Origin of the sequence: Falsibacillus albus (assembly GCF_003668575.1) — a bacterium.
Lineage (GTDB): Bacteria > Bacillota > Bacilli > Bacillales > DSM-25281 > Falsibacillus > Falsibacillus albus.
On record NZ_RCVZ01000004.1, the window covers coordinates 1 to 230,686 of the forward strand.

Here is a 230,686-nt window from a genome sequence, read left to right on the forward strand (position 1 = left end):
CTGACGGTCACCAGAACAGAGATCTGATGCCCGTCGGGGAGCGAAAAGGGTCCTGACGGTCACCAGAACAGGGATCTGTTGCCTGACGGAGAGCGAAATAGATACTGACGGTCATCAGAACGGGGATCTGATGCCCGTTGGAGATCCAAATGTGTACTGGCGGTCATCAGAACAGAGATCTGATGACCGACGGAGAGAGAAAAGGGTCCTGACGGTCACCAGAACGGGGATCTGATGCCCGTCGGGGAGAGAAATGAGCACGGAAGGTAATCAGAATGGAGATCTGGTGCCCGACGGAGAGCGAAATAGATACTGACGGTAACCAGAACGAGGATCAGGTGCCCGTCGGTGAGAGAAATGAGCACTGACGGTCACCAAAACGAGGATCTGATGCCCGTCAGAAAGATTATTGGAAATAATGGTAACCTGGACGAGACAACTGCGGGAAACTATATAAGGTTTTCAGGTTGAACCCCAAAAAATGGTATCGAGATGTTCACACCTCGATACCATTTATTGCATTGCGATATTATATTTGTAGAAATGGATCAATCTCCGTTTAAAAGGTCGAAAACACCTCTTGCAAGGCTTCCTTCGTCTTTGGAGCCGCCATGGGATGGCATCGCAGAAAATACCCTGCTGGCAAGACGGCTGAATGGAAGGGACTGCACCCAAACGGTTCCAGGTCCGCGAAGAGTCGCGAAAAACAGACCTTCGCCTCCGAATAGAGCAGTCTTGACACCTTTTACAAATTCTATGTTATAGTTTACACGGCTAGTCATGGCAACCAAGCAGCCTGTATCGACACGCAGCGTTTCTCCAGAAGACAGGTCCTTTCTATGTAACGTGCCTCCTGCATGGACAAATGCCATTCCATCTCCTTCAAGCTTTTGCATGATGAAGCCTTCTCCTCCAAAGAAGCCTGTACCAAGCTTCCGCTGAAATTCAACCCCGACAGTAACCCCTTTTGCAGCAGCAAGGAATGCGTCTTTTTGACAAATGATTTTCCCTTCAAATTGGCTTAAATCTAATGGTATGATTTTCCCGGGATAAGGTGAGGCGAAAGATACGCGCTTCTTATCATAACCTTGATTCGTAAAGGTGGTCATAAATAGGCTTTCACCCGTCAGCACCCTTTTTCCTGCGCTGAACAACTTCCCTACAAAGCCGCCGCCTGCATTTGACCCGTCACCGAAGATCGTCTCCATCTGGATATTGTCTTCCATCATCATCAGGCTTCCTGCTTCGGCAACGACGGTTTCCTGTGGGTCCAACTCGACTTCAACGAATTGCATGTCGTCACCATGAATCTTAAAATCTATCTCATGATTATTCACTACTAAACCCCCTTGTTTATTTCTTTAACATTATTTTAAAAGAAATTGCCATGAACTCCAATGAAAATATTTTGAAAATGATGTCAATACATTCAATTTACGGGAATCGTGAGGGTCTGCGGGTCGGTCCGAAACATTTCCTGTTCAGCACGAATCATGGTATGATAAAGATTGATTTTACAAAAGGAGTTGTTTTAAATGGCGAAAAAAGGATACATATTAATGAAAAACGGCGAAAAAATTGAATTTAATCTTTTCCCGAATGAAGCGCCTGGAACAGTTGCGAATTTCGAAAAGCTTGCAAATGAAGGATTCTATAATGGTTTGACTTTCCACCGCGTCATTCCTGGTTTTGTCAGTCAAGGAGGAGATCCAAACGGAAACGGAACTGGAGGCCCTGGGTACACAATCAAATGTGAAACAGAAGGCAATCCGCATAAGCATGAAGTTGGATCATTATCGATGGCACATGCTGGTAAAGATACTGGCGGCAGCCAATTTTTCATCGTTCACGAGCCACAGCCGCATTTGAACGGAGTGCACACTGTTTTTGGCAAAGTCACTTCCAATGTGGAAGCTGCAAAAGCTATGAAAAACGGTGATGTAATGGAAAAAGTAGAAGTATTTGATGCTTAAATAACTTAAATAACATAAAAAGGAGGCTTCCCCCAATGTGTTTTCACTGATGGGGGAAGCCTTCTTTATTGCTGTAGTGCTTTTTCTCTTTTAATCGTCATGGTTTTCGAGCTTAATTTATCAATCCATACGTAAATTATTCCCGCTGCGATGCATCCGACCCCGAGCATGGAAAAAAGAACATTGCCAAGTGAACGGTCCAGCAAAAAACCTGAAATAAGCGGTCCGATCGCACCTCCGAGAATCCATTGTAATCCTGCTGCCCCCATATAAGTGCCGCGTAAATGCTCTGGCGCCAAGTTTGAAATAAACGTCATCTGGACGGGAGTAATGAGCATTTCCCCGACTGTATAGATTCCGTAAACAATCAATAAAACCATTAATATGATGGTGAAATCGGTTCGATCCTCATAAAAATAATAGGGCAGCCAGCCAACAGCCAATTGACCAAGGCCGAAAAGAAGTGTACCCAAAACCATAATAAAACCGATTTTTTTCCTTGAGGCGAAGCTGGAAATCGGCAGCTGGAATAGCACTACAAGGATCCCGTTGAAAGCCATCAAATAAGGAAAAGGATTTTGGCTGGGAGATAAGTGCTTCAGTTCATTGTCAAAATGCAGAGGGAGCATTCCTTCAGTCTGTGAAAATGACATGGAAATGATAATTCCCGTCAAAACAAAGATCAATAATAACTTATCTTGGACAAGAACCTTGAAAGGAGAAGGCAGGTTTTCTTTCTCTTCATCCTTATCAAGGACCGAATCCTTGCGTTCCTTTATGGGCAGGCTCTCTCTAATGAAGAAGGCCACAATCAATGCATAAATGATGACAGATGATGCAGTGATCATGAAGATGATGCTTTTTGAGATGACGATGATGGATGCCCCGATCAACGGCCCCGTTGCAGCACCGATATTGTGGCCAAGGCGCAGCAAGCCGAATGCTTCTGTTCTTTTATCAGGCTCTGTCACGTCAGCAACCATGGCGGAGGCAGCCGGGTGAAAGAGCGAATTAAAAAATCCCATGAATGCTGAAAGCAATACAAAAGCAAGAAATGAATCAAAAAAGATAAATCCGATCATGATCAAACCATTTCCAAGCATCGACCCGATCATGATGGGCTTGCGGCCATAGACATCTGCCATTCGGCCACCCAGCATAGTCCCGAACACGGATGCAATCGGTGCAACTGACATGATTACCCCAACAAGCCACATGGAATCGACTTTATCCTTTAAATATAAGGCCAGAAAAGGCATGAGCATCATGAAAGCGACACCGTTCATGGCTTCGCCGGCAAAACGAATCCACACGTTACGATCGAGTCCTTTTAATTGTTGGAAAGACCTCATTTTAATCACCTGCAATTTCCAGTAGAATAATTAAATCATAACAAAAATTTGCAATTTCTTTATTTTTTTGAAATTTCTATTTTTTTACTAAAGATTAGTTGACCTCAACTTTCGATTCTATAAATACATTTTAGTTTTTATAGAATTCATTCCAAAGCATCCATCGTATGAATTTATCCTCCTCCTAAAGGCTGAAGGGATATTCAACATCAAAATAGAATCTATAGTGATGAATGAAAAAGCAATCGATTAGAAAAGGAGATGAAATGAATGTTCCAAACGATCGATGGATTTTTGCTCTCATGGAAATATGAATCAGAATTGACGATGAAAATTTTAAATGCACTGACAGATCTCTCCCTGGACCAGCCTGTTTCAAAGGACGATAGGTCTCTCGGAAGCATTGCCTGGCACTTGGTTACGTCTCCGCTTGTACTATTAGGTCACACAGGCTTGATATTTCAAGCTCCAAACGATCAAGACCCGGTACCTGACCGTGCAGATGAAATTGTTAGTGCGTACAATGAGATGAACGAGTCTTTTATGAATGCCATTCAGAGTCAATGGGAAGACAGTGACCTTACTGCCATGAGCAACATGTTTGGCAGGGAGCTGCCAAATCATTTCTTTTTAATGACGCTTATTCGCCATCAAATTCATCATCGAGGTCAAATGACGGTCTTGATGAGGCAAGCTGATTTGAAGGTTCCAGGTATTTATGGTCCGGCAAGGGAAGAGTGGGCAGCATTGGGATTGGAAAAACCCAAACTTTAATTATGCTTAGACACAAGTATATAAATAAAATATAGGAGGTAATTATGGCTGAACGGATTGTCATATCATGGAGTGGGGGCAAGGATAGTGCCTTTGCACTCTATAAGATTCTAAAAGAAGGAGAATATATCGTCGACTCATTATTGACTACCATTACAGAAGGATATAATAGGATCAGTATCCACGGTGTAAGGGAAGATCTACTGGAAGAGCAAGCAGAAAGCCTGGGCATACCATTAAGAAAAATGTATATTCCACAAAATAGTTCGGATGCTGATTATCAAAAAATCATGATCGAGAAATTAAGGGAAATTAAACGCGAAGGAATAAATACCATCATGTTTGGTGATATATTCCTAGAAGATGTAAGATTGTATCGCGAAAAATTGATCCATCAAACAGACATGAATGCAGTGTTTCCTTTATGGGGGTATCAATCAGAATACTTGATAAATGACTTTATATCACTTGGATTCAAGACGGTCACGACTTGCATAGATACAGAGGTTTTGACGGACCAATTCCTGGGTCAAACTATTGATGAAGATTTTTTGAGAGAAATGCCAAAAAATATTGACCATTGTGGTGAGAACGGAGAATTTCACACATTTACATATGCTGGACCGATTTTTCATGAGCGCATCCAGATAAAAACGGGCGAGAAGGTGGATAGAGGGAGGTTTCATTTTTGCGAACTGCATACTGTAAGTTGAAAAAAGGTGCTCGGAGATAGGTAACTCCGAGCACCTTTTTTTCAAGTTGATTGCATTGGAAATCATCATTCGAGGAATAACAACAAACTATACGAAAAGGGCCCCTTGTAAAACTTCATTCAACAGGCTCTAGCAATACCTCATTTTTATCGGGGTATACACGTTCGATATGCTGTTCTCCCCATGCGCACAAGAGATCAAGGATTTCCTTTAAGGACCAGCCATAATCCGTGAGTGAGTATTCCACCTTTGGGGGAACCTGATTGTAAACTGTCCTCAAGATGACCCCGTCCTCCTCCAGTTCTCGAAGCTGCTGGGTCAGCATCTTCTGAGTGATGAGGGGCATCAGTTTCTTTAATTCGCTTGTCCGTTTTTTGCCTTTGATCAAGTGGCAGAGAATGACGACCTTCCATTTGCCCCCGATTACCTCCAACGCTGCTTCTACGGGAATATTATATTTTTTCATGGAGCTCCCTCCTTGAATGCTGAAATGTTTTTTATAATAGGCTTTTTTCGTAAAGATTGTTGCTATTTATCAAAGTTTGTACAAGGTTGGTTTCCGCGAAAGGAGGATCGCTTTCCGAGGGGCCTCACACGAAGTGAGGTCGTTCGATGTTGGCACACGACGTGCCGAACTTAATCGAACATCCACCTTACCTCCCCTCGCTTCGGGGTCTCACCTGTCCCGCTATTTCCATCCGGAGTCTCGCATCTTCCGTCCCAATCAACACCATATGATGAATTTCATTAATAAAACTAATAAAAACAACCATCATTGAGAAAACAGCCTATCAGAAAAACGGTAATAAACAATAATCTTTTGAAAACAGCTTTATAATAACATGTACTTTATTTGATAGCCAGTACGCACTTTTTGGTGCCTATTCTGAATCTGACTTCAAACAGATTTATTGACTTCCAATCAGTTTAGGTATAAACTGATAACAATCAAATTAAAGGGGTGATCCCATGACATATTCGAAAAATGATGAGCGATTGGGGCTGTTGCTTTGGTTTCGTTTATCCAGGCTGTATTCCCAGAGCATTCGCGAATCCAATCAGCATTTGAAAAAATGGAACTTGACCGCCGCTCAATTTGATGTACTTGTGCAGGTAGGTTCACATGCAAGAATCACGCAGCAGCAGCTTGCAGAGAAGCTTTTCGTCACAAAAGGGAATATCACCCAGCTTTTAAGCAGGATGGAGCAGCTTGAGTTGATCCAACGAGAAAAAGAGTGGAAAACAAAATATATTTCATTGACTGAGTCAGGGGAAAAATTATTTGGAGAAGTTGTTCCAAAACAGGAAACTTTTCAGGCTTCCCAGTTCGATGGATTGACAAAAGAAGAAAAGAAACAATTGCTTGAATTATTAAAAAAGGCAATGCCAAATAAAAATGATTAATCGGGAGGTATTATTATGGAATTAAAAGGAATACACCATGTTTCAGCCATTACGGCTAAAGCACCTGAAAACTTTAAATTTTACACAAATGTTTTAGGCTTGAGGCTGATAAAAAAAACGGTCAATCAGGATGACACTTCTGTGTATCATCTATTCTATGGCGATGAAGTAGGTAATCCTGGAACCGAATTGACTTTTTTTGAAATACCTATGGCCGCGAAGAATCATGAAGGGAATAACAGTATTTCTGCTTTATCCTTGCGGGTACCTAATGATGGAGCTTTGTCCTATTGGGCTGCCAGGTTTGATGAATTTGGAGTGGATCATGAAGAGGTTATTGCCCGTGCGGGACGGAAAACAATGGCGTTTAAGGATTTTGAAGGTCAACGCTTCATACTCGTTTCAGATGAAAACAATAAGGGTGTATCAGGGGGAATTCCTTGGGAGCATAGCCCAATCCCACAAGAATTCGCCATCAGGGGGCTAGGACCCGTTAAATTGACGGTTCCGTATGCCGAAGCAACAGGCGGGGTATTGATGGATGTAATGGGCTTCAGGAAAAAAGGAAGCTACCCTTCAGAAATAGAGGGCCAGCCTGACATTCTTGTGTTTGAAACTGGGGAAGGCGGCAGCGGTGCAGAGGTCCATGTCGAGGAAAGGAAGGACCTGGCGCCAGAAAGGCCAGGACGAGGAGGCGTGCACCATGTGGCATTCCGGGTCGATAACGAAGAAGAGTTAAGAAAATGGATCGATCATATTAAACAATCGCGTTACCCAAATTCAGGGTTTGTTGATCGCTTTTATTTTAAATCACTCTACTTCAGGGAGCCGAATGGGATATTATTTGAACTGGCAACGGACGGTCCTGGCTTTGCAACTGACGAAGAATTGGATCATTTGGGAGAATCGCTGGCATTGCCGCCATTTTTGGAACCTCAGCGAAAACAGATCGAAGCAAGATTAAAACCTTTGAATACGAAGAGTCAATGAGAAGGGAGAAGGGAAGATGAGGCATATTTTCAAACAAGGTGAAGATCCCCATGCACCGGTACTCCTGCTTCTCCACGGAACCGGAGGGACGGAAAAGGATTTATTGCCGATTGGCAGCATGCTTTCCCCTGGATCTTCCGTCCTGAGTGTAAGGGGCAATGTGTCGGAGCATGGGATGCCGCGGTTTTTCAAACGTTTAGCAGAAGGGGTTTTCGATGAAGAAGACTTGATTTTTCGTACGAGAGAACTAAATGCATTTTTATTGGAAAGCTCCGAAAAATATGGGTTTGATCGTGGAAATCTAATTGCCGTCGGGTATTCCAACGGAGCAAATATTGCGGGAAGTCTATTATTTCATTATGAGGATGCGCTAAAGGGTGCGATTCTTTTTCACCCTATGGTCCCTAGAAGAGGACTTAAACTCCCTGATTTAAGCGGTATTCGGACTTTTATTGGTGCTGGGGAAAATGATCCCCTTATACCAGTGGAAGAAACAAATGAATTGGTCCGACTACTATCCGGTGCGGATGCTGATGTAGAGATGCATTGGGAAAGAAACGGCCATCAATTATCAAGCGGCGAAATTGGAGCTGCAAGAAAGTGGCTTGAAGAAAATTATTTAACTGAATCCTAAAATTAACATGAAATCACCAAAAAAGCTGGCATCCATGTGCCAGCTTTTTTGGTATGTGTATATTGATGCGAATGCATATAAATACAAAATTTTGTATGAGGATGTCTTTGAGAGCTCGACCCCCAATGATCTGGATTAAGAGTGATTTCGAGTTTTGTAGATTTTTTTGGTGTTTTTTAAAAAGTTGTTGTTTTTAGGAGCCACTCTAAAAATAATTCATCCTATGTGGTTGATTGGAGCGGAGGTTGTGATACTCCAGAAGGGTCAGCGGGACATGTAAGTCACCGCAGGCGGAGCGGAAGAAGCACCTCGGGAAAGCGAGCATCCTGCATCGAAAAGCATCAATACTGTTCCTTTTATTTATTGCAACAGTAATCAAATAAAAAGAATTTTTAAAAAAACGTTGAATATAAATTCATATGTATGTATAATAATTCAATATTAAGGTTATGGAGGTTCTAAATTGAAGGCAGGAATCATTGGTGCGACCGGATACAGTGGTATCGAACTGGTTCGATTATTGCACTTTCATCCAAACGTGGATCTCGTAAAAATCATATCAAACTCTAAGAATGGAGAAGAAATTTCAGAAGTGTTCCCGCACTTGTCCAACATTTTTCAGCTGGAGCTCAGTACGTTGGATATTGATGAATTGGCAAAAGGAGTGGACTTAATATTTTTGGCCGTCCCTTCAGGCATCAGTAAAAAGATACTTCCTGTATTTATGGAAAAGGAAATAAAATGCGTTGATTTATCAGGTGATTTTCGCTTGAAAAATCCAGAAGATTATGAAAAATGGTATGGAGGAAGAACTGCGGATAAGCATTATTTAACACAGGCCACATACGGATTGAGCGAAATATTCAAGGAAGATATTCGTAATGCGCATTACATTGCCAATCCTGGATGCTATCCGACAGCTGCACTTCTCGGTTTGATACCAGCATTAAAAAACGGCATCATCGATAAGGATTCGATCATCATCGATGGAAAGTCAGGAGCTTCAGGAGCAGGTAGGAAAGCTGCCACCGCGACTTTATTTGCCGAGATAAATGAAAATGTAAAAGCTTATAAACTTGGAAAGCATCAGCATATACCCGAAATTGAACAAATTTTGGGAAAGGTGAGCAGTGAAATTATCAACATCACCTTCACGACACACTTGCTGCCCATTACAAGAGGCATAATGTGTACGATGTACACAAAGCTTCAAGGAACAACATCTGAAGAGAAAGTGATTGATTTGTATAAAGCTTTTTATGAAGAAACTGAATTTATAAGAATCAGAGATGCCGGAAGAATCCCAGCGATCAAAGAGGTATCAGGTTCAAACTATTGTGATATTGGCTTTGCAATCGACGAACGAACTGGAACATTGGTGATTGTCTCATGCATTGATAACATTCTAAAAGGAGCAGCGGGGCAGGCCATTCAAAATATGAATTTGATGATGGGATGGGATGAATCTTTGGGGCTGACAGCAGCACCGTCTTATCCATAAAAAGGAAGTGGTTAGTGTGAATGTCAATATAAAGGGAAAGAGCGAAAAAATAAAAGTATTGAAGGATGGATCGGTTACATCTCCAATGGGCTTTCATGCAGGCGGGCTGTTTTGCGGACTCCGCAAAAAAAGACTGGATATAGGATGGTTGATGTCAGAGGTTCCTGCAGCTGCAGCTGGCGTCTTTACGGTGAACCAGTTCCAGGCTGCTCCGCTCCTTGTGACACAAGAAAGCTTGAATGAACAAGGAATCCTTCAAGGGATCATTGTCAATTCTGGGAATGCTAATGCCTGCACCGGTCTTAAAGGGCTTGAGGATGCCTATGAAATGAGATCTCTTTTTGCAGGGAAAATGGCCATTCCAGAATATACTGCTGCTGTTGTTTCAACAGGTGTAATAGGGGTGCCGCTCCCGATGGAGAAAATTTTCGATGGGATCCACGCGATTCCCAGCACACCCATGCAATGGAATGTCAATGACTTTGAACTGGCCATTTTGACCACCGATACTTGTACGAAGCATGCAGCTGCAGAATTGATAATCGATGGAAAGAAAGTACATATCGGAGGTGCCGCAAAGGGGTCTGGGATGATCCACCCCAATATGGCAACGATGCTGGGGTTTGTTACGACCGATGCTAACATCGACAAGGCCACTTTAAAAAAGGCATTAAGTCAAGCTGTGAATAAAACCTTCAATCAGATTACAGTCGACGGTGATACGAGTACAAATGATATGGTCCTTATCCTGGCAAATGGTTTAGCAGAAAACCAATTACTATCACCTTCTCATCCAGAATGGGATATTTTCATGGAGGGTCTAGAGGAAATATGCAAGGAGCTCGCCAAGAAAATTGCAAGGGATGGTGAGGGGGCAACAAAACTGATAGAAGTGATCGTGAAAGGGGCACAAAGCGAAGAAGCGGCAAAGGTGATTGGCAAATCTGTTGTCGGGTCCAGTTTAGTAAAATCCGCAATCTTCGGGAAAGATGCAAATTGGGGAAGGATCATTTGTGCAGCAGGTTATGGCGGAATTCCCCTTGAGCTTGAAAAAATCGTGCTTCATTTAGGTCCTTACGAAATCGTTTCAAATGGTCAATCTTCGCCTTTTTCAGAAGAAGAGGTAAAAGCGTATTTGGAAAAAAATGAGTCGATTCAAATTCAATTAGATGTTGGGGATGGCAGTGGAGAATCTGTCAGCTGGGGCTGTGACTTGACATACGATTACGTGAGGATCAATGCATCCTATCGAACATAATAGGGAGGCGGAATATGAGCTACCTTGTCATTAAATGTGGGGGAAGCATATTTGAACAAATGGATCCCTCTTTTTATACCGATTTGGTGAAAATTGCAGACACTGGAAAATGGAAGCCCATTTTTGTACATGGAGGAGGGCCGGCAATTACCAATTTCTTATCCGACTTAGGAATTAAAACAACTTTTGTTGATGGGATCCGTATGACCAGTCAAGAAATGATTGATGCCATTGAAATGGTACTGAGCGGATCCATTAACAAGAAGGCTGTTAGGGAGATTGCCAAAGCAGGGGGAAGGGCAGTGGGGATAAGCGGCACTGATGCCGGACTCCTTAAGGCAGTCATCAAGGATGAGAAGCTTGGTTTGGTTGGGAGTATGGCAGCCGTCGATCCCGAAATCATCATCACTTTATGCGATCAAGGAATCATACCGGTTGTTTCCCCTCTTGGATTGACCGCAGATGGGCAATTATGCAATATCAATGGAGATGATGCTGCTTCAGCAATCGCTGCGAGCTTGTCAGCGAAGCTTTGCTTATTGACGGATACTCCCGGCATTATGAATCGGGAAGGGGAGACTGTAAACTTTTTAACAACATTGGAAGCGGAGCAATTCATCAAGGATGGCATCATCAGCGGAGGGATGATTCCCAAAACAAGTTCCATCATTGAATCGTTGAAGAATGGGGTGCCAGAAGCAATGATCCTTGATGGCAGGACAAATGAATGTTTGACAAGCCTTTTATCCGGAATGATTAAAGGTACGAAAATTTACATTGAGGAGGAGCCGGCCTATGCAAAACCAAGCTGAAATCACTAAGCAGTCTACGCCAGTGATGGCGACTTATAATCGATTCCCCATCACTTTGGTGAACGGGAAAGAAAGTTATGTATGGGATGATGAAGGGTTAGAGTACCTAGACTTTACTTCCGGGATAGCAGCATGCAACCTTGGTCACTCACCGCAGTATGTAAAGGATAGATTAATAGATCAGATGAATGGCCTTTGGCATTGCTCGAATCTCTACCATATCCCTGCTCAGGAAAAGCTGGCAGAAGCTTTGGTGAACATATCTTGCGGGGATCAAGTGTTTTTTTGCAATAGTGGGGCGGAAGCGAATGAAGCCGCAATAAAGCTTGCTAGAAAATATTCACAGCTAGTCCTCGGAAATGAGGATTCGGAAATCATCACGTTCACTCAATCGTTTCATGGCCGTACGCTTGGCGCCTTATCAGCCACTGGACAGCAAAAGATCAAAGACGGATTTTCTCCTTTGGTAAAAGGTTTCAAACATTTGCCATTCAATGATCTTGATGGATTGGACGAAATCGATCCTCAAAAGACATGCGCCGTTCTATTGGAGCTCGTTCAAGGAGAAGGCGGAGTCGTCCCGGCAGATGAAGAATGGCTGCAAAAGCTCGCTTCCATTTGCCGCAAAAATAATCTTTTGCTGATGGCAGACGAAGTCCAAACCGGGATAGGAAGGACAGGAGCAATGTTTGCCTACGAGCATTATGGCATTGAGCCGGATGTCCTTGTATTGGCGAAAGGATTGGGATCAGGCATTCCGATCGGTGCAATCGTTGCAAAAAAACATGTCGCTTCCTGCTTCACTCCAGGAACCCATGGCACTACTTTTGGCGGGAATCCGCTTGCTTCCACAGCTGGCTTGGCAACGCTTGAATATATCCAACACGAAAAGATAGTAGAACATGCCGGACGAATGGGCGAATACTTTCACAAACGGCTCTCTCAGCTCGCCAAGGAAGTCAATGGAATTGCGGCTGTAAGAGGAAAAGGACTGCTGCTGGGTTTGGAAACGGAAAATGCCATGGAAATTGTGAAGCAGGCTCATAAGCATCACTTATTATTATTGCCGGCAGGTCCAAATGTGGTGAGGATCCTTCCTCCATTGACAGTTAATATAGAGGAAATCGACAAGGCAATGGAAGTTTTAAAGACAATCTTTAAGAAGCATGATCAGAGCTAATCATGAAATAGTGTAGGAGGGGAAAATATGGATGGATTCCTTGTATTGGAAAATGGATCAGTATATAAAGGTGAATTAATCGGAAAGATACAGGAGATTACAGGTGAATTGGTTTTTAATACAGGAATGACGGGCTATCAAGAAATGCTGACAGACCCTTCCTATGCCGGACAGATCATCGTTTTTTGCTATCCGATGATCGGCAATTACGGAATAAACCTGACTGATGACGAGAGTGACCGCGTTCAGCTGCAGGGCGTCGTGATTGACGAAGAATGTGAATTCCCGAGTCATTTCCGTTCTGAGAGAACATTCTCCGAACAACTTTTACAGGCAGGAGTTATGGGTATTAAAGGTATCGATACGAGAGAGCTAGTGAAAGTTATCAGGAATACCGGTACCTTGCGAGGGATCATAATGAATAAATTACCTGATTCCTATCAATCTATAGATTTTTGGGAAGAAAAAAAATCTTCCCATCCTTATCCACTGGTAGAACAGGTTTCAACTTTGGAAATCAAGACCTTTTCTAATGCTGGCCCACATGTCGCCGTCATGGATTACGGTTATAAAAAGTCTATCGTAGATTCTTTGCTGCAAGAAGGTTGTAAAGTTACAATCGTCCCTTATTCATATCCATTCAAAGACATGTTGAACCTTAATCCGGACGGGGTGCTTTTCAGCAACGGCCCGGGAGACCCGATGGATTTGATTGAACACCTGGGTGAAATAAAAAAAATGACAGAACATTTTCCATCCTTAGGGATCTGTTTAGGGCACCAGCTGATCGCGCTTGCCTATGGAGCGAAAACTTCTAAGCTGAGATTCGGGCATCGTGGGGGCAACCACCCGGTAAAGGATCTTCAAACAGGCAAAGTATCGATGACTTCACAAAATCATGGTTTTGTCGTAGAGGAACAGTCCATCAGCGAGGAGATATTTAAGATTACACACATAAATGTCAATGACAGGACAATCGAAGGCATCCAGCACATAGATCTGCCAGTTTCATCGGTTCAGTTTCACCCGGAAGCACATCCTGGTCCCAGTGATACGAACAAGATTATCAAGGATTTCATTAATCAAATCATTAAATTAGGAGACAGCCGTTATGCCATTACATCATGATATCAAAAAAGTCATCGTAATCGGTTCGGGACCGATCATCATCGGACAGGGAGCGGAATTTGACTATGCAGGCACACAAGCCTGCCTTGCTCTTAAAGAAGAAGGGATAAGTGTCATTTTGGTCAATAATAACCCTGCCACGATAATGACGGATCATTCCATCGTCGATCAGGTTTATATCGAACCGCTTACTGTCGAAACCCTGGAGAAAATCATCATCAACGAAAAACCAGATGGGATTATCGGGACCCTTGGAGGACAGACAGGATTGAATTTAACCGTTGAACTCTATGAGGCTGGAATTTTGGAAAAATATCATGTCAAGGTTCTGGGAACTTCAGTTGAATCTATCATTAAAGGGGAGGATAGAAAGCAGTTTCGAGAGCTGATGATTGAGATCAATGAACCCATACCCGCATCAAAAATCGTTCATGCACAAGAGGAAGGCTTAAGTTTTGCAGAAGAAATCGGTTTTCCCTTAATCATTCGCCCTGCCTATACACTTGGAGGTGAAGGCGGGGGGATAGCTGGAAATATGGATGAACTAAAGAGGATGCTGGCAAATGGCCTAGAGTTAAGCCCCATCCATCAAGTACTGGTTGAACAAAGCATCAAGGGATGGAAGGAAATCGAGTATGAAGTAATGAGAGATGACAATGATACTTGCATCATTGTCTGCAATATGGAAAATATGGATCCGGTCGGGGTGCATACTGGCGATTCCATTGTCGTCGCACCATCTCAGACACTTACGGATAAGCAATATCAATTGCTTCGAGATGCCTCCTTAAAAATTATCAGGGAATTAAAAATCATTGGGGGCTGCAATATCCAATTTGCCCTTGATCCGAATTCAGATGATTATTTCATCATTGAAGTCAATCCAAGGGTCAGTCGGTCTTCAGCCCTCGCGTCAAAAGCAACAGGGTATCCGATTGCAAGGATCGCAGCCAAATGTGCTCTGGGATATCATTTGGATGAAATACTGAATCCGATCACAAGCAATACGTATGCTGCCTTTGAGCCTGCACTCGATTATGCAGTCGTGAAGCTGCCGCGTTTTCCTTTCGATAAATTCACTGAAGCAGATCACAATCTGGGAACACAAATGAAAGCGACCGGGGAAGTGATGGCGATAGACAGGTCCTTTGAAGGAGCATTAAATAAAGGATTAAGATCGCTCGAGATGAATATTTTTGGATTGAATTTGGATGTTTGCAAGAAGTGGACACAAAAAGATATCAACTACCATTTGGAAATGGCGACTGGGAATCGGTTATTTGCCATTGCGGAAGCTTTTCGAAGAGGCAGCAGCATCTCAGACATTCATGAGATGACCCTGATCGATGAATGGTTTTTATATAAAATACTTGGAATGATCGAGCTGGAGGCATTGCTTGTTCAAGAAGGATGGAACAGTCTTCCGGCTACATTACTCATAAAGGCTAAAGAAATGAATTTCAGCGATGCTTATATGGGCTCACTACTCAATGTATCAGAACGGGCAGTCCGCCAAAAAAGAAACGAATTGGGCATTAAGCCGGTCTATAAGCAAGTCGATACATGTGCAGGTGAATTTGAAGCGGCGACACCTTACTACTATTCTACTTGGAAAGGATATGATGAGGCAGATCGGACGACAAAAGAAAAGATTCTTGTCCTTGGGTCTGGACCAATCCGCATCGGCCAAGGGATTGAATTCGACTATTGTTCTGTCCATGCTGCGCTTGCACTGAAAGAAATGGGCTATGAAGCAGTTGTAATGAACAATAACCCTGAAACGGTGAGCACCGATTATTCCATCGCAGACCGTCTATATTTCGAGCCATTGGCCATCGAGGATATCCTTCATGTTGTAGAAAAGGAACAAGTCAAAGGGGTGCTTGTCCAATTTGGCGGACAGACTGCCATAAATGTAGCGGAAGAACTAAAAGATGAAGGGATCAATGTCCTGGGAACGACAGTCGAATCCATTCACAAGCTGGAAGAGCGTAAAGAATTCACTGATTTGCTTGAAAGTCTGCACATCCCTCATTTTAAAGGACTGTCCATAAAAGATTCATCAGTCTTGCTGCAAGCAGCCGAGGACACCGGTTTTCCAATCATCGTCCGCCCTTCTTATGTGACCGGGGGACAGTCCATGGTCATTTGCAGGACGCCTGAGGAACTTAATTTATATACAAGAAAAGCTGAAAATCTAAATCAAAATAAATCATGTCCAATTTTGATCGACCGCTATGTCCCCGGAACAGAATGTGAAATGGATATCATCAGTGATGGAAAGGAAATCATCATTCCCGGCATATTTGAACACATTGAAAAAGCAGGTGTCCATTCAGGCGACAGTGTTGCAGTCATGCCTCCCGTTTCACTTACGGAAGAAATGAAGAAAACAATGTGCCATTATGCAGAAAAGATTGCGAAGGAACTGCCGGTAATCGGCATGATGAATATTCAGTTTGTCATCGATGGGGACATCGTCCGTGTACTCGAAGTGAATCCAAGGGCATCCAGAACCGTGCCGATCATGACGAAAATCACGAATATTCCTATGGTTAAATGGGCTACATTTGTTCAATTGGGGATGCCGATCGAAGAATTGCATTCAAAATCTGGATTATTGGCTGAACCATTATTTTATTCTGTGAAAACACCTGTTTTTTCTGCCCATAAACTTACTGGCGCAGACCATTTTCTAGGCCCGGAAATGAAATCGACCGGTGAAGTGCTCGGGATTGATTTTGAATTAGGCAATGCTCTTCATAAATCATTGTTTATCGGTAAGAAAAGTCCCTTTGCAGGTTCAGGAGAAGAGAATAAAACAATCCTTTTATCAATTTCCGATCATGAGAAGGCAAGCAGCCTGCAACTTGTGAAAGAATTAGTGGAAAAAGGGTTCAAGATAGCCGCGACTGAGGGAACGGCAAATTTATTCAGGCAGCATGGCATCATGGTGAAAGACGTTATTGATAAAGACGTATCACCAAAGGATGTCTTTGAACAAAGGGATATTTCCGTGGTCATCAATGTAGCCAATTCAGGCTATGACAAAAATAATTTTGGATATCAGCTCAGGCAGGAGGCAACTAAATATGCAGTGCCTTGCTTTACCAGCCTTGAAACAGCTGCGGCGGCAATCCAATTTTCTGCTGACGGAATATATGAAGTAAAGCCATTATCACAGTTTTTGTCCATGGAGTTATCCAGATCGTAAGGGGAGGTTGATATGTATGAGCAGCATCGAATTATTTTCTAATCCAGCTGGTTTGAAAGGGAAGGACTTTTTGAGCCTGAGCCAATTTAACAGCGATGAAATTACAGGATTACTGGAATCGGCATTAATGATGAAAAAAGAAGCGAAAGAAGGAAAGTTTCCACCTTACCTCAAGGGGAAAACTTTGGGTATGATCTTTGAAAAATCTTCTACGCGAACCCGCGTGTCCTTTGAAGTGGGGATGTATCAGCTTGGCGGCAATGCGATCTTTCTAAGTTCAAAAGATCTGCAGCTGGGACGCGGGGAATCTGTCGAGGATACAGCAAAGGTACTATCACGTTATTTGGACGGTATCATGATCCGTACATTTGCTCATAAAACGGTGGAAACTTTTTCAGAAAATGCGACCATCCCGATCATCAATGGCTTGACAGACCTGCATCACCCGACTCAGGTACTGGCAGACTTATTGACCATATTGGAGCATAAAGGGAAGTTAAAAGGCCTGAATGTATGTTATATAGGTGATGGGAACAACAACATGTGCCATTCGTGGATCGAAGGAGCAGTAAAAATGGGCATGAACCTCTCCATTGCCTGCCCTGATGAATATGCACCGGATCAGACCATTGCATCTTCAGCTATGAATGAAGCTAGGACAACAGGTTTCAGCATCAAAATAACATCTTGCCCAAAAACGGCAATTAATGGGGCAGATGTCGTCATAACCGATGTCTGGACGAGTATGGGGCAGGAAGCTGAAAATGAAAAACGCCTACATGACTTCAAGGATTTTCAAGTAAGTGCCGATTTAGTAGAACACGCAACATCTGATTTCATCTTTTTACATTGTCTGCCTGCCCATCGAGGGGAAGAAGTAACCTCAGAAGTCATTGATGGGGGCCATTCGGTCGTATTAGACGAGGCGGAAAATCGTCTTCATGCACAGAAAGCCATTCTAAGAGCTATCATGGGTGATGGAATGGTATAATCATTCATATGACAGCTTCAGGAGGGTAAGGTCGATGAATGATAACGAGGTGATAAGAGAAGAATTGTTCAAGTCGGTCAGTGGACTTTCAGATGAACAATTAAATCAAAAACCAAGTGATGATGAATGGAGCATCATGCAAGTACTGGAGCATCTTTACTTAATGGAGAGTGCAGTAGCAAAATCCATCACTGCACAAGTAGAAAAGGGAAAAATCAATCCAGCAGAGGATAAACCGATTCATTTAACACCGAATCGACTGACAAAAGTGTCTGCACCTTCCTATGTCGTTCCTTCAGTAGAACCGAAGTCGCTTGAGGAAATGAAAGGAAAGCTTGCGGCTTCAAGGGAGTTGCTGAATCAAGCAGCAGCTGCGGGAGATCCGATCATTATGGAAAAGAAATCATTTCCACATCCTGTATTTGGCGATTTGAGCCTAAAACAGTGGGTGCCTTTTGTGGGCTATCATGAAAAGCGGCATATTCACCAAATAGAAGAGATTAAGCATAGATTAGAAGAGTAATAGTAAAAAAGTGCCAGTTCCTATCGGGATCTGGCACTTTTTTACTTTGTTAAATACCTGTTTTGATTTATGCACAGGTCTTTTCTTCCCACGGCATGGCCTTTTCACCATTAAAAGACTTTCTGGCATCCAATCAACTATTGACTCCCTTGTTTCACTTTTGGGGGATTTATGGGTGTCATATGACTATTTTGATTGCATGATATTCGGTAATTAAAATAGGAAATGGAAGCAAATACGGTTAATCGCTACCGTTTGAAGGGTTGGCGAGAAAAACGGTATAAATCCGGCTCAATCGCTCCCGTTTGAAATGGATAGCGAAGGAATTGGGATCAAATCCAGGTGAAAAGCTACCGTTTGGATGGGGTGACGAAGGAAACGGGATCATATAAAAATTATTCGCTACAGTCATGGGTGAAGCTCTCAAAAATGGTGCAGGCAGCCCGCCTTTCGAGAGAAAGAGGGCTGCCTGCAGCGTAAAACACCTTGTTTCAAACATTCTTTTTTGTCACTCTGATTTAATCTCAGCAAGAATATCATAGGAATGCAAACGCGCTTCATGATCGAAAATTTGTGAAATAATCATGATTTCATCTGCCTGTGTTTCTTCAATGAAATTTTGCAGCTTCCGTTGGACCGTCTCCGGACTTCCGATAATGGATGCACCTAATTGCTGTTTCAACAGTTCCTTTTCATAATCGGTCCAAATTTCATCCATGTTCTCTACAGGAGGCTGAAGAGGCGCTTCATGATGCCTGATTAAATTCAAAAATTGCTGTTGAAGGGAGGTTGCCAAGAAATGGGCTTCCTCATCGGTATCTGCTGCAATAATATTGACTCCGAGCATCACATATGGTTTATCCAGGACTTTGGAAGGTTTGAATGATTTCCGATAAATGGACAGAGCCGGGAGCGTATTGTTAGGAGAAAAGTGGCTGGCGAACGAAAATGGCAGTCCTAGCTGCCCAGCTAATTCAGCACTGAAACCACTTGAGCCCAATAGCCAGATCGGTATGTCCAGTCCCTGTCCAGGAAAAGCACGTACCGGATTTTTTTCGTTGAATAGGGAGGGATCAAAGTATCCTCTCAGCTCTTGTAATTGTTCAGGAAAATCCTCGCCCCCATTCCTTATGTTTCTCCTTAAGGCTCTTGCAGTCAATTGATCTGTTCCCGGTGCACGTCCGAGACCCAGGTCGATTCTTCCTGGATATAAGGATTCAAGTGTCCCAAATTGCTCAGCAATCAGGAGCGGAGCATGGTTTGGAAGCATGATCCCGCCAGATCCTACTCGAAGTTTTGTAGTCGCTCCTGCGACATGCCCGATCAAGATGGATGTAGCGGAGCTGGCAATAAACGGCATGTTATGGTGCTCCGCAAGCCAAAAGCGGTTAAATCCAAGTTTTTCTGCATGTTTTGCCAAATCCAGGGTCCTTTTATATGAATCTGCTGGAGTACCGCCTTTAATTATTGGCGAGAGGTCAAGTATCGAAAAAGGGATATTGTTCAAATTTTTCTTTTCTATATTGTAAGACATAATGTTCATCTTCCTTCTTTTTCTCAAAGATTGACGTTATTAATAGCATATCTTGTAAATCATCCTTTCTTAGATGGAGGTTGCCCGACCGTTCCTTGGAAAGCAAAGGATAAAACTTTGATACACTTTAATAAACGTTACGAAAAGAGCCTAATTTAAATAATCAATGGATTTGCATTTAGAATATTCTTTCTCATTTTAGCAAGTTTATTTCGGGTAACAAAATAATTTGCTTATATATCAAAGACAATTTTAAAATAATGAAAAACTGAGAGTATCCTGATTAAATTTGGGCAGAGTGTCATCATCTCATTGACTTGGAATATGATAATGGGAAATGAGTGGAGGTGAGGTCATGGCAGTTGTCAAAGCCAATGAGTCCGATATCGCTCTTTTAGCGAGGCTTCTCAGGGCAGAAGCTGAAGGAGAAGGGAAAAAAGGCATGCTCCTTGTAGGGAATGTCGGAATTAACAGGATTAGAGCCAATTGCTCAGACTTTAAAGGGCTGAGGACTATTCCGCAGATGATATACCAGCCACATGCCTTTGAAGCCGTTCAGAAGGGTTATTTCTATCAGAGGGCAAGGGAGACAGAAAAAAAATTGGCGAGGAGATCTGTGAAAGGGGAAAGGTACTGGCCAGGGAAATTCAGTTTATGGTATTTCAGGCCGCCGGGAAATTGTCCTTCCACTTGGTACGATCAGCCATACGTGGGCAGATATAAGCTCCATTGTTTTTATGAACCTACTGCTAAGACATGCGAAAATGTTTACAATACGTTTTAGATGCTTGATTGGAATAAAAAATGCCTGCTGGATGAACATCACGGCAGGCATTTTTTATTGGCTTTTTCAGGCTTGAAATCAAATTTTAAGCTAAACAGGATAGATGATTTTCTTTTGATAAAGCTTGTATGATAGGAAGCTTTGCCAAATCAATATTTCCACCACTTGCAATAACACCGCATTGACGGGATTTAATACGATGTCCATGCACCAGCAGGGCAGCCAATGCAGCAGCACCAGCCCCTTCCAGAAGGGTTTTTTGCCGTTCGAGCATAAACAGAATGGCTGCAGCGATATCATGATCTGATACAGTCACCATATCATCAACATATTGACAGATTATATCAGAAGTCAAGGCCCCAGGGGTTTTGACTGCAATTCCTTCCGCAAGGGTAGGAAGGTCAAGTTTTTTAATGCCACCCAGGCGATGGAACTTATGGTACATGGCGTCGGCCGATTTCGTTTGGACGCCGATGATGCGGATGCTCGGTTTTATGGATTTCGCGGCGACCGCTATCCCGCTGATCAGCCCGCCGCCCCCGACAGGAACGATCATCGAGTCCAGGACAGGTATTTGCTGCAACATTTCAACCGCTATCGTACCTTGACCAGCCATTATATCTGGATCATCGAAAGGGTGAATGAAGGTACTGTTCGTCCTTTTTTGTTCATCTTGAGCAGCAAGCAGGGCATCCTGAAAACTTGCGCCTGTTAAAACGGTCTGAGCCCCATAGGTTCTCGTGGCCAGCACTTTTGCTTCAGGTGTTTTTTCCGGCATATAGATCGTCGCCTTCACTCCTCTTTTCGCTGCTGCCAACGCGACTCCTTGGGCATGATTTCCCGCAGAAGCGGCTATGACTCCATTTTGAGCCTGCTGATCTGAGAGTCTGGAGATTTTATAGCTTGAACCACGAACTTTAAAAGAGCCTGTCTTCTGTTGGTTTTCCATCTTAAGATAAACTTTTTTTCCCGTCACTTTATTGATGGTGGTTGATGTCGCCACTGGAGTACAATGGACCGATTTTGCCATGAATTCCATTGCTTCCAGTATACTGGTTCCTGTTAAGCAATTCCCAATGTATTCACTCTCCCTAAAGGTTGATTGTGTTCGAATTTCTCAATATGGCTTTCATGTGAAAGTGTAACGGCAATTTCATCCCAACCATTCAACAGCATTTCTTTTTGATAGGAGGGGAGGGAAAAATTTGCATAAAAGCCATTGGAATCAAAAACTTCCTGTTTTTCAAGATTAACCGTCAATTCGTATCCGGCTTTTTCAGAACGGCTGAATAATTCACTGATTTGTTCTTCCTCCAATTTGATTGGAAGAATCCCATTTTTTACACAATTGTTGTAAAAAATGTCGGCAAAACTTGTTGCTATGACTACTTTAAAACCATAATCCTGAATGGCCCACGGTGCGTGTTCCCTGGACGATCCGCATCCAAAATTCTCTCCTGCAATCAAAATGGAAGATTGGTCATACCGCTTTTCATTAAGGGAAAAGTCGGAGCGCGGATTTCCGTCATCATCAAATCGCCAATGGTAAAACAGAAATTGTCCAAAACCTTGGCGTTCAATGCGCTTCAGGAATTGCTTCGGAATGATTTGGTCGGTATCGACGTTTGCTCTGTTTAAGGGATAAACGAGTCCCTTGTGCTGCCTAATCGGTTCCATTATTGAACGACCTCCTCTGATTGAAGACTTGTGGTTGAATACGCTCTTACGTCCACGAAATGCCCAGCGATGGCTGCAGCGGCTGCCATTTCAGGACTTACTAGATGTGTACGGGCTCCGTTTCCTTGCCGTCCTTCAAAATTTCGATTCGATGTCGAAGCACATCTTTCTCCGGGTGGAATCAAATCATCGTTCATCGCCAAACACATGCTGCAACCAGCTTCGCGCCATTCAAAACCAGCTTCTTGAAAGATGACGTGCAAGCCTTTTGATTCAGCTTGGGCTTTAACACTGTAAGAACCAGGCACGACAAGCGCTGTGACAGATGGATGAACCTTTTTGCCTTTCACGATTGCAGCTGCTTTTTCCAAGTCGCTTAGCCTTGAATTTGTACATGACCCAATGAACACATGATCAATTTTAACGCTGTCGATCGGTGATCCGGCTTTCAGTCCCATATATTGAAGGGCGCGCTCGATTTCTTCCTGCTTATTTTTTTCCTGCCCTACGGGACTCGGAATCGATGCACTGATCGGGATGCACATACCGGGGTTGGTGCCCCAGGTTACTTGCGGCTCGACAGACTCTCCATCAATCTCCACAGTTAGATCATATTTGGCGCCGATATCGGTAGCGAGTGATGCCCATTGTGCAGCTGCCTCATCAAATGCATCTCCTTTTGGGGCATGACGTCTTCCTTTTAAATACTGAAAGGTGGTTTCATCAGGGGAAATCAACCCGGCTCTTGCCCCAGCTTCGATGGACATATTGCAGACGGTCATTCGTTCTTCCATCGTAAGGTTTCTAATTGCTTCCCCTGTATATTCCACGACGTAACCTGTGCCGAAACGAACCCCGAATTTGGCAATGATGGCAAGGATTAAATCCTTAGCGGTCACACCTTTACCAAGATTTCCGTTTACTTTTACATTCAATGTTTTCGGTTTATCCTGCCATAATGTCTGTGTGGCAAGGACATGTTCCACTTCGCTTGTTCCGATTCCGAAAGCAAGAGCCCCGAACGCACCATGGGTTGAAGTATGGCTATCACCACAGACGATCGTACATCCTGGCTGAGTCAATCCGAGTTCAGGTCCGATGACATGAACGATTCCATTATCAGGATGATGCATGTCAGCGAGTGGGATGCCGAATTCTTCACAATTTTGCTTCAAGGTCTCCATTTGTTTTTTTGATACTGGGTCTTTAAGTTCTTCACGGTTTCTGGTCGGGACATTATGGTCCATCGTAGCAAATGTCCGATCCGGCCTGCGGACTTTTCTGTTCTTAATTCGCAGCCCCTCAAATGCTTGAGGGGAGGTGACCTCATGGATCAACTGGAGGTCAATATATAATAAGTCAGGTTTTCCATCTTCTTGATGTACAACATGTTGTTCCCAAATTTTCTCAATGATTGTTTTTGGCTGCGGCAATTTTTTTACCTCCTATTTATACATTTTAAAAAAGGGGAGAGGAGAGGTTTTTCTTCAAAATAACTCTCCCGCAGGATTGATTAGGCGTAGCAGCTCATGATGCAGGTCGAAGCGCTCGCTGTTTTGATATGATCGACAATCAAGTCCGTCATTTCTTTCGTACCTGCTTTTTGTCCATTGTGCATTCGAAGGTCCGGTGTATGGTAGCCATTATCCAGCACCGATTGCACGGCGTTTTCAATTGCTTCAGCTTCTTCATTCAAACTGAAAGAATGACGGAGCATCATGGCTGCCGACAAGATCATCCCGATTGGATTGGCCACACCCTGACCAGCAATGTCCGGGGCAGATCCATGGACTGGTTCATAAAGGCCAACGCCGTCTTCCCTTAAGCTTGCTGAAGGAAGCATGCCAAGTGATCCTGTCAGGACAGAAGCTTCATCGCTGATGATATCCCCGAACATATTTTCTGTGACGATCACATCAAAATGTGTAGGGTTGGTAATCAACTTCATGGCTGCAGCATCTACTAGAAGGTGTTCGACTTCAACTTCAGGGTAGTCCGCTTTTTTCTGTTCTACCACTTCCCGCCAAAGTTTGCTTGATTCCAACACATTTGCCTTGTCAACGGAGGTAAGATGCTTTTTTCTTCCTTGCGCACATTGAAATGCCTTATCAACAATCCTTTCGATTTCTGTACGGGTGTAAGCCAATGTATCGACGACCGATTTGCCGTCATCCCGTCTCTCGCTAGGGGTGCCGAAATAGAGGCCGCCTGTTAACTCCCTAACAATCAGCAAGTCGCTACCTTGTACTCTATCCGCTTTTAAGGGGGAAGCATGAAGAAGTTTTTCGAATGCTTTGACAGGTCTTAGATTTGCATATAAATCAAGCGCCTTGCGAATACCAAGAAGTCCTTTTTCAGGGCGAAGATGGGAAGGGTTTTGATCCCATTTCGGTCCACCGACGGCCCCAAGTAAAATTGCATCTGCTTTTTTACATGCTTCAACGGTAGAAGGAGGGAGTGGATCTCCGTTTGAATCAATGGCAGATCCGCCGATCGCATGTACCGTAAAAGTGAATGTATGATGATATTCCTCCGCAATGGCTTCAAGGACTTTTTTTGCCGATTTAATGACCTCTGTTCCGATTCCATCACCGGGCAGTAAAACAATTTGTTTTTCCATGCATGGAGACCTCCTCAAGGTTATGTTATTAATACCGTTTTATATCCTTACATATGGGCGGCAGCTGAAGTTTTGGAACGAACATAAAACACTCTGTTGACTGCATTCAGAAACGCTTTCGCAGATGCTTCCAATACATCCTGGGCTGAACCGCGGCCGCTGACTGGAGTGTCATTGACCGTCATTTTGACGTGTGCATGGGCAAGGGCATCTCTACCTTGGCCGATTGAATTCAATTGATATTCGGTAATATGGATTTTTTCTTCGATCAATGCTTCCAATGTGTTGTAGAGCGATTCAATGCTTCCTTTACCTGTACAAGCCGTTTCAATCCGTTTTCCTTCAGGTGTCAATAGTGCGACTGTGGCTGTAGGAAGGTTGGAGGACCCATATTGTACCTGAAAGGCTTTTAGTTCATAGGTTTTTACATTTTCAGCCGTCGTTTGAATTTCGGTCAATATCGTGAAAAGGTCATCATCCGTAACTTCTTTTTTTCGGTCGGTCAGCTTTTTATAGGCAGCAAACGCATCTGCCAGTTTCTCCTTTGATAATTGATAGCCAAGGGCTTCGACTTTGTTTTTGAAAGCGTGCCGTCCAGAGTGTTTACCGAGGACAAGCTGATTTGAATGGATGCCTACCAGTTCTGGCGTCATGATTTCGTATGTGGATGCATGCTTTAGAACACCATCTTGGTGGATGCCTGATTCATGAGCAAAGGCATTCCGGCCGACGACTGCTTTATTGCCTGGAACATTCATACCCGTCAGTTTACTGACTAGATCACTGGTTCGCTTTATTTCGTTTAATGTAAGGTTTGTTGAATAAGGAAAATGATCCTGGCGAATATGGAAGGCTACAGCTAACTCTTCCAAAGAAGCGTTCCCTGCACGCTCGCCAATCCCATTGATTGTGCCCTCGATTTGAGTGGCGCCATTCTCCACTGCAGCAATGGTATTTGCCACCGCCATGCCCAAATCATTGTGGCAATGAGCTGAGAGGACAGCCTTTTCGATGTTGGGTACATTTTCTTTTACATATTTGAATAGATTTCCATATCCTTTTGGTGTTGCATACCCGACCGTATCAGGCAGGTTAATGACATTTGCTCCGGCATCAATCGCTTTTTCAACAATCGTTGCAAGGAAATCCAAATCGGATCTTGATGCATCTTCGGCAGACCATTCCACATATGGAAATTTCGATTTGGCATAAGAAATCATCTCTACAGCCAGCTGAATGACTTGTTCCGGCGTCTTTTTCAATTTGTGAGTCATATGGATGGGGGAGGTGGCAAGAAAGATATGAAGCCTTGGCTCCTTGGCATCCTTTAAAGCCTCCCAGGCAATGTCAATATCGGACTTTGTCGCTCTGGCCAATCCAGTGACCGATGCATTCTTGATTGTTTGTGCAATGCGCTGAACTGCCAGGAAATCTCCATGGGAGGAGGCCGGGAAGCCCGCCTCCATAATATCGACGCCAAAACGTTCAAGCTGTTTGGCTATTTCCAACTTCTCCAATTGATTCAAATTGACCCCTGGCGATTGTTCACCGTCTCTTAGCGTTGTATCGAATACGCTAACGTGCGACATTGGCGACCACATCCTTTTTCGATTTGACAGGCTGTTTCACAAATGGCATCAACTCGCGGAGTTCCCGGCCAACCGTTTCAATCGGATGTTGATTTTCTTTTGTATTAATTGCATTGAATTGCGGGCGGTTTGCCTGGTTTTCCAAAATCCATCCTTTGGCAAATGCACCTGTTTGAATATCTTCTAGGATTTCTTTCATTCTTGCCTTCGTTTCTTCGTTGACAACTCGGGGGCCGGAAACGAAATCACCCCATTGGGCAGTATCGGAAATCGAGTACCGCATGTTTTCCAATCCACCTTCATACATAAGGTCGACAATCAGCTTTAACTCATGGAGACATTCAAAGTAGGCGACCTCGGGCTGATAACCTGCCTCTGTCAGCGTTTCAAAACCAGCTTTGACAAGACTAGTCAAGCCGCCGCATAATACTGCCTGTTCACCGAAAAGGTCCGTTTCGGTTTCCTCCTGGAAGGATGTTTCCAAAACCCCTGCTCGGCCTGCGCCAATCCCTTTTGCATAGGCAAGTGCAAGTTCTTTGGCTTTTCCGGTGTAATCCTGATGGACACCGAAGAGAGAAGGGACGCCTGCACCTTCTGTATAAGTCCTGCGTACGAGGTGTCCCGGACCTTTAGGGGCAACCAGGAATACATCGACATAGGAAGGGGGGACAATTTGATGAAAATGAATGTTAAAGCCGTGTGCAAATGCAAGTGCATTTCCAGGCTGTAAATTCGGTTTGATGCTTTCCTCGAACACTTTTGGCTGATGTTCATCCGGGAGGAGCACCATGACTAAATCGGATTGGGCGACGGCTTCATCCACCGGAAGCACATTCACACCATCTTCAACGGCTTTATCCCATGATTTCCCTTTTCTTAATCCAACGACGACATCAAATCCACTTTCCTTTAAGTTCAAAGCGTGTGCGTGCCCTTGTGAACCATATCCGATCACTGCAACTTTTTTCGATTTCAATACCTCTTCTTGAATGTCATTGTGATAAAGAACCTTGGTCATATTGATAACTCCCTTTCAAATTTATTATTTTAGTAGTGAAAATGAATTGATTTCAGTCACTTGCGGCTGCTGACCCCTTAAGAATGCAGTCATGCCCGTTCTTGCCAGCTCCTTGATCCCATATGGTCTGAGCAGATCGATCAGAGCCTCAATTTTTTCCGGCCTTCCTGTTACCTGAACGGTAAAGCTGTCTTTACTGACATCAATGATGGAAGCACGGAAGGGGTCGATGATGCCTTGTATTTCATTTCTGAGTTTTCCGGTACTGACCACTTTGATCAAGGCAAGTTCCCTGGCGACAATGGCTTTGTCCGTGATATCCGATACCTTCAGGACATCAATTTGCTTGTTTAATTGTTTTGTTAACTGCTCTAGTTTTTGACTGTCTTCCACTTCTACGACGAAAGTCATTTTTGATATGCCATCCATTTCTGTACGGCCGACAGAAATGCTTTCAATATTGAACTGCCTGCGCTGCAGGAGGCCGGTCACACGGTTCAATACCCCACTTCGATTCTGGACTGTTGCAGTAATGATTCTTTTCATGGTTTCACTCCGATCATTTCATGAAGGCCTTTGCCCGGGGCGATCATGGGGTAGACATTTTCCTGCTGCAATACCCGGCAATCCAGCACCACTGGTCCTTTATAGGCGAATACGCTTGGAAGGGTGGAGACAAGTTCTTCCTGTGTTTCAATTTTAATACCACGAATGGAATAGCTCTCAGCCAATTTCACAAAATCGGGCTGTACAGTTAGCAGTGATTCAGAATAGCGCTTTTCATAAAACTCTTCCTGCCATTGGCGAACCATCCCAAGTGCCCCGTTATTGACAATGATGACCTTAACTGGCAATCCCCGTTCTTGAAGAACGGAAAGCTCTTGGAAGGTCATCTGAAAGCCGCCGTCTCCCACGATGGCTACAACATCTTTATGGGGGGCAGCCAGCTGGGCGCCGATCGCTGCAGGAAATCCGAATCCCATCGTTCCCAGGCCGCCTGAAGTGACCCATTGATGAGGATTTGTGAACGTGTAATATTGTGCAGCCCACATTTGATGCTGTCCGACATCGGTCGTGATGATGGCATCGCCTGCAGTTATTTTATGGATTGCCTTGATAAGCCACTGAGGACACATTTCTTGTTCCGGATTGTTGAACCACAGTGGTGAATCTTCTTTATAAGCCTTTAATGTCGATACCCACTCTTCATGCTGTGGGGAAGGGGCATCCTGCAAACAGAGCTGCGTCAATGCTTCCTTCGAATCCGCGACAATCGGAATGTCGGTTGGGACGACTTTGCCGATTTCAGCAGGATCGATGTCAATATGGGCTACCTTGGCGTTTGGTGCGAAATGCTTCAGATTCCCAGTGAGCCTGTCATCAAAGCGTGCCCCGATATTTATCAGCAAGTCACACTCGTGCAGGGCCATATTGGCAGCGTATGTTCCGTGCATGCCTGCCATCCCGAGAGAGAGGGGAGAGATGCCAGGAAAAGATCCCAATCCCAACAAAGTCGTTGCAACAGGCAAGGAATGTTTGGTTGAAAAACTTTTCAACTCTTCTGACGATTTTCCATGCAGCACTCCAGCGCCAGCTAATATGACCGGTTTCTTCGACTTGGAAAGGCTGTCTGCCAATTTATTAATCTGCAATGGATTCGGTTTTGTTGTAGGCTGGTAGCCTGGTAAATAAAATTCAGTATCATAGTTTTCATCTTCAGTAAATCCTGCAGAAATGTCCTTTGGAATATCGACGACAACTGGCCCTGGACGACCGGTTGATGCAATATGGAATGCTTCTTTCACAATCCTTGGCAAGTCTTGTATGGATTGGACTTGATAATTGTGTTTCGTGATGGGAGTGGTGATTCCCATGATATCCGATTCTTGAAAAGCATCGGTGCCGATGACACTTCGCGCCACTTGACCTGTAAAGATGACGAGGGGAAGGGAGTCCATCATCGCATCGGCGATTCCCGTCACTAGATTCGTTGCTCCGGGTCCTGAGGTGGCAATCACTACTCCAGGCTTTCCTGAAATTCTTGCATAGCCTTCGGCTGCATGGATTGAACCTTGTTCATGCCTTGAAAGAATATGCTGAAAAGGGGCCTTTGAACGAAAAATAGCATCATAGATTGGCAGAACAGCTCCGCCCGGATACCCAAAAATCGTATCAACCTCTTCATTCATCAATGACTCAATCAGCAGATCTGCACCTGTCCTTTGGGCAGCGGCTGCGTGGGCCGCTTGCTTTGCTTCTACTTTCAAGTTAACTCCCTCCTTGAAACTAATAAATTCTATAAAAACCACAGTGGGCTTTCATCCATATAAAAAGACCTTTTGCTCCCAAATAAACTGCTTTATGCAGGATTATCGGGGCGAAAAGGTCTTTCTCTGGTCTTTTCACGGTACCACCCGGTTTCGCAGCATCCTCGCGGAAACTGCCTTGTGAAGCTGACCGTGATAAATGAGGTCCGGCTTCTTTTGATAACAGGTGTTTTTTAAACACCTGATTAAGCCTAATGGGATAGGGATCCTTTCAGCTTAACACTCAGAGATGATGTCGGAATAAGGGGTATTTCCGGGCTTCCAGCAACCCCGGCTCTCTGTGAATACCTTTTCTTATTCCTTTATTCCCGTCATCGTATTCATCGTTATTCATTTGTAAAAGAAAATGATTAAATTTTCATCACTCCGCCAGTATTGGCAGATGTGACAAGCTTGGCGTATTTTGCCAAGTAGCCCGACTTGATCTTCGGGTCTGGCTGCTTCCAGGTGCTTCGTCTTTCTTGAAGGACCTTTTCATCAACTAATAATTCGATGGAGCGTGACTCCAAATCTATTAATATCAAATCATCATTTTTAACATAAGCAATAGGTCCCCCTTCAGCTGCTTCAGGAGAAATATGCCCGACGGAAATGCCTCTGCTGGCACCGGAAAAACGTCCGTCTGTGATCAAGGCTACTTCTTTATCAAGTCCGCGTCCTGCAATGGCAGAAGTAGGGGCAAGCATTTCCGGCATTCCCGGTCCGCCTTTTGGGCCTTCATAGCGGATGACAACTACATGGCCGGCCTCAACTGTTCCATTATCGATTCCTGCCTGGGCTTCATCCTGTGACTCGAATACTATTGCTTTCCCTAAGAATCGAGTGATCGATGGATCGACGGCGCCTACTTTGATTACGCCCCCATCAGGCGCTAAATTTCCGAAAAGGATGGAGAGGCCACCTACCGGGCTGTATGGATTTTCTTTTCTCCGGATCACCTGGTCATTGGTGATTTCAGCATTTTGAACATTTTCGGATATGGATTTCCCAGTTATTGTGATTCGATCTTTATGAATGAGTCCATCAATTTGGCAAAGCTCCTTGATAATCGCGCTTACACCACCTGCTTCATGAACATCCTGCATCGAGTAGTCGGAAGCAGGGCTGATCTTAGACAAATATGGAACTTTTTCAGCAATTTCATTGATCTGCCTTAAATCGTAGTCGATTCCTGCTTCATGTGCGATGGCCAATGTGTGGAGTACTGTGTTTGTTGAACCTCCCATTGCCATATCCAAAGCAAATGCATTATCGAATGTTTCCTTGGTCAAAATATCTCGTGGACGAATATCATTTTTGACCAGATCCATGAGATGTTTGGCAGCTTCCCGAATCAAATCATGACGTTTTTCAGATGTTGCGACAATGGTTCCATTACCCGGGAGTGCCAGCCCAAGCATTTCCATTAATGAATTCATGGAATTGGCTGTAAACATTCCCGAACATGAACCGCATGTCGGACAAGCAAGTGATTCCAATTCAAGGAGTTCATTGTGGTTGATGGTTCCTTTGTTATATGCACCAACGCCTTCGAACACAGAAACGAGAGATAAATTTTTGCCAGCAGATGAAACTCCCGCTTCCATTGGACCTCCAGAAACGAAGACGGAGGGGACGTTCGTTCTTGCAGCTGCCATTAGCATACCAGGTGTGATTTTGTCGCAATTTGGTATGTAGAATACACCATCGAACCAATGTGCATTTATGACAGTCTCTGCACTGTCTGCAATGATTTCCCTGCTGGGGAGGGAGTAGCGCATCCCGATATGCCCCATTGCAATTCCATCATCAACACCAATCGTATTGAATTCAAAAGGAATTCCACCAGCCTCGATGATGGCTTCTTTTACCACTTGGGCAAAATGATTAAGATGTTTGTGGCCGGGTATGATATCTATATAGGAATTGCATACACCGATGAAGGGTTTCTCCAGATCTCTTGTCTTTACACCTGTGGCATAGAGGAGACTGCGATGCGGTGCTCGATCAATCCCTTTTTTTATCATGTCACTTCGCATTGTATTCCTCCTAACTGACGACAGCTTGATTGGTTTCCGCAGGGTAGCATTGTACACCGTGCGTCACGACGATTTTTCGAAATTCAGATAGTAAATGATTTGTTACTTTGCCAGGCTTACCTTCGTGAACCTTTCTTCCATCAACCTCTACGACAGCGATGACTTCCACTGCGGTTCCTGTTAAGAAAACTTCATCCGCGACATAGACATCGTGGCGGGTAAATGGAGCTTCTTTCATTTCATAGCCCAGTTCTTTTGCAAGATCGATGATGGCGTTGCGGGTGATGCCTTCCAATGCCCCTAAATAAACAGGAGGGGTATAGATGGTATCGTTTTTCACAATGAAAATATTATCAGCAGAGCCTTCCGTCACGTATCCTTGGTCATTCAGCATGAGCGCTTCATCGACCCCGGCTTGGTTGGCTTCGAGTTTGACCAAAATATTATTTAAATAATTCAGCGATTTGACTTGCGGGCTTAATACGTCTGGACGGTTCCTCCTGCTGGCAACAGATCCGACTCTTAAACCCCGCTGATACAATTCTTTTGGGAACATGCTTAGCTCTTCGGCGATCACGATGACCCGTGGCTGTGAGCAGCATTTTGGATCTAGTCCAAGGTTTCCTACACCCCTGGAAACCACAACGCGGATATAAGCACTTTCAAGCTGATTTCTTCTGACAGACTCAACAATAATTCGTTCAAGTTCCTCCTTCGTATATGGAACCTTCAACATGATGGACTGGGCAGATTCATAGAGGCGATTGAGATGTTCGCTCAGTTTGAATACGTTGCCGCTGTAAACGCGAATGCCTTCAAAAACCCCGTCTCCATACAAAAATCCATGATCATAGACAGATACAACTGCATCTTCTTTTTTGACAAACTCTCCGCTTAAAAAAATCCATTGACTGCTCATACATAACCACTCCTCTCTTTAGTATTTCACCGCTTTAAATTATTGAATTTAAGTGATAAAAGAAGAACCTGGGTTTAAACCGAGGCTTTACTTTTTGGTGAATGAATGAATTTATGTTTTTCTTGATGTTGCGGATTATCTTACAACCATTCTAGTACGAGGTCAACAGGGGAATTCATAAAAATCAGACTATTTAGAACAATCAGAATTATTGGTAGCGTTTTCATTGTTGTTATATCAGTGATTTGGTGTTTTTCAAAAAAGTTTTGTAAATTTTTTTGAAGCGTTTACATCGTTGTGTATTGCAGAAAAGTGAAGGAGGGATTACCAGATAAGTCATTCTCGAAATTATTATTATTTTGTAAAAGTAAAATTTCAAAAAAACAAACAAAAAGGAGAATGGGACAATACTAAATCACTTGACTCTAAAGGCGAACAATATCAGGAGTAAGCATCTATCATCACACCGCTGTTGATTTCCGTGCAAGACTTCGCGTTCCGGACCTACGCTGCGGGGCCCCACCTGTACCGCTCATCCCTCCGGAGTCTTCGTCTTGCATTCCAATCAACAGCAAGAATATGCCAAAAACAACAATCACGCTTAAACATGAAAAACCCGAACGAATCCGAAGTCTATGGAAAGATTTCGCATTATAGTTCGGGTTTTTCATAGACTTAAACACTTTTGTCCCAGCCTCTGGCTTCATCTTGACAAACTATTATTTACTATAAAAATTCTCTGTATAATAAGGCTGCGATTTATCACCGAACGCGACGCCAACGCCTAAGTTTTTGAAGCTTGGCTGAAGGATGTTTTTTCGATGTCCAAGAGAATTCATCAGTCCCTCATGAGCAAAAATACTGCTGATTTGTCCAAATGCAAGATTTTCCCCTGCAGTCATGAAAGTGATATTATCATCATGCATACGATCAAATGGGGATTTCCCTTGCAGGTCTGTATGGTCGAAATAGTTATTTTTCGCCATATCCTCACTATGCTTTAATGCCGTTCCGTGGACGCGATCATCCCATTTCAACGGGGAAAGGCCATGTTCGACCCTTGCAGCATTCGTCAGATCGAATAATTGATATTCAAAGCCTTTTTCCAGCTTCTGTCCAGGGGACGTGTAATACTCATTTTTCTGCTGCTCCATCTGGTCGGATATAATTTGAATGGCAGTCACTGTATTGTTCTCATGTTGGTCATAAAAAATCGTGACGTAGCTATGATCCAAATGGTACATATCATATTCACCATTGCTATTCACCTGGTACATCACGAAACCTTTCCGAATTTGGGAAAGGGGGGTGCCAAGTTTTTTTTCAACCATAGCTTTCGCACTGTTCAGCTTTATACCTATGGATGAGGATATCAAGTCCTGGTCAGTATACAATCCATTCACCTTATTATTCTGATCATAAGATACCATCATGAAATTTTGATAGTTTTGATGGTAGGCATACCAGTCGACACCATATTCGTTCTGCGAAACTCTTTCCGGGGCCCCAACTTCTTTTTCAACTTTTTCTTTTGTTTCGCCAAGTGTGATGTTATATACCGAAAATTTTTGGTTAGTCGGAACCGCCAGGTCGGGTTTAGCCGCTTTTGACGGGCTGGTATTTTCTTTAGCTTTTAATTGCTGTATCGAGCTGTTCACTTTTACTGACAGCTCTTCTAAATTTTTTTCCAAGGAATTTACTGCAGCATTTATTTCAGGCTTTTCCTTAAGAGAATCTATGCGATCTGCCCAGTAGGGTTTGGTCATATAGGCAGTAAAGAGTATGATCAGTAAAAACATAAAACGCTTCATGATATGTTCCTCCTATCCTTCTTCCATTGTAACCTACTATGCAAGTCTTCATAATGATTTGGCCCTTGAAAGTCAATAAATCTTATTGACTGTTTTTCCTATCATTGACTATTTCGTTTTGTTCGGCTGCCGGTTGGGTACCTTATAAAATATCTATATTTTTTTACTGCATGTGAAAGGGGAGAGTATGAATGGAAATACCACATGAAAAACGCGTTCAGCTTCACGGTTTCAACAATTTGACCAAATCCTTGAGCTTTAACATGTATGACATATGCTATACGAAAACAAAAGAGGAGAGAGAGGCGTATCTCGAATATATAGATGAACAGTATAATGCCGATCGACTGACAGGAATCCTGCAGCATGTTGCCGATATCATCGGTGCACATGTCTTGAATATTGCCAAGCAGGATTATGTCCCACAAGGGGCAAGTGTAACGATATTGGTTTCAGAAGGACCGATCGTGGAAGTGCCGAATGAGTCATTTGATGAATCCCCGGGACCATTGCCAAGCACCGTGACCATGCATCTGGATAAAAGTCATATAACTGTCCATACCTATCCTGAATACCATCCTTATGAGGGGATCAGTACTTTTCGAGCCGATATTGATGTCTCTACATGCGGAGAAATATCACCTTTGAAGGCACTCAATTATTTGATTCATTCCTTTGACACGGACATCATGACCATGGATTATCGTGTGAGGGGATTCACAAGGGATATTAATGGGAAGAAGCTATTTATCGACCACGACATCAATTCCATTCAAAACTACATACCGGAAAAAATTAAGAATATGTACCATATGATCGATGTCAATGTTTATCAAGAAAATATCTTTCATACAAAATGCAAATTAAAGGATTTCGATTTGAATAATTATTTGTTTGGTTACACGAAGGAGAGATTAAAGAAAAATGAAGCAGCCGAAATTACAGAAAAGCTGACGATGGAAATGAACGAAATTTTTTATGGTAAAAATATGCCGGGAGAACCACACCATTCAGACCAAAATTCATAAAAGGAAAATATTGCTGTTTTGTAAAATTACAAAACGAAAACCGCCTATTAAAAGGCGGTTTATAAACAGGAAATCATTTTTTTAGGAAAAGAAGATCGTTAAAATGAAAATCCTTTATATATATTTTTATCTGACGAGGTAAAGAGTGGAAGGGGCCGTTGAATGATTTTTATCGAATGCGGCATCCTTTGCTCTTTTTGTGCTTGTTTTAAATATTGGTACATTGCTTTGCTTCCGACTGAATTTGCAGAATGAATGGTGATTCTTTCTGCAAAAAGCTGATGTTTCACCATTAAATGCACGAGCATTAATCCATTTCTAGATTTATTAACTAAGTCATGATCCAAGGATAGATGTTCAATGTGAAAGTTTTCCAATAGTTCAAAGCAATCATCAATATTTTCAGCCAAAACGTGACCTTGGGGACATGTACGAAAGTCATCCATGAAAACATTGATACTCATTTTTTATCAATCCTATTTGTAAGACTTATTAATAGTGTAACACACAAAACAAGCGACAAATTATGCATAGTCTGGAAGGGAAAAATAAAAACCTGTCACAGCATGTGTTTTAAGTCGAAAAGTGGGTATAAAGTCATTTTTTATTTTTTCGTCCAATTATAATCATTTCAACGGAAATTAGACATGAAATCCGTTTTTACAACAAAGTTCTCTGATTTTAAAGTACCTGTTTAAAAATTCGGAATAGGATTGAAAACGGAAAATATGTTTGAATATTCCATTGTTTCGGTTGATAATATGAATTGATTGGAAATTTTCTAAGAAGGGGTTATGAAAATGGATACACCTAAATATCCCAACACGAATATTTTCTCGGATCGGACGTTTGAACACATAAAAGCATTCATGAGCCTTCACACATATCAAAAAGATTCTTTTTTGTTCCTGGAGCAGGAGTTATCAGACAACCTCTATTATGTTGAAGAAGGTCAAATCAGAATGACCAAGACAACTGAAGACGGGAAAGAAATGGTGCTATATTTGTTTCAAAAAGGCGATTTATTTGGCGAGTTGGGAGTCATCGGTGAAACGCAGCATCGATTTAATGCAAAAGCATTGAGAGACAGCAAGGTAGCCACGATCACCCAAAGGGACGTGGAATCCATCATTTTGAACCACGGGGATGCAGCAATTGAATTTGTCCGATGGATGGGACTCATGAACCAATTGATCCATACGAAATTGCGCGATCTATTGTTATATGGAAAGATCGGTGCTTTATGTTCTACATTAATTAGATTATCCAATTCGTTTGGTGATTCAGGTGAAAATGGCGTGAAGATTTCTAAAAAAATGACGAACGGTGAACTGGCCGACTTGATCAATACATCCAGGGAAACGGTGAATAGAATGCTTAGTGATTTTAAAAAGAATGGAATCATTGAATACAGCCGAGATGGAGAGATCATCATTTTAGATATGGAGCATTTAAAAAAACAGTGCCACTGTGAAGGCTGTCCAATAGAAATATGTAGAATCTAATCATGGAGCCGCCCATTATGAGAGGACAGCTCCAATATGTTTTACTCTTCTTCGGGTGAATTGATTTCTACTATTATCGCAGTTACAAGCGTCAAGCCTAATATAAAGGTGAACGTCAAAGTAAACAAACCTTATCAACTCCTACCATGTTTTAAATCCCGGCGATCCAGGTGGTGCATGCTGGATCATATGGAGAACAGGGATTGCATACGCAAATAAGATGAGAGTTAACGAGATTCCAATCCAAAGTCCCCAATTTTCAAGGAATTTCGGTGTCCTGCTGACATCGCTTTCAGCCATTGGGAATTGAACTGCATCTTTTTCGTGTTCGGCTTTGGGCGAGATGAATAAAGACACCAGAACGATGTAAATCAATATCGCGGCGGACAGAAATAAAATTGAACCCCCGATTGCCATCGTGACATGATTGGAAAATAAACCGTCAAACCATTCTTTTGCTTGGGGATTCCCGTTGTATCCCGCATATGCCGTTCGCCGGGGGGCTCCCATTAAGCCCAGGATGTGTTGAGATGTCGACATTAAAAACATTCCAATAGACCAGGTGAAAATTTGGATAAATGCGAGCCTTTTCAGTGCAGCGGTAAATTTTCGCCCTGTTAAATATGGGATAAGCCAGAATGTCAGTCCCATGAAAGTCATAGCAACAGGCGTCCCCACGGTTATATGAAAGTGTCCAACGACCCACAAAGTATTATGAACGGCTTCATCCAACTGAAAGCTTGCATTGATGATGCCTCCTGCACCACCGGGGATAAAGAAGGCCATTGCGATAAAAATGGATGTAAAGCGAACATCGCGCCATGGTAGTTTTTTAAACCAGCCAAAAAGACTCTTGGCCCCCATGTCCCTGCCAGTGGTTTCAAAAACCGCGAATATTGAAAACGCAGTCATCAATGAAGGGATGATGACCATGAAAGTCAGTACCGTCTGTAAAAACTTCCAAAATGATCCGATTCCTGGTTCGACCATTTGATGGTGAAAACCAACTGGCATCGAGAAAAGGATGAATAGGACAAAGGCCAACCTGGCCAAGGAATCACTGAACACTTTACCGCCGATGATATTGGGCACAATGACATACCACGCCATATAGGCCGGAAGAAGCCAAAAATAAACGAGTGGATGACCGAAATACCAGAATAGTGTACGGCTTAATTCGACATTGATCGTTTTTGTCCAACCGAATGCCCATGGGATGTATTGAAATACCACTGTGGCCACTACACCCAAACATGCAATGATCCAAAGGATGAGCGTTGCAACAGTCATGAATGCAAATAATGGACTTATTGCACCTTTATTTTGCTTTTTCCATCCTGCATAATGTCCGATGATCGCGAAACCGCTGATCCAGGTGCCTATAATGAATAATGCGAGCCCTACATAATACCAACCGCTTGCTTTAAGAGGCGCATAGAATGTATAGAGCACAGATGCCTTGCCGGATATGATCATGACGGTTGCCAGAACCGTGCCAAAAGTAGTCACCCAGAAACCAGCCCATGAAGCAAATGTTACTCCGGGGCTGAAATTCCCAATAGATTTACTGATTCCTGCAATAAAAAAAGCGAAGATAAAATAAGTGGTATAAATAAGTGCCAAAAGGACTCCATGAGCGGTCAAAATTTGATAATAATCAAGCCAGGAAGGCAATTTCAAAGCATTATTCCTGATAAAAACCTGCATTAGCCCACAAAAAGTACCGATTAAAAACGCTGCATACGCAACCCCGATATAGGATAGTGACAATTTTTTTTCATGTCGGCCGATCATTTCAATACACCTCGATTTCCGTTTGCATAAAATGGTGCCCGGATCCGCAATATTCATTGCAAATCACAAGATATTTTCCCGGGTGTTGGAAAACATAGGTCTTCGTGTTGATTTGGCCGGGAACGACCATCATATTGACCTTTGTATTCACGATTGTAAAGCTGTGTGTGACATCCTTGCTGGTCACTTTAAATATGATTTTCTTGCCCGCCGGGACTTTAATTTTTGCTGGTTCATATCCGAACGTCATAGCGATGAGGGAAACTTGGTATGTTTCATCATCGATTTTTACCAATCCAGGATGATCGAAAGGAGGAGTATGTTCGACCTTGTCTGGGTCAATTGTCATCATTCCGCCGGCAGGCATATGATTGTGGGAAAATGCACTTACCCCTATGATCACTAAAAAAACGGCTAACGATAATATTCCGAATGACAGCCAAATCTTTTCATATTTATGAAGATGCATAATTTCACCTGCTTCCTTCGATTATCTTCCCAGGTAGAGTGCGTAAACACTTACCCACATTGCTGTAATCAAAAAACCTACAGCAAATACACTGATCAAAGTACCTTTTAAATTCACCTCTGATTTATCTTGATGCTTTTTCATTCCACATCACCCCTCGCATGTGTTGGATTCCATTAAAGGATAATCCTTTCATTTTCAATCCACTGTGACTTTTATCACATTAACTGAACTAATTTGGCGGTGTTTAAAAAATTGTCAAATTTAGAGAAATTAATTTCCTTACCCCGTATATGGATTATTTAGCAGATATGAAATGAATCTAATGAAAATCTTCTTAATAAATATCAGAATTTTTAGATTAATATTTGATTATCAAATTCAAATAATTTACTATAGGATGTAAGGAACATACCGACTGGTCAGTAGATTCCAAGAAAGAGGGGATTGCATGATATTTGAGCACAGTGAAAAGGTGAAAAATCTTCAAAACAAGCTTTATGCCTTCATGGAAGAACATGTTTATCCGAATGAAAAGGTCTTTGAACAACAGCTTAATGATCAGCATGACCGTTGGCGTCAAATTCCGTCCATTATGGAAGAACTTAAACAAAAGGCAAAAGATGAAGGACTTTGGAATTTATTTTTGCCGGACAACAAATATGGAGCTGGATTGACAAATGTAGAGTATGCTCCGCTGTGTGAGATAATGGGGAGGTCACTCATTGCTCCGGAAGTATTCAATTGCAGTGCGCCTGACACGGGAAACATGGAAGTTTTGGTGCGCTATGGCTCTGATGAGCAGAAGGAAAAGTGGCTGAAACCGCTCCTATCAGGTGATATCCGTTCTTGCTTCTCAATGACAGAGCCGGATGTGGCTTCTTCGGACGCGACAAATATTGAGATGGATATCAAGGGACATGGTGATCATTATGTAATTCACGGACGAAAGTGGTGGTCTTCCGGTGCTGGAGATCCCCGTTGTAAAATTTCAATCGTCATGGGGAAAACAAACATGGATGCCAGCCGACATGAACAACAATCTATGATTCTTGTGCCGCTTGATACGCCAGGGGTGAAAATTGAACGGATGTTGCCGGTGTTCGGCTATGATGATGCGCCTCATGGCCATGCTGAAATCACCTTTGATCAAGTAAGGGTGCCGAAGGAAAATATTATTTTGGGGGAAGGCAAGGGCTTTGCCATCGCACAAGGTAGACTCGGGCCAGGCAGAATTCATCATTGCATGAGATTAATTGGATTGGCTGAACGTTCACTTGAAGAATTATGTAAGCGTGTACAAAAACGGTCAGCCTTTGGTCAACCTCTATCAAAGCAGGGTGTGATAAAGGAATGGATTGCAGATTCAAGAGTGGAAATTGAACAGGCGAGGCTCTTGACCTTAAAGGCAGCTTATATGATGGATACTGTCGGTAACAAAAAAGCAAAAAAAGAAATTGCCATGATTAAGGTGGTTGCACCTTCCATGGCCCTGAGAGTGATTGATCGAGCGATTCAAGCTTTCGGTGCAGCCGGAGTGTCCGATGATGCCCCTCTTGCACGGTTCTGGGCTACCGCCAGGACATTAAGGATTGCGGATGGTCCGGATGAAGTACATAAAGCACAGATTGCGAAATTGGAGCTTAATGACTGGAATTAAAAAGTTCTTTTCTCAAACTTTGTTGCTTTAACGACCAAAGTAGGATGGTCCATTCAATTTGTTATCACTTAAATGGCCGAATAAGCGGAAAAGGGCCGGGATCCTATGTCTTAACCCGCCATACATCTATTTACGCGTTAAAGTCGGCAGTATGATTTTAACAACAATCTTTACGAAAACAGCCAATTAAAAAGAAGGAGTGGAGAACATGCATGTTATGAAGCTATTCGATTTAACGGGGAAAACAGCGATCGTTACAGGAGGAGGAAGGGGGTTAGGCAGGCAGATCGCAGAAGGGTTTGCAGAAGCAGGGGCGAATATTGTCCTCTGTTCAAGGAAAGTGGAGGCATGTGAAGAAGCTGCTGAAGAATTAAGGCAGCTTGGGGTAAAGGCATTGGCCTTGAAATGTGATATTACCAATCAAGAAGATATTGCGTGTGTCATCGAGAGGACGATTGAGGAGTTTGGAGGTATTGACATTCTAGTAAATAACAGCGGGGCAACATGGGGGGCACCCGCAGTGGACATGCCCATCGAGGCTTGGAAAAAGGTCATCGATGTAAATGTAACGGGCACTTTTCTAATGAGCCAAGCGGTTGGAAAAGTCATGATTGAACAAAAGTCCGGAAAAATCATCAATATCGCGTCGGTGGCTGGATTAAGCGGTACAGATCCGAGGGTGATGGATACGATTTGCTATAACACCAGCAAAGGGGCGGTCATAACTTTCACAAAAGACCTTGCAGTGAAATGGGGGCAATACAATATCAATGTAAATGCCATTGCACCGGGCTTTTTCCCGACAAAAATGTCCAAGGTTGTGATAGAGAATGGGAAGGATCCGATTTTAGATTCAACCCCATTAAAGCGCTTTGGTACAGAGGATGATCTAAAGGGAGCGGCATTGTTCTTCGCCAGTGGCGCATCTGACTTTGTCACTGGAGACATATTGGTCGTGGACGGGGGAACAAATGCAATGTAAAGCAAGGAAAGAGAGCATCCTGCAGCGTAAACCTACCATTTCCGACTTTTGTCAGCTAAAACAATACAATAGAATGCCAATTGAAAAGAGTTCATAGGAGGATTTCGAATGAATGAAGAAAAAAGAAATGCCTATTATTCTAGTCATCTTATGAAAAAAGAACGCATCCCTTTAAAAACCATCCCGGAAATGCTTCAAGACACTGTCTCCAAGTATCCGCATCATTCAGCCATATCATTTTACGGCCAAAAAACAACTTACCAGCAGCTGAACCAATCCGTTCAATTATTCGCATCCTCCCTTCAAAGAAACGGGGTACAAAAAGGGGACAGAATCGCCATCATGCTGCCTAACTGTCCACAATATGTGATCTCCTACTACGGTGCTTTAACTGTGGGGGGGATCGTGACGCAAGTCAATCCGATGTCAGTCGAGCGTGAACTGGAGTATGTATTGGTTGATTCAGGCGCAAAGACAATCATCGTCCTTGATGCATTCTATCCTATCGTCAAGAAAGTCCAATCCAACACAGATATAAAATCCATCATTGTGGTCAGTCTCCAGTCAAGCAGCAAGTCTTATGAAACTGATTATTCGTTTTCTCATTTTCTCTCGATGGGAGACGGCGGCGTCCATCCGGTTGAAATCAGTCCTGAGCATGATATCGCCATACTCCAATATACAGGGGGGACAACAGGCCGTTCCAAAGGCGCCATGCTTACCCATCAAAATCTATTCATGAATGTCTTCCAGTCATATGAATTTTTCAAGGAAGAAATCGATTTAGGCAGGGAAAAGTATTTGACCGTTATTCCGCTGTTCCATGTCTACGGAATGACATCATGCATGAATTTCTCCATCTTTGTAGGATCTGAATCGATCATGCTGCCGAGGTTTGATCTTGATGAAGTACTGCAAACGATCAAATTGGAACAGCCCACCGTTTTTCCGGGGGTTCCGACCATGTACATCGCCATCATCAATCATCCCAATGCAAAGGAGTTTGGCATCGACAGCATTAAAATCTGCAACAGTGGAAGTGCTCCCATGCCGGTTGAACTGATGAAAGAATTCGAGAAGAAGACCGGGGCTAAGGTTTTAGAAGGCTACGGACTATCTGAAGCCTCGCCGGTCACTCACTGCAATCCATTGTTTTCTGAAAGGAAGCCTGGCAGTGTTGGAATTCCGTATCCATATACAGAATCTAAAATAGTCGATTTAGCCACCAGTATGGAAGAAGTGGAAGCGGGTGAACTTGGTGAATTGATTATTAAAGGGCCCCAGGTCATGAAAGGGTATTGGAATATGGCGGAAGAGACTGCGCATTCACTCAGAAATGGATGGTTATACACGGGGGACATAGCCAAGGTGGATGAAGACGGTTATGTGTATATCGTCGACCGGAAGAAGGATATGATCATTGCGAGCGGCTACAATATTTATCCCCGTGATATCGAGGAAATCATTTATGAGCATCCCGGTGTTCAAGAGACTGTGGTCATAGGTGTCCCCGATCAATATCGAGGGGAAACCGTCAAAGCGGTAATTGTCCCAAAAAGCGGGATATCCCTTACTGTTGAAGAGATCATTTCCTACTGTAAATTGAATATGGCAGCCTATAAGGTTCCCCAAACCATTGAATTTCGAAGAGAATTGCCCAAAACGAGCGTCGGAAAAATCCTCCGTCGCGCTTTAAGGGAAGAGATGCACAGCAAATAATGTGTATCACACCTACAACAATGAAATGAGGAAGGAAATCAACGATGAAATCTAAAATAACGGAAATGAGCATTCGATTGTTTGAAAAAAAAGGATTCAGTGAAACATCCATTCAGGAGATCGTTGATGCAATCGGTGTGACAAAAGGAACCTTTTACTATTATTTTTCAAGCAAAGAGGAACTACTTATGGACATCCAGCTTCATTACATTGAAGAACTATTAACCAAACAATCTGCGATTCTTGAAAATGAAGACAATGATTGTAAAGGAAAACTATATGAAATCGTTCACTTGCTCTTAAGCTGCATTAAAGATCAAGGACTGAGCGCAAAAATCTTTTTTAGGGAACTTAACAACCTAAGCAAGGAGAGTTTAGGAAATATATTTCCTAAACGGGATGATTTTCGTTTGAATATCGAAAAGGTTGTGAGGGAAGGAATCGAGAGAAAGGAGTTTCGCCCAGACCTTAATCCTTCGATCATCACTTTTGGGATTTTGGGGATGGCGAACTGGAGCTACCAATGGTTTGATCCGGAAGGGGAATTGACTGATGAAGAAATTGCCCGAATATTTATTGACGCGATGCTGAATGGCATAACGTTAAAAGGATAAACAAGGAGGAGAAAAGGATGAAGATAACGGACGTACAGAACATTACGGTCATAGGAGCAGGGCAGATGGGACACCAGATCGCCATGCTCTGTGCTCTTGGAGGATTTGAAACGATGCTTCAGGATATTGACGAAGCTGCGCTGGATAAAGCGGAAAAAGGACTGCATTCCCTGATGGAAAGATGGGTCGCAAAAGGAAAAATATCCGAAGACCAAAAAGATGCTGCTTTCCAAAGGCTGACATTTGCTTCCAGATTTGCGGAATCAGTGGAAAAGGCTGATTTGGTCATTGAAGCCGTCGTCGAAAAGCTGGATGTCAAAAGAAAAATATTTGCCGATCTTGAGATCCATACACCGGATCATACTATTTTCGCAACAAACAGTTCAACGATCGTCAACAGTATGCTTGCTGAAGTGACTAAGCGTCCTGATAAAGTCGTCAATATGCACTTTTTCTTCCCTCCATTGGTGATGGACTGCGTCGAAGTGGTCATGAGTGAAAACACATCCGAAGAGACAGCTCAATTAGCGATGGACGTATGTGAAAAAATCAATCGGAAAGGGATATTGCTGAAAAAGGAGATTTCCGGATTCGTGGCTAATCGTATTCTGGGGGCGCTCCAAAAAGAAGCGATGAATTTATATGAGCAGGGAATCGCAGACTTCAGGGATATAGATCTTATATGCAAAAAAGCACTGAATCACCCGATCGGACCATTTGAGTTGATGGATCTTTCCGGCATCGATGTCGGCTATTATGTGATGGAACAAAGGTACAAGGAAACCGGAGACCCTGAAGACAGGCCATTTGCATGCATGGAGGAAAAAGTAAAAAAAGGGCATCTTGGCAGGAAAACGGGAAAAGGCTGGTACGACTACGAGAAAAATATGGTCAACAAATGATGGGGGTTCAAAATGATGCATGAGAAACATGTTACGGTTCGTTTTTGTGAAACAGATGCCCTTGGCCACGTCAACAATACGAGCTATTTTATTTATTTGGAGGACGCACGGATTGAATTTTTTAAATCCCTCGGCTACAAAATGAAGGCGAATAAATGGAATTTCATTCTCGCTTCGACAAAGTGTGACTTCCTTAACCAAGGTTATTTCAATCAAGATTTGAAGATTACTACTTTGGTAACAAAAATAGGAACAAAAAGCTTTCACTTGATGCACGATATACAATGTGCCCAGACTGGTCAGCAGATAGCCAAAGGGAATGAAGTGATCGTTTATTTTGATTTTGAGGAGCAAATAAGCAAGCAGATACCTTTAGAATTGGCTAAATCTCTTGAAGAGCATTTGAGTTTGGTTTGAAAAGTCGGAAATTTTAGTTTTATTAAGGGGGGAGCATATGCCTCAGCAGATTAAGAAGGATACGATCAGGGTTCGGCCCGGGGAAGAACTGGATGCAGGCAGGCTTGAAGGATTCTTGCGGTCGCATTTGGGGGAGATTCTTCCAGATGGGAATCTTCAAGTTCGTCAATTCTCTGCTGGCCATTCCAATTTGACTTATGAATTGAAACTGGACGATTGGGAGGCTGTATTAAGGAGGCCTCCACTGGGGCCAGTCGCTCCAAAGGCTCACGATATGGAAAGGGAATACAGAATCCTATCAGAAATTGAATCCTATTTTCCCCCGGCACCGAAACCTATTCTATTTTCTAAGGATCAATCGATTGTAGGAAGCCCGTTTTTCCTCATGGAACGGAAACTCGGAATCGTCTTGGATTCCGAGTTCCCTGCCCAAATCGAGGCAACCAAGGAAGAAGGTAGGAAACTTTCGACAATCATGGTCGAGAGGCTGGTTGAACTTCATGAAATCGATTATCAAATTACAGGTTTGAACGAAATGACAAAACCAGATGGGTTCATGGTCCGGCAAGTGAAGGGATGGAACGGGAGATACCTTCGAGCACAAACAGATGACATAAAGGAAGCCGATTTTCTGATGGCTTGGCTAGAAAAAAATATCCCAGACCAGCAGGCTGCAACAGTGATTCATTATGATTTTAAGCTGAATAATGCCATGTTCAATGATGATCTGACTGAAATGATCGGTTTATTCGACTGGGAAATGACCACAGTAGGTGATCCGTTGGCCGATTTGGGAGTGGCGATGAGCTATTGGATCCAGAATGATGACCCAGATCTGCTGAAATTTGGATTGGGAAAGCCGCCTGTTACGATTCATCCAGGGTTCATGAATAGAAGGGAATTCATTGAAGAGTACGGCAGGAGAAGCGGAAGAGATGTCGGAAGCATGAATTTCTACCTTACTTTCGCTTACTTTAAGCTTGCTGTCATCTGTCAGCAAATCTATTACAGATATAAGAAGGGACAGACGAATGACCCGCGTTTTTCAGGGTTTAATCAGTTTGTAGAAAGCTTAATCAAGCTTGGCTGTTCTTCGGCAAAAGAATGACGTATTTCTGGTCGAATTGAAATCGGAATGGAGATGAATATATGAAAACATCAAATCTTCGTCATAAAGGAGCAGAGTTTTTAATTTCATCCTTGAATGCGGAGGACTTATTCACCCCAGAAGACTTTACGGAAGAGCACAGGATGATCGCTGCGACTGTAAAACAATTCATTGAAAAAAGAGTTTCTCTTTATAAGGATGAAATTGAGAATCAACAATTCGATATTGTGGTTTCGCTTCTACATGAGGCGGGGGACCTGGGGCTGCTCGGGCATAGCATCCCCGAGCAATTTGGCGGCTTGGGACTTGATAAAATCAGCAAAGGCATCGTTGGTGAAATGATCGGTTTTTCTGGGGGATACGGTGTGGCCCATTCCAACCACACATGCATCGCCACCTTGCCGATCACATATTTCGGTACCGAAGAACAAAAGAAAAATTATTTGCCCAAACTTGCCTCAGGCGGCTACATAGGGGCTTACTGCCTGACGGAACCGAACGCGGGCTCGGATGCCCTTTCATCTCAAATGACAGCCAGGCTTAATGATGAAGGGACCCATTACTTGCTGAATGGGACCAAAATCTATATTACGAATGCTGCGTTTTCCGATACGTTCATCGTATACGCCAAAGTGGATGGGACAAAATTTACAGCGTTCATCGTTGAAAAGGACTTTCCGGGTCTTTCTCTCGGACCTGAAGAAAATAAAATGGGAATCAAAGGTTCTTCAACAAGAGCAGTATTTTTTGAAGACTGTCAGGTGCCTATTGAAAATCTGCTCGGCGATATTGGCAAGGGGCATCATATTGCCTTGAATGTTTTGAACCTTGGCCGTTTCAACCTTGGGTCTGCCTGTATGGGGGCTGCAAAGGGCGGCCTGAAAAAGACCATTTTGTTTACGAAGGAACGGAAGCAGTTCAGACATGCTATTTCGGATTTTCCTGCTTCAAAGGAAAAATTTGCAAAAATGGCTGCGAGAATATACGCACTTGAATCCTTGCAATATCGTACAGCACACTTATTGGAGGATTCGCTTGGAGAGCTATATGTCCATACTGACCGCGCTCTGATTGTCAAAAGGATGAGTGAATTTGCAGCGGAATGCGCCATTTGCAAAGTCTATGGTTCGGAAACATTAGACTATGTGGCTGATGAGGCCTTGCAACTTCACGGTGGGGCAGGTTTCATAAAAGAATATGGGATTGAACAAATGTATCGGGATTCAAGGATCAATCGAATTTTTGAAGGGACGAATGAAATTAATCGCTTGTTGATTCCAACCCATTTATTGCGAAAGACCTTGAAGGGCGAAGTGAATCTAAAATCTAAGGTTGAGGAAGCATTCTTCATGCTTGTCAAAGGGGACCACAAAAAGGAGGACCCTTATGGAGTCGAACTTGAAAGCATCGATGTGATTCGTAGGTTGTTCCTTATTTGCAGCGGACTGGCATTTGAAAAATATGGCGAGACGCTTCCTCAAGAACAGGAAACGCTCATGAAATTATCGGATTTGGCCATTCAGCTGTATGCCTGTGAATCAGCTGTTTTCAGGACATATAAATCAATATTAAATGTGGGCGAAGAAGAGTCCTCCCTAAAAATCGACCTGACAAGAACCATACTTGATGATGCCTTGTGGGATGCAGAGAGGATTTCACGTTTGCTTGTCGGTCAAATGGAATCTGGACAAGAACAGCAGCAATTGAATGCTGCAATATTTAGAACGATCAGTGCACTTCGATCAAATGATTCTGTCCGGAGAAATCGCCGAATTGCGGAAAAGCTGTACGAGAAAGGTCAATATGTATGCTAAAAGGAGCTGTTGAGGAATATGAACGACCAACATTTAATATGTGAAGAAAGAGGCCCTATCTTGTCGTTGATGTTGAATCGCCCTGAGAGTTTGAATGCGTTCAGTGAAGAAATGATTAAGGGGATAATTGATGAACTAAAAAAAGCGAATGAAAATACATCCATCAAGGTTATCATTTTATCAGGATCTGGGAGATCGTTCAGTGCCGGTGGAGATGTCAAGACGATGGGTACTGCGAGCCCGGTGGAAGTATATGAACATTTGGGCTTGCTGAATGAATGCATTTTGACAATGAGGAAAATAGATAAGCCGATCATTGCAGCTGTACATGGCTTTGCTGCTGGGGCAGGATTCAATCTTGCCCTTGCATGTGACTTAATCATTGCTGCCGAGGACAGTAAATTCGCTTTAAGCTTCAGCCAAGTCGGACTGATCTCAGATGGGGGAGGCTCGTACTTTTTGCCAAGGCTTATCGGCCCGCATTTGGCCAAGCAGCTGTTCTTTACAGGTGAGGCTGTTTCTGCGGAGAAGATGCACCAACTGGGTGTAGTTAATCACTTATTTCCATTGGAGCGGCTTCAGGAGGAAGTGTGGAAGCTGGCTATGAAGCTAGCACATGGTCCATCATCTGCGATCGGCATGATGAAAAAAATCATCGATCATTCATTGACTGCCACATTAGAAGAGATATTGGAGCAGGAAAGGACTGCACAGGCGCTCATGGTTTCTTCCAATGATCATAAAGAGGGTGTAGCAGCATTCAAGGAAAAAAGAAAACCAGTATTCTTAGGGAACTAAAGGGGGAAATGCTGATGAAAGTTATTGAATTTACTGAATATGGCGGACCTGAAGTATTGGAAAGAAAGGAAAGGGAGCGGCCTGTGCCGCAGGGGCGTGAAGTATTGATTCAAGTTCAGGCAATAGGAGTAAATTACGCTGACACAGCACGCAGGGAAGGTCAGTACGTTGTAGATACTGCATTGCCATTCATTCCTGGAGCGGAGGTTGCAGGTATTGTGGTCGATGTTGGGGACGGGGTAAAAGACGCTAAGCCCGGCGATCGAGTAGTCACATTGATAGAAGCAGGTGGGTATGCAGAATATGCGCTAGCAGATGAAAGAGGACTGATATCGCTGCCGAGTGGAATTGATTTTACAGCAGCTGCAGCCCTGCCTCTCCAAGGGTTGAGCGCCTATCATATTTTGAAGACTATGGGTAGGATCGATAATGGTGAAACTGTATTGATCCACGCTGCAGCAGGCGGGGTTGGGACGCTGGCCGTCCAGCTTGCAAAAAGGTTTGGCGCAGGTAAAATCATCGCGACCGCCAGCAGCGAACAAAAACGTGCATTGGCCAAGGAAATGGGTGCGGATATCCTGATAGATTACACGAAAGCCGGATGGGAGGAGGAAGTGCTGAAAGCGACAGGTGGAAAAGGAGTCAATCTCGCCTTGGAAATGGCAGGAGGCGAGATTTTCAAAAAGACGTTAAAATGCTTGGCGCCTTTCGGGAGAATGGTCATCTATGGCGCGGCAAGCGGGGAGCAAGCAAAATTTTACCCAACCTCTCTGATGGGGAAAAATCAGTCCGTCATTGGTTTTTTCCTTCCACAGATTATGAATAAGCCAGAGCTGTTGAAGCCGAGTATGCATGAATTACTCTCCCTTGTTACCGAGGGGGATTTAAGGCTGACTATCGGAGGAGTGTACCCGTTGGAAGAGGCTGCGAATGTGCATACATTGATGCAATCAAGGAAAACAAGTGGGAAACTAATCTTAGTCCCATAAGGATCTATGGACGAATTGAAGTATGAAGAAAGGGGCTTTTTTTCGGTCCCTTTCAATAAATTTTTCTGGAGGAATGAAAAATGGTATCAGCGTTAAAATTTCCCAGAACTTCTTTTACCGGGTGGGGAGCGATCGACATGCTCTTCCCTGAATTAAAAAAGATGGATATTCATCGTATCCTTGTGGTGGCAGACCCGATACTGATTGAAACAGGGACAGTCGAACAAATTATTAAACCCTTGATGGATGTGTTTGCTTTAGAGGTCTACAGCGATGTGGAACCCGAACCATCATTGTCGTGTGCACAGGAGCTGGTGGAGTATACAAGGAATCACACTTTAGAATGCGTTATTGGAATCGGCGGCGGAAGTACTCTTGACTTGGCAAAGCTGACAGCCGTAGTCTCACAGAATGATGGGCAGATAAGCGACTATTTAAATTTGAGTGGAGGACGCAGGTTATTGAAGAAGGGGCTTCCTAAAATATTGATTCCAACCACTTCAGGAACGGGTAGTGAAGTGACGGATATAGCCGTAGTATCCTTGGAGGGGACAAAAGATGTGATTACACATGAGTTTCTGTTGGCGGATGCGGCCATCGTGGATCCGCAGCTGACCCTTTCTGTCCCTCCAAGAGTGACGGCTGCAACCGGAATGGACGCATTGACACATGCAGTGGAAGCATTTGTATCAGTTCATGCCAATGAAGTGACAGATGCTTTGGCATTACAAGCAATCAAACTGATAGGCAATTCAGTTAAAAACGCCGTGAAGGATGGAACCGATAAGAAAGCCAGGACCGATATGAGCTTTGGGAGCTACTTGGCAGGGCTGGCTTTTTTCAATGCTGGTGTCGCTGGCGTACATGCGTTGGCTTATCCATTGGGAAGTGCATTTAAATTGCCCCACGGTGAGGCAAATGCAGTTCTTCTTCCTTACGTCATGTCATTTATATCTCAGAGCTGCCGCGAGAAAATGGATATAATTAATAAAATTCTGGAATCGACAACACAAGCTATAGGGGAAAGCAATATTTTTCATAGGCTGGTCAGGGAGTTAGGGCTGCCGGAAACGCTGCAGGAATATGACATAGGCGAAAATCATCTCGAAGCATTGGCAGACGAGGCAGTCAAGCAAAAAAGACTTTTGGACAGGAGCCCAATGCCATTAAAGAGAGAGGACATCTTACAAATTTATCAGATGGCCCTTCATGGTGAGTTAGTTGTGAGAGAGGTTAAGTGAATTGTATATAAAAATTATTGAACCACGTGTATCCGAGACAGATGGGGTTGGGCACATAAACAATACAACCATTCCCATTTGGTTCGAAGCTGCCAGACATGAAATTTTCAAGCTGTTTACACCGGATCTATCTTTTCGGAATTGGCGCATGATCATTCTTCATATGGATGTAGATTTTGTCAAACAGATATATTTCGGAAGGAATGTAGAAGTAAGGATATGGGTGAAAGCAATTGGAACTACAAGCTTGGAGTTGTATGAAGAAATTCATCAGGATCATCAATTATGTGCAAAAGGGAATGCTGTATATGTTAACTTTGATGTGGAAACAGGAAAAAAAGAGAGAATATCTGACCATATTAGAGAAGACCTGGAGAATCATTTGTGGATGGGTGAAAAAAAGAAGGATGATGCTTTATAAAGCATCATCCTTCTTTTCTTCGACAACTCGCGTTATGCGCCGACAGGATTATTTGTAAAATACCTTGTCGACATTATACTTTGCGTGAAGCGTATTAATGATATATGTTTCATAAATTTCCCTGTCCATTGCCTCATCGACGTAAATAACAGCAATTTTATTGATGTCGCTGCGGTTATTTTTTATGGGTGAGACATTGTCCTCAAAATTTTTGCGGATCCGATGTTTTAGCTTGCGTGCTTTTCCAGCGAATAGCAATTCATCTGACTGGTTAAAAAACATGTAAATACCGCTTTTATCCTTAGGTATACGAACATAATCCGTAAACCCGTATATTTTACTGATGTCAGGGTCTCCTGGTTCACCTGATTGTTCCTTCTTCTTGATGATGAGATCAGGATTGGGGATGTTGATTTTAATCATATAGTCACGTCCTAAATTTTTTAAATGCAAGTCCAAGCATATCATCTATAACTGATAGAAGTCCAGTAGACTTTTGCTAGGATGCTACCACTTCTTTCTTTTAGTCATATGATCTGCTGCAATCATCGCTAACTCATTGTTTCCAAATAAATCAAGTACTCCAAGTAAAGTATGATCAGGAATTTCCCCGGCTTCTTTTTTAGGGACAGTGAGTTCCAAAGCATTCTTGAGTGCGTGGTTTTCTGCTTGTGATGGATATGCCTCTTTATACATGGCTTCCGGATCGAGATCATTATTTATACACCATTGAGCAAAAACCAAGATCATCATGTTTTCATCTTTTTGATAATTCTGTACAATTTTTTCTTCCAATTCTTTATTATTCATTCCTCTTCTCCTTCATTCTTTCCTGGGAAAGCGCAGGTTTTGACAACTTTTTTGTTTATGTAGTCAAACAACGACAATATTTTTTATCGTAACAGCAATTACGACATTTTTCTACCATCAAACATTTGTGCATTAAAGGATGACGTGTATAATGATGAAAGGGACTAAAAGGATTTATGAGAGGAAGAAATAGTGATGAATATTACGGAATACACAATTGAAAAGCTTGAAGATCCAACGGGAATCCTTACAGGTGACCGTTATGAATTTATCTTGCATTTGGAGCTCCCTGAGGATGATGAACTTAATTCTGAAAATGGTGTTTACGTAAAGGCCATCTACTCTGTCGTGCAAGAACATGGCCGATTACTTCAGTACCATCTTGTTGAAGATATATCCCATAACGTGTTGGACTTTGCATTAGAAGAAGATGAAGAACAACTGATTGCTGATTTTTGTTTCAACCATTATCAAGAGGCGGAATAAAGAGGACAAATCCAGTCTTCTTTATTCCCCATTCCTAATTTCGATTGGCAATCTTTCTGGTGCGTTTGGTACATTTCTTCTTTGGTAGTCAATGCTATCAGAAGAATAAATGACAATGACCAATTGCCCTCCGCTCATGTTCGCCCGAATTAGAATAGGTTGGTTATGTGGATTTTCAAAAGTGAAATCCGGCCCATTCCAACTAACGGTTGCATCTCGGTGGGGAGGGACATATGGTACACGCCTGCTATGTGAATACCGCTCGACTATTCTGACCCCTGCCCGGTCAACTGCATTGAAAAGTGTTGAAGAAACTTGGCATATACCTCCGCCTATCCCTTCACTCAATTCTCCTCTAACGATTACCGGAGCCTTCATATAACCACGGGAAGTCGTACGTTTCCCAACTACCTTATTAAATGAAAAAGTTTCACCCGGGAATACCACCGAATTGTCAATTGCTTTCGCAGCAAGTGAAATATTGTTTGTACGTTCCTTATTGTAGCTGTTGAAATAAGTGACATAGTGTCCAATCTGCTTTGTTCGGATATGTGCAAGCAGTTCACTATCCACTTTAGGGTAGACATTTCTGAGAGGAACTTCATAATCAGAATCACTTTTACGATAGTAATTAGTATAAAATATTTCTTTGAATTTCCGCCGGTTAAGAGTATGGCCATTTTTCTCAATGATGATCTTCCCGGAAGGACCGATGCGGGCATCCACCGGGGATTCATATACTTTTTTTTCTATCAGGTCTGTAAAATCCAAATATTTTTTGTGATCAATCACTGAATCACCAAAAGGATACTGACTAAATTGGGTTCGGCTGACCTGATCAATGACCTCTCCATCGTGAAGTAGAGTCAAATTTCCATTTGCGCTCCCGCCAATAGGATGCGCAGTCAGTAATAATAAAGTTAACATGAAATTCATGATATCATCCAGCTCCTATCAATCAATAAGGGACACTAAAGGATCTATATTTATTTTCCAAGGCGATATCGGGGAAGTCCTAATCAATGTGTAATTTATTGTTGAATGAATGGCGCCTTCACCTTCGACAACCATTTTCACCTCTACTGGTACTTGTACAATCAGCTTGTTTGTACTTGTTTCATCCCCTGGTATAAGCACATTCCATTGGATGGCCTCTATTCGGCCAAGCTTCTTTAATGAACTATTTAATTTTTTTTCATTTGTGATGGCCAATTTGGACGAGAGGCCTTTATCTGCATTTTTTACGGTGACCATAAAGACATTTGTAAGCATTACAGGATTCAAATCCTTCATGAATTCGTCTACTTTTCCGCCAGCTTTCAAAATCATGACATTGTGTGCAAGATCGGATCTTTCCGATTTATGCGTCACACTTCCGATAAAATGTATACAAAAATGACCTGGAAAACCATTGTCAAGCGCACCTGCACCATGGGGCATACCATGCATGGATGCCGCTAATAACCGATTATTGGCCATTATTAAAATGGCTCGTCTGCGCCAGCTCCATTTTCCGCCATAAATATCTTTCATGATCTTTGTATCCTTTTGAGTAAGCGGCTGCACATCTGCATGATGTGTTCCAGCCCTTCTTTGAACATTGAAGCTTTTTCCGCTTTCTACATCAATCACAGTGAACTTTGCATATCTTGGGATGATTTTATTTACATCTTTCCAATGAAGGACCTCAATATCGTAATCGACAAGAGATGAAATAGTGGAAGCAGAAACAATGTCTTCCACAGAAAGCGACAAACAAATGATAGCAATGATAACAAGTGAAAATTTTTTTATGTACATACCATTTCAGCTCCTGGCATTTTTATGATTATTGTTTACAATCTGAAATGAAAAAAAGCTAAGAATTATTGGAAAGACCTCGTGGAATCCTCTTGAAAAGGTGAAACGGATCTTTTGTCGAATATGTATGTGAACGTCAATTAATTGATTTAAATTTGGAGGCTCCTATGACAAGTAAACGTCTTGTTGTCATTTCATTCGACTGTCTTTCCGCATTGGACTTCCCTTTTCTTCAGGAATTGCCCAACTTCAGGGAATATTTGAAGGGGAGTGCATATTGCAAAAATGTAGAAACGATTTATCCATCCGTTACATACCCTTGCCACGCAACCATTGTGACAGGGAAATTTCCCAAGAATCACGGCGTGATCAACAACACGCTGATACAACCAGGAAAGGAATCGCCTGATTGGTATTGGCACCGCCGCAATATAAAGGGAACCACGCTTTATGACGAAGCAAAAAAGGCAGGGAAGAAGACCGCTGCATTATTATGGCCGGTGACTGCGAAGGCGGATATTGACTACAACATGCCTGAGATTTTTGCCAACCGTCCATGGCACAATCAAATTGCCGTATCCCTGTTGAATGGATCACCAGCTTTTCAGCTCGATATGAATCGAAGATTCGGCCATATCCGCAAAGGTCTGAATCAGCCTGAGCTGGATGATTTTGTCCTTGAATCGACTGTGCAGACCATAAAGGATAAAAAACCTGAACTTTTGCTTGTCCATTTTACAGACTTGGATACTCAGAGACATTACCACGGATTTGACTCCAATGAAGCGAAAGATGCAATCAAAAGGCATGATATCCGTTTAGGCAGGATTATCAGCGCGTTGAAAGAGAGTCAATTATACGATGATACCATTCTTGTTTTGCTCGGCGACCACAGTGCGCTCGATGAATCAAAGGTCATCAAGCCGAATGTTTTTTTGAAAGGAACGCAAATGATCAAGATCGATAAAAATAATCATATTGAAGCATGGGAGGTATATTGCAAAAGCTGTGATGGTTCGGCATATATTTATGTCAAGGATCATCGAACAGATGTCATAACCTCATTGAAATCTAAACTCGATCTATTGGTGCAGGATGAAAATAATGGGATTGATAAGGTGTATACCGGTGCTGAAGCAAGTAAGTTGGGGGCTGACCCTGCTTGTCATTTCATGCTCGAAGCAAGGAAAGGATATTATTTTTCAGAGTCGCACCATGGGAATTTCATAGAAGAAATAAAAAAAGAGGATGTGATGGCAAGAAAATATACGCTGGCATGCCATGGCTACTCACCGAAAAAAGAAGGTTATGCAACGGTTTTTATGGCAAAAGGGAAAGGCATCCGTCCAGATACGGCGATCCCTTCCATGCATTTGGTGGACGAAGGACCGACATTGGCGCATATTCTTGGCCTTGACCTTGGAAAAACGGATGGACGCATAATAGAGGAACTTTTTTCTGGACCTATTAATCCTGAGCGCATGGGAGGGAAAATTCAATGAAGATTTTTTCAAAAGAAGAGAATAGCTGGGTCTTATATGATTGGGCGAATTCTGCATATACAATCGTCATCACTACAGCTGTATTTCCTTTATTCTATAAAGCATCCGCCGAAGCAGCAGGAGTGAGTCCCTCAAATTCAACGGCTTATTTAGGCTATACAATTGCCATTGCTACTTTTATTTTGGCCATGCTTGGTCCGATCCTTGGAACGATAGCTGACTATCAGGGATTTAAAAAACGTTTTTTTACAGTATTCTTCTTTATTGGGATTGCATCTACTGCTTGTCTAGCTTTTATCCCTACAAACCATTGGCTTTTGCTGCTAGGAGCATATACTCTTTCCACGATTGGAGCTTCCGGATCCATCGTTTTTTATGATGCATTTTTAGTCGATGTGACAACGGAAGATAGGATGAATCGGATTTCCGCCCGCGGCTTCGGGATGGGCTATATCGGCAGTACAATCCCTTTCATCATTGGCATCGCCATAATCATTTTGGCAAAGTCGGGTGCCATTCCGATTTCTACGACATTGGCCAGCCAAATTACTTTTATGATTACAGCGATTTGGTGGGGATTGTTTACGATCCCGATGATCAAAAATGTCCATCAGCGTCATTTTATCGAACGTGAACAGAACCCGGTAGCGAAAAGCTTTAAAAGGTTGGGAAAAACATTTAAGGAAATTAAGCAATTTCGAGGATTGTTCTTGTTTCTTCTTGCTTACTTCTTTTACATCGATGGAGTAGGGACCGTTATTTCCATGTCAACTGCCTATGGCACCGATTTAGGGATCAGTTCAACCAACCTGCTGATCATATTGTTCGCAACTCAGGTAGTGGCAGCACCATTTGCCTTTCTATATGGAAGGTTGGCAGATAAATTCTCTACTAAAACCATGCTTTATGCAGGCATTGTTGTCTATATGATTGTTTGTACGTATGCGTACTTTTTAAAAACGACGTTGGACTTTTGGATATTGGCGATGCTCGTAGCCACTTCCCAAGGAGGCATTCAATCGTTGAGCAGGTCTTACTTTGCCAGGCTTGTGCCTAAAGAAAATGCAAATGAATTTTTCGGGTTTTACAATATTTTCGGGAAGTTTGCCTCCATCATGGGTCCATTGCTGGTCGGGGTGACTGCCCAGCTGACAGGGAAATCCAGCAGCGGTGTTTTCAGTTTACTGATCTTATTCATCATCGGGATGTTCTTTTTAAGCAAAGTGCCGAAGCCTCAAACGGAGGTCCCGGCTGTCGATGAGGTGAAAACGGTATAATGAAAGAAGGAAAGCGCTCATTCAGCGCTTTCCTTCTTTTTCTTTTTGAATAACTTAAAAAGTGAGACATGATTGTATTTGTAGTAATATTCCCCCGCAATATACAAGTGGCGATTTGATACGTTCTGCACCTTAATAACTTCATTCATCTTTATTTCCCTCTCCACCTTTGTACCTCCTTTAAAATCAAGTCATATTTCATGGATATTCAGTCAAAGAATGACTATGCCATTATCAAATCAAATAATTCCATCAGATAAAGGATTCATTCACTTATTGTCGAATATCTGACATGAACAGTGATGAAAAAGAATAAAGTAGATATCGGTGAAAAAGACATGAATGTTCGGAGGGATGGATGATGCATGAGGAAGAAGCGATTATTCAAGTTAAACATTTAGTCAAGAAGTATGGAGCTTTTACGGCTGTTAAGGGAATCGATTTCAATGTACATAAAGGGGAAGTATTCGGAGTCCTGGGTCCGAATGGAGCAGGGAAGACGACAACACTGGAAATGCTTGTCGGTCTGCGAAAACCTGATGAAGGGACTGGAATCATCGGGGGATTCGATATCTCCCGCGACATCAAAAAAGTTAAAGAAGTCATCGGGGTACAGCTGCAATCGACGACATTGTTTGAATTGTTGACGGTTGAAGAAATTCTGCAGCTTTATGGAAGCTTTTATCGGAAACAAGTTGATATATTAACCTTGATCGATGATATGATCCTCTCCGATAAAAGGAAAAGCCGCATCAAAAGCTTATCTGGCGGCCAGAAGCAGAGGCTTGCCATCGCATTGGCCCTTATCCATGACCCGTTGATCATCTTTTTGGATGAACCGACAACGGGGCTTGATCCCCAAGCGAGGAGGACATTATGGGATATCATTCTTAAATTGAAGGAAAGCGGCAAGACCATAGTTTTAACGACACATTATATGGATGAAGCACACGTGCTTTGCGATCGGATTGCCATTATGGATCAAGGGAATTTAATTGCACTGGACACACCATCACAACTTGTTAAAAGCTTACAATCAGACAGCGCCGTTGAATTTCGTTTTCAGCATGAATCGGATGAAATGGACATGACGAAGGTAGAAGGAGTAAAGCAAGTCGGAAGGGAAAAGGATGCATATGTACTGTATACAGATGATTTGCAAGCTACGTTGACAAGTTTGATTGGAGAGGCATCAGAAAAACAGCTTAAATTGACTGATTTGAAAACGAGAACGGCGACTTTGGAGGACGTCTTTATCCATATGACAGGAAGGAGTTTGCGAGAGGAATGAGAGCATACTGGCAATTGACATTATCACAGCTGCGTATTTTCATGCGAAATCGGCAAGTACTCTTTTGGTCGCTTGCTTTTCCTATATTCTTAATGGTCATGCTTGGGTCTTTTTTAAGTAATGGCAATGGGATTACACTTACAGTGGGTATGATTGATCAGGATCATTCCAGCCAATCTAAACAATTATCTGCCATATTAAAGAAAAATGAAGCGATCGATTTACAAAAGGAAAGCAAAAAGAGTGATGCACTAAACCAGTTGAAAAAGGGTGATTTACAGCTTGTCGTGGTGATTCCAGAAGGCTATGGCAATAAAATAGCCAGTACATCCGGAGAGGAAAAACCTTTTTCCCTTCCAATCTATTATAATGAGACAGATATGACAGCATCACAAGTGGGGCTGCAGTTGGTGAATGGAACGGTCGATGCCATCAGCAAAAAAGTTGAGGCTTATAAACCGGTTGTCGTTACGGATGCAAAAGGTGTTGAAACGTTGAATCTTAACTACATCGACTTCCTTGTTCCCGGCATCGTGGCAATGATGATCATGAGCAATAATATGAACGGCGTCGCTGGACAAATCGCCGCATGGAGGGAGCGTGGAATTTTAAGAAGGATGCAGGGAACCACCCTTAAAGCTTCTACTTTCATTGCTGCTCAGATCACTGCGAGACTTGTATTGAATGGGCTTCAAGCATTGATTGTGCTCGGTGTGGCACATATCATTTTCGGTATTGAAGTAAGAGGTTCATGGCTGACATTGATCAGCTTCGTAATCCTGGGGACGTTAGCCTTCATGGCGATCGGCTTTATCATCGCTGGAATTGCGAAAACACCTGAAAGTGCTGCTCCCATTGCCGGATTCCTCTCGTTTCCGATGCTGTTTCTTGGTGGTGTGTTCTTTCCTATCAAAAATATGCCTGACTTCATCCAGCCGTTTGTCAATGTACTGCCGATTGCCCATTTAAGCCACGCCTTGCGTGAAACCATGAATGTCGGAGCATCATTTCTAAGTTTGGGGACAGAGGCGCTGATACTCGGAGGATGGCTGATAGGAGCCTTTATTATTGCAAGCTACACATTTAAATGGGAATAAATTGAAGGGGAGAGAGAAGTGATGAACCAACAAAATTATGAAAATCATACAAGGATGCATCCGCTTTACCATTATGTTTTATCTCTGCTGCTAATTGGGACGCTGATCATTTCAATCGTTCAGCTTGTACGTTCGATCAGCAGCCAAATGAACGTTTTGATGTCAGTCGTTATCTTATTAATGGCGATCATTTTGACGATTATTGTGGTTCTAGTGAGAATTTATCCATTGAAAGCACAGGACAGGGCAATTCGGGCAGAAGAAAATCTCCGGCATTATGTTCTGACTGGGGAATTGTTGAATGGAAGACTGACGATGGGGCAAATAGTCGCTTTGAGATTTGCAGATGACAAAGAATTTCCACAGCTAAGCAAAAGGGCAGCGGAGCAATCATTGAGCTCGAAAGAAATCAAAAAAGAGATCCGTCAATGGCGGGCTGATCATGATCGAATATAACAAGAGGCTGTGACAAAAGTAGAAAACCCGAACTATAAACCGAGATCTTTCCTTAGAATTCGGATTCGTTCGGGTTTTTCATGTTAAAGCGTGTTTGTTGTTATTAGCATATTCTAGGTGTTGATTGGAGTGCAAGACGAAGACTCCGCCCGCCCCGCGGAAAGAGAAGTCTTGCACGGAAATCACCAGCGGTATAGTGACGGATGCTTAATCCCCATATTGTTTGCCTTTAAAGTGAAGTGATTTAGTTTTGTCCCAGCCTTTTTTGGTTTCAGATCGACAATACATTCTCTAATTGCTTTATTGTACTCCTTAGTGCCCTTTCCTTCGCTAAATAAGACAAAAGCGATTTAAGCAGCGCAATGTTCGGTTTGGTTCTGCCCAGTTCAGCAGAAATCAAAGACGTAATTTCATTTAGTTCCGAACGTTCCATATTTCCCGTTGGCAACTCCGTGATCATTAAAGAAATATGCTTAAGCAATGATTTCATTACTTCCTCTTTATCTTTATTTTGAAGAGACATCCCCCACTGATAAAAATGTTCAAGTGATTCATTTTTGATGAGCGGTTGAGTTTCTTTTTCAATGAAATGCTGGGCTAACAGGTCTACTTTGTCCACTATGAATTCAGCAGTATCTTCAATGGACAATGGTTGATTTTCATCCAATATCCAAAATAAATATTCCCGAAGCATAGCCTTATAAAGGATCACAAGATCGCTGAGGTGATTTTCGATTGCATCTCCGTAAACATTCATCAGGCATTCCCTGTGCCAATTCATGAACCTAGCTCTTGTCTTCATCCGAAGCGGAACAAACTTTGGGTTCTGTTCTATTGGAATCTCTTGATAGTCGATGAATATGTATTTGTTTTCAAGGAAAAATTGAAATCTAAAAATAATTTGTCTTGTAAAACGTTCCTTTGCAGGTAGGTCTTGAATTCCCACCACTTCTTCAACTTCTTCGAAAAAACGATTTTGTGATCGTTCAAACACTTCATTAAATAATTCTTCTTTCGAAGGGAAGTGTTTATACACTGAACCTTTGGCAATCCCGCAATCATCGGCAATATCCTGGATAGAAGTGGAGGGGAAGCCTCTTTTGGCAAAAAGATAGTTGGCAGAACGGAGGATTTGTTCTTTTGTGACACTCACGATACTTCATCTCCTCTTGACATGTCATGACTAATGGTACAAAATATTAAACATTGAGTCAATAATGACCATTAGTTCAAAAAAATATACTAAAAGTTTGTAAATGGAAAGAAGGATTTTGGAATGGAAGAAACAAAATCAGGCAATCGTTCGTTTTGGCTGATCATTTTAGCCATTTTCTTTGGTAATTTCATGGCTATATTAAGTACGACTACGATCAATGTCGCTTTCCCGGTGTTTATGGAAGATTTCCATGCAAAATTAAGTGCGGTTCAATGGATGATGGCCGGATTTATGCTGGCAACCGGTGTAATAGCACCGACAGTAGGATTTCTAGGGGATTATCTAAGCTTTAAACGGCTGTATATTATTGCTTTATCTGGTTTTACATTATTTTCAGTGTTATGTTCGATTGCGTGGAATATTGAGTCGCTCATTACATTTCGGATTATGCAAGGTGTCTGCAGTGGTATCATCATGCCGACGACAATGACGATGATATATCAATTGATTGAAAAAGAGAAACAGGCTTTTGCCATGAGCTTATGGAGTTTATCTGCAATGCTGGCTCCCGCATTTGGACCAACGTTGGGAGGCTGGATGACGGAGTATTTTGGCTGGGAATCGCTTTTTCTAATCAATCTTCCAATCGGGATCATTGCCATTTTTGTTGCCTCAATCTGCATCCCTTATTATAGAATGAATAAAATCACTGTCTTTGATGCTAGTGGCTTTATCACCGTCATCATAAGCAGTTCTTCACTTCTCCTCGCTTTCAGTGAAGGAAATGAATGGGGATGGACATCTGTCAAGACTCTGAGCTTTATTGGGTTGGGATTATTGTCTTTGATCATTTTCATAAGAAGGGAATTGACTGCGAGGCATCCGTTATTAAATATAAGAGTTTTCAAATTTAATAGATTTACGTTTAGTTTGATCATCAACTGTATTATTACTGCCTCCTTATATTCGGGAGTATTCCTGATCCCGATCTTTATGCAGAATATTCAGCATGCCACTGCGTTGGATACCGCGCTTGTTTTACTGCCTGGATCGGTCGTAATGGCTGTATCCACGCCGATCATCGGTAAGCTTTATGATAAAACGGGTCCATTCTGGCTGATTTTATGCGGTATTCTTTTAGTGGGCTTTTCTACGTTTGAGTTGAGTCATCTCCAAATGTCAAGTTCAAGGATGTATGTTACATCATGGCTGACGCTTCGCTATATTGGGATTGCATTCGCGTTCATGCCTGTCACAAATGCTGGAATGTCGGCAATCCCGAGGGAAAATGCCGGTCATGGTTCATCGGTGACAAACTGGATCCGCCAGGCAACGGGCGCATTGTCAATTGGAATTTTCAGCTCCATCCTTGCTGCAAAAACAATCCAACATGCCAAGGATATGAGAGGCGATATGACTGCGATTAAGGAACATGCGATGGCGATGGCAGTGGATGATGTTTTCTTGATTGCTTCAATGATCTGTGCAATCGGCATTCCACTTACTTTCCTTTTAAGAAGCAAGAAAAATAGCAGCAGCATCCAAATGAACAGCGATGGGAATTCAAGTAAATAATTATTAATCAAAAAGTTTCATAGAATTTAGTTGAATTGGGAAGAGGTTCACCATTCTTGTGGTGCCTCTTTTTTATATTTTTTGAGAGGAATTTATAAATATATAAGGCAATCCATTAATTCACCTGATAAAAAAGGGTTTTTACTAAAAAAACAGAAATAAACAATTATAAACATTTTCGGAAATCGAGTGGGGTGAGTCGATGTTATCGGTTGAGCGTCATGAAATGATATTAGAATACCTACATAAAGAACAAATTGTAAAGGTTGCAGAACTAAGTCAGCTGCTTAATGTAACGGAAAAAACCATCCGGTCGGACTTAATCGTATAGGAACAATCCGGGGCACTGAAACGGATTCATGGAGGCGCAGTCCCTTCAGAAGGCAGTGGGAAGATGCCAATCATGGAGAGACAAGGGAAATTCATGGATGAGAAAAGAGCGATTGCCAAAATGGCTGTCTCTATGATCGAGGAAGAATCGACCATCCTCCTTGATGGAGGCAGCACCATCGCTCAAATGGCTGAATTATTAGGTGATTTTCCAGTAACGGCAATCACGAATGATTTAAAGATTGCCAACATACTGTTGAACAAAGAACGTATCCAGGTGATCGTTCTTGGCGGCTCACAAATCGGAACTACCACCTCTCTTTTTGGACCGCTATTATTAGATTCCTTGCAGCGGTATCGCGTTCAACATCTTTTCCTTGGAACGACAGGGATAGATCCGAATCATGGACTGTCCGTTTTCAACAGCTTGCAGGCGGAATATAAAAGGCAGATCATCCCCCTGGCTGATCAAGTGATATTATTGGCAGACCATACGAAGTTTGGGGAAACGGCACTGATCCGTTTTGGCCACATTAGCGACGTGGATACCATCATTTCTGATTCGAAGCTTCTAGAGTATTTTCGAGACAAATTGAAAAAGCAAAACAAAAGAGTGCTGATTGCACCTTGACCTTTTAATGCAGCCTAATCAAAGGCTGTATTTTTTTTATAATGAGAAAACTATTAGTCTACCAGCAATCACAGAATGACCTCTCAAAATAGAACTATAGGTAAAAAGAACCTTTTTAGACATTTACGCGTACTAAAAGGAAATGAACGAACATAAATATACAAATAGGATAAATGTATAACAAAAAATGAAAGCGTTATCAAAAATTTCTTGTTTCCTGTCACGTAAAATGTGGAGGAATAAGAAAGAGGAGGAGCTATGAAACGGGTTTGGATTGTCCTAATTTGTATTTGTACTTTATGCTCGTTCATTCCCATTCGCGGACATGCAGAAAGTACTGGTGTGAGTGGCAGCCAGTCTGATGAAATGGTGATCAGCGATTTTGAATCGTTAAATGGATGGAGGGGATTGTCGCAGGAAACCGATATTGTAAAGGAAGGAGTCCAGGCAGGATACTGGGATGTGTATGATGATGCAACCGATACCTACAAGAACGCAGTCGATGATTATAGCATCCCGCATGATTGGAGTAATTATGAAGCGGTCAGTGTTTGGGTCTATTCGAAGAAAGCGACGAATGACAAGGTTTATATCGTATTAGGGTCGCAAGCTTCTGAGGCGAACAACGGATATTATCTAGCATCATTCCAGCTCGATTGGACGGGATGGAAGGAAATCAGCATTCCGTTTTATATGTTTAAAGCGGCAAATTCCCCTGCAGGATTTTCAAAAATCGATTTTATCAAATTCCACACTTCCTGGCTTCACGAAACGCCGAGTAAAGAAACAGAGATGATTTTGGATTCCCTATCAATTAAAAAGCTTTCAAAGCTTGCTGTCCTTCCGGTTGACGACTTTGAAGATCCCGGTAAATGGACATCGTTAACTGCAAGTACAGAGCATGTGAAGTCCGGGACCTACTCAGGGAAATGGGAGGGAATCGATAAGAAAAAAGTCGTCCAATCGAAATCCATCCCTTCGGATTGGAGCAAGTATGATTATTTGAGTGTTTGGGTTTATTCGGAAAAAGCTACTGGAACGTCCATTTATATCATCTTGAATTCGGATAATCCTGCTACAGAAGGATTGGATTATTATTTGGCCAGCTTCAATGTCGACTGGGTGGGCTGGAAGCAAATCAAAATCCCTCGATCGAGTTTTGCACCATCGAGGCAGCCATTGGGCTGGGACCATATATCTGATATGAAGTTCCATTCTCAATGGTATGCAGACCAAATGCCAGATCCTTCTACTGTCTTGTATTTTGACCATTTGATGCTGATCAGGGAACTCTTCCAAATTACCCCGAACCAGATTGATAAGAAAGCTGTTGCCGGCATGGATCTTTCCTATAAAGTCAAGATCACAAATAAAGGGGATGAACAGGATCAATTCAATGTGGACATTCCGGATGAATTTCAGACTTTTGTTCATGCATCCCCTGAGTCAGGAGACTTGCAGCCGAATGAATCCAAATGGATCACATTTTCAGTAAACATAGGGGAAGAGGCTGCGGCAGGTACAAAACAAACGATGGATATCCCGATTCGATCACAGCTTCAAAATGAATCCGATTTTAACGTAAAGCTCTCCTATGAAGTCGCTCAATGGGCGCCTTCCGGAGTAGCTCACCCGAAATCGTTCATCAATCAAGATCAACTGGATAGGGCAAAAGCTCGAATCACCAGCGAGGATTGGGCTAAAACCTATTGGAACAAGCTGAAATCCGAAGCAGATGAATGGGTCTCCGCAGACACAAAAGTGCTGACCGACAGCGGTGGACATGGAATGTGGTTCCTGTGTGATGACGGGGAACGTCTGCAATATGATTCGAACAGTCCACATGAGCACTACTGTCCTTCAGAGGATAAATATTACACAGGTGAAACTTATGATGCCGGCTGGCGTTATTATCGCCATAATGAGATCGTTCACGGATTGAAGGTTTTGGCGACTGCCTATGCTTTAAGCGGTGATACTGAATATGCCGAAGCCGCTGCAGGAATCCTTGATCAATATGCAGACATTTACCCGAACTGGGAAAAGCAGACCCGAGGGGGGAAAATGTATTGGCAGTCATTGGATGAGTCGGTCAGCATGGTGGATATGAGCTATTCCTATGACCTCATTTATAACAGCGGAATTTTATCCGATCAGGAAAAAGCGAATATTGAATTGAACTTGCTAAGGGCATCGGCTGAGAACATCAGTCAAAACGATATGGACCGGTCTAATTGGCAAGCATGGCACAATGCCGCAATCGGAATGGTCGGTTTTGTCCTCGGCGACAGGGGATTGATGGAATCAGCGATAAACGGGAACCATGGCTTTTACTATCAAATGAAAAACAGTGTATTGGACGATGGCTTTTGGTGGGAGGGCTCGATTGCCTACCATATGTATACCCTTAGAGCGCTAAATTACCTTATCGAAGGTGCTGAAAATTGGGGATACGATCTATATGCCGATCCAAACGTAAAAAAAATGTTCGATGTTCCAATCGAATATGCCTATCCGAATCTGCAACTCCCGTTCAATAACGACGGAGGCGGCTACGGAAGTTCATTGCTGGATCCTGTTTCCACCAGAGGGGATTATGAATATGAGGGTGCTTTCGCCTATTACAAAGATCCACTTTATGATTGGGTTCTCCAACAGCGCTACAGGAATGTCCCAAGGGAAGGGGATTATGCCCTCTTTCATGGTGCCGATGACTTGGGGGAACCAGTGAATACCTCGATTCCCAGCCATAACTTTGAAAATGCAGGAATGGGCATTTTGAGGGCTGGTACCTATCCAGAACAAAACTATGTATTGATGGACTATGGACCTTATGGTGGATCACACGGACACGCAGATAAGCTGCACATTGATCTATTTGGGAAGGACACTGTACTGGCGCCTGACTTTGGCACCCCGTCCTATGGAAATTCCCTTTATCAGGATTGGTATAAACAGACGATCAGCCATAATACCGTGGCAGTGGATGGGAAATCACAGGCGGAAGTTGCAGGGGAACTGACTAATTTCATCGACCTTCCACATTTTAAAATGATGAGTGCAGCTGCCGACAATGCATATCCAGGAGTGCAGTATGAGCGGACGATTTGGGTAGATCCAAATTATACGGTGGACTGGTTCAAATTATCTGACCCTGATAATAGCCACCAATATGATTGGGCCATACATCCCCTCGGAAGCTTACAATCAGATTTAGTGCTTCAAGACCGCAGTGATTCAATCGGCGATGCGAATGGCTATCAGCACATTTCAAATGTTCAAACTGCAGGTGAACTAGATCAATGGGAAGGATCATGGGATCAAAAAGGAAAAGAGCTGCAGGCCATATCCCTTCCTTTTGGTCAAAGGGAAGTCATGAAAGGAGATGCTCCGGGACCTGCAGATGACCCAAATAAGAATGTCTCTATGGTCATACAGCGGGAGCAGGCGAATGATGCTCAATTCGTTACGGTGTTTCACCCATATAATGAAGAAGCCCCATCCATTCAAGCGCAAAAAGAAGATGACAATACGATTAAAATCGATGGAAATGAACAAAGCGACCACTTATATTTCAATTCACAGGCAAACGAGGGAGCGCTATGGAGTGCAAAGGTGACCACCAGTAAAGACGAGGCTGTGTCATTTAAAGAAATTCAGAGTTCTATTAATGGTCAAACATTGGAGATCCACCTTGGCACCCATGACCAATTATGGGAAAACGCCGTCTTCGTTTTCAAATCAGGCGATGTCAAAAAAGTAAAAGTGAATGGAGCAGATGTTTCCTACGAAAAAATCGGCAATCAAATCATTGTCAGCTCCGATGCAATCCAAACGATCAGCCGCGATATTGGAAAGCCCATCGACAATAATTGGGTGTTGAATGGGGGAGAGGGATCTCTTATCGCAGCAGGGAATGTGCACAATCCGATCGAAATCCAGATCAACAATCAAAAACAGCTGATTCCGCCAAATAAAGGTGCATCAAAAGTGGATCTTTCACCATTTCTTGTTGAAGGGGAAAACCGCTTTTCATGGGAAGCCAAGGGGAAGCCGGATGAACAAATTACGATGATATTGACTTCCTGATACGGAAGATGCCAGTGGGTATTGACTCCGCTGGCTTTTTTATGGATGAATGGATTAAGATACTGTCATTTGGTGAGTTGGAGGAAACCGGGAATCAGAAAGAGGTTTGTGTGCCCTCTGGAGGCTGAATTGTTAAAACGGGCTTGAAAATGAATCTTGAGTTTCCCAGCATAGCATTTGTTTTGAACTTGCTTCACCTTACCAGTACTTTCTATTGACCCATAAACATAAATATCTCTAAGTGTGATAAACATCACAGAAACCCAGCCAGATTACAATTACAATTGAATCATAGGTATTATAATTTTAATTGTTTGGGAGATGAGTCAAATGTTTATTGGATTCCTTAAAGAAAACCAATATGCTGCCATGATTCTAACGTTATTTCGTCTGTATTTGGGTTATGAGTGGTTGAAATCAGGGTGGGGCAAGTTGACGGGTGGATTTGATGCAAAAGGGTTTTTACTTGGCGCCATCCAAAATTCCAGCGGTGAACATCCTGCCGTTCAAGGATGGTGGGCAAATTTCTTGCATGATTTTGCAGTGCCAAATGTAGGCTTATTTAATTTTCTTGTACCTTGGGGAGAATTCTTAGTCGGGTTGGCCCTCATACTTGGATTATTCACTACGTTTGCTGCATTAATGGCGACAGTGATGAATTTTGCCTTTATGTTTTCCGGCACGACCAGCACCAACCCACAAATGGTCCTTTTGGCAATCCTGATTCTGATAGCAGGAAGTAATGCCGGTACAATCGGCGCTGATCGCTATATCCTTCCTATATTCAAAAGCTGGATTCAGAAAAGAAAGAATCAAACTCTGCCGCATTCTCATTAATGCATGATTGGAAAAAGCCATTATAAAATATTTCATAAAGTTTCCTTCGACCCTTGTAGAATCAAGGGTCTTTTTGTATGGAACAAAATACGGTTATTTGCTTTTTGAACGTACTTGCATCCTCCCTTTCAAGTTTCGTCAGCAAACAGGATTAGGGTGAAAAAAATGTTGGAATTTACTAGTCTTGTCTTGCAACGTGATTCATATAGTTGTACTAGGACATTCTTATACAACTAGAAGGGAAGTGTAGCTATGCCGCAATTCACGAATTACATCGTCAATCAAGCACTAATCCTTATTCCTGTCTTATGGATCATCGGCAAAATTGTCAAGAAAACACCGAAAATCAAGGACTGGGTCATTCCCTATATCCTCCTGATAACAGGGGTCGTATTGGCAGGTTTCATTATGGGATTCAGTGTTCAATCATTCATACAAGGAGTGCTCGTCGCAGGTGCCTCGGTTTTTGGACATCAAATCGTCAAACAGACAATCGAAAAACAATGATGATGTAGGAAAGCATTACCGTCTGCCTTTGTCCGGCATTCTTTCCAAGGTCTCCTTTTTAAGCGATAATAAAAGGAGGTTTTTTCTATGAGGAGGAAGAGTATGCCGGTAAAAGAAGGTTTCATCGAAGTAACAGGCGGCCGCGTATGGTATCAGTCATATGATGGCCCAATAAATCAAACACCCGTCATCATATTGCACGGTGGTCCGGGTTCATCCTGCTATACGCTGCAAGTCCTGAAGGTGCTTGCAAAGGACCGCCCTGTCATCTTATACGACCAATTGGGGTGTGGAAGGTCGGATCGCCCTAAAGATGAGTCATTGTGGAACATCGACCGGTTTGTGATAGAGCTGAGGCAGATCATCTCGGCGCTTTCCTTGGATGAAGTATATATTCTTGGCCATTCATGGGGGACGACCTTGGCGGCTGCATACTTATTGAGCCATCCAAAGGGAGTGAAGAGCGTCATCTTTTCAAGTCCATGCTTGAGTGCACCACTTTGGGCAGAGGATCAGGAGCAGAACCGTGCTCAGCTTCCAGATGAGATTCAACGCGTCCTGGCTGACTGCGAAAGAAACGGGACTACTGATTCAACGGAATATAAAAACGCCACTGCTGAGTTCAATAAACGGTTTGTCTGCCGGCTGGATCCTTGGCCGGAATTATTAAAGGAAGCATCGTCCTACAAGAATCCCGAAGTCTACAACCTCATGTGGGGGCCTTCTGAATTTCATGTTACTGGAAATCTGAGAGATTTCGACTATACAGGTGAATTAAAGGATATTAAAATTCCTGCATTATTTACATGCGGCAGGTTTGATGAAGCAACACCAAAATCGACTGAATATTTCAGCAAGCTTACTCCAAATGGGAAATTCCATGTGTTTGAAAAAAGTGCACATATGCCATACCTTGAAGAACCGGAGGCTTATGCAAAGGTGATCGGAGAATTTTTGGCGCATGTAGATACGGATGGAAATGATTAATAATTCATATTGACTTTTTTATGCAGAATCGTCATAATATTAAAAAAATAAATGATCGTCAATGAGGGAATAGTAAGCAGAACTTGTCGTGAAAGAGAGCGAAATATATCAGCTGAAAGATTTCGCCGCGGAAAAGCCGCCGAACCTGCCTTCAGAGTCCTACTTAAATAGGCGCATCCCTGGCGTTAATAGGTAAAGCGGGATGTTTATTGACCTGACATCCAATTTAGGTGGTACCGCGGAAGCAAGCCCTTTCGTCCTGATTCATAGGACGAGAAGGCTTTTTTTTATATTTGGATTGTCCATTCAATTTTTTATCTTTAAAAGGCCACATCAGCGAGAAAAGAGCCGGAATCCAATATTTCAACGCGCTAAACATCTATTTACGCGTTAAAATCAGCAGTAAGATTGTAACAACAATTTTTACGAAAACAGCCTTATATTTTCATGAATGGGAGAAGAGTGGAATGGGGAAAATGCGAATTGTCGTTAAAATTGGAAGCAGTTCATTAACGAATGATCAGGGGGAGATCGATCAAGAGAAACTGACAGATCATGTATTGGCGCTTGCGTCCCTGAAAGGTGAGGGACATGATGTTCTGCTTGTTTCTTCTGGAGCGGTGGCAGCCGGTTTTAAACGGCTGGGGTATCCTTCCAGGCCGGTCACCTTGAAAGGGAAACAAGCAGCAGCTGCAGTCGGACAGGGACTGCTCATGCAATGCTATCATGAAAAATTCAATGAACATCACATCACTCCTGCGCAAATTTTATTGACAAGAAGTGATTTTTCAAACAGAAACCGATATAAAAATGCCTATGCAACCATGAATGAGTTATTGGATCGAAATATGCTGCCCGTCATCAATGAGAATGACTCCGTTGCAGTCGAGGAGCTGACCTTCGGGGATAATGATTTGCTTTCTGCACTTGTGAGCGGCCTCATTCATGCCGATATGCTGATCATCTTGACGGATATCAATGGGCTATATGATGCTGATCCCCGCAGCGATCCAAAAGCTTCACGCATAAATGAACTTGTGGCGATTTCAGAAGAGATGATGAAAGCGGCAGAAGGTGCAGGTACTAAGGTGGGAACAGGTGGAATGAAATCCAAGCTAAATGCTGCAAACATGGCGTTATCCTTAGGAATTCCGGTTTTCATCGGGAAAGGAGAAGGAAGCAGCAAGCTGACAGAAATTTTAGTCGGCAGTGGGGATGGGACTTATATTGGAAGAAAAGGTTTATCCACCATCAGCACTCATCGTCAGTGGATAGCTTTCCATTCAGAAGTTTCGGGTGAAATCCACATCGATCAAGGTGCAAAACAAGCACTGCTTTATAATGGGAAAAGTCTGTTGTCGGCAGGTGTCTCTTCTGTAGAGGGAATCTTCCAGCCAGGCGACGTCGTTGAAGTGTTCTGCGACGATGGCTTATTGGGAAAAGGGGAAGTTTCCTGTTCTTCCATGGAACTATCGAAAGCAATGAACAGTCTTCAACAACATAAAAATTCCACACTCGTCATCCATCGTAATAAATGGATAAAATTTTAGAAAAGGGGAGTTCATCGATGAATGAGGTTGAATTGAAAGGAAAAGCGGCAAAAGAAGCCAGCTATACAATGATGAATGCATCAACCCAGCAAAAAAATGAGGCACTTGAATTGATCGTGCGACAAATAATCGAAGATCAGAATGATATCCTGTTGGAAAATGAAAAAGATCTCTTAAAAGGAAAAGAAAAAGGTTTTAATGATTCCGTTTTAGACCGAATAATGCTGAATGAAAAACGGATTCTTGATATGTCGAATGCTATTCATCTTCTAACCGGACTACATGATCCATTAGGAGAGACTCTTGAAACCATTCAAAAAGAGAACGGATTAAGGATTAAGAAAAAAAGAGTACCCATCGGTGTGATCGGCATGATTTATGAAGCACGGCCAAACGTGACGGTGGATGCGGCGACTTTATCTTTGAAAACAGGAAATGCTGTCATTTTAAGGGGGAGCTCCTCCGCGAGCCACACCAACATTGCACTCATTCACAGCATTCATCGTGCACTCAAGAAAAGCTCCATTCCTGTTCATACGGTCCAGCTAATTGAAGACACAAGCAGGGAAACAGCGAAACAGCTTTTTCATCTCAAAGAGTACTTGGATGTTTTGATTCCGCGGGGAGGGAAAAATTTGATCGATACGGTCGTAAAGGAAGCAACAGTTCCTGTCATCGAAACCGGTGCAGGCAATTGCCACCTTTTCATCGATGAATCCGCACAGTGGGAAATGGCACGAAAAATTCTTATCAACGGCAAGACCCAGCGTCCATCGGTCTGCAATGCATTGGAATCAGTATTAATTCAGGAAAAGTGGATGAGAAAAAATGGAAGCAGGCTATTGCATGAACTGACTCAATCGGGGGTTAAAATATTTGGGGATAATAATGTATGCGAAACTTCTAAAGAGGCGATTCCTGCCACAGAAGAGGATTGGTCAACGGAGTACTTGGGCCTTGCAGTCAGTGTCAAAGTGGTCAAGGATGTGGAGGAAGCCATTCACCATATCAATCAGTATGGAACAAGACATTCAGAGGCAATCATCACAGAAAAAGATGAAAATGCGGATCTTTTTTTGACCAAAGTGGATGCAGCCGCGGTATACCATAATGCTTCTACCAGATTTACAGACGGATTTGAATATGGATATGGTGCCGAAATTGGAATAAGCACCCAAAAACTGCATGCAAGGGGACCTATGGGACTGACTGCACTCACGTCCAGTAAATATTTCATTTATGGGCAAGGGCAGATCCGAAATTAATCAACATCCTATTTACTTGTTTACTTGCCGAACAGCTTGTTTGCTCTTTGCATTTGCTCAGTGCTATGATTCTCATACAAATAATGAAGGGGACGATAAAAGTGGTTAAAGAAATCCTGCTGAATGAAAAGCGCATTGCAATTAAGGAATACGAAGAAAAACTAGTGAATGGTCTGAATGCCATTAACATCGTATTTGATGTAAGCAGCGATGATTATCATGACGTTGCCATCCTTCTTTATGAAGGCTATTTTCAAGTTGATGTCCCGCAAAACGGCCTTTCTTTTAATGGAACGATTCAACAATACTATACATCTGTTACGAATTTGTATGAAGAAAATCAAGTCGGCGAGTTCACTCTTTCCCTGCTTGAAGTAAAGGAATAGAAAATGAAGCTGAGTATTTTAGATCAAGCACCGGTTTCTTCAAATCAAACGGCTCATGATGCTTTGGTAGAAGCGATGAAACTGGCGCAGGCAGGTGAAAAATTAGGATACAGACGCTACTGGATTGCAGAGCATCACGACTTGGAGGGACTGGCATGCTCTGCACCAGAAGTGATGCTTGGTTATATCGGGGCACATACTCACCAGATCCGAATCGGAGCTGGTGCCGTTTTATTACCTTATTACAAGCCTTATAAAGTTGCTGAACAATATAATATGCTGGCAACTTTGTTTCCAGGTCGCATCGATGTGGGGATTGGCAGGGCACCAGGGGGATCGGCAGAAGCGACAAATGCCTTATCGGAAACTTTTTTAAAGAGTGTTTGGAACATGCCTAATGCAGTGGATGAGCTTGTAAGCTTCCTTCACGATGTGGGTATTTCTGCAAATGAACATGTAAAACTGTCGGCATCTCCCGTCCCAAATATTCCTGCAGTTCCTTGGCTTTTGGGTACAAGCAAAAAAAGTGCACAACTTGCAGCGGAAAAAGGCTTGGCTTATGCTTTTGGACACTTCATGAGCGATCAGGACGGACCCGCGATTGTCCAGAAATATCGGGAATCCTTTGAACCTCAACAGCAAGGTGATGGACCCAAGGTGGTCGCAACTGTCAGCGCCATCTGTGCCGAAACGACTGAACAAGCAGAGGACTTGGCATTAAGTTCACTCATTTGGGGGATTCAAAAAGGAAACGGACTTTCACCAAGGGGAGTACCATCCATCCAAGAAGCGAAGCTTTACGAACTAAATGAAAAGGAGCAAGAAGAACTCCTCAAAAGGAAAGAGAAAATGGTGATCGGCAATCCAAGCGAGATTAAGATGAAGCTTGAAGAGATCGAATCCATGTACCATGCGGATGAAATCATGATTGTGACAATCACCCATTTACCGGCTGACAAAATCCGTTCATATGAACTTATTGCGAACGCACTGATTCATAATGAATGATCTTGGAAAGGCACTTGGGATTTAAGCAAAAAAATAAGCTAATAGTTTAACTGTAAGCCAAAAGCCAGTTTGATGTTGAAAAAGTTGTGGATCATTCTGAAACGGAACCATATACCGACAATTGAATCTCCTGACCATTCTTTCAATCAATCTTTGCTTAAAAAAATACACCAATTTGAAAAAAGAGCTTGGAATCGCTCCAAGCTCTTTCTGCCTCACAAAGTTAGTTTTTCAACATTTACTCTTCCAGAAAAGAAGGTTGCACCGCCTCCCATATCTGCGATACGGTCCGGTGTCAATGCATTGACCAATTGTTTTGTCCCCGGAGCATCAGCCCAAAGTCCTTGGGAGACGACAACACCTTGCAGCACATTTTCACCAATGTTTGCCTTCAACACACATTCTCCACGTTCATTCCATATGCGGACCATTTCTCCGTCTTCAATGCCTGCATTCATCGCATCTTTTTGATTCATATGGAGTTTCGGGTGCTTTTTTTCCAATTCGACATGCTTATCGTTGTTGGAGAAGGTTGAATTTAAAAAATTATGATTTGGAGCAGGCACGAATAAGTATGGAAAATCACCATCATCGACCAGTGGGATATAAGTTGGAAGTGCGGGATAACCATCGTCCTCCATTTTCTTGGAACAAAGCTCTATTTTTCCGCTTGGAGTAGGCAGTTCTCCTGGAAAGAGCGGCTGCCGCTCGGCTTTGGCATATTGTTGGGCCGCTAATTTTTCAAAGTCAATCATCCTCATGGAGTCATTGCCGGGATTGTTAAGTGCCCCAGAAATCATTTCGGATTCCTTTTCACTGAAGACAGAATCTTCATATCCCATTGCCTCCGCAAGCAACCGAAAAACATCCACGTTCGATTTTGATTCCCCATATGCATCAATGACGGGCTGTTGGAGATGGATGTAGTGATGCCAATAAGATGTATAAAAATCCGTGTTTTCAAATGATGAAGTAGCCGGCAGGACGATATCTGCATATTTTGCTGTTTCTGTTAGGAACAAATCATGGACGACCACAAATAAGTCTTCGCGCTCCATCCCCCTTTGGATTTTATTACTTTCGGGTGCCACAACGACCGGGTTCGATCCATACACATACAAGGATTTAACGGGAGGTACAGACGTTAGCAGCGCCTCGCCAAGCAGGTTCATATTGATGACTCTTGTTCGTTTATATTTGAGCAGGTCCGGCCTCTGAAGGTATTCGCTGTTGAAAGCAAGAAAGCCGGAGTTTCCTTTTATGGCCCCGCCACCTTTATTCATCCATTGTCCAGTCAGAGCGGGAAGGCAGGAAATGGTCCTGATGCACATCCCACCGTTGTCGTGATGCTGGGGACCATTCCCGATCCGGATAAAGGTAGGGGAGGTTGTTCCATACAAACGGGAAAGTTCATAAATATCTTTTACCGGTACACCAGTAATTTGAGATACTGTGTCGGGGTCATACTGCTTGACGTGTTCACGCAGTTCCTCATGCCCGACTGTAAAATTCTCAAGGAATCTCTGATTGACCATGTTTTCCGCAAATAAGATATGCATGATGCCGAGGGCAAGTGCAGCATCTGTACCGGGTAATATCGGGATGAACCAATCAGCCATGCGTCCGGTTTGATTTTTGTGAACATCGATGACCACGATCTTTGCACCATTTTTTCTTGCTTTCTGTGCAAGCGTGACTTGATGCATATTCGTACTAACTGCATTGATTCCCCAAAAAAGAATCAACTTGGAATCGACCGTTTCCTCTGGATCCATTCCGAAGCTTCCGCCCATCGTATATTTATAGCCGACAGACCCGGCAGAATTACAGATGGTGCGATCTAAAAGGGATGCTCCCATGCGATGAAAGAATCGCCGGTCCATGCCCTCTGCACTTAAATTCCCCATATTGCCATAAAAACTATAAGGGAGTATACTTTCAGGGCCATTTTCATCGATGGTTTCCTTCCATTTTTTAGTAATGACCTTGATCGCTTCATCCCAGCTGATTCGTTCGAACGAACCTTCTCCTTTTGCTCCCGTCCTCTTCAATGGATATTTCAATCTTTTCTCATCATAGATGCGGTATGTCATATTACGGACCTTGTTGCAGATGCTGCCCTTTGTCACGGGATGATTGGGATCTCCTTCCACTTTGACGATTCTTCCATTTTCCTTATGAAGAAGCAATCCGCATTGATCGGGACAGTCAAGCGAACAAACGGAAGGGAAAACCCCATTCTTACGATCTAAAAAAGTGGTCATCTTAATTCTCCTTTAATTCATAGTTTGATATATCCGAAGTGAATGATGTACATATCATAAAATAGTTTGAAAAGTGTTGCAATGGGGAGAGGGGTAATTAGGGATGGGAGGAACGGACACTCTGTATAAAAAGAAGTATGCCCGTTCAATTGAGTGCTTTTTTGTTCAGAGAATCTTCACATAATAATTACGCGTCCGTGGACCATCAAATTCGCAGAAATAGATGCCTTGCCAAGTTCCCAGCAGCAGTCTCCCATCCGATATGATGATTTGCTGGGAGGATCCAACGGTGCTTGCTTTCATATGGGCAGCCGTATTTCCTTCCATATGCCGATCCAGCTCATGTTCCCATGGGTATATCTCGTCAAATCGGCGGATCATATCTCTTTTAACATCCGGGTCTGCGTTCTCGTTGATTGTGATACCTGCCGTTGTGTGTGGGCAATAAACCATGACTGCCCCGTCCTGTACACCGCTTTGTGAAACGATTCCCTGGACTTGATCGGTCACATCAATCATTTGATCGCGGCCGTTTGTGCGTAACGTCAATTTGTTTACCATGAGGAGGGCTCCCTTCTTTTATGTCTATAAAGAATCCTATCAATCATTTTATCAATACATAAATATTCAATCCATCACGTTAAACATATGGTAGAATTATGTAATAAAAAAGGAATGTTCTTAATCTTGTAGAGTGTCAACCAATGGAAAGAGGAAGGTATGCGATACTTGAAAAAGAAAGCAGTTCTATTATATCCACAATACAGCGAGTATGGGCTATCCGTTATCCATTTTAATGCAAGGTGGTAAGCCTATTGATTGGGATAGATAAATCCCCTGTTAGAGGTGAAGCAGGACTGGAAGCCATTATAGATGCAACATTGGGTGAAGTTGACTTGAACGAAATTGAAAGTCTCCTTCTGCCGTGGTGTATGGATATCTTTAAAATAAATAAGGAAAATCTCTACATAAATTTCATTCGAAAATTATCGGTTCTACATGAGATAAAGATTGCCAGTATTGCAAGTTCACCTTTTTATTGACTAATGCGGGTGTCTTTCAAAAAGAAAATTATGCAGATGAATTGGTTGTCAAGGACGGACGAATCATTACGGCCAGAGGGAGAGGTTTTATCCGCTTTGGTATTTGCTTTGAAAAGGCCATCAATCTTGAGTTCGACGAAAATTGGTATAAAGAATAGATGAAAGAGAATGGTTTTTAGTCAAAATAATCCGAACAATAATTCAAATTCTTTTTTTGGGAATTCCAATTTGTTCGGTTTTTTATAGGTTTTGTTAAAGCGTGTTTGTTGTTTTCAGCTTGTTCTAGCTGTTGATTGGAGTGGAAGATGGAGCCTCCGGCGGGATGAGCGGGACAGGTGAGATCCCGCAGCGAAGCGAGGGGGCCCCGCGGAAGTCTTGCACAGAAATCAACAGCGGTGTAATAACAGATCCTTAAAACATGGATTATACTGATATTGTTCGTCATTTAAGTGATGTGGATTAGTTATGTCCCATCCTCATTTTCCTTCAAGAAACTGAATAATTTGATTCTGGTGATGGCGGTCGTGGTCGATGAATTCTTTTATAATATAGATAAGGGAATATGGTTCACCAGTATGAGGGCAAGATGCCACCCCATTGGCATTGGTATGGCGGGTAAGAACCTCGACAGGCATATTCAACAGCTCTTTTGTCAGCAAGTCCCTCTTTTGAATGGTTTCCTTAATCAGTGACGTTTGAGATATTCCTGATTGAGCGTAATCAGACGCCATTTGATTGAATTCATTAAAATCGGGGAACGTCATGGCCATACCATCTTTGACTGCCGGAATAATTTCGGATAGCAGATAATTGTCCCAATTCATAATATGGGCGATGATTTCACTTGTAGTCCACTTTCCCTCTGAAATTGGAACACTCCATAGCTCTTTTTCAACTTTATTCAAATTAATCACCCAGCTTGTAAAGTTCTGAAACTCCTGAATGATCATCAGCGACTTCTTATCCATAGTACAACTCCTTTTTTCTAGATTATAACAGAAAATAGCCCGACAAGGAACATGTGTTCTACTTTTGTTTTAAAAAATTAGTATTAATTTTCCTTATTTTAAACAACCGGAAATGTTTGAATTTTGATACAATTCAGTTTGGGAGTATTGTTAAATTAATAAGGAAGGGAGTGTGTTTTCGGTGAAGGATAAAAATAAATGGAATCAGGTAGATGAATATTTCAGTTCCATGCTCCATGCAAACGATGAAGTGATGGAGGAGGTTTTAAAAGAGAATGCAGCTGCAAGCCTCCCACCGATCGATGTATCTCCTTTGCAAGGGAAGTTTCTGCACTTGCTGGCAAGATTGAAAGGGGCAAAAAAAATCCTTGAAATCGGGACGCTTGGTGGATACAGCACGATCTGGCTTGCTCGTGCCCTCCCGTCTGACGGCCGTCTTATTACGCTTGAGTATGAAAAAAAGCATGCGGACATTGCCAGACAGAACCTGAAAAGGGCTGGAGTGGAATCCAAAGTTGAGATCATGGTTGGACCTGCCATCGATTCCCTCCCGAAGCTGAAAGAAAAAGGGGAGATTGACTTCGATTTTGTCTTCATCGATGCCGATAAAGTAAACAACGCCAATTATCTTGCATGGGCATTGAAGGTCTGCCGCTCAGGGGCTGTCATCATAGGGGATAATGTGGTTCGCAATGGAAACGTAATCGATACAGCTACTTCAGATGAGAGTGTTCTTGGTTCACGCGAGTTCATTGATTTGCTTTCAAAAGAGGAAAGAATCGATTCAACTGCGATTCAAACAGTAGGGAGCAAAGGGTATGACGGATTTGTAATGGGAATTGTAAAGTGATTATTAAAAAAGCTGACAGGGTGCCCTGTTCAGCTTTTTATATAGGTAGTGTTTGTTGTCGAAACCAATCATTGGGAGAACAGAATTAATGAGGATAAATTTCATAAGAAAGTAGGATTTCCTTTCCGTTATCCCGAATATGGAATAAACACCCAATTTTTGAATGTGGATTTGGGTGAGGATTTGCGCAAATGGGGGTAGGGAAATTGAAGCAAATGATCAAGCAATATGAAATAGTAGAGTATCATCCCAAGTACGCGGCCGCTGTTGCCGAGATGTGGAACAACAGTCAGGACGGCTGGGGAGGCGGAAATACAATCCAGACAGAAGAGCAGGTATTAAAGCAAGAGGCGAATTCAACGAATCTGCATCTTTTTTTGGCGTTGGACGGTGAGAAGGTCGTCGGGTACTGCAGCTTAGGTGAATATCGGGAGGATGAGGGCGCCCTTTATATTCCACTGCTTAATGTACGTGGGGACTACCACGGGAAAAAGGTCGGGAAACTGCTTGTTTTGAAAGCGTTGGAACGTGCAATAGAAATGAAATGGCCGCGGCTCGATCTATATACATGGCCAGGCAACACGAAAGCAGTGCCGCTTTATAAAAAGTGCGGCTTTTTTTGGGAAGAGCGCGAAGATACAACCCATTTGATGAATTTCATGCCAAGCGTGCTCCATACAGAAGCTGTTAAGGAATTTTTTCAAGATGTAGACTGGTATTCTGCAAGTACAAGATTGATAGAGGTGAGCCCTGACGGAAAGAAGGAAAATGGATTTGATTACTACGAGTATTCCTGGAGCGACAATGGCCGCTGCTTGAAAATGGAGTTTGAGAGATCCGGAAGGGGTATTCGTGCAATCGAGACTGACGACTATAGGATCTCAGCCTCCATCGAACAATTTAAGCTCGTCTTTGGGTCAGAATATCAAATCCGGTATCACATCAAGAATAAGAGCGGACGTCCACTCGAAATTTCTTTTCTGGGGGAACATCATAAAAACATCCGATTCAACTTCGAAAGAGCCATTACTGTCAAGGATGATATCACCATTGATGCACCATTTTATCTAGATAAGATCGATGAGGACCAAAATTTATGGCGAACACATCCAACAGTCAATACAAAAGTGATGATAAATGGAAAGGCTGCTTTCTTCAAAATTGGGCTTATGCCGAAATTCCCAGCCAATATTGCTTGCAAGACAATTGAAAACCTTACATATTTGGGCAATAAGGGAACCATCTATGTTGATTTGGAAAATAATTTTGAAGAAGAAATTGAGTATTCATTTGTCATGCCTGAGAGTGAACTCATCGTCCTTGATGAACGAAAGTACTTCTTTAAGCTTGGACCAAAGTCAAAGTGTTCGATTCCTATCCGCTATACGTTAAAAAGGCATGGGTATTATTCGCATGAAGTGGAGATCACTGCAAAGAAATCAGATCAAACTTTGCTTGTTTTTTCGAAAAAAATCGGATTCGCCTTTAAAGGTATCGGCGCTAGGTTCGCAGGAGAAAATGAACATCGATATGAAGTATTTAATGGGCAATTTCAGATGTGGCTGGACAAATTTGATAATTGGCTGATACCTGGGAAGGAAGAAACGAAAGATCAAGCATCCATGTTCATGTATCCGAAGCTTGGCAAGCCGTTTTCCGAAGAATTTTCGAAAATACGGGCAGAACGAGTCCAATTCATGGAAGAAGGGAGCTGGATCGGCTTTCGAGCTACGTTTCAATCGAAGGCATTTCCTGACATAAAACTCCATAAGGTCGCCAAATTGTATAGTGAAGGTTTGGTCGAGCACCATTATGAAATCGAAAATACAAGTGAACATGAAACAGCGGAGGAAATCTGGCTGACGAATCCGATTTATCAGAATCTCGAGCGGGCAGTCATCCCATATGAGAATGACATGATCGAGATGAAGGATACGATAGGTTCTTTTCATGAGTATTGGAAAGGTGATTCTATTACGGAAAATTGGATTTTCTCCAGGATATCCGATGATTCCCCGAGAGGAATTTGCTGGTCACCGGCAGAGAACGTTCACTTCAGCAATTGGTATATATACTTTGAACATCGGATTGGAAGGATGGAGGCGAACGAAACTGTCGCCACAAACCCCGTCTATCTATCATTCGGGGCATTCCATGATTGGCATTCCTTCAGGGAGTTCGCCATGCAGCAAAGGCTCGAAAAAGAACCTCTCACTGAACATTTAGCGTTTAAACTGAATGGGGGCAATCCATTCATTGTGGGAGAAACAGTCGCAGCATCCGTAAAAGAGTATAAAGCTTCTTATCTAAATGGATCTATGAATATATCAGCTTGCGGGAAAGAACTGCTGCAAGAGAAGGTCTCCAAAGATGATCATATGAAAACGAAAGACTTACTCGTGGATGTGAGCTGTTCGGATCCAGTCGGGGTGATGTCGGCAAATATTAAGTATGATTCCGTTGAAACGGAAGCAAGATCCCTTTTCATCAAAAAAGGAAGTGCACCGATTAACTTCAAAACGGGAATGATGGAAGGGATCGAAACTTTCGTCTGTTCGAATGGACCGATAGAAATCACTGCTGCTCCAACATTTTATCCTAATCTTTTCTCATTGAAGGCGAATGGAAAGGAATGGTTGGATACATCCTTCCCTAGAGCAAAGTCAAAATCTTGGTGGAATCCATGGCCAGGAGGGATAGGCAGCGCATTGAGAGATATCAGTCCCAATTCCATCCTCAAAGAAAACGCTTATGCTGAGCGTGCGAAATTATTCGATTCAAAGGGGAATGAATGGGAAGGGTTGAAGCTTATCGTAAAGCTTAAGGAACATGAAAAGTACAGCGGGGTCGAATTTCATCAATACTTCCTCCTGCTTCCTGGTGTCCCGATCCTTTGCCATACGGCACAAATCATAAACCATTCGGGCCAACTCATCGATATGAAAAAATGGGGGACGAATTGTTTCCTTCTTTCTGGCGATGAAATGTATGAGCGCTGGGGTAATTTTCAAGGCATCGGCGGGGAATGGCAGAAGCTCCACGGCGGGAAAGGTGAGCAGGAAATGAGAGTCGGCCGCAGTGCACATTTCGGAACCACTGAACATACGGACATCCTTCAGGTCATTACCGATTTACAGGAAACAAAACTTGGATCATACATTAACAAAGAAGTTATGTTGATTGCCGGCACGACAAAATTAAATATCGAGAATAGGCATCATTCTTTCGCTTCCCCAATATTTTTCTTGATTAATGATGAAGTGATTGAGGATGATGCATTATCCAGTTTAAAGGCCATTCATTTCAATGAACTGCATTAATTTCAGCTGTAAAGGAGAATTACATGAAGATCATAGACGCCCATATGCACTTTTCAAATATTGAGAGCTTTAAAGAAACAGCAAAAAATCAGTCCATGCTTGATTACTCCTATGAGGGGATCATGAAAGAATACGAGGAATCGGATGTGGCTCTTGGCATCGGAATGGGGTTGACGGAAAAAGAAAACGCCGGATTTCCCGATCCTTTATCGCCAACCCCCATGGGACTGGATCTTGATGAAAGGATCCCTGACTCGGTCGTCTATTGTGCAGGAGTCAATCCTCACCATCTTGAAGCCCCTGATTTGGAGGCGCTAGAAAAAACACTGAATGATCCCAAAGTGGTCGGAATGAAAATCTACCTGGGCTATTATCGATTTTATGCCTATGATGAGATTTATCAACCTGTATATGAACTGGCTGCAAAATATTCGATGCCGGTCGTTTTTCATACTGGCGATACGTATTCGGAGCGGGGCCTTTTGAAATACTCCCATCCTTTAACGTTGGATGAAGTGGCTGTCCAGCATCGCAATGTGAACTTTGTTATGGCGCATTTCGGCGATCCATGGACGCTGGATGGAGCGGAAGTTGTATATAAAAACCGCAATATGTTTGCGGACCTATCCGGTTTGGTGGTCGGGAATGCAGAGGATATAAAGCGATACCATTCCTCACCTCGCTTTTTCAATCACCTGAAGCATGCGTTGACTTTTACGGATAATTATAAGAAATTTCTATTTGGCACCGACTGGCCCCTTGTTCCGGTTCAGCCGTATATTGAATTCGTGAAAGATATCATTCCTGAGGAATATCATGAAGATGTGTTTTATCATACTGCAGTAAAGGTTTTTCCTAAAATTAAAAGGTTTTTGTAAGAGAGAATGTCCCTGTCATATGACAGGGGTTTCTTTTATTTTTATGATAAGAAAGTCCAGTTTTTGGTGAAAGACACATTCTCAATATGAAATTTTCATAGTGTTATGATATGTTTTTCATATTAAAACATTGGAAAAAAACTATATCTTTTCCAAATCATTTAATAAGTATATAATTCTTCGAATGGAATACAAACAATTAACCCTTTTCACAAACGAGTGCCAACATAAAATGAGGTGTCATAAATGAATATGAGCAAATATAAAAATTTACTTTATGAAAAAATCAAAAGCCAATTATTGAACTGGTTTGAGTCAGAACCAGATAGGGACATCCCTAATGAGGAGGTTTACCGTTTTTTACACTCGATCAAAGGTACGTCAGGAACGATCGGAATGGTCGGTCTGCATCAAACAGCGGATAGATTGTTGGAAAAATCCAATGAGGATTCAGATAAATTGTGGAAACCTTCTGACCTAAGGGATTTTTTGTATGAATTGGTGAGGCTGAGTTATGAATACGAAAATTTTCAAACAGTCCTTGATTGTTCATCTATAAATAGAAAAGGTGATGTTCCATTGATCCAAGTGATCGATGATGATATCTCGATGGTAGTACTACTGAAGGATGCATTGGAAGAACAAGGGTGGATGGTGCTTGCCAATACAAACCCCACCATCGCCATTAATCAATATTATGATCTGCATCCAGACTGTTTGATAATTGATGTGAATCTTCCGATGAAAAATGGATTTCAGCTGTTGGAAGAAATACAGGGAAATCATCATAAACGCTTCATTCCTAAAATTATGATGAGCATCCAAAATGATCGTGAAACACGTATTGCTGCTTATAAATCAGGTGCGGATGATTTTCTTTCCAAACCGATCGACCTGGAAGAATTCATCGTACGTGTCGAAAGGCATCTCGAACGAAAGAAAATATTTGATCAATCGGTTCTGATTGATGAGCTCACACAAGTTTACAATAGAAGGCATCTTGCTTCAGTATTGGAAAGTTCACTTGATGAATTGAAACGGCAAGGTGGATATTTTTCCGTCGCGATCATTGATCTCGATCACTTTAAACAGGTCAATGATACTTATGGCCATTTGATGGGAGATCACGTTCTAGTGCATTTTGCACAATTCCTCAAGGAACGAGTCAGAAGTACTGATCATGTATTCCGATATGGAGGCGAAGAATTCGTTGTATTGTTTCCGGGGACTACAGGGGAAGAAACGAAGGCTATATTGGAAAGGATTTTGGCTGAATTTTCAAAAACCATAATATCAAAAAGCGAGATTGAGATCACGGCAACCTTTTCTGCAGGGGGTTATATGGTTTCGAACCATGAAACCTCAGCGAATACGATTATAGAATCAGCCGATCTTGCATTGTACAAGGCAAAAGAAAATGGCAGGGCCAGAGTCGAAATGGCATGCTCCCATGAAGTGATCGTGAATAAGAAACCCCTTTTCATTTCTGTCATCGATGATGATATCATCATTCGGACAATGCTCATGAAAATACTCCAGTCGATGGACATTGAAGGCGTCTCCTTCGATCTTGCCGCCTATGAGGATGGTTCTAAATTTTTTGATTCAGAAAGACATATTCAAATCGGACAGCATTTCCTCATATTAGATGGAATCATGCCTGTCATGGATGGAACAGAAGTACTTCAAAAAGTGAAATTGCTGCCAAATGCTAACCAATTTCAAGTACTCATGCTAACAGGAAGAAAAAATGAAAAAGACATTGCCAGGGCATTGAAGCTTGGAGCGGATGACTATGTTACAAAGCCCTTCAGTATGACAGAACTGCAGGCAAGAATACATCGATTGATTAAGAGGATGGTTTAATATGCTGCAAAGTGGAATTTTCGCAGTTGTCATGGCTGCAGTTGTGATTTTAGCCATTTTATCTGTTCTTCTTCTATATTTAATCATCCGAAAATATATGGAAAATAAAACCATGCGAAAAATAGAAATTGAAAAAGATAGAATGAATCCACTCCTCTACACTTATATTTCTGAAGGGAACATCACCAGGGAATTATCGACTGAATCTTTGGTGAAAAAGCGGGCGATTGAAAATCTATTAAGAAAGTATTCAGAAATCCTTGTTGATGTGCAAGCCAAACTGCGGATAGAGGAAATGGCTCAATGCCACCTTTCCACATATTACGTTAAAGAATTGAATAGCCGGCAATGGAGTAAGCGGATGAATGCCTTATACCATATTGAGGATTTCAAATTAACATCACTCCAACAACCGGTCATGCATTGTTTACAAAAAAACAATGCAGCAAAAGAAGAAAAATTTGTTTGCCTCCGAATTTTAGCAGCATTCCAGATGAATGGTATCCACGATATGCTGACGAATGAATATACGAATCTATCTGACTTTGAATATCGCAGCATTTTAATGAAACTGAACGAAAATCATTTTGAATTTTTTATTGCAGGTTTCCATCGAATGGACGCCAACCTCCAGTACGCTGTCTTGGAAGTGATGGGCGTGAAAAAAGAAATTAATTATGTTCCTTTTCTCGAATCCGTCTTTCAGGCGAATAAAGGTGAGCTTCGATTAAGGGCTTTAAAGGCGTTGGCGTCGATTGGATACGTCAAGGATCCAGATAAATACTCATTTTTGTCTAGGTCGGAGTCCTGGCAAGAAAGAATGATGGCGGCGAAACTCTTTGGGGTCGTCAAGGAAGAGTCTTTCTTAACAGCCTTGAAAGACTTATTGCATGATCGGTCCTGGTATGTAAGGTCGCAGGCAGGCCAAGCAATGACTCTTATCCCAAAAGGATATCAGCTGCTGCATCAAATTCTTGAAAACTCGGAGGATCCTTTTGCCCGTGACATGGCGTGGGAATGGATCAATAAAGGAGAATCATAATGCTTGAACATCTATGGTCAAATACAGTGCTTTTCTTCGGATGGTTCATTGCTGTTTATATGGTCATTGTCATCTGCTTCTACTCGACAATTTTATTCATTTCGGTCATCCAACTCAGGCGTGAATACAAGCTGGACCGTGAACAAAGCTATGAAGAATATACAAATGAGATGTTTACGAGACCGGTCTCGATCCTTGTCCCTGCCTATAATGAAGAAGCAGGAATCATTCAAAGCGTGCGCTCATTGCTAAGCATCAATTATCCTTCTTTTGAGATCATCGTCATCAATGATGGATCGAAGGATAATACCTCACAGAAAATGATTGATCAATATGAGATGGCTGAGGTGCAAAAGGTTGTTCGAAAACAGATTGAAGCCAATCCAATAAAAAGGATCTATCAGTCTAAAACGCTGCCAAATTTATTTTTGATCGAGAAGGAAAATGGAGGTAAGGCGGATGCCTTGAATGTTGGATTGAATTTCTCCCACTTTCCTTATGTATGTTCACTGGATGGTGATTCAGTGTTGGAAAGGGATGCTTTCCTGAAAGTGATGAAACCAATCATGGACTCATCGGAAGAGGTCATTGCATCTGGAGGCAGCATCAGGATCGCGAACGGGTGCGACATCCAAAACGGAAATATGAAGCAAATAAAATTAGCCAGTAGTCCATTGGTGATCATGCAGATCATTGAATACTTGCGTGCATTTTTAATGGGCCGAATCGGGTTGAGCCGGCATAATCTGCTCTTGATCGTTTCCGGAGCATTTGGTGTTTTCTCCAAACATTGGGTAGTGGAAGCAGGAGGCTATAAGAAAGATACGGTCGGGGAGGATATGGAGCTGGTCGTCAGGCTGCATAGGCTGATCAAGGAAAAAGGAGCAGTGAAAAAAATTGTCTATGTCCCTGATCCCGTTTGCTGGACAGAAGTTCCAGAGGATACAAAATTCTTGAGAAGACAAAGAAGAAGATGGCACCGGGGGTTATTCGAGAGTTTGTGGACCCACAGGAAAATGATGTTCAATCCAAAATACGGTCTGGTAGGATTCATTTCCTTCCCATACTTTTGGATTGTTGAATTCTTTGGGCCAATCATTGAATTAATGGGCTACCTATATGTGATTCTTGCTTTTTTCCTCGGGGGCATCTACTTGGAGTTTGCAATTCTCATATTTTTATTGTCCTGTCTCTACGGATCATTGTTTTCTATGGCAGCCGTCCTACTGGAGGAATGGAGCCTTCGAAAATACCCAAAAGTCAACGATATCATCAAATTATTTTTATACTCGGTCACTGAAACGTTTTGGTATCGTCCTTTGACAGTTTTATGGCGCTGTGAAGGAATTTGGCAAATGATCATTGGAGAAAAGAGCTGGGGAGAAATGCAAAGAAAAGGTGTTTCACAATGAAGACGACATTTACATCATCACCGTGGAAGGTCATCGCGTTTGTTGTGCTGATCATCATCGTTTTGACAAGTCCATTCTGGCTATGGGAATTAAAATCAAGCAAAGAACTGAATGTACTGATTTTGGACAAAACAGTCCCGGATAAGAGTTTTCGCGAACATAAAGGTCTTGTTTGGCTGCTGAATAATCAAAAATATAAGAAAAGCGATCAAACTACATACGATGATCATGCCGATTATGATGGGGTTGTTCCTGTTGAAGGGAATAATTTCAAAATAAAGCCGCTTCCAAAGGACTTGGATAAATATGCTGTCTATTATCTGACAGATCAATATGGCGTTTATGAAAAGGATCTTAATGGAACAAATCCAACAGGGGAACGTTCGAAAACCTTATATGGCGGATTATCAATGGATGATCTAGACAAGATTGAACACTCCCTTATCAAAAATAAAGGAAAGACCTTGATTGCGGAATTCAACACGTTTGCCAGTCCAACCGAAAATGACGTTAAAGAAAAAGTATCGAATCTTTTAAATTTAGATTGGGATGGCTGGATCGGGAGGTATTTCTCTGATTTATCGAGTAAAGAGGTTCCTGTTTGGATCAAAAAAGACTACGAATCCAAAAATGGGAAGTGGAATTATAAAGGAAAAGGAATCGTATTAGTCAATCAAAATGATTTTGTCGTTGTCTTGGATCAAAGCGAATTAAAGGGCAGCGGAGCGGATTTTTTATTGACGGACAATGGGAAGAAAGCTTTCGGGCACCATTTTAATGGAACGTATCAATATTGGTTTGATATTGTCCATGCCCGCAATCAACAAGAGGTACTCGCAAATTATCACCTATCTGTCACAAAAGATGCTCAGAAAAAGTTGAAAGGTTTTGGAATCCCGACAACCTTTCCAGCTGTGGTCCACCAGCGGAATGCAAAATACACATCTTACTATTTTGCAGGAGACTATGCGGATGAACCGGAAGTGCCAGATATTTATCAAACGGTCGGACTCACAAGGTTAAAAGAATATTTCGGGGCAAAAGGATCATTTTATTGGAAGGTTTATGTCCCGATGATGAAGCAAATATTAAGCAGCGGAATCAACGACCCGGTCAAACCAGAATCAGTGGAAACTTCGGAGCAGGATGGCGTTAAGCTGAATAGTAAAACAAACTCGTCCTATCTTCAAATTTTGAAAAACGGGAAATGGGAAAACTTCCTAGTCAAAGGGGTAAACATGGGAATTGCAAAGCCTGGTGCTTTTCCAGGGGAAACGGCTATTTCAAAAGATGAATATTTGCGCTGGTTTAAAGAAATCGGTGAAATGAATGCCAATACGATCCGCGTCTACACGCTTCATCCACCAGCGTTTTATGAAGCTTTTTATGAATACAATCAAACTGCAAAGAAACCATTGTATCTCATCCATGGAGCGTGGGTAAATGAGGAGAGCCTGGTAAGGACACAGGATGCTTACAGCAAGGACGTAACGGAAGATTTCAGAAGAGAATTGAAGGATATGGTGGATATCATCCACGGGAAAGCAAGCATCCCTGCCAATCCGGGGCATGCATCAGGTGAATATAAGTACGATATTTCCCGCTATGTTCTCGGGTATATGCTTGGGATTGAGTGGGATCCTGAGGCGGTCGAACATACAAATGACAAATACAAAGGTAAACCTCAGTTCTCAGGCCATTACTTTCATACAGATGATGCATCCCCATTTGAAATGTGGCTGGCAGAAAATATGGAATACACGATGTCATATGAATCTGAAACCTATCATTGGCAGCATTCGATGAGCTTTACGAACTGGCCGACGACAGATCTTCTTCACCATCCTGCAGAGCCTTCTAAAGATGAAGACTTGGTTTCAGTGGATCCAAATCATATAAAGTCTTCCAACGGCTTTCATGCAGGCTTATTTGCTTCTTATCATATTTATCCGTATTATCCCGACTTTCTTAATTACGAAAAGGATTATACCGATTATGTCGATAAAGATGGGAAGAAAAATAATTATGCCGGATATTTGCATGATTTGATTTCAAAACATCAAATGCCGGTCCTCGTTGCAGAGTTTGGCGTCCCCGCATCCCGTGGGATGACCCATCGCAATGCTTCCGGCATGAATCAAGGATTCCATTCGGAAAAGGAGCAAGGTGAAATCGATAAACGCCTCTTCGAAAATATTGTAGATGAGGGATATGCAGGTGGGCTTGTCTTTACATGGCAGGATGAGTGGTTTAAGCGAACGTGGAATACGATGGAGTATGACGACCCGAACCGCAGGCCGTTCTGGAGCAACATGCAGACGAATGAGCAGCATTTTGGCCTTCTAGGATTCGAACCTGGAAAATTGGACGATGCGATCTATGTGGATGGCAACGACGGGGATTGGGAGAAGAAGGGAACCGATCCAATTTATCAATCGAAGAAAAAGGATTCTTCCCTTAAAAAGATGTACGTCTCTTCCGATGATGCGTATTTATATTTGCGGGTTGACTACAGCAGGAAGCTGAATCTGCAGCAAGATCATACGTATGTACTTTTGGACACCATACAAAATCAAGGACAAAAGGCGATTCCGATTGAAGGAGGCAAAAAGATTAACACGGATTTCGGCATCGATTTCCTCGTAGAGATTAATGGGAAAAAGAATACACGGGTGTTTGTCGACAGCTATTATGATCCTTTTGAATACCAATACGGGCATCTTTTACACATGATTCCCCCGATGCCGACAGCTTCACAGAAAAACAATGGGGTGTTCAATCCGATCCGCTATGCACTCAATAAACCATTTACGATCCCGTCGACAGGAAAATCATATGGGTTCCAATCATATGAAACAGGAAAACTATTGTTTGGCACAGCCAATCCAGACGATAAAAATTTTAATTCTTTGACCGATATAAGTGTCAGTGATGATAAAAAATCCATTGAACTGCGGATTCCTTGGATGCTGTTGAACATGAAAGATCCAAGCCAGAAAGAAATATTGGGTGATCTTTGGAAAAGTGGACTCGAAGGCAAAGATGTAATCAATGGAATCAAATTGGCTGTAGTAGAAACAAATGGCGGTTCTGTTTCATCAGAGTTCCCACAGCAAAAGAATGACCTTATAAGCGGAGCAGATGCATCTGTCTATACATGGAATAATTGGGAAGAGCCTCAATATCATGAGAGGTTGAAGCAATCCTATGAAATTTTACAAGATGCATATAAACAAACTGACCTCAAGGAGGATGCAAATTGAAGAAGATTCTATTGGCCGAAGATGAAGAAGTATTGAGAATGCTGGTTGTCGATACGTTGGAGGATGAAGATTTCGATGTGGACGAAGCTGCTGACGGAGAGGAAGCCCTTCAGCTCTTCGAGACAAAAGATTACGATCTGTTGATCTTGGATTATATGATGCCTGTTTGTTCCGGCTTGGAAGTCATCCGGGAAGTCAGGAGCCGTGAAAGAAATAACAAAGTGAAAATCCTGATGCTTTCGGCCAAAAGCCAGCAATATGAACAGGACCGCGTCATCGAAGAAGGAGCGGATTATTTTATCGCCAAGCCGTTCAGTCCTCTTCAGCTGTTGAATAAGGTAGAGGAGATCCTCGGATGAATTTCAATCAATATGTCAGAAAGAGTTTATCAAGGCAATTCATTGTCTTGATGAGCCTCTTCATCCTATTATTCATACTGGGCACGGCCATCCTTTCTTTGACTGAGAAATATTTATATACTTCCTATACCAATGAGCGGGCCATTCTTGTAAAAAAAGTAAATCTGGCAAGACAGATCGATCAAACATTCACTTCCGCCATGTTTGATATTCGCGGATACTTTGCCTTTCATAATTCATCATTAAAAGACAGGGCGATCGATAATGAAAACGACATTGAGAAAATGAAGGAAGATTTTCAAAAGCTTTCAAGTACAAGTGAAGATAAAGAGTTTGAAAAAAATCTAGCTGATTTCCAAGGGTACTATTTTACTTCTGCTCTCCCAAAGAACATTGCCTATTTTGAAAAAGGTCAGACTGATAAAGTGATTGCATTTGCCAATAATGGCGGAACGGCCAAAATCAATGCTTTTGAAGATGATGCCAAATCTTATATCACTCTTCTAAGTGATCAGTTGAATCAAAATGTCCTTAATTTGACAAAGGAACAAACTTATCTTCAATTGGGCTTCATCCTTTATATACTGCTGATATTATTTGCTTTATTCCGAATCATCCGGATCATGGTCAGACAGGTAGGCCAGCCGCTATCACAGTTTGCCTTTGCTGCAAATGAAATCGCCAAAGGAAAAGATGCAGAGATTCAAGTTGATGAAAGCAGGCGAGATGAGTTGGGGGCATTGGCCATTGCATTTAAGCAAATGGTTGCGAGCGTCCAGGAGAAGGAACAAGATTTACTTGCACACAATGAAGAATTGCTTGCACAGCAGGATGAACTTCAGGCACAGCAGTCAGAGCTGGAATCAGCCTTGACCATTTTGCGGGATAACGAGGCGAAACTCAATAGGAGAAATGAGTTGATTCATCATGTTTCAACATCACTTAATAAAAAAGAAGTCTTGAATAGCATCGTTATCAATATGAGCAAAATCATCCAGGCGGACAGAGGTATCATTTCGATGACGAAGGAGCGTACATGTGCGTCTTTCGGAATTACTGAACAAGGGGCATCGCAATTTCAATTACATCTGGAGAGCGGAATCTTGGAGCGGCTAAATCTTACGAAGTCCCCATTCACGATCAAGCGGGAGATCACATCTGCTGAAAAGGGATATCATGATGGTACACAATACAGCTATGATCTTTACCTTCCCGTCCTATCTTCAGATGGAGAAGTCATTGCCGTCATGGTTTACAGCCGTTTCGGCGAGGAGTTTGCCAAGGAATCGATGGTTGAATATGAAGCGTTGGCAAAACAAATCGGCGTTACCCTTGATAAAATCAAGATATTTGAAATTTCAGAAGCTGATCGGAGATTAAACCAAGATATCTTGAATACCGTACAAGAGGGAATTCAGCTGATCGATGTGGATGGGGCGATTATCCAAGTGAATGAGCAGCTCTGCCGAATGTTTCCGTCCATGGCAAGCGGTATCGGACTGCCATTGCAGGAGTGGAAGAGAATCATGGGTGCTTCAACAGACGATCCTGATGCCTTTGATCAATTCATTGAAGGTGCTTTGAAAGACGAGTGCGAGCAAGGAAACACCTTCACGTATCGTGTGAAGGATTCACATCAAGTATATAAAGTGTACTGCGAGGATCTATATAATGGTGACAAGCATGCCGGTAAAATCCTTGTCCATCGAAATATTACAAAGGAATTCGAAGTTGATCAAATGAAGTCTGAATTTGTCAGTACAGTCAGCCACGAATTAAGGACACCTTTGGCAAGCATTCTGGGATTCACGGAATTAATGATGAATCGGGAACTTAAAGCTGAAAGGCAGAAGAAGTACTTGGCAACAATTTTAAGTGAAGCCAACCGATTAACGGCACTCATCAACGACTTCCTGGACGTACAAAGGATGGAAGCGGGCAAACAGACATACGAAAAGAAATATATTGAACTGAAACCGATCCTAAATAATGTGATCAATCACCAACAGGTTCATACACAACTTCACCACTTTACAATCAATTCTGACACAGACAATGATGTCATCCTTGGTGATAAATTAAAAATCGAGCAAATATTCACCAATCTGATTAATAACGCCATAAAATATTCACCGGATGGCGGGACTATCAAGGTGAATTTATACAATAAAAATGATCGGCTTTGCGTGGATATTGAGGATATGGGCTTGGGAATCCCTGAAGAGGCGCTGGATAAAATTTTCACGAAGTTTTACCGAGTCGATAACACCGACCTGAGGAGGATTGGCGGTACTGGCCTTGGGCTGGCAATCGTCCAGGAAATCGTGAAGGCGCATCTAGGCGACATAACTGTACGATCCACTTATGGTCAAGGTAGTATTTTCACAGTTTCATTCCCTTCCGTTCCTTCTGTAATTGATAACGAAGCGGGAGATGATGGCAATGACAAGAAAAAAACGAGTCCTTATAAAATCATGATCATTGAAGATGACAAAAGTTTGGCGGAATTGATTTCACAAGAGTTGTCCGATAGTGGTTTCAGGATCGAGCATCATGTAAACGGCAGGAAAGCATTAAATTCCTTGGAAAATACGATTCCAGATGCCATAGTGCTGGATATCATGCTTGCAGAAGATGAAGATGAATTAGACGGCTGGAAAATCATGAAGCATTTAAAGGAAGACCCTGAGTTAAAATATATTCCGATCATCGTTTCCACCGCTTTGGATGAAAAAGAAAAAGGGTTTCAGCTTGGGGCGAATGATTATCTGATCAAGCCATACAAATCAAGTCAGCTTTCAAAAGCGATTATGCAGACACTGTTGAAAATTGGACAAGCGGGACAAATCCTCGTTCCCAAAGAGTAAAGTTATAGATTGATAGAAATAAATGGTATAATTATGATTGACAAGTTGGTTCCGATAAAATAGCCGATATGAAAAGCATCTTTCAAAGCAAGGAATCAAAAGGGGGTTTTTCATTGATGGAAGGAATAAAGCATTTGACAGGGACCATTTTTCTATCAAAACTCATTACACAATATGCCTACATTCACGAAAAGACAGTCGGTAAAACCGCAAGTGAATATATCCGGCAAATGGGGCTGCGGACTGGTGAATGGATTGAAGGGTTTTATGGTGAAAGAGACGAAGAGTGGACTGTCGATCGCTACGCAGAAATCATCGTCGACTTAAAGAATTCAATTGGTGGACACTTTTATATTGCATCCGTACATCCCGATCATGTGGTAGTAAAGGCAAGAATTTGTCCTTTCGGGGAATTGGTCAAGGATGCTCCCCACTTGTGCAATATGACTTCAAGTGTCTTCGGAGGTATTGCTTCACGAAAGTTCGGTTACTCAAAGGTCACCCTAAGAAAAAGAATCGCAATGGGTGATAGCGGCTGTGAAATAGCAGTTTACTTCAATGAGAATAATAAAGAAAATGGTGACGTGTACCGGGATCTGAAATATGCACCAGAAAACGGAAATCCTTTTCAATGGGAGGAAGAAACGATCCTGCTGTTGAATGAACAACTGAGACAAAGCGATGAAATGGTCATGAAGCTTGTAGATGAACTCGAGGAACTGAAGAAGAAAGTAGAGAAATAATATTCATTTCATTATTTATTTACGTTCAAAAGTCTTGCTTTTTTGCAGGGCTTTTTTTCGTTCTATATGAATGGTCTTCTTGTAAAAATGCGTTTTTTCGCCACCGAGAACAAATGTTCGGTTAGGAGGGAAGATACTTTAAGATCGTAATATATAAATCTATTCTTTTGTAATTATATGGTAAAATATTAAGGGAGATCAAATATACATAAGAAAACAATCGAGGGGGAATGATCATGGAATTGATTAGAATTTATCCATTTTTGTATCACCTTAGAATTAAACAAAAGCAGTTCTTCCGGACAATTCTGGATTTGATCGGATATAAAAAGTTTGCAAAAAGATATGAATTACAGAACTTTCCGGTAAATTGCAAAAAGCACCAATCTCTTTTAAGGCGAAAGCTTGGGGACAGTGATCCCATTCTGCAAGAAAATAAAATTATCAATCTGAGGATTGCATCCCAGTGTATCGATGGCATCATCATTGGTCCTGGAGAGGTCTTTTCGTTTTGGAATCTGGTGGGGAAGCCTGAGAGGTCAAAGGGTTATATCGAGGGGATGCTGCTCTCGTTGGGAGAAGTTAAGACCGGAGTCGGAGGGGGCATATGCCAGTTGGCAAACTTACTTTATTGGATGGCTATTCATACACCTATGGAGATCATTGAACGCCATCATCATAGTTTTGATCCCTTTCCCGACAATGGCAGGGTCCTTCCGTTTGGAAGCGGGGCTGGAGTGTTTTACAATTATGTCGACCTCAGGTTTTTCAATCCGACTGACCAGCCTTTCCAAATCAAGGTGTGGCTGACAGATAAGCATTTGAAAGGTGCTATCCATACTAGTGGAGCGTGGCCATTTACATACCATATCGAAGAAAGGAATCATAGGTTCATTACTAAAAACAATAAGAATTATCGAAGCAATGAAATCTGGCGAAAGGTTCATGACAGAAGGACGGGCAATCTTCTAAAAGAAGAGCTTGTCATGAAGAATTTCGCTGAAGTGAAGTATGAGCTAAATTCAGTGAAATTGGAGCAAAAAAATTAATGTTGGACCTCCTACTATTTATACAAAGCCGGCGTGAGAAGACTCGCCTCGGCTATTTTCACTTTAGCCACGATAAAACTGTGGCCATTGGTAATATGGAGGGGCATGGATATCCGAATATTTACTTAATTTGGAGGTGGCGATGAAAGGGAAAAGAGGAAACGAGTGCCTTCTTGATATGACTGAAATAATAAAATTGAATCAATAGGAAAACTGGTTTCTTATTTTTTTGAGCCCAGCCAATTTTCCCTCTATAATATGCATATATTAAGGTTTTTTGTATTCGAGGTTTTATTATCAAACGGCACGCAATCTAATTCATCTGCCCCAGAATCAGAATCAAACTTGAAATTGAGTCGGTTCAAACACTTAATCTAACAAAATGAACGAATTGAGCAAATAAGGTTGATCATTTTCAGTTTGTAAAATAACAGAAAAGGTTTTTTGAAAGTAGGGGAATATAGAATGCACTAAACTAAGGGGACGTATCAATAATGTTATTCACGTTCTAGTTTACATAATATATATTATAGGAAGCTGTAAAATGAACAAATAAATAGTCTCATATCAAAAGTATACTATTAATAATGAGACGGAGAAAAATTTACAAACAAATTCATATTCATCAGAATTTGTTTGTTTAAAGTATTTTCTGCAGCATTGTTTTTATTACTTATCATAATCCAGCCAAAATTAATCGAAAGTTTGCCCTCAAATCGCACTTTCTAAGATTCACTGGATTAACTGCGTCTTTTTATACATAATTAACTGACAATTTCTATAACCGATTTATCTTCTGTGTTAATTTCATAATCTTTTTAGTTTGTTTACATAATTATGCTATGGGAAACTCTTCACTTTTGCTGCTTTCCCTGCATCGGACTTATATGTAATCCATCATCTGCTTGCCAATCTGCGTAAAATATCCTTTTTTCATCTTCATATCCATGTTTCTTTAGTTCCTGCATCAGCCACTGTTTGCTGAATCCGCGATCTTTCAGGTTGTCGTTTAGTATTTGGCCGTCAACAATGAAAGAAATTGGCAAGTCCTCCTCCTTTACTGCCAGCATCATGTCTTGTTTGGTAGGTGTTTTATGTTGATCCTTTAATAGAATACTGATCTGTCCGTTTGCTTCGAGGATACCATATTTTACTTCCCGGACGGAAAAGACGCTGTTTTGCCTCAGCAAGCTTGCTACTTGGTTAACTTCGATTTTATTTCTCTTAAGCATCTCTTTATCGTAAATGCCTTCCCGGATTACGATGGCTGGATTGCCGACCAGTAATGTCCGTGTTTTTTTGAATTTCTGGGTAGTCCATTCAACAGTCAACATCAGCAGCATCCATATGGTCGTACCATATAGAAATTGCAGCGTGCTCACACTGTTTTCATACAACGCGTTACCCAAGAATTCGCCTAATACAAGGACAAATACTAAATGAAATGGTGTTAATTGATAAATGGATGCCCTTCCTGTGACGGACACAATAAAGAATAGCGCCGCGAACCCAACCAATATTTTGGATGTCAGAAGTCCCATATGAAGTTCTTCCATAAGATTAATCCTTTCACTCTTATTTCTTCCAATCAAGACATGTGTCTTAAGTTCCATCATTTATTAAATACTGTCGGACTGTGCCAAAATATTTAATTTGATGATACTGAGGAAAAATCGAATCAAACTCTACATAAATCGGCATATCTAGGAGCCATGGGAAGTAAGCATAAAAACTGCGATCCGCAGTTACGATGGCTTTTAAAGCGGTGGGCATTTCTTTTTCGAAGATCAAGAACCTTACAGCGGATAGGTTTTCATCGAACTCCCCTCCGCTTACAAGGACATTCGCCCTTAAAACATACTGCCCTATATGAAGGCTCCACTCTGCAAAAACTTCATCTCTTAATATAGGATTGATTTTATCGGCATCATAATAACAGCCGATGCTCACAAACATATCTCCTGTTGAATCTGAATGCGTCATTGTGTACTTCCTCCCCTCCACTGGAAAAAAAACAGTGGCGGAAGGAAGCAGGGACATGGATAGTTTTTCTGTTTTAAATTCTCTCACGGCAAGCCCCTCCCATTTTTCAGTCAATGGCCTACCGTATATTATGACAAATGCCTATTTCTTGTGCTTATTTTTGCTTATTATAAGGAATCCACTTTACATGGAGGAGCTGCCATTTCCCGTTTTCATAGTACCAGTAGGATTCTGCAATTCCGATTCCGTCTGCATGGTAAGCGCCACTGACTTGTTGGTATCCGACAAGGCCGTATCCCGGTTTGCCCTTTATTTTTACCGGTTTAAAGTAAGATGTCGGGCTGATCATTAATTCATAAGGTTCATTTAATGTTCCGTTTTTATAGATGCCAAGCCGGTCGTAGTCTTCCTTTCGTTCCGAAAGATCAACCTTATACCGTTGATTAGTTTCAGGAATGTAAATCGATGCTTGGTATCGATCTTCGAATTGTCCTTGGATCTGTAAGGAAGGCGGCATCGGAATGACTTTTTCTTTTCCATCTTTCAAGGTGATGAGTCTATAGCTGTGGAACCCTCCACTGCCTCCAGTTGCACTCGATTCAAGTAAATCCTTCACACCGTCATGATTTAAATCGATAAATTCGATCTTCGGATCATAGCCTGGGTCATAGTCAATGCGGGTAGTTGAATTTTTGGATAACTGGACATCGGCCCAAATTGTTTTCAAATAGCTGCTTTCATTATCAAAAGGTATCCCTTTCAGGATGATGGTAGTTTTTTCGCCTGATCCGGTTACATCCTCTTCATACGTTTCAATGATTTTAGGAACGGGCTTTTCCTGCTGGCCGGTAAATGCACCTGCGATGGCATGGAGCGACATTAAAAAGAAGGCAGAGAAGGCAAATAACAACTCTTTTTTCACCGCAATCATCTCCTTTAAGTTTTAATATAGTTATCATCACCGGCGAAGGAATATTTATGTAAAAATGACATAAAAAATAGACCGGCCACTTAGGGCCAGCCCATTCTATAAAATTCATCCTATTGAACTTTTCTCTGTTGCTGTGGTTTTTTATCCCATGCATCGATCCCTGTCAATCCTGGAATCGAATCGGAATAAAACACAGGATCTTTTCCAGCCTTTCGCTGTGCACGATAATCTTTCAAAGCAGCAAGTGCAACTTTGGCCAACATCGTCACGGCAATCAGGTTGATGATTGCCATGATACCCATGAACAAGTCGGCAAGACTCCAAACCACTCCGAATTCAACGACCGAACCGAAATAAACCATGCCGATTACCGCGATTCGGTAGACAAAGATGCCTACTTTGCTATTTTTGATGAATTCGATATTCGTTTCACCATAATAGTAGTTTCCAATCACTGAACTGAACGCGAATAAGAAGATGGCTACAGCTACGAATAGGGTCGCCCAGCTTCCGACATGCGTGCTCAATGCGGCCTGTGTAAGTGCGATTCCCTGCGGCCCCTTTGGACCATCAGTGTATGCCCCGGATAAAAGGATCATAAATGCTGTTGCCGTACAAATGATGATCGTGTCCGTGAACACCCCGAGAGTTTGAATCAGTCCTTGTTTCACAGGATGACTGACTGCTGCTGTCGCGGCAGCGTTCGGAGCACTACCCATACCGGCTTCATTTGAGAACAGTCCTCGTTTAATCCCCATCATTAATGCTGCACCGATTCCGCCGCCAACGAATTGACGAATTCCAAAGGCGTGTTCAAAAATAAGTGAAAACATGGATGGAAGTTCTCCAATATGCTTCGCAAGAACGAATATAGCAAGAATGATATATAGAACAGCCATCACAGGGACAACTATCTGTGTTACATGAGCAATTCTTTTGAGGCCGCCAAAAATGATGATTCCGGTTAGAGCAGCCAGGATGAGCCCTATCATCCACCTGCTGATTGCAAAACCTTCATCCATAGCAATGGAGATGGTATTTGCCTGGACGGAATTGAAGACCAAACCGTAGCAAAAGGTGATAACGATTGCAAATAAGATCCCCATCCAGCGTTTCTTAAGTCCGCGCTCCATATAATACGCAGGACCGCCCCTGAAGCCATCCTCATCTTTGATTTTGTAGATCTGTGCCAATGTACTTTCCATGAAGCTCGATGCTCCGCCTAATAGCGCAATCAACCACATCCAAAATACAGCACCAGGACCTCCTGCGGCAATGGCTGAGGCTACTCCTGCAAGGTTTCCTGTCCCAACACGGGAAGCTGTACTGATTGTAAAAGCCTGGAATGATGAAATTCCTCGTTTTCCATCTGCTGAAATGGTTGACTTATCCGTTAGTACGCGGAACATTTCTCCGAAATATCTGAATTGTACGAATCTCGATCGCAGAGAGAATAACAACCCAAGACCGATGAGCAGTACAATCAGGATATAGCTCCACATATAATCATTCAATACCCCGATAACATCTGTTAATACCTTCATAAAACGATTTCATCTCCTCCTGAAAATATTATTCTAAAAAAACTTAGAAAAGTCCTTCTTATAAAATATCAAAAGTTTTTTCATTCATCAAGTTTAATATCTTGTAAAGTATTTAAAGGAAGAATATTATGAATAAACAAAAAAATAATTCGTCAAACGTTTTTCTAATATATTATGTATGAAGCGCTTATTAGTCCTTGGTTATCTATTCCCCCAGATGATTTTCATCAAACGCTGAATTTGTAAATATAATGCAAAAAACACATGAGTTTTTTTGCTTCCCCATGTGTTTTTTGTAATTATGCTTTATTCTTTGCCCCTGTATTTTCAGCAGGCTTTACTTCCTTCCAACTTGTTGTCATAGATCCGGTTTCGGTATCATCCATGACGAATGAGCCATTTGAATAACGGTCGTTGTTTCGTAAATTGGACGCTTCAACTGTTTCGACCATTCCCTTTTCGCTTTCGATATAAATGATGTCGTTGGATTCGACGAGCTCGAAACTGACTATTCGATGCGGGTTTGACTTCAATTCCCTTAAGGTGACCACTCCTCGTTTGGCCCTGGTGGTCTTTTCGAATTCCGCCAATTTCATTTTCTTGACTGCCCCTCTATGGGTCACGATGAAGACGCCTGGCTGATCCGACGGAGACATCACTTTTCCGCCAACCACAAAGTCCCCATCTTTTAAATTTATTCCTTTGACACCGGCAGCCCGAGGACCGACGACATTCACTTCTCCTTCATTGAACCATAATGCATATCCTAGATGAGTGACAAGGAATATATCCATGCCGCCGTTGGTTTTATGGACATCTACAACTTCATCTTCTCCCTTTAAGTTCACTGCTACAAGTGAACGGGAATACCGTTGTGCCTTGTATTGTTTCAGTTCCGTTTTTTTGACCATACCGTTTCTTGTGACGAACAATAAGTAGGCATCTTCAGTGAAATCCTTGATTGGGACCGCTTTTACAATATGCTCATCCCGATCGATCTGGATGATATTCGAGACATGTTGGCCAAGATCTTTCCAGCGGATGTCAGGCAGTTCGTGAACCGGCGAATACAAATAGTTCCCTTTATTGGTGAACAGCAGCAAGACATCTGTCGTATTCATTTCCATCTGGGCCAATACACGGTCAGATTCTTTCATGGCAAGGTCCTGCCCATTCGATGCCGCATACGAACGAAGTGAAGTTCGCTTGATATAGCCGTCCTTCGTCACCGTAACCATAACATCCTCGCTGGCAATGAGGACTTCCAGATTGATTTTGATTTCTTCGATTTCATCCTCGATTTTCGTCCGGCGCTGGTCAGCATACTTCTTCTTGATTTCCTTCAGCTCTTTTTTAATGACAGCGATCAGCTTCTTTTCACTGGCTAAAATAGCAGAAAGTTCTTCGATTTTTTTGGATAACTCCTCAGCTTCAGCCCTCAACGCAGTGATATCCGTATTCGTCAAACGGTAAAGCTGCAAAGAGACGATGGCTTCTGCCTGTGCTTCCGTAAATTGAAATTTCGATTTTAAATTATCCTTTGCATCTCTTTTATCTTTAGAAGCGCGAATGGCAGCGATTACTTCATCAAGAATCGAAAGTGCCTTCATCAAGCCCTCGACGATGTGCTGTCTTTCCCGTGCTTTGCTCAGCTCATATTGCGACCGGTTTGTGACGACTTCCTTTTGGTGCTCGATATAAGCATCCAGAAGCTGTCGGATGCCCATCAGCTTCGGACGATGGTTATGTATGGCGACCATGTTGAAGTTGTATGGAATCTGCAAATCGCTGTTCTTGTAGAGATAGTTGAGGACTCCTTCTGCGTCGGCTTCTTTTTTCAGCTCAATGACAATGCGGAGGCCGGTTCGATCTGTCTCGTCACGCACTTCTGCGATTCCTTCGACTTTACGGTCCACCCGGAATTCATCCATCTTTTTAACGAGGTTAGCTTTATTCACTTCATATGGAATTTCAGTCACGACAATTTGTTGTCGTCCACCGCGGATATCTTCAATTTCTGCTTTCCCTCTGATCACAATTTTCCCTTTGCCTGTTTCATAAGCCTTTTTGATGCCGTCTTTCCCTTGGATGATTCCGCCCGTCGGGAAGTCAGGCCCGTTAATGACGCTCATGATTTCATCGACTGTGGATTCTGGGTTATCCATCCTTAGCATTACCCCATCTATTACTTCATCAAGGTGATGGGGAGGAATTTCCGTGGCATACCCTGCGGAAATTCCAGTTGAACCATTGACCAGCAAGCTAGGGAATCTGGCTGGCAGAACGGTAGGTTCACTGGATGTGTCGTCAAAGTTCGGGACGAAATCAACCGTTCTTTTGTCAATGTCGCGCAGGAGTTCGGAAGATATAGCGGAAAGCCTTGCTTCCGTATAACGCATTGCTGCAGGAGGATCGCCGTCGACCGAACCATTATTTCCATGCATTTCAATCAATAGATTACGGACTTTCCAATCCTGGCTCATCCTCACCATGGCATCATAAACCGATGTATCACCATGAGGATGGTAGTTGCCGATTACATTCCCAACCGTTTTCGCTGATTTGCGGAAGCCCTTATCAGCAGTGTTTCCTTCTACGTGCATAGCGTAGAGGATGCGCCGCTGCACCGGTTTCAATCCATCACGGGCATCAGGCAAAGCCCGTTCTTGAATAATATACTTACTGTACCGTCCAAAGCGGTCGCCTAATACGTCCTCAAGGGGCAAATCTTGATATTTCTCTACTGTTGTCATTCTCTATTTTACCTCCTCTGCGACCGATAAATTTTCATTTTCGAGAATGTTCTGGTCTTCTTCAAGTCCAAATTCGACATTGTTTTCGATCCATTTTCTGCGGGGTTCTACTTTATCGCCCATCAATGTCGTCACTCTGCGCTCCGCTCTAGCTGCGTCATCGATGCGGACCCTGATCAATGTCCTGGATTCGGGATCCATGGTCGTTTCCCATAGCTGGTCTGCGTTCATTTCTCCCAAACCTTTATAACGCTGGATCATGTAGCCTTTTCCGACTTTTTTCATGGCTCCCTGGAGTTCATCATCCGTCCAGGCGTATTCGACCACTTCCTTTTTGCCGGTTCCTTTACTTACTTTATAGAGTGGAGGAAGTGCAATATAGATGCGTCCTGCATCGACCAAAGGCTTCATATAGCGGTAGAAGAACGTCAGCAGGAGGACTTGGATATGGGCCCCGTCCGTATCTGCATCTGTCATGATGATGATCTTGTCATAATTGATATCATCCAAATTAAATTCGGGTCCGACTCCGCCGCCGATTGCATGGATGATTGTATTGATCTCTTCATTCTTGAAAATATCCTGAAGTTTAGCTTTTTCTGTATTGATGACCTTTCCGCGCAGTGGAAGAATCGCTTGAAAGCGACGATCCCGTCCTTGTTTAGCAGAACCGCCTGCGGAGTCTCCCTCAACCAGGTACAATTCATTTTTTTGAGGGTTCCTTGATTGGGCCGGAGTAAGCTTCCCAGATAACACAGTTTCTGAACGCTTCCGTTTCTTTCCGTTCCTCGCATCTTCTCTTGCTTTTCTTGCAGCTTCCCGTGCTTGGGCTGCTTTTATCGATTTCTTGATCAACAAAGAACTGATATCCGGATTTTCTTCAAGGAAATAGGAAAGGTGTTCGGATACGACAGCATCCACCGCAGACCTAGCTTCGCTTGTGCCGAGCTTTCCTTTTGTTTGTCCTTCAAATTGAAGTAGCTCCTCAGGGATCCTTACAGAGACAATAGCGGCCAAGCCTTCGCGGATGTCCGTTCCTTCAAGGTTTTTATCCCGGTCCTTCAGTAAATTCACCTTTCGTGCGAATTCATTGAATACACGTGTCATCGCGGTCTTTGCTCCCGCTTCGTGCGTGCCGCCATCCTTTGTCCGGACATTGTTGACAAACGAAAGGACGTTTTCAGAAAAGCCATCATTAAATTGGAATGAAAATTCTACTTCAATCCCGCCGGCTTCACCTTCAATGAATACGACAGGATGAAGGGAATCTTTCTCCTCGTTTAAATATTCTACAAATGCTTCAATCCCATTTTCATAGAAAAAGACGTCCTGCTGGTCATGTCTTTCATCTATGATTTCGATCTTAAGCCCTTTTAATAAGAATGCAGATTCTCTTAGACGTTCACACAACGTGTCATAGTTATAGGTTGTTGTGCTGAAAATCGTCGGATCTGGTTTAAAATGAATGGTTGTGCCGCTATTTTTGCTCTTCCCGATCTTTTCCAGGGTCGTTTCAGGCTTTCCTCCACTGACAAAGCGCTGCTGATAGGTGAACCCATCCCTTTTGATCGTTACGGTCAGCCATTCTGATAGAGCGTTGACGACAGAGGCACCGACACCATGAAGGCCGCCGCTTGTTTTATAGCCGCCTTGTCCAAATTTTCCTCCAGCATGAAGGACTGTGAAAATGACTTCAGGAGTCGGTTTGCCGAGTTTGTGCATACCAGTCGGCATTCCACGGCCTTTATCCTCAACGCTGATGCTGTTATCTTTATGTATTTTGACAATAATATGATTTCCGTAGCCTGCTAATGCTTCATCTACAGAGTTATCGACGATTTCATATACAAGATGATGCAAGCCTCTGCCATCCGTTGAGCCGATATACATACCCGGCCGTTTGCGGACTGCTTCCAATCCTTCTAATACTTGAATGGCATCATCATTATAGTCGAACAATTGCTGCTTACTGGCCACATACATTCCCCTTTCAAAAACAAAAACAATCACTATACATACGCAAACAAACGTTCGCTTGCTCTGATTTTAGCATAACGTCTATGAATTATTGTAGCGTTTTATAATTTTTTCGCAAATCTATTTTTCTTTTTGCCTGTCGAGACTACAGGAAAAATCCATGATTTTACAGGCAGAATAAACGGAATTGACTCTCTAGCTCAAGAATCCCAATTAGGTTATTTAGTCATGGCATGCTCCACTTTAATACAGCGGTCCATAATAACAGTATAACCTTTTTCTTTCAAGTATTCATACGCCTGCTCATTATATACACCAAGTTGGGCCCAAAATACATCGGCATTTACTTCAGTAAATTCCTTCGCAATGCCAGGCAGAAATTCTGATCTGCGGAATACATTGACAATATCGATGTGCCCTTCTACATCCTTTAAGGATGGGTAGGCCTTTTGGCCGAGGACTTCCCTTACATTCGGATTGACTGGAATGATTTCGTAGCCAGCATCTTGCATTGCTTTGGAGACCGAATGGGAAGTTCGTTCCGGTTGATCACTCAAGCCGATTACTGCAATTCTTTTTGCTTTTTTCAGGATGGTTTTTATTTCATCTCTCGTTGGATTTTGGATTGACATCGGTTATCATACCTCCGTTAGCCTGAATTTGGTTAAATATTCCCTCTATTTTTTAGAGTAAGGCAAGTTTTGCCAATGTGCAAGAAACTTTTGCGTGCGAAGTACCAAAGAAGGATGACAATCTACCCTCAATTCGGGTAAATGTCATCCTTCTATTGGATATTGCATCTATTTCTTGATTAAGCCTTTTTTTATCAAGAAATCCTTAGCAACTTTTTTCGGATCTTCTTTATCAATATCGACTTTTGCATTCATTTCGCTCATCTCGGCTGCACTGATCTTCCCCGCAAGCTGATTAACGACACCTTTTAATTTCGGGAATTTTTTCAAAACATCTTTTCGGACAATCGGAGCTGCATCATATTTTGGGAAAAAACCTTTATCATCCTTGGTCGTTGCCAAATTATAGCGTTGAATCCGTCCATCTGTCGTAAAAGCTGGAATCAGGTCCACATCGCCTTTCTTAACAGCTTCATACATGATGTTTGGATCAAGGCTTTTCTTATCTTTAAATTTAAAACCATACGCATCTACTAAAGCATCATATCCATCCGCTCTTTCATAGAATGTATGAGGGGCGCCGAATGACAGTTTGTCAGCATATGGGACCAAATCTGAAAAGGTTTTTGCATCGATGTTTTGATCCTTTCTATATGCCAATGTATAGGTGTTTTCAAAGCCGAGAGGTTTTAGCCATGCTACATCATATTTTTTGTCATAGCCTTCCCTTACACGCTTTAATACACTTTCAGAAGACTCACCAGGCTTTGCATTTTCCTTTAATACCGCTTCCAAACCTGTCCCGGTGTATTCCACATACATATCTATGTCGCCCTTTTTAATGGCGGGGGTCAATATGGAGACTTCCCCAAGGCCTTCCTTTACTTCAACATTATAATCTGTTTTTGCTTTAATATATTCGGCTAATATTTGTGGGAGTATGTACTGCTCGGTCCATTTCTTCCCGGAGATGACGATGGTATCTTTTTTTCCATTGCCGCATCCAGCCATAAATATGGAGACAATGACTGTACTGATTAAAGCCAAGAGTAATGATTTTTTCAACATAATTCCCCCGTTTATTAATTTTTGAGTCCTTTTGGTGTTGTCGCTTTCTCAATCATCCGTAAAATAAAATCAAATAGAATCGCCAGCAGCGCTGCAGGAAGTGCTCCAGCAAGCACCAAATAATTATTATAGGTTGAAAGCCCCCTATAAATGATATCTCCCAATCCTCCTGCGCCCACGAATGTAGCAAGCGTAGCGACACCAACCGTCAATACAGTAGCTGTCCTAATACCCGCCATCATGACAGGCAAAGAAAGCGGCAGCTCAATCTTTCTTAGTATTTGACCATTTGTCATTCCCATACCTCTCCCGGCTTCGATAATTGCCTGATCGACTCCGACGATGCCGGTATATGTGTTCCGTAAAATCGGCAATAGTGCATAAATGGTCAAGGCAATAATGGCAGTGGCATCCCCAATGCCGATTAATGGGACAAGGAATCCAAATAGAGCCAGACTAGGGATTGTTTGAAAAATAGCGGTGATGCCGATGAATACTTCCGCCACCTTTTCCTGTCGCGAAATGAAAATCCCCAATGGAAGGGAAATCACGATGGCAATCAGGATGGATACAAAAGATAAATATAAATGCTGGACAAGACCTCCGATAATCAGATCGCTCCTGCCTGTGATGGTTTCCCAAAACATTTGAACAGCAGAACTCATACATTAACCTCCTTTTTAATGCCGGCCATTGCCGTGAAAATGTTTTCTTTTTTTACTATTCCCACATATCGACCATGTTCAACGACGGGGATTGATGTCCTGCCAGTCCTATGTATCAGCCTGGCTGCTTCTTTAATATCATCCATCGGCTTTACGTGGAGGTCCGTTAAATGAATAAGGTTCTTAGTCATTGGGTTGCTTTCCATTTCTTCTTTGAAAACTGTCCCTCGGTATTGGCCGTCTACGTCAATGACGCAAATCTCCGATAAGTCATCAGGCATAGATTCTGGCCACGCTTCCAGCTTGGTTGTAAAATCACGTTCAATGGACAGTACTGGAAATTCTTCAATTAGATCCATTAATTTATCGTTTGCAGGCACTTGATTCAGGCGATCCTCTCCGATGAATTGTTCGACGAAGGAGTTGGCCGGCTGCTTGATAAGTTCTTCAGGCGTTGTATACTGCTCGATGCGTCCATCCTTCATGATGGCGATCCTGTCAGCAATCTTGAGTGCTTCGTCGATATCATGTGTGACAAAAACAATCGTTTTTTGAATTTGCCTTTGCAGTGCTTTTAATTCATCCTGTAGCTGTTCCCTGCTTATAGGGTCAAGCGCGCTGAAAGGTTCATCCATTAAAATAATCGGTGGTTCTGCAGCAAGAGCTCGAATTACCCCGACCCTTTGCTGCTGGCCACCGCTTAGCTCCAGCGGGTATTTCTTTTTGAAGATGGATGGTTCCAATCCAACAAGCGTCAATAACTCATCAACTCTTTTTTGATACGCTGCTTTTTCCCATCCTTTTAATTTTGGGATGAGCGCTACATTTTCTTCAATGGTCATGTGAGGCATCAACCCGATTTGTTGTATCACGTATCCGATGCTTCTCCTGAGTTCTACTGGGTCCTTATCCGAGATATTATCCCCATTTATGTATATGTCGCCGCTAGTTGGAATCAAGAGCTTATTAATCATTTTCATCGTCGTTGTTTTCCCGCATCCGCTTGGTCCGATCAAAGCGACTAGCTCTCCTTTTGGAATTTCCAAATCGATTCCTTTAATGGCTGTGTAGCCATCCTTAAATGTCTTTTTTACATCCTTAAAAGTGATCAACAACTTCACCTGCCTTAAAATTTTTCTAGTATATGTTTCCCTTTCGGCAAAAAACGTAAACTTCCTTTCTTTTATCAGAGAAAAGATAATAGGCTGTCACAAAAACAAAGGTTGAATTCTCATGTGACAGCAACCTTTAACATATTTATTAACAGACTGAGAATCTTTAATTTCATAAGACTGCATGTGTGGCAAAAGTAGTTCAAAATTGTTAAAAACATAGGCTCATTGCCTTAAAGATCGCTTGATTTGAGGAGATTTTCAAGGTGATATTTTTGTTAGCATTTCATTTCAGGAATATTTTTACAAGGAGGAATGAAGATGAAAATCAGTCAAACATGCAATAGTAACTTAATCGCTAATTTGAACAAATATGTTCACGATTTACACGCAAACTTATATCCTGAGCATTTCAAAAAATATAATTTTGAGGATAATAAGACTTTCTTTCAAAAAATTATTGATAAAGAAGAGTTTACTTTCCTTCTGTTGGAGGACGATGACGAACCTTTAGGGTATGCTTTTATTGAATTTAAGGCTTATCCTGGTACCACCTTTAAAAAAGCGTATAAATCGGTGTATGTGCATCAAATAAGCATCTCAGAAAACCAAAGAAAAAAAGGTTATGGGTCTAAGCTAATGGACGAAATAACCAATATTGCAAAAGCAAATGGGATTAACAGGATTGAATTGGATTATTGGTTCAATAATGAAATCGCAAAGAGCTTTTATAAGAAGAGAGATTTTGTGAAATATCGAGAATTTGTTTATAAAGATATTTAATATTAATGCTAAATCATAGTCCAAATGACAAAAAAGAGGTGCGAATAGCACCCCTTTTTTTATGTTGTTTATCATTTTAATCTTCTTAACCAAACCCGTTACACAAAAACGAGTCAGCCTTTTGGTTTAATTATTTGGAATCTGATCCATTGTTCTGTCAAAATGGCGGCAATGGTTCCAAGGATCAATCCATTGTTCAAAAGGGATGCAAAGATGATCGGCAATTGCTCCGTCGCTTTTACCGGAATGAACATCGCCCCCACGCCAATGAGCAAGGATACTCCTGAAACTATCCGGGCCAATGGCTTATCGGTTTCTTTATCCAGTTCACTTAAAGCAATCCCCACCATCCTTGAAAAAATCACGAAAGTTACTGCATAGCCCACCGGAGTCGGAATGGCAGCCATGATTCCCATGACGGATGGGAATAAAGAAAGGATGGTGATCATGATAGATCCAAAGATAAATGGCTTGATGGATGTTATAGAAGTCGCTTGAACATATCCGGCAGCCCCGGATATCGGAACAGGTCCAACCGCACCGAAGATTCCTCCTGCAGCTTGGTTGATCCCGGATATAAGACCGGCTTTTTTATAATTGGGACTTGGCCTTTTCCCTGTAATCCGGCCTTGGACCTCCTCCATCACCCGTACGGAAGCGATCATATTAGTGGTTAGGAGGATGGCAACAAATATTGCAGTAGTAATCATTCCACTATCGAATCTTGGCGGTCCAAAAGGGAATATCTGAGGCAATGAAAAGATGGCTCCTCTGTTTAAAGGAATTGAAGGTGCCTCCCCTAAAAAATAAAAGAGTATCCATCCGAGCAGCAAACTGATCAAGATGGAATACTGGCTGATCCATTTCACCTTCAAGCTCCCTAAAAAATAGGTCAAAATAATGACGGCAATGCTCCCAAGGAGGACAGTCGGCTGTACATGCGTTTGTTCATTCGACAGCCCGAGCATGCCCTTCATAAACGATCCGCTCAATTGAAGAATAAGTAATACCAAATATACGAATGTTGCGGTCGGGGTGAATAGATTCTTTAACTTTTCAATCAAACCAAAACCTGCTAATAGAAAAAAAACGAGTGCACTTACAATCATCCCCGCTTCCAGCGATTGCAAGGTGGCTTGGCTGCTTGAATAAATGGTGCCAATGAAGCCTGCATATATGGCAAAGACGCTCCACCATAATCCTGCCGGCCCTTCATTGATAGGAAGTTTATGTCCGAGTGAAGCCTGCAGTATACTTGAAATCCCAAGGACAAAAATGGTTCTTTGCACAAACTCTGCTGTTGCAGAAGGTGATAAATGAAATAAATCACCGATTGCGATTGGGGCTACGATCGATCCCGCAATCATAAAAGCCATCCATTGGATGGCTCCAAATATGTATTTTGACAAAATCGCTCACCTACTTTTTTTGGTACAGTGCAGTCATACTGTTTTTTAATGATGTCCATGCCGACTGATCTGCAAAATATCTTGCCCATGCTGCAACGCCAGCCAGCTGATATTTTTCCGCTAGGGCAGTCCGGTTTTGCAGTGAACATTCATCCTCTAACCACATTTTATAAGTTGCTTGTTCTTTTTCATTCGTATAGCTTACAAAGTTTTGTCCGGAATCTTGATCATAAATCGGAGTCAGTTTCCTTTCGGTGATCCATTGTTTAGCCTCATCCATTTTTAATGCTTTAGAAGAAACGGTGAGACTTCCGTCTGATTGTTTCTGTTCCTTCCACAATCGTGTAAATAGCGGAATTCCAAGCACCAGCTTTTCATTTGGTACAACTTTTAACAAAGCCTTTAGGTTATTTTCTACCCACGGAATGCTTGCGACACTTCCAGAAGTCTGGGAATTTGCCCCATGCTCATCGTATGCCATCACGATCATGTAATCAACAGATCTGGCCAACTCTTGGCGATCATAGAATTTAGACCAATTCCCGCTCGAAGAAATGAAGGTAACATCCATGGAAATAATCAATCCAGCCTGATGAAGCCTGGCAGCTGCTTCACGGACAAATTGAGTCACATACTCCTTGTCTGAAAAGGAGACATTTTCAATATCCAGGTTGATTCCATTTAATTGATACAGTTTGCTGTAATGTATCAATTCACGGATAATATTCTGTCTGCTCTCAAAGCTTTTAAATGCCTCGTGGGTAAGTTCTGGATCAAACGAGTTTGTAAAGACGCCCCATATTTGATTATGATGATTTTGAGCCCAGCGCACATATTCCATTGAGCCGAGGTTGTCGATATCTCCTTTCTCATTGAGGAGATGAAACCACGTAGGTGATACAATATTGATCCCTGGAAGTTCGCCAAGCTTCTTGACATCAGGATTCTTAGAATATACCGTTTCCCAAGTCAGCTGTATCGGAAGGGGGCTTTTTATCGGCTTCCACGATTCTTGGTCCATTCTAACATGAACGGTTCTCTTGCCCTTTAAATGTATGTAAGACTTCCTGATATACCCTGAGATTCCAGAATCGGTTCTAGCCAGATAGTATCCTCTCTCTTCATTAATGATCGCAACCTCTTCTCCGTTCTCCACTTGATCTACATATGGTGATTGCAAGTCGGGTTCCTTTCTGAGCCGTAAAAATGCAGGTCTTGCATCTTGTCCCTCGACTTCTCCTTTAAGATGCGTTTCCCCATCTTTTTCAATTTGTATGATCTCTGTCTCCTTAAACTCTTTATATTGAAGTGGATAAAAGGAAATAAGGGGATCCAATGCTATGTATTGTTTTTTGTTTATCTCCATATTAATAGGAAAATGCAATGTTACAGGCCTTTCATTAATGTAATACTTCAATGATGAGTCGGGCATGTTGATGACTTTGTTTTTTGTTGTAATGACGACTGAATGTGTTGCCGGATCCTCATATACCGATGAATCCACATGCTTCATTAAAAAAGATGCAGGTACGTATACCACTCCATTTTTGATGACGGCATCCCCTTCAATTTTATCTTCAAATACGATCGGATGCTGAGCCGTCTTAAACGCTGCCTTTTGATTCGAAGCAAATGGATAAAAATAAAATAATAGATAGCCAGTGATGGAAAGAAACAGAAAACATGCAATTATGGCAAACATCACGCTAGTCTTCGGCGCTCTTTCCTGTTGTATAACTTCCATTTCATTTCCTCCCCATTTCATCGTACAAGAAGTGGGGAATGAAGAAAAGAGAAATTACCCATCTAGAAAATTCTTTTTATTTCTCAACTTTATTCATGGTACAATAATAGAACCTGTGACAGATTTGAAATAAAGGAGCTTTGTAAATGCTATATGCACTTATTCTTTTACTCGCTTATCTATTAGGATCGATCCCATCCGGATTGATTGTAGGAAAGGCATTTTATGGGGTGGACATACGGGAACATGGAAGCGGAAATTTAGGAGGCACCAATACATTCCGCACATTGGGGGTCAAAGCCGGACTTGCTGTGACAATCGCTGATATTCTAAAGGGTACATTGGCTACCAGCCTTCCGCTAATATTCGGTTTTGATCATCTACATCCATTATTGGTGGGAACTTTTGCTGTTATCGGACACATGTTTCCGGTTTTTGCAGGATTTCGCGGAGGTAAGGCTGTCGCCACTTCTGGCGGTGTGCTATTGGGTTATGTGCCGATTTTATTCCTAATCCTTATTGCTGTATTCTTTATCAGCTTATATTTGACGAAATACGTATCGCTTTCTTCCATGATTGCAGCCATTGTAGCCTTTGCCACCAGCCTTTTTTACAACCATGAGCCGGACATACCGCTGATCATTGTCATCGGGTTAATGGCCTTCTTTGTCATTTATCGCCATCGCGCCAATATAAAGCGTATCATCAACGGAACCGAACCGAAAATAAAATGGCTCTAAACCTACTTGCAGCTGCAGTAGGTTTTTTATTTTTTCTCCTATTTATATAGTAAAATAAAACTATCAATATTAATGGAGTTTAAGATGATGAAAAGAATATGTGTCATTACAGTAATCCTGCTTCTGCTGTTGATAGGAGTGCTTTTAGGATGGCAGTATCATGAATCTGCAAAAAATGCTTTTTTCCATACGGTGCATTCAGTTGGTCACAATGCGATGCATTCCGTTGCTGCCGAAACAAAGTCGTATGGGACTTCAGCCACTATCGGAGAAATCGGCGATGTCCTCCTCCATGATTGGGTATATGAAGATGCAAAAAAATCATCAGGCTATCAATTTGATAAAATGCTGGCCAAAGTTAAACCGATGTTAGAGAAGCCTGATTTCTTGATTGCCAATGAAGAATCGATTCCTGCTGGAGAATCCATGGGGATATCAAGCTACCCTATCTTCAACAGTCCATTTGAGATTGTCGATACACTGAAAAGAAACGGTGTGGATTTGATATCGAGTGCCAATAACCATGCGATGGACAAGGGCCCGAGGGGAATATTGAGTGCCATTCAATATTATGAAAAGAAAGGAATGCCTTATGTAGGAATCAACAAAAATCAAGCAGATCAAAAGCGTCTAAGGGTGTTCAATGTTAACGGCATTTCCGTTGCCGTTCTAGCCTATACATTTGGCACCAATGGAATCCCAATCCCTGATGGAAAGGGTTATCTCGTAAATGTAATCGATGAACCAAAGATGATTGAGGATATCCAAGATGCGAGAAAACATGCAGAAGTTGTTGTCCTGAGTATTCATTGGGGAAATGAATATGTCCGGAAGCCGAATGAGATCCAAAAGAAACTTGCAAAAGATCTGGCCAATGCCGGTGCGGATATCATTTTCGGCCATCATCCTCATGTACTGGAGCCGATCGAGAAAATCAAATGCACCGACGATAGAAATGCTGTTGTCGTATATTCCCTCGGGAACTTCTTGTCTGGGCAGCTATGGGACTATAAGGATATTGGAGGACTCGCCACTGTGGACATACATAAAAAAATTGACGGAGACAATAAGACGATCAAAATCGGTGAAGTGAATTTCGAACCAACCTTCGTTTTAAGCAAGCATTTCAGACACTATGAAGTTCTGCCATTAAAAGACGCTTACCGTGAGGGACTGGTTGACCATTCCCCTGATGAAATTGAGAACTTTATGTTTTCTTCGATTTCCCATTAAAAAAACGAGCCGATGATGGCTCGTTTTTTCCTTAGTGGCCGGATCCAAAAATCGATTGATGAAACACGATTAGAAAGATGGTCGCGGCAAACAGTATAGATAATATAGAAATTCTCATACGCATAGAAGGTAATTTAACAAGGATGAAATAGACTCCAGCGCTTATGATAATAAAGGAGAATGCCTGAATAAAACCACCTGTTTTGTGAAGCTGAAAGATGCTCAAAACCGCCAAGCCAATAAATACTGTCAATCCTGCAATGGTATAAATTTTGTTCTTCAAAATTTCCCCTCACTCTTTTGATGGATTTGATTAGAAGTATGTAAAAAAATTCGTTATACTGTTTAGACTACCACATTCCAAATGAACCGCATGACGATCTGAAAGGAGATACAGCATGAACATTTATATATCTGATGATGCACTTAAATGGTTTAAAAAAGAAATGGATATTCAAAAAGGCGAATATGTTCGATTTTTTGCCCGGTATGGAGGAAGCAGCCCGGTCCAGCAAGGATTTTCATTAGGCGTGACCAAAGAGGAGCCCATAGATATGGCAGTGAAATACGAGCATGAAGGAACAACCTTCTTTATCGAGGAGCGCGATGTTTGGTACTTTGATGGCCATGATTTACATGTTATAGTCGACGATAAACGCAATGAACTTCTATACGAATATAAAAAGGAAAACAGCCTCAGCTGAGCAATATCCCCTTTAAAAAGGGGATATTGCTTTTTTATACATTTTTAATTTATCCATCAATAAATCAATGGTTGAAAAGCTCCAATTGGCTGGAAAGTCCTTCATTTGCCAATATCTCTATCTGCCTCTCCCCCAGCAGGTCAAAATGGGAATAACCATCCTTTCGATGGTGGATCCACTCCTTTTTCAGTCCATACTGTTTTCCCCATGCTGCCAATCGGTTTAAATCACTGCACCCCACTTTTGTGACCGTCTTGCATTGTGGAAATCGATCATCCAGCCAATAGTGTGTTAAAAATGAGATTTTCCCTTGATCTATTTCTCTTTTCCATTGTGTTAAAGACTCCTTGGATATCCCGAAAGCCACTTTGCCACCCTCTTATTATTTCTTTTCGTTCATATAAGCTTCATGCCAATCCGGGAAGTGCTTTTTCACTGAGATCGGTCTGAATGAATCTTTTTTCACACAGACATGCTTTGATGTACCCGAGAGAGCAAGCTCGTGATCCTCTGTATAGATTTCATATCCATAGACCGACCTTAACCCGTCATATTCTTCAATCCAAGTATGTATGATTGCTTTTTCCCCGTATCGGACGGGTTTCTTATAGGACACCTGAATATCCATGACAGGTGAGATTATGCCATCGTTTTCCATATCTGCGTAGCGGAAACCTAAGTCTTCGATGAGCTGAGTACGGCCAAGTTCCATCCAGACGAGGTAGTTGGCATGATATACAACCCCCATTTGATCAGTTTCTGCATAGCGTACATCGATGGTCTTTTTAGACACTAACATGTTAAAGCACCTCTCCTATCTCTATATTTCCCATAAGAAATTATAGCATGTAATGGGAAGAAAAATGAAACGAGACCGTCCCAAGCATAGGGACAGTCCCGATAAAAGTTATTGATAAGAGTTTTGATCATCCCGAAAGCCAGATTTGCGAGCTTGAGCTTCATCCTTCATTTCATCCCTCATTGCCTGAATGCTTTCTCGGCGTCTCTCATTCTTCGCTTTTATCTGTTCAGTTTGCTGAACACTCTCGGAAAACTCCATGGATGCCTCGGCTTTCTCCATGTTTTCGATTGTGTTTTGAACCATGTCCTGCAACTTTTCAACATTATCATTACGGTTATCCGGATTTGGTGTATTTCTTGTCATAATGAAATTCCTCCTAGAGAAAAGTAATGGCTGCTACACAATACATAGTATGTGCGGTTCCCATGTCATTATTAGTGTGAAGATTTAACATCTTTCTGCTACTCGCCTTTTGTTTGGATCACTTGTGCATGCTGGCCCGATTGGTCTTGCATTTGTTTCCCTTTATTGCCTCCAGCGGATCGCGGCTGTGTACCAATATGGTTTGGAACAAAGTGTTTTCTGCTTCCTTTTGGATTGCTCATGAAAAAATCCCCCCTTGATATCAGTTTTTCCTGATGAGGGGAGATTATGAATTCACATAATTGGTTTATTCTGCTTTTCTTACATGCTTTTCTTCGAGTCGTGCTTCAATTCGCTCTAATGCTTCTGTATCTTTCAATAATGCTTGTTTATTTTCAAGCACTAAATCGGCAAATGATTTTTTTCTTATTTTTCGCATCCATTGACACTCCTTTTATCGCTTAGTGTTCCTAGTATGGACGCAAATTGAAAATATTATAATTATTTTGCAAATTTTTGAAAATCTTCATACGTCATGATGCCGATGTGTTTCTTTTGGATGACACCTTTCCCATCGATTAAATAAGACATCGGTATAGTTAAAACACCATATTTTTCATTTACGGCATTATTTTTGTCAAGCAGGATCGGGAAGGTGATCCCGTATTTCTTTGAAAAACTTTCTACATCACCAGTGGAGTCTATATTGATCGCCAAAATGACTGTATTTTCGGGCAGCTTCTGATAAAATTTCTCCAATTCAGGCATTTCCATTTTACATGGGGAGCACCATGTAGCCCAGAAATTCAAGATGACTTTCTTACCTTTGAATTGTGATAAAGATTTATTCTTTCCATTTAAAGATTTTAACGTGAAATCAGGTGCGATCGTTCCCGACTTCAGCCCAGGAAGGTTGTCATCCGTAAATGCAGCCCCATTAGCTGCATATACCTTGGCATCATTCTCAGCTGGCGTCTTTCTTTCGATGGCTTGAACAATTAAGGTTGTAAACATTATGGCGAATATGAAAAATACCACCAATTTCTTGACCAATACTTCACCCCCGAATGGCTTGTCAACATTAGCCTATTCCAAACATCTGAAAAATATTTCAGATGTTTGGAATACACGAGTTTCAAATTAATCAAACGTTTGATTAATTTTGTCGATTTGCATTGGGGTTTTAATCAAACGTTTGATTAAACGATGTCGACTTTGGGGTATTATTGGTCAATCCTACTGTCAAAAAGTGTTGAAATTAAGAATCTTTCTTCAAGATGACTGGAAGTGTCGTTTTTAATCAAACGTTTGATTAAATTTGTCGTAACATGCAAAAAGCCACTTTGCTTTTCGCAAAGTGGCTTTTCTGATGATTGATTACGCGTTCAATTTACCGCGAAGCACCATTTGTAGGATGCCTCCATGGCGGTAATAGTCAACTTCCACATCGGAATCAAAACGTGCAAGAACTTCGAATACCTTCTTGTTTCCTTGATCGTCTGTAGCCGTTACAGTTAGAATATCGCGTGGCTTAACATTTTCATCGATTTGAACATCAATTGTTTCATTACCTGTTAAACCTAATGTTTCCGCGTTCTCACCTTTTTTGAATTGAAGCGGCAATACGCCCATCATAACCAGATTAGAACGATGGATGCGCTCATAGCTTTCAGCGATGACTGTCTTGATGCCCAATAGGTTTGTACCTTTGGCAGCCCAGTCACGGGAAGATCCCATTCCATAATCTTTGCCGGCAAGGACAGCAAGACCTGTTCCATTCTCTTGATATTTCATGCATGCATCATACATAGCCATTACTTCGTCAGTCGGCAAGTATGTCGTGAAGCCGCCCTCAGTACCTGGCGCCATCCCGTTGCGGATGCGTATGTTCGCGAAAGTACCGCGCATCATAACTTCATGGTTTCCTCGGCGGGAACCATAGGAGTTGAAGTCTCTGATTTCTACTCCATTATTGCGCAAGTATTTACCTGCAGGCGTGTCTTTACCGATTGCACCTGCTGGTGAAATGTGGTCAGTTGTGACGGAATCACCAAATTTACCTACTACCTTTAATCCTGATAAAGGTTTAACTTCATCAGCATTCGGTGCCAGCCCTTCAAAAAATGGAGGGTTTTGAATGTAAGTAGAATCTTGGTCAAAGCTGTAAAGCGGCTCATTGCTTGTTTTGATTTCGTTCCAGCGTTGGTTGTCTTCAAACACGCTTTCATATTCTTTGCGGAATAATTCAGGTGTTACTGATTGCTTAACTGCAGCCTTCACTTCTTCAGAAGTTGGCCAAATATCTTTAAAGAAGACATCGTTTCCGTCTTTGTCTTTTCCGATTGGATCATTTTTAAGATCGATATCGACTGTTCCAGCCAAAGCATATGCCACTACAAGTGGTGGTGATGCCAAGTAGTTGGCTTTGACCAATGGGTGGATGCGTCCTTCAAAGTTACGGTTACCGGAAAGAACAGATGTCACAAGAAGGTCGGAATCAGAAACAGCAGTTTCGATTTCTTCTTTTAACGGACCTGAGTTCCCGATACATGTTGTACAGCCGTATCCTACCAAGTTAAATCCAAGCTTTTCTAGGAAAGGAAGAAGGCCGGAATCTCTTAAGTAGCCTGTAACGACCTTTGAACCAGGTGCTAAAGATGTTTTTACGTAAGATGGCACTTCCATGCCAAGGTCAGCAGCTTTCTTCGCTACAAGGCCCGCACCAAGCATAACGTATGGATTTGATGTATTTGTACAAGATGTAATCGCTGCAATTGCAACTGCACCTGTTTTCATTGTAGTCTCATCACCATTTGTGAAAGAAACTTTAGCTTCTTTATTAAATTCGGACTCATCCAAACCAAAACCTTGGTTTCCTGCAGGTGCAGTGACGGCTTTGTGGAAAGAGTCTTTCATGGATGAAAGCGGGATTAAATCTTGTGGACGCTTTGGTCCAGAAAGATTCGCTTCGATTTCAGACAAGTTGATTTCCACTACATCTGTGTAAGTTGGATCTTCTTTGTCTGGAGTGAAGAACATATTGTTCTCTTTCAAATATTGTTCAACCATACGGATATGTGTCTCATCACGTCCTGTTAAACGCAAGTAGTCCAGCGATTCTGCATCGACTGGGAAGAATCCGCAAGTTGCACCATATTCAGGAGCCATATTGGCGATTGTTGCGCGGTCAGCTAATGGAAGCGTTGCAACACCAGCACCGAAGAATTCAACGAATTTCCCAACTACGCCTTTGCTGCGAAGTACTTGAGTAACTTTTAATGCAAGGTCAGTGGCAGTTGCTCCATTTGGAAGTTCACCAGTCATTTTTACACCGATGACTTCCGGGATCGGGAAATATGATGGTTGGCCAAGCATACCTGCTTCAGCTTCAATTCCACCAACGCCCCAGCCAAGTACACCGATTCCGTTGATCATGGTTGTATGTGAATCTGTTCCAACCAATGTATCTGGATATGTTTCAAAATCGCCTTCAGTTGTTTCGATTGCATGAACGACATTTGCTAAGTATTCAAGGTTGACTTGGTGTACGATACCTGTTGCAGGTGGTACAGCGCGATAGTTTTTGAATGCTTTTTGAGCCCAGCTTAAAAATTGGTAACGCTCGGCGTTGCGTTCAAATTCCAACTCCATGTTTCTTTCAAGTGCATCCGGAGTGCCGTATTTGTCAACTTGGACTGAATGGTCGATGACGAGGTCGACTGGGATTTCAGGGTTGATTTTGTCAGGGTCCCCTCCCATGTCGGCCATTGCTTTTCTAAGCGATGCCAAGTCTACGACTGCTGGAACACCAGTGAAGTCCTGAAGGATTACACGTGAAGGTTTGAATGGCACTTCAGCATCCTTTACTTCTGGTGAACCCCATTTTGATAAATTTTCAACGTGCTCTTTTGTGATTACGCGTCCATCCAATTGACGCAATACAGATTCCAATAATACTTTTACTGAGTAAGGCAGACGTGAAACTTCTGCTACGCCAGCTTCTTCTAAAGCTGATAAACGATAATAGTGATAACGTTTTCCTTCTAATTCGAAAGAAGAACGAGCGCTAAATACATCGTTCTTTGCCATCTCGATTCCCCCTCTTAAGAGATTTTAAAATTAAGTTCAAAGTTTGGGCGAAAAACTCAAAATTTGTCCGTTTTTAAGCTTTTCTCACATAATAATCTTAATATAAGCGATTACATAAGTAAATAACAAGAAAGTTATTGTTTTTGATAAGTTTTGCTTATTGTAAAACTGACTTTGAACAAAATTCCTTATTAAGTGTAACATATTCCCTTTCTTATTACTCGCCTGAACTATCGAGAATATTCATAATATTATTTTAGGAAAATAAAAATGTGTTGTTTAAGTAATGATTCCACCCATTCGGCATGTAGTAAAATGACGAATTGGGCACATACTAATTCCGTGGAGGTGAAATGATTATGACAAAACGAAAAGCCAACCACGTAATACCTGGGGCCAATGCCGCAAAATCGCAAGGAAATGGTGCCGGCTACAACGAAGAACTTGCCAATGAACCGTTAACAGAAAAAGAACGCCAAAATAACAAAAAACGCAAAAAGAACCAATAAAATAAGCGGTGTACCTTCGGTGCCAGGCACCAGGGTACACCGCTTCTCGATTAATCTTGATAATCGTTTACTTCCTGTACAAGCGATTGCAGGTCTGATCTGTATTTTTCCAATTGTGTACGCTGGTGCTCGCTTGCTGTCTCCAGGGCATTTTCAATTTGCTGATAGGCTTCATTCACTTCATTTTTCAGATGGGCAAGCTGTTGACCGTAGCTTCCCCCATCTTTGACGACTTCGCTATATGCATCTTGAGCTTGTTCGTAGCCCTGCTGCGCAGCTTGAAAAGCTTGCTGCTTATTTTTATGGTATGGCATTCTTTGATCTCCTTTATATTAAAATGATTGCACCATATAGGATGGACAAATTCCCGGAATTTATTCAGTATACGATCGCCGATTCGGACAAAACCTATTTTCAGGAGGGATGGATATGAACAAAAACGATAGCAAAGACATGAGAAAAAATGCCCCTAAAGGTGAAAACCCCGGCCAACCGGCACCACTTAGCGGATCACATAAAGTAAAAAACCGCCAGCACACAAGACAAAAACACAACAGCGGCCATGATATGTAGAAAAGCGCAGGCAGCTTGTTTAGAGGCGTATAGACTGGACTGAAGCGCGTGAGATAAAGGAAAAACGATTGGCGTAAGCCAATCGATGTTGACTTATCGTAAGCGCGCTGAGGGAAGTCTACTAGCCTCTAGCTGGCGGAGCTGGACAAAAGAAAAGCGCAGCCGGCTTGAACAGAGGCGAAGAGATTGGACTGAAGTGCGTGAGATAAAGGAATCACGAAGAGGGTCAGCGATTCGATGATGACTTATCGTAGACGCGCTGAGGGAAATCTTACAGCCTCTAGCCGGCGGAGCTGGACAAAAGAAAAGCGCAAGCAGCTTGAACAGAGGCGAAGAGATAAAGAACAAAGGCTAAGTTCGCCACGTCCTCGAAAAATGAAAGGCATTTTTCTTCGTGCGATGCGTCGCTCCGAAGATTTCCTTGTCCTGTGGCAACGCCTTTGCTAGTACATCCTGTACGTCGAAGATAAAGGAATCACGAAGTTCGTCAGGAATTATCGAAGAAGACGTGAAATGACCTCATTAGTTGGGGTCATTTTTTTTTGGTTTTTTTAGGCATCTTCCCCTTTTCCATTATAACTAGTCCCTTTGCCTTCACTAATTTGTACGTTCGTGAATAAACTGAAAAAAAGTAATTTTCGGGGGCACTTTTCATGGATGAGAATCAGTTTGACAGCGGGGAACTTGAAAAATGTTTGGAGCAAATGTTTTTAGATCCATTAACATCGTTACTGGACTACACTCAGTTTCGTGTGGATGTATTTGAGACAGGTGAAGAAATAATTGTGGAAGCGTTGTTTCAAGATTCCCATTTTCAAGAAATAATCCTTGCCCGGAAAGATGAATGTTTGGAGATTGAAATCGTCCTGGATGACCAGTCCAAGAGAAAACGGGATATTTCGTTTCCATTTTCATTGCAATTCATCCCGTTCGAAACATTTTGGGATGATCGCCGGTTGGAAGTCAGGATGAAAAAGAAAATTGAATCCAGTCCACAGCCGACTATGTATCGAATTCAAAGCAGCTGATCATATAAATCCGAGCTTCTGTATATGCAGAAGCTTTTTTGTTTCTGTTTTTTCTGACAAATTTATATTGCCCCATCCGTAGGTCAGAAGTATGATAAATAATGACAGTTTTTTTAAAAGGTGGAATTTTTCGTGGAACATATACCTGTTACATATAGTCCCTTCATTCTTGTAGTGTTATCCGTATTAATCCCTTTAGTAGGTGCGTACACTTTTTTTGAAATATATTTATTATTAATAAATAGGGCATTGTCCCGGAAACAGCTCTTGAGCGGAGCCATCATCTTAGGAGTAAGCATTTGGTCGGCCGCGGCTACAAGCATTATTTCCATTGAAGGCGGGCAGTCCTTTCAGCTTGATTGGCTGATTGGTTCATTATTATTAGTGTTCGCTTCTGCATTCCTTTCGCTTTGGTCCATTTCAAAAGCTCCCCGGACCGTATATTTGTATGTGTTTTCCGGTTTTTTGTTGAGCATAGCGATTATTGGCGCACAAATGATGCTGGATAAAAGCTTGATCGGGATTCACATATTTAACAATGATCAATCTTTTTGGCTAATCTCTGGAGTCGTTTGTGCAATCAATATTAGCAACATGGTTATTTTCTTCTACATCCTCGCGAGAAATGTGTCCATACTTAAATATTGGCTCACGTTATTTTTGAGTATTTCTATTTTTGCCATGAATTATTTGACTTTATCCACCTCTACTTTGGGTATCGATTCTTCCACTTACAATGGCTATTCCATCCATGAAAATAACTTGGTATTCATTATTTTATCATCGATGTTTATAGTAGTTGGTATTTTACTGATGATCTCTCAGTTCAAGCAAAAGCAGTGGGAAAATCAAGCAGCTTGGAAGAATGTTCAACTTCAGTCTCTTTTTAAGCAAAATCCGGATGGAATTATCATTTTTAATAAAGATGGCCGTGTGGTCAGTGCAAACCCAGCGAGCTGTAAAATTACGGGCTTTTCTTTCAATGATAGCAATGGACAGGAATTCACTAAGTTTATTTCTACCACAGATATTCAAATGGCAACAAAGTATTTTAAGGAGTCCATTAATGGAAAGATCCAGCAATTTGAAATCCTTAGTTATCATAAAAATGGCCGGGAGCTCATGTTGAGGGTCCAATCCTTCCCCATCATGAATGACCAAAAGATCACCGGTATTTATGTGATTTTTCAAGATATGACCGCTCTTCACTCCTTGCAATCCGATTTAATGGAGAAGGAAGAACATTATCGTCTTGTTTCTGAAAATATGAGTGACTTAGTAAGTGTGCTGAATAACAAAGGGAAAATTGAGTTTGTTTCCCCTTCACATCAAAAAATCCTCGGATATCCACCTGATTTTTTGGATGGATTGCAGATCAATCATTTTATACATCCTGATGATTTTCATGTCTTGCTTTCTAAATATAAAGTGATGATGAAGTCGAAAGAACCTGTCCTAGCCAATTATCGCCTGCTTCATCAAAGCGGCCATTATATTCCTACGGAGTCTTATGTGGTCCCTATTTTGGATGAAGAAAAACAGCTTCAAAAAATGCTTGTCTCATCCAGGGATATTACTGAAAGAAAAAAATATGAAGAGGAATTATTGGATAGTGAGACAAAATATCGTGTGATTGCCGAATATTCTTATGATCTTATCCGCGTCATTGACCCTTCTGGAATTGTCCGTTACGCTTCTCCCTCTCATGAATCCATTCTCGGTTATTCAGCAGAGGAAATTATAGGGGCAAAATTCAATCAGAATATCCATCCAGATGACTTTGAAGAGGTGTCAGGAAGGTTCTATCGGAATTTAAAAATGGTTAAGCATGAGATACTGGAATATCGAATGAAATGTAAAGGTGGAGAATGGATCTGGGTGGAAGCACACTGTAATCCAGTCTATGATACCCAAGGCTATTTCAAGCATTATGTCATTGTTTCAAGGAATATTTCTGAGAGAAAAGCTTATGAAGCACAGCTTGAACAACTTGCGTTTTATGATTTGTTGACTGAAATTCCGAATCGTAGGTTGTTTCAATCTGAATTTACAGCCTTGATTGATCATGCTTCAGCCAATAATGGAAGTTTTGCATTGTTCTTACTCGACTGTGACCGTTTTAAGTGGGTGAATGACACATTCGGCCACGATACAGGCGATGCTTTATTAAGATGTTTTGTCAGAAGAATCAAGAAGATTTTGTCCAAAGGCGATATTTTTGCACGCCTGGGTGGAGACGAATTCGCGATAATTCTTACGGATGTCCATCTCCAACATGAAGTTGAGATATTTGCGAAACGTATGGTGGAATCCCTGCAAAAAAGCTGGGAGGTCAATGGCCATGAATTTGTGACCACCTCATCAATCGGAATTTCCTTGTTTCCTAAAGATGGGAATTCGATCAATCAATTAATGGCTCATGCAGACCAAGCGCTTTATCAAGCAAAGGAATTCGGAAGAAATAATCATCAATATTACTCATTGGAAATGGAGAAGAAGCTAACAAGGAAGCTCGACATTGAAAACGGTTTGAAGACAGCTTTGAAACAGGAGAGATTTCATCTTGTTTATCAGCCTCAAGTCCTTCTTTCCAATGGTGAAATAATCGGAGTGGAGGTATTGCTAAGATACACCCATCCAGATCTTGGACCGATTTCCCCTGCCGAGTTCATTCCTTTATGTGAGCAGTCCGGCATGATTGATGAGGTTACCCATTGGGTTTTATCAAATGCATTTCATCAGCAAAAGCTATGGGAGAAAAGTGGTTTTCCTCCCTTGAAAATGGCCATTAACATATCTCCGATCACATTTGAAAAGAAAGTGTTTGTCGAATCTGTTGAGAGAATGCTGGTGGAATTCGATATAACGCCTGAATTGATAGAATTTGAGATAACGGAAGATGCCTTTATGCATTTTACACAGGAAGTAAAGGAAGCGATTGTGGCATTGAAATCAATGGGGATTCACATTGCCTTAGATGACTTTGGATCTGGCTACTCTTCTTTAAAGCAACTTAAGGAGCTGCCAATCGATAAAATTAAAATTGATCGTACCTTTATTCAAAATGTCCCTGCCATGAAAAGGGACCAAGCCATCATCGAAAGTATTTTGAGTCTGACGTTGAAATTGAATAATGAAATTATTTGTGAAGGAATTGAGACAAAAGAGCAAGTGGATTATTTATTAGCCCAAAACTGTCTTTATGGCCAAGGGTACTATTTCAGCCGACCACTCCTGGCAATGGATCTAGTGGAAAATTGGCTTGAAAAGGCAGTTCTTCAATAATAAAAAAGCGCCCATCCCTTGTACAGGTGGTGGGCGTTTCAATTAGGATATTTTTTCATCGGTTACATCTTCGATTGTGACAAACTCTTCGGATATGGGTCTTAATTTTTTTCTTCCAATCGCCAAATAATAAATTGTTCCAAGACCAAATACGATAAGAATCACAAAAATCAATGGAACTTCAATGCCAAAAACAGGCATATTTGTCGTTAAGATTGAATATCGAAGGACACAGTAGAATGAAAATAAACCTAATACTAATGAAATGGCTGGAATTATCGGGAACATTACTTTGAACGGCCTATCCAAACGCGGTTCATTCTTTCTTAATAAGAACAAGGAAATGAGACTAAGGCAATACATTGTAATCGCCCCAAATACCGAAAGGGTTATCAACGCATTTGCAAAGTTTGCTGAACCGGCACAAATCACACCGATGGACCCTGGAACGATCAATCCCCAATGAGGGACCCCTCTCTTGGATAATTTAGATAAAAAGCGAGGTAAATATCCTGCTCTTGCCAGTGCAAATGTCTGACGTGAATAACCGATGATAATTCCGTGCAAACTTGCGATTGTACCAAATAATCCTATTATAGCAACAGTGATCGGCAACAGACTTCCCTCTCCATATATATTAGCCAATGCTTGTGGTAAAGGATAATCTGCAGGTTTCCCTTCTCCTACGCCAAGGCCGGCTGTTACCAGCAATGTTAATATCGTACATGCTACAAGAGTCAAAATTCCGGAGATGAACCCTTTAGGGATGTCTTTTTTAGGATCACGTACTTCTTCAGCCGCCATTGCCCCGCCTTCTATTGCTAAAAAGAACCAAATCGCAAATGGAATCGCAGCCATTACTCCTGTCCATCCATGGGAAAATGAGCTTTCATTGAAAATTACCTTTGCATCGATATGGGGCAGTCCTGCTGCATAATAGATTGCTAACCCAATTAAAGCTAAAATCGTGGCAACCAGTTCAATAAGCGCAGCGCCCTTAACGCCGATCAAATTAATAAGAATGAATAGGACAAATACTCCTACAGTGGCATATACCGGATGTATAGCAGGAATTAAAAAGTTGATATATGCCCCCGTTGCAACTGCAATGGCAGGCGGTGCAAAAACAAATTCCAATAGACATGCAAGACCTGTCATGAATCCGCCGTATGCCCCCATGGCTCTTCTCGCGTATGCAGATGGCCCTCCTGCGTGGGGGATGGAAGTTGATAATTCTGCATAACTAAATATGAATGTCGTATAAAAGATCGTAATTATGATGGCAGCAATGATAAGCCCCATCGTCCCGCCTTTTTCAAAACCATAGTTCCATCCAAAATATTGACCGGATATGACCATCCCTACAGCAATGGCCCATAAATGAATAGGCTTAAGTGATTTTTGCAGATGATTATTTTCCATCCAATTCCTCCTTTTTAACTTGAAATTCTATTTCTATGTGATGGCTTTCGACTCTTAAAGTTGACCTCCTCTCTACAATCATTGTTTGTGAACCGACAAAAAAAGGCACCAAAAATGCAATACATTGCATTTTAGGCGCCTTTGCCTTGATTCATATTCACTTTTAGAAATTTTCAAATAAAAATAGTAATTAATTTTCATTATACGAAAACGTTTTCGCTAATTCAATATGAAAAAACGAAAAGATTTTTGGATAGGGTTCCCAAAATGTCTTATTAGTACAAATGTGAAATTCCCACCATACTCTCGCACTTATTACATTTTATGAATATATCCCCTCCAACTTTGTCTGCAGTTGCATCTTGATGACCGTCCGGACATAAGAGTTGTTTATGTTCAAGGTACACTTGCACCTGTTTGACAGTTAAGTATCTTTCTTGCCCACAATTTGAACAGCTGAATAAAACTTTTCCGTTTCGGTGCATGCGAATCGTCCGATGATGATCACAAAATGGGCAGCAGGTCCATTTTGTGATGTAGTCACCCAGGCTGACCTCTGATTTCCATGTTGCAGATTTAAGAAAGCTTTTAATCTTGATGCTTTTTTGGGGTGAGACATTCATTAATTCGAATAATAATTGAATGCCTTTCTTGGTCCAAAGTCTGGCAGGCTGCAGTTCATTTATCCCGAGTTGTTCTCCCCCAATCCACATTACCTTTCGATCTATGACGATAAATGGAAAGGTATATGAGCATTGTAATGGGTGAAATCTCTTTAATGGAATTGAAGTTGTAGAATTGGCGATTAATTTCACTTTAACTTCTTCATTCATCTTCATCAAAGACTTTTTAACCTCTTCTCCGAGTTCCCTCCAATGGGGTGTGGAAAGAATCACTTCTTTTTTTGCTTTTTGCAGGTCTGAAACCAAAGATTCTACTTCGTTCGGCCTATACCATCGAAGTCTTTTATGGAGAGAAAGGACATGTTTATTTATGATGGATGGCTGCTTTACTGCGTGATGGGAATGCAAGTGGTCCAAGAGCTTACGGACTGGTATTTGCGAGGCAGTTTTTTGCTTCAGAAATTTAGCATCGCCGAATGCCACAAATTTACCTCTTGCCCTTGTTACTGCTACATTTACTAGTCGGAGGCTCTGCTCGTTGGTCAAAAGTCTCCCAGGTGCGTTGTGTGAAGAACAATCTACAGTATCAAATAAAACCATATCCCGTTCTGATCCTTGGAATCTATGGATGGTCGCAGCCGCTAGACCTTCTTTGTCACCAGTTGTCCGATCTTCAGGAAAAAATATTTCCAGCAGCGTATTTACTAATTTTGCCTGTGCCCGATAAGGGGAGATGAATCCTATTGACGAAGTCCCTTCCGCCTGTGCTTCCAGCAAATTCTGTATGGACATTAATGCTGTGTACAAGTGAAAGCGAGAGTGGCTTTTTTGATCTTTGGCACCATATATTGCAGCAATCTGTGTATTTACCCAAATGGCCGCCTGCTGTGAAAAAGGTTTTTTTTCTGATATGGACTTCCTGTTATACCTAACAGAGGGATGGTCTTCCACATGGCCTCCATAAACATGACGGTTTGTAAATGAAGAAATATCTGGGTGCATCCTCCTCTGTTTGTTAAGGATATAAAGATGAGGATGCCGGTTCTGTGTCTCCACTGTCTTGACGATCCCTGCACGGTGGAAAATATCTTCCTTCAACCAGCGAGTGACATATTTATGGTCGGAAATTGCCACCGGAGGCAATTGCCGAAAATCACCGCTGATCAGTATTCGCTTTCCCAAGCTCGCAGCGAATCCAATTTGTGGTACATAGGCCATACTTGCTTCATCGACAATGACCAGGTCAAATGATTGAAGATAAATGGCTTGATCTGTCGCGGCTTTTGACAATGTAGCCCCGACTATTTTGGCCTGATTAATAATGGATGCTTCCTTATCTTTAAACAGCTGTCTGGAGCTGATATCAATTGCATGATAGTCTGTTTCCCCATCTGATTTAAAGCTTCTCGCTGCTAAGTGAGGGAAGCGGGATTCGACCCATTTTGCGGAAAACAAACTGGGGTGCTTGGCGATGGAACTATCGGATGAGTTCCCATATCGTATGACTTCTCCGGGAATCCATTTGTCATTTGCCTCTAAATATAGCGCGGTTTCTTCCATTAATACGTCAAGAGATGCGTTGCTATGGGCAAGGATCAGCACCTTTTGACCCTTTATGTATTTTCTTGCAGCAATTCTCGCCAACGTATAAGTTTTTCCCGTTCCCGGCGGCCCCCATAAATAGGTTGCGGGGTTATATTTAGTTCGGAGCATAAGTTCATGGATGCCGTTTTTTATAATGTCGGTCGGATGTCTTGCGATGTCGCCTGGTTTAAGGACACGCTGTATCCTCTGAAGCTTGGATTTTTTCTCCTTTGCTTCTTCGAGCCGATTGGACAGTTCGATCAGCAGCTGCCATGGCTCTGTATGAATTTCTAACTCTTTTACACGATTTCCGATAAATGAGGTCAATGAAATGATCATATCCGAACCTGATATCTGGATAACGGAACCTTGGAACCTCTTTCCATCAAGAGACGCTTTGATTGAACTTCTTTCAGGAATAATCGTTTCCATTCCTCGCTTAAAACGGTAGATTGCCTGATTTTTTTCTTTTAGCAAACATTCTCCGTTTTTTAATAAGTGCACGTCGCCACCCATTTTTTTTACTGTTTTGGCTTCATATTTAAGGGCAAATTGCCATTGCTTCATGATTGAATTCAAAATACTCATAGTAGTACTCCTCTATGATGGATTATAATAAAAAGCTCATCAGTGTTTAGAGACACAAGGTCTACCATACTAATGAAGCTTGGTTTCGTCAAATTTCAGATATCTTCATCCATCAAAAAAGGGATGCATATTCCTGCATCCCAAATAGATATTGTTTTGTTTGACTTTGTCTTATATCACTCGTCCTCCTTTTTGCTATACACCCGTTTTCCATTCATCCAAGTCTCACACACCCTCAGTTGGCGCAGATCCTTCGGTTCGACTTCCAAAGGATGATGGTCAAGTAAGATGAAATCTGCAAGAAATCCTTCTTCAAGTTTTCCTTTGTACTTGCTTGTAAACTCCATTTCTGCTGGAACGAAAGTATATCCATTAAAGGCTTGATCAACCGTTAGTTTTTCTTGTGGCATCCAGCCGTTTTCCGGTTCCTGATCCTTGTTTGTCCTGTTGACCGCCGCAAAGATGCCTTCCAATGGGTTCAATTCTCCAATCGGTGCATCCGAGCTAAGGGTAATGGGGATGCCGTGCCGGAGCAAACTGCCGAATGCATCGCAATAGGGTGCTAGGTCCTCCCCTACCCATTTTGCTTTTTTGTCCCACTCTCCCATCAGAAAAGAGGGCTGTGTTTCAATATAAGGTTTAAGCTTCTCAAGCCTCTTCAACAAATCCTCGCCTAATGTCTGGGCATGAATGATGCGGTGATGAAGCTTACTGGTCCTTGCCTCGTCCTGTTCCAGCGCAATGATGGCCTGTTCGACTGCACGATCTCCGATGGCATGCATGGCCACTTGCATGTTATTTTCTGCGGCCAGCCTGACCATCTCGTTCAATTCTTCTTGTGTATATACCAGATTACCTGCTGTATCGGGCTTATCCCGGTACGCCATTCGCAGGGCTGAAGTATGGAGACGCTGAGTGCCATCCAAAAAGATTTTGAATGCCCCTACCTTTACTTTATCGGTCCCTTCGCCAGAACGAAGTGAGAAATGTTCAAGGTAATTTGTGATGTCATTAATGTTGAATAAATAATGATGGAGATAGACCCTGATCGGCAATCTTTCTTCTTTTTCAAGCTGCGTGTAGGCATTCCATAATTTTTCAAATGAGCCGATGAAATTCAAGTCTTCTGTATGGATCGTCGTTATTCCATGCCTTAAAAGATGTGGGATGCCTGATAATATAGCTTCTTTTGCATTCTCGACGCTTCTTCCCCGAAAATGGCGTTTGATATAATGGACTGCAGTATCTTTGAATCGTCCATTCCATTGACCATCATCATTGGTTTCTTTAAAGTCATCCGGAATACCTTCGAAGTCATCTTCTTCCTTTAAAAGGTCGAGCACTTTTTGATTGACTACACATTCATGTCCATCCTGATGAAGAAAGAACATTTTCTTATCTAAATGGATTTCGTCCAAATCCTTTCCGGTAAGCAAGTGATCAATGTCCTCAAATTGACCGTCATTCAATCCCCGGCCGACAATCCAATCTTCTTCTTCCATTTGAGGATAAAATTCAGCTACTTCCCTCTTCATTTCATCCCAGCTGGTGACATGCCGCAAATCCAATTCGCTTTTCATCAAACCATAGCGCAGAAAGTGAAGGTGTGAATCTGTAAAGCTTGCAGTCATCACACGCTCTTTTGCATCGTATACATGTTCATTCTGTTCCGGTGACCTTCCCTCTATGAGATTTTCGATATACCCTTGCTCATCCAGCTTTACATGAAATATTCCATCTTTACTTTTTTTCTTAAAAGGCTGATACAATCTTACATTATCAATTATCACTGACTCGCCCTCCCAAAAAATGATCTATTTCATATGTTTCCACTGGAAAAATTGAAATAAACCTTTCTGAGTAGACGAAATAACTTGGAGAACAAAATAGTATGAGAGAAGAGTCTTTCTTTACAATACTCAAGCAAAAATTTATAATTAAAATAAATTAGCATATACTTTAAAATAGAAAAAAAAAACAAAAGAGATCTGGCTGCAACCAGATCTCCCATATACAGCCTTCACTGCAAGAAGAGCAGTGGCCAGGCAATGCAAAGCATAACTCACCCTACACTGTTGGCCGAGGCAGGGTGGGTTATTTCTTTTTGTTCATAGAAACAACAACAGCGATCACAGACACAATTAACGAACTGAACGTAATCATTAACGTCAATGCTTCATATGTTGTGACCATCGGCGACCACCCCCTTTCATTTGGGAGTGAAGCCACCATCCACCCTGCATAAAGACTGTATTGCTTTATTATAGCATAGGTTGGCCTGTTTTTTGGATGATATTCCCATAGTCCATTTGCCTTATTCTTTCCCTGCACTTCTTGCCGACAAGGCGACAATTGTTTAGGTTCATTCCAAAAAGGAAATAGTATATTCAATTACAGTATTATGGATAGGAGGATTCCTTGTGGGATTGCTGCTTTATTTAGTCATCGGGGGAATCATCGGATGGGCAGGAAGCTTCATCGCAGGCAGGAATGTGCCTGGAGGTGTAGCTGGTAATATTATTGCCGGTATTCTCGGAGCATGGATCGGAGGAATTATTTTTGGCGATAAAGGACCTGTTGTAGCAGGGATGGCTGTATTTCCTGCGTTGATCGGCTCCATTATATTTGTGATGATCATAAGTCTCATTCTTAGACTGTTAAAGAATACATGATGCAGACTATTTCTTTAGAACGCGGATGTCACCATTCAATATTTTGTTCCTATTCCAAACACAATCCCCGATGGATATGCAGCTGCCAATGATGATTGAGTTGGCGGTATGGCTGTTTTGGTAAGTTGGGCCAAAATTAATATTGGCGTTATTGGAGATATTATCAACAATGATTGAACCTACATTGATTTGAAAACACAATTTCTTCACCCCCCTCCTTCATTTTATGAAGGACACGGGTGACAAGCGTGTGTATTTGTCCATAAGAAAAACAATAACAGCCTATTTAAAAAGGATGATCCCTCTAACAGGGACCATCCTTTTTATTGATTATTAATCCAGATGAGGCTCAGGATTAGGGGTTGCTTCTGGTGTTGCCTTCGTTTTTGTCTTCTTTTTCGGTTTGATATATAAGCCGAGTTCTTTCTTCTCATGATTCAATGCTTTGTACAGTGAAATCATCATGAGGATCATGATGAACGAGAATGGGAATGCTGCGACAATCAAAGCGTTTTGCAGTGCCTGCAGTCCTCCGCTGTAAAGAAGGATTAATGCTACCGATGACTGTGCGATGCCCCAAGTCAGCTTGACAGTGTTTGGCGGCGTCAATGATCCGTAGGTTGTCTGCATTCCGAGTACGAATGTAGCAGAATCGGCGGATGTAATAAAGAATGTTCCGATTAGAATGATGGCTACAATCGATAACAATGTAGACATAGGGAACTGATTGAATACTGCGAACAATGTCTGTTCCGTTGCAAGTTTCGTCAAGTCAGCTGCACCGGATTGTTGTACATCGATGGCTGCTGTTCCAAATACGGCAAACCATAAAAAACTGACCAGAGCCGGCAAAATCAAGACGCCGAACAAGAATTCGCGGATGGTTCTTCCTCTTGAAACACGCGCGATGAAGATTCCCACAAAAGGAGACCAGGAAATCCACCATGCCCAATAAAAGATGGTCCATCCGTTGATCCAATCGCGGTGCTGGGCATTCAATGGTGCAATTCGGAAACTCATTTGCACGATGTTTTGAATGTATGAACCAAGTGAATCAGTGAATAGATTCAAAATGAATAATGTTGGTCCAACTATCAACATAAGGACAAGGAGCGCGACAGCAAGTACCATGTTTGTATTGCTCAAATATTTGATTCCTTTACTAAGTCCTGACCAAGCTGAAATCATAAATAAAACAGTAACAACCAGCACAATGATGAACTGGACTGTGAAGCTTTTCGGAATATCAAATAAATAAGATAATCCACCGTTGATTTGAACAGCTCCGAAACCAAGTGTCGTCGCTACCCCTACAACCGTTGCGAATACTGCGATGACATCCACAATCGTGCCCACGGCGCCTTTTGAGTATCTTCCTAGCAGCGGCTCAAGGGTGACACTAATTAATCCTGGTTTACCTTTTCTGAATTTAAAATATGCTAGAGCAAGTGCTACGATGGCGTAAATTCCCCAAGCATGAAGGCCCCAGTGGAAAAAAGTATACCTCATCGATTCCTTCAAGGCTTGATCTGTACCAGGCTTAGCAAGTGGCGGACTTACTGCGAAGTGGGATAATGGTTCTGCTGCACCCCAGAAGACTAGACCGATTCCCATACCTGCACTAAATAGCATTGCAAACCAAGTTCCTGTTGAATATTCAGGACGTTCATCCGGTTTTCCCAATCTGATGGAGCCGATCGGGCTCGCGATAAGGAATAAACAGAAAACGACAATTAAAGTGACTAGAATTAAGTAGTACCACCCGAAACTGGATGTGATGAAATCTTGTATGTTGGCTGTGACATCTTCGAAATTCTTTGGTGCAGCCACACCGTAAATTACAGAAGCAAGTACGATGGCAACTGTAATCCAAAATACGCTTGAAATATTTTTCATAATATTCTCCTTCCTGAGTTCAGTTATTTGGGGTAATTAAATAAAAATAACAACAGATATATATTCCCCCGATTCAATAAAAAAAAACCACGTTTTCAACCATAACAAATAACTAATGAATATTTCAAAGGAAAACCCTTAGAAACAGGTCTTTTTTACTAAAAATCCAGAATTTTTATTATTATAGATTTTTTTCTGAAGACTTTTTTCGTAAGCTTTGTTGCTATTCCTCTATTATTTTGCAATCCTGATTTCCACCTCAAGGATGCTCGCTTTTCAAGGGGCTGGATGTGAGCTGGAGTTTCTCACCTTCCGCTCCAATCATCTTTAAATAATATAAGGTTAAAAGCCTTGATCTATGAGAAAAAGTCTTTCTAAAGAATATTCTTTCACAGTGAAGATAAAAAAAGACACCTTAGTTTTAAGGGAACCCTAATTCATTCCATTGAGATAATGGTTACAGGGTATTCTTAAAACTAAGATATCTTCAATTTGGACCTTGATACATTTTAGAAAAATAGAGGACCTCCTGCACATATCTTTGACTATGATTATAGGCAAAGACGGCTTTTTTGATATGGCCATCAGCTGCCCCGTTTTTTGCCAAGTAATTCGCAGCGCTGTAAATGGCATCTTCAGGATCCCAGGGATCTGCTTTACCATCGCCATTGGCATCTACACCGTATCCCCCATATTTCTTGATGACAGCGGGGTCCGTTTTATCCTTTTCAGGGATATTACCTTTTCCCAAGCCTCCGCATGATGGATAAGACCAGCCCACAAACGTACACGGCATAAACTGCATTGGACCTTCTGCACCAGCCGAAGAAACCATATTGTGGACAGACGAGAATTTCGTTTCAACTCGATGATGGGCTGCCAACAGACTCCAAGGGATCCCGTATTTTTTTCCAGCAGCTTTATAAATGGGTATGTACTGAGGGGGAATATCCTTTTTTGCTTGATCTGAAACAAATTGATTCAATTTTTTGACGGAATTCGATGGACCGTAAATCATTATGTGAAGTCCTATTAATACAACAGGTATCAATAGGATATGAATAATTTTTATTTTAGGTTTTTTTCGATAATTTTTTCTAGGTTTGGATTTAGGTTTCATAGTCATTAAATCCTTTCTGCAAAACATCAACATTTTTCATTATAATCCACCCGCTTGCTTTTTTAAAAGAGAAAGATGAACGAATTAAGAAAATTCTTCATTTGGCGGAGAAATAATAAATTTTTTTCCAAATCGAGAGGATTTTCATGGATGGCATGGAATATTGTACATATTACGGAGGTGTTTAGATGGGATTAATCATGGATTTTTTGACAGCCTGCACTTATCTATTATTATTTTTTAGTTTTTTACTTGTATTGCTTTCGTTTGCTGAAAATAGTTATGGGAAACGGATTTGGTTTTCGGTCCTCTTTTCTATATCATGTATTCCAATCATTTATAGTCTATATATAGAGAAAAACCAAGTCGATCTCGGTGTGCATACCGGCCTGGGACTATCATTTCTATTCACATGGATCATGACAGTCATCGTATTTATCATCGGACTGATGCTATCTTTCCGAAAAACAGTTTAGTGTAAAAACCATTTTGGAACAGTCGGAATTAAAAAAAGATGAGGCTGGGACATAACTTATTCACTCCGCTCTAAAGACGAACAATATATTTTTAGCTTCTATTAAACCGCTGTTGATTTCCGCGCAAGACTTCGCTTTCCGCGGGGCGGGCGGTGAGCCTCCTCGCTTCGCTGCGGGGTCTCACCTGTCCCGCTAATCCCGCCGGAGTCTTCGTCTTGCACTCCAATCAACAGCTGGAATGTATCAAAAACTAATAAACATGCCTTAACAAGAAAAACCCGAACGAATCCGAAGTCTAAGGTAAGATTTCGAATTATAGTTCGGGATTTTCTTCGATTAAAACACTTTTGTCCCAGCCTCATCTTTTTATTTGGATCTTTGCTCCTACATTGTTTCTCTCGCTAAGAATGATGGATTTTTTGAGCGAAGTTTCAGCTTCAAAATAGCGTTTATAGAGAGAAAAGAGCTGGAAAACTTTATTTCAACGAACAAAACAGCTATTTTTACGTTAAAATCGGCATTGGGATTTTAACAACCATCTTTACGAAAACAGCCTTTTATTTCCAATGATCGAACATAGGTCCCTTTTTTCCATATATGGGATCGGTACGGGGTAATTTGACTTGCTGGATATTTGCAGCAGCCTTGCTATGATGTTGCTCGCCAGTCTTCATCAAATCAGCAGATTGTCCGCTCGGATAGGCGCCGACTACTTGGAAATCTGGGGATGCCAGTACTTTTTTATGACCGACACCAGCAGGGATGATCAAGACGTCCCCTTTCTGGACCTCTAATGTCTTTCCATTTTCTCCCCCCATCAGGATGCTGCCCTCACCCCCTACCACACCCAGTACTTCATGAGCAGTTGTGTGGAAGTGATGATACGGGTAGACTCCATTTACCCATACCCCATGCCATTCATTCGATTGAAATAGTTCACTGCACGCTTCCGGTGTATGATGGCTGTCCAGCGCCTGCTTATACACAAGAAGCGGGAGCGAAGGGTTATTAGGCGTACGGCAATCATCCTTGAAATGGTAATTATCGATTATTAACATGTTCTCCCTCCTTCGAACTGATGTATGTAAGAAAGAGGACTGTCCTTTCCCAAAAGTAAAAAGGACAGTCCTCTTCTGTTTTATTTCTTTAAAGCCTTCACAAAAGCTTCAGCAGCAGATTGGCTCGATTGAGGGTTTTGACCTGTGATGAAATTACCATCTTCCACCACATGATCCGACCATGCTTGGGAGGCTTCGAATTGAGCACCCTGTTCACGCAGCTTTGACTCCAATAAGAAAGGCATTAATGAATCCAGTCCGGTCTGCTGTTCTTCTTCATTCGTGAACGCAGTCATACTGACGCCATCGACAAGCCATTTCCCATTTGAAAGCTTTGTACCGACAAATCCTGCAGGACCGTGGCAAACAGCCCCGATTAGCTTATTGTGTTCGGCAAAATGGGCTAGCGCTTCTTTTAACGCATCGCTTTCAGGTAGATCAAACATTGTTCCATGGCCTCCTGGAAGGAAAATCCCATGATAATCTTCAAAATGGACTGATTCCAAAATTTCCGTATTCTCAAGCTTTGCAATGGGTTCGTTCCATTCATTTGGCTGCTCATCTTCAAGGCTTGTCGGATCCACAGGGATCTTTCCACCTTCCGGGCTCACCACTTTCACTTCAATGCCATTCTTTTTAAATTCTACATATGGCTCTGCAAATTCGGACAACCAAAGTCCAGTTTCATTTTCTTCATCAATCTTGCTTGAATTCGTTAAGACCATTACCACTTTTTTCACTATGATTCCTCCTAAAAAGTAAATCCTTTTTCTATTCTTTGTTTCTATAAAGACTTTATCCGATTCTAAGAGAGAATAAACGTGCAATAATATGACAAAAGTTGTAAAGGTGAATGGAAAAATCAAATCAAGCCGTTCGTTGTTTTTTAAAGCCGATTAACATCGAATACCCAGCTGCCACCGTAAAAAGGATGGATGTGATGGGCAGATAATTCAAAGGAATTTCCAAAAAAGAAGCGACATCGAAAAATGAGGTATATAGCAATAAAGGTTGTAAGGCGATGAAGACTGAGGGAATGAAAATGATTATGAATAATACCCAGTCGTACTTCCACTTTTCTGGTCGATTCATCCTTTTCATCATGGTCGGAATGGATAAAAACATTCCCAAAATGAAATAAAATAAGAAAGAATAGACAGCATAAGGAAGCAAGTTGAAATTTTCCGAGCCTGATTTTCGGATGTTTTCCAATATGGTTTCACCTGTAAATAAAATAATGAAGGCACAAACCATATAAACTGTGTACCAAAATAACCTTCGCACATTGTCACCCCCTTTTTGAAGCAGTCGAAGCACTTTGATTATAAAGGATATTTCCAAAATATTCAAAAAATATTGGTCCATCGTTGGAAAATCATAGCTGCTAATTAATAAAAGCTATGCCGGTATGGGCATAGCTATATTTTTATTGAATATTATCGACATTAAAATCCAGTTGTACATATTGGCGGCTTAAAGCTTGCACATAGTCGCTCCAGTGTTTCAAGGCAATCCGCATCGCTGACCTGCAACTTTCCATATAAGTAAAGCCGGGCTGCGGTTATGTTCCCCATCATCATAGAAGTGAAATCGGATATATCGATCTCTGCTTCAAAGTCTGTTGGAGCTTCTGCATCCTTCACTCTGATGGTTCCATCGATGCACATCAATGATACTGTTTGCTTTTGATCTTGGTGCATGAACGTGTCTTGAATGTTGATTCTGCAGCTTTTATCAATATGGCAGACGGGAATCGTGGCCATGTCATGCAACAGTCTTTCAATATTTATGATGCGGTACATGATCCCTGTTCCGGAAGTGTTGGTTTCATGGTACACACTTGGGATTAAATGATTGGTGCCATTCCTTGGATCTGAAAGCAGATAGTCAATGAAGGAATCTTGGGTGTTCAAGATGATTTGCTGGATTTGATCCTGTTGGCTGTGAAGAAATGTGCATATTTGAGCCAAGGCATCAGGTGATTCATAAACAAGCTCCTTGATAACCAAATGGTTGTAAATGAAATTGGAGTCGCTTCCTTTTTTAAAATAAAATTGAATGAAACCCTTTAAGGTTTCCCCTTCTAAATATCCAATCGTTTTCATTTTAGGGTTGGATAGCATCCGTTTGATTTCGTTTTCCGACTTGATGAACATTCCGTGTACTCGGTGGGCAGACCTGCTGGCGCATTCAATCAATAAATCCTTGTGTGATGAATCCAAATAGACCAGATTGCTCTTGTCCACCGAATATGGAAAAGAGTTTGGCGCCAATTTATATTGATGCATTTTGGTGCCATATCCAAAGCCCATTTTTTTATAAAAATCCGGCCTGAACGGATAAAGGGCCACTACATTGATCCCCTTCTGCTCAAAATGGCGAAGAAAGAAATCAATCATTTCTTTTGCGATTTTTTCTTTTTTGTGGAGTAAATCAACACAAACAAGACCGACACCCCCAATTTGAATCATCTTTCCATGAAAATTCATCTGAAACGAATATAGACGCATCCCTCCTGCCAACAATCCATCCTTCCAATATCCATAATGTTCAATTGAGGAATCATGTAATTGAAGTTCCCAAAAGTTATCAGCAGTCTGATTTAATGCATCTTCTGTGGATTCAAATATTCCCGGATAGGCATTTATCGCGATTTGAGCGAATGATTGCATGTCTTCTTCTTTTAGTGGACGAATGGAACCCATATTACACCGCCTTTATATTATTAGCTTTCCAGGTCTATTTGTGGACTGCCAATTACCCATGAAAAATTGAGAACGTTTGACTTCTCGTTCAGCTTTTTTTCAGTATTTTATAGACCGTTCAGTCTATTTTATTATATGAATTTTCTATTTGTCCGGCAATTATTATTTTTCAGAAAAAAAGCTTTGATTGCTTCCTGAAATTTGAAAAATATAAAAATAATTTATTCCTGCGAGGGAATAAAAATGATACAAGATTGACAGATGAGGACCATCAAGGAGTTATTGCCTTACATAAGATATGCATCTATGTGTGTAGGTCGATTATGGCGTGATATATTGACTAGGGGAAATGTGCTCTGTCTATTTTAAAAAAATACGAAGCATGTTTTTCCGACATCGACTTTTGGACTTTATATAAACTTGAAAAGAGTTCGTGATAAAAAAAGAGATGCCCCAAAAGTGCCAGGCACCTTGGGACATCTTTTTTGCGAGTTTATATGTTTCATAGGGGGGCTTATAAACTAAGGCTTATTTCAATACTTTTACTTTGACAGTACGTACTCCCCAATTGATCGCTTGGTCTTTGGATGGGAAGAAGATGTCGATGCGATTGCCCTTAATAGCACCGCCGGTATCGGCAGCTGTTGCGTAGCCATAACCTTCGACATATACTTTTGACCCTAATGGAATGACACTTGGATCAACTGAGATTACTTTTGCATCAGGGTTAGCTTTTAAATCCAGTCCAGTTGCCGTCGTACCGGAACAACCGTCACAATTAGCGGTATAGCCGGTTGCTTTCATCGTGATTTCTTTTGCGACGTTGCTGTCTGAAGCAGTCGCAGCAGGTTTACTCTCTTCTTTTGGAGCCGGAGCAGAAGGTTGTGCGGATGAACTTTCTTCCTTTGCCGGGGCAGCTGGAGCCTGTTTATCATCATTTTTGATTTCAGATTTATTTGATTTCTCGCTTGGATAGATGACAATATCATCTCCCGGATGAATCAGGTCAGTCGTCAGCTTATTCCAGCTCATTAATTGATCGACTGTAACCTCATTTTGAAGAGCGATTCCCCATAAAGTTTCATCTTCCTTAACGGTATGATGTTTTTCGGGTTTTACTGTCAAACGCTGTTCGGGATAAATAATATTCGACGTCAAGTCGTTCCAGTTTTTTAAGTTATCAACCGTTGTATCGAAGTTGTGTGAAATACCCCAAAGTGTGTCTCCCTTATTTACTTCATACTCTTGTGCGGAAGCAGTTCCAGCCATGACACCTGTAAATGTGGCTGCTGTTGCTAACGCTACGATAGATTTTTTCATAGAAGTATCCTCCTTTTCGTTAGCCCGAATTTTGCTAACAGGAAAAATCCTAACATATGAAAATGACAAGCCAATAACAAAATAATGTTCATTTGGTTACATTCACATTACATACCCAGGTATTTACAAAGGTGGTAAGTTTACTGTTTAATATTTTGAAGTTATTACCAAAATACTCCATTTCTCCTGCAATTCACCAGCTATTGCTTCGTCTTGTCAAGTGTATACTAATGATAGATTAATAGAAAGGGAGTATGATCTATGGGTTTTTTAGATAGTTTATTAGGGAATGCCTCAGAAGTCGACTTGGAAAAAGTCGAAAAGGAAATGGAGCGAATCCTCATTGAAAATGAAAGAATTGAACAGGCATATAAAGTTATTCGTGATCTAATGGTTTTTACAAACAAACGCCTCCTTTTGATCGACAAACAAGGAGTTACAGGGAAAAAGGTGGATTATCATTCCGTTCCGTATAAAAGTATTACACATTTCAGTGTCGAAACAGCAGGAACCTTCGATTTGGATTCCGAGCTGAAAATATGGATCTCCTCCACCGCCCTCCCCATCTCTAAGCAATTCAGGAAGGATGAAAGTGTTTTTGACATTCAACAAGCGTTGGCAAAGTATGTTATCAGCTGATTTAATCAGGGAATTGACTGCTTTTTGCTATTAATGGGCATCGGAAAGTGAAACTGATGCCTTTTCCCTGTCATCTGGATGTGAATGTGGTGCCCGTTACTAGATTTTCTGCGGATGACGTAACCAGAATGTTAATCTGGTGCCGATTAAAAAGTTTTCTGTGATGGACGGTAATCAAAAGTCGCTTTTGGTGCCCCACAAGGAGAGGTTTTGCGGATGACGGTAACCAGAATCCGTCTTTGGTGCCCGACAAGGAGAGTTTCTGCGGATGGCGGTCATCAGAATCCGTCTTTGGTGCCCGTGAAGGAGAATTTCAGCGGATGGCGGTCACCAGAATCCGTCTTTGGTGCCCGACAAGGAGAGTTTCAGCGGTTGGCGGTCACCAGAATCCGTCTTTGATGCCCGACAAGGAGAGTTTCAGCGGTTGGCGGTCACCAGAATCCGTCTTTGGTGCCCGAAAAGGAGAGTTTCTGCGGGTGACGGTCACCAGAAAGCGTTTTTGGTGCCCGAAAAGGAGAGGTTTTGCGGATGACGGTAACCAGAACGTGATTTTGGTGCCCAAAAAGGAGAATTTTTGGAGTTGGCGGTAATCAAAAGTCGCTTTTGGTGCCCGAAAAGGAGAGTTTTTGCGGATGACGGTCATCAGATCGGACTTCTGCTGCCGGTTCTGTAATTGACGGTCTCCAGATCTGAACTCAGATGCCCCTATCAGGATATTTATGCATGTTTCCATCCCTTCCTCCTATGATTTACATTAAAAAAGACCGCATAATCATCTGCTATGCGGCCAATCGTCTTTGAATATATATTGTTATAGCGTTAAAATGATCGGTTGATCCTTCGTGATGACAATAGTATGCTCTACTTGCGCTACAAGGCTGCCATCCGGTGTTTTGAACGTCCAGCCATCCCCGGATTCAATGATTTCTTCAGCATTGGTTGAAACGAACGGCTCCAATGCGATGACGGTTCCTTCTTTAAATAGTGCATTATCCCAAGGATCGAAATAATTTAAAATATGGTCTGGGGCTTCGTGCAGAGATTTTCCAATTCCATGACCCGTTAAGTTTTTAATGACGGTGAAGCCATTTTTTCTAGCATCATTCATGACTGCTTTTCCGATGCCGTTTCGTTTGGATCCTGCTTTTGCTTTTTCCAACCCTTTGAAAAATGCGCTTTCTGCACTTTGGCATAATCTCTCCAGCAGTTCATTTCCACCGCCCACAACGAAGGAAATTCCTGTATCGGCATAATAACCGTCTTTTGATCCGGATACATCGATATTTACCAGGTCCCCATCTTGAATGACGCGATCTCCGGGGATTCCATGGGCCACCTCATCATTTACACTGATGCAAGTGAACCCTGGAAAATCATATTCCCCTTTCGGACCGGAGATGGCTCCATTTTCTTCAAAAAGTCTGCCGGCAATATCGTCCAATTCCTTTGTCGTAATTCCTGGAGCAGTCTTTGCTTTCATTTCTTCCCTTATGAACGCAACTATTTTTCCAATATCTTTTAGTCTTTGCAATTCTTCTTCCGTTTTTACAATCATCGTATCTTCCTTTTTATCTATTATTTATTTTATCCACCATGCTATTTTATATAATATACATCAAAATCACAAATGCTTGGCGTGAAAAAATGGAGCCTCAGCTGCCTGAGGCCCCATCATATTTTCCTATATTGATTTATGTTCAAGATAGACGACGTGAGTGACCAGGTAATCCTCTACACCATGCTTACCATCTGCTCCACCGAGTCCAGATTTTTTCCTGCCTGCATGGTAGCCCTGAATGGCTTCGAAATTTTCCCTATTAACGTATGTCTCACCATATTCCAATGCATTGACTACGTGCATGACTTCATGAATGTTCTCAGAATAAACTGAGGATGACAGGCCATATTCAGAGTCATTTGCATAACGAATGGCCTCATTTAAGTTCGTGAAAGTCACAATTGGCAATACAGGGCCAAAAATTTCTTCTTGGATGATTTCCATTTCCTGCCGTACATTTGCAAGAATAGTCGGTTCGTAAAAAAAGCCTTTTTCAACATCGGCTGGCTTCCCTCCCGTTACGATCCTTGCCCCTTGTTCGACTGCTCTTTGAACCATATTATGAACTGTCTGCAGGCGGTCAGAACTGATTAGTGGTCCCATTTCGGCTTTTTTATCTTCGCTAGGATTGCCAAGAGTTGTTTCTTTGAAGGCTTTCGTTAATTTTTCAAGGAACTCGTCGGCGACGTCTGCATGGACATATACTCTCTCAGCATTATTACATGCTTGCCCGGCATTGGTGATGCGTGAGGTTTTAATATGTTTGACGGCCGATTCCAGGTCTGCATGTTCGGTCACAATGGCTGGTGCCTTTCCGCCAAGCTCCAGATTCACTTTTGTAATATTTTTTGATGCGGCTTCCATTACTTTGGTTCCTGCGCCGACACTTCCGGTCATGCTGATCATTCGTACCTTCGGATGTGAAGCCAGGACATTTCCAATTTTGGATCCAGTTCCGGTAACTACATTGATAACCCCTTTTGGAATATCAAGTTCATGTATGATTTTAGTAAACTCCATCATTGTATTCGGTGTTTTTTGGCTTGGCTTCAAAACAATCGTACATCCTGCGACGAGAGCTGTCGCAACTTTCCTTGCCAAGATAAAGACCGGGAAGTTCCATGGGACGATTCCGGCAACTACACCAATCGGCTTTTTGTAAATCATGATATGTTCGTTGCGGCGGTCGCTCGGCACTATTTCCCCTTCAAGCCTTCTCGCCCATTCCGACATATATTTAAAATATTCAATGGCGGTCTCAATTTCAGTGACAGCCTGATCATAGCTTTTCGCTTGCTCCTGCAGCAATAAATCTATGAACACTTCTTTACGATTTTCCATCATTTCGCCTATTTTCCTGACAATCTTGCCTCTTTCTGCCGCAGGAACTGAAGCCCAATCCTTAAAAGCACTATGAGCAGCTTCAACAGCTTTATTGGCATCCTCTTCATTTCCATCCGGAATTCTAGAAATGATTTTTTCTGTAGCAGGATTGATAACATCAATCATCCCTGATGATGTGGAATCCATGTAGGTTCCATTGATATACAATTGGTGATTTTGCATGAAAAAAAAGTCCTCCTTAGTTGTGAAAGAATTAATACACCTCTTCCACCAAGGAGGATTTGTTAAACATTTCAAGCTATTCAAATGTGCTCACTCATATAGCGGCAGAAAAATGGTGACCGTCGTCCCTTCATCCATTTCACTTTGAACTTCAACTTTCCCTTTATGCTGATCGATGATATTAAAACTGGTCATTAAACCAAGCCCAGTTCCCTTTTCCTTTGTAGAGTAAAAAGGCTCTCCAAGCTTTGAAAGTCTTTCTTGTGGAATACCGCACCCATTGTCTTCCACCTGGATGCAGATATTTTCCTCGAAAGGGATCACCCTTACATCCACCGTTCCTTTTTCATCGATGGCGTCGAGGCCATTTTGAATGATATTCACGATGACTTGTTTGATGGAATTGGCATCACCTTGAATCTTGGGGCAGGTATCCGAACCGGTAAAAACAATTTCCTTATTGTTCATCAGGGCCTCTGTTCCCATCAATTCCACGATATTTTCAACTAGACTTTCAACATGGATGATTTCCATCCGTTCATGGTGAGGCTTGGCCATCGCAAGGAATTCTGATATGATCGTCTCCACTCGATCGAGTTCATCCAATACAATATCGACATATTTTTCATTCACTGTTTTAGTATCTTTAAATAATTGAATAAAGCCCTTTATTGGAGTAAGGGGATTTCGTATTTCATGCGCGACAGCAGCTGCCAGCTGTCCGACGACAGCCAATTTTTCAGATCTTCTGAGGAGTCTGTCCGTTTCGATTCGATGCTGTATATCCCTCGAAACCGATATGAATTCATCAGAATTTTCAACCGCTTTAATGGTGGTTTCAAGCCATATATATGATCCGTCCTTTTTTTTCGAACGGTACGTCACTAAAACCGGTTCGTGGTCGATCAATATTTTCTTATGATATTTTTCAATAATCGGGACGTCATCTGGATGGATATAATCATATGGACTTTGACCGGTGATTTCATGAGGGTCATATCCAAGTAATGTTGTGACGGATGGAGACACATACAAATATTGGCCATCACGATCATGCAGATTGATGATGTCGGATGAGTTTTCAGCCAATAAACGATATTTTTTTTCGTTTTCACGGAGACTGTATCCAATTTTGATTTTATCCGTAATATCCTGAATTTGCCTCAGTAGAAACCTCTCTCCTGTAGATTCATCCTGTATGAGACTGACATTTAAGATCCCAAATTTCAGTACGCCATTTTTACAAAGATAACGTTTCTCCAAAAAATATTCCTGGCGTTTTCCTTCATTCATTTCAGATAATAGCTTCACATCTTTTTCATAGTCATCCGGATGGGTGACATCCTGGATTTCAAGAGATTCCCACTCTTCCATTGTATAACCTGTGAATTCACAAAGAGCCTGATTCACCCAAATATGCGAAAAATTTAAAGTGCTGACCATTTGAGGAATACGCGACTGATAAAACACTTCTCTAAATATTGATGATGATTTAAACATTAAAGCCTCCAAGATAAAAATTACTGCAAATAATTATATGAGCCGTTCAATTTAAAAACCAATGTTTATTTTATACAATTAATGTAAAAATGAACAGGTTTTTTCATTTTAATATATTCAGGGTATATTTTATCATTGATCTTGTTGATATAAAATCATTCAATAATTCCGAGAATTCAATTTTATATAAAGAATTGATGACATGTTTATCCCGAACCATTAAAAGGAATATTAAAACCATCTTATGAAATCAAAAGGAGATGGCTGCTGTATGAATCAACAGGAATTAAAGGAAAAGGTCCTTTCTGTATTAAAGGAAAATAAAGTAGGTACATTGGCTACGGTCAAGAACAATAAACCACATACCCGTTATATGACATTTTTCAATGATGAATTAACCTTATTCACTGCTACGAGCAGAGAAACACATAAGACGGATGAAATTGCAGAAAATCCGAATGTGCATATACTAATCGGCTATGATGGAAATGGATATGGAGACACATATTTGGAGATCGAAGGAATTGCTGATATTAAAGATGATGATGCCACGAAACAAAAGCTTTGGAATGATCACTTAGAGCCATGGTTCAATGGCCCTGACGACCCCAATTATATTGTTTTGCAAATCAAACCGAACAACATTGTGCTCATGAACGATCAGAAGGAAGGTCCGCAAGCTTTAAAATTGTAGATTCTCCATGAGGGGGATCTTTTTCTTTGTGGTTTGCTAAAAAAAGAATCAATTCATTGTTGAATGAGGAATGCTAATAGAAAAGGAGTGTAACGGTATGAAGAAACTTATTATTATTTCCTTTCTCTTGACAGCATTCTTTAACAAAAATATTGCTGGGGCAAAAGAACCTTACAAAAATGATTTGGCAATCGTGATTGATGATCTCGGTAATAACATGCGTGGGACAGATGAAATGCTCCAGCTGCCTGTTACGTTGACTGTTGCCATCATGCCCTTTTTAGAAACCACCTCTGAAGATGCAAAAAAAGCCCATTCCCTTGGTCATGAAGTGATTGTCCACATGCCGATGGAGCCCTTGCATGGAAAGAAAAGCTGGCTTGGTCCAGGGGCAATCACCACTGATTTAAGCGATGAAGAAATCCGAAAAAGAGTGAATGCAGCCATAGATGCTGTCCCGTTTGCCATCGGGATGAATCATCATATGGGTTCTAAAGCTACTGCGGATGAAAGGGTCATGAGAATTGTGTTGGAAGTATGCAAAGAAAGAGGCCTTTATTACTTGGACAGTAAGACGACAGGAAAAACGGTCATTCCGATGCTGGCGAAGGAAATTGGTGTCCCCTATCTTGAAAATGAATTGTTCTTCGACGACCAATATACTTTGAGGCATATATTGAAACAAGCTAACAAACTCAGTGATTCACTGGATCGTAGAAAAACTTCCATTGCCATTGGTCATGTAGGTATTTCAGGAATGAAAGTGGCAACGATGCTTAAGAATTATATTCCCTTATATGAAAATAAAGCCCATATTGTCCCGTTATCTGAACTCATTCCCCAATTTGAATTGATTAATGAAAGACTTCAATAACAGTCCAATATTTGTGTTAATTCAATGTGTTTCATTTGGATAATCTACTTTTATCCTTTAATATATGAAATACAACAGATAGATCTTCAAGAATGATGGTATGAGGTATGATAATATGATTAATATTTTTCCGATGGTACGGCACTGGTTTGCCCGACTTTCCGCAACCGATCCCGGGTTGGTGAGGTTATTTCAATCGACTAAGGTCATTTTAAGCGTTATTTTGGCTATTTTTACAACATCGATGTTTTTAAAGATGGCCGGATATCCACAAATTACACCCGCAATTTTATCAGGTGTAGCAGGAATGATGGGAATATTGGTCGTGATGGATGAAACAGAAAAAGAAAAAAAATGGACCACAGTGATGCTTGGTTTTTCGAGTGCAGCAGCCGTAACATTAGGAACATTTTTGGCCAAATATGCACATGCAGCGGACCTTGCATTGCTGCTTGTTGTTTTTGGAGCTTTTTACTTACAAAAATTCGGAGTCCGTTATTTTTCTTTATGCATGATCAGCTTTATTTCTATATACTTCTCTTCCCTATTAAAGCTGCAATTTAATCAAGTACCGTGGTTTTATGCCGCTATTTCGATCGGGATCATTTATGCCTTCCTATTTAATTTCGTATTTTTAAAAGATAAGCCTGAAAAAATATTGAAAAGAAGCATGAACTCCTTTCATAAACAATCAAACTTAACCCTCTCTCTGATCAAGGATGCCATTTTAGATCCGATTTATAGCCAGCGGCGACTGAAGACATTGCAAAAGAATGTAACGAAATTGAATGAATATGCGCGAGTGATTTCAGGACAATTGGGGTCAACGGATCCAGGTCGAATTTGGCCGGGGATAAAGCCAAATCAATTAAGGCTTTATGTTTTTGACACGGAGATGCTGATTCAAACATTTCTTTCTGCCGCTTATCGGCTTAAGATGCAGCATGCATTGGAACAGGCTGATATCAGGCAAACGTTGTCAAGGGTTGCCCAAGCTTTATTGGATGCTGAGGTATTGCGCGATGAGTATACTTCGAAAAACCTGGAAGAAGCAGAAAGAACCATTCAAGATTTAAGGAAGCAATTAAATGACTTGCGAATAGAAAATAGAGATGATTGCAAGTGGCTGTATCTGGTCCGCAGGGTGGAATCGATTGCGAACCATGTCATTGATGGGGCTTATATATTACAGGAGGCCCGCAATCAATATTATAAAGGTAACTTTGAAGAAGCTCCTTCTAAGGCATCTGACAAGCCAGTGAACAACGATGATCATAAAGAAAAGAATGATCAAGCCGAATCGAAAGGAATGCAGCCTTCCACGAAGAAAGCTTTTCAAGCGCTTCTTGCAGGTGCACTATCAGTAATAATCGGCTACTCCCTCTCCCCTGCCCATCAATATTGGATTTTGCTGACTGCTTACGTTGTTTTGCTCGGAACGGAAACGGTAGGCAGGACAGTGATGAAGGCAATCCAACGTTCTGTGGGGACACTGATCGGAGCAATCATCGGATTTTTGCTGGCACATTCGATTTCTGGCCAGTCACTATTGGAAATCACACTCCTGTTTTGTTGTATTTTCATGGCGTTTTATTTCCTGCCAGTTTCCTATGCCGTCATGAGCTTTTGGATCACGATGATGATTTCCATCATGTATGACCTGTTATTGGGGGGCATCACGGAAAAGCTTCTTCAGGACAGGGTGATTGACACTGTTATTGGAGCTGGTCTTGCCTTATTTATTTCAGCCATCCTCTTCCCTTTAAAAACAAAAGAAAAAATAGTAGAAAATGTGAAGGATTTTTTAGGTGAACTCGATGGATATACAACAGGTTATTTTGAAAGTTTTATAGGTGAAAGGAAAACGATTAACCTCGCAGATTCTGCATTTCAATTAGATCAAAAACTGAATTTGATCCGCACAAATGCCGAACCGCTGCAAAAAATCCCAGGCAGGCTCAATCGTACCGGGATTGAAAGATGGATGACCATATTGGTGGCGATCAATTATTACGCAAAGCACCTTGTTGCCTCTACCAGCAGAAGGACGATGTATGAGAGCGATCAAGAGTTAATGGACACCATATGCAGCATTAATGAGGTCATGAAGGAAAATATCCATCACTTATGTGAACTGATTGATGGAAAAAGAGGATTGACAGTAAAAGAATTGAACAGACAGCGTGAATGGATTGAACGCTATCCCGACAAAAATCGGGATTACACATTACAGCATTCCATTTTAATTCATAATTTATATTATGTATGGAGGATCAATAAATCCATCATTAAGTTGGCCGTTGAATTGGGAGCTGCGATTGAAAAGCAGGACGAGAATATCCAGGAAGATTAAAAGGCTTGAATCCCATCTGGGGTTCAAGCCTTTTTACTGTAATTAATGATTGGAGACTTTTGCATCGCTCTTGTGGTGAACACCGATCTTATCCACGAGCAATAAGCTTTCCTGATTTAGGCCGATGAGCTTCACATCTGTATGGTTTTCCCTGTATTTCAATACAACCTTGTCGATTGCATCCACTGCGGATTGATCCCACAAATGTGCCCCTTCCAAGTGGAGTTCGATGAGGTCTGCAGAATCCTTGAAATTAAAAGATGAGACAAAGTCAGAAACAGAAGCAAAGAATAGCTGGCCTTTTACATAGTATACCTTTTTATTTTTTTGCTGTTCGGAAGTGACATGAACTTTCGAAATTTTGGATGCGAAGAAAATCGCACTTAAAATGACTCCGGCAATAACACCAATTGATAGGTTGTGCGTATATAATACAGCCACAACAGTCACGACCATGACAATCGTGTCCGTCACAGGCATGACGTGCAAGGTTTTCAATGATGTCCAGTCAAATGTACCGATGGAAACCATGAACATGACTCCGACCAATGCAGCCATTGGAATCCGGATTAAAAAAGGATTAAGTGAGATGATCAAAATCAGTAAAAATACACCGGCTACCAATGTTGAAAGGCGGCCTCTGCCTCCAGATTTCACGTTGATGACCGATTGGCCGATCATCGCACATCCTGCCATTCCTCCGAAAAATCCAGATACGATATTCGCGACACCTTGTCCTTTTGCCTCACGGTTTTTGTTACTTGAAGTATCCGTCAAGTCATCGACGATCTGAGCTGTCAAGAATGACTCGACCAAACCTACAAGTGCAATACCGAGTGAATAAGGGAAAATAATCGTAAATGTATTCACATTGAAAGGAATGTCCGGAATCAAAAATGTCGGCAACGCTCTTTTCAACTCTCCCAAGTCGCCAACAGTACGAACGTCGCTACCAGTGAATACGGCAATCAAAGTAATGAAGATGATCGCTATCAATGGTGAGGGTACAGCCTTTGTAAACCTCGGGAGAATATAAATAACCGCTAATGAACCAGCGACCATTGCGTACATCGGCCAAGATTCACCGAAAAAATGAGGCAGCTGCGCCATGAAAATCAATATCGCCAATGCATTCACAAAACCGACCATAACTGAGCGCGGGATGAATTTCATCAATCTGCCAACTTTAAAGAATCCTAGAATAATTTGAATGATACCTGTAAGAATGGTTGCAGCCAGTAAATATTGGAGTCCGTGTTCAGAGACTAATGATCCCATCAACAAGGCTGTTGCGCCTGTTGCAGCAGATATCATCGCTGGCCTTCCACCAAAGAATGCTGTTGTTACTGCAATGCAAAAAGAAGCATAGAGGCCGACCATCGGATCTACTCCCGCAATGATTGAGAAAGCGATCGCTTCAGGAATCAATGCCATCGCCACGACCATTCCGGATAGGATGTCCCCTTTGATATTTCCAAACCATTCAGTTTTTAATGTCTGTACGTTCATACAGCACCTTCCTTCTTCTATTTTATTGTGACTTTCAACTCTCATGAAAGTCGGGGCCGTTTGCAACGCAGAAAATTATAACACAGCTTTAAAATTTGTAATAATTGAAAGTAAGCGCTTAAAATTTGATTTCTCTTCTATTTTTGGCTGTTTTCGTCGGATTTTGGCGATTTGGATTTTTTGAAGATTTTTTTAAGGAAAATAAAAAAAATACGACCGCTTGAATGCAATCGTATTTAATCGATTAAATAATTGTTTAACCTAATGGATGAGCCTGCTTTCCCCTGCCTTGTTTTTGAATTTGGAACCAATACGATTGATAGGTCCTTTCAATACAAAGCCGGTCAGCATTGTGATGAAGATGATGAAAACAAAAATCGTAATGTCATTCTTCACTGTGTACAACTGTATTCCTCCCACTGCTTCCCTCAAAAGGCTTATTCCATAGGTAAAAGGTAAATATGGATTTATTTTTTGGAAAAAGTGCGGTGTGGATTGTATAGGAAATGTGCCTCCTGATCCTGATATCTGCAGAACCAATAGCAGTATTCCCATTCCTTTTCCGATATTCCCGAAAATGGAGACGAGTGTATAGACGATTAACATAAAAACAAAGCTCAATAACATCCCATAGCCTATGAAAGCAGTGGGAACGGAAACATAGGTGTGAAGCAAATAAAGATCACCTAATGTAACAAATAGTGCTTGTAAAAGACTGAAAGTCGCAAAGGTCAGAAACCGTCCCAAATACAGTTGATGATGAGTGTAAATGCCCAATCTATCTTCAAGATTTGCAGGTATCAGTGAGATTAGAAGCATCGCTCCAACCCACAGTGACAGTGTGGTAAAGAAAGGTGACATGGCCGATCCATAGTTGGGAATCGGATACAGCACATGATCCTTTAGTTGCACCGGTTCTGAGAAAAAATCGCTTTCTATTTGAACATCATTAATGAGCAGATCGATAATATGATGGATATCTTTCGATTGTTCAAATTGCCGTATTTGTTTCACAAGGTTTTCGATCTTTTTTTTCGCTGCTGGGAGATCATTTTGTATTTTATGAAGCTCCTTTTTTCCATTTTGGAGGTCCTTCAAGGTGCTATTTACCCTTTCTTCTATTACAGGCAGCTCATTTTGCAAATGCACAATATCAACACCGGTTTCTTTCGCTTGATTGTTAGCTGCTTCAATCACTGCCGTTAGCTTTGGTTTGAGCTGATTAGAGAAAGTCGAGTACATATTGCGAACATTGGCTCCAATCCATTCCGATTTCTTTTCCAGTGCTTCAATCCCGGAATATTCCTTTCCTTTTGAGTAGTCTTTTTCAGCTGAATCCAATTGTTGTTCCAGCAAATTTAAGTTTGAAATATATTGTTCAATTTTTTGAACCTCTGGATAGAAATTGATTTTTCCCACACTCAACTTATTCATGGTTATGAGGAGGGAATGAAGATTTTTTGCCAGACCTAAATTTCCATTGATTAGGTCGATGGCTAATCGGGATATATTCTCTTTTTTAGACAAAGGAACATCAATGCTAAGTTCATTGATCAATCCATGTATCGAAGAATCCTTTTGCTGCAATAATGCAAGATTCACATACACTTGTGAATTTATCTCATCCCATTTAGGATGATTCTCTTGAAGGAACCGATCAATCTCATTTGAAAATGCTGCACTTTTTGAGAAAAGGTCTTGCATCGATGAAAGCTTCCCCTTTGCCTCGATTAATATCCCTTCTGCAAATGCAGCATCTTGACTGCCTGTATCGATTATTCGTTCTATTTCCGAAAAATGATTGTTCAGCCAGAAAATTTTATCTTTTAAATCTTCCAAGGCCGGCAAATTTTTTTCAAGGTGAATCCCTAATTCATTGAAAATATCAAAAATGGCTGCACTGGCATTCTTGACAAATTGCTTGCTGATTTGATCCTTAATTCCAGCCGCCCCTTTTGCCGTTATTTTTGGAGCAACAGGGTTCAATTTCTCATTAACTGTATAAATGAGTTCAGGCTTAGTTGGATGGTCAGTAACAATAGTGGAAATCTTCTCGGAGAAATCACTTGGAATTTTGATGGATGCATAATACTCTCCACTTTCAATCCCCTTTTTTGCCTCTATTCGGTTGACGATTCTCCAGCCTAATGAGTGATTATGTTTAAGGGATTCGACCACTTCATTTCCAACATTAAAAGACTTGTTTTCGATATTTCCTCCTGTGTCCTCGTTGATGATGGCCACCTTGATTCCTTTTGTGCTGCTGTATGGATCCCAAGAAGCTTTAATATTAAACCATGCATACAGTGAAGGCAGGATGATCAAACCGATAATGATGGAAGCAGCAGCCCAGTTCTTCCACAGGCTTTTTAAATCATGTATATAAATAGAAAGAATTTTATTCATCGTTGTTCCACCTGATTGTGACATTTCTATTAGTATTTGATGGGATTGCTGGAACATGCATGAATTTTTGTTCCTAAATTGTACGGAACTCTTCTGGCAGCCCTCCATTCTTATTGAGTACTCACTTCTTCAGCTTTCCAATAATATTGACTGAATACATCAGCAAATGCCTTGGCTGAATTCTTCAACTCGGATAAATTACTATCTACACCACCGAATTCAATGAGCATCGCTCGATCCGATAGATCTTGATTATAGACGCCATCACCTTCGGATTTCCCTTTTACAAAAATGCCTCTGCTAATGCCGGGATATTTGCTCTCCAATGCTTCGTTCAGCTTTTTGGCTAGTTGGAGATTCTTATCATATTGTTGGTTTTCTTTCCCGACGATGAAAAAAAGGCGTGCAAAAGATTGCTTATCGATTAACGCTGTCGTTAACTCTTTACCTAGTGAATCCCGGTGAACATCAATGAAATACTTCAAATTTTTATCCGATGCCATCGCATCAGCAATCACTTCCCGCGACAACTTGTATGATTGATAATAATTCCAATTTTTTTTCTTCAATTCAGCTGAAGCATTGGTTTCATCATGCTCCACTCCGATGCCCTTAGCTTCCAATTCCGTTTTCAGGATTTCTCCTAATCCAATTACGTTATCCTGGATGTTTGTGCTGGCTGGATCCTGAGAACTTTTAGTTAGATTGAGAAGGGGATTAAATGCTTCCCAGCTGTGCGAATGGTAAATCAATACAGAATTTTTGACAGCATCGGGATCAGCTGGTGCAGTTCCCTCATTAGATTTCTGGGAAGCATCTGATTGATTAGGGATTGCTGCCTCAGTTTCCTCTAACTGATCAGGAGAAGGAGGAGGTGACTCTACTGGCAAAGTTGTCAGGTTTGTCCCTCTTCCCGCTACCGCTATTTCTGTGTTATAAATGGACAGTCCAGGGATTTCACGGCCCAAAAGGCTTCTATTGTCTCGGATCTTGACATTTGTAGCAAGCTCAAAAATGAGGGATTGTATTTTTTTATTGGTTAAATGCGGGGATTCCATAGAAGTCATTTCTGCAGCAAGTAAATCAACGAAGTATTCCGTCGGTACGTGTATATTCGTTTGTTTCATTAATGAAGAAGAAAGATGGTATTGCAGTGAAGTTGCAGTCAATAAGGAGGTAAGGGTATAAATGAGAAACATTAAAAAAAACGGAAAAATATATAATTTTACAAATCGAAGATTCCTTTTTGGCTTAAGTGGACGAACATGAAACATCATATAATACCAGCACCTTAATAATCGACATATTCTATCCTATGTCATGAATCATGGGTTTAGGTATAAAAAGAAGCGGTCTTGCAGGGGCATATGCCTGTAAGACCGCCTTAAATATTTGACTTGCATGCCCAAGATCGATTTTTCAAAAAATTGATCTTGATTATTTCACTTCAACAGTTTGCTCGATATGTTCATGCAGGCCTACTTTGTTTTCTACGTGGATTTTCACGTTATATTTCCCAGTATTTTTAAATGTATAAGAAGATTTATATTGTCCTGTGCTGGCTGCCTTTGCATCGATATATTCATGTTTATCGGAACCGTCCTGCCAAATTTCAAAACGCACATCTGCATTCTCAAGCGGTTGATTTTCCTTCATGATATGTGCTGTCAATGTTACGTTTTGATTTGCCGAAATGGTTTCAGGCTTCATGAAATGTATATCAACGCTGCTGTCATGATGGTCTCCATCCGCATGGTCGTGGTCCTCGGCAGCTTCAGGATTTCCGATTGTGATTTTCGTCTTTGGCATATTATGCATATCGCGCGCAGTTACATGAACTTGAACATAATAAACGCCATCTTCATTAAATGTATTTTCAGCGGTATAATGGCCATCTTTTTCATTTTTTGCATCCAGCATTTTACTATCATCCTTCATGCCGTCCATCCACACTTGATACTTCACTTCATCTGCATCTTTGACCGCTTCACCGCCTTGGGTAACATTCGCATCAAATTTGACTGTTGTTCCCTTATCTGCTTGTTCAGGCACCTTTAAATCGACATTCAGCATTTCAGGTGCTCCGCCGTTCTTGTTCGAATTTTCATCTTTTTTTGTTCCGCATGCTGACAGGAACAGTGCCAATACTAACATCATCGTGAACAAGCTATATAATCTCTTCATCTTCATCTTCCTTTCAATATACAATCTTAATTAATGACAGGAATTATTCAACTTCATCACCTTTTTTATTTCCACTATTGCATCAGGAAATGATAAAAGGTTCCCGCCAAACCCTGTTTGAAATTGTTGTGCATTTTTCAGCGATCCAAAAGTTAGAACAGTTGGCATACAGCAATTAATGGACAAATCAGGATTAAATAAATAATAAGCAGTTTTAGCATTTAGCGTCGTATCATGTAAAAAATCTTTGCAAATAATCTGGGCGACATCGTTTTCGATATCATGAAAGCGTAATAAACCACAATGAGCGCAGCAAGCATGCTCGACTTCTTGATCGAGTGTAAGGATTTGAATGGAAAATTTGGTCAATGAAATCTTATGACAATAAGTGCATGTGTGGTTCGGCAAACTAGGCGCCTCTTTCCTCAACGTGATGCCACCTGATGTCCTGTATACTTCCTCTTGCTCTATGAGAGGTTTCAAATCACGGTAAATGGTCATTTCAGAGACTTGTAAACGTTTGCTGATTTCCCCGATTTTAATGCTCCCTTCCTTTCTAAGCCAAGATAGGATTTGTTTTTTTCTCTCAATGGGCAGCAATTGACTCACTCCTTGTTATTATTAGGTAACGAGTTAGGTATGTATTTGGATCACTCATTTATTATTTTGAATCAACCCTGCTCCACTTACAATACAGGGAATGAGAAATATTGTTAACATTTGTTGAACTTTAACAATATAAACATGTTGAACTTCTTTTATTCCTACCATGAAATTCAATTAAGTAAGAAAAACTGTTAAAAAGAACAACCTCTGAGAAAATAAAAAAAGAGCCGAATGGGCTCTGCAGAAAGATACATTTTAATTTCACTCAATAAGCTTGTTTTCCTAGAGAGTGTTGTTAAAATCCTAATGCTGATTTTAATGAAATAAAGCTATTTTGTTCATTGAAGGAAAGTTTTCCAGCTTTATTCTATCCAAATACGTTATTTTGATGTTGAAGTGAAAGGGACAAATCTAAATCACTTTACTCTAAAGGCTGACAACATCAGGATTAATCATCTGTCTTTACACCGCCGCTGATTTCCGTGCAAGACTTCGCTTTCCGCGGGGCCTCACACGAAGTGAGGTCGTTCGATGTTGGTAAAGGACAAGGAAAGCTTCGGAAGCGACCCATCGCACGAATAAAAATGCCTGGCATTTTTTTTGGTAGTGCCGAACTTAATCGAACATCCCCCCAACCTCTCCTCGCAGCGGGGTCTCACCTGTCAAGCTAATCCCGCCGGTGTCTTCGTCTTGCACTCCAATCAACAGCAAGAATATGCCAAAAACAACAAACACACTTTAACATGAAAAATCCGAACGAATCAGAAGTCTATGGAAGGATTTCACATTATAATTCGGGTTTTTCTTCGACTAAACACTTTTGTCGCAGCCTTATGAGAAAAAACCTTTAATAAAGCCGTTTTTGATAGCTTTCTTCAAGTTTTTGTCTTATATGCTCCTCGGTTTTGTCAGGTGAATTAATGTGTGAAGCCATTATTTTCGCTGCTGTCGGCAATTGATCACGATCCAGCCAAGAGCTTCCTTCCCAAATTTTGGATCGTTTTAATGCTTTTGCACAGTGAATGAAAGATTCTTCGGGTTCAATGGCAATCGCCAAGAGCGGTTTTTTTTCTTGCACCTTCATTCTATCAAGGAGATCTTCATCATAAATGACCCACGCCTTACCATTGATTCGAAGCGTTTCCTCCATTCCCGGAATTAGAAAAATCAGTCCTGCCTTATTTGTTTCCAAAATATTATGGATGGAATCCAACCTTCGATTACCCGGCCGCTCCGGAATGAGGATATATCTACCTTTGTAGATTTTTGCAAAGCCAGGTGCATCTCCCCTGGGTGATACATCGTGTTGACCGTTTGAATCTGCAGTCCCAATTATTAGGAAAGGCGATTTTTCTATAAAATCTATACAGTGTTGATCAAGAAAATCAATTACTTTCTTTACAGAGGCTTCACTGGGTTTTCCAACGATTTTTGCCGCTTCTTCATGGTCGGCAACGATTTTTTTGAATGGGAGCATCTTACACCTCAACTTTTCATATACATAATATTTTTATTAACAACTTAACTACCAGTATGTAATTCTCTTTCAAAACCAAGAAATCTTGTCCCTTGAAACGTCAATTGTCCAATGTCATCTTCAGCTATTTGCCCGAATTCATTTCCTGATATTCTTAATTCCATTCTGTCTCCGCTCTCAACTTCAAATGTTACAAAGTAATTTGTGGATGTTGAATGATGATGATGACCGTTATTATTATGCGCGTGCCTCCTTATTTCCGACCGTTTCGCCACGATTTTTGCAGGAACGCTCAATATCGGTTGCTTATTGTTACGGCTCCACTGGGATAAACCATTTATAATTCTGAAAATGATGGTACCGATGACAATAATGAAGATGATCCCGATAAAAATAGGTGCCAAACTGAACATAATATCCATGCCTCCGTTCTGACCAAAAGGCATGTAATCCCCCCTTGTAATCTAAAGTGATCTTATATATCTATGTACGGAAAAATAGATTATAAGTTTCAAAAAACAATAATTTTTTAGAAGACAGCTTATAATAAAAGCCAGGATCTTTATTAAAGATCCTGGCTTTTAGTTACATATGGATGATTAAAAATAAGATCAGGGCGAGGACAATACGATAAATCGCAAAAGGAACTAGTTTTATTTTATTGATCAAGGCAAGGAAAAATCGAATCGAGATCAAGGCGACTACGAAGGCGCTGATGAAACCGACTATGAAAAATGGCAGGGCATCCGGAGTGAAAGCCGACCAGTTCTTTAACAATGTCAACGCACTTGCACCAGCCATGATTGGTACTGCCATGATGAAAGTAAAGTCTGCTGAAGCACGATGGCTGAGTCCTGATAAGACTCCTGCTGAAATGGTGGAACCCGATCTTGAGAAGCCTGGCCATAATGCAAGACATTGGAATAGTCCGATGATAAAGGCATGTTTGTAGGTAAGTTTGTCAACCGTATCAAGCGTATGTGTCCTTTTGGACTTCCAATCTGCAATCAACATCAAAATCGCTCCAGCAACCAACCCGATGATGACCGTATTGATTGAGAAAAGATTGGCTTCAATATAATCATCGAACAACAAGCCTAATATGACTGCCGGCAGGAGCCCGACAAATACTTGAAACAGGTTCAATTTATGGTGATTCACTTCGTCTTCGCTTTTCATTTTCTTAAGATGCAGCAGGTCAAAAAAACGATTGCGGAATACGACGACAACGGCTAAGATCGAACCCAATTGAATGACTACCTTGAATGCAGTCGCAACCTGCGGTGTAAATACTTCTTTTGAATTCAAAAACATGTCATCAACAATGATCATATGTCCGGTGGATGACACTGGCGCAAACTCAGTCAGGCCCTCCACGATGCCAAGGATCGTCGCGATGAAAAGGTTCCATATGTGCAAAGAATACACACTCCTTTTATTCACTGGCTGAAAGGTAATTAAACACAACAATCTGTGAGAAAAAAGCCTTATAATTTTATCACTTTCTAATATTAATCTTTTTCCTGCATGCATGTCTATAGAAAAATGGCACTCTAGCTTTTTGCATAAAATTAATCTTTTTCCTTGTGCATTGCCTATCGATCAGTGTTTAATGACCAAAAACTTAAAAGGTGCATCAGACTGATGTCTGCTGCACCTCATTGCCTTCATTCTATTTCTTGTATGAATTGGATAAAAGCAGTGCTTGGTAGTCCGGCTGCCCTTCTCCCATCTCCAACACTCGAAAATCTTCTACTTTAAAAAATGCAGAGACTGCCATCTGGATATCTTTATGTCGGTAAAAGGAAAAGAAACGCTTCGGTTCATAGGTGTCATCTTCCCAAATCCCTTCACTTTCAGCCCCACCGTATACCCCCATATAAAACAATCCGCCAGGCTTTAGTACAGATTGAATATTTTTAAGGGTTATCGGCAATTCTGCCTTCGGGATGTGCAGGAGTGAGTTCATTGACCAAACAAGATCAAAATGTGACGACGGGAATTCCAGATCGGAAAAATCCATTTCGATTGCATTCAATCCTTTTTGTTTACAAGTTTCAATCATTGATGTCGATAAATCGATGCATGTGACCTCAAACCCATTATTCTTAAAGTAATCGGCCTGATGCCCTGGTCCGGAGCCTAAATCAAGCAGTGTAAGAGTTCCTTTAGGTGGTGTTTTTTCAATAAATTTGTTCATTTCGTTGATTTTCCAGGATTGAAGATGCTGTTCATTTCTTTCCAATGTTTTTTGGTCATAGCTTTTCTTTAAAATCGTCTTAAATTGGTCCATAAAATCTTCCCCAACTTTTTAGAATTAATATTTATATTACCATAATATTCTATCAAGTTGTTATTTCTTTTGGTTCATCAGGCAATCGGTCTTTTCTATTTTTATTTTTTCTTCTTGTCCAAAATATCTGGCCTGATATCCATAATCCAGTTCCAGTCATGAGGAGCATGCCGATGGAGGCAATTAAGCCGATAATGCCGGTATGAAGGGATCGGACCGTCCCTTGAAGGGATGAACCGCCACGGTTGCCGTTGAATCCTTGGAACCTGGCGTTTCCACGAGGGCCATCATCAAAGGTTTGACCCCCTTGTGAGAATATATTTGCGGAACCGGATCCGTCGGTGCTTCCCAGCTGAAAATTCGGTCTTTGAAAGCCTGCTGCCCCTTGCATTCTTGGTCCATGGTCTTCCCCATTGAAATACATGACAATCCCGGTCAATGATTCAATGAATAAAAACAAGGAGGCAATGATTCCGATCCAAAAATGGATTTTACGTACATTTTTCTTCATAAGTGCTCATCCTTTTGATTGATTTTCCTTTTTGAGGATAAGCCTATTATGTTGGTTTAACCTTAATTTTTACTTAAGATGCCTCATTTTTGGTGTTTCGGAAAGGTGACAATAAAAGTAGAACCTTCACCAAGTTCGCTTGCAACCTTTACTTTTCCATGATGTTTTTCAATGATCCACTTTGCAATCGATAAACCGAGGCCAGCTCCTTCATTTGAAGAACGGGAAGCATCTGTTTGATAAAAACGATCAAAAATTTTCGGGAGATCCTCCTCGTTCATACCTACTCCGTTATCTTTGACCTCAATGGTTATCGAAGTTTGAGATGAGTAGCAGGTCAAAAGAATTTTTCCTTTCTCATCTGTATATTTTAATGCATTATCCAAAAAAATGACGATCATTTGATGGATTCGTTCCTTATCCCCTTTGAACGTCACAGGCTCCCTTTCGACTCGGATCAACTTCCCTTCAAATGAAGCTACATCTTCAAATTGAGCGGCAATCGAGGCCAATAGTTCATCCATCCGAAACTCTTCCTTTTTGACTTCCGCTTGATCAGAATCCGATCTTGCCAACGTCAGTAAATGGGAAACGAGCTTCGTCAGGCGTCTCGTCTCATTGGATATTCCTGAAATATCCAATGCCTTCTCTTCTATGGTTGCATCCGGTTCACGAAATAATAGATCGGTTTTGCTTTGGATGACGGTCAATGGTGTCCTGAGTTCGTGGGAGGCATCGGTGACAAACTGCTGTTGTTTTTCCCATGATCTCTTTATAGGGATCAATGCCCTTTCTGCAAGGAAATATCCAGCTGCAACAGCTAAAACACTGCTTACAGTGCAGCCGATGATCATCATCCATAATAGTCGGTTCAACATTTCTTTTTCAGATGTAGTGATCCGTATGACCTGTACCGTTATTTTCCCCACATTCGTGTCGACTACATTGGCGATGGACCGAAAATAAAAATGTTCGAGTTTTATATCTTCCAGCTCACCCATTTTTTTTGGTTTCAAGTCCTCTTTGTTCTGCTCATATATTGGGTTGAGAGCTTCCGGCTGAATGAGTTTTCCTTTTTCATCCCATAAAATGATCGAAGTTCTCGGATCCCTGAAATGGAAATCCCGCGGGCTGAGCGCTCCGCTGATGATTTTTTGATTGGTATCCATAAGTTCGCGATTTACATCCTTAAAAAGATTTTCATATGCATAAGAATAAATGATGAATCCCAAAATGCTGATCAGCACGATAAAAATAAAAGAATTAAGTATTGTCAATCGTATCCTTGTTTTTTGAAACATCCATTTTCCCTACTTCTCTTTTAGGATATAGCCTACTCCCCTGACAGTTTTAATATCGGTATGGTATCCGAACGGTTCCAGCTTCTTTCGCAAATGATGCATGAAGACTTCGACGATCGCAATCGTTGTATCCGAATCGAATCCCCACACTCGGTCGTAGATTTGTTCACGCGTCAATATCGACCCTTGATTTTGAATAATATATTCCAACAATTCGTATTGCTTCAAAGTGAGTCTAACAGGGTTTCCATTTATCAGGATTTCCTTCTCTCTTCCACCAAGTTCGATGCCCCTATATTTTATGGTCAGATCAGTGGTCAGGCTGCCGCTCCTCCGAAGCAGTGCCCTGACTCGGGCGATAAGCTCGGGTGCTTGAAATGGTTTAACCAAGTAATCATCTCCACCATAATTCAGTCCCATTACTCGGTCTTCGAGGGAATCTCTGGCTGTTAAAAATAATACTGGGGTCTTGACACCTTCCTTCCGAATCATCTGAATGATCTCAAAACCATCCATTTCCGGAAGCATGACATCCAGCACAATGGCATCGAAAATATTCTGGGCAGCCAGATAATATCCATCCTCGCCAGTCGATGCGGATTCTACATCAAATTCTTCTGATAAAATGTCAACGATCGTTTGCAGCAGCGGCAAATGATCTTCTACCACTAAAATCTTCATGATTTCACCTCTAATATAAAGATACAACAAAATGAAGCGGCTGCAATATGCAATCGCTCCATTTTGTTCGGAATCTTGTTATTCATAGCGCAGGGCTTGAATAGGATGAAGCTTGGATGCTTTATTTGCCGGGAAGACACCGAAAACGACCCCAACAAATAATGAGAATAAAAAGGCGTTCACCATGACATTTGGTGAAAAGGAAACAGACATGTTAAAGGATGTCGATGCGATCTGACTCCCTCCGATGCCGATTAAGACCCCTATCAATCCGCCAAGGGAACTGATAACGACGGCTTCGACCAAAAATTGGAGCAGGATTGCACTTCGTTTCGCTCCGATCGCTTTGCATATCCCGATTTCCTTCGTCCTTTCGGAAACAGAGACAAGCATAATATTCATGATTCCGATTCCTCCGACCAGCAAAGAAATACCTGCAATTCCACCAAGCATCATCGTCATCGTATTCGTCACAGAACTCATCGTGTCCATTAAATCCTGTTGATTGACGACACTATAGTTGTCCGATTGATTCGGAAACATGCTGGCAAGCTTCCTCTCTATTAGGTTCATTAAGAAGTTCATTTGATGTTCATCTGAACCTTGGATATATAAGGTTTGAATCGTTGTCGTCTTTAATACTCTTTGGGCTGTACTTAACGGCATGATGACTGTATCATCCCCGCTTTGACCAAGTGATTGGCCTTTAGATTGAAGGACTCCTACGACCTGGTAGGAAGTTCCATTCACTTGAACGGCCTGCCCAATTGGATTTGAGAATCCAAAAAGCGTTTCAGCAGTTGTCGAACCTAGGACCACCACCTTTTGACGGTATTCAAGGTCAAGGTCGGACAAAAACCTTCCTCTGCTCACTTTCGTATCGCGCACTTCCTGGTATGCAGCATTCGTTCCGGTCAAACTTACCTGTGATGAGTTTCTCCCGTATTTCAACGTCACACGGCCAGAAACAGAAGGTGAAATATTTTTGATCCCATTCAATTTTTTGATTTCTTCAACCTTTCCATTATCCAATTTTACTTCGTCTGTACCAAATACATTTACCGTCAAGAGGTTCGTACCAAGCTGATTGATTTGACTGGTAACAGACTTAGTCGATCCTTGTCCGATGGATATTAAGATAATGACTGAGGAAACGCCGATGATGATCCCGAGCATAGTCAAGAATGCTCTTAATTTATTGCTTCTAATACTGCGCAATGCCATTTTGATTGATTGCATCAACCCCAAGTGTCTCACCTCTTTTCTCGTATAGCTGGCCATCTTTGATATGAACGACCCTTGAGGCTTCCTTGGCCATTTCATTATCATGTGTGATTAAGATGATCGTATGTCTTTGTCTATGCAATTGTTTCATAAGGGACAAAATTTCTTCACTCGTCTTACTGTCTAGTGCTCCAGTGGGTTCATCTGCTAGTAAGATCGGTGGATTTCCTACTAAGGCTCTGGCAATGGCAACCCTCTGCTGCTGACCGCCGGATAATTGATTCGGAAGATGGTGGGATCGATCAAGAAGTCCGACTTTTTTCAATGATTGAAGAGCCATCTCCTTTCTCAGCTTAGTGGGGATCCCTCTATATGTTAGGGGTAATTCCACATTTTCAACAGCCGTCAGTTTGCCTAAAAGATTAAAGTTTTGAAAAATAAACCCTATTTTTTCATTCCTGATTTGAGCCAATTGGGAATCATTCATCTTCTTGACCTCGCCGCCATCTAACAAGTAGCTTCCGGTATCTGGCCGATCTAGGCACCCGATCATATTCATGAAGGTGGATTTTCCCGATCCGGATGGACCCACAACGGCGACAAAATCTCCTTGCTGCACAGATAAGGAAACATCCTGCAGTGCATGAACGATTTCACCGCCAAGAGAATACGATTTATTCATATTTTTGATTTGGATAATTTCATTACTCAATCAGTTTCCTCTCCTTCCGCCGCTATAGCCGCCAGAAGAACCTCTCATCCTGTTCATTCCACCCATTCCGGACATTCCGCCATTCATGAATCCGCCTTGGCCCATTCTTCGATTTTCTGAGTTGGAAGAAGCTCCAGATGCTATTGAAGGCAATTGTACTACTTGACCGGCGTTTAATCCTTCAGTAATCTCTACATAGCGATCATTATGAATCCCTGTCTTGACCAATTGCTGCTTAGCAGCAGGCTGTGATTCCGAATCAGATGAATTATCAGTCAACAGCACAAATTTTTCATTGTTTGATGTATAAACAGCTTCTATCGGTACATAAATGGCTTTATCTTTATGATTAATTAAAATGTGTGCTTCAGTAGACATACCCACAAGTAAGTTTTTGGGATCATCGATATGTACAGTTACGTCAAACGTTGAAACACCATTTTCAGAATTTCCTTCCTTTGCAATCTTTGATACTTTACCTGTAAAAGAAGTACCTGGGAATGCATTTGCCGTCAGTTTGACAGATTGTCCAACTTTGATGCTCGGAATGTCCAGTTCATCAACGCCGATTACGGTTTGGAGGTTTTTATAATTCGTAAGATGTGCCAGTACCTTTCCATCTTGGACTCGTTCATCGTTGACTGCTGTGAGTGATGTAATGGTGCCGTCTGCAGGGGCAGTAATTGGATCGCTTCCGTCTGTAAATGAAACAAGCTCATCCCCTGACTTTACAACGTCTCCTTCTTTTACTAGGACTTCATCAATCTGTTTATAGTCTGTTGCCGTAATATCTGTACTCGTCACCGGTTCAACTGTGCCAGAACCAGTTACATTTACGTCCAGACTGCCGCTTTGAGCCGTTGCGACAAGGTTTTGTGCTTTTATCGGTTCAGGTTGACTTTTTTTATAAATATATAATCCTCCACCCCCGATCACTACGATTGCTATGACCGTCCATATCCATTTTTTCAAGTAAATGCGCCTCCTTAGAAATCTTCCTTTTCACTTTAATTGGGCGCCCCGAAGCGGAGTTCCGCTCCAGTGGCACCGTATATAAAAAGGGGATGAGCTTATTATGTAAGGAGGACCTTAACTTTTCCTTAAGAAAAATAAAAGGTTGTTTGAAGGAAAAAAACTGATGTCTACGAAAAGGGTGTAGAAATCAGCGGACATTGATTATTTGACTTAATTCAACAAAACACCAGAGCTAAGGCGCCTCTTTATTAAAACCAAAATAAAATAGTATTCAGACAGCTCAAAAACACCGTATGCCACAGCATACGGTGTTTTAGTCATTTGCGTCCGTAAAGACAACGGTTCTTATCCATTTAAAGATCTCTTCAGCGACTAATTCAGGGTGGTTCCAGTTTGGATTATGCTTTGTATTTGAAATGCTTAAGACGCTCAGATTTGTGATGCTTTTTTTAATATTTTCAATGGCGTCTTCCCGTGAGGTATCAATGAAGGGTATTGTAGCATGGATCAGCAACACTGGGCATTGGACAAAACGATGAACGCTGGAACACAACTCAAAGTAAAAAGCTTTTATGATTGAAAGTAAGGTGAATTCTTCAGATATTAACATAAATTTTCCTTGTTGATACTTAAAGGAAGATGCTATCGTAGCGTTCAATGCTTCATCCCATTTCTTTGTTGTGTAATCTTGATACACGCTGATGACTTCATTCCAATTATCATAAATGTTGTTTTTCAAATATTCCTTCCATGCATTCAGCGACTGATGTTTCGTCAAAGAGGCGTAATCTGGAAAAACATATCCTCCATCCAAAAGTACGACTCCTAATACTCTTTCTTGAAAATTTTTTGCAATATGCAAGCAAAGGTCACCTCCCCAGGAGTGACCAACAAGGATAAATGTAGATTTTGATAATTTTGCTATGATACGGAATATATTTTTTGATAATTCAGTGAAATGGTACTTCTCTTCATTCAAGTAAGGCGGTGTTCTTCCATGTCCTGGACTGTCCAAGAGGATGAAATGAAATTGTTCTTTTAATTCTTCTAAGAGGCTTGAGTATGCAAGCGCATCTGCTGTCATTCCATGATGCAACACCATAAGAGGTTTGTTGGAATCCCCTCCACAATAACCGTGGTATTCATGGCCGTCGCCCTTCAACATAAATGGCTGCATATACATATCTCCCCCTCAGTTATGATCATTTGCTATATCCACATGATGAAATAAATGCCCTGCCAATTCCTTCAGCTTTTCACCTGAACACTTATCAAATGCAACGACTGCGCATGTCGCAGGACCTGCTGATTTGTTAACGTCCAAGGAACATTTCACCTTTTCAGCTGAAAGGGTCGAATTATGGGTGAGCTGTTTTAATTTATGAAGGATCCCTTTAGAGCCTACAGGATAAACATCAAAGCGATCGACTATCAATCTTTTGAACAACGAAAGCGGGAGGATATCGATTGGTTTTGTCAAGACTTCTGATCCGACAAGCGGCATGCCGATTACTGCAAAGTGGTTTGTTGCCAAGTTATTATTATGAATATCGTTTCTCCTTCCCAAAACTGTAAGTCCCAGACCGGATTGCTTCAATGGGAAGTTGCTTTCACTGCTTCCAGTGATTTGGAGCGGATTTATCCCAAGCTCCCTAGTTCCCATCAATATGCCGTCACAATATTCACTCCATGCCTCTTCGCCGGAAAAGTTTTGCATGATCACTGCTTCAGGTACCCCGCCGTCTGCCATGCATTCCATAACCGCAACCCTAAAAGAATAATAGGCTGTTATCGTATTGGGGGCATAAACAATATCATCTGATTTAATGCCGACTGCCCCACTGTTATCGCAGGCAATCACTAAGTTTCCAAGGTGAAGGCTATCTCTCATTTTCATTACTCCTTAATTGCACTTTTCTATATCTTTCTTCTATATCTTTCAATAACCAGACAAGAAATACTTACGTTCAATATAGAAGCGATTATTAATGGAAACAGCATCGAATAGTAGAACCCCATTCCTAAGATCGGGATAAATGGAAGTGGTGCTGCAACCCCATTTCCTATTACAAATTGAACGATTGCTACCTTTCGGTATCCTTTTCTGTAAAAAAGAGAAAAACAAATGGCCAGCAACGACATTTCTAGAGCTATTATTACATGTAATGGACCAAGTGGAAAGCCTGACAGCATTGCTGAAAGGATATGTCCGCCAGCTGCAGCAATACCTCCGCTCCATGTTGAAGCCAGCACACCTGCGACCATTGCAGGGGCAGAATCCAAAGCAACGCTCCCTACACCGGAAGGAATCTTAATAAATGCTCCGATTGCCGATATGGCAACAAAAAATGCAAGCATGCTCAATCTCTTGGCTATGGGTTTATTTGTCATCGGTTGTAGTTTTTCGCTTTCCTTTAAACACTTTGGCACTTCTGGCATATTCCACATCATTAATTTTTAACCTGAAATTGATTACCCTTGCCAATGCAAAAAAATAATCTGAAAGCCTATTTAAGTATTTAAGTGCTGCTGATGATGATCCTTCATCCAATTTTGTTAAGGAAACGACCAGTCTCTCCGCCCGTCGTGTCACCGTCCTGGCAATATGAATGGACGCTGCAGGCTTGGAACCTCCAGGAAGGATGAAGCGTTCGAGCTGAGGTGCTTCCTGAATGAATGCATCGATTCTCTTTTCCAAATAATCAATGGTATCCGACTTCAGCTTCGCCTTACGTTCGCTTGATACATTGGCCAAGTCCGTACCAAGGTCAAATAGTTCATGCTGTATTTTCTCCAAGTCTTCTAAAATATCCGAAAATAATCGTTGATCCAATTCAGACACTGCTTGCCCTACGAAACTATTGATTTCATCCACTGTTCCATATGCGTCGACGCGTATATCATCCTTGTCCACCCTGCCGCCTATTAGGCTCGTTTTTCCTTTATCTCCTGTCCTGGTATATATCAACATAGACATCACTCCTATTTTAATTTAGTTGGAATCCCATACCAAATTTGATCTGCTTTGTCCGAAGCCAAAACCGTATCTTGAAAACACCAGCCACATAGATCACGGTGCTTTCTGTCCATTTCATCAATGGGAACGATCCCTTTGGTGATGTCGTTCCCGATGAATATGACTGTTCGCTCATCTGCTTCCCACTGTTTCCATTCATGTAATATCCCCCGCCATTTTTCCCTAGCCGGCTGTACTTCTGAAACATCATCTAACATTTTCCTCAGCCAAACTTCTATTCCTTGCAGGATGACGATATCCGGCATCACAGATAAATGATCTGGGGAAGGTATCTTATCCTCCCGATAAGCAGAAACCCACATCCAGGATGAGTGCTGCCCAATGGAATATCGTTCTTTTACCCATGCTGATTTTCCGTTAAAGGCACCTCCCGCAACAAAGTGCATCGGTCGCCGCACCCCCATTCATCATATGTCCATATCAATTCAAAACCCGTACCATAAGGAACATCCCAACTCCAGAATCCTTTCGATTCAGGGACGAACCTATCCAGTAAATAACGAATCACTCCACTATGAGTCACAATTGCACAACTATTGTGCTGATTTCTTGACAGGTTTTCCTTGATCTGTTTAATAGCCCGGTCAACCCTTTTCGTGAACACGCCAAATGTTTCACCATCTGGAGTCTTCATCTTAAAGGGATAGTTGAGCCATTCTTGATAATAACTATTTTCAGCTAATTCATTGTGGTGTTTTGCTTCCCATTCCCCAAAATGGAGTTCCCTCAGATCAGGATTATAAGATACTTGCCGATTTGAAAAATACAGATGTGCTGTTTCTTTACATCTTGATAAATCACTGGAATAAATGGAATCATAATGAGAGAGGTGAAATGGCGCATTTCTCATTTGGTCCTTCCAATCTTGACAAAGCGGAGCATCGGACCATCCAATATACAACCCTTTCTTGTTTTCCTTGGTTACACCGTGGCGAAATAATGCCATAACCATGCAATCATCCATAGAAACAGCTCACCTCCTTCAACTGATGCGCCCAATATATCACCAGTCATTCCGCCAAACCATTTGTTGATTTTCATAGAAGCAAATGCAATGAACATTACGGCAGTGATTAAGAGCAGGACAAATTGCCGAAAAATTGAAAAGTTGATTATGAAACAAGAAGCAGCGATGAGGATCAAGTAAACCGTGTAATGCATAGGAAGATGGTTATCCAAATCCTTTTTGAAAAAATAAGCCAGTCCCTCATCCTTTGCCGGAGTCAATTGATGAAGCATCCAGCCCATTATGCTCTTACTGAAAATAGGAATGAGAAATAGGAACCAATATGTATTGATGGTAAAGCGCTGCATGATTTCAAACACGAAAAGGAACTTGGCCGCCAATAAAAGAATGATTGAAAGGACCCCAAATGCGCCAGTCCTTGGATCCTTCATCACTTCCAAGCGTTTCTCCTTCGTTTGATAGGAGAAATATGCATCACTCGCATCAATCCAGCCGTCCAGATGGATTCCTCCTGTAAAGGCAATCATGAAAACCATTAGAAAAAAAGAGCATGCCAGGTCCGAAAAGGGGGTGGCATGGAGAAGCCAAGCTGCCATTATAAAAATGAAACCTTGAAAAGCACCAAGTATCGGAAATGTCCGGACAGCTCCATTTACGTTCAAAGGATTCATTTCGATCGATTTGGTAACAGGGACGATTGTAAAAAACTGCAGGTTTAATAAAAATCCATTCCACCACCCTTTAATCGCCGCCATTTGGTTCCCCCTTTCCATGCTTCATGCAGACTGCTCTTCCAAATTCAACTAGATAAGCTTCATCAGCCAAACTCACCAAAGTAAGGTGGAGCATGCCCATTATCCGTTGATATGTATGAACAAATGGATTGTTTTTCGGGATATCCTGAAAGACTTCATTCGTGACGACGATTAAATAGCGGCATTTTTTAAATATTTTCTGAATGCCATCCAATATAGATTGATACCATCCATCAAGTAGTTTATCGGTATCTGGATTTTGCTCGTGTCCAAACAGTTCATTATTGACCAGATTGGTTAAGCAATCCAAGAGGACGACTTCTGAGTCTTTGAACTGCTCGGCAGCCTTATCGATGGAGGATTGGATTTCCACTGTCCTCCACTCCCTACTTGAGAGGCTTCGGTTCTTTTGATGACGAGTAATTCTTTCGGCCATTTCTTTGTCTGAGGCCACACCTGTAGCGATATACATAAATGGCCCTTGAATGGATAGAGACGCAGCATAGTCTTCTGCAAAACTGCTTTTTCCGCTGCGTACCCCGCCTGAAATGAAGATCAGTCTTCCCATTCTTCTTGGCCCCTTCGATCGTTCTTTATCGCTCTTTTCGTACAATCATAAACCCCTTTGCTAATGGCTTGCCCCAATGGGGTCACCGTACCGGCGAAAGGCAGTTTTTCCCCCGTTTGTGTGGCTGCAATCAAAATGCTGTCGGTAGAAGTGCCGGTAGCTGTCGTTTTAGTTACCGGATCAAGCACATTTTCATCCTGCATTACTTTCACTTTTGCTTCAGTAGCGGTAATGATTGCTTGGATAAATGCCTCTTCTGAAACATGTCCATTTATGAAGATCCATGTATTGATCGTACCTGGCTTTTCATTCGCTTTAATCTCCTGATGCTTGGAAGTATCTATTGCATTTGAGATACCGGCAGTGACGACAATGAATAATGAAAATCCTTCTGCTTCGATGAATTTATATGCCACGTCAGATAGCCTTACAGATGTAAGCATCCCTACGGAATCATGGGGGTCAACCCCATTTTTGCTCAAATAGTCGATCATTTCGCCTTTAAAATCAATGTGGCAGTAGTCGGCAGGAACATGGCGATTGATGAATGTTTTGTACCAGCCGATGCCTGACCCGACCACACCGGAAGAAATCGTTTTTAAAGGAAGCGGTGATGTAATACCAATGTATTTCTCTCCTATATCCAATAGTGTTTCATTAATGATGAACGGATCGCTTTTCTGCTGGTTCGGTACTAACAGCATCTGTGGTTTCGCGACTGACGGGTGAGGCTGTTTTTCAATCCGTGTTTCATAGACTTCTTGAATGAGCTCCTCTTTTAATACATGCATAGGGTGATCTACCAACTTTTTTTCTCCTTTTTGCATTAGAAGCATCCGATCACAATATAGGCTGGCCAAATTGAGGTCATGGAAAATCGAGATGACGGTCAATCCTTTTTCCTTTGTCCAGCGTTTTAATAGATCCATAAGCTCCTTTTGAAAAGAAAGATCCAGATGGTTGGTCGGCTCATCAAGAAGCAGGAGCTTTGGCTGCTGTACAAGCGCCTGTGCTAAAAAAATCCGCTGCTGCTCTCCGCCTGAACACTCATGTATATAGTGATCGGCCAAATGATCGGTCTCTGTTTGTCTCATGACTTCATTTACAATTTCTTCATCCTTTATGGACCAGTTTTGCAGCCATCCTTTTTGATGAGCATACCTGCCCATTGAGACTGTTTCCTTTACGGAATAGGAAAAGGAATGAGCAGATAATTGTGGCAACACAGCAATTGTTTTGGCAGCTTCCTTGACGGTGATGTCTCTAATATTTTTTCCATCAAGTTCGATCGTCCCATATAATGGTTGTAATATTCCACTGATCGTCTTTAAGAGAGTTGTTTTTCCACTTCCGTTTGGACCTAATATCCCAAAAAAAGTTCCTTTTTGGACATGAAAGGAGATATCTTTGATAATTGCAGTTTGCGAATACCCAGCCGACAATCCATTGATATTCAGCATGATTTTCATCTCCTTCCTCGTTTGTTTTTCATTAAGATGATGGCGAAAATCGGTGCTCCAATCAAAGAAGTGATGACGCCAATCGGCAATTCAGAAGGTGAAATGATCATTCGTGCAGCTGTATCTGCCAGGATTAAAAATGCTGCCCCGACCAATGCCGATAAAGGAAGTAAGTGGCGATGATCAGGTCCCCATAATAGTCTGCAGAAATGAGGTACAACCAAGCCGACAAATCCTATCGTACCTGACACTGCCACAGCAGATCCGGTCAACATCGATCCTGCAGCAAGGATAAGAAGCTTTCTTCTTTGGACGTTCACACCCAAATGTTGGGCGCGTTCTTCCCCAAAGGACAATGCGTTCAATTCTCTGCCATTGAGCATCAACAGTATCGAACCAAAAATAAAAAATGGCAATATGAGTGTTATGTAAGACCAGCCACGCATGGATACACTGCCAAGAAGCCAGCCGATAATTTGTCGAAGTTCATCACCTGTCAATGCAATCATTAATGAAATGAGGGAACCTAAGAAAGAACTGAAAATGATTCCGGTTAATATAATGGTCTCTACCTTCATCGAACGATCGATCCGACGTGCAAATAGCAACACGATCATCATGGTCAATATGGCTGTGGCGATGCTGAATACCGGTAAAGTAAACATTCCTAATAACGGAAGTGTCAAGGAAAAAAAGATGGTGATGACTGCCCCAAGGGACGCACCTGATGAAACACCGAGTGTATATGGGTCCGCCAATGGATTCCGCAATAATCCTTGGAAGGCAGTCCCAGACATAGCAAGGGATGCTCCAACCAACCCTGCCAGCAGAACACGGGGCAGCCTGATTTCCATGATAATGTTTGTGTACATAGGGTCTATCGTTGAAGAGGGCTGATAGCGGAAAAGCTGCCCTCCAACGATTTGTAAAATATCCATAACTGGGATTGATATTGAACCGATTGACATTCCAATCAGCAGAGAAGCCAATAGGAAGCCAATGGATAAAATATAACGAACGAGGATATTATTTTGCAAAAATGTCTGGATATACGACTTTCGCAATCTGCTCGATCCCTTCTACAAGCCTTGGTCCTGAACGTGTAACCATATCTGAATTGACATCATAGACTTCCTTATTTTTTACTGCAGGAACATCTGCCCAGCCGCTGCGCCCCAAAACTTGTTCTTTTGGATTTTTCACATAATAGCCATATGTGGTGATGATCACATCCGGCTTTAATCCCACGATCGATTCTTCAGACATCTTGGCCCAGCCATCTTGACTCTTGGCTGCGTTTTTCGCATGGATGATGGATAGGATTTCATCTAGATACGTATCTTTCCCTGCAGTGTATATTTCAGGCTGGGGAGAGACTTCCACAAAAACACTTTTTTCATCCTTTTCAGGAATGGCACTCGCCTTTTTTTGGATGTCAGCAATCTTATCCTTCATATCTTGAACGATGGATTTTGCTTTTTTATCGGTCCCAGTAGCACGTCCAATCATTTCAATTGATTCATAGACATCATTAAAGTTCTTTCCATCATTGATAACGACAACGGTAATGCCCGCATCCCTCAATTGTTGAAGTCCTGCGCTGGCACTTTTAGCCGTCGATTCATGGGCAAGGACAAGATCAGGCTTCAACCCGATGATTTTCTCAACATTAAATTCCATGCCGCCGATTTTTTCTTTTTTTGCCGCTTCTTTTGGATAGTTATCAAAGTCAGAAACTCCTACTATTTTATCCCCTAAGCCTAAAGCAAATGCAACCTCCGTGTTGCTTGGAATCAGAGATACGATGCGCTTAGGTTCTTGCTTTATCGTAATTTCCTTATTTTCGGCATCTTTGACAGTGATCGGAAATGCAGCTTTGTTGCTTTCATTTGTACTTTTTCCATCTTTGCTCCCGTGATTAGAATCAGTTCCACAGCCAGCGAGCATTCCACCGACTAACAAAATGGATAATAAGAGTGCGAATATTTTCTTCATGAACTTTCTCTCCTTTTTCTCCCCGTGAAATAAAAAACAAGCCGACCCTGAAGAAGAGTCGGCTTTCTGTATGTATACAGGCATAAAATATAACAGCCTAATATACACCATCCTATCCTCGTAGGTTTTGTGGTGCAAAAAAATGGCAGGTCTCCTGGCTCTTGATCATTGCGAACTGCACCTTCCCATACGTTATGTACAGTGGTTAAAGCAGCTTGCTCCCAATTACAGTGGCGGGACCGCGTTGGAATTTCACCAACTTCCCTTTTAAGAGTCTGCAAGTACATGCATCCTCACCATTTTTAATGCGATTATGAATTTTTTCCGCTAAAAGAGATTATAGCACGGAGAAGGTCATTCGTCATGTTTTTTGAAAACCTTTTCTTAGGTTGGGTCATGACCCTTCAAAGAGAAAATTCATTTTGTTATTTTTCCATTCTAGTTTAGCGTTGAAATTCTTTTCCCCTTTTTTAAAGCCTTTGATAAGGTTCGTTTCCCCATCCTTTAATAGCTTCTTCATATTAGCTTGAGATATGGTTTTCCCTAATATTTTTTTTGAGAACGTCATATCACATTTAGTTTTTTGGTAAGAACTACAACCATAGAACTTCCCTTTGTCGACGATTTTTCCACCATCACACTTCGGACAGGAGCCTAAAGGCGTCGAATCAAACGTTTTTTTCCTCCCTTTCCCTCGTGTAGAGTTTGCCTGGATGCTATCCACATCGAATTGCTCGAAGCTCCATCCTTCGGCCTGGTTTACTGCGTCCTGAATGATTTTTCCCGTCATTTTCCTGACTTGTTCCATGAACGCATTCGGTGATGCTTTTCCGTCACCGATTTCACTAAGGCGCTGCTCCCATTTAGCTGTCATTTCCGGGGAGGCAAGGATTTTGTCCCCGATTGCAGCGATTAATACTTTCCCCTTATCGGTTGCAAATACTTGGTTTTTTTTGACTTCGATATAATTTCTTGTTTTCAGCATGGTGATGATCCCAGACCTGGTCGCCTCTGTTCCGAGCCCTTCCGTTTTCATGAGAACTTTCTCCAAGTCATCATTGTTTAGGTGCTTCCCAGCCGTTTTCATGAGGGTGATCAACTGGCCCTCCGTGTATCGCTTTGGAGGCTGAGTCTTCCCTTCTTTCACCCAAGCCATTTCGGTATTTCCAATTTCCCCATTCTCGACAATCGGAAGAATAACATCGTTATCAGCATCATCTTTTTGAAAGATGACTTTTCTCCACCCTTCCTTTATCTGCTGCTTTCCTTTTGATATAAAATCGGCACGATCATCTACTTTTGTATGTATGGTGGTATAGTCATAAATCGATTTGTCATAATGTGCCGCGATCAATCTTCGTATGATCAAGTCATATATTTTTTTTTCGTCCCCTGAAAGCTTGGCAGGATCTTTAACCTGTTCTGTCGGTATAATTGCATAGTGATCCGTCACTTTTTTTTCATTCACATACCTTTTGTTATTCATGATCGAAGGATGCGGCAAAGGAAAAAGTCCTTCGTATTCCTTGAATTGACTGATCTTTTCCAGGATATCCGGAAACATCTCCGCTTCACCCGGTGTAACAAAAGCGGAGTCCGACCGTGGATATGACACGATGCCTTTCTGGTAAAGGGCTTGAGTGACATCCAACGTTTTTTTGGGTGAAAAAGTATACATTTTATTGGCTGTTGCTTGTAAGGAAGAAAGGTTAAACAGCATCGGAGGCTGATATTCTTTCCTATCTTTGTCTACTTTATCAACCTTTGCTTTTTTTCCTTGACAAAAAGAGGCGATTTTTTCAGCCATCTCCTTTGTTTGAATTCGTGATTCTTCTTCTTTATTCCACTTTCCTTCATAGGTTTTTCCATCCATTTGAAAACTGGCCATGACCTCCCAAAAAGGTTCAGATTTAAAATTTGCAATTTCATTTTCACGCTTAACGATCAATGCAAGTGTAGGAGTCTGTACCCTCCCGGCAGAAAACACATCTGAAATGCCCTTTTGCTTCAGTAAAATACTATAAATGCGGGATGCATTCATCCCGACAAGCCAGTCCGCACATGCACGTGTGTAAGCCTCATAAAATACATTTTTTGTGTCTGACTCATCCAGCAGCTGAACAAATCCTTCCAAAATGGCTTTTTTCGTCAATGATGAAATCCAAAGTCGTTTCATCGGTTTTTTGACACCGGACATGCTGATTACATTTCGGACGATCAATTCACCTTCGCGTCCTGCATCACCGGCATGAATGATTTCCTTCACTTCAGGTTTCTTCAGCAGCGTTTTGACCACGTTGAACTGTTTATACTTTGTTTTCTCCACTTCGTATTGGAACTTTTCTGGGATTATAGGGAGCGTGTCGATGGACCATTTTTTCCATTGAGGGTTGTATTTTTCAGGGGATATCAACTGGCAGAGATGACCGATGGCCCAAGTGATATAAGCTCCTTCTGGGAAAAGATCATTTGGTAGCACTTCGATGAAGCCCTGCTGCTTCCTGCTTTTAAACGGGGAGGCCAATGTAGCGCCTTGATCGGGCTTTTCGGCGATGATAACTTTCATATTCAATCTCCTTCATTATTCATTACTATCATTATACCTGTAATTGGCCAGAAGGTGGGAGTGAAATGATAGAAAAAGGGGCCATGCTCATACCGTCCAAATAAATCAGCCGTACCCCTTGGTGCCAGGCACCAAGGGGCAGGATCTCTAGAAGCCGGTGTCGCCGATCATTCCTTTTTCTTTTAAATGGCGGTCTTCCTGTTCGACAATTTCCGGTATGTGTTTGGGGATTTCCCCTTCTGGAACCTCTCCATTTATGGAAAGGTAATAGTGCCTGATCGGTTTTAAATGATCATCCAGTTCGTAAACTAGAGGAATACCGGTTGGGATATTTAAATCCGCAATACCATCTGCAGATATTTGGTCCAGGTGCTGTACGAGTGAACGGATCGTGTTGCCGTGGCAGGAAACGATGATATGTTTGCCCGCCTTGATGTTAGGAACGATTTCCTCCTTCCAGTAGGAAAGCACCCTTCTTTCCGTGTCCTCCAAGTTTTCTGTCAATGGGATATCTTCTTCATGTAAATGTTGATATTTCGGATCATTCACATCATGGCGGGGATCATCCTTTGCTAAAGCTGGCGGCCTTACCTTCATGGATCTTCTCCATTCGTGGACCTGTTCATCCCCGTATTTTTCAGCCGTGTCCTTTTTATTCAAACCTTGCAATGCTCCATAATGCCGTTCATTCAGATGCCAATTCTTTTGTATCGGTATCCACATATTATCCATTTCATGAAGGATGATCCAAAGTGTTCGGATCGACCTTTTCAATACGGAACAATAGCCCATATCAAAATTGAACCCATTTTCCCTGAGGATGATTCCGGCTTCCCTTGCTTCCTTCAACCCTTGGTCTGTAAGGTCTACATCTGTCCATCCAGTGAATTTATTCAAAAGATTCCATTCACTTTGACCATGACGAATCAGGACAATTTTATTCACGAACTTCACCTCTCCTCTTCAATCCATTCATTTTTTTAGTATTTGAAATGAGTACCATCCTTTATTCATCATTAGATGGCTACTCTTTCCATATCCCTGATGCTTGGTCTTTGAAACATTTTTTTTATAAGGATTGTTTGCAGTCAGCAAGCCTTGATAAAAACATTCACGGAATGAAAGGGATTGTGTTATAATCAACGGACATAAAGTCTATGAAACGAGGATTTAGATGCTGACATTTGAAGAGAAGTTACAGATTATCGAAAACAATTTTCCACAACTGAAGAAAAAAGATGTTTCTTTAAAGCGAGTAAATTTTCATTATGAGGACAGCGCATATGAGAAAAGCAATGTCGTCTATCATTTGCATCCAAATGGTAATGGATTTGTATATGGCGGATTTTTGGAAAACTATCCAACAGATCAAAAAGGGATGATCAATATCCGCGACTTCGATGCTGACGACCTTATCAAGGTGATCCAAGAATCGATCACATCCCTTTCTTGGAATGAAGAAAACACACGCGAAGCTGCGATCGTCGGGAATTCACAGGAAGAACGCTGGACGAATGCCGAAGGCCACAGTTTGCTTGTGGTCGAAGAAGATGACTGGTGGAACGTTTATGACGGATTGAATTTGGAAGCTGTCTTCGGTTCCTATGATGAGGCTGAAGATTACCTCTTAGAAGAAGGGTTTCGATTGAAATAATTGGATAAGCCATTCCAAGCAAAATGAGTCTTCCCGATAGGTACATCACGTACTGGGGGAAGACTCATTTTTTTATATAACGCTCTTTTCCTAAAGTTTGTTGCTATTCATTAAAGGTTGTTCAAGGATGATTTCCGCTGCAGGATGCTCGCTTTCCGAGCGGACTCACACGAAGTGAGGTCGTTCGATGTTGGCACACGACGTATACCGAACTTAATCGAACATCCTCCTTACCTCTCCTAGCTTCGCTGCGGGGTCTCACCTGTCTAGCACCAGGGCTTAGGGGGCTCGGGTTCATAAGCCAATTCTGTCAAAAAGGCAATGAACGCCTTTGTGTCAGAATCGACTTATGCTTGTCGCCCCTAGGCAAAGCCCTGCAGCTTTTCCAACTGACCCGCTGATCCCTCCGGAGTTTCGCACCTTCCGCTTCAATAAACAACATATGATGAGTTATTTTAAAAATCTTTGAGAATAGAGCCTTATTCGAAAATGGATTTCAATGTCCTCGTTTGTTTCTTCGAAAGCCTGTAATAGTTTTGGTTTCTAAATGCAATGGCGGTGTCGTTATCCAAATACCATAAGGAAGCCCAAATGAGAGCAACATGTTCTTCTGGTTCATTCAATGAAAATATGGAATCCGGTTTCCTGCTCATACCATTGAAGTTCTGTTCTGGTTGAAGTTCCTTGAATATGCGTTCTAAGGTCTCTATTTTCTTTTCATCGGTGATATCTTGATTGAATTGGAACCCTTCCCCATTTTCTATGGGGGTTCCTACCTTGATCACTTTATTGGAAGTCAAGCAGTTAGGAAAGCACCAATGGCAATCAAAGATATTAAGAAAAGAATTCTTTTTATTCTTAGCATTGATTTTAGATTTTCTCCGGCAATGAAGCAATATACATCAATTTGTCGACCTTTGCATGATCAGTATCACCATTCAGGATGCGCTGTACGTCATAAAGCACATCCTTCAAATGTACATTTGTCCCTTTTATTTTTGTGAATTCTTCTGCAACGTAGAATGCTTGTGTGAAGTATGCCTCCAGCCGCTGTCCTCTTTCAAATATTTCCTTATCATCTTGTGATAAATTTGCGTTGGTGTTCGCCGAGATTAAAAAACGGAGCTCTCTGTAGCGTCTTAATAATTTTTTTGCCTTTTGCTGGAGTATCATGTGATGTTGGTCAACGTAGGAGCCTTCTAATATCGTGGATGTCGAGTAAATCGGATTGATGGCAGGATAATATCTTCGTGAAATGAGTTCTGCATCGAATTGCCATAAAGATTCCAATGGTCCGTAGGGTTCATTCTCATCCACTGCTTCCCCTCTTGGGTCTGCGAGGAAAAATGTCACCGGCTGGATGTTTTGTTCTTCCAATTTCTCCTGAAGCGAAAAATATTCTCCGGACTCAATGACAGATCGATCCATTGCCAAGAAAATATCACGCTTCTTCCCTTCACTCACCGCTTCTTGAAAAACATCATCCATTGTCTGGCAAATGATTTCTGCGGCATGGAGGACATCGTCGATCCCTGGTCCATTTTCATTTTGAAAATAGGCGATTGTACAAGTCTCTTTTTTGTCCACCCTTGTCAGCACTTCTCCCAGTACGACGAGCTGACCCATTCCAGGCCGAGCTACACAACCGATATTTCCACCTTTTACAATAGGAGCAAAGAAATCGATAATTTTAATGCCTGTTTCAATCATCTCTCCATCTTTGCTTTTGATGAGCAATTCATCGAGGCTGCATTTGGCCAACTCAGCTAAGGCAGCAAGCGTGCGGACTTCTGCTCTTTCGATCGGTATCTTTCCTGTGCACAAATTAGAAACTGTTGCAGGTCGCAATCCCACTGTCTTAGCAGCAGATGTTAAATTCGGCACCTTGCGTCTCAGTAATGAAACATTCAATTTTAATTGATTCATGAAAACATCTCCTCTCTTTACTTTATATGGTATGTGAAGTTGCGCTAAAAAGCAATAAAAAATTACGTTTTAATATAATTTTTATTACTGTTCATTGTTTTTAGGGTTTCTTATATAAGCGAATTGAAAAAAACTTGGGGTTTCCCCCAAGTTAATCAACTGGTTTAATCATTGTAACAAATGTTGATGTACCTCGATTAAACTCAAGAACTTTTTTAAAGCCGAATTGTTTATAAAGATGTATCGCTCGTTCGTTAAAATCCGCAACCGTCAGCCGAAGTGGACCATTTCCTTTTTTGACTGAAACAAATTCGATGACACTTTTGAAAAATGTTTTTCCGAAACCCTGTCCTGTCAAATCAGGCCTCAGTCCTATCCCGATATCATCCATTTCTTCAGTATAAGCTCCAAATTGTGAGCCGGTAGGAACCTGGGCGGCCTTCCCAATGCAGCAGTAGCCGATCAAAACATCGTGTTGATCGACCGCGGAAAAATAATGATTTTCTAACAGTTCGGCCAAGTTCTCTTCATTTTCTTCATTATTATAAAAATCATATGGTTGTTCATATTTCCAGTTTAGGATTTGCTTGGCGTGTAATCTGTTCATTGGTAAAAATCGTATTGGCATAATGCTTTCTCCCTTGTTGAGTTAAGAATTTATATAAGTACATTCGCATCCTTGCCTGTCCCATTCACCAATTTTCGTTTACCCTTTTTCCAAATATATAAATTGAATCCGACGTAATAGGTTGCCAAAAGAAAAAAGACTGCACGACTCCATGGGTCCCGGGTAAATGCCTGGCTGAATTGAATGGGATCTTGAGAACCTTGGCTATTGCCAACTAGGATGACATAAGTGAACCGATAAAGGAATCTGCTTAAAAAAATGAACAAAATCAAAGATTCGATCCAAATGTGTGTGCGATAATACAATTTTTCGACACGGATTTCCAAGGAAGAATGTTTGAAGGCGTATATTAATATGATGGATCCTGCCATTACCCCGAAGAAATCATAAAGATAATCGCTCGGATGCAGTAAGCTTGCTGCAAGAATCATAAAAGATACTATACAGAATATTGCCGATCGTATTAATAATCGCTTAGGTTTATATAATTGAAACCCAATCGACCGCTTGATTCTTCTGTACAAAATGAATGCGATCAGAGCAAACGGAATTATATATTGCGGTAAATCACTCATTGTCCATACCTCCTGAATCTATTTACATCACATGCATTATTTTACCATTTTTTTAGGTTGAATGATTAGGCGTTTTACTCATATTTTGCAGGTTTCAAGATATTCGTCATGTCAAAACGAGTTCTACAAACATACTGTGGAATAGATAAGGCATTTAAGGAGGTGAAACATATGGGCTTTGATGGTGGATTCGCTGGCGGATTTGCGTTGGTGGTTGTTTTGTTCATTCTTTTGATCATTATCGGTTCTGCATACATCCGTTACTAGGACCCAGAACACCCCCATATATTTACTCCTGCTTCGGCGCCAATTCTTTGGCGCTTCTTGACCAATTATTGAATCCGAAAAAAAAGATAAAAAAAAGCGCCGATGATCTGGCGCTTTTTATCTTCATTCATCTTCTGGAAAATATGGATTGAGATGAATCAAGACTTCATCAATATTATCATATTGCTCCATCAATGCTTCCTTGATTTCTCTTGCTAAATCATGGCCTTCTTTAATCGTTTTATTGTGATCGATGGCGATGCGAAGGTCGACTACGATATAATGGCCGAGTTCGCGCGCCCTCAGCTTGTCGATCCGCCTTACTTGATTAAAGCCAGAAATGATTGTAATGAAATCTTCTTGTGTCTTCACATCAATATTACGTTCAAGCAAAATGTCAAATGCTTCTACGAGCATTTCTTTAGCTATTTTAAAAATCAAATATGCTACAAAAATACTCGCTATTTTATCACCGTACAGTAAAATATGTATATTGAACTTTGTGCCGATTACGGACAGCAATACACCGGCTGCTGCAGCGAGTGAAGCAACAATATCGGCTTTATGATCAAATGCAATGGCTTCGATAGCTTTACTATTATGCTGGTTGGCCACATTCAAGGAGGAACGATACAGATATTCCTTGGCAGCATACGAAAAAATGGCTACCCACATAGCAAGTATGCTTGGCGCTTCGATCGGATGAAATAATCCGGATACCGCTTCGTAAACGACATACAATGATACGATGAACAATAAGATTCCTACTATTCCCGACACAATGACCTCCGCTTTTCCGTGTCCATAAGGGTGGTCCGCGTCCGCAGGTTTATTGGCAATTTTAATGACAAGCAGTACAATCAAGGATGCAAAGACATCTGCAGCTGAATGGATCCCATCAGCAAATACCGCATCACTGTGGCTGTAATATCCAATGACGACTTTTCCAATCGTCAGGATAATATTTGCAACAAGACTGATCCATGCAATTTTTTTGGCTATTGATTCCCTAGCTCCCAATTCCTTCACCTCAAATGTCAATCTTTTGATATCATAGCAAATGCCTGCCAGGTGGGTCTAGAGCAAGAGAGTTGTCGTCAACTATGCTTATAAGGTGAATAAAACAATTTTAAAGACAAGAAAAAAAGTTTCTCTTGTCTAAAACAAGCAACTCATCATTATTATTTTGTAATTGCTTATGTAATATTCCATCCGAAAGGAAAACACTAATTATTCACTTTTTGCGACAAATGGATTTGTTCATCAAGCCAGTCTTCAATTCGGGAATGCAATGAATTCGATGCCCATAATGTCAATGCCTCCCTCTCACCCAGTTCATTGACTAAATGCTCTACAAACAATGTCCCGATATAATATCCAAGTCGGTTATATCCAAATCTATTTCCTCCTGAAAGCCTGAACCATTCACGTTCTTTCTCCATATTCCATTGCCCTATGGTATCCTCCTGGAATGCTTTGATGATGGAATGTCTGTTCTTCTCTGCAAAAGCATACCACCCAATTCCTTCATCATTATAAGAAAAGTAAACCGGCTCATCTACATTCTCTACAATCCTCTTGGAAAGATATGTGGCAACTCCCTCCCTATACAGAGTTGTCATCCCATGCATCCAATCAATGTTTCTCCAATCAATGCCCTCTTCTCCCGAAATGACATTATGATAAACATGTCCGATTTCATGAGCAGCGATCACCTTCATATGTTCTTCTTTGGCAGAAAGCTTTTCGATTGCAAAGAAGATATCTCCTGCCACTTTTGCTTCGACAAACGCATTTGACCCAAAGGAGCCGATAAAAAGGTGGAATTGTAGATCATGATTAAAATGATATGTGGAGGTGTAAGTTGCATTCACTTCTTTAATTATTTCAGGTAATCTGTGTGACGCTTTTTTCATTTCATCCATGACAGCTGGATATTTGTCAATTGCTGCATTCAATCTTTCATCTGTAAGAGGGCAGTGTTGGGGGAAATAGCGCTCATACACGTCCGGATATTCAGAGAAGAGGCCCTTCAAGTTATGTGTGGTCAACGGTTGATGAGATTCATAAAATGAAAAGAAATTCGAAGTCAGGTCATTGATTTTCATGTAAATTCCCCTTTTTACCTTATTATACCATTTTGACTATTGGTTTTGATGAAGGAATAAACGCTATTATCAAGGGCTTACAATGATTGATTTCCGTTGCGGGATGCCCGCTTTCCGAGTGGCGGGTGATGAGTCCTCAGGAGTCCCGCGCTTTCAGATCCAATCAGCATCAAATGTGTATTAGATACAACACGCTTAGAAAAATAATTAAAAAAACTCAACCTTCAATAGAAAGTTGAGTCAGATCGGAAGATGATGATTGCCGTATACACGCTATATTTAGGACTGCTCCTCGGGGCATTTTCATATGAAATCAGCTATTTGATGCTTTCCCAGCTAATTTTCCAGATGCCTTCGTTGTTTTTAATAAGTGATATTGCCTTTTGTTCATTTCCTTCAGAGATGTAAATTATTGCTCTTCTTTCATTGATCAGTTTAATTTGATGGTGTCCTTGTTGAATCGGTCCATATAGAGCATTAAGCTTCGATCCATCTTGAGTTTTTCTGAATTCAATATATTCCTTTTCGGTTTTAAATGGCAGTTTTTCATTGCTGTCATGATTCAATAGAGCATATTGAATGGGATAATCATTCAATCTTCCTGCTTCTATAAACAGCTTGAAAATGTCGATGGCAGGAAGCCCGTTGAGCAAAGATTCTTTTTTGCTTGCAGAGAAATCCATATAGGTTTTCTTTAATTCACTGTTCATATTAAGATCTGAAAATGTTGAATCGGCATTGGTCGATACACCGGTTTTAGCCCGCAATGAGGCAGGTTTAGAAGACTTGCCATCGTTCATTTTGTATTCAGAACTACTTTCCGCCATGTCTGCACTTGATGAGTCATTTGACCCCATTTGTCCAAAATGGTTTATTAACGAGCCAATGATGAAAATAGCAAATGCAGCAGCGGCTATGCCGATGACCTTTGGGAACCAGCTTTTCTTCTTAATTGATGGCCGGTTAATTTCTTTTGATTCTTTGATTTTCATTCTTATTTTCCGTTTGTCTTCGTCTGTGAAAATTGGTTCAGGCGATATATATGCATCCAGATCATTTTTTAATCGATCTAGCTGTTTATCCATTCAGCATCCCTCCTCGCAAAGAATGCATCTTTTTTAATTTTTCCCTTCCCCGGTGCAGCCTCGTTTTGACAGTAGAAAGGCTGATTTCGAGCAATTGGCTGATTTCATCTGTTGAAAGATCTTTATAGTAAAAAAGAATGATCACTTCCCTATATTTGATCGGAAGCTGAAGTACAAATTTGATGAGCTGCCTGCTTTCATCTTTTAGGATCAATTCTTCTTCCGGCACTGCCCCTCCTTCATCCCCAAATGAAAAAAATTGGTCAGTCAATTGGAGCTTCCGAAAGTGCCAGCTGCGGAGATAGTCTTTGCATTTGTTGATGGCAATTGAATAGATCCAGCTTTTCAGCTTGGATCTTCCTTCAAAAGTATCGAGCTTTTGATAAATGGCCAAAAAAACCTCTTGAATCAAATCTTCCGTCTGGGCCCAATTTTTTGTATATGAAAACATGAGGCGCTTTAATTCCTCGCCATACATGTTCATCAAAATTTCAATGGCATCATCAGGCTTCATGCCTGCCATTATTTCGTCCTCGATCAGCGAGGCGGAAATGTGCTGCCTTTCCAAACCTCATCCCCCCTATTGAACTAGCTAGTCACCATTATGACGATCATGAAAGGTCAATGGTTACAACTCATTCTATCATTTTTGGATAGAAAAAAATGCCATTTCCCTTCGATTAGTATAAACAAAAGAGAAATTGGCATTTTAATTGACTTATCAATTTTTTATATTGATTTGGCTAAAAGCTCTCTAAGCCTTGCTTGTTCTTGCTGAACATCTTTTAAGATCAAAAAGATTTCATCCACATTATTTTTTTGCTGGTTCGAGAGATGGACGGCATGGCGTATCTTCTCTACTCCGCCCTCCTGTACTTTTTTAGTGAAATCTGTATTCTGTTTCACTTCTTCTGTTCCGGCAGCGATTTGCTGAATGGTAGCAGATATTTCCTGTATTTGTACGGTAACGTCTGAAATGGAACTGGAGATATGCTCGAATGAATCGCCTGCCACATTTACTTCATCAAGTCCTGTATTGATTTCTGCCAAGCCTTTTTCCATCGTTTCAATGGCATTAAAGGTGTTTGTTTGAATGAATTGGATCATTTCCGCAATTTCCTTTGCGGAGGAAGTTGATTCTGAAGCCAGCTTTCGGACCTCTTCAGCTACAACAGAAAACCCTTTTCCATGTTCACCTGCCCGTGCAGCTTCGATGGCAGCATTCAAAGCCAATAAATTCGTTTGTTCAGAAATATTGGTAATGACCGCCACAATATCCCCGATTTTATTCGAGTAAGAACCTAATTGCTTAAGAATGTCTGCAGATTGATTGACACTCGAGTGAATGGACTGCATTTGTTGAACCAGGTGGTGGATGGCTTTATTTCCTTCCGCTGTCTTATTTGATGCAAGTATGGCGGATTCCGAAACCCTTTCGGTGTTGTCGGCGACTTGATGGACACCAGTTGACATTTCTTCCATGCTTTTCGTACTCTTTTCCACATTATCAGCCTGAAGCAGGGCTCCATCAAGCATATCATTCATCGTGGCTTCCATTTCTTCCGAACCAGCTGCCAATACCTCGAATGAATCTGCTATTTTTGCATACATATCCATAATATTTACAGCTTCTTCATTGAGTCCATGAGTGCCATTTCCAGCATGGGCTTTTACCTCATTCAGCAGCTGCTCCAGAGATGGTTTCTTCACCGCTTCCAACGTCACCCCAGCTTCTGTAAATCCTTTCATTACTGTATTGATGGCTTGGTTATGTGCCTTTTTCATGAAGACTCGGTGCAAGAAATAGAATAAGATCGCCATTCCAGCACTGCCAATTAAAAGGATGATTCCATTATTAATGACGAAGCGATTTTGATCGATAAAAAAGATCATTCCAATTGATATCGAAAGAATACATACTAAGAGTAAAATGATTTTCAGCAGATGTTTAAACATGTTCATTGTCCCCCAATTAAACCAGGATGGCTTCCTTTAAATGTTTTTCTAGATATTGATATTTTGCGTATGCAGGTTTTGTCGTCAATGACTGCTTGTCCATTAATTCATTGCATGCGGCTTTAACCGGGACTCCAAGCTTCGAAGAAAGGAATTTTTCAAATGTGGAATTCATATATTCCTCAACAAAAGTATCATTAATTTGATATTCAAACAGCAGGTGGTCGTCATAAACATGCATTTTCCAAAGAAATGGAACTACTAGGAGGGAGTAAACCGCCTCTTGCAAATCGTACATCGTAAAATTTTTGCCTTGGATTGAAACTTGATCGTCCTTCCTGCCTAAATGGGTGAGGAACGATTCCGTTTTCCCACATAAACATGCTGCTCCATCTTCAATTTGTATTAAGTCTTCATTGGCATATCTCAATAATGGCATTCCTTCCCTGGCGGTGGAGATCACACAATTTCCAGTCTGTCCCGTATTTTGTGGATCACCATTATCATCGAGGCATTCAACCAGCGCTTTTGGATGTTCCAAATGATAATGGCCTTCAGGACAATGAACAAATAATCCTCCTGTTTCAGTGCTTCCAAAGAAACCGATTACCGGGACTCCCCATAGACGTTCTAAATATTTTTTTCGATTTGGACTCAAGACTTCCCCTGCCACAAATAGTGCGCGAAGACCGGTGGTAGGAAGCGAAATTCCATTTTGTTTCGCTACTTCTGCCAGTATTTCCGCTTCAGAAGGCAATACGGCTAAAATGGTGGCATTCGTCCTTAACAACAGCTCGATGACCCTCAAATGAGGTGTGACCATTGTGGCTTTGCTCGCTGCAATATGGGTCGCTTTCGTCTTTTGGCATGCCCAATACAAAATGAATGAGGGGATGGCCAAAGCAAATGGGAATCTATTCAATAAAATATCATTTGGCTGGAGCTTCAGCCTGCTTTTGGTAATCACACTAGCTTCCATTTCTGTATCTTTGTGACTGTACCAGCTTGGGGTCGGTTTTCCGCTCGTCCCGCTCGTTTCATGATAAGTGGCTATTTTTTTGAATGGTACCCCAATCAATGAATAAGGTTCTGTTTCACGCAATTCCTTCTTCGTTGTATACGGAATGTGCTTCCAATCTTCAAGATCTATCGTTCTCAATTTTTCGATATAAAAATTTGATTGCAATGCTGTTTTTACAAATTCGTCCATGATACCCCTCCTAAGAAATAAGCTCTGTTTATAAAATTTTGTTTGAAAGGAGGTAATCGACCTGTTCCTATCAAATGCCCATTAAACAGAGAAATGAAAAAAAATAGAAACTACCCGAAAGCATATTATTTCCGCCATCAGATAGTTCCCGAATCCAGTTGGCGGCTCGGCTGTCATAGTTCGATGAACGTTAGACCCGCAGCTTTGCGTCCTAGTCTTTCAACTAGTTTGCCATTATCAGTTAGATGTTCATTTAAGTTGGAATAACTGGAATAATGTTCTAAATATTATCTTATAGGAAGTAAGATAGACCTACAATAATTTTGTCGAAAAAAAGAGAAAAATAGTATTATATACCTACAACAATTTAAAGAATCTAAAATATTCATTCCAAAAATCGTTCTTTTTCACCAGGTGACGGGATTCGACAGCTCTCTTGCTTTCCAAACCATTTATATCGGTTTTTAGCGATCATGTCATAGACAAAATCACGCAAAGATTTAGGAATGATTAATAAGATATAAAATAGCTTCCATGCTCCTTTCAAATGTCTGCATACTCTCAAAGCTGCTGTGGATTTTATGAAGAGCCTTCCATTTTCGATCAGGAAAAAACTGTCCAATCGAGGTTCCATTTGATGATCATTCAATAATCTTTGCCCAGCTTCACTTTGGAGTGATGCAAATCGAAAGTAGCCAGCGTCTCTTTTCAAAATAAATTGAACACTACCATTACAGAAATTACATACTCCATCAAATAATATTACTCCGCTCATCTTATCACCGGCTTTCGCTTTTTTTATGAACTATTTTCATTATTAGACTTTTCCTCTTATTTCTTCTATACTTATTTTATTGAAAATGTTTTGAGGTGATTTGCATGAAAGAATCCTCGCTTTGTCCGAAAGTTGAAAAAGCGATGCAAATGATCAGCAAACGCTGGACTGCATTGATCATTTATCGGCTTCTAGAGGGACCGCAGCGATTTTGCGAAATAGAAGGTTCATTGCCTGTAAGCGGACGGTTGCTTTCAGAACGTCTGAAAGATCTGGAAAAAGAAGACGTCGTCACCCGGACTGTCTATCCAGAAGTTCCTGCTAGGGTAGAATATACCTTGACTGAAAAAGGGATGGCGCTGGAACCGATTATACGTGAATTGGAGCAATGGTCACAAAAATATATGGAAGCTACAGTCACAAAATGACAACGAAGGATGAAGTGATCATCGCATCGTTGTCATTTTTTATGTATACATTTCTGCACTCCTTTGAAAAAATTCGATTGTTTTTCTCCATGAATCAACACTTGCAGCGGCTGTTCCTTCCTTGGTCCCGCCACTAAATAAATCCGCTCTTATAGGGATGTATGGAATTCCTGTTTCATGCCCGGCATTTTCATAAACAAGCAAGGTTTTCTGATTAATATCGTGTTTCAATGCAATTTGATTGAAATACAAAGAATCGAATGCTGCGTCCTCTTTTCCGCATATGAGGAGAAAATGTGATGAAACATCAGATATCGGTATTATGGCCTTCTCCATAGATCCTTTATCCCTACATAGGGCTCTGTACCAGTAAGGAAGAGGATTCTTTCCTTCTTTCCACTCAGCTAAACAATGTAAAGCTGCATCTATGGGGTTCGTTGGTGAGGCATAGGGCAGGGGATGGCCATTAAACATCCAGGCAGGGGGAAGTTCCTTTTGCTCTGTCCACGGCACAATGCCTGCGAAAGAAACTGCTGAACCGTTCAATGATACGGCTGCTTTAATAGAGTGATATTTATGGGCTGACCATAAAACCAATTCTCCTCCTCTGGATGTCCCGTGTATTCCAATCCACCCTTTAGAAACGTTGGATTGATTTTTCAGCCATTGGATTGCATATCCAATCCTTTCTAACGGGACATATGTAAGCCTTTCCGGCAAATGTTCCTCACCCCAGTAAGCTAATGCCAAAACATGAAATCCACGGGAAGCAAGCAAAGCTGCCGGGTAATCATAAATTCCCCCTTCTGATCCACCTACTACAATGATTGCTGGGGCTTTCTTTTTATGAAAATAAAAATTCCCGACTAAATATTCATCTCTAATGTGAAAAACCTGGGTGTCCATTGTTTTCCAGAGTCTTTGTATCTCAAGTTTATCCAATATTTTACCTTTATCCGTTTCCAGCGTAATGAGGATATTGTAGGGCTGCAGCTTTTCATATGCAGCATGGCTTTCCTGTTCTTCTTTCCTCTTTAATGTCATTGACCAAAATAGCCCCATTCCATCAACCCCTTCATAGGAGCCGCGAATGGAAGATTGTCTATTGATATCTACTTGTCCATTCTGGTTTGCGGCATAGTGTCCATAGGATTCCCAATAATACGTAAATTGCTTTGTAATCGATCTTCTTGAAAATCGAATGATGCACTCTTGATGCGGCTTTAACCCATTGGCCTTTATGTGGATTTTTTCATCCATTAAGGAAACGGCTTTATTGATTGATATATTTGGTTTTCGATTCCGTATGCTGTCCCTCCCCTTCCTTTTTTGGTTGTTCTTTTTTGATTAATTTGCTGAAATTCATGAAAGGTCTATATTAAGTTCGAAAAAGGAATTAATATTTCTTTACAATCATTCGATAAATATGTCTTGTTCCCTTTATATTAATTTGTAAAAGCTATTTTTGATTATAGTATGGTTTTAATAGGCTCTTATCTCAAAGATAGTTGTTTTTAACAGTTTTTGTTTAAGATAATTCATCATACGATATTGATTGGAGCGGAAGGTGAGAGACTCCTGCAGAGGAAATCAACTTTACACAACCTTTGATGAATAACAACAAACTTTTAGAAATGAGCATATTGATAAGTGATTTATAAGAGCATAAAAAAAAGCTGTTGAAATAACAGCTTTTAATGCTTTGGATATTTACCTACAACATAGATGGATTTAATGATTCGTTTATTGATCCAGTTTCGATTCTCCGTGGTGTTCAAATTATTGAAGGTCAATTCCCTTCCTTCATTGGTTGTTACATAATGGGAAGGCAATGTATTCAAACTAAGGGCAATAATATCATTTTTGCATTTATCACACTTGCAGAATGTTTGATATTCACTTCCAGTCAAAAGCATTGTAACGATGGCAGAAACAATTTCCTCCATTACATTTACGTATTTAATTTCCATACTCCCTGCACCCCTCATGTTGAAAACCATTCGAATGTATGATTTGATAAAATAAATAATTTTTTACTGATGATATTCATTGTACCATGTAATTTTTTATCATCAATCAAAACATGTACGATACGAGGAGGAGCCAGTCATGACAATAGATATTCATTACAAACCATTGCCAAGGGATTTTTATGGGCAGCCCACACTGAAATTGGCTCAATCATTACTTGGAGCCTTGCTGGTCAGCATGACGCCAGATGGTAGTGCATCTGGATACATCGTTGAAACGGAAGCCTACATTGGCCCTCATGATCGGGCAGCTCATAGCTACAATAATCGCAGAACGAAAAGAACGGAGATGATGTTTCATCGTGCCGGAAAAGTCTATACATTTGTCATGCACACCCATTGCCTGGTCAATGTCGTCTCAGGAAAATTAGAACAGCCGGAAGCTGTCTTGATCAGAGCGGTTGAGCCCTATGCAGGCATTGATCTTATGTGTAATAGAAGGAAGATGCCATTCGGAAAGAACTTAACCAATGGACCGGGGAAATTGACAAAAGCGTTGGGCATTACGATGGAACAATATGGACACGACTTCTCCCACCCTCCTTTATTTCTTGCTGAAGGAATTCAACCTGGCAAAATATTTTCTGGTCCGCGAATAGGCATCGGCAATTCTGGTGAGGCGAAAGAGTATCCTTGGCGATATTGGATTGCGAATAATCCATTCGTTTCCAAATGATTTTTTGTAATTCCAATAAATAGTTATTAAAGAGAGGCGATGAGTGACTGGTTTAGGACTTACTCTTGCAAGCGGGGATAGTGCTACCATCACATTGAAGAAGGTTGCAGATCTAGAACAAGCTCCACAATAGTATTGTTTTACATGCATGCAGTCCTTGTGGCTGCATGCTTTTTACATATAGAAGTTGCTTATGCCTGTTATAATAAAAATTATACAATTATTGAACTTCTTCCTTTATTCATTGACTTTCTTTGAAACTATCGAAATAATAGAAGTTGTTTTCAGAGGATCTAGAGTAGAATTTCGTCTATTCAATAGAAAGAAGGAAATCTCATATGAAATCAAAATTTTTTAAGAGTCATTTTGCTGTATACTCAATATTGCTCATTGTGAAAGCAATCGTTGTACACGCGATATTATTCCAGGACTATAAAATCTTTAAAATAGTAACTGTAGAAGGAAGCTTCATCCTTTTATTCATGGGATTCATAGAATGGATTTCCAGGAAAGGAAAGCCGTACGCCTACTTGTTCGGCAATATCCTTATTTCTACATTGTTTGCAGCAATTATGTTATATGTTACATGGTTCAACACCATTCCGACTTATCATGTATTATTGGAAATCAGCCAGTTAGGCGCAATAAGGGACAGCGTGACTTCACTGCTAAGTCCGTTATATATACTGCTTTATGCTGATATTCTTATCTTGGCGATTTCACTTGTACTGAAAAAATATCCATTGGACCTTCAAGAAAAAACGCATTCTTGGACAGTGAGATCAGTCTTTATTTCTCTTGCCGTATTTGTCCTTGTATTTTCTTATTTTAAAAATATCAATATTGCAAATCCTGTTCTTGCTGCCGAAGCAAAGGGAATATTTAATTATGAAGCTATCAACATTTACAAAGCTCCCCAAAAAAATGATCTTCTTTCCAAGAAGGAAGAAAAGGATCCTTATGCGATCAATAAAAAGATTGCTTCACTGAAAGGAAATCAGTTGATCCCACAGAAAGATCGTAAATACAATGGTTTGGGAAAAGGAAGAAATGTCATTGTCATCCAGGGAGAATCTTTTCAAAACTTTTTGATCGGCTTAAAGGTAAATGGAAAAGAAGTAACACCCAACTTAAACAAGCTTGTCAAGCACAGCTTCTATTTTTCAAATGTGTTCCAACAGGTTGGTCCCGGAAATACTTCGGATGCGGAGCTTATCATGAATACTTCGCTATTCCCTGATTCGAACACCCCTACATCGTTGACGGTAGGAAATAAAGATATTCCCAGCTTGCCAAAGGTATTGAATCAAAACGGATATCGAACGATGACCTTTCATACCGATAAAGTGAATTTCTGGAATCGTGATCAACTCTATCCGGATCTTGGTTTTGACAAGTATTATGATGAAAGCTATTTCGGTGATGAAGATCAAGTCGGTATGGCATCATCAGACGATGTTCTTTATCAAAAAGGGGCGGACATTCTTAAAAAATCTAAAGAACCATTTTATTCAATGTTCATTTCCCTATCCAGCCACCATCCATTCGTCATTCCTGATACAAAACAGACGATTGACCTCCCGCCTGAGTACGATGGTACGTTGATCGGGGATTATTTAAAGGCGCAAAGTTATACAGATGCGTCGATCGGCAGATTCATCGATCGTCTGAAACAAGAAGGCTTATGGGATAATTCTGTCATCCTATTTTATGGCGACCATTTAGGGCTTCAAGACAAAGCGCTTGGTGGTCAGGATCAGGAGCTGTTGGAGAAGCTCCTGGGACATAAGTATTCTTTGGAAGACCGATACAAAATACCGTTTATCATGACAATCCCTGGAAAGACCGACCAAGGAAAGCAAATTACTCGAGTCGGAGGGCAATTGGATTTCATGCCGACATTGGCTAATGTCCTTGGAGTCAATATCGACCATAAACTTGTCCATTTCGGCCAGGATATGCTCCAGCCATTTAATACTCTGACTGGAATCCGGTACTACCTTCCAACGGGAGGATTCGTCAACAATAACATTATCTATTATCCGAATGAAGGATTTGAAGACGGAGATGCATTTGATTTGAAATCAATGGAACGAATCAAGGACTTTAGTTCGTACAAAAGCGATTATGAACATGTGCTGGAGCTTGAAAGAATGTCAGATTCTTATTTCAGTCAACTGCCGGAAAGCAAGAAAAATTAAAAAAATAAGGAAGCCGATGCATTCGGCTTCCTTATTTTTTATGGTTATATCAATAATCAATCGGAGTATGATTGATCGCCACTGCAAACGATGAAATGTTCATTTCTTTCCACTCAATATCATGGCATTTCCCAATACTTTTCTATTTAATAATAGCTAGGGCAATTCCATGGATTGAGCAAGTTTGATATGATTCGTTTCAGTAATACCATAGGTCTTTATTGCATTCATGAGCTCTTTTTCATCCATAAACATATCTAAAAAGAGGAATTCACCACCAGGTTTTCTATCTTTTACTTCATGGAATGTTAGACAACTTACAACTGTATCAAATTCTTCAATCCACAAAAAAAGAGTATCCGATCAGGACACTCTTTTTCATAAAAATTTATGATGTCTCTTTTGCCTGTTTCTGCAGCATGAACATCATGACGGTGATGATTGAAAATGCAATAAAGGCCATTAATGGAATCGTGATAAATCCGAGCCAGTCGATATATTTTCCGGAGCATGGTACACCGCTTGTACACATTTCAAACTGTCTAAGAGCAGGAATGTGCTGAAGCAGGTAATGATAGCCGGAGATGATCATGCCCAGCAATGAGAATGGAAGAACATACGGATATATTTTATACTCGCTTCTGTATACAGCAACTCCCATTACTACAAATAATGGGTACATCAGGACACGCTGGTACCAACATAAGGTGCAAGGGATGAAATGCATGATTTCACTGAAGTAAAGGCTGCCCAGCATGGAAATGATGGCTGTAACCCATGCAATAAACAACTGCTTATTCATCTTAGGACCCCTTCTCCGCTTTGTTGACCATTTCCGTCAAATCATCCAGCGTTCTTCCGGTAAATTGTTTACCATTCACGAAAATCGTCGGAGTACTATTGATTTTCAGCTTCTTGACATAGTTCATATCCTTATCATAATAATCAAGGGCTTCTGAGTTGTTATAGGCGTCCATCACCTTTTCTGCATCTTTTTTCGAAGCGACCTCGGTTAATGTCTTTTCCAGGAATGAATCAGTAAAGTAATCCATTTTCTCATATTTTGGATCGTCTGGCTGTTTTTCATATAGAAGATGGTGAAACTTCCAAAATGTATCGTTGCCAAGCTCCTTATAGACCGTTTCTGCAAACTTTGCCGCTCTTTTAGAGTCTACATTGATGAAGGCATAGTTCATAAAATAAAATTTGGCTTGACCGCTGTCTACAAACTTTTTCTTGATGATTGGGAAGAAATCCTGATTGAAATTTTTACACACAGGACATTTATAATCGCCGAATTCAACAATATTTACTTTAGCTGCTTTATCCCCGATAAATGGCTCGTTTTTGTAATCAAATGTACCTTCTTTTTGTTGTCTGCTCCCCAGTACAATGAATCCAATGATGCAAATTATGACAATACCGCCTACCCAAAAAACAAGATTGGCAGACGAACTGTTTTTCTTTCTCTCTTTATGATTTTTTGTCTTTGTCATCAGCTTCTCCTTTTATCTAAATGTTCTGGTAGATTTTCGATAATTAAAATCATTATAACATGCACCAGATGAAGTGTTGCTCCGTAAATGTGACAAATCTATTACTTACGATTAGTAACGGAATGGATTTCGAAAACTAGATCTGAAATTTCTTTAATTGATTTAATATTTCTCCATGGATGCGAAGCAGTTCAGAAATATCCGCATCACTTATATTTTTCATTGCTGCAAGCATAGCACGATAGGAGTATGCATTTTGAGAGGATTGTTTGGAAATGGTTTGCCCTTTTGCAGTCAATGTCAATATGACCTCACGACGATCCTTTTCGGATTCACTTCGAACAATATGCCCCATTTGAACGAGCTTTTCAATATTTACGCTCACCGTACTTTTTGAAATGGACAATGCTTCAGTAATTTCTCTTTGTGTCAAACTTTTGTTCGCTGCGATTGTATTTAATATTCCCAGTTGTTGGATGTTAATCCCGAGACTTTCCGCATTTTTCTGAGTTAGAATGATAGTCTCTTTATTGATTTCTTGAAAGGATTTCAAGATTTTGACCGCTTTTTGTACATTTGGATTGCTGTAGTCCACTTTTATCACCCCTAATAGTTTATATATGAACTATTTTGAAGCAAACTATTTCAGGATGCAACTATGTATTGAAAAAATTTAAACATTTCCCTTTCTAATTTTCCATTACTTGGATATAGACTTGGGCCTTTTGCTTCGATTAGCTAGAATAAAATCATTTAGCAATAAGTCTTGTAAAAATAAAAATCTCTAAAAAAAAACTAAGGTATTCTAACTTATTATTTTGTCTTTTGCGGAGTGTGCCTCTAACTCTTGTTTACATTTGCTTAAAATTCTGGACGAGATATTCTGATTGGCAAAGAAAATGACAGGATTTATCCATATTTGCGAAAAGATGGTAATGATAATTTCTTCTGAAAGTTTTGTATCTCCGCATGTTTTGAATAAATATGAGAAGAGCAGTGGGGAATATTTATCATAAAGACATTCAAGGCAGCTTCGATCCTTATTCAGCACCCCTTCAATTAAGATCCGATCTTTCATTTTTGACCGCCCTCCTTCTGTACTATGCTTTACCTTTTATATACAACCATTAAACAAAAATTGCACATCGGCAAATGAAAAAAGCACCAGTCTTTTTGACCGGTGCTAATGAATTTCAAATATTTTTTCTTTCCTCTTTTATCCCAACATAGGCAAATCCGATTATTCCGATGGCACCTAATGCAGCAAATGTCCATGCAATAGTGTCTGCATGTTCACTAAAAAGTTCAGACACTCCAATGATCAACAATAGAAGCGCCCCGATTCCCCCTACTAATCTCTTTTTATCCAAATCCGCTCACTCCTACTATGACAATACTTCTTTATTATCATACATCAGGTTCAACATGATTTTCCAGATGTTTCTGGTCAAGACTGATTCTTTGGTTGGGGATTTCTGAGGAAATCAAATGGGGCGATTCGATGCCCTGTACAAGGATCCCTTTTCATCTCTTATCTTTTAATAAATGTTTGGACCCAATAGTATCGGTATGTTCCACCTTTTGTGAATCCAATTCCAATTTCTTTGAAGTCAGGATTTAAAATGTTTTCACGGTGACCTGTACTGGCCATCCAACTTGCCATCACTGATTCGGGGGTGGTTTGTCCAGCTGCAATATTTTCACCGGCTGCTGTCCAATGGATGCCAAAATGATTTAACATTTCAAATGGGTCCCCATATTTCGGGGAAGTGTGAGAAAAATAGTTATTGTCCATCATATCCTCAGCTTTTACTTGCGCCACATTCGTGACATCACTTGCAAGCGATAAAGGAGAAACCCCTGCTTTTGCCCGCTCCTTATTCACCAGGTTCAATACTTCTTGGACTTGTCCAGTAGATTTCTCATTTTGCTTGTAATCTAATGCTCTTTTTACAAAAACGGCCATTTGTGCTCGTGTAACCATTCCAGTTGGATCGAATGTTTTGGATGTTTTCCCGGTAGTAATGCCCGCACCATAAATAGCAAGTTTTCTAGATTCATACTTATACCTGGATTGCAGGAAGATAATATGCCAAATAAAATGGTATGCTTTAAGAAATCTCGAATAAACATTTAATATCCTTTTAAATCGCTATTTACTATCTTTTATTCTTCGAAGTATGTTATAATTTCCAGAAATATGTAACTTTTTGGAGGGGTTGAATGGAAAGACCAGCCGGATTTTGGATTCGTTTTGGAGCACTTCTTTTGGATGGGATCATTGTTAGTTTACCATTGGGCATCATTTTAAACCTTTTATTCTACCAAGATCTTTCAAGTAAGCACGCCGGGACCAATACGCTTTATTGGATATACTTAATAGTTGTTCCCGTTCTGTGGCATGGATATGTTGTAGGGAAAAGAATAGTCGGAGTGAGGATTGTCAAAGTAGATGGCAGCGAAGTCGGCTACGGTACGATGCTTCTAAGGCAGCTCGTTGGCGGACTTGTCTATGGTGTAACACTAGGAATCGCGTTGATCATCAGTGCCATAATGATTGGTGTAAGGAGCGATAAGCGCTCCATCCATGACTTTATTGCCGGGACATATGTGACACATGCAAAGCCAGGAGAAACGAAACCAATCGAAACATCGATTTAATTCAAAAAGTACGGCTGTCGAAAATCGGCAGCCGCTTTTTTAAAGTATTTTCATTAAAAATTTCTGATGGATCTTGGATAAACTCAATAAGCTGATGATTCCTCCGCAGAAAGCGAGCATCATGTCCCATTCTGAATCCCAAATGTCCCCTTGTGTCCCCAAAAAGTCGTGTGCTTCCTTCCCTAATATGACAGCTGCAAGCCATTCAATGATTTCGTAGCCTGCAGAGAGGGCCAATACAACCGATAAGGTGACGAAGATCAGCCACCAGGATGGATTTAGGCAAGATTTTCGAATGAATACTTCCCGGATGGCAATGGAAATCAGCCCCTTTAAAAAATGGCCAACACGATCATAATCGTTCCGTTTTAAATGGAAATTATTTTTAATTTCAGTAAATAGCGGAACTCGTTCGTAAGTATAATGGCCACCGATAAACATCCAGATGACCAAGATTGATATTAGAACATAAACCAAGCTGGTGAATGTGAATTTTCGATATGTTATCAGCAGGATGAGAATGCCGATGACAGCAGGGGTTACTTCCAACGTCCACGTTAAATAGCTCAATGGTTTGATGGCAGACCATATCAAAACCGAAATGACGATCACCAGCAGCCATACATGCAGTTTTTGGACTCCCTTTTCATGCATGAGAATATCCTCCAAGGAAATGTTTACCTTAGTATGAGGTGATTCGGGAGGTCTTATTCGTCAAGCTTTGTCTGATGTTATTTTTGCGTTTTTAAATATTGACCAGCCAAGTAGTCGATGATTTCCCTCCTGCGGATGATGCCAATGAAGTACCCTCCGTCATCCACAACCGGTATGAAATTTTGTTCGGTTGCGCGTGAAATGATATCCTCCATCTCAGCATGAATGGGGATGGGAACATTATGAGACTGGAGGTCGATATCAGCTAATAAAGTATGTTCTATATCATTGATGCTGATCAGCTGATTGGAATCGAACATCCTCCACAGCAGATCCCCCTCCCTTAAAGTCCCGATATAATGTCCTTTTTCATTTAAAATGGGTATGGAAGTGTATCTATGATATTTCATTTTTTCCATTGCCTGTCTCATTGTATATGTACCTTTAACAAATGCTACTTCTTTTTTCGGTATCAGAAAAAATGCCACGTTCATTTTTATATTCTCCTTTTAAAGGTTGAAACTTAATGGTTGTGCATATCAGTTTAGGAACTGCACTCTCCAAGTATTTCTAGAAAAAAACGAAATTACCTGCAAAAGAATCTTGATTAAATGTAATGATTCTCGTCGAGAGATAAAAGGAATTCTTCCTCATCAATGGAGCAATTCCGTTTTAACTGGTATTTACTTAGATCAATCGTTCCATCTTTCCCCGATTCGATTCCTTCATTCGATAGGCACATTCTTTGTTCGTGGAATCCTATATCATCCTTCATCGCGATTTGGCCCTTCGCATTGATGACCCGGTGCCATGGAAGCTGATGTTTATCACTCATTGAGTGAAGAATGCGGACAACTTGTCTGGCTGCCCGTGGACTGCCTGCACATTTGGCAACCTGCCCATATGTCATAACCTTGCCAGATGGTATTTGTTTAATGATTCTAATCACATTCGCTGTAAACGGCTTCATATGCTTCTCCCCTAAGAACTTTCTTTAATATTGGCGTCTCTCTTTTCTCATTGAGTCTTTTCGTAAAGTTTGTTGCTACTAATCAATACTTCTTAAAGGGTGATTTCCGCTGCAGGATGCTCGCTTTCCGAGGAGCCTCACACGAAGTGAGGTCGTTCGATGTTGGCACACGACGTGCCGACCTTAATCAAACATCGGCCTTACCTCTCCTCGCACCTGCCGCTCCAATCAATATCAGATGGTGAATTTTTGAAAAACATCTATAAAAAACAACAATCTTTTAGAAAACAGCCTTTTCTTTTGACTTCCATATAAAATAACTGATTCAGAATAATGCAGCAGGCAGTAACGATCGGGGCATAAATGGCCAATAGGAAAAAATACTTCTTCCAATGCATCAAATTTCCCTTTTTGATCACGATCTCCTTAAATCATATCCTATATAAATGTTTTCATGAAATTCTGGGAAATGCAATACGAGAGGCAGCTATTTTATCATATTATTGATCAATGTGAGCTAAAAATACTTTATACCATCATTAATGTTTATTCATAGATGAAATTCACGAACAATAGAACGAAAGAAAATTATATTATTCGTGTTCTGGTTGAACTATTTTGACCGATATGATACTATTTGATTACATAAACAGCACTTGTACACGGTAACTGACGACAATGAGTGGAGTTTACCACATGGGAACTGTGTTACATATATTGTCGGGTCGTCTGGGCGGAGATAAGGTTTATTTGCCTTATCTCTTTTATTCATTTCAGGAGGGATGATAACATGGACAAAGTGATTTTAGACGGCAAACAAGTAGCAGACAAAGTTAAGGGCAGCTTGGCATCAAGGGTTGAAGCGCTTAAGGAAGCTGGTGTGACTCCTTGTCTTGCTACGATTTTGGTAGGGGATGATCCTTCATCTGAAACATATGTAAGAATGAAGGGAAATGCATGCAAACGAATCGGGATCGAATCAAAGAGAATTCACCTTTCTAAGGAGACGTCAACGGAAGAACTCCTGGAGGTCATTGATGAATTAAACCAAAATGATGGGGTACATGGCATCCTCCTGCAGCATCCGGTCCCTGCTCAAATCGATGAACGGGCAGCGTTCGAACGAATTGCCATTGAAAAAGATGTCGATGGTGTGACAAGCCTGGGTTTCGGGCAAACTGCATTTGGATTTGGGAAATATCCTTCCTGCACCCCAGCGGCCATTATGAGGATCATTGACGAATACAAAATTGAATTGGAAGGTAAGCATGCTGTTGTCATAGGGAGAAGTCCAATTTTAGGCAAGCCGGTATCTGCCCTACTTTTAAATCGAGATGCAACGGTAACGATTTGCCACTCGCGTACACAAAATCTCCCTGGTATAGTAAAGCAGGCTGATATAGTCGTTGCAGCGGTTGGAAAACCGAATTTTGTCCAGGGCGACTGGATCAAAGAAGGCGCAGTCATTTTGGATGCGGGCTACAATAAAGGAAACATCGGCGACGTGGATTATGAGGCATGCTATGAACCAGCCGGGGCCATCACCCCAGTTCCAGGCGGTGTGGGTCCAGTTACCATTTCCATGTTATTGAAACATACAGTGGATGCAGCGGAATTGACTTTGTAAAATTGAAAAAGGCTATCCCTTCAATGGATAGCCTTTTTAATGTTAAGGGTCCTAGGGTCCAAATATATATTAATTCATTAGTGTCGAGGTTATTTTCTCATTTCTTACTTCAAAAAAATAGCTATTCCAAACATGCTCCTTTCCCCCATTTGCTTCATACCAATCTTTCACTCGTTTGACATGTTCTTGATCATTTCTAACTAAGGATTCGATCCGTTCGTATTCTTCATAATTGTCATATTCCCAAATCGCGAATATTTCTACCGTTCCATCTTCCATGTCCATCATCCAACGACCGACCAAACGCGAACCGTACTTCTGTTGTGCAGGCAGTAGTCTTTGATTGAAATGGACATTGAAATTCTCTACAAATTCAGGTTTTACACGATAATATTTTCTTCGAAAAAACATCCTCTTCCCCCCTCGATTATTAAATCAAATTTAACGGATTGATTCACTTCGCCACAATAACATCCACTCCATTCAATCCGAGCATTTTCAAGTATTTCTCCAACGTTTCTTCGTCTGTGATTACAAGATCCAATTGGTTTAAGGGAAACATACCCGAAAACATATCCTTTCCAAATTTATGATGTTCAATGAGGGCGATGACAGTCCTCGAACGGCTATAAATCGTTTTATGGAATATGGCCACTTCAGGAGTAGCTGTGCTCAATCCATTTGACGATAATGCACCGGCAGTGGCAAAGCAAAGGTCAAAAGTGAATTGTCTTGAGAATTCAGTCGCAAGTGCATCTGTTATGTTCCCTGACGCCTTGACATTCCCGGCTATTAAGAATAGCTGGATATTTTCATACTCTCGGAGAACATAAGCAACCTCCAAAGAATTCGTTACCACTGTATATTCAATATTAATAGGAATATATTTGAGGAGCACATAGTGAATAGATGCCCCTCCGATGAAAATGGTGCTGTGTTCATCAATATAGGAGGCTGCCAATTTAGCAATTGCATTTTGATGAATGGTCCCTTCCGAGAAGCGTTCTGAAGGTGGTCGTGGTGCTTGCCTCACCCCTGTATTAGAAATCGCCCCTCCGTGAGTCCTTTTTAACAGCCCCTTTTCCTCTAAAATAGATAAATCCCTGCGGATCGAGTCAATCGAAACTTGGAAGGTTTCTGCCAGGTCCTTAACCATTACTCGACCGCTTTGTTCCAATAGATTCAATATTTGCTCTCTTCTTTCTTCAGAAAACATACAGTTCTCCCCCCTTTTATAATGGTATAACCTTCCAATATTATTTCATGATTGTTCATTTTAATCAAGGGTATTTTTCCTTTTTAATCTTCTTTGTGCTGTTTTATTCATTATTCTGAAGGCTGATTAAAAAATAAGGCTTAATTCTCAGTGGAGAAGCGTCATCACCTACGTCCCCCCTGCATATTCTGTACTTTAGAAAATGAGAGGTGATCATTGTGCTTTACGGAGTAAAATTCGGCTTCAGGTCCTTCCTTTTTGCACTAATTGGCTTGATTTTAGAATTCACCGCATATTTTGTGGAAGGAACAAGCTCTCTCGGATATTTTATGTTTATGGTAGGTGGGGCTTCCATCATTCTGAGCCTCATCTATTGTACAATCAGCTTTATAAGGGGCGAACGTGGAAAATGGAAATATTCAGGGTTGGGTCTAATGTTAATCGTTGTATTATTAATATGGCTCATGCCTGTCATAATGAAGTTTTATCATTTTAATTAGCAGATGGACCATAGTTCAAATTGATTGGTCAAATAAAAAAGGAACAGCTTCAAATCTGTTCCTTTCAGACTATCGACATTCTCAAAATCAAAATGGAGTTTGTCGATAGTTTTGTGTTTGCCTATAAAATTCCGTTAATTTCCTTACCGGCGCATCGCCTTTTGATTCAATCAATAGCTACATAGATTTTCCTGGATCTCTTGTAATTTTCATCCGCTCTTTCCCCATCATGAAAACAAACAAGAATGCCAAGCACGCTGGTATTAGTCCCCACATGAAGGTGTGGACAATCGATGTAGAGAGTGCACTGGTGATTTTCGAAAGAACCTCTGCAGGGATTTGATCTCTTGCAGATGCGGATAACACTTCCCTTGCATTCCCGGACATGCCCGACTTGAACGCTGCCCCCATTCCGGAAAATGTTTTTGTCAATTCTTCTGTGAAACCATTGCTTTGAATGGTACCAAACACGCTGATGCCAATCGTCATGCCTAGAGATCGAATGAAATTACTTGTAGAAGTTGCAGACCCACGCTGTTCGATCCCAAAATTATGGATGGCTGCCATACTGAGTACAGAGAAGGAAAATCCAACACCGAAGCCGACGATGATCATGTAAAAAGTCAACCAAATGCGGTTGGTTTCTGGTGTCAAGGTGCTCAATAAGACCATACCGATGATGAAAATAATGCCGGAAAGGATCATGATGCTGCGATAGCTCATCTTAGACGTCAAGAATCCTCCTACCTGTGCAGTGACGACGGATCCGAGCATCATCGGCAGCAAGATCAGCCCTGAATTCGTGGCGGTACCGCCATATACACCCTGAACGAAAATTGGGATATAAACCGTTGCAGCCATAAAGGCCGCTCCATAAAATAATGCGACGATTGTACTTCCTGCAAAAAGGCGATTCTTGAACATGCTGAATGAAATGATTGGAGAAGATACATTATTCTCAATGAACAGAAAGATAATCGACAGGAGTGAAAATCCTGAGAATAATCCGATAATTTCTATAGAATCCCAATTATATTTCTGTCCGCCCAGTTCCAAAGCAAACATGAGGCATACGACTGCTCCAACGAGAGTAGCAGCCCCCCACCAATCGATCGTCTGTTTTTCGTGTCCTTTTGACTCGTTGTAAAACATAGAAATGAAGACCAAAGCTAAAATACCAAGTGGTAGATTGATATAAAAAACCCAATGCCAGCTTATATAATCTGTGATGTAGGCACCTAATAATGGTCCGAATATACTTGACAATCCAAAGACCGCACCAAATAGGCCCCCCATTTTCCCCCTTTTTTCAGGAGGGAATATATCAAATACGATTGTAAAGGCAATGGGTACAAGCGCGCCGCCGCCGATTCCCTGGATGGCGCGATAAATCCCAAGTTGTAGAATGCTTTCTGAAGTTCCGCAGAGAGCGGAACCAAGCATGAAAAACACCAGACCAAAAATAAAAAATCTTTTCCTGCCGTACATATCCGATAGTTTTCCGAAAATCGGCATACCCGCCATCTCTGCTACCATATAAGCAGATACCACCCAAACGAAGCTGTTCAATCCCCCTAAATCCCCGACAATCGTCCCCATCGCGGTAACCACAATGGTATTATCCATGGAAGCCATTAATATCCCTAATAAAAGGCCAGCCACCACAAATCCTAATTTATTCTCATTCCTCTTCATTTTCATGCTCCCTTGAATGCTATATTTTTTTATTTTCCTTAACGACAGAATTAGATTTATGCTCAAAATGACCCGAATATTCTACGAGGCCAATTTTACAGCCTGTTCCGATTTTTATGTTTTTTCCCCTCACCACTTCTGCAGATGTGTTTTCCAGGTAAATGTCGTCGCCTTCAATCATCCTTGATTCAAGCCTTCCTTCCTCTTTGCCGAAAGAAAAGATCGGGAAGTTGGATTTCTTTTTGATTTTTATCTTCCCCCCAACAATTTCATCCGCTTTACTCATGCCAAACCGTAGTCCTGCATCGATGCTTCCAGCATTCATCACACCGTTCACTTCAAACGCTCCCTGTAAGGAGAGGGATTCAACTTCCAAATCACCTCCGGTTGTAATCATTCCTTTAATATCTGCACGCTCCCCGTGTAGACCACAATCAATATCTAGAGTACCCCGAACCTTTGCACGGTGTGCCTGAGCATCTCCTCCAATAGACAGTGTACCGAAAATCTTCAATTCCTCTACATCCACTTGTCCTTTCACACTGCTTTCACCAAAAATGTGAAATTTATTGAGTTTCATGTTCCCCATTACATCACTGGAACCGAAGATCTTAAATTGTTCACATTCAACATCATCCAAAATGGTGCCTTCACCTCGAATGGCCATCTTTTTGTAAACGCCACCTGAGGCGCTGCCCGAACCATGTATACTGACATTTCTTATATCTGCCACCTGAATCATTCCCCTTGTCATAGTTTTCGATATTCCTTCACTTGTGCATTCTTTTCCATGAAGAAGTCTCCTGAATATTCGACCAGATCGATTTCACAGTTTTTTCCTATCTTAATATGTTTCCCTCTTACTATATCTGCCACGGTTCCCTCCAATTCGATTTCATCCCCTTCGATCAGTTCTGCTTGCAGCTTCACATGAAAGAAGGATTTAAGAAACTTAAACAAGCTTTCTTTATGTTGAAGAATGATTATTTTCTTTCCACCTATTTCTTTTGCCTTGCTTTCACTAAACAGTTTCACTTGGATATTCTCGGCATTCAATAATCCATCAATCGAAAAGGCGCCTTCACCGCTAAATTCCTCTGCGTCACAGTTCCCTTTCACCGAGAGTTTGCCGTTAACTTTGATTTCATGACCTTTCACAGGACCTGACACAGAAGCTTTTCCTGACACATCCATTTTATTTGCGTCAACACCTTCATGAATGGAAGCAGCCCCATTGATAAAAAGTTGATCTGCTGCTAATTTCCCCGTTATTTTTGCCGTTCCATTAATCTTTGCCAGTTGAGATTTGACGTTCCCTTTCACGGCTCCAACGCCATTGCACTCAAATTGCACACATTCTATGTCGCCATTTACGGTCCCTTTTCCATTAAGATCAACTTTTTCAAACGAACCTCCGTTAGAAGACCCTATTCCATTGATTTTTATATCGCCAAGTTTATTCAAATTCATATTGATCCCCCTACAACAATTTTGATTTTAGTTCTTCCAAGCATTGGCCGAGTGATAAGGAAGCCACCACTTTAGTTCCAGTTTCAAAGAAAATATTCTCAGCATTGACTGAAAGTAAACAGCTTGAAATGCCTAGTTTGCGAATAAAAATAATTTGTGTATTTTTATGTTGGATACTTTTTTGCTGATCATTTAATAATTGAAGCAGCATCTTGCCTTCCTCCAGATGGATGTCTCCTGATTCAAGCATGGACGAGAGTATGTAGATACTCAAGATTTGCTGAAACTGTAATTCATCCACTTCTCCATGGTGTTCAAGATAAATGTTAATGACTTGTTCCGAAGCAATTTTTTTGGAAATGAGATCCTCTTTATCCATCGAAAGTTTCGCAATGCTAGGGGAAAACATATCTGCAAGCTCATCAAGTGATAAGCTTTCTTTCATCGTTTGAATTTTATCAATCCGCTCTAGTATTTTTTCTTTAGGAAAAAATGTTTCTTGTCCAGTGAAGGTGGATTTCCGAACAAACCAGTCTTCTGGAATTAAATTTTTCCGTTTCCATCGATAAAGCTGTCCATATGAAATCCCTGTTAAATCCAGCAAGTCTTTTTTAGATATTAATTCTTGGCTCAATTTCAGGACTCCTTTCTCATAAAAATAATGTAACATAACATTGTTACGTTGTAAACGGGTTGTATTTTAAAAACAAAATAAACCGTTCGACACAAAGTGTCAACGGTTTATTTTTTACGATCAAGTATTAAAATAAAGATAAACAAAACAGTGTTATGTTTCAACCCAGGTCAAATTGTTTTGCGATATAGGTATCGATATCTGGGTCAGTTTGATAATATCGATGCTTTATTTGACTTCCGGAGAAGCTTAGCGTTTGTTCACCCTTTTCATAGAAGGTGACCCAGTAAAGATATCCCTTTCGTTCTTTTTGATTCTTAAGTGGGATGAATTTAATGTCTTTCACCCCTTTGATGAAAGCTTTGACTTCGTCTTTATCTTCCAACTTTAAGAGCTTTCCTGATCTCCCATCCCTGATTTCAACCGAAGTGACATGATTAATATTCCCAGGGTAAAATTCTTCGAGTGTTTGTGTCTTTGCCACTCCCCATTTTATATAGAATATACTTCCGAAAAACACTGCGATGATTACCAAGCTCCATTTTTTCATAGCCCACCCCATATCTATCTCCCATTTAAACATCAGACGGTAATGGTTTTGAAATGGTTACAGTTTTATAATACACCTGAAAAAAGACGGGCAAACGACTCTTTCGTACGATTGATAAGCCCCCTTTTATAATATTCAACCGGCATGATCCTTACGCTATCCTTCATGTCATCTTCGTAGTGAGAAACCAGGTCGCGGATCGAACTGGTGCCGACCATGAACACATTGACCTCGAAGTTTAAGTGAAAGCTTCTCATGTCCATGTTAGCAGTACCCAACGAAGCCAGATTCCCATCGATAATAATGATTTTCTGATGCATGAAGCCTTTTTTATATGAATAGATTTCTACGCCGCAGCGCAATAATTCGGCAAAATAAGACCTTGTGGCATATTGAGTGAGGAAACCATCATTTTGTTCAGGCACCATGATCCTCACTTCAATGCCCTTGCTTGCTGCAATCCTAAGCGCTGTCCGGATCGCTTCATTTGGGACGAAGTATGGTGTTGCAATCCAAATGGACTGCTTGGCCGATGACATCATAACATAATATAAATCACTCATGATTCCCTGCAGTGTATCCGGTCCGCTTGCCACTACCTGTACAGTACCGTCTTCGATATCGTTTTTTTCACTATTCATTGGAGGATGTTCCTCCAGGAGCCTTTGTCCACTGACATATTCCCAATCAAGCAAAAACACTGTATGAAGAGTATAGACTGCCTGGCCCTCCAAGCGCATATGAGTATCACGCCAAAAACCGAATTTCGGATCTTCGCCTATGTATTCGATCCCTACGTTCAGTCCTCCGACGAAACCGACTTTCCCATCGATGATGATGATTTTACGATGATTCCTGAAATTGAATTTTTGATTGAAGAATCCATATTTCAAGGGCAGGAATGGATGGATTTTTATCCCGGAAGCCTGCATCGACTTAATGTCTTCATTTGATAGCTGTATACTTCCGGCTGCATCAAATATGAACAGCACTTCGATACCGGCGTTTGCTTTTTCAATGAGGATTTTGATGATTTCTTTGCCTAGGCGGTCAGAACGAAATATATAATATTCCAAATGAATATATTTTTCCGCCTTAAGAAGTTGATTCTTGATGTCAGTAAATGTTTCCTCCCCATTGCGAAGGATCGTTGTTTTTGAATTTGTATTCATTTTTGTAAATGAAACTTTTTCTGCGAATTTGGCAAAGTTCAACTGATTGTCCTGGAAGGAAGACAGATCAGGAGAAGGATTTTTCCTGACGACGCTTTCCCATTCCTCCCGGTCATTTTTCCGCTTGTTGTAGAATAGATAGCCTTTTAAATAGAGCTGGCCAGAGTATAGATAAAAAAGATATCCAAGCACCGGGATGAATAATAGTACATACATCCATAAAAGCGTTGCTTGGGCAGATCGATTCTCCAGCATTAATGAAAAGATGGTGATAAAAATGATGACGCCATAAATCATGCTGAAAAATACCTTCATCCCAAAACCGTAATCACTAGAAAAAACAATATATAATGAGATGGCTAAAATCAAAACAAATAAAAACTCTATTCTCCGCCTTTTCATCGACACATTCCCCATATCTTTATATGTTTAGAATCAGTAATGACCTATACCCTCTCTTCTATACATCATAAACAAAGGAAATTAACTGGAAAGGTAAAATCAATAGGTTAATAAAAAAGTTGAATTAAGGCATAGTTTGATACATCGCAAAGTTTTGAATCACAGCGGACAAGTCCTTCGCGATGAATTTGTCACGGAAAATCATGCACTTATGATGTATGAACCGTTGTTGGAATCATCACTGGGTCCATAGAAAAAGGCGTCCCCCACTGCTGTTAGAACAGGATGGGGACGCCTTTTTTTATGATTTACTTGCACTGTTATATTTATCAAACATAAACATATGGGCTTTTGAGAATGGGAAAATTCGTACATCTACTTTGCCGACTATATTCTTCATATCCACGAATCCAAAGATGCGGCTATCCTCGCTGTATTGTCTGTTATCACCCAGGACGAAAATCTTTCCTTTCGGAACCACCGAAACGCCGGTTTTTTCTTTTAATGTGAAATCCGGAGTCAACGGACCTGTTCCGCCCAGCTGTTCTTTATATGGCTTCAAGTAAGGCTCTGGCAGCGGTTTTCCGTTGATATAAAGTGTGTCATCTTTATATTCTAACCGGTCTCCAGGAAGTCCGATCACCCTTTTTACATAATCAGAAGTTTCAGTAGCATGGAATACGATAATATCGAATCGATGCGGCTTATGCAAGTCATAATCGACTTTCCCGACAATGAGGCGATTTCCATCTTGGAGAGTGGGCATCATGGACTTCCCTTCTACAACATAATTGGAAAATAGGAACGTACGGGCCACGATGACAATTATCAAGGTGATTACCAATGTTTTAATCCAGCTGAATAATTCATTTTTTTTGTGGTTGCTCATCATTTCCTCCTAAGAACATTCAAAATTAGGTTATGCATGCTTTGCTTTTCAATGAGTATGTATTGAGGCTAATCCAGATTATTAAAAGTGGATTATAGCTCACAAGCGCAATTTGGACACCTATATATTGTGATACCATACCTGTGTGATAATAAGCAAGCAAAATCACGATATCGAGTATAAGAAACTGTCCAAATTTTACCTTAGGGGAATGACTTTCTATATTTATAAAATGTCATTATTGACCAAAATCGAATGTCGGGTGTATAGTATAGATAAATCCATTTCTTGGGAGGGATACGATGTTCGTAAAATTGGAAAACAACATAACCTATATTAGTTCTCCTGTATTTGAAATGCTAGCTTCTCTATATGTGCTGCAAAACCCGAAACATATCCTCAAAAAAAAGGAAGGGTACAGCCATCCTTCCCCGGATGTCTCTCATTGGGTAGAAGAAAAACGACAGTTGTTTTCTCAAAACCTGTATGAACTTTTGGATTTGTTTTTTCATTTCGAAACATTCATTGGCCTTTCATTAATTAGATTTGCTTATGAACGGAATGTTACTGATGAAGTGGAATCGTTTCTTCACAAATTGAAGCAAATGTCTTCTGTTTCTCTTTTTTCCTATTTTCTTCAAACAGGATATGTTTCAAAGGACCTCCCGCAAATTGAAGATAAGAATGAAGTTATAGATTACATAAACAAAGCAGCAATACCCGATATAGAAAAATGGAAATTGACTTATATGTACTTGCATGCAGATGAAACGAAGAAGCGCCTCCTTCAATTATTGGAAACTTATTATGAACAATTCTATAAAAATGAAACAGGTTTTCTTATGAATTATCACAAACAAAGCTATGAGGATTTAATGAAAGCTGATGCATTGAATTCCAGACAATCAGTTGGCAAGACGTTTCCCTATATTTCAAACGATACTCTCGATGATCCAACTATTGAAATCATCATTGCACCTTCATTTTTTTACGCCGATGCATCGATGGCATCGGAAAGTAAAGATTCGCTCATTTTCCTTTATGGAATCCAGCACCCGGTAAAGGATAGATCGAATTCTTACACAGAAAAAGATTTAATGAATGCATTGAAAATCATAGGAGATGATAAGCGAATCCGAATGATGAAGCTTTTAAGCCAATCTCCTTATTACGGGTATGAGCTGGCACAAAAAATGGAATTATCCAATTCAACGATCTCCCACCATTTATCCGCCCTTAGCACGATCGGGGTCGTAACATCCAGACGTGAAGAAAATAAGGTTTACTTTCAGTTAAATAAAACAAAAGTAAAAGATATGCTAGCTGCGGTCTCTAGTTTTTTAACAGATTAATCTGCAAGGCTCTTTTCTTAAAAGTTAGTACTATTGTGCATCGTTGATTTCAATGGAAAAATGTTCGCTTTCCGAGGGGCTGACGGTGAGCCCTCCGAAGTTTCGCATCTCCCGCTCGAATCAACAGCATGAATGAATCAGATATTTGAAACCTGAAAAAAATCTTTTAGAAAATATTCATTTAAAATAAAGCCCCGTGAAATTCGGGCTTTATTTTATGAATCTATATTTAATTTCTATCAAAACTCTAATTTGATTTAAGTTGAAAGAGAGGTACTCATGAATTCAATTTGGAGAAACAAAAACTTTCTATTACTGTGGGCTGGGAATAGCGTTTCTGTATTGGGTAGCCGGTTTTATATGATTGCTGTGATGTGGTATATCATTCAAGAAACTGGTTCATCAATGGCACTGGGAATCAGTGTCCTTTGTTTTACCATTCCTTCCGTACTGCTTATGCCGATTGGTGGAGTGCTGGCTGATCGAAACATGAAGAAACAGCTCATGGCAGGCACCGATTTTATCAATGGAATTTTGATGATGATCATTAGCTGTCTTATCTATAGCCATTCTCTGTTATTTTTCGTCTATACGACTATTGTCATTTCTTCATCCGTATCGGCTTTTTTTTCGCCTGCGAATTCTGCAGCCATCCCTCTCATTGTTGGAAAAGAACAGCTTTCAAAGGCCAATTCCCTAACACAGGTTACGAGTCAACTTTCCAATATACTCGGACCTGCATTAGCCGGAATATTGATCTCTGCCACTGACATATGGATTCTTTTTGTCATGAATGGTATATCATTTTTGATTTCTGCTTGTTCAGAGCTATTCATTTCCATACCCAACGTTGATGAACAGCATTCAAGAAACAAGCTTCTCTCGCAATTACAAGAAGGATTGAAATTCGTATTGAATTATCGATCTTTGCTTCACTTGATCGTGGTCGGAGGGATTATCATTAATTTTTTCCTTGCTCCGCTGCAAGTATATATTACGATGATTTGCAGCAAGGTCATCCATACAGGCCCGAGAGGCATGGGGTTTGTGGATGCGTCCATTTCCATCGGTGCATTGATTGGAAGTATGATCATTTATATGCAATTTTTTAAGGATAAAATAAAAATGGTCATTTTCGGTTTAAGCATCGAGGGTTTATCCTTGTTGATAGGCGGCATATTCGTCCACCATTATGTGGCGATCATTGCATGTGCATTAATTCTCGGACTCGGCATCAGTTTGGCAAGCGTCGGAATAAGTACATTATTTCAAACACTTGTTCCAGATGAAAAAAGAGGCCGTGTCGGGAGTGTCCTCTCCACACTCTCCACATTCATCGTTCCATTCGGAACTTTGTTTGGCTCCTTCATCATTGTGCATGTGTCAATCGGAAGCATGATGATTTTGTCTGGCGTCATGGTTGCTTTGTCCGGAATATCATTGCTCGTCCCCTTCGTTTTCAAAAAACGAGTCCAACCATCTCAATTTAAAAATACATTCTGAAAGAAAAAATCTGGGCCCTTTCTTGCCTAAAATGACCATTTTTTACATGTATTTTCACATTAAAGGGCTCACATACTACAAAAAATGGTGCGGTATTAAGGTGGTATGTTCCATGCATGATATTTTTGAATCAATCATCCGAACAATTCTTTCTTATATTATGCTGCTCCTCTTCACTTACTTTATGGGAAAGCAGCTGAATTCTCATAAAAACTATTTTAATTTTGCATTTTCCATCACACTTGGGTCTTTTGTTGCTAACATGAGTTTTGAATATAATTTAAATTATCTGTCGTTGACGTTATCTTTTTTGACTTTGATCCTGATTTATTTCATCCTTCTTTTGACTTCCTTTCATAGCCGTAATTTAAGAAAGTATTTTTCAGGAAGGCCGACCGTCATCATCGAAAAAGGAAAACTATTGGATCATAACATGAAAAAGCTAAAGTATTCATTGGATAACTTAAATCAACATCTTAGAGAACAAAGTATTTTTGATATTGATCAAGTGGAGTATGCAGTACTTGAGGTAAGCGGCAATTTATCCGTCCTCAAGAAAGATATTTACCAGACAGTGGTAAAAAAGGACATGTCGATTCCTCCCAAAACCGATAAAGCCCTTCCCGTTGAAGTCATAATGGAAGGCAAAATCATTAAGGAAAATCTTAGAACTCCCTACACAAAGGAGTGGATTGAACATCAATGCAGATCAAGGAACCTTCTAATTCAAGATGTTTATTATGCTGTCATCGGAACACAAGGGCAGCTTTTCTTCGATGTGTATAATGATCGACTCAAGTCACCTTTTGATGTGGAATGACTTAGGGGAAGCTTGATGCCTGAGGTTAGTGCCCGGATCTCCCTTTTTCATAGAAAGGCATCAAAGTGTGGCTCTGGTGACCACCCACTAGCTTTGTCATGATTATCGATCATCAATCCGTACCTTTGATGCCCGACTTTCCCCATTCTTATAGTGAACCGTCATCAATACATGGGTTCTGTCCTCTACACTTTACTCATTGGCAATACTCCCCAAAAAACCGTTTTGTCACCATGTTTTCCTTCATTTTTAAAAAGCGAAATTTTGAGCCTGTCTTACATAATAGAACAAGATAATCATGCATTTTGCATTGAATCACTAGATGTAATTACCCAATTCAAATGGAAAAATGTTAAAATAGAACTAATATTATCATTAATTTATATATTTTTCTTCTGTTGATCTTTCCAAATGGCTGTTTTCGTAAAGGTTGTTGTTAAAATCATAATCCCGATTTTAACGTAAAAACAGCTATTTTGTTCGTTGAATGAAAGTTTTCTAGCCCTTTTCTCCTATATACGCTATTTTAGTAGTTGAAACTTTGCTTAAACAATCCTACTTTATTAGCAAAACGACAATGTAAGAGAAAAGAGCCTTCCAAATACATTCCTTGTACCTATGAAGTGCAATTATTAAAGGGGGTCCTTCAAATGAATTTTATATTGCTGATAACATTATCGATTATTCCTTTAATATTTTGCTTGGTTACATTTTTTGGGAAGTACACACATTTTAGAAAAAGAATCACGATCTTTCTCATGCTGCTGGCCATTTGGCAAATTGACGTCTCTATCTTATACAGCAATGAATTCTTTTCAAATAGTACTGCCTTGATAATCTTTAGATCTTTGCGCTTTGCGCCGATTTTTCAGATGGCAATTATTTATTTTTTTTCAATGAGGATCATGCAGGAGTGTTTAGAGTCTGACCAATTATCACAAAAAATGATTTCCATTTTGCATTGGTTGTTCAACCGTACCATATTTTATATCCTCCTTGCCTATTGTCTATTCGTTTATGCTGTCAATTTTACACCCTACGGGATTCAACATCTTACAGTGGTTAAAGAATTTCCGCAATTTCCATCCCACTACTATCCTGTATACGGTCCATTAAATTTTACTTTTACAATTAATATTTACCTCACATTTATTACCACCATGCTGTTTTTATTTGCTAGTTTACAAGTTAAGAATCTTCCTTTAAAGAGGTTTTTCATCAGTTTGAATGTATCCACCATTTTTATTTTTATCATTGGCGTCATGAGTGGATTTTTGTTCATTCCATTGTTTTTCTCCAGCTTAAGCTCTCTCATAAGTACATGTGTTTTATTCATAGGCTATACTTCTGTACAGTCACGCACGATTGAGCAAATAAATCGTGAGCTTCGGGACCAAAGTGCTTTTTTGGAAATATTGATGAATGTCAACCCGAACTATTTATACGTGAGGAATCAAAAAAAAGAAATAGTAGCCTTAAATAAATCGTTTGCCGATCTCCATGGAATCAATCCGATGATATTTCATAAGACAGATGAAATTTTTTTAATGGCTAAACAAAAAAAATGGATTAATCCGATGAAGAATTGTTCCCATGATATTTATGAATTTGAAGATGTGCAAGGAACAAATCATTTGATTGAATGGACATGCAAACAAATTAATTTTCAAGGAGAAAAGAACTATTCCCTTTGTTTTGGACATGATGTTACAGAAAGAATGCAGAATGAAGAAATGATCATCAAATCGGAAAATATGCGTGTGTTGGGGGAAATGGCTGCTGGCATTGCACATGAAATCAAAAATCCGTTAACATCCATCAAAGGGTTTATTCAGCTTTTGAATGAGGATCCTGAATGCAATACTGGATATTTAAAGATCATTTCTGCAGAAATAGATCGAATTAATGAAGTTGTCGGTGAATTGCTCTATATGGCTAAGCCACAGGCGAATACGAAGAGCAATTCCTTTTTCAATATCATGGATGTCATCGATCACGTTAAATTGCTGCTGGATACTACCGCAATCATGACGAACGTAGAGATTCAAACCGCCGGCGACCCTGCCCTGCATCTTAGAGGGTTTGAAGAGAAATTATTAAAGCAGGTCCTTCTGAACATTATGAAAAACTCTCTTGAGGCACTTTCTAAAGGTGGGAAAGTCAAAATCAAGATAGAAAGACTGATGGACGATCAGATCCGAATCAGGGTCATCGATAACGGCATCGGGATTTCAAGAGAAAAATTGAAGAGGCTTGGAGAGCCGTTTTATACGACAAAAGAAAAAGGTACTGGGCTTGGTTTAACAATTTGCCATAAAATCATGCGCGAAAATAATGGTTCCCTGCAATTTAAGAGCAAGTTAGGCATGGGGACCGTGGTCGATTTAATTTTTGTTTCCCAGTCAAATTCCAATAATGAACTTCAAACATCATCATGAAAGAAGGCTGCCAGAATTGCGATAATTCATTGCAACAGGCAGCCTTCTTCTATTTCAGCTTTTAGAGCTTCTTATTTTGAATTTCCGAACGGATTTCATTCATGAAATCTCCGAGCCATCTGAATGATGAAGTGTTTTCTCCATATTTTCTGACGCTTAAATATTGATAATTGACTTCTTTATCACCGATGACAATCATATAAGGTATCTTTTTCAATTGCGCATTCCTGATTTTCAGTCCCAGCTTTTCATGGCGATCGTCTAATTTTGTACGGATGCCAGCATGACTGAGCTTATCCGCTATCTCTTTCGCATATTTGCCATGAACTTTATGGGAAATTGGCATAACAACGGCCTGAACAGGAGCAAGCCAAGTTGGAAATGCCCCTGCAAAGTGCTCGAGCAGCATACCAAAGAACCTGTCGATCGATCCGAAAATGGCCCTGTGAATGACAACCGGCCGTTGTTTTTCATTATTCGCATCCATGTATACTAGATCGAATTTTTCAGGAAGTTGAAAATCCAGCTGTACTGTTGCACATTGATGACTTCGATTTAATGCATCTTTTATGTGGAAATCAATTTTGGGACCATAAAATGCCCCATCCCCTTCATTTACACGGTAGTTGCAGTTCATTTTATCCAGCACATTTTTCAATGAATGTTCAGCGGATTCCCACAAAGCATCTTCTCCCATGGACTTTTGTGGACGAGTTGAAAGCTCAATTTTATATTCGAATCCAAAAATTTGGTAAGCATAATCGATGAGTTGAATGACATGCATGATTTCTTCTTCGATTTGGTCAGGCGCTGCAAAAATGTGTGCATCGTCCTGGCAGAATGACCGGACTCTCAGGAGACCATTCAATCCACCGCTGAATTCATGGCGATGCACTTGGCCAAATTCTGAAAGTCTGATGGGCAAATCACGATAAGAATGAAGTTTGTTTCGATAAATTAGCATGTGCCCCGGGCAGTTCATGGGTTTGATGGCGAAGCTCGAATTGTCGACCTCAGCAAAATACATGTTTTCTTTATAATGATCCCAATGACCTGATTGTTCCCATAACCGGGCATTCATCATCGAAGGTGTGCGTACTTCTTCATATCCATTTTTCAATTGAAGATCTCGGAGGAATGCTTCAAGTTCCTGTCGGATGATTTGTCCGTCCGGCAAATAAAATGGCATACCCGCCGCTTCCTCTGAGAACATGAATAAATCCATTTCTTTCCCAAGTTTTCTATGGTCTCTTTTTGCAGCTTCCTCTTTCATTTGTAAGTATTCCTTTAACTCAAGATCACTAATAAAGGCAGTACCATATATTCTTTGAATCATTTGGTTTTCCTTCATAACTTCATCATACACACCTGAAACGTGGCTTAATTTGAATGCTTGAATCCATTTAATTGAAGCAAGCTCTGGTCCAGGGCATAAGTCAAAGAAGGCTCCATGTTTAAAAATCCATACTACCGCTTCTTCAGAAACACTTTCAAGCATTTTTAGTTTATAATCTTCTCCTAAACGTTCAAATAATTGAACGGCTTCACTTTTGCTTACATATTCAAGATGAATCTCAAGATCTTGGCTTACGATAAATTCCATTTCTTTTTGGATATGGATCAGTTCATCACTGGAGATGCTTTTTCCAAAATCAAAATCATAATAAAACCCATCCTCCAGCACTCCTCCTTTGCCAAGCTTCACATCTGGATAAAGTCGTTTTACTGCCCTTCCAAGTACATGGAGGGCAGTTTGTCGAATGGCTCCAATGTCCTCTTTTGCATCAAAAAGTTTTCCTAAGTGATAAATTTTATCTTCTCCATCTGGAAATATTGGCTGTACACGTTCATTTAACACAATAAACACTCCTCACAAAAGTTTAATTGGTTTAATTGTTAAAAAAGCGAACTCATCCCTGAGAAAGGGACGAGTTCGCTTGGACCCGTGGTTCCACCCAAATTTCCACAGCACTAGATTGGCTGTTGGCTTCATTGACGATAACGCTTTTCAGCGATAGTGGATATGTACATTTCCCACTATAGCTCACAGGTGGTAATCGACTTCAATCGAATTTGGAAGTTCTCAGCATTCCTTCCTTCTCTGTTAAACCGTTTGAAGCAATCTTGTCCTGATCATGGCTTATTAATATTGATTTATGTTTCAAGTATCAAAAATAAAAGCACACCCATCCCTAATAAAAGGGACGAGTGTGCAATATACCCGTGGTTCCACCCAGATTCCCATTGAACGGATACGTCCAACAGCTTCTTCGGCTTTAACGCAGCCCGCACGAAATTGGTTTCATTAAATCCCCCAACTTTGCTCCCAGGTGGTAAATGATTCGGTTCAATCGGAAGTTTCCAGCTACCCTTCCTTCTCTGTTATTGAGGGATGAATCATTCATGTCCTGTTCAATGCAATTGATATTAATAAAGAATATACACGATTCGAAAATTGGATGCAATAGTCAAATGCATATTTTCAGAAAATTTTTAAATTAAATTTGGTTGTCCGCCTTTTTTGACAATTTTTGGTTTGAACGTGGAGGCGTGTCCCCGAAAAATACATAAACTATTTAATGTACAGAGGATATCTTCTATTTCCATGCTGGGGCTGGATATCTTCTTCCCATTGAAGGCCTGGGCATCAAGGGGAACAATCCCAATAAGGAAGGAGTCTGCAACTGCATGACCGATAAAAAAGATGATATATCAATAGATTTGGACTCATTTATGAATGCTGCATCAAAACTCTTGAAGGATGATGGTTTATTGAACTCATTGCAAAACATTTCGCCGCTTGCTTCCAATCTTTTTGATGACAAAGAGATGGAATCATTAAATAAATTATTGGAAGACAACCAGATCCCCCCTGCAAGAAGCTCCGATGACATGGAGAAAATCATGAAAGAACTTAAGGAAATTAAGAAATTGCTAATGGAGATTAAACGGAAAATTTAATCCAAGTAAAAAACGCTGTTGAACAGCGTTTTTTTACATAAGAAGTTTTCAAATAGTCTTTATGGGGTGGAAATAGATAAAGTCGACAACCTGAAAAATCATTTCTTACCGGTAAAAGGATTTATTTCATAAGTTAAATCTCTCCCTGCCGCTTTTTCTTCTGCAGAGATACTTTTGCCAAGAGATGCATAATACCATATCCAAGCTGCAGCGGATAATAATCCACCACCCAAGATAATCCATGATGTAAGTTCCAAATCATCCATCTCCCTAAGTTGTATCGTTTTCTAGAATAATTATAACAAAAACTATATCAATTTCCAATATTTTCTGATTTCAGAGAAAATGATTCGTGTGTTATGCAGCTTCAAAATACATGTTTTTCCATAATGAATGTTAACAAGCATGTTCTCAAGGAATCTTCTTCGTTTTGCCAAATATAATGTCCGGCACCTTCAATAACATGATAAGTACTATATGGAATCAAATGTGCAATTTGTTCAATTGGCCAAGAGGGCCTGATATCCTTTTCGCCCATAACAAACATGGATGGGATCTGAATGTTGGAAATTTCATGCAGAAGCTTTGAATACTTAATAAATCTTCTCCATGAATCAATTAACGAACGATGAACGATTGGATTATGAGGAAAATTGAGTTCAGGCGAACTTTCACCCAATATCTGTTTATTCTTTACATAAGTCTCCTTCCAATCACGATCATTTTGGATACCGGTTCCTGCAATAGAAACCATTCCTGAAAGTGACTCCGGATAGAGCAATGCATAGGCAAGCGCTAAGTCTGCCCCCCACGAATGTCCAATGACAATCCATTTATCTATTTTGTATGTCTTGCGAATCGCTTCCATATCCCATAGACAACGATGCAATTCATAACCTTTATCCACTTTCGACGATCTCCCCACACCCCGTGGATCAAAACGTATGACCTCACATGACTCATCTATTAATCTGGATATTGGCTCTAAGTAGTCACAGCAGCCGGGGCCGCCGCTAATCAGGATGACAGGGACCCCTTTCCCTTGTTTAATGGTCCATAGTTCTGCTCCATCAATATGGATGTATTCTTCGTTCAAAAATATCCCCTTCCTCCCATCAATTCTTTAAAGGAATCTTAGCAAGCGATGCGAATATATTTACTATACCATTGGCCCTGTATAATAACTTCATTCATTTCTCAGAGCCATATTCTAGATGAGGTGATTACAATGGAGCAGCCCTCTTCATAGACTAATTGATACAATTTGGGGAGGAACTAATTATATGAAACCAAAGTTAATATTGATAGAGGGTCTGCCCGGCTCAGGAAAGACGACCACTGCAAAACTTGTCAAAGAAATTCTCATAGAAAAAGGTGTAGATTGCGAACTGTTTTTAGAAGGGAATTTAAACCATCCGGCTGACCTTGATGGAGTTGCATATTTCTCCGAATCGGAATGGGAATCACTGTGCGTTAGGTTTGGTCAATTTTCCCAAATGATGCATGAGAACGTTCTAAAAAAAGAAGGTGGATATCTTTTTCCATACAAAAAACTAAAAAACGAAGAAATTTCAACAACATTAATGGACACATGCTTCGAAAATGATATATATGAGCTTCCTTTGAATGAAAATATTAAATGGATAACTGAAAAATGGAATGAATTCAAATGTGTTGCAGACACCAAAGATAAAATCTATATATTTGAATGCTGTTTCATTCAAAACCCCGTCACGATGGGAATGGTAAAATATGATGCACCCTATGAAACCACGTTCAATTACGTTTTGCAGCTTTTAAAGGCAGTCGAAGGATTAGATCCTATTTTGATCTATGTTGAGCAGGAAAAAATCCATGACTCTTTTGTAAAAGCAATTCAAGAACGTCCGAGAGAATGGTCTGAAGGTTTTATTTCTTATTATACCGATCAAGGGTTTGGTAAAAAGAATGATTTGCACGGCTTGGAAGGAACATTGAAGATCCTTGAGGAACGAAAAAAATTGGAATTGATGATTATCGATAAGCTTCCCATGAAGAAATTTTTTATAGATAATTCTGCTTTTGATAGGGACAAACATAAGCAGCGATTGAGCCAAATCTTAGATGGAAATTAACAGAGTGTCCCCTAGGTGCCTGGCACCTAGGGGACACTCTTTATTATTGCATATTTTGAAAAAGTTTTTCTATTTTCTCTGGGTGATTGAGTTTGTGATCGAACACTTCCGATTTCCATAATTCTGGATCCTTGCCGTACTGCCTCAAATCACGTCCATAAAAATCATCAAGTTGCTTCCTGTTAAATGTGAAATGCTGTGGGACTTCCGTTGAAATATTGATATTAATCTCCTCTACATTATCAATTAAAATGAAAAAAGATGTTGCATTCATCAGTGCTTTTTCTTCTAGACCGTTTTTCCAGTAGGTTTCAAACTCCTCTTTCTTTTTTGTTGAATTTTGTTTGCTTCCATAGTTGACAGTCAGTCCAAAAGGGTGTTTCTTCGTTTGCAAAGATATTTCTGACACGAAGTCTGCCCCTGGAAGACTATAAACGATTTGACCAACCTTGCTGTTTTCACCTACATACGGTGTACGCTCCTTTGACAATTCAACTAAATTAATATGTTCCCCAGCTATTTCTATAGATTTACTGCTGCCGTTGTAATGATTTCCATTCAAGCCGGTGATTGCAAAGAAACAAACTAATAGAAAGGCAGCAGTACCTGCTATAAGCTGCCATGAAGGCAGAATCCATCTTCTTTTTTTTCTGTCCATTATGCTGTTTTCTTCAGATGAAAGGACAGCCTTCAGCATCTTCTTCTTCTTTTCTGGCTCCAATGCTGGTTTGGGCATATTTTTAATCTCTTGATCGATATCGATTCTTTCCCTACCCATTCCTTTCACCTCCCAGTTTTTTTTGCAGCGCCAGTTTTGCTCGGTGGTATGTGGATCGTACTTTACTTTCTTTCCAATCCAATGCTATGGCAGACTCTGTCACTGAAAGTTCATTAATTCCTCGCAGAATAACAACATCTCTATAAGATGATTTGAGAGATAAAATAGCATTGTATAATTCAACATTATTTTCGCGCAAATCAAAATACTGCTCAGGTCTTTGAAAGTGATTCCCTTCAAGACTGGCATTCATCTGCAATGCTTTTTGTCTCCAACTATTCCTTCTCTTTTTTCGATCCTCATCAATGGCCAGATTCATGGCTATCCGGTAAAGCCATGTCTTTGGCGATGAAAGATCTTGAAATTTATCAAGCCCTTTCATTGCGCGTACAAATACATCCTGGACATAATCATCCACATCCATGGTACCCATGCGGTAAATAAAGTAATGATAAATATCATCACTGTAGCGATTAAACCATTCCGTAATCAATTCATTTTTGGTCATTCACTTTCCTCCGATGATTTAGTTCTTATGTATTTAGACGAATGAAAAGTGCATTTGTCGCAGTAAATTTGAATTTTTTTATGAAAGAGGAAGTAAACATCCTTGGGGAATATCAGAAGATTAAGAGTGGGTTGGATTCATAAAAAATAGGAAAACCGTTTTACAGATTTTCCTGACTCGCCACTTTTTCATCACCTTTAAAATGATGGTAAACTTTTGCAGTTCCAATGCCAAGGCCTGAAAGCGCAGCTGAAAAAAGAACAGAAACGAGTGCAAATTCGACAATATCAAACATGAAGGAATAAATGAAACCGAAAAACATACTCATCAGGACCAAAAGAAGTAAATTAACCCGGACAAAGAAAATGGCAATGGTGCAATTCAATATTAGCACGGCTATTCCTATTACAATCAAATGGTTGCTATACGCTGATAAATACTCCAAAATCATCACCGCCATCGATACAGATTTTTCCATCACGCTTCTATTTAATTAGACGGTGATAATAAAGTTTTTGTTTCAAAATTCTGCAAATTAATTAATATTATTTACTCCAAATAAGATAAAGGTGATATCAGATCACAATACTCACTATCCTCAAGGAATTGATAAAGTAAATGGAGGTGTGCAGCTCCGATCAGCAAAAATACTCGATCGGTTGGTGATGTGGTGATCCTAGTCAAATTTGAAAAAAGAATCAGGTTTCTCTGATACCACCAAATCAGCCAATCAAGTCCCACATGTTCGTGTGTTGTCCCGATCCTTGCCATATTGATGTATGACCAATGATCTTTTTTTTGATATTTTGAACTGTTCACTTCCATTAACATAATCCGAATGCTTTTAGTTCCATTTAGATTCGGAGGGGAAAAAATTTGCTGAAATAATTCAGGCTGACTTTCTTTGGCCCAATTATATACATCCGTATATCCGCGTTTTCCGGCACCCTTTTCCATCCAATCGATTCCAAATAGGATTTTGTGATTTAATATTTCCCCTAATCGAAAAGCAATCTGATCGATTTCATTCATTTGAAGAGGAGACTTATTCGTTATGTAATTGTGATAACGTTCATTCAGGAGTTCGTTTTCTTTTGTATCAACTTCTACTGCAATTTTAGTTGGATTGAACTCTTTTATCTTGTTCACGATCCTTTTCAGTTCCTTCTGCCTGTTAAGCGAGTCAAGTTGACTTATTTCTAAATTATGCATATCATCTGTTTGCGCCAAATGAATCGTACCGAGAAGCATGATTTTTGGCTTACTCTCCATTGTGAAGGACACTCCCCCTTTGTTTATCATCAACAAGCCATTCAATCGCCTCTAACAGATGTTCTGCTATAAAGTCCGGTTTTATATCTGCCCAAGCGCCATAGAATTCCCGTTTCGTATATTTTTCAAAGACCGATTTGCCAGCTCCTGTCTTCACAAGAATCTTTGCACATCCAGCATTAGCTGCAGCCAAAAGATCAGTCCACCTATCACCTATCACTACGCTTTGTTTTAAATCAAGACCATGCTCCTTCGAGGCTTTTTCAAGCATGCCTGTTCCAGGTTTACGACAAGCACAACACTCTTCATGTGTATGAGGACATAGATAAACGGAATCAAAACCGATACCTTTTAATTCCTTCTCAAAATCTTCCACAGCCGCTTCACCTCTGGCGATACCTGGCTGGTTGGTAAATGCGAAGACTGGAATACCTTCTTTTTTCAGTATGTTGATTGCTTTGTTTGTATAGGAAAACGGTTTAAAAGAAAAAGGGTATATAACCTCTTCTCCTCCCCCGATGGTTCCGTCCCGATCAATGAATACTGCTTCAATGCATTTCATGAAATCATATAGCCCCTTCTTTTCATTTATAATCTTGAGTTTCAAGCTGAATTGATTTTGGATACATCATTAGGTCCATACAGAATATATCCTTTTTTTGTAAGTTAATTATAAATACGTTGTTTTCCTTAGAAAAGTTTCAATAAATTTATAAAGGCTCTTTTCGCAACGATCATTTCGTAAAGTTTATTGCTATTCATCAAAGGTTGTGTAAGGTTGATTTCCGCTGCAGGATGCTCGCTTTCCATGTGGCATGTCGCTTTTCCAACTGACCCGCTGATCCCTCCGGAGTCTCGCACCTTCCGCTCCATTAAACATTGAATGTTCAATTTTCAACAAAATAATAATTTTGAAATAGACTTTTAAGTAGACCTTGATTCATTATTTTCTTGCAGCTGGCCGAATCCATGATAGTAATTCATAAATCATGTGTTTACTTGTGTCGAAGCTAAGAAATTGATAGTCAATGAAATTAATATATTTTTTTATATTGGATTCTTTCTCTTCCTTTATGAATCGGTATGCCCAATGGACGTATTGCATCTTGAACGGCAGTTCCTTGATCTCATTTAAAAACGGAAACTCTTGGTATACCAGTGACAAAGTCCGGAAAACCCTTTTCTTTGTTTTATGTTCTATTGTATCTCGTATTAAACGATCGAAGTCAATCTCGGTGGGATATGTGGTGATTATTTGGATAATATCTAAAAAATGTCTTAATGAATCCATATTATGGCGCCATCCATGCAGACACATCAAATAAAATGTATGGTAAGTCGATAATTCCTTAATATAAGCAAATTCCCCCATGCAAGCAGCTTCATTCCAGAATTGCTGGATAGGGATGGAAGCTGTCTTTTCTTTGATGATATTCCAATGTAGTTCAATCCTTAATGGAATCTTTGATCCGGGTATTTGTTTCATGAAGGTGGTATGGAAATGACCAGCTATTGAAGGTTCATCCTTATTGAACCCTAATGACTCTACACACACAACTGCTTCTGCTAGCTGCTCTTTCCGAATGAGAATATCGATATCAGACGTTGACCTTGCTGCAAAACTTCCAAAATATCTTTCTGCAAAATTAATCCCTTTCAAGGGAATTGCTTCGATTTCCTGTCTTTCAAAGACTGCACAAATTTGTCCCACTTGCTGCTTGATCAGTAGATTGTTGTATAAAACTTCATCAGACCTTTTCTTCAGCCGGTCCTGAAAAAATGATGGAGTGGATTCAAATTCCCCCATTTCCTTCAACTTGAATAGAATTTGAGGATAGATTTGAAAAAATTCAATTTCGTGGAGAGCTAAATGATAATCGTTCATTTGCATTTTTATCTTTCCGTTCGGATTATAAATCTGGCGAATTAAATCCATTTTTCCTCAAACCCTCCTTTTAAGTTGTCATCAATGTCAATTCAGGGAGTTGGTCAGCTTGAAATTGTTTACTGCATAGACGCTGATAAAGCCCTGGCTCAATCAGCAGCTGTTCATGGGTTCCTTGTTGGACTATTCTCCCTTGGTCCATGACAAAAATGACATCTGCATGCTGGATGGTAGAAAGGCGGTGGGCAATAATGATCGTCGTTCGATCTTTCATGAGTGTCTTTAACGCTTCTCTGACTGAATGCTCTGTTTCACTATCCAAGGCAGAGGTTGGCTCATCCAATAATAAAATCGGCGCATCCTTTAAGATTGCCCTCGCGATCGCGATTCGCTGCCTTTCCCCACCTGACAGTTTTAATCCTCTTTCGCCGATATGTGTATCATATCCATTTGGAAGTGTAAGGATGAAGTCGTGAATATATGCTTGTTTTGCTGCCGCTTCCATCTCTTCCTCCGTAACATCGGGCCTGGCAATCTGCAGGTTGTCTCGTATCGTCCCTGCAAACAAGAATGTTTCCTGAGGTACATGTGCAATGGAGCATCTTAATTCAGAGATTGAATAATCGCCTATCGATCTTCCTGCTATTGAAATGTAACCTTTGGCTGGGGAATAAAACCCCTGCAATAGATTGAAAATAGTGCTTTTTCCAGCACCGCTAGGTCCTACTAAAGCAGTAACTTTGCCAGCGGGTGCATGCAAATGGAATTGCTGAAAAAGCAAATCATCCTCGCTGTATCCGAAGCTGATGTTTTGTAGATGAATGGGTGTATGAATTTGATGGACAGCTACATGTGAAGGTAATTTTTCACATGTCGGCTTTTCTTCCAAAACATTGACAATTCTTTCTAAAGCTGTAATCGAACGCTGAAATCCAGCCCATTGTCCCGCCATTCCTGTCAAAGGGTATACGAGATGATTGACTAAATTGATGAATGTCAATAATGCTCCGACTGTCATAATGGAATGTGATACATAATATGCCCCCAAACTTACACTGATTAAATACGTGATTGAACTTACAAGCTGGCCGCCTGCGTAATAATATCCCTGTAGCCTTGCATTATGACATTCTAGCTGATATAGTCTATCAGTTTGAGATTCCAGTTTGTTAAACATGTGCTTTTCCAATGTGAAGGAACGGATAATAGGTAGTCCAAAAAATGTCTCATTCAAGTGATTATTAATATCCGCAATAAGTTCGTGAATTAGCCTGCCATTCTTTTTCAATAAAAATCCAAATAGAATGGCAGACATTAATGCCAACGGGGCAATCATGACCGAAATGAGAGATAGTACCGTATTGATTTGACATAAATAAATGAAAACAACCAAAAAAATTAGCGGAAATCGGAGAAGACCAATCAACTGCTTTCCAATTAAACCATTCACGTGATGAATATCATTTGAAAAATGAGAAGATAATTTACCTGACTGCTGATTGACAGTGAAGGGAGAAGGGAGCCTTAGCAAATGACTATACAAGTACTTTTTCAACTCATTTTTCACGCCATTGGTAGCGATATTTTCAACTATAATATCTAAAAAGCTTGTTGTTATGCTTAAGATAATCAGAACGATGCCTATTGGTATCAGCCATTTTAATTTTTCGAAATCACCCTGGAGTGCAGCATCAGTAATCTGGCCAAAAAACCATGCGAAGGAAATAGTGAGGAAGATATCAAAACCAAGAAGGATAATAAGGCCGGAATAGGCTTTCCAATGATTTTGAATAAATGGTTTTAGAAAGAAAAATGTCCTCTTCATGTCATGTGAATTTAAGTGTAAATATGATTTTATTATGGATGCAATGTTTTTTCGTTTTACCATGTCCAGGACACTCCTATTTATATATTTCTATGATTTATGAAAAATCGAAGCATGGAAGATATCATGGGAAAATACAAAATGATGTTTTTCCATAGCTGTGCAGCAGCAACATTTATTTCAATATGCTTTCCTTTTTTCTCTATCACTGAAAGCTTTCCAATTACCTGTTCCGGTTTTATCGGAGGATCAAAGCCAAGGTTTGAATCCCCTTTGAATAATAATTTGTCATGGTGTTTTCCGTAATATCGATGGGCAACTAATCGAAGAGATTCAGAGAAAAACAGGAGGATGTCTCCTTTTTTCCATTCATGTTGTTGGACATAGACAAATTGACACATATCGCCTTGTTGAATAAATGGATACATGCTGCTACCGGAAGCAGGAAGACGGATCTTCCCTTCTTTTTGGATGACATCCTTTAAAAGTAGAACAGTGGATTGGTCAACTAACAAGATGAATCAACTCACACTTTAGTAGTTCATTCATGAACTCACTCAATTCTTGCCTGACCTTCTCATTTGATCCGGCACCATCAAAATGCTTTTCAACTGCATATGCTAAGTCTGAAATCGTCTGGATTTCACTTAGTAGGTTCCAGCAAAATCCACCTACTTCATTTACCTTCGTCACGGTAAAATTATTAGTGTTTAATATGAGCCACTCATCGTTAAGTTGAGTGGCTTCGCATTCATCATTTCGAATATATTGCCTTCTCATGAAATCAGCTCCCAAAATGTATTG

224 protein-coding genes, 2 pseudogenes, 3 riboswitches and 2 other annotated features (1 of these 231 cut by a window edge) are annotated in these 230,686 nt (G+C 41.0%); of the genes and pseudogenes, 88 read left to right on the top strand and 138 right to left on the bottom strand.

All coding sequences use genetic code 11. The annotated features are described in order from the left end of the window. Positions 1-548: 548 nt before the first annotated feature. Positions 549-1,337: a TIGR00266 family protein gene (locus D9X91_RS07170; protein ID WP_121679919.1), complete on the bottom strand. Its 789-nt coding sequence runs from the start codon at positions 1,335-1,337 to the stop codon at positions 549-551. 198 nt (positions 1,338-1,535) lie between these two features. Here D9X91_RS07170 and D9X91_RS07175 point away from each other — a divergent pair, with 198 nt between their 5' ends. After that, complete coding sequence (locus D9X91_RS07175; protein WP_121679920.1) at positions 1,536-1,973, top strand: peptidylprolyl isomerase; 438 nt, start codon at positions 1,536-1,538, stop codon at positions 1,971-1,973. Positions 1,974-2,038: 65 nt separating this feature from the next. Here D9X91_RS07175 and D9X91_RS07180 read toward each other — a convergent pair whose 3' ends face one another. Then, on the bottom strand, positions 2,039-3,325 hold the full coding sequence (locus tag D9X91_RS07180; protein ID WP_121679921.1) for an MDR family MFS transporter: 1,287 nt from the start codon (positions 3,323-3,325) through the stop codon (positions 2,039-2,041). Positions 3,326-3,595: 270 nt separating this feature from the next. Here D9X91_RS07180 and D9X91_RS07185 point away from each other — a divergent pair, with 270 nt between their 5' ends. Together D9X91_RS07185 and D9X91_RS07190 are read left to right on the top strand one after the other, a co-directional pair. Beyond that, entirely contained in the window at positions 3,596-4,099 is a 504-nt protein-coding gene (locus D9X91_RS07185) for a DinB family protein (protein ID WP_121679922.1), read from the top strand. 44 nt (positions 4,100-4,143) lie between these two features. Next, positions 4,144-4,812 carry a Dph6-related ATP pyrophosphatase gene (locus tag D9X91_RS07190; protein WP_121679923.1) on the top strand — a complete coding sequence of 223 codons (669 nt, stop codon included), beginning with the start codon at positions 4,144-4,146 and terminating at the stop codon, positions 4,810-4,812. Positions 4,813-4,927: 115 nt separating this feature from the next. Here D9X91_RS07190 and D9X91_RS07195 read toward each other — a convergent pair whose 3' ends face one another. Beyond that, on the bottom strand, positions 4,928-5,278 hold the full coding sequence (locus D9X91_RS07195; protein WP_121679924.1) for a winged helix-turn-helix transcriptional regulator: 351 nt from the start codon (positions 5,276-5,278) through the stop codon (positions 4,928-4,930). A 503-nt stretch (positions 5,279-5,781) separates the two neighbouring features. Here D9X91_RS07195 and D9X91_RS07200 point away from each other — a divergent pair. The 12 genes from D9X91_RS07200 (at position 5,782) to D9X91_RS22470 (ending at position 18,927) form a co-directional block, all read left to right on the top strand. Then, a complete protein-coding gene (locus D9X91_RS07200; protein ID WP_121679925.1) occupies positions 5,782-6,216 on the top strand; it encodes a MarR family winged helix-turn-helix transcriptional regulator in 435 nt (144 codons plus the stop codon). 15 nt (positions 6,217-6,231) lie between these two features. Further along, complete coding sequence (locus tag D9X91_RS07205; protein ID WP_121679926.1) at positions 6,232-7,206, top strand: ring-cleaving dioxygenase; 975 nt, start codon at positions 6,232-6,234, stop codon at positions 7,204-7,206. Positions 7,207-7,222: 16 nt separating this feature from the next. Further along, on the top strand, positions 7,223-7,840 hold the full coding sequence (locus D9X91_RS07210; protein WP_121679927.1) for an alpha/beta hydrolase: 618 nt from the start codon (positions 7,223-7,225) through the stop codon (positions 7,838-7,840). A gap of 463 nt (positions 7,841-8,303) precedes the next feature. After that, positions 8,304-9,341, top strand: a complete 1,038-nt coding sequence (gene argC, locus D9X91_RS07215; protein ID WP_121679928.1) for an N-acetyl-gamma-glutamyl-phosphate reductase — start codon at positions 8,304-8,306, stop codon at positions 9,339-9,341. Between the two features lie 16 nt (positions 9,342-9,357). Continuing rightward, on the top strand, positions 9,358-10,599 hold the full coding sequence (gene argJ, locus D9X91_RS07220; RefSeq protein ID WP_267900805.1) for a bifunctional glutamate N-acetyltransferase/amino-acid acetyltransferase ArgJ: 1,242 nt from the start codon (positions 9,358-9,360) through the stop codon (positions 10,597-10,599). Positions 10,600-10,613: 14 nt separating this feature from the next. Then, positions 10,614-11,411, top strand: a complete 798-nt coding sequence (gene argB / locus D9X91_RS07225) for an acetylglutamate kinase (RefSeq protein ID WP_121679929.1) — start codon at positions 10,614-10,616, stop codon at positions 11,409-11,411. Continuing rightward, positions 11,395-12,591 (top strand): aspartate aminotransferase family protein, encoded by a 1,197-nt coding sequence (locus tag D9X91_RS07230; protein WP_121679930.1) that lies wholly within the window; start codon positions 11,395-11,397, stop codon positions 12,589-12,591. Before argB ends, D9X91_RS07230 begins: the two co-directional genes overlap by 17 nt. Positions 12,592-12,618: 27 nt before the next feature. Then, the gene (locus tag D9X91_RS07235) at positions 12,619-13,719 is read left to right on the top strand and encodes a carbamoyl phosphate synthase small subunit (protein ID WP_121679931.1); all 1,101 of its coding nucleotides are present in this window, start codon (positions 12,619-12,621) and stop codon (positions 13,717-13,719) included. Beyond that, on the top strand, positions 13,703-16,933 hold the full coding sequence (gene carB, locus D9X91_RS07240; RefSeq protein ID WP_121679932.1) for a carbamoyl-phosphate synthase (glutamine-hydrolyzing) large subunit: 3,231 nt from the start codon (positions 13,703-13,705) through the stop codon (positions 16,931-16,933). Before D9X91_RS07235 ends, carB begins: the two co-directional genes overlap by 17 nt. A gap of 16 nt (positions 16,934-16,949) precedes the next feature. Further along, positions 16,950-17,924, top strand: a complete 975-nt coding sequence (argF, locus tag D9X91_RS07245; protein ID WP_121679933.1) for an ornithine carbamoyltransferase — start codon at positions 16,950-16,952, stop codon at positions 17,922-17,924. A 34-nt stretch (positions 17,925-17,958) separates the two neighbouring features. Further along, complete coding sequence (locus D9X91_RS07250; protein WP_121679934.1) at positions 17,959-18,447, top strand: DinB family protein; 489 nt, start codon at positions 17,959-17,961, stop codon at positions 18,445-18,447. 342 nt (positions 18,448-18,789) lie between these two features. Continuing rightward, positions 18,790-18,927, top strand: a complete 138-nt coding sequence (locus D9X91_RS22470; protein WP_158598260.1) for a hypothetical protein — start codon at positions 18,790-18,792, stop codon at positions 18,925-18,927. A 28-nt stretch (positions 18,928-18,955) separates the two neighbouring features. On the opposite strand, the gene D9X91_RS07255 is transcribed toward D9X91_RS22470, so the two are convergent. After that, positions 18,956-19,981, bottom strand: a complete 1,026-nt coding sequence (locus tag D9X91_RS07255; protein WP_121679935.1) for an LLM class flavin-dependent oxidoreductase — start codon at positions 19,979-19,981, stop codon at positions 18,956-18,958. 355 nt (positions 19,982-20,336) lie between these two features. On the opposite strand from D9X91_RS07255, the gene D9X91_RS07260 reads away from it, so the two are divergent. Further along, positions 20,337-20,765 (top strand): cell wall hydrolase, encoded by a 429-nt coding sequence (locus D9X91_RS07260; RefSeq protein ID WP_121679936.1) that lies wholly within the window; start codon positions 20,337-20,339, stop codon positions 20,763-20,765. Between the two features lie 85 nt (positions 20,766-20,850). On the opposite strand, the gene ilvA is transcribed toward D9X91_RS07260, so the two are convergent. The 11 genes from ilvA to D9X91_RS07320 form a co-directional block, all read right to left on the bottom strand. Next, on the bottom strand, positions 20,851-21,804 hold the full coding sequence (gene ilvA / locus D9X91_RS07265) for a threonine ammonia-lyase (RefSeq protein WP_121679937.1): 954 nt from the start codon (positions 21,802-21,804) through the stop codon (positions 20,851-20,853). Positions 21,805-21,827: 23 nt separating this feature from the next. Continuing rightward, positions 21,828-22,442 carry a 3-isopropylmalate dehydratase small subunit gene (gene leuD / locus D9X91_RS07270; RefSeq protein ID WP_121679938.1) on the bottom strand — a complete coding sequence of 205 codons (615 nt, stop codon included), beginning with the start codon at positions 22,440-22,442 and terminating at the stop codon, positions 21,828-21,830. Next, positions 22,442-23,875, bottom strand: a complete 1,434-nt coding sequence (gene leuC, locus D9X91_RS07275; RefSeq protein WP_121679939.1) for a 3-isopropylmalate dehydratase large subunit — start codon at positions 23,873-23,875, stop codon at positions 22,442-22,444. The genes leuD and leuC overlap by 1 nt, the downstream gene beginning before the upstream one ends. Before the next feature lie 80 nt (positions 23,876-23,955). Next, positions 23,956-25,062 carry a 3-isopropylmalate dehydrogenase gene (gene leuB, locus D9X91_RS07280; RefSeq protein WP_121679940.1) on the bottom strand — a complete coding sequence of 369 codons (1,107 nt, stop codon included), beginning with the start codon at positions 25,060-25,062 and terminating at the stop codon, positions 23,956-23,958. A gap of 47 nt (positions 25,063-25,109) precedes the next feature. Then, positions 25,110-26,651: a 2-isopropylmalate synthase gene (locus D9X91_RS07285; protein ID WP_121679941.1), complete on the bottom strand. Its 1,542-nt coding sequence runs from the start codon at positions 26,649-26,651 to the stop codon at positions 25,110-25,112. Further along, on the bottom strand, positions 26,638-27,669 hold the full coding sequence (ilvC, locus tag D9X91_RS07290; RefSeq protein WP_121679942.1) for a ketol-acid reductoisomerase: 1,032 nt from the start codon (positions 27,667-27,669) through the stop codon (positions 26,638-26,640). Before ilvC ends, D9X91_RS07285 begins: the two co-directional genes overlap by 14 nt. A 24-nt stretch (positions 27,670-27,693) precedes the next feature. Continuing rightward, complete coding sequence (gene ilvN / locus D9X91_RS07295; protein ID WP_121679943.1) at positions 27,694-28,215, bottom strand: acetolactate synthase small subunit; 522 nt, start codon at positions 28,213-28,215, stop codon at positions 27,694-27,696. Then, positions 28,212-29,936, bottom strand: coding sequence for an acetolactate synthase large subunit (gene ilvB / locus D9X91_RS07300; RefSeq protein WP_121679944.1), 1,725 nt, complete (start codon positions 29,934-29,936; stop codon positions 28,212-28,214). The genes ilvN and ilvB overlap by 4 nt, the downstream gene beginning before the upstream one ends. A gap of 410 nt (positions 29,937-30,346) precedes the next feature. Then, positions 30,347-32,014 (bottom strand): dihydroxy-acid dehydratase, encoded by a 1,668-nt coding sequence (ilvD, locus tag D9X91_RS07305; protein ID WP_121679945.1) that lies wholly within the window; start codon positions 32,012-32,014, stop codon positions 30,347-30,349. Between the two features lie 10 nt (positions 32,015-32,024). Next, positions 32,025-32,933 (bottom strand): branched-chain-amino-acid transaminase, encoded by a 909-nt coding sequence (gene ilvE, locus D9X91_RS07310; protein WP_121679946.1) that lies wholly within the window; start codon positions 32,931-32,933, stop codon positions 32,025-32,027. A 719-nt stretch (positions 32,934-33,652) separates the two neighbouring features. Continuing rightward, positions 33,653-34,744 carry a CAP domain-containing protein gene (locus tag D9X91_RS07320; protein ID WP_121679948.1) on the bottom strand — a complete coding sequence of 364 codons (1,092 nt, stop codon included), beginning with the start codon at positions 34,742-34,744 and terminating at the stop codon, positions 33,653-33,655. 191 nt (positions 34,745-34,935) lie between these two features. Between D9X91_RS07320 and speD the strand changes: the two genes are divergently transcribed. Further along, on the top strand, positions 34,936-35,772 hold the full coding sequence (gene speD / locus D9X91_RS07325) for an adenosylmethionine decarboxylase (RefSeq protein ID WP_121679949.1): 837 nt from the start codon (positions 34,936-34,938) through the stop codon (positions 35,770-35,772). Between the two features lie 98 nt (positions 35,773-35,870). Here the strand turns inward: speD and D9X91_RS07330 are convergent, their stop codons facing one another. After that, complete coding sequence (locus tag D9X91_RS07330; RefSeq protein WP_121679950.1) at positions 35,871-36,236, bottom strand: cyclic-phosphate processing receiver domain-containing protein; 366 nt, start codon at positions 36,234-36,236, stop codon at positions 35,871-35,873. A 336-nt stretch (positions 36,237-36,572) separates the two neighbouring features. Here D9X91_RS07330 and D9X91_RS07335 point away from each other — a divergent pair, with 336 nt between their 5' ends. After that, on the top strand, positions 36,573-37,277 hold the full coding sequence (locus D9X91_RS07335) for a Crp/Fnr family transcriptional regulator (RefSeq protein ID WP_158598261.1): 705 nt from the start codon (positions 36,573-36,575) through the stop codon (positions 37,275-37,277). Positions 37,278-37,418: 141 nt separating this feature from the next. Here the strand turns inward: D9X91_RS07335 and D9X91_RS07340 are convergent, their stop codons facing one another. From D9X91_RS07340 to D9X91_RS07350, 3 genes are read right to left on the bottom strand one after another with little or no spacing between them, the layout of a single operon-like run. Beyond that, on the bottom strand, positions 37,419-39,071 hold the full coding sequence (locus tag D9X91_RS07340; RefSeq protein WP_121679952.1) for a b(o/a)3-type cytochrome-c oxidase subunit 1: 1,653 nt from the start codon (positions 39,069-39,071) through the stop codon (positions 37,419-37,421). A gap of 1 nt (position 39,072) precedes the next feature. After that, positions 39,073-39,540, bottom strand: coding sequence for a cytochrome c oxidase subunit II (locus D9X91_RS07345; RefSeq protein ID WP_121679953.1), 468 nt, complete (start codon positions 39,538-39,540; stop codon positions 39,073-39,075). A 21-nt stretch (positions 39,541-39,561) separates the two neighbouring features. Beyond that, complete coding sequence (locus D9X91_RS07350) at positions 39,562-39,684, bottom strand: cytochrome C oxidase subunit II (protein ID WP_121679954.1); 123 nt, start codon at positions 39,682-39,684, stop codon at positions 39,562-39,564. A gap of 307 nt (positions 39,685-39,991) precedes the next feature. Here D9X91_RS07350 and D9X91_RS07355 point away from each other — a divergent pair, with 307 nt between their 5' ends. The 12 genes from D9X91_RS07355 to D9X91_RS07410 all read left to right on the top strand — a co-directional run bounded on the left by D9X91_RS07355 (position 39,992) and on the right by D9X91_RS07410 (position 52,205). Further along, the gene (locus tag D9X91_RS07355) at positions 39,992-41,200 is read left to right on the top strand and encodes an acyl-CoA dehydrogenase (RefSeq protein ID WP_121679955.1); all 1,209 of its coding nucleotides are present in this window, start codon (positions 39,992-39,994) and stop codon (positions 41,198-41,200) included. Between the two features lie 208 nt (positions 41,201-41,408). After that, on the top strand, positions 41,409-42,182 hold the full coding sequence (locus D9X91_RS07360) for an SDR family oxidoreductase (RefSeq protein WP_121679956.1): 774 nt from the start codon (positions 41,409-41,411) through the stop codon (positions 42,180-42,182). Between the two features lie 108 nt (positions 42,183-42,290). Continuing rightward, entirely contained in the window at positions 42,291-43,901 is a 1,611-nt protein-coding gene (locus D9X91_RS07365; RefSeq protein ID WP_121679957.1) for a long-chain-fatty-acid--CoA ligase, read from the top strand. A 44-nt stretch (positions 43,902-43,945) separates the two neighbouring features. After that, the gene (locus D9X91_RS07370) at positions 43,946-44,515 is read left to right on the top strand and encodes a TetR/AcrR family transcriptional regulator (protein ID WP_121679958.1); all 570 of its coding nucleotides are present in this window, start codon (positions 43,946-43,948) and stop codon (positions 44,513-44,515) included. 17 nt (positions 44,516-44,532) lie between these two features. Further along, the gene (locus D9X91_RS07375) at positions 44,533-45,417 is read left to right on the top strand and encodes a 3-hydroxyacyl-CoA dehydrogenase family protein (RefSeq protein ID WP_121679959.1); all 885 of its coding nucleotides are present in this window, start codon (positions 44,533-44,535) and stop codon (positions 45,415-45,417) included. A gap of 15 nt (positions 45,418-45,432) precedes the next feature. Then, a complete protein-coding gene (locus D9X91_RS07380; protein WP_121680187.1) occupies positions 45,433-45,834 on the top strand; it encodes an acyl-CoA thioesterase in 402 nt (133 codons plus the stop codon). A 37-nt stretch (positions 45,835-45,871) separates the two neighbouring features. Continuing rightward, complete coding sequence (locus tag D9X91_RS07385; protein ID WP_121679960.1) at positions 45,872-46,942, top strand: phosphotransferase family protein; 1,071 nt, start codon at positions 45,872-45,874, stop codon at positions 46,940-46,942. Between the two features lie 41 nt (positions 46,943-46,983). Then, positions 46,984-48,756 carry an acyl-CoA dehydrogenase family protein gene (locus D9X91_RS07390; RefSeq protein WP_121679961.1) on the top strand — a complete coding sequence of 591 codons (1,773 nt, stop codon included), beginning with the start codon at positions 46,984-46,986 and terminating at the stop codon, positions 48,754-48,756. Between the two features lie 18 nt (positions 48,757-48,774). Continuing rightward, complete coding sequence (locus tag D9X91_RS07395; RefSeq protein ID WP_121679962.1) at positions 48,775-49,554, top strand: enoyl-CoA hydratase/isomerase family protein; 780 nt, start codon at positions 48,775-48,777, stop codon at positions 49,552-49,554. A 14-nt stretch (positions 49,555-49,568) separates the two neighbouring features. Continuing rightward, the gene (locus D9X91_RS07400) at positions 49,569-50,543 is read left to right on the top strand and encodes a quinone oxidoreductase family protein (RefSeq protein WP_121679963.1); all 975 of its coding nucleotides are present in this window, start codon (positions 49,569-49,571) and stop codon (positions 50,541-50,543) included. Between the two features lie 80 nt (positions 50,544-50,623). Next, positions 50,624-51,784, top strand: coding sequence for an iron-containing alcohol dehydrogenase (locus D9X91_RS07405; protein WP_121679964.1), 1,161 nt, complete (start codon positions 50,624-50,626; stop codon positions 51,782-51,784). 1 nt (position 51,785) lies between these two features. Further along, positions 51,786-52,205, top strand: coding sequence for an acyl-CoA thioesterase (locus tag D9X91_RS07410; protein WP_121679965.1), 420 nt, complete (start codon positions 51,786-51,788; stop codon positions 52,203-52,205). 48 nt (positions 52,206-52,253) lie between these two features. Here the strand turns inward: D9X91_RS07410 and D9X91_RS07415 are convergent, their stop codons facing one another. Together D9X91_RS07415 and D9X91_RS07420 are read right to left on the bottom strand one after the other, a co-directional pair. Next, entirely contained in the window at positions 52,254-52,628 is a 375-nt protein-coding gene (locus tag D9X91_RS07415) for a nucleotide excision repair endonuclease (RefSeq protein WP_121679966.1), read from the bottom strand. 84 nt (positions 52,629-52,712) lie between these two features. Further along, complete coding sequence (locus D9X91_RS07420; protein WP_121679967.1) at positions 52,713-53,015, bottom strand: hypothetical protein; 303 nt, start codon at positions 53,013-53,015, stop codon at positions 52,713-52,715. A 195-nt stretch (positions 53,016-53,210) separates the two neighbouring features. On the opposite strand from D9X91_RS07420, the gene D9X91_RS07425 reads away from it, so the two are divergent. Then, positions 53,211-53,501 carry a DUF6509 family protein gene (locus D9X91_RS07425; protein WP_121679968.1) on the top strand — a complete coding sequence of 97 codons (291 nt, stop codon included), beginning with the start codon at positions 53,211-53,213 and terminating at the stop codon, positions 53,499-53,501. A gap of 21 nt (positions 53,502-53,522) precedes the next feature. Here the strand turns inward: D9X91_RS07425 and D9X91_RS07430 are convergent, their stop codons facing one another. Both D9X91_RS07430 and D9X91_RS07435 read right to left on the bottom strand, forming a co-directional pair. Beyond that, positions 53,523-54,440: a VanW family protein gene (locus D9X91_RS07430; protein ID WP_233569749.1), complete on the bottom strand. Its 918-nt coding sequence runs from the start codon at positions 54,438-54,440 to the stop codon at positions 53,523-53,525. A gap of 15 nt (positions 54,441-54,455) precedes the next feature. Further along, on the bottom strand, positions 54,456-55,301 hold the full coding sequence (locus D9X91_RS07435; protein WP_121679970.1) for a hypothetical protein: 846 nt from the start codon (positions 55,299-55,301) through the stop codon (positions 54,456-54,458). 167 nt (positions 55,302-55,468) lie between these two features. Here D9X91_RS07435 and D9X91_RS07440 point away from each other — a divergent pair, with 167 nt between their 5' ends. After that, positions 55,469-56,803: an alkaline phosphatase family protein gene (locus tag D9X91_RS07440; RefSeq protein ID WP_407644177.1), complete on the top strand. Its 1,335-nt coding sequence runs from the start codon at positions 55,469-55,471 to the stop codon at positions 56,801-56,803. Beyond that, positions 56,800-58,080: an MFS transporter gene (locus D9X91_RS07445; RefSeq protein WP_121679972.1), complete on the top strand. Its 1,281-nt coding sequence runs from the start codon at positions 56,800-56,802 to the stop codon at positions 58,078-58,080. The genes D9X91_RS07440 and D9X91_RS07445 overlap by 4 nt, the downstream gene beginning before the upstream one ends. Before the next feature lie 17 nt (positions 58,081-58,097). Here D9X91_RS07445 and D9X91_RS22475 read toward each other — a convergent pair whose 3' ends face one another. Continuing rightward, complete coding sequence (locus D9X91_RS22475; RefSeq protein WP_158598262.1) at positions 58,098-58,247, bottom strand: hypothetical protein; 150 nt, start codon at positions 58,245-58,247, stop codon at positions 58,098-58,100. A gap of 194 nt (positions 58,248-58,441) precedes the next feature. On the opposite strand from D9X91_RS22475, the gene D9X91_RS07450 reads away from it, so the two are divergent. Genes D9X91_RS07450 through D9X91_RS07460 form a run of 3 tightly spaced genes read left to right on the top strand, consistent with a single transcriptional unit; the run spans position 58,442 to position 60,924 of the window. Next, positions 58,442-59,371 carry an ABC transporter ATP-binding protein gene (locus D9X91_RS07450; protein ID WP_407644180.1) on the top strand — a complete coding sequence of 310 codons (930 nt, stop codon included), beginning with the start codon at positions 58,442-58,444 and terminating at the stop codon, positions 59,369-59,371. Then, complete coding sequence (locus D9X91_RS07455; RefSeq protein ID WP_121679974.1) at positions 59,368-60,468, top strand: ABC transporter permease; 1,101 nt, start codon at positions 59,368-59,370, stop codon at positions 60,466-60,468. The genes D9X91_RS07450 and D9X91_RS07455 overlap by 4 nt, the downstream gene beginning before the upstream one ends. A gap of 21 nt (positions 60,469-60,489) precedes the next feature. Then, on the top strand, positions 60,490-60,924 hold the full coding sequence (locus tag D9X91_RS07460) for a DUF6526 family protein (protein ID WP_121679975.1): 435 nt from the start codon (positions 60,490-60,492) through the stop codon (positions 60,922-60,924). Between the two features lie 271 nt (positions 60,925-61,195). On the opposite strand, the gene D9X91_RS07465 is transcribed toward D9X91_RS07460, so the two are convergent. Then, positions 61,196-62,077, bottom strand: coding sequence for a TetR/AcrR family transcriptional regulator (locus tag D9X91_RS07465; RefSeq protein ID WP_158598263.1), 882 nt, complete (start codon positions 62,075-62,077; stop codon positions 61,196-61,198). Between the two features lie 123 nt (positions 62,078-62,200). Here D9X91_RS07465 and D9X91_RS07470 point away from each other — a divergent pair, with 123 nt between their 5' ends. The 11 genes from D9X91_RS07470 to D9X91_RS07520 all read left to right on the top strand — a co-directional run bounded on the left by D9X91_RS07470 (position 62,201) and on the right by D9X91_RS07520 (position 75,245). Then, positions 62,201-63,655, top strand: a complete 1,455-nt coding sequence (locus tag D9X91_RS07470; protein WP_121679977.1) for an MDR family MFS transporter — start codon at positions 62,201-62,203, stop codon at positions 63,653-63,655. A 202-nt stretch (positions 63,656-63,857) separates the two neighbouring features. Beyond that, a complete protein-coding gene (locus tag D9X91_RS07475; protein ID WP_121679978.1) occupies positions 63,858-63,986 on the top strand; it encodes a DeoR family transcriptional regulator in 129 nt (42 codons plus the stop codon). A 63-nt stretch (positions 63,987-64,049) separates the two neighbouring features. Further along, positions 64,050-64,616: a DeoR/GlpR family DNA-binding transcription regulator gene (locus D9X91_RS07480; protein WP_121679979.1), complete on the top strand. Its 567-nt coding sequence runs from the start codon at positions 64,050-64,052 to the stop codon at positions 64,614-64,616. Positions 64,617-64,874: 258 nt separating this feature from the next. After that, positions 64,875-68,705, top strand: coding sequence for a heparinase II/III domain-containing protein (locus D9X91_RS07485; RefSeq protein WP_121679980.1), 3,831 nt, complete (start codon positions 64,875-64,877; stop codon positions 68,703-68,705). Positions 68,706-69,035: 330 nt separating this feature from the next. Beyond that, positions 69,036-69,542, top strand: coding sequence for a DoxX family protein (locus D9X91_RS07490; protein WP_121679981.1), 507 nt, complete (start codon positions 69,036-69,038; stop codon positions 69,540-69,542). A 252-nt stretch (positions 69,543-69,794) separates the two neighbouring features. Then, positions 69,795-70,049, top strand: coding sequence for a phage holin family protein (locus tag D9X91_RS07495; protein ID WP_121679982.1), 255 nt, complete (start codon positions 69,795-69,797; stop codon positions 70,047-70,049). Between the two features lie 102 nt (positions 70,050-70,151). After that, positions 70,152-71,036 carry a proline iminopeptidase-family hydrolase gene (locus tag D9X91_RS07500; RefSeq protein ID WP_121679983.1) on the top strand — a complete coding sequence of 295 codons (885 nt, stop codon included), beginning with the start codon at positions 70,152-70,154 and terminating at the stop codon, positions 71,034-71,036. A 467-nt stretch (positions 71,037-71,503) separates the two neighbouring features. Then, positions 71,504-72,586 carry a glutamate 5-kinase gene (gene proB, locus D9X91_RS07505; protein ID WP_121680188.1) on the top strand — a complete coding sequence of 361 codons (1,083 nt, stop codon included), beginning with the start codon at positions 71,504-71,506 and terminating at the stop codon, positions 72,584-72,586. Positions 72,587-72,603: 17 nt separating this feature from the next. Beyond that, positions 72,604-73,851, top strand: coding sequence for a glutamate-5-semialdehyde dehydrogenase (locus D9X91_RS07510; protein WP_121679984.1), 1,248 nt, complete (start codon positions 72,604-72,606; stop codon positions 73,849-73,851). A 101-nt stretch (positions 73,852-73,952) separates the two neighbouring features. Next, positions 73,953-74,237 (top strand): DUF3219 family protein, encoded by a 285-nt coding sequence (locus D9X91_RS07515; protein WP_121679985.1) that lies wholly within the window; start codon positions 73,953-73,955, stop codon positions 74,235-74,237. 3 nt (positions 74,238-74,240) lie between these two features. Continuing rightward, the gene (locus tag D9X91_RS07520) at positions 74,241-75,245 is read left to right on the top strand and encodes an LLM class flavin-dependent oxidoreductase (RefSeq protein ID WP_121679986.1); all 1,005 of its coding nucleotides are present in this window, start codon (positions 74,241-74,243) and stop codon (positions 75,243-75,245) included. Positions 75,246-75,460: 215 nt separating this feature from the next. Here D9X91_RS07520 and D9X91_RS07525 read toward each other — a convergent pair whose 3' ends face one another. After that, the gene (locus tag D9X91_RS07525; RefSeq protein WP_121679987.1) at positions 75,461-77,509 is read right to left on the bottom strand and encodes a molybdopterin oxidoreductase family protein; all 2,049 of its coding nucleotides are present in this window, start codon (positions 77,507-77,509) and stop codon (positions 75,461-75,463) included. Between the two features lie 165 nt (positions 77,510-77,674). Beyond that, a complete protein-coding gene (locus D9X91_RS07530; RefSeq protein ID WP_121679988.1) occupies positions 77,675-78,070 on the bottom strand; it encodes a secondary thiamine-phosphate synthase enzyme YjbQ in 396 nt (131 codons plus the stop codon). A 254-nt stretch (positions 78,071-78,324) separates the two neighbouring features. Between D9X91_RS07530 and D9X91_RS22835 the strand changes: the two genes are divergently transcribed. Next, positions 78,325-78,552 carry a hypothetical protein gene (locus D9X91_RS22835; protein ID WP_233569729.1) on the top strand — a complete coding sequence of 76 codons (228 nt, stop codon included), beginning with the start codon at positions 78,325-78,327 and terminating at the stop codon, positions 78,550-78,552. A gap of 476 nt (positions 78,553-79,028) precedes the next feature. Here D9X91_RS22835 and D9X91_RS07540 read toward each other — a convergent pair whose 3' ends face one another. Then, a complete protein-coding gene (locus tag D9X91_RS07540) occupies positions 79,029-79,520 on the bottom strand; it encodes a DinB family protein (protein WP_233569730.1) in 492 nt (163 codons plus the stop codon). A 181-nt stretch (positions 79,521-79,701) separates the two neighbouring features. Between D9X91_RS07540 and D9X91_RS07545 the strand changes: the two genes are divergently transcribed. From D9X91_RS07545 to D9X91_RS07595, 11 genes are all read left to right on the top strand, one after another. Continuing rightward, the gene (locus tag D9X91_RS07545) at positions 79,702-80,370 is read left to right on the top strand and encodes an O-methyltransferase (protein WP_233569731.1); all 669 of its coding nucleotides are present in this window, start codon (positions 79,702-79,704) and stop codon (positions 80,368-80,370) included. A gap of 215 nt (positions 80,371-80,585) precedes the next feature. After that, entirely contained in the window at positions 80,586-83,690 is a 3,105-nt protein-coding gene (locus D9X91_RS07550; protein ID WP_233569750.1) for a GNAT family N-acetyltransferase, read from the top strand. Between the two features lie 23 nt (positions 83,691-83,713). After that, positions 83,714-84,568, top strand: a complete 855-nt coding sequence (locus D9X91_RS07555) for an amidohydrolase family protein (RefSeq protein WP_121679990.1) — start codon at positions 83,714-83,716, stop codon at positions 84,566-84,568. A gap of 246 nt (positions 84,569-84,814) precedes the next feature. Then, positions 84,815-86,434 (top strand): GGDEF domain-containing response regulator, encoded by a 1,620-nt coding sequence (locus D9X91_RS07560; protein ID WP_233569732.1) that lies wholly within the window; start codon positions 84,815-84,817, stop codon positions 86,432-86,434. 1 nt (position 86,435) lies between these two features. Beyond that, positions 86,436-87,476, top strand: coding sequence for a HEAT repeat domain-containing protein (locus tag D9X91_RS07565; protein WP_121679991.1), 1,041 nt, complete (start codon positions 86,436-86,438; stop codon positions 87,474-87,476). Further along, positions 87,476-88,888, top strand: coding sequence for a glycosyltransferase family 2 protein (locus tag D9X91_RS07570; RefSeq protein ID WP_121679992.1), 1,413 nt, complete (start codon positions 87,476-87,478; stop codon positions 88,886-88,888). Before D9X91_RS07565 ends, D9X91_RS07570 begins: the two co-directional genes overlap by 1 nt. Beyond that, complete coding sequence (locus tag D9X91_RS07575; protein WP_121679993.1) at positions 88,885-92,151, top strand: type 1 periplasmic-binding domain-containing protein; 3,267 nt, start codon at positions 88,885-88,887, stop codon at positions 92,149-92,151. Before D9X91_RS07570 ends, D9X91_RS07575 begins: the two co-directional genes overlap by 4 nt. After that, positions 92,148-92,510, top strand: coding sequence for a response regulator (locus tag D9X91_RS07580; protein WP_121679994.1), 363 nt, complete (start codon positions 92,148-92,150; stop codon positions 92,508-92,510). Before D9X91_RS07575 ends, D9X91_RS07580 begins: the two co-directional genes overlap by 4 nt. Then, positions 92,507-95,377: an ATP-binding protein gene (locus D9X91_RS07585; RefSeq protein WP_121679995.1), complete on the top strand. Its 2,871-nt coding sequence runs from the start codon at positions 92,507-92,509 to the stop codon at positions 95,375-95,377. Before D9X91_RS07580 ends, D9X91_RS07585 begins: the two co-directional genes overlap by 4 nt. A 116-nt stretch (positions 95,378-95,493) precedes the next feature. Next, positions 95,494-96,120 (top strand): methanogen output domain 1-containing protein, encoded by a 627-nt coding sequence (locus D9X91_RS07590; protein WP_121679996.1) that lies wholly within the window; start codon positions 95,494-95,496, stop codon positions 96,118-96,120. Between the two features lie 236 nt (positions 96,121-96,356). Beyond that, positions 96,357-97,169 (top strand): VanW family protein, encoded by an 813-nt coding sequence (locus D9X91_RS07595; protein ID WP_121679997.1) that lies wholly within the window; start codon positions 96,357-96,359, stop codon positions 97,167-97,169. Between the two features lie 854 nt (positions 97,170-98,023). On the opposite strand, the gene D9X91_RS07600 is transcribed toward D9X91_RS07595, so the two are convergent. The 10 genes from D9X91_RS07600 to D9X91_RS07645 all read right to left on the bottom strand — a co-directional run bounded on the left by D9X91_RS07600 (position 98,024) and on the right by D9X91_RS07645 (position 109,834). Then, positions 98,024-98,725 (bottom strand): DUF421 domain-containing protein, encoded by a 702-nt coding sequence (locus D9X91_RS07600; protein ID WP_121679998.1) that lies wholly within the window; start codon positions 98,723-98,725, stop codon positions 98,024-98,026. A gap of 46 nt (positions 98,726-98,771) precedes the next feature. After that, positions 98,772-99,239: a staygreen family protein gene (locus D9X91_RS07605; RefSeq protein WP_121679999.1), complete on the bottom strand. Its 468-nt coding sequence runs from the start codon at positions 99,237-99,239 to the stop codon at positions 98,772-98,774. 67 nt (positions 99,240-99,306) lie between these two features. After that, complete coding sequence (locus tag D9X91_RS07610; protein ID WP_233569733.1) at positions 99,307-100,083, bottom strand: hypothetical protein; 777 nt, start codon at positions 100,081-100,083, stop codon at positions 99,307-99,309. Positions 100,084-100,193: 110 nt separating this feature from the next. Further along, positions 100,194-101,627, bottom strand: a complete 1,434-nt coding sequence (locus D9X91_RS07615) for an alanine/glycine:cation symporter family protein (RefSeq protein WP_121680001.1) — start codon at positions 101,625-101,627, stop codon at positions 100,194-100,196. A 299-nt stretch (positions 101,628-101,926) separates the two neighbouring features. Continuing rightward, positions 101,927-104,380, bottom strand: a complete 2,454-nt coding sequence (gene parC, locus D9X91_RS07620; RefSeq protein WP_121680002.1) for a DNA topoisomerase IV subunit A — start codon at positions 104,378-104,380, stop codon at positions 101,927-101,929. A gap of 3 nt (positions 104,381-104,383) precedes the next feature. Next, the gene (gene parE / locus D9X91_RS07625; RefSeq protein WP_121680003.1) at positions 104,384-106,357 is read right to left on the bottom strand and encodes a DNA topoisomerase IV subunit B; all 1,974 of its coding nucleotides are present in this window, start codon (positions 106,355-106,357) and stop codon (positions 104,384-104,386) included. A 218-nt stretch (positions 106,358-106,575) separates the two neighbouring features. Further along, a complete protein-coding gene (locus D9X91_RS07630; protein WP_121680004.1) occupies positions 106,576-106,989 on the bottom strand; it encodes a CoA-binding protein in 414 nt (137 codons plus the stop codon). Positions 106,990-107,157: 168 nt separating this feature from the next. Beyond that, entirely contained in the window at positions 107,158-108,057 is a 900-nt protein-coding gene (locus tag D9X91_RS07635) for a glycine betaine ABC transporter substrate-binding protein (protein ID WP_121680005.1), read from the bottom strand. 14 nt (positions 108,058-108,071) lie between these two features. Continuing rightward, positions 108,072-108,722: an ABC transporter permease gene (locus D9X91_RS07640; protein ID WP_121680006.1), complete on the bottom strand. Its 651-nt coding sequence runs from the start codon at positions 108,720-108,722 to the stop codon at positions 108,072-108,074. Next, complete coding sequence (locus D9X91_RS07645) at positions 108,719-109,834, bottom strand: ABC transporter ATP-binding protein (protein ID WP_121680007.1); 1,116 nt, start codon at positions 109,832-109,834, stop codon at positions 108,719-108,721. Before D9X91_RS07645 ends, D9X91_RS07640 begins: the two co-directional genes overlap by 4 nt. 321 nt (positions 109,835-110,155) lie before the next feature. Between D9X91_RS07645 and D9X91_RS07650 the strand changes: the two genes are divergently transcribed. Continuing rightward, positions 110,156-110,617, top strand: a complete 462-nt coding sequence (locus D9X91_RS07650) for a GNAT family N-acetyltransferase (protein ID WP_121680008.1) — start codon at positions 110,156-110,158, stop codon at positions 110,615-110,617. 113 nt (positions 110,618-110,730) lie between these two features. Here D9X91_RS07650 and D9X91_RS07655 read toward each other — a convergent pair whose 3' ends face one another. Then, positions 110,731-112,026, bottom strand: coding sequence for a purine/pyrimidine permease (locus tag D9X91_RS07655; protein WP_121680009.1), 1,296 nt, complete (start codon positions 112,024-112,026; stop codon positions 110,731-110,733). Positions 112,027-112,036: 10 nt separating this feature from the next. Then, positions 112,037-113,770, bottom strand: coding sequence for a glycosyl hydrolase family 18 protein (locus D9X91_RS07660; RefSeq protein ID WP_121680010.1), 1,734 nt, complete (start codon positions 113,768-113,770; stop codon positions 112,037-112,039). 146 nt (positions 113,771-113,916) lie between these two features. Here D9X91_RS07660 and plsY point away from each other — a divergent pair, with 146 nt between their 5' ends. Further along, positions 113,917-114,510 carry a glycerol-3-phosphate 1-O-acyltransferase PlsY gene (gene plsY / locus D9X91_RS07665; RefSeq protein ID WP_121680011.1) on the top strand — a complete coding sequence of 198 codons (594 nt, stop codon included), beginning with the start codon at positions 113,917-113,919 and terminating at the stop codon, positions 114,508-114,510. An 87-nt stretch (positions 114,511-114,597) separates the two neighbouring features. Beyond that, positions 114,598-115,743: a CapA family protein gene (locus D9X91_RS07670; RefSeq protein ID WP_233569735.1), complete on the top strand. Its 1,146-nt coding sequence runs from the start codon at positions 114,598-114,600 to the stop codon at positions 115,741-115,743. Between the two features lie 31 nt (positions 115,744-115,774). Here D9X91_RS07670 and D9X91_RS07675 read toward each other — a convergent pair whose 3' ends face one another. Continuing rightward, positions 115,775-116,026 carry a hypothetical protein gene (locus tag D9X91_RS07675; RefSeq protein WP_121680013.1) on the bottom strand — a complete coding sequence of 84 codons (252 nt, stop codon included), beginning with the start codon at positions 116,024-116,026 and terminating at the stop codon, positions 115,775-115,777. A 115-nt stretch (positions 116,027-116,141) separates the two neighbouring features. Between D9X91_RS07675 and D9X91_RS07680 the strand changes: the two genes are divergently transcribed. After that, complete coding sequence (locus D9X91_RS07680; protein ID WP_121680014.1) at positions 116,142-116,447, top strand: HesB/YadR/YfhF family protein; 306 nt, start codon at positions 116,142-116,144, stop codon at positions 116,445-116,447. A gap of 64 nt (positions 116,448-116,511) precedes the next feature. Here the strand turns inward: D9X91_RS07680 and D9X91_RS07685 are convergent, their stop codons facing one another. From D9X91_RS07685 to acnA, 7 genes are all read right to left on the bottom strand, one after another. Next, a complete protein-coding gene (locus D9X91_RS07685; protein WP_121680015.1) occupies positions 116,512-116,814 on the bottom strand; it encodes a hypothetical protein in 303 nt (100 codons plus the stop codon). A gap of 15 nt (positions 116,815-116,829) precedes the next feature. Next, the gene (locus D9X91_RS07690; protein WP_121680016.1) at positions 116,830-117,246 is read right to left on the bottom strand and encodes an acyl-CoA thioesterase; all 417 of its coding nucleotides are present in this window, start codon (positions 117,244-117,246) and stop codon (positions 116,830-116,832) included. A 108-nt stretch (positions 117,247-117,354) separates the two neighbouring features. Next, positions 117,355-117,612, bottom strand: a complete 258-nt coding sequence (gene tlp / locus D9X91_RS07695) for a small acid-soluble spore protein Tlp (protein WP_121680017.1) — start codon at positions 117,610-117,612, stop codon at positions 117,355-117,357. Positions 117,613-117,710: 98 nt separating this feature from the next. After that, positions 117,711-117,854, bottom strand: a complete 144-nt coding sequence (locus D9X91_RS07700; RefSeq protein WP_121680018.1) for an acid-soluble spore protein N — start codon at positions 117,852-117,854, stop codon at positions 117,711-117,713. A gap of 65 nt (positions 117,855-117,919) precedes the next feature. Next, a complete protein-coding gene (locus D9X91_RS07705; RefSeq protein ID WP_121680019.1) occupies positions 117,920-118,051 on the bottom strand; it encodes an FbpB family small basic protein in 132 nt (43 codons plus the stop codon). 62 nt (positions 118,052-118,113) lie between these two features. Continuing rightward, positions 118,114-118,665: a peroxiredoxin family protein gene (locus tag D9X91_RS07710; RefSeq protein ID WP_121680020.1), complete on the bottom strand. Its 552-nt coding sequence runs from the start codon at positions 118,663-118,665 to the stop codon at positions 118,114-118,116. A 324-nt stretch (positions 118,666-118,989) separates the two neighbouring features. Then, positions 118,990-121,701 (bottom strand): aconitate hydratase AcnA, encoded by a 2,712-nt coding sequence (gene acnA, locus D9X91_RS07715; protein WP_121680021.1) that lies wholly within the window; start codon positions 121,699-121,701, stop codon positions 118,990-118,992. 359 nt (positions 121,702-122,060) lie between these two features. On the opposite strand from acnA, the gene sspO reads away from it, so the two are divergent. Continuing rightward, positions 122,061-122,210 carry a small acid-soluble spore protein O gene (gene sspO, locus D9X91_RS07720; RefSeq protein ID WP_121680022.1) on the top strand — a complete coding sequence of 50 codons (150 nt, stop codon included), beginning with the start codon at positions 122,061-122,063 and terminating at the stop codon, positions 122,208-122,210. 50 nt (positions 122,211-122,260) lie between these two features. Here sspO and D9X91_RS07725 read toward each other — a convergent pair whose 3' ends face one another. Further along, a complete protein-coding gene (locus D9X91_RS07725; RefSeq protein WP_121680023.1) occupies positions 122,261-122,524 on the bottom strand; it encodes a hypothetical protein in 264 nt (87 codons plus the stop codon). Between the two features lie 115 nt (positions 122,525-122,639). Here D9X91_RS07725 and D9X91_RS07730 point away from each other — a divergent pair, with 115 nt between their 5' ends. The 3 genes from D9X91_RS07730 (at position 122,640) to D9X91_RS07740 (ending at position 127,096) form a co-directional block, all read left to right on the top strand. After that, positions 122,640-122,783, top strand: a complete 144-nt coding sequence (locus D9X91_RS07730; protein WP_121680024.1) for a small acid-soluble spore protein P — start codon at positions 122,640-122,642, stop codon at positions 122,781-122,783. Between the two features lie 653 nt (positions 122,784-123,436). Beyond that, on the top strand, positions 123,437-123,811 hold the full coding sequence (locus D9X91_RS07735) for a hypothetical protein (protein ID WP_121680025.1): 375 nt from the start codon (positions 123,437-123,439) through the stop codon (positions 123,809-123,811). Positions 123,812-123,943: 132 nt separating this feature from the next. After that, positions 123,944-127,096: an EAL domain-containing protein gene (locus tag D9X91_RS07740; RefSeq protein ID WP_121680026.1), complete on the top strand. Its 3,153-nt coding sequence runs from the start codon at positions 123,944-123,946 to the stop codon at positions 127,094-127,096. Between the two features lie 42 nt (positions 127,097-127,138). On the opposite strand, the gene eat is transcribed toward D9X91_RS07740, so the two are convergent. From eat to D9X91_RS22840, 4 genes are all read right to left on the bottom strand, one after another. Further along, positions 127,139-128,518 carry an ethanolamine permease gene (gene eat / locus D9X91_RS07745; RefSeq protein WP_121680027.1) on the bottom strand — a complete coding sequence of 460 codons (1,380 nt, stop codon included), beginning with the start codon at positions 128,516-128,518 and terminating at the stop codon, positions 127,139-127,141. 275 nt (positions 128,519-128,793) lie between these two features. Then, positions 128,794-131,313: a DEAD/DEAH box helicase gene (locus D9X91_RS07750; RefSeq protein WP_121680028.1), complete on the bottom strand. Its 2,520-nt coding sequence runs from the start codon at positions 131,311-131,313 to the stop codon at positions 128,794-128,796. A gap of 176 nt (positions 131,314-131,489) precedes the next feature. Further along, the gene (locus tag D9X91_RS07755; protein ID WP_121680029.1) at positions 131,490-133,103 is read right to left on the bottom strand and encodes an amidohydrolase; all 1,614 of its coding nucleotides are present in this window, start codon (positions 133,101-133,103) and stop codon (positions 131,490-131,492) included. Positions 133,104-133,407: 304 nt separating this feature from the next. After that, the gene (locus D9X91_RS22840; protein ID WP_233569736.1) at positions 133,408-133,506 is read right to left on the bottom strand and encodes a putative holin-like toxin; all 99 of its coding nucleotides are present in this window, start codon (positions 133,504-133,506) and stop codon (positions 133,408-133,410) included. A gap of 227 nt (positions 133,507-133,733) precedes the next feature. On the opposite strand from D9X91_RS22840, the gene D9X91_RS07760 reads away from it, so the two are divergent. Then, on the top strand, positions 133,734-133,985 hold the full coding sequence (locus tag D9X91_RS07760) for a GlsB/YeaQ/YmgE family stress response membrane protein (protein ID WP_121680030.1): 252 nt from the start codon (positions 133,734-133,736) through the stop codon (positions 133,983-133,985). A gap of 6 nt (positions 133,986-133,991) precedes the next feature. On the opposite strand, the gene D9X91_RS07765 is transcribed toward D9X91_RS07760, so the two are convergent. From D9X91_RS07765 to D9X91_RS07775, 3 genes are all read right to left on the bottom strand, one after another. Further along, positions 133,992-134,195 carry a spore germination protein gene (locus D9X91_RS07765; RefSeq protein ID WP_121680031.1) on the bottom strand — a complete coding sequence of 68 codons (204 nt, stop codon included), beginning with the start codon at positions 134,193-134,195 and terminating at the stop codon, positions 133,992-133,994. Between the two features lie 123 nt (positions 134,196-134,318). After that, on the bottom strand, positions 134,319-135,881 hold the full coding sequence (locus D9X91_RS07770; RefSeq protein WP_121680032.1) for a glycine betaine uptake BCCT transporter: 1,563 nt from the start codon (positions 135,879-135,881) through the stop codon (positions 134,319-134,321). A gap of 487 nt (positions 135,882-136,368) precedes the next feature. Further along, positions 136,369-136,899 (bottom strand): lytic transglycosylase domain-containing protein, encoded by a 531-nt coding sequence (locus tag D9X91_RS07775; RefSeq protein ID WP_325050506.1) that lies wholly within the window; start codon positions 136,897-136,899, stop codon positions 136,369-136,371. 290 nt (positions 136,900-137,189) lie between these two features. On the opposite strand from D9X91_RS07775, the gene D9X91_RS07780 reads away from it, so the two are divergent. Then, entirely contained in the window at positions 137,190-137,477 is a 288-nt protein-coding gene (locus D9X91_RS07780) for a hypothetical protein (RefSeq protein ID WP_121680034.1), read from the top strand. Positions 137,478-138,034: 557 nt separating this feature from the next. On the opposite strand, the gene D9X91_RS07790 is transcribed toward D9X91_RS07780, so the two are convergent. The 5 genes from D9X91_RS07790 to D9X91_RS07810 form a co-directional block, all read right to left on the bottom strand. Next, positions 138,035-138,535 carry a cupin domain-containing protein gene (locus D9X91_RS07790; RefSeq protein WP_121680036.1) on the bottom strand — a complete coding sequence of 167 codons (501 nt, stop codon included), beginning with the start codon at positions 138,533-138,535 and terminating at the stop codon, positions 138,035-138,037. Between the two features lie 80 nt (positions 138,536-138,615). Beyond that, complete coding sequence (locus tag D9X91_RS07795) at positions 138,616-139,275, bottom strand: type 1 glutamine amidotransferase domain-containing protein (protein ID WP_325050507.1); 660 nt, start codon at positions 139,273-139,275, stop codon at positions 138,616-138,618. A 127-nt stretch (positions 139,276-139,402) separates the two neighbouring features. Beyond that, on the bottom strand, positions 139,403-139,819 hold the full coding sequence (locus tag D9X91_RS07800) for a hypothetical protein (protein WP_148709050.1): 417 nt from the start codon (positions 139,817-139,819) through the stop codon (positions 139,403-139,405). A gap of 161 nt (positions 139,820-139,980) precedes the next feature. Then, positions 139,981-141,240 carry a GNAT family N-acetyltransferase gene (locus D9X91_RS07805; RefSeq protein WP_121680038.1) on the bottom strand — a complete coding sequence of 420 codons (1,260 nt, stop codon included), beginning with the start codon at positions 141,238-141,240 and terminating at the stop codon, positions 139,981-139,983. A gap of 528 nt (positions 141,241-141,768) precedes the next feature. Next, complete coding sequence (locus tag D9X91_RS07810) at positions 141,769-142,560, bottom strand: LysM peptidoglycan-binding and 3D domain-containing protein (RefSeq protein ID WP_121680039.1); 792 nt, start codon at positions 142,558-142,560, stop codon at positions 141,769-141,771. A gap of 261 nt (positions 142,561-142,821) precedes the next feature. On the opposite strand from D9X91_RS07810, the gene D9X91_RS07815 reads away from it, so the two are divergent. Both D9X91_RS07815 and D9X91_RS22325 read left to right on the top strand, forming a co-directional pair. Next, complete coding sequence (locus tag D9X91_RS07815; protein ID WP_121680040.1) at positions 142,822-143,199, top strand: PH domain-containing protein; 378 nt, start codon at positions 142,822-142,824, stop codon at positions 143,197-143,199. Positions 143,200-143,415: 216 nt separating this feature from the next. After that, positions 143,416-143,598: a hypothetical protein gene (locus D9X91_RS22325; protein WP_148709051.1), complete on the top strand. Its 183-nt coding sequence runs from the start codon at positions 143,416-143,418 to the stop codon at positions 143,596-143,598. On the opposite strand, the gene D9X91_RS07820 is transcribed toward D9X91_RS22325, so the two are convergent. The 4 genes from D9X91_RS07820 to D9X91_RS07835 form a co-directional block, all read right to left on the bottom strand. Beyond that, a complete protein-coding gene (locus D9X91_RS07820) occupies positions 143,579-143,932 on the bottom strand; it encodes a hypothetical protein (protein WP_121680041.1) in 354 nt (117 codons plus the stop codon). The genes D9X91_RS22325 and D9X91_RS07820 overlap by 20 nt on opposite strands. A gap of 78 nt (positions 143,933-144,010) precedes the next feature. Then, positions 144,011-144,754 carry a type I methionyl aminopeptidase gene (gene map, locus D9X91_RS07825; RefSeq protein WP_121680042.1) on the bottom strand — a complete coding sequence of 248 codons (744 nt, stop codon included), beginning with the start codon at positions 144,752-144,754 and terminating at the stop codon, positions 144,011-144,013. A gap of 126 nt (positions 144,755-144,880) precedes the next feature. Next, positions 144,881-146,323, bottom strand: coding sequence for an aldehyde dehydrogenase (gene aldA / locus D9X91_RS07830; protein WP_121680043.1), 1,443 nt, complete (start codon positions 146,321-146,323; stop codon positions 144,881-144,883). 90 nt (positions 146,324-146,413) lie between these two features. After that, positions 146,414-147,823 (bottom strand): PAS domain-containing sensor histidine kinase, encoded by a 1,410-nt coding sequence (locus tag D9X91_RS07835; RefSeq protein ID WP_121680044.1) that lies wholly within the window; start codon positions 147,821-147,823, stop codon positions 146,414-146,416. Between the two features lie 271 nt (positions 147,824-148,094). Here D9X91_RS07835 and D9X91_RS07840 point away from each other — a divergent pair, with 271 nt between their 5' ends. From D9X91_RS07840 to D9X91_RS07850, 3 genes are all read left to right on the top strand, one after another. Beyond that, on the top strand, positions 148,095-148,517 hold the full coding sequence (locus tag D9X91_RS07840; RefSeq protein WP_121680045.1) for a pyridoxamine 5'-phosphate oxidase family protein: 423 nt from the start codon (positions 148,095-148,097) through the stop codon (positions 148,515-148,517). Between the two features lie 97 nt (positions 148,518-148,614). Continuing rightward, a complete protein-coding gene (locus D9X91_RS07845; protein WP_121680046.1) occupies positions 148,615-149,391 on the top strand; it encodes a divergent polysaccharide deacetylase family protein in 777 nt (258 codons plus the stop codon). A gap of 115 nt (positions 149,392-149,506) precedes the next feature. Beyond that, on the top strand, positions 149,507-151,744 hold the full coding sequence (locus D9X91_RS07850) for an FUSC family protein (protein ID WP_158598265.1): 2,238 nt from the start codon (positions 149,507-149,509) through the stop codon (positions 151,742-151,744). Between the two features lie 42 nt (positions 151,745-151,786). Here D9X91_RS07850 and D9X91_RS07855 read toward each other — a convergent pair whose 3' ends face one another. The 28 genes from D9X91_RS07855 to gpmA all read right to left on the bottom strand — a co-directional run bounded on the left by D9X91_RS07855 (position 151,787) and on the right by gpmA (position 179,916). Beyond that, positions 151,787-153,253, bottom strand: coding sequence for a SulP family inorganic anion transporter (locus D9X91_RS07855; protein WP_121680048.1), 1,467 nt, complete (start codon positions 153,251-153,253; stop codon positions 151,787-151,789). Between the two features lie 261 nt (positions 153,254-153,514). After that, positions 153,515-155,659, bottom strand: a complete 2,145-nt coding sequence (locus D9X91_RS07860) for a YhgE/Pip domain-containing protein (protein WP_158598266.1) — start codon at positions 155,657-155,659, stop codon at positions 153,515-153,517. A 110-nt stretch (positions 155,660-155,769) separates the two neighbouring features. Then, positions 155,770-156,936, bottom strand: a complete 1,167-nt coding sequence (spoIIP, locus tag D9X91_RS07865; RefSeq protein ID WP_121680050.1) for a stage II sporulation protein P — start codon at positions 156,934-156,936, stop codon at positions 155,770-155,772. Between the two features lie 160 nt (positions 156,937-157,096). Next, a complete protein-coding gene (locus D9X91_RS07870; RefSeq protein WP_233569737.1) occupies positions 157,097-157,843 on the bottom strand; it encodes a FixH family protein in 747 nt (248 codons plus the stop codon). Between the two features lie 30 nt (positions 157,844-157,873). Further along, positions 157,874-158,452 carry a DeoR family transcriptional regulator gene (locus tag D9X91_RS07875; protein WP_233569738.1) on the bottom strand — a complete coding sequence of 193 codons (579 nt, stop codon included), beginning with the start codon at positions 158,450-158,452 and terminating at the stop codon, positions 157,874-157,876. Between the two features lie 844 nt (positions 158,453-159,296). After that, on the bottom strand, positions 159,297-159,926 hold the full coding sequence (locus tag D9X91_RS07880) for an MSMEG_1061 family FMN-dependent PPOX-type flavoprotein (protein WP_121680052.1): 630 nt from the start codon (positions 159,924-159,926) through the stop codon (positions 159,297-159,299). A gap of 44 nt (positions 159,927-159,970) precedes the next feature. Further along, on the bottom strand, positions 159,971-160,372 hold the full coding sequence (locus D9X91_RS07885) for a DUF2500 domain-containing protein (RefSeq protein ID WP_121680053.1): 402 nt from the start codon (positions 160,370-160,372) through the stop codon (positions 159,971-159,973). A 139-nt stretch (positions 160,373-160,511) separates the two neighbouring features. After that, the gene (locus D9X91_RS07890) at positions 160,512-161,345 is read right to left on the bottom strand and encodes an undecaprenyl-diphosphate phosphatase (protein WP_121680054.1); all 834 of its coding nucleotides are present in this window, start codon (positions 161,343-161,345) and stop codon (positions 160,512-160,514) included. 253 nt (positions 161,346-161,598) lie between these two features. Continuing rightward, on the bottom strand, positions 161,599-162,219 hold the full coding sequence (locus tag D9X91_RS07895) for a class I SAM-dependent methyltransferase (protein ID WP_121680055.1): 621 nt from the start codon (positions 162,217-162,219) through the stop codon (positions 161,599-161,601). A 52-nt stretch (positions 162,220-162,271) separates the two neighbouring features. Beyond that, positions 162,272-162,730, bottom strand: coding sequence for a PepSY-associated TM helix domain-containing protein (locus D9X91_RS07900; protein WP_121680056.1), 459 nt, complete (start codon positions 162,728-162,730; stop codon positions 162,272-162,274). 83 nt (positions 162,731-162,813) lie between these two features. Continuing rightward, positions 162,814-164,031, bottom strand: a complete 1,218-nt coding sequence (locus D9X91_RS07905) for a sensor histidine kinase (protein ID WP_121680057.1) — start codon at positions 164,029-164,031, stop codon at positions 162,814-162,816. A gap of 9 nt (positions 164,032-164,040) precedes the next feature. Further along, positions 164,041-164,712: a response regulator transcription factor gene (locus D9X91_RS07910; protein ID WP_121680058.1), complete on the bottom strand. Its 672-nt coding sequence runs from the start codon at positions 164,710-164,712 to the stop codon at positions 164,041-164,043. A gap of 78 nt (positions 164,713-164,790) precedes the next feature. Further along, positions 164,791-165,960, bottom strand: a complete 1,170-nt coding sequence (locus tag D9X91_RS07915; RefSeq protein WP_233569739.1) for an ABC transporter permease — start codon at positions 165,958-165,960, stop codon at positions 164,791-164,793. Beyond that, positions 165,917-166,648 (bottom strand): ABC transporter ATP-binding protein, encoded by a 732-nt coding sequence (locus D9X91_RS07920; RefSeq protein ID WP_325050508.1) that lies wholly within the window; start codon positions 166,646-166,648, stop codon positions 165,917-165,919. Before D9X91_RS07920 ends, D9X91_RS07915 begins: the two co-directional genes overlap by 44 nt. Then, a complete protein-coding gene (locus D9X91_RS07925) occupies positions 166,649-167,620 on the bottom strand; it encodes an efflux RND transporter periplasmic adaptor subunit (protein WP_121680060.1) in 972 nt (323 codons plus the stop codon). Positions 167,621-167,936: 316 nt separating this feature from the next. Beyond that, the gene (locus D9X91_RS07930) at positions 167,937-168,800 is read right to left on the bottom strand and encodes an alpha/beta fold hydrolase (RefSeq protein WP_158598267.1); all 864 of its coding nucleotides are present in this window, start codon (positions 168,798-168,800) and stop codon (positions 167,937-167,939) included. A gap of 15 nt (positions 168,801-168,815) precedes the next feature. Next, positions 168,816-169,514, bottom strand: a complete 699-nt coding sequence (locus D9X91_RS07935; protein WP_233569740.1) for an ATP-binding protein — start codon at positions 169,512-169,514, stop codon at positions 168,816-168,818. Between the two features lie 26 nt (positions 169,515-169,540). Continuing rightward, on the bottom strand, positions 169,541-169,981 hold the full coding sequence (locus tag D9X91_RS07940; RefSeq protein ID WP_121680063.1) for an ECF transporter S component: 441 nt from the start codon (positions 169,979-169,981) through the stop codon (positions 169,541-169,543). 22 nt (positions 169,982-170,003) lie between these two features. After that, complete coding sequence (locus D9X91_RS07945) at positions 170,004-170,594, bottom strand: cob(I)yrinic acid a,c-diamide adenosyltransferase (protein ID WP_121680064.1); 591 nt, start codon at positions 170,592-170,594, stop codon at positions 170,004-170,006. 11 nt (positions 170,595-170,605) lie between these two features. Continuing rightward, positions 170,606-171,046, bottom strand: a complete 441-nt coding sequence (locus tag D9X91_RS07950) for a bifunctional adenosylcobinamide kinase/adenosylcobinamide-phosphate guanylyltransferase (protein WP_158598268.1) — start codon at positions 171,044-171,046, stop codon at positions 170,606-170,608. Further along, complete coding sequence (locus tag D9X91_RS07955; protein ID WP_121680066.1) at positions 170,998-171,624, bottom strand: histidine phosphatase family protein; 627 nt, start codon at positions 171,622-171,624, stop codon at positions 170,998-171,000. The genes D9X91_RS07950 and D9X91_RS07955 overlap by 49 nt, the downstream gene beginning before the upstream one ends. Then, on the bottom strand, positions 171,582-172,382 hold the full coding sequence (gene cobS, locus D9X91_RS07960; RefSeq protein WP_121680067.1) for an adenosylcobinamide-GDP ribazoletransferase: 801 nt from the start codon (positions 172,380-172,382) through the stop codon (positions 171,582-171,584). The genes D9X91_RS07955 and cobS overlap by 43 nt, the downstream gene beginning before the upstream one ends. Beyond that, positions 172,369-172,950 (bottom strand): bifunctional adenosylcobinamide kinase/adenosylcobinamide-phosphate guanylyltransferase, encoded by a 582-nt coding sequence (locus D9X91_RS07965; RefSeq protein WP_121680068.1) that lies wholly within the window; start codon positions 172,948-172,950, stop codon positions 172,369-172,371. Before D9X91_RS07965 ends, cobS begins: the two co-directional genes overlap by 14 nt. Further along, positions 172,938-174,410, bottom strand: a complete 1,473-nt coding sequence (locus D9X91_RS07970) for an adenosylcobinamide amidohydrolase (protein ID WP_121680069.1) — start codon at positions 174,408-174,410, stop codon at positions 172,938-172,940. Before D9X91_RS07970 ends, D9X91_RS07965 begins: the two co-directional genes overlap by 13 nt. A 5-nt stretch (positions 174,411-174,415) precedes the next feature. Beyond that, positions 174,416-175,474 carry a FecCD family ABC transporter permease gene (locus D9X91_RS07975; protein ID WP_121680070.1) on the bottom strand — a complete coding sequence of 353 codons (1,059 nt, stop codon included), beginning with the start codon at positions 175,472-175,474 and terminating at the stop codon, positions 174,416-174,418. Next, on the bottom strand, positions 175,437-176,405 hold the full coding sequence (locus D9X91_RS07980) for an ABC transporter substrate-binding protein (protein ID WP_121680071.1): 969 nt from the start codon (positions 176,403-176,405) through the stop codon (positions 175,437-175,439). The genes D9X91_RS07975 and D9X91_RS07980 overlap by 38 nt, the downstream gene beginning before the upstream one ends. Positions 176,406-176,532: 127 nt before the next feature. Continuing rightward, a riboswitch (cobalamin riboswitch) is annotated at positions 176,533-176,722 on the bottom strand. A gap of 77 nt (positions 176,723-176,799) precedes the next feature. Beyond that, positions 176,800-178,971, bottom strand: a complete 2,172-nt coding sequence (locus tag D9X91_RS07985) for a DNA topoisomerase III (protein ID WP_121680072.1) — start codon at positions 178,969-178,971, stop codon at positions 176,800-176,802. A gap of 147 nt (positions 178,972-179,118) precedes the next feature. Then, positions 179,119-179,916 carry a 2,3-diphosphoglycerate-dependent phosphoglycerate mutase gene (gene gpmA / locus D9X91_RS07990; protein WP_121680073.1) on the bottom strand — a complete coding sequence of 266 codons (798 nt, stop codon included), beginning with the start codon at positions 179,914-179,916 and terminating at the stop codon, positions 179,119-179,121. 229 nt (positions 179,917-180,145) lie between these two features. Between gpmA and D9X91_RS07995 the strand changes: the two genes are divergently transcribed. Next, positions 180,146-180,625, top strand: coding sequence for a hypothetical protein (locus D9X91_RS07995; RefSeq protein ID WP_121680074.1), 480 nt, complete (start codon positions 180,146-180,148; stop codon positions 180,623-180,625). A 479-nt stretch (positions 180,626-181,104) separates the two neighbouring features. Here D9X91_RS07995 and D9X91_RS08000 read toward each other — a convergent pair whose 3' ends face one another. The 4 genes from D9X91_RS08000 to D9X91_RS08015 all read right to left on the bottom strand — a co-directional run bounded on the left by D9X91_RS08000 (position 181,105) and on the right by D9X91_RS08015 (position 183,754). Further along, positions 181,105-181,425, bottom strand: a complete 321-nt coding sequence (locus D9X91_RS08000) for a hypothetical protein (protein WP_121680075.1) — start codon at positions 181,423-181,425, stop codon at positions 181,105-181,107. A 70-nt stretch (positions 181,426-181,495) separates the two neighbouring features. Beyond that, positions 181,496-182,551: a P-loop NTPase family protein gene (locus D9X91_RS08005; protein ID WP_121680076.1), complete on the bottom strand. Its 1,056-nt coding sequence runs from the start codon at positions 182,549-182,551 to the stop codon at positions 181,496-181,498. 151 nt (positions 182,552-182,702) lie between these two features. Continuing rightward, the gene (locus D9X91_RS08010) at positions 182,703-183,179 is read right to left on the bottom strand and encodes a GNAT family N-acetyltransferase (RefSeq protein ID WP_233569741.1); all 477 of its coding nucleotides are present in this window, start codon (positions 183,177-183,179) and stop codon (positions 182,703-182,705) included. A 29-nt stretch (positions 183,180-183,208) separates the two neighbouring features. Continuing rightward, on the bottom strand, positions 183,209-183,754 hold the full coding sequence (locus D9X91_RS08015) for a hypothetical protein (protein WP_121680077.1): 546 nt from the start codon (positions 183,752-183,754) through the stop codon (positions 183,209-183,211). Positions 183,755-183,925: 171 nt separating this feature from the next. On the opposite strand from D9X91_RS08015, the gene D9X91_RS08020 reads away from it, so the two are divergent. Beyond that, complete coding sequence (locus D9X91_RS08020) at positions 183,926-184,021, top strand: YjcZ family sporulation protein (protein WP_121680078.1); 96 nt, start codon at positions 183,926-183,928, stop codon at positions 184,019-184,021. 123 nt (positions 184,022-184,144) lie between these two features. On the opposite strand, the gene D9X91_RS08025 is transcribed toward D9X91_RS08020, so the two are convergent. From D9X91_RS08025 to D9X91_RS08055, 7 genes are all read right to left on the bottom strand, one after another. Next, positions 184,145-185,041 (bottom strand): cation diffusion facilitator family transporter, encoded by an 897-nt coding sequence (locus D9X91_RS08025; protein WP_121680079.1) that lies wholly within the window; start codon positions 185,039-185,041, stop codon positions 184,145-184,147. Positions 185,042-185,247: 206 nt separating this feature from the next. Next, positions 185,248-186,129 carry a DUF5700 domain-containing putative Zn-dependent protease gene (locus D9X91_RS08030; RefSeq protein ID WP_233569742.1) on the bottom strand — a complete coding sequence of 294 codons (882 nt, stop codon included), beginning with the start codon at positions 186,127-186,129 and terminating at the stop codon, positions 185,248-185,250. 317 nt (positions 186,130-186,446) lie between these two features. Further along, entirely contained in the window at positions 186,447-187,214 is a 768-nt protein-coding gene (locus D9X91_RS08035) for a hypothetical protein (protein WP_121680080.1), read from the bottom strand. Continuing rightward, on the bottom strand, positions 187,207-187,782 hold the full coding sequence (locus tag D9X91_RS08040) for a sigma-70 family RNA polymerase sigma factor (protein WP_233569743.1): 576 nt from the start codon (positions 187,780-187,782) through the stop codon (positions 187,207-187,209). The genes D9X91_RS08035 and D9X91_RS08040 overlap by 8 nt, the downstream gene beginning before the upstream one ends. A gap of 161 nt (positions 187,783-187,943) precedes the next feature. Further along, complete coding sequence (locus D9X91_RS08045; protein ID WP_158598269.1) at positions 187,944-189,170, bottom strand: methyl-accepting chemotaxis protein; 1,227 nt, start codon at positions 189,168-189,170, stop codon at positions 187,944-187,946. Positions 189,171-189,186: 16 nt separating this feature from the next. Continuing rightward, positions 189,187-190,380: a phenylacetate--CoA ligase family protein gene (locus tag D9X91_RS08050; protein WP_121680082.1), complete on the bottom strand. Its 1,194-nt coding sequence runs from the start codon at positions 190,378-190,380 to the stop codon at positions 189,187-189,189. 157 nt (positions 190,381-190,537) lie between these two features. Then, a riboswitch (cyclic di-GMP riboswitch) is annotated at positions 190,538-190,623 on the bottom strand. Positions 190,624-190,765: 142 nt separating this feature from the next. After that, complete coding sequence (locus D9X91_RS08055; protein ID WP_121680083.1) at positions 190,766-191,155, bottom strand: thiol-disulfide oxidoreductase DCC family protein; 390 nt, start codon at positions 191,153-191,155, stop codon at positions 190,766-190,768. Between the two features lie 104 nt (positions 191,156-191,259). Here D9X91_RS08055 and D9X91_RS08060 point away from each other — a divergent pair, with 104 nt between their 5' ends. Beyond that, entirely contained in the window at positions 191,260-191,583 is a 324-nt protein-coding gene (locus D9X91_RS08060; RefSeq protein WP_121680084.1) for a winged helix-turn-helix transcriptional regulator, read from the top strand. A 39-nt stretch (positions 191,584-191,622) separates the two neighbouring features. On the opposite strand, the gene D9X91_RS08065 is transcribed toward D9X91_RS08060, so the two are convergent. After that, a complete protein-coding gene (locus D9X91_RS08065; protein ID WP_121680085.1) occupies positions 191,623-192,843 on the bottom strand; it encodes an acyl-CoA thioesterase/bile acid-CoA:amino acid N-acyltransferase family protein in 1,221 nt (406 codons plus the stop codon). Positions 192,844-193,277: 434 nt separating this feature from the next. Beyond that, complete coding sequence (locus D9X91_RS08070; protein ID WP_121680086.1) at positions 193,278-193,553, bottom strand: late competence development ComFB family protein; 276 nt, start codon at positions 193,551-193,553, stop codon at positions 193,278-193,280. A 139-nt stretch (positions 193,554-193,692) separates the two neighbouring features. Here D9X91_RS08070 and D9X91_RS08075 point away from each other — a divergent pair, with 139 nt between their 5' ends. Both D9X91_RS08075 and D9X91_RS08080 read left to right on the top strand, forming a co-directional pair. Beyond that, positions 193,693-194,289, top strand: a complete 597-nt coding sequence (locus tag D9X91_RS08075; RefSeq protein ID WP_121680087.1) for a DNA-3-methyladenine glycosylase — start codon at positions 193,693-193,695, stop codon at positions 194,287-194,289. A 338-nt stretch (positions 194,290-194,627) separates the two neighbouring features. After that, on the top strand, positions 194,628-196,490 hold the full coding sequence (locus D9X91_RS08080) for an LTA synthase family protein (protein WP_121680088.1): 1,863 nt from the start codon (positions 194,628-194,630) through the stop codon (positions 196,488-196,490). A 156-nt stretch (positions 196,491-196,646) separates the two neighbouring features. On the opposite strand, the pseudogene D9X91_RS08085 reads toward D9X91_RS08080, so the two are convergent. The 7 genes and pseudogenes from D9X91_RS08085 to D9X91_RS08110 all read right to left on the bottom strand — a co-directional run. After that, positions 196,647-196,829, bottom strand: a pseudogene (locus tag D9X91_RS08085) (SAM-dependent methyltransferase); the annotation flags it as partial. Positions 196,830-196,878: 49 nt separating this feature from the next. Beyond that, positions 196,879-197,292 (bottom strand): disulfide oxidoreductase, encoded by a 414-nt coding sequence (locus D9X91_RS08090; RefSeq protein ID WP_121680089.1) that lies wholly within the window; start codon positions 197,290-197,292, stop codon positions 196,879-196,881. Position 197,293: 1 nt separating this feature from the next. After that, the gene (locus D9X91_RS08095) at positions 197,294-197,986 is read right to left on the bottom strand and encodes a DsbA family protein (protein WP_121680090.1); all 693 of its coding nucleotides are present in this window, start codon (positions 197,984-197,986) and stop codon (positions 197,294-197,296) included. 136 nt (positions 197,987-198,122) lie between these two features. After that, positions 198,123-198,581, bottom strand: coding sequence for a MarR family winged helix-turn-helix transcriptional regulator (locus D9X91_RS08100; RefSeq protein WP_121680091.1), 459 nt, complete (start codon positions 198,579-198,581; stop codon positions 198,123-198,125). Positions 198,582-198,791: 210 nt separating this feature from the next. After that, complete coding sequence (locus D9X91_RS08105; protein WP_121680092.1) at positions 198,792-199,064, bottom strand: RNA polymerase sigma factor; 273 nt, start codon at positions 199,062-199,064, stop codon at positions 198,792-198,794. 115 nt (positions 199,065-199,179) lie between these two features. Beyond that, complete coding sequence (locus D9X91_RS22480; protein WP_158598270.1) at positions 199,180-199,356, bottom strand: hypothetical protein; 177 nt, start codon at positions 199,354-199,356, stop codon at positions 199,180-199,182. Between the two features lie 161 nt (positions 199,357-199,517). Beyond that, the gene (locus tag D9X91_RS08110) at positions 199,518-200,126 is read right to left on the bottom strand and encodes a CAP domain-containing protein (protein WP_325050511.1); all 609 of its coding nucleotides are present in this window, start codon (positions 200,124-200,126) and stop codon (positions 199,518-199,520) included. 83 nt (positions 200,127-200,209) lie between these two features. Between D9X91_RS08110 and D9X91_RS08115 the strand changes: the two genes are divergently transcribed. Then, complete coding sequence (locus tag D9X91_RS08115; protein ID WP_121680094.1) at positions 200,210-200,647, top strand: RDD family protein; 438 nt, start codon at positions 200,210-200,212, stop codon at positions 200,645-200,647. Between the two features lie 39 nt (positions 200,648-200,686). On the opposite strand, the gene D9X91_RS08120 is transcribed toward D9X91_RS08115, so the two are convergent. The 3 genes from D9X91_RS08120 to D9X91_RS08130 form a co-directional block, all read right to left on the bottom strand. After that, positions 200,687-201,301, bottom strand: coding sequence for a DUF2238 domain-containing protein (locus tag D9X91_RS08120; protein ID WP_121680095.1), 615 nt, complete (start codon positions 201,299-201,301; stop codon positions 200,687-200,689). 77 nt (positions 201,302-201,378) lie between these two features. Next, positions 201,379-201,795 carry a CBS domain-containing protein gene (locus D9X91_RS08125; protein WP_121680096.1) on the bottom strand — a complete coding sequence of 139 codons (417 nt, stop codon included), beginning with the start codon at positions 201,793-201,795 and terminating at the stop codon, positions 201,379-201,381. 113 nt (positions 201,796-201,908) lie between these two features. Further along, positions 201,909-202,271: an MGMT family protein gene (locus D9X91_RS08130; RefSeq protein WP_121680097.1), complete on the bottom strand. Its 363-nt coding sequence runs from the start codon at positions 202,269-202,271 to the stop codon at positions 201,909-201,911. 655 nt (positions 202,272-202,926) lie between these two features. Beyond that, positions 202,927-203,013, top strand: a riboswitch (ZMP/ZTP riboswitch). Positions 203,014-203,061: 48 nt separating this feature from the next. On the opposite strand from D9X91_RS08130, the gene D9X91_RS08135 reads away from it, so the two are divergent. Beyond that, a complete protein-coding gene (locus D9X91_RS08135) occupies positions 203,062-203,898 on the top strand; it encodes a bifunctional 5,10-methylenetetrahydrofolate dehydrogenase/5,10-methenyltetrahydrofolate cyclohydrolase (RefSeq protein WP_121680098.1) in 837 nt (278 codons plus the stop codon). A gap of 69 nt (positions 203,899-203,967) precedes the next feature. Here D9X91_RS08135 and D9X91_RS08140 read toward each other — a convergent pair whose 3' ends face one another. The 8 genes from D9X91_RS08140 to cls form a co-directional block, all read right to left on the bottom strand. After that, entirely contained in the window at positions 203,968-204,309 is a 342-nt protein-coding gene (locus D9X91_RS08140; protein ID WP_121680099.1) for an NIPSNAP family protein, read from the bottom strand. Positions 204,310-204,352: 43 nt separating this feature from the next. Further along, positions 204,353-205,114, bottom strand: coding sequence for a DeoR/GlpR family DNA-binding transcription regulator (locus tag D9X91_RS08145; RefSeq protein ID WP_121680100.1), 762 nt, complete (start codon positions 205,112-205,114; stop codon positions 204,353-204,355). Between the two features lie 677 nt (positions 205,115-205,791). Further along, the gene (locus tag D9X91_RS08155; protein WP_407644178.1) at positions 205,792-207,315 is read right to left on the bottom strand and encodes an MDR family MFS transporter; all 1,524 of its coding nucleotides are present in this window, start codon (positions 207,313-207,315) and stop codon (positions 205,792-205,794) included. A gap of 13 nt (positions 207,316-207,328) precedes the next feature. Further along, the gene (locus tag D9X91_RS08160; RefSeq protein WP_148709052.1) at positions 207,329-208,042 is read right to left on the bottom strand and encodes a cytoplasmic protein; all 714 of its coding nucleotides are present in this window, start codon (positions 208,040-208,042) and stop codon (positions 207,329-207,331) included. A gap of 17 nt (positions 208,043-208,059) precedes the next feature. Next, positions 208,060-208,779: a polymer-forming cytoskeletal protein gene (locus tag D9X91_RS08165; protein ID WP_121680104.1), complete on the bottom strand. Its 720-nt coding sequence runs from the start codon at positions 208,777-208,779 to the stop codon at positions 208,060-208,062. 10 nt (positions 208,780-208,789) lie between these two features. Further along, a complete protein-coding gene (locus D9X91_RS08170) occupies positions 208,790-209,413 on the bottom strand; it encodes a YhbD family protein (RefSeq protein WP_121680105.1) in 624 nt (207 codons plus the stop codon). Positions 209,414-209,573: 160 nt separating this feature from the next. Further along, positions 209,574-209,963 carry a hypothetical protein gene (locus D9X91_RS08175; protein ID WP_148709053.1) on the bottom strand — a complete coding sequence of 130 codons (390 nt, stop codon included), beginning with the start codon at positions 209,961-209,963 and terminating at the stop codon, positions 209,574-209,576. 65 nt (positions 209,964-210,028) lie between these two features. After that, positions 210,029-211,537, bottom strand: a complete 1,509-nt coding sequence (cls, locus tag D9X91_RS08180) for a cardiolipin synthase (RefSeq protein WP_121680107.1) — start codon at positions 211,535-211,537, stop codon at positions 210,029-210,031. A gap of 124 nt (positions 211,538-211,661) precedes the next feature. On the opposite strand from cls, the pseudogene D9X91_RS22845 reads away from it, so the two are divergent. Then, positions 211,662-211,790: pseudogene (locus D9X91_RS22845) on the top strand (VanW family protein); the annotation flags it as partial. A 48-nt stretch (positions 211,791-211,838) separates the two neighbouring features. Here the strand turns inward: D9X91_RS22845 and lepB are convergent. Next, entirely contained in the window at positions 211,839-212,426 is a 588-nt protein-coding gene (lepB, locus tag D9X91_RS08190; RefSeq protein WP_121680108.1) for a signal peptidase I, read from the bottom strand. Positions 212,427-212,728: 302 nt separating this feature from the next. On the opposite strand from lepB, the gene D9X91_RS08195 reads away from it, so the two are divergent. The 4 genes from D9X91_RS08195 to D9X91_RS08210 all read left to right on the top strand — a co-directional run bounded on the left by D9X91_RS08195 (position 212,729) and on the right by D9X91_RS08210 (position 218,539). After that, positions 212,729-213,778 carry an ArsR/SmtB family transcription factor gene (locus D9X91_RS08195; protein ID WP_121680109.1) on the top strand — a complete coding sequence of 350 codons (1,050 nt, stop codon included), beginning with the start codon at positions 212,729-212,731 and terminating at the stop codon, positions 213,776-213,778. A gap of 279 nt (positions 213,779-214,057) precedes the next feature. Beyond that, positions 214,058-215,281 carry an MFS transporter gene (locus tag D9X91_RS08200; RefSeq protein ID WP_121680110.1) on the top strand — a complete coding sequence of 408 codons (1,224 nt, stop codon included), beginning with the start codon at positions 214,058-214,060 and terminating at the stop codon, positions 215,279-215,281. A gap of 112 nt (positions 215,282-215,393) precedes the next feature. Further along, positions 215,394-216,101, top strand: coding sequence for a DUF421 domain-containing protein (locus D9X91_RS08205; RefSeq protein WP_121680111.1), 708 nt, complete (start codon positions 215,394-215,396; stop codon positions 216,099-216,101). Between the two features lie 650 nt (positions 216,102-216,751). Further along, the gene (locus D9X91_RS08210) at positions 216,752-218,539 is read left to right on the top strand and encodes an ATP-binding protein (protein WP_121680112.1); all 1,788 of its coding nucleotides are present in this window, start codon (positions 216,752-216,754) and stop codon (positions 218,537-218,539) included. Between the two features lie 61 nt (positions 218,540-218,600). Here the strand turns inward: D9X91_RS08210 and thrS are convergent, their stop codons facing one another. Continuing rightward, a complete protein-coding gene (gene thrS / locus D9X91_RS08215) occupies positions 218,601-220,373 on the bottom strand; it encodes a threonine--tRNA ligase (protein WP_407644181.1) in 1,773 nt (590 codons plus the stop codon). Between the two features lie 86 nt (positions 220,374-220,459). Then, positions 220,460-220,685 (bottom strand) — a binding site (T-box leader). A gap of 51 nt (positions 220,686-220,736) precedes the next feature. Beyond that, positions 220,737-220,964 (bottom strand) — a binding site (T-box leader). Between the two features lie 263 nt (positions 220,965-221,227). Between thrS and D9X91_RS08220 the strand changes: the two genes are divergently transcribed. Beyond that, entirely contained in the window at positions 221,228-221,500 is a 273-nt protein-coding gene (locus D9X91_RS08220) for a hypothetical protein (protein ID WP_121680114.1), read from the top strand. A gap of 98 nt (positions 221,501-221,598) precedes the next feature. Here D9X91_RS08220 and D9X91_RS22720 read toward each other — a convergent pair whose 3' ends face one another. Beyond that, entirely contained in the window at positions 221,599-221,757 is a 159-nt protein-coding gene (locus tag D9X91_RS22720; RefSeq protein WP_199738091.1) for a hypothetical protein, read from the bottom strand. A 110-nt stretch (positions 221,758-221,867) separates the two neighbouring features. Beyond that, the gene (locus D9X91_RS08225) at positions 221,868-222,596 is read right to left on the bottom strand and encodes an alpha/beta fold hydrolase (RefSeq protein ID WP_121680115.1); all 729 of its coding nucleotides are present in this window, start codon (positions 222,594-222,596) and stop codon (positions 221,868-221,870) included. A 187-nt stretch (positions 222,597-222,783) separates the two neighbouring features. Between D9X91_RS08225 and D9X91_RS08230 the strand changes: the two genes are divergently transcribed. Beyond that, positions 222,784-223,614 (top strand): P-loop NTPase family protein, encoded by an 831-nt coding sequence (locus D9X91_RS08230; protein ID WP_121680116.1) that lies wholly within the window; start codon positions 222,784-222,786, stop codon positions 223,612-223,614. A 43-nt stretch (positions 223,615-223,657) separates the two neighbouring features. On the opposite strand, the gene D9X91_RS08235 is transcribed toward D9X91_RS08230, so the two are convergent. From D9X91_RS08235 to D9X91_RS08280, 10 genes are all read right to left on the bottom strand, one after another. Then, on the bottom strand, positions 223,658-224,392 hold the full coding sequence (locus D9X91_RS08235; RefSeq protein WP_121680117.1) for a DUF4825 domain-containing protein: 735 nt from the start codon (positions 224,390-224,392) through the stop codon (positions 223,658-223,660). Next, complete coding sequence (locus tag D9X91_RS08240) at positions 224,385-224,900, bottom strand: RNA polymerase sigma factor (protein ID WP_121680118.1); 516 nt, start codon at positions 224,898-224,900, stop codon at positions 224,385-224,387. The genes D9X91_RS08235 and D9X91_RS08240 overlap by 8 nt, the downstream gene beginning before the upstream one ends. A 160-nt stretch (positions 224,901-225,060) precedes the next feature. Further along, positions 225,061-225,378, bottom strand: coding sequence for a hypothetical protein (locus D9X91_RS08245; RefSeq protein WP_121680119.1), 318 nt, complete (start codon positions 225,376-225,378; stop codon positions 225,061-225,063). Positions 225,379-225,449: 71 nt separating this feature from the next. Then, the gene (locus D9X91_RS08250) at positions 225,450-226,172 is read right to left on the bottom strand and encodes a DUF5694 domain-containing protein (RefSeq protein WP_121680120.1); all 723 of its coding nucleotides are present in this window, start codon (positions 226,170-226,172) and stop codon (positions 225,450-225,452) included. Next, on the bottom strand, positions 226,162-226,734 hold the full coding sequence (locus D9X91_RS08255) for an HAD-IIIA family hydrolase (RefSeq protein ID WP_121680121.1): 573 nt from the start codon (positions 226,732-226,734) through the stop codon (positions 226,162-226,164). Before D9X91_RS08255 ends, D9X91_RS08250 begins: the two co-directional genes overlap by 11 nt. A 381-nt stretch (positions 226,735-227,115) precedes the next feature. Further along, the gene (locus D9X91_RS08260) at positions 227,116-228,108 is read right to left on the bottom strand and encodes a nucleotidyltransferase family protein (RefSeq protein ID WP_121680122.1); all 993 of its coding nucleotides are present in this window, start codon (positions 228,106-228,108) and stop codon (positions 227,116-227,118) included. A gap of 19 nt (positions 228,109-228,127) precedes the next feature. Further along, a complete protein-coding gene (locus D9X91_RS08265; protein ID WP_233569744.1) occupies positions 228,128-229,945 on the bottom strand; it encodes an ABC transporter ATP-binding protein in 1,818 nt (605 codons plus the stop codon). A gap of 17 nt (positions 229,946-229,962) precedes the next feature. Then, complete coding sequence (locus D9X91_RS08270) at positions 229,963-230,397, bottom strand: S24/S26 family peptidase (protein ID WP_121680124.1); 435 nt, start codon at positions 230,395-230,397, stop codon at positions 229,963-229,965. Then, entirely contained in the window at positions 230,387-230,662 is a 276-nt protein-coding gene (locus D9X91_RS08275) for a PqqD family protein (RefSeq protein WP_121680125.1), read from the bottom strand. Before D9X91_RS08275 ends, D9X91_RS08270 begins: the two co-directional genes overlap by 11 nt. Then, positions 230,659-230,686 carry the end of a hypothetical protein gene (locus tag D9X91_RS08280; protein ID WP_121680198.1) on the bottom strand. Its footprint extends 758 nt past the window's final position, so only the last 28 of its 786 coding nucleotides appear in the window; the start codon falls outside the window, past its right edge — the gene reads right to left on this strand; its stop codon occupies positions 230,659-230,661. Before D9X91_RS08280 ends, D9X91_RS08275 begins: the two co-directional genes overlap by 4 nt.

Bases quoted from the DNA above. Each gene is read 5' to 3' on its own strand.
- D9X91_RS07815 (WP_121680040.1), top strand. From the start codon at position 142,822: ATGGGTTTTTTAGATAGTTTATTAGGGAATGCCTCAGAAGTCGACTTG.
- D9X91_RS07320 (WP_121679948.1), bottom strand. From the start codon at position 34,744: ATGAAGCGTTTTATGTTTTTACTGATCATACTCTTTACTGCCTATATG.
- D9X91_RS07635 (WP_121680005.1), bottom strand. From the start codon at position 108,057: ATGTTGAAAAAATCATTACTCTTGGCTTTAATCAGTACAGTCATTGTC.
- D9X91_RS07670 (WP_233569735.1), top strand. From the start codon at position 114,598: ATGAAAAGAATATGTGTCATTACAGTAATCCTGCTTCTGCTGTTGATA.
- argF (WP_121679933.1), top strand. From the start codon at position 16,950: ATGAGCAGCATCGAATTATTTTCTAATCCAGCTGGTTTGAAAGGGAAG.
- D9X91_RS07935 (WP_233569740.1), bottom strand. From the start codon at position 169,514: ATGAGAGATAGCCTTCACCTTGGAAACTTAGTGATTGCCTGCGATAAC.
- D9X91_RS07335 (WP_158598261.1), top strand. From the start codon at position 36,573: ATGGATACACCTAAATATCCCAACACGAATATTTTCTCGGATCGGACG.
- D9X91_RS08120 (WP_121680095.1), bottom strand. From the start codon at position 201,301: ATGCATGAAAAGGGAGTCCAAAAACTGCATGTATGGCTGCTGGTGATC.
- D9X91_RS08095 (WP_121680090.1), bottom strand. From the start codon at position 197,986: ATGACAAAGACAAAAAATCATAAAGAGAGAAAGAAAAACAGTTCGTCT.
- D9X91_RS07390 (WP_121679961.1), top strand. From the start codon at position 46,984: ATGAAAACATCAAATCTTCGTCATAAAGGAGCAGAGTTTTTAATTTCA.
- D9X91_RS07415 (WP_121679966.1), bottom strand. From the start codon at position 52,628: ATGATTAAAATCAACATCCCCAATCCTGATCTCATCATCAAGAAGAAG.
- D9X91_RS07980 (WP_121680071.1), bottom strand. From the start codon at position 176,405: ATGAAGAAAATATTCGCACTCTTATTATCCATTTTGTTAGTCGGTGGA.
- D9X91_RS07885 (WP_121680053.1), bottom strand. From the start codon at position 160,372: ATGCCTTTTGGTCAGAACGGAGGCATGGATATTATGTTCAGTTTGGCA.
- D9X91_RS08240 (WP_121680118.1), bottom strand. From the start codon at position 224,900: ATGACCAAAAATGAATTGATTACGGAATGGTTTAATCGCTACAGTGAT.
- ilvC (WP_121679942.1), bottom strand. From the start codon at position 27,669: ATGACCAAGGTTCTTTATCACAATGACATTCAAGAAGAGGTATTGAAA.
- D9X91_RS07950 (WP_158598268.1), bottom strand. From the start codon at position 171,046: ATGCACTTTGTTGCGGGAGGTGCCTTTAACGGAAAATCAGCATGGGTA.
- D9X91_RS07180 (WP_121679921.1), bottom strand. From the start codon at position 3,325: ATGAGGTCTTTCCAACAATTAAAAGGACTCGATCGTAACGTGTGGATT.
- D9X91_RS08015 (WP_121680077.1), bottom strand. From the start codon at position 183,754: ATGAGTGATTTACCGCAATATATAATTCCGTTTGCTCTGATCGCATTC.
- D9X91_RS08265 (WP_233569744.1), bottom strand. From the start codon at position 229,945: ATGGTAAAACGAAAAAACATTGCATCCATAATAAAATCATATTTACAC.
- D9X91_RS07630 (WP_121680004.1), bottom strand. From the start codon at position 106,989: ATGTCAATCCAAAATCCAACGAGAGATGAAATAAAAACCATCCTGAAA.
- D9X91_RS07750 (WP_121680028.1), bottom strand. From the start codon at position 131,313: ATGAGTATTTTGAATTCAATCATGAAGCAATGGCAATTTGCCCTTAAA.
- D9X91_RS07955 (WP_121680066.1), bottom strand. From the start codon at position 171,624: ATGGATGATTGCATGGTTATGGCATTATTTCGCCACGGTGTAACCAAG.
- D9X91_RS07850 (WP_158598265.1), top strand. From the start codon at position 149,507: ATGATTAATATTTTTCCGATGGTACGGCACTGGTTTGCCCGACTTTCC.
- D9X91_RS08235 (WP_121680117.1), bottom strand. From the start codon at position 224,392: ATGGGTAGGGAAAGAATCGATATCGATCAAGAGATTAAAAATATGCCC.
- D9X91_RS07190 (WP_121679923.1), top strand. From the start codon at position 4,144: ATGGCTGAACGGATTGTCATATCATGGAGTGGGGGCAAGGATAGTGCC.
- D9X91_RS07985 (WP_121680072.1), bottom strand. From the start codon at position 178,971: ATGAAAGTTATCATCGCCGAAAAGCCCGATCAAGGCGCTACATTGGCC.
- D9X91_RS07370 (WP_121679958.1), top strand. From the start codon at position 43,946: ATGAAATCTAAAATAACGGAAATGAGCATTCGATTGTTTGAAAAAAAA.
- D9X91_RS07600 (WP_121679998.1), bottom strand. From the start codon at position 98,725: ATGGAAGAACTTCATATGGGACTTCTGACATCCAAAATATTGGTTGGG.
- D9X91_RS08070 (WP_121680086.1), bottom strand. From the start codon at position 193,553: ATGGAAATTAAATACGTAAATGTAATGGAGGAAATTGTTTCTGCCATC.
- D9X91_RS08250 (WP_121680120.1), bottom strand. From the start codon at position 226,172: ATGGAGAGTAAGCCAAAAATCATGCTTCTCGGTACGATTCATTTGGCG.
- D9X91_RS07490 (WP_121679981.1), top strand. From the start codon at position 69,036: ATGTTTATTGGATTCCTTAAAGAAAACCAATATGCTGCCATGATTCTA.
- proB (WP_121680188.1), top strand. From the start codon at position 71,504: ATGGGGAAAATGCGAATTGTCGTTAAAATTGGAAGCAGTTCATTAACG.
- D9X91_RS07640 (WP_121680006.1), bottom strand. From the start codon at position 108,722: ATGAGTTCTGCTGTTCAAATGTTTTGGGAAACCATCACAGGCAGGAGC.
- D9X91_RS07445 (WP_121679972.1), top strand. From the start codon at position 56,800: ATGAAGATTTTTTCAAAAGAAGAGAATAGCTGGGTCTTATATGATTGG.
- ilvD (WP_121679945.1), bottom strand. From the start codon at position 32,014: ATGCGAAGTGACATGATAAAAAAAGGGATTGATCGAGCACCGCATCGC.
- D9X91_RS07185 (WP_121679922.1), top strand. From the start codon at position 3,596: ATGTTCCAAACGATCGATGGATTTTTGCTCTCATGGAAATATGAATCA.
- cobS (WP_121680067.1), bottom strand. From the start codon at position 172,382: ATGGCGGCGATTAAAGGGTGGTGGAATGGATTTTTATTAAACCTGCAG.
- D9X91_RS07805 (WP_121680038.1), bottom strand. From the start codon at position 141,240: ATGGGTTCCATTCGTCCACTAAAAGAAGAAGACATGCAATCATTCGCT.
- D9X91_RS07175 (WP_121679920.1), top strand. From the start codon at position 1,536: ATGGCGAAAAAAGGATACATATTAATGAAAAACGGCGAAAAAATTGAA.
- D9X91_RS07425 (WP_121679968.1), top strand. From the start codon at position 53,211: ATGAATATTACGGAATACACAATTGAAAAGCTTGAAGATCCAACGGGA.
- D9X91_RS07205 (WP_121679926.1), top strand. From the start codon at position 6,232: ATGGAATTAAAAGGAATACACCATGTTTCAGCCATTACGGCTAAAGCA.
- D9X91_RS07610 (WP_233569733.1), bottom strand. From the start codon at position 100,083: ATGATTGCGGTGAAAAAAGAGTTGTTATTTGCCTTCTCTGCCTTCTTT.
- D9X91_RS08010 (WP_233569741.1), bottom strand. From the start codon at position 183,179: ATGCCAATACGATTTTTACCAATGAACAGATTACACGCCAAGCAAATC.
- D9X91_RS08080 (WP_121680088.1), top strand. From the start codon at position 194,628: ATGAAATCAAAATTTTTTAAGAGTCATTTTGCTGTATACTCAATATTG.
- D9X91_RS07360 (WP_121679956.1), top strand. From the start codon at position 41,409: ATGCATGTTATGAAGCTATTCGATTTAACGGGGAAAACAGCGATCGTT.
- D9X91_RS07345 (WP_121679953.1), bottom strand. From the start codon at position 39,540: ATGCATCTTCATAAATATGAAAAGATTTGGCTGTCATTCGGAATATTA.
- D9X91_RS07840 (WP_121680045.1), top strand. From the start codon at position 148,095: ATGAATCAACAGGAATTAAAGGAAAAGGTCCTTTCTGTATTAAAGGAA.
- D9X91_RS07820 (WP_121680041.1), bottom strand. From the start codon at position 143,932: ATGGAAACATGCATAAATATCCTGATAGGGGCATCTGAGTTCAGATCT.
- D9X91_RS07835 (WP_121680044.1), bottom strand. From the start codon at position 147,823: ATGTTTAAATCATCATCAATATTTAGAGAAGTGTTTTATCAGTCGCGT.
- D9X91_RS07860 (WP_158598266.1), bottom strand. From the start codon at position 155,659: ATGAATAAAATTCTTTCTATTTATATACATGATTTAAAAAGCCTGTGG.
- aldA (WP_121680043.1), bottom strand. From the start codon at position 146,323: ATGCAAAATCACCAATTGTATATCAATGGAACCTACATGGATTCCACA.
- ilvN (WP_121679943.1), bottom strand. From the start codon at position 28,215: ATGAAAAGAATCATTACTGCAACAGTCCAGAATCGAAGTGGGGTATTG.
- eat (WP_121680027.1), bottom strand. From the start codon at position 128,518: ATGGAAAATAATCATCTGCAAAAATCACTTAAGCCTATTCATTTATGG.
- ilvE (WP_121679946.1), bottom strand. From the start codon at position 32,933: ATGAGCAGTCAATGGATTTTTTTAAGCGGAGAGTTTGTCAAAAAAGAA.
- D9X91_RS08175 (WP_148709053.1), bottom strand. From the start codon at position 209,963: ATGAAAAAATGGAGCTTGGTAATCATCGCAGTGTTTTTCGGAAGTATA.
- D9X91_RS07775 (WP_325050506.1), bottom strand. From the start codon at position 136,899: ATGATTTACGGTCCATCGAATTCCGTCAAAAAATTGAATCAATTTGTT.
- D9X91_RS08220 (WP_121680114.1), top strand. From the start codon at position 221,228: ATGACCGATAAAAAAGATGATATATCAATAGATTTGGACTCATTTATG.
- D9X91_RS08275 (WP_121680125.1), bottom strand. From the start codon at position 230,662: ATGAGAAGGCAATATATTCGAAATGATGAATGCGAAGCCACTCAACTT.
- D9X91_RS07405 (WP_121679964.1), top strand. From the start codon at position 50,624: ATGGTATCAGCGTTAAAATTTCCCAGAACTTCTTTTACCGGGTGGGGA.
- D9X91_RS07350 (WP_121679954.1), bottom strand. From the start codon at position 39,684: ATGAAAAAGCATCAAGATAAATCAGAGGTGAATTTAAAAGGTACTTTG.
- D9X91_RS22840 (WP_233569736.1), bottom strand. From the start codon at position 133,506: ATGGTCACAACATATGAAGCATTGACGTTAATGATTACGTTCAGTTCG.
- D9X91_RS08075 (WP_121680087.1), top strand. From the start codon at position 193,693: ATGACAATAGATATTCATTACAAACCATTGCCAAGGGATTTTTATGGG.
- D9X91_RS07880 (WP_121680052.1), bottom strand. From the start codon at position 159,926: ATGCTCCCATTCAAAAAAATCGTTGCCGACCATGAAGAAGCGGCAAAA.
- D9X91_RS08260 (WP_121680122.1), bottom strand. From the start codon at position 228,108: ATGGATTTAATTCGCCAGATTTATAATCCGAACGGAAAGATAAAAATG.
- D9X91_RS07870 (WP_233569737.1), bottom strand. From the start codon at position 157,843: ATGAAGAGATTATATAGCTTGTTCACGATGATGTTAGTATTGGCACTG.
- D9X91_RS07705 (WP_121680019.1), bottom strand. From the start codon at position 118,051: ATGCGAAAAATAAGAAAAAAATCATTTGCCGATTTAGTGCTTGAAAAT.
- D9X91_RS07480 (WP_121679979.1), top strand. From the start codon at position 64,050: ATGCCAATCATGGAGAGACAAGGGAAATTCATGGATGAGAAAAGAGCG.
- D9X91_RS08135 (WP_121680098.1), top strand. From the start codon at position 203,062: ATGGACAAAGTGATTTTAGACGGCAAACAAGTAGCAGACAAAGTTAAG.
- D9X91_RS07790 (WP_121680036.1), bottom strand. From the start codon at position 138,535: ATGTTAATAATCGATAATTACCATTTCAAGGATGATTGCCGTACGCCT.
- D9X91_RS07565 (WP_121679991.1), top strand. From the start codon at position 86,436: ATGCTGCAAAGTGGAATTTTCGCAGTTGTCATGGCTGCAGTTGTGATT.
- D9X91_RS07570 (WP_121679992.1), top strand. From the start codon at position 87,476: ATGCTTGAACATCTATGGTCAAATACAGTGCTTTTCTTCGGATGGTTC.
- D9X91_RS07285 (WP_121679941.1), bottom strand. From the start codon at position 26,651: ATGTCGCACGTTAGCGTATTCGATACAACGCTAAGAGACGGTGAACAA.
- D9X91_RS07810 (WP_121680039.1), bottom strand. From the start codon at position 142,560: ATGAAAAAATCTATCGTAGCGTTAGCAACAGCAGCCACATTTACAGGT.
- D9X91_RS07770 (WP_121680032.1), bottom strand. From the start codon at position 135,881: ATGAAAAATATTTCAAGCGTATTTTGGATTACAGTTGCCATCGTACTT.
- D9X91_RS07420 (WP_121679967.1), bottom strand. From the start codon at position 53,015: ATGAATAATAAAGAATTGGAAGAAAAAATTGTACAGAATTATCAAAAA.
- D9X91_RS07560 (WP_233569732.1), top strand. From the start codon at position 84,815: ATGAATATGAGCAAATATAAAAATTTACTTTATGAAAAAATCAAAAGC.
- D9X91_RS07900 (WP_121680056.1), bottom strand. From the start codon at position 162,730: ATGAAGAAAAATGTACGTAAAATCCATTTTTGGATCGGAATCATTGCC.
- D9X91_RS07495 (WP_121679982.1), top strand. From the start codon at position 69,795: ATGCCGCAATTCACGAATTACATCGTCAATCAAGCACTAATCCTTATT.
- D9X91_RS07995 (WP_121680074.1), top strand. From the start codon at position 180,146: ATGCTGACATTTGAAGAGAAGTTACAGATTATCGAAAACAATTTTCCA.
- D9X91_RS07525 (WP_121679987.1), bottom strand. From the start codon at position 77,509: ATGACCACTTTTTTAGATCGTAAGAATGGGGTTTTCCCTTCCGTTTGT.
- D9X91_RS07575 (WP_121679993.1), top strand. From the start codon at position 88,885: ATGAAGACGACATTTACATCATCACCGTGGAAGGTCATCGCGTTTGTT.
- D9X91_RS07780 (WP_121680034.1), top strand. From the start codon at position 137,190: ATGGGATTAATCATGGATTTTTTGACAGCCTGCACTTATCTATTATTA.
- D9X91_RS08200 (WP_121680110.1), top strand. From the start codon at position 214,058: ATGAATTCAATTTGGAGAAACAAAAACTTTCTATTACTGTGGGCTGGG.
- D9X91_RS07530 (WP_121679988.1), bottom strand. From the start codon at position 78,070: ATGGTAAACAAATTGACGTTACGCACAAACGGCCGCGATCAAATGATT.
- cls (WP_121680107.1), bottom strand. From the start codon at position 211,537: ATGAAAAGGCGGAGAATAGAGTTTTTATTTGTTTTGATTTTAGCCATC.
- D9X91_RS07930 (WP_158598267.1), bottom strand. From the start codon at position 168,800: ATGCAGCCATTTATGTTGAAGGGCGACGGCCATGAATACCACGGTTAT.
- D9X91_RS07255 (WP_121679935.1), bottom strand. From the start codon at position 19,981: ATGTCTTACAATATAGAAAAGAAAAATTTGAACAATATCCCTTTTTCG.
- speD (WP_121679949.1), top strand. From the start codon at position 34,936: ATGGAAATACCACATGAAAAACGCGTTCAGCTTCACGGTTTCAACAAT.
- D9X91_RS07550 (WP_233569750.1), top strand. From the start codon at position 80,586: ATGATCAAGCAATATGAAATAGTAGAGTATCATCCCAAGTACGCGGCC.
- D9X91_RS07690 (WP_121680016.1), bottom strand. From the start codon at position 117,246: ATGTTAGTGTCTAAAAAGACCATCGATGTACGCTATGCAGAAACTGAT.
- parC (WP_121680002.1), bottom strand. From the start codon at position 104,380: ATGACAACAGTAGAGAAATATCAAGATTTGCCCCTTGAGGACGTATTA.
- D9X91_RS08090 (WP_121680089.1), bottom strand. From the start codon at position 197,292: ATGAATAAGCAGTTGTTTATTGCATGGGTTACAGCCATCATTTCCATG.
- D9X91_RS08045 (WP_158598269.1), bottom strand. From the start codon at position 189,170: ATGTTTAAACATCTGCTGAAAATCATTTTACTCTTAGTATGTATTCTT.
- D9X91_RS07855 (WP_121680048.1), bottom strand. From the start codon at position 153,253: ATGAACGTACAGACATTAAAAACTGAATGGTTTGGAAATATCAAAGGG.
- D9X91_RS07970 (WP_121680069.1), bottom strand. From the start codon at position 174,410: ATGCTGAATATCAATGGATTGTCGGCTGGGTATTCGCAAACTGCAATT.
- D9X91_RS07435 (WP_121679970.1), bottom strand. From the start codon at position 55,301: ATGTACATAAAAAAATTTTCACTTGTTATCATTGCTATCATTTGTTTG.
- D9X91_RS07905 (WP_121680057.1), bottom strand. From the start codon at position 164,031: ATGTTTCAAAAAACAAGGATACGATTGACAATACTTAATTCTTTTATT.
- D9X91_RS07910 (WP_121680058.1), bottom strand. From the start codon at position 164,712: ATGAAGATTTTAGTGGTAGAAGATCATTTGCCGCTGCTGCAAACGATC.
- D9X91_RS07700 (WP_121680018.1), bottom strand. From the start codon at position 117,854: ATGAGCAATCCAAAAGGAAGCAGAAAACACTTTGTTCCAAACCATATT.
- D9X91_RS08230 (WP_121680116.1), top strand. From the start codon at position 222,784: ATGAAACCAAAGTTAATATTGATAGAGGGTCTGCCCGGCTCAGGAAAG.
- D9X91_RS08155 (WP_407644178.1), bottom strand. From the start codon at position 207,315: ATGAAAATGAAGAGGAATGAGAATAAATTAGGATTTGTGGTGGCTGGC.
- argB (WP_121679929.1), top strand. From the start codon at position 10,614: ATGAGCTACCTTGTCATTAAATGTGGGGGAAGCATATTTGAACAAATG.
- sspO (WP_121680022.1), top strand. From the start codon at position 122,061: ATGACAAAACGAAAAGCCAACCACGTAATACCTGGGGCCAATGCCGCA.
- D9X91_RS07355 (WP_121679955.1), top strand. From the start codon at position 39,992: ATGATATTTGAGCACAGTGAAAAGGTGAAAAATCTTCAAAACAAGCTT.
- D9X91_RS07470 (WP_121679977.1), top strand. From the start codon at position 62,201: ATGGAAGAAACAAAATCAGGCAATCGTTCGTTTTGGCTGATCATTTTA.
- D9X91_RS07250 (WP_121679934.1), top strand. From the start codon at position 17,959: ATGAATGATAACGAGGTGATAAGAGAAGAATTGTTCAAGTCGGTCAGT.
- D9X91_RS08195 (WP_121680109.1), top strand. From the start codon at position 212,729: ATGTTCGTAAAATTGGAAAACAACATAACCTATATTAGTTCTCCTGTA.
- D9X91_RS07455 (WP_121679974.1), top strand. From the start codon at position 59,368: ATGAGAGCATACTGGCAATTGACATTATCACAGCTGCGTATTTTCATG.
- D9X91_RS07440 (WP_407644177.1), top strand. From the start codon at position 55,469: ATGACAAGTAAACGTCTTGTTGTCATTTCATTCGACTGTCTTTCCGCA.
- D9X91_RS07650 (WP_121680008.1), top strand. From the start codon at position 110,156: ATGAAAATCAGTCAAACATGCAATAGTAACTTAATCGCTAATTTGAAC.
- D9X91_RS08005 (WP_121680076.1), bottom strand. From the start codon at position 182,551: ATGAATCAATTAAAATTGAATGTTTCATTACTGAGACGCAAGGTGCCG.
- D9X91_RS07210 (WP_121679927.1), top strand. From the start codon at position 7,223: ATGAGGCATATTTTCAAACAAGGTGAAGATCCCCATGCACCGGTACTC.
- D9X91_RS07195 (WP_121679924.1), bottom strand. From the start codon at position 5,278: ATGAAAAAATATAATATTCCCGTAGAAGCAGCGTTGGAGGTAATCGGG.
- D9X91_RS08125 (WP_121680096.1), bottom strand. From the start codon at position 201,795: ATGAACGTGGCATTTTTTCTGATACCGAAAAAAGAAGTAGCATTTGTT.
- carB (WP_121679932.1), top strand. From the start codon at position 13,703: ATGCCATTACATCATGATATCAAAAAAGTCATCGTAATCGGTTCGGGA.
- leuD (WP_121679938.1), bottom strand. From the start codon at position 22,442: ATGGAACCGATTAGGCAGCACAAGGGACTCGTTTATCCCTTAAACAGA.
- D9X91_RS07895 (WP_121680055.1), bottom strand. From the start codon at position 162,219: ATGGACCAATTTAAGACGATTTTAAAGAAAAGCTATGACCAAAAAACA.
- D9X91_RS07510 (WP_121679984.1), top strand. From the start codon at position 72,604: ATGAATGAGGTTGAATTGAAAGGAAAAGCGGCAAAAGAAGCCAGCTAT.
- D9X91_RS08165 (WP_121680104.1), bottom strand. From the start codon at position 208,779: ATGAATTTGAATAAACTTGGCGATATAAAAATCAATGGAATAGGGTCT.
- D9X91_RS07595 (WP_121679997.1), top strand. From the start codon at position 96,357: ATGGAATTGATTAGAATTTATCCATTTTTGTATCACCTTAGAATTAAA.
- D9X91_RS07540 (WP_233569730.1), bottom strand. From the start codon at position 79,520: ATGGATAAGAAGTCGCTGATGATCATTCAGGAGTTTCAGAACTTTACA.
- D9X91_RS08245 (WP_121680119.1), bottom strand. From the start codon at position 225,378: ATGGAAAAATCTGTATCGATGGCGGTGATGATTTTGGAGTATTTATCA.
- D9X91_RS08020 (WP_121680078.1), top strand. From the start codon at position 183,926: ATGGGCTTTGATGGTGGATTCGCTGGCGGATTTGCGTTGGTGGTTGTT.
- lepB (WP_121680108.1), bottom strand. From the start codon at position 212,426: ATGAGCAACCACAAAAAAAATGAATTATTCAGCTGGATTAAAACATTG.
- D9X91_RS08205 (WP_121680111.1), top strand. From the start codon at position 215,394: ATGCATGATATTTTTGAATCAATCATCCGAACAATTCTTTCTTATATT.
- leuB (WP_121679940.1), bottom strand. From the start codon at position 25,062: ATGGAAAAACAAATTGTTTTACTGCCCGGTGATGGAATCGGAACAGAG.
- D9X91_RS07940 (WP_121680063.1), bottom strand. From the start codon at position 169,981: ATGCTTGCATTTTTTGTTGCCATATCGGCAATCGGAGCATTTATTAAG.
- D9X91_RS08145 (WP_121680100.1), bottom strand. From the start codon at position 205,114: ATGTTTTCTGAAGAAAGAAGAGAGCAAATATTGAATCTATTGGAACAA.
- D9X91_RS07380 (WP_121680187.1), top strand. From the start codon at position 45,433: ATGCATGAGAAACATGTTACGGTTCGTTTTTGTGAAACAGATGCCCTT.
- acnA (WP_121680021.1), bottom strand. From the start codon at position 121,701: ATGGCAAAGAACGATGTATTTAGCGCTCGTTCTTCTTTCGAATTAGAA.
- D9X91_RS07585 (WP_121679995.1), top strand. From the start codon at position 92,507: ATGAATTTCAATCAATATGTCAGAAAGAGTTTATCAAGGCAATTCATT.
- D9X91_RS07460 (WP_121679975.1), top strand. From the start codon at position 60,490: ATGAACCAACAAAATTATGAAAATCATACAAGGATGCATCCGCTTTAC.
- D9X91_RS22325 (WP_148709051.1), top strand. From the start codon at position 143,416: ATGACGGTAACCAGAATCCGTCTTTGGTGCCCGACAAGGAGAGTTTCT.
- D9X91_RS07475 (WP_121679978.1), top strand. From the start codon at position 63,858: ATGTTATCGGTTGAGCGTCATGAAATGATATTAGAATACCTACATAAA.
- tlp (WP_121680017.1), bottom strand. From the start codon at position 117,612: ATGACAAGAAATACACCAAATCCGGATAACCGTAATGATAATGTTGAA.
- spoIIP (WP_121680050.1), bottom strand. From the start codon at position 156,936: ATGATGTTTCATGTTCGTCCACTTAAGCCAAAAAGGAATCTTCGATTT.
- D9X91_RS08060 (WP_121680084.1), top strand. From the start codon at position 191,260: ATGAAAGAATCCTCGCTTTGTCCGAAAGTTGAAAAAGCGATGCAAATG.
- D9X91_RS08255 (WP_121680121.1), bottom strand. From the start codon at position 226,734: ATGAAATGCATTGAAGCAGTATTCATTGATCGGGACGGAACCATCGGG.
- D9X91_RS08035 (WP_121680080.1), bottom strand. From the start codon at position 187,214: ATGGATAAACAGCTAGATCGATTAAAAAATGATCTGGATGCATATATA.
- D9X91_RS08050 (WP_121680082.1), bottom strand. From the start codon at position 190,380: ATGGACGAATTTGTAAAAACAGCATTGCAATCAAATTTTTATATCGAA.
- D9X91_RS07590 (WP_121679996.1), top strand. From the start codon at position 95,494: ATGGAAGGAATAAAGCATTTGACAGGGACCATTTTTCTATCAAAACTC.
- D9X91_RS08105 (WP_121680092.1), bottom strand. From the start codon at position 199,064: ATGAAAGATCGGATCTTAATTGAAGGGGTGCTGAATAAGGATCGAAGC.
- D9X91_RS07395 (WP_121679962.1), top strand. From the start codon at position 48,775: ATGAACGACCAACATTTAATATGTGAAGAAAGAGGCCCTATCTTGTCG.
- D9X91_RS07730 (WP_121680024.1), top strand. From the start codon at position 122,640: ATGAACAAAAACGATAGCAAAGACATGAGAAAAAATGCCCCTAAAGGT.
- D9X91_RS07945 (WP_121680064.1), bottom strand. From the start codon at position 170,594: ATGTTGATATATACCAGGACAGGAGATAAAGGAAAAACGAGCCTAATA.
- D9X91_RS07500 (WP_121679983.1), top strand. From the start codon at position 70,152: ATGCCGGTAAAAGAAGGTTTCATCGAAGTAACAGGCGGCCGCGTATGG.
- D9X91_RS07340 (WP_121679952.1), bottom strand. From the start codon at position 39,071: ATGATCGGCCGACATGAAAAAAAATTGTCACTATCCTATATCGGGGTT.
- D9X91_RS07260 (WP_121679936.1), top strand. From the start codon at position 20,337: ATGGCAGTTGTCAAAGCCAATGAGTCCGATATCGCTCTTTTAGCGAGG.
- D9X91_RS07365 (WP_121679957.1), top strand. From the start codon at position 42,291: ATGAATGAAGAAAAAAGAAATGCCTATTATTCTAGTCATCTTATGAAA.
- D9X91_RS08210 (WP_121680112.1), top strand. From the start codon at position 216,752: ATGAATTTTATATTGCTGATAACATTATCGATTATTCCTTTAATATTT.
- D9X91_RS07400 (WP_121679963.1), top strand. From the start codon at position 49,569: ATGAAAGTTATTGAATTTACTGAATATGGCGGACCTGAAGTATTGGAA.
- D9X91_RS08130 (WP_121680097.1), bottom strand. From the start codon at position 202,271: ATGAAGCCGTTTACAGCGAATGTGATTAGAATCATTAAACAAATACCA.
- D9X91_RS08065 (WP_121680085.1), bottom strand. From the start codon at position 192,843: ATGGATGAAAAAATCCACATAAAGGCCAATGGGTTAAAGCCGCATCAA.
- D9X91_RS07965 (WP_121680068.1), bottom strand. From the start codon at position 172,950: ATGGGAAGACTGATCTTCATTTCAGGCGGGGTACGCAGCGGAAAAAGC.
- D9X91_RS07555 (WP_121679990.1), top strand. From the start codon at position 83,714: ATGAAGATCATAGACGCCCATATGCACTTTTCAAATATTGAGAGCTTT.
- D9X91_RS07450 (WP_407644180.1), top strand. From the start codon at position 58,442: ATGCATGAGGAAGAAGCGATTATTCAAGTTAAACATTTAGTCAAGAAG.
- D9X91_RS07200 (WP_121679925.1), top strand. From the start codon at position 5,782: ATGACATATTCGAAAAATGATGAGCGATTGGGGCTGTTGCTTTGGTTT.
- D9X91_RS08115 (WP_121680094.1), top strand. From the start codon at position 200,210: ATGGAAAGACCAGCCGGATTTTGGATTCGTTTTGGAGCACTTCTTTTG.
- D9X91_RS07735 (WP_121680025.1), top strand. From the start codon at position 123,437: ATGGATGAGAATCAGTTTGACAGCGGGGAACTTGAAAAATGTTTGGAG.
- D9X91_RS07485 (WP_121679980.1), top strand. From the start codon at position 64,875: ATGAAACGGGTTTGGATTGTCCTAATTTGTATTTGTACTTTATGCTCG.
- D9X91_RS07680 (WP_121680014.1), top strand. From the start codon at position 116,142: ATGAACATTTATATATCTGATGATGCACTTAAATGGTTTAAAAAAGAA.
- D9X91_RS07230 (WP_121679930.1), top strand. From the start codon at position 11,395: ATGCAAAACCAAGCTGAAATCACTAAGCAGTCTACGCCAGTGATGGCG.
- D9X91_RS07725 (WP_121680023.1), bottom strand. From the start codon at position 122,524: ATGCCATACCATAAAAATAAGCAGCAAGCTTTTCAAGCTGCGCAGCAG.
- D9X91_RS08055 (WP_121680083.1), bottom strand. From the start codon at position 191,155: ATGAGCGGAGTAATATTATTTGATGGAGTATGTAATTTCTGTAATGGT.
- D9X91_RS07660 (WP_121680010.1), bottom strand. From the start codon at position 113,770: ATGGAAGTTATACAACAGGAAAGAGCGCCGAAGACTAGCGTGATGTTT.
- ilvA (WP_121679937.1), bottom strand. From the start codon at position 21,804: ATGGAATTCATGGCAAAATCGGTCCATTGTACTCCAGTGGCGACATCA.
- D9X91_RS07330 (WP_121679950.1), bottom strand. From the start codon at position 36,236: ATGAGTATCAATGTTTTCATGGATGACTTTCGTACATGTCCCCAAGGT.
- D9X91_RS07375 (WP_121679959.1), top strand. From the start codon at position 44,533: ATGAAGATAACGGACGTACAGAACATTACGGTCATAGGAGCAGGGCAG.
- D9X91_RS07385 (WP_121679960.1), top strand. From the start codon at position 45,872: ATGCCTCAGCAGATTAAGAAGGATACGATCAGGGTTCGGCCCGGGGAA.
- D9X91_RS07615 (WP_121680001.1), bottom strand. From the start codon at position 101,627: ATGAAGGTATTAACAGATGTTATCGGGGTATTGAATGATTATATGTGG.
- D9X91_RS07845 (WP_121680046.1), top strand. From the start codon at position 148,615: ATGAAGAAACTTATTATTATTTCCTTTCTCTTGACAGCATTCTTTAAC.
- plsY (WP_121680011.1), top strand. From the start codon at position 113,917: ATGCTATATGCACTTATTCTTTTACTCGCTTATCTATTAGGATCGATC.
- D9X91_RS08030 (WP_233569742.1), bottom strand. From the start codon at position 186,129: ATGAAAATCAATGACCTGACTTCGAATTTCTTTTCATTTTATGAATCT.
- map (WP_121680042.1), bottom strand. From the start codon at position 144,754: ATGATTGTAAAAACGGAAGAAGAATTGCAAAGACTAAAAGATATTGGA.
- D9X91_RS08140 (WP_121680099.1), bottom strand. From the start codon at position 204,309: ATGTTTTTTCGAAGAAAATATTATCGTGTAAAACCTGAATTTGTAGAG.
- D9X91_RS07235 (WP_121679931.1), top strand. From the start codon at position 12,619: ATGGATGGATTCCTTGTATTGGAAAATGGATCAGTATATAAAGGTGAA.
- D9X91_RS07520 (WP_121679986.1), top strand. From the start codon at position 74,241: ATGAAGCTGAGTATTTTAGATCAAGCACCGGTTTCTTCAAATCAAACG.